The organism is Blautia sp. TM10-2 (assembly GCF_003480845.1).
Taxonomy (GTDB): Bacteria; Bacillota; Clostridia; order Lachnospirales; family Lachnospiraceae; genus Fusicatenibacter; species Fusicatenibacter saccharivorans.
Genome location: NZ_QUJZ01000011.1, coordinates 1 through 169,045, shown reverse-complemented (window position 1 = coordinate 169,045; position 169,045 = coordinate 1). Strand labels below are relative to the sequence as shown.

Below are 169,045 nucleotides of genomic sequence, written 5' to 3'. Positions count from 1 at the left end.
AGCATACAGACCTTGGAGAGGGTCTATAAACACTACTACTATATAATACGAGGAATGTAATGTGAGAGGATATTTGATTGATGTTATTGAAGGAAAAACGCACTCTGTAGATGTATTTGATCTGGAGGATTATCAAAAATTCATTCACTGCCAGACGATAGATATTGTATCTCGTACTATCGGTGACCGAGAGTATGAGATCATTTGCGATGATGAGGGTCTTTCCAAGCGTCCTGCACTGGTATCTGCTGTAAATAATGATGGCCAGCCAATGCTGGTGGGAAATCTCATTGTCATGGGAAATTCAGGCGGAGATGAAGATATGCATGAAATCTCATTTGATGAAATTCAGCATCTGAAAAAGCATTTTATGCATGTTGTTACAAAAGGATCAGGTCCAATACACCATTATACGTTGCTTTGTGATGTAGAATTTATTTGAGGATATGAAATGACAATACTTCAGCGCGAACATTCTCCTGATGGAATACTTATTCACTTAGAGGATTGGTCCTGCGAATATAAGGCAGCAAAAAATGCAACGATCGCTTTATATCCCGTTGCACAAAATAATATTTGCAATAATGGCCGAACATATCCCAAAAAGGGAAAGTTGTTCCGCGTCAGCTTTGACTTTGAGAGCGCAGCAGAAGCGCAAAGTGCATTTTTCAGTATTATATCCGGGAAGAAAAATATTTTGGACTATCTCAATAAGTATTCATCGGAAACAATACGCAAAGAAGATTTCTTGAAAGCATTGAAAAAAGAGATAAAACCGGGGGCATAAGCTCCCGGCTTTTGTTTTTGGAAGAATTTTCTATTCTATCTGTATCAGAACAAATTATCAAAGAAAGGAGTAACTAAATATACGTTCTGAAAAACATTGTATCGAAAGGAAAATTATATGAAAATTTACAGAAATGGAAAAGAAATTGTCTTAACAGACGAAGAAATCATGGAGGCTCATTCTGAACATATCAAGAGTTTCATGAGAAACGAATTAATCACAGTCTATGGATTACCAGATGAAGAAGCAGAAGACTACGCTGAACTGGCGTATTCGCATTATACAAGTGGAAATGGCTATACCGAATACGATTGCATTGAATGGGCGGTTACCATTTATGATTTACCGAATTTAGAGCTTGAAGATTCCTATCTGCTCCTCTGGCCCAAAGGGACAAAAAAGTTCTTTTCGAGCTTAGATGATGCGGTTTTTGCGGCAGCCACCAAAGTGAGTTTCCCTTTCCCAGCTTATGAGCAGATTTGGATTCTTGCTTCTAACGACAAGGGAAAAGTAGTTCCTGTTAAAAAGTACAGATCTTCAGATTTGTTACTGGAAGATTTATGGAAATCTTTAACGGATGTCCCATTTGATCCGGATTCTGAAGACCGTCTTGTACTTGCTGAACCATGGTTTAACTTTCCTGCTGGAACTGATCAGGAAGAAATCTGGGCATGGTTTGATGAAAGATACAGCGGCGGAGTGGCAAAGCTCATGTTTCCGTCACTTTTCAATCCTTCCCAAAAGGAACCTTCCGAAACAGCTTCTTTATTGGATGCCGTTGAGAAGAAAGTTTTTTCAATGCATTCGACGAATCCGGATGCCTTTACCGATCCTGATACCATCTTGGCAGATTTATTTAGTAAGGTAGATATGCAGCTCACCGGAACATCTGAGGAACTTTTCAATATTTATCGGCGTTCAGGCGATAAACAGGCCGTAAAAGATCTGTTTCTATTCTTTACAGATATTTCTTTTGATGAATATCTGCAGAAATGCATTGAGGAAACGGCATCTCTGGCTGTAGCAGATCTTAAATCTTAAAAACGATTTCAAAGGAGAATAAGAGAATGAACGTAATTGACTTCCATGTTACCAAGATCTTATCCGAAAAATACGGAAAGGTATATGAACTGTATGGAATGACGCTGGAAAAAGCACAGTCTCATCCTAAAAGCTTATGGAGAGAATATCTGCTTAGTGACGGCGTACTGCAGGAGTACGAGTTTTGGGATTACGGCGGAACTCGTACAGAAAAGCGTGTCAGCACACTTGCAGATGCTTATTATCCCGGCTATGTTGGTCAGCACTAAAAGACTTTATAGTTTAATAGAGAAAGGATATCTATGAGCAAAAGAACGAATATTCCAGACAATAAGAGCATCCTGCAGCGAATGGAAGCGGAGCTGGCTCAATCCAGCGGAACAGAGTATCTGCTTACGGATGGCTGTGTTATTTCTGCTGATGTAGAAGCAGTTCGAAAATGGTTCCATGAATACAAATTAGTTTTTGAATCCTCAGAAGAATGACATAGACAAAATGTGATCAAAGCATGCCGAAAGGCAAGATGTCCGGCAGGTGGAGTGAATCTCTATGTCCTGCCGGATGTAAAATAAAACAGATAGGAGAAAATTATATGTTAATTTATGGCGTAAAAATTTCAGACATCAAAAAATATAATGAACAGAAGGCTGAAAGATTCTTCGAAATTCTTCAGAAAACGAATGCAAGCAATATTGCCGAAAAGTATTTTCTTGATAAAACAAAAAATGACGGTACCTTCGGCGATTTTCTTTCCAATTTTGATGATGGCTGCGGGAACTATGGAGCAGCCGCTTGCCTGAAAGAAATTATTGAAAATATTGAAGGCATTAATATCTCATGCGATACCGTAGATGGCGTGCAATACCTTGGATTATCCGTAGATACTCCATGGTATTACAATGAAAAGACAAGAAATATGGGTCAGAAAAAATACGAAGCGATCCTAATGAAATATATTTCTTGTGTCACGGACGAGAAATTAGAAATCAAATATTGGGCAGCAAACGACGATTGCGATTGGTGATTCTATAACCAATCGCGGACAGCATTTTTGAGGAGAAAATAATATGGTGAGAAAAATCAATAACAGATTATATAAAATCAATACATATGCTTCTGAAATGATTGTTGAAGTAGATGACAATTATGACGAAGAAGTACAAAAATTAAAGAAAGAGATTCAGCTTGATAGTCTCGGATGTAAATTAAATTTGCTTGTATATCTGGCAGAATTATCTGTACAGGGATATGCCATTTCAAGTGTAACAGAATTTAATTCAAACGGGACAAAACCTAGAGTTGCCTATGCTAATGACAAGAATTTCAAAAAGATCGTGAAATATTATTCCACAAAGGAAGCATAGGAAGCGGCGATTTTACTATTTTGACAAGAAAAGAGGATAATATTGTGGCAAAGAAATTAATTAAAGAAATTAGGCCATATGTAAAACTTTATAGAGATACTAATAATGGGATTGCTTGGATTGAAGATGGTTCCACTGGTCTTGGCATCAGTGTGCATCCCAACCTTGACAAAAGTGGTTCTGTGACCGGAATGAAAAAACTGGGATACTGGGATAAGTCAGATAGAATTGTGCTGAGTCATGGATGGAAATATAACATTGATAGATTTGTTTGCGATAAGAAAAACGATCTGGAGATGATTGTTGCGGATGAATGCATGTGTCGGGCCTGCCTGAAGAGAAGAGGTGCATAATGGAAACATTCTTTTTTCATCAGGATATCATTATCATTACAGCAAATGCCGCCGGCGAAAAATATTTAATCAAAGCAAAATCTATTCAGGATATTTTAGATGATTGGAATGGGGACTGTGAATTCGTTCCGTCAAACGATGCGTGTGTATTTTATACTGAGTGGAATGGGCGACCAATTAACCCTGCCGGGTATACTGATTTCGGTACACTAATCGAATATCTGAAAGGTTTGCAGAAACGAGAAAGCGGCGTTTAAAAAGAGAAGCCTATTATTAATTTCTGGAGGAATCTAGCATGAAAGAACTAATCAAAGCGGAAGAAGAAAAAACATTGTTTATCGGAAGACATGGTAATGAATGTATATATGTCGTAAGAGCTGTATCAAGAGAAGCAGCCATGCATCTCCTGAATGAAGTTACTGGTTTTGAGGGAGACGCCTGGGATCTTGATGTTGCAGATAATGAGAATGGAAAAATTATAGAATAGGGAGAAGATTTTATGTCAAAATTTACGGTTATGTATAAATCAACAAATTCTATGTATCTGAATGTAGAAGCTGACTCCTTAGAAGAAGCAAAAGAAACTGCGGAGAACACAGATGGCGGAGAATTTATAAATGCCGGATCAGGCGATTGGGAGTATGACTACACTGAGGATGAAAATGGAAATGTAATTGATACTGGAAATAACGATTTTTTACGCGAACAGCTTAAAGAATTACAAGCAGATTTGCTTGATATGTCTGATAAAGAGCTTGTTGAATGTAGAAGTTTACTGTTAGAACGGATTAATTGGTGTATGACGGCAATTCTTGAAAGCTGATGTAAACGATGAATTTGGAGGAAATTAAAATGAATGAAGAGCTGAAAAAATTTGCAGAAAAGTATAATTGGGAACTAGAAGTATGGCATGGGGAATATAGAGGAGTTTTATGTGGTGTACAAAACACAAACCCAGGGGAAGAACCACTCCCACTATATAGATTTCCAGGCGGAGTTTCTTTAGCATAGTGAGATAAAACAAGAGTTTCAACGGAAGGTTGTGAGAATAACATGACAGAAGAACAATATAATTTTAAACAAAAAATCAAAAAAGATTTAAACTATGATGTGGATTTTAATTCTTACCATATTACAAGAGGTCGCGGATGGTCAAAAGAAGACGGCTCTTGTGGATCTTGCATTGATGCTACTCCTACTGATAACAAAGGAATTTCTAATAAAGTAACGCTATTGCTTTGTTATCCGTTGAGAAAATACAACAGGAAAAAATATAGGTTGATTGAAATAGAAGATATAAGGTCAGGTAGTATATTTATAGAAATTGAAGAAGTAATGAAACGATGATTTCAGAAAATGGAGGAAAATCATGTTATACAATGTAAGTTTTATGCTCAACGGAGTTGATTGCGCAAATCTTGTTGATGCCGATGCTGATATGGAGACGGTAAAAGAATATTTTATTCATGAGCATCTGAATGGAGATAAAAATCGGTTTGTTGGAATTTCCGAAAATAACGAATCTTACAAACCAGGAAAACCTGTGCATAAAATGCCGAATAACTGGAAACGAAAATAAATTTAGAAATGTAGGTGATAGTATAAAAAGGAGCAGAAATCATGAGAGAATACAGAACTGAAAGTTATAAGAAAAAGCTCGCTGGCAATAAATTCTTTAGTTCAGATAGCGATCTAAAAAAATATGATGGTATGAGAGTTGAAAAGGTAATAAAGGAACTCACGGAAAAAGATTATGATAGGGAGCTGTTGGACGATACGGATAGAAATGAAGATGGTAAACGGAGATATGAAATAAATTGTATGTATGAAGTAAAACTTCAAAATGGCGAAATTATTAACGCATATGAAGATGAAATTAACCCAAATTATTGTGGCGATTATGAAGCATGATGAAGTCATAATTACAGAAAGGAAAAACTATGCGAGAAAAAAATGTGCGAGAAATCAATCTTACAAAAGAAAATATTTGCTTCGCTAATAAGATTAGCGTTGAAGATAATGTGATTGCTGCCGAGTGTACCCTGTTGTTTGATGTTGATAAGTATTTTGGAACAACTATCAAAAAGGATAATACTTGGATTAGCTTTGATGTATGCTGGACTCCTAATGGATCAGTCCATGCTGAATACCGTCTGCGTTCCTTTGATGACTGCTGCAAACGTCTTGTTGATTGGCGTTTAACGGAGGAAGAGCAGGAAATCATCTTAGATAAAATGGAAGAATATTGTATGCAAGAAACCGGAAAGACTTTACAAGAATTATGGGACTCATACGAGGTCGAATAAAAAAAACCATGGCAATACAGAATGGTCGGGAATTCCCGGCCATTTTGTTTGTCCGCGCTTTTTACATTCTAAGAATATCAGATCAATTTAAAGAAAGGAGCATAATAATACATCGATCTGAAATTCAATTTGTCAAGGAGATGAAAAATCATGAAATACCGATGTTACGATTGGTATGGGACCGAAAAGGCAAATAACCTTTCCTCTTTAAAAGATGCCGTAAAAGAAGCATTGAGATTAGGTTGTGAAGTCTACGATGAAAACGGAGAAATCATATTTTCACAATGGGATGGATGGAACGGGGATTATCCTGATATTAAAAAGAAGGCTTTTCCTGTTGCAGATATGGAAATGGTTAAAAAAGCCCAAAATTTTCTTAAAAAAACCAGTACCTATGAAGATTGGTGTTCTTTCAAGAATAACCAATTTCATAAATGGATAGGTAAGGCAGAATGGCTGCATAGTGATCGATGGAGCGCTGCTTATGACTGGGTGTATGATGGAAAATTTGCCGATGTGGATATTCCAGATGATATTATTAATTGCCTCGTTGAAGAATGGGAGAAGTCAATGGGATTGAAAGTTGGCATATAAAAAAATTTGGAAATGGAGTAACATATGGATTATCAAAAACTTTTTTTGCAAAGATGGAAAGAGCTGGAAAATGAAATTGAGCTTGAAAAAGAAGATGGAGAAACAAGTTTTTTGGAAAAAGACATCTTTTTCAAATTCTTCACTTCACCTGAACTATTAGTTGGATATTATGTTTGGAGAGAAAGCGGAAACCTAGAGTATGCATATGAGCTGTTTATGGACGAATATGATGACTGGGTTAATGACTGCAAAGATATTGCGTTTAAAGCAAAAGCTGTTTTCGAAGAGCATATAAAAGGATGGTACGTCAATTGAAAAAATGTTATGGTCTATGTTGGAATTGTGGCAGGCCATTTACACAGAGCAGAACTGATCAACTATTCTGCTCTGCCAAGTGTAGAAATAAATATCGCTACACACCTGTTCCACGTTGCAAAAACTGTACTGCTCCTGATTGTGCTATCAGAGATGAACAAAGAGCATATGCCCCTAAAGCTTGCCCTGAACGGAATCACTAGGAGCTACGGAGCATAAAAATTTTTATGGTCCCGGGTAATATTATCGCTTGCTTTTATTACTTATGAAAAGTATTAAAAATAACATTGGGATAGGAGATCAGCTATGACAGAGAAAGGGATTGAAGTTGTGATGAATGCATTGGCAGGAACCCCAACAGTGGTAACGGCCGATTTTGCCAATGAAGTAGAACAGATCTTAAGAGAAAAAATACAAATTGAAAAGGAAAACGGAGGAAACTGCCATGAAAGCAGAAGTAAGAGCAAAATACATTACTAAATGGGATGACGGAAGGACGATTCTTGAGTCACCGTGCAAGGTAAATCTTATTACACACGAAATTTTGCATATTGGACGACGAAAAATCATCTGCAGCCCCTACCCAAATCGTGTTCTGGATGATTATGTAGAACACTTGGATGCTGAATATGTCCGTTTTGCAGACGGAACCTGCTGCAATGTTGTCGATTACCAGTCTACGTGGTCTTTCAAGGAACAATGTGGTATTGCACCGTTTTATAGGTCCTAAAAGGATATGGAAGGGTAAATGTTATGCTTAAAAATCTAAATTTGTTTCGTACAAAAAAGCAGTTAGAGAAACAGCGTTATAAAACGATACTCGTAGGAGAAAAAATCACAATGACATCGTATTCCCGCGAAGGATTCATATTTTTAAAGAGCCGTGAAAAAGCAAATAAATCCAATGGTTAATTCGATCGGTTAATACAATATTGGGAAATGTGTTAATCCAGAAGTGACAATTCAAAAAGAAAAGTGAGGAACGAAAATGAACATTCAAAGTATTTCGAAGGAAAACGCTAATGCAAACGTAACTTTAAGTGCATCAGAACTTGTTCTCATTTGCAATATGTTTCATGAGCAGCTTGCCAAAGAGAAAAGTAACCCCAAGTTTTTAGAATTATATGGTGATCTGATGTTGGCCAGAGATTTGTGTCAGTATGGACATGTTGACAACTTTTGTCTGGGCGGCATTGTAAAATGCCGTAACAGCATCGGAAATGGGGTAAATGGGGTATTGTCCGACGAAGATATTGATAAATTCAATAACTTTTTGGAAGATATGCCGACTGCATTAGATAACGCCGAATGGTGGAATCTCTATCGGAGGATTGCTGGGGACAGAGGACTTCATCGGTGCAACGATAAGCTCAAACAATACGAAAAAGCACATGCAGATGCGATTGGTTATCCTGTCACCAGGGAAAGTCTCAAGAATCCCAAGGTAAGAGACACTGATATTCTTTTCAAAGAAAGTCTCGAGGAACTCAAGGCAAGAGACTTGCTCACAGATGCGACTGGTCGTCCCGATAATGCGGAAAATCCCGAGAACTCTTCCTATAAATCTCAGTTAAATGACTATGTGAGTGAAATCGAAAAAATTGCTGCTCAATTGACGATGAGCCAATCCGACGGTTACTCACATATTTTACGAATCTGCGATGCTATGAAAAGGGAGCTTACCGTATCTGCCGAAATGGAGGATGACTTATGATGCTACAAACCCTTAAAGGTTATAAAGTTGTATATAATATAAAGGGATACGACATAACAGCTGGCAATTCCCAGATTTTTCCAAAACGCCATTGCCGAAATATATAAACGGAATTATGAATCACACCCATGGTTCCACGAAGAACTCATTATCCGGGAAGCAGACTATGAAGGTGTTCCATTGAGCGAGAGTATTATTATCAATGGGAGAGAACTCATTGACCGGGAACATTATTTTGGACTTGATGCGTGCGAAGTGGGATGCTATATTACAGAAGATCTTTTGGATGAGCTTCTTGGTATGCTGCCCCCTGCCTGCACGAGAAGTGATTGTTCTCAAATTGGAGAACCTGTCTCACATCGAATTGCAGAAAATGGTTTCGAAAAGCCCACCTATGCTACATTTAAGAAAGTCGAGGCTGGCATATGGGAGTATTGCGGGGATTGTTTTCGGGGTGAAAACGTATGTTCTGGCATAGAATTACCGTATTTGTAATATTGCGTTTCTTGCTTTCATATGCTATAATGTATATGGATAGATACTAAAAATGAAGTGCTATTTTCATAATAAGTAGCAAAAACCTCGGAGGTAGGCAAACTCCGGGGTTTTTATTTTACTCGAGGCGATATGATATAGACGGATATAACATAACATCTGATAATCACAAAAAAACACGGCAGCATAAATAATGCATCTGCCGTGTTTTTTTGTCTAAAAATATTTTTCGTACGTGAAAATTACAATTCCATTTTTTTTCAATTCTATAAATATCAGACGTACATGCACTAAAACGTTCTGAAATACACATTAAGAGGTAAAAAAATATGGAAAAGACCAGAAAACAACTTGTGGCAACCGTAGCAGCAATGTTAGGAGATCAGTATAAAGTTTCGATCTCCACACGACATTTTGAGGAATCCCTCAAAGAGTTCGACTCAACGTATTTCATTGAAATCGTAAAAAAGGCAGCGGGAGACAGCTTAGTCCCTGTTATTGCGCTTGATCCATTTGTAAAGGCGGTCAATCAGAATGAAATTTCCATGAATCGAGCTGCGTCTGTAATCATCAATACATTTTTTGAAGCTGAGTCCGAGGCTGACAAAACAGACTTTTCGTCTTGCCTCTCGAAAAAGTATATATTAGATCATGTTTTTTATCAGATGTTTCCATCTGCAGCATGCGAACATTTACCGTTTGCGGCACCGTCAAAAACCTTTTTTGACCTTACTGTATTATACATGCTAGACCTTGATGTTACAGCGTTTGGGGGAGGTATGTGTGTCGTCTCCAGTGCAATGATGAGCGAATTGGAAATTACTGCAGCAGAACTTGATAGTGCAGTGCGAAGAAATATCTCTGATTCTGATTTTAAACTTCAAAAACCGAAGCCAAAAACCATTCAACAAAATCCGATTTTGGCAAATTCTTATATAGTTTCCTGTGAAAAACACAGAAATGCTGTTTTGCTGTTCTCTGAGTATTTTCAGAAGCTGGCAAATTATTTACAGGATGATCTTTACGTTTTACAGTTAAGCATTTATCATGTTTTGGTTGTCCCGGCAGCAACGTTCACGGCATGCTCCGTTGATGAGATCGCTCCTATTTTGTACTCTGCTCTTCGAAAATTTGCTCCAAAAGCAACGGTTCTTGGAACTTCTATTTATAAGTTCGATCGGACGGAAGGGAACTTTTCTACTATCATCAAATAGTTAAGAGTTAGATCATCCAATAAAATGTGGCGGGCATAATGTATCAGCCGTGCTTTTGTCTATTTTTCAAAAAAATTTGCGCGCCTAACTTCATCACTGAAGCAACAAGAATGCGACGCGCAGTTTTCAAGGATTATTTTCCAGGAGTCTCATATTGATACGGTGATGTACAGAAATGCGTTGCAGATACATGTTCCGAGGACAGGAACCGATGTGGATGTCATTTTAGCCGCAGTGGAAGAGTATCTTATGATGCTTGCAAAAAAACGAATAAATACAAAATGTTTCAAAACAAAAAAATAGTCAACCTATGGAGCAAAGGATTCTAAGTACAAAAGTACCTACTCCCATTCGGGAACCCAGCTTTATTCTTCGTAGGTTGACTATTTTCAATATAACATATTCAAGTCCGAAATGCAATGAGTTGCAAATGTTTCTTGATGGATCTTGATTGATAGAAGCATGTTATTTTGCACGCAATTTCCAATATTATCTATATCAGATCAATTTAAGCAGAAAGGAGTATGTCAAATAACAGATCTGAAATACAATATGTCCATGGAGAAAAAATGAAAAAATTGCATTCATCAAATAGAGGATTAACCTTCTCTATAACACCAAACGAACAATATTATCCCGGCGGCCATTATATTTATGAAGTCCGCCCAACTTGCATTATCATTCGCCCTTCTAAGAGCGGCCTTAAAATTTCCAAAAAGAGATCTGGAGCCAACATAAATGCCCTATTTGATCTTAGGAGTAAAAAAGTACGCGATGCAGTTTCCAGATGCAGTCATATGGAAATGGAGGTTCTGCAGGACAAAATTATCGTACGCTGCATCCGCAGTATTAAGGACAAAATCGTTCCCATTGAACGTGTCCTTGCTGAACTCAGCGTATCCAAAGTAGTTTTAAAGGCTGCCGCTGGCATTGAAGGGCAAATCAGCATTGCGGAATATTTGTATTCCATCGGATTTTCTGACTGGAATACAACCGTTAATGAGGAAGTACGATCTGTATTTTCTGTTATGTCTTTATTTTCAGGAGCAGGCATGTTGGACTGGCCATTTCATCTGGACCCGGCCTTTGAAATCAACTACGCATGTGACTCTGATGCGGCTGCCTGTGAATCGTATCGACATAACATAGGAAATCATATTGTGTGCCGTGATGTCCGGGAAGTTTCGGGAAAGATCCCTCCACAGCACCTGATCATAGGCGGGCCTTCCTGTAAACCATTCTCTTCCAGTAATCGAAGGAGAAGAATGGAGAATCATGAAGATGTTGATCTTGTGGATGAATATATTCGCATCACACAGGAAAATTATCCGGAAATTTTTGTAATTGAAAACGTTCCGCAATTTATCACCTGTGAAAGCGGAAAATTTCTTTCCAAAGTGCTGCAAAAATTGAGCCATCGGTATACAATCACATCCAACATTGTACGAGACTGCGATATTGGCGGATATACCACCCGAAAAAGGGCGATCATTATCGGATCTCGTATCGGTAAAATTCAGCTTCCACAGCTCAAATTATACCCATTCCATACGGTCCGTGAAGCATTATCCAAAGTCACATCCAAATGGTATAACTACTTTGATGTAACTACAAGCCGTCCGGAAACAGAGAAGAGAATGGCTCTCGTCCGGCCCGGACATAATTTCAAAGACATTCCTGAATTTCGTGATAATAAAACTATGCATTCAGATCGCTACTATCGACTGGATTATGATTCTGTATCTCCTACCATTGTCAATTGGAGAAAGCTCCCCATTATTCATCCAACAGAAAACCGAACATTAACTGTAGCAGAAGCTTCTGCCTTAATGGGATTTGATCAGCGTTTCGAATTTCATGGAACGATCGGGGAACGTCAGCAGCAGTGTGGAAACGGATGTACCTACGCAATAGGTAGTCTGATCAAAAAGGTCACCAAAGAAGCCCTGCTCCGGTATCATTGCGATCCGATCCTTAGTGTGTAGTACATATTTGAATGTTAAATAGAAGGAGGAAAATTTTATGTTATGGACAGTATTATTTCAAAAGCTGAAACGTCAGCCGCCGAAAGCATCCCAGATATATGCACTTCTGGACAATCCCAAGACACATCGAACAGAAAAAGTATATCTGAAATTAAAGTATGATTCTCATGGATATCCTTATTTCGTTCCAAGAGACGAAAATATTGAACGCGGATATCGGAAAACGAAATAAACAACCCAGGGGGTGCGAGCAGCATCCCCTTTTCTTATTGCAAATACCGCCCCCAAAAAGACCTGCATTTTTTGTTTTTTACATTCTTTCTAATTCTATCAGTATCAGATCAATAAACGAGGAAAGGAGTATACAAATCAGATCTGAAATACATTTTGTCAAAAAAGGAGAATTAACATGATCAACGGAGAATTAATCGTTGACAACTTTGCTGGCGGTGGCGGGGCAAGTACAGGCATTGAACTTGCTACTGGTTATAGCGTTGATATTGCTATAAATCACGATCCAGAGGCAATTCGAATGCACCAGACCAATCATCCAAACACAAAACACTATTGCGAAGATGTATGGATGGTAGATCCTGTTAAGGTTTGCAATGGACGTCCAGTAGGGCTTGCCTGGTTTTCACCAGATTGTAAACATTTCAGCAAAGCAAAAGGCGGAAAGCCCAAGGATAAGAACATCCGTGGCTTGGCCTGGGTAGCCTGCAGATGGGCGGGATTAGTACGTCCGCGAGTTATTATGCTGGAGAATGTAGAGGAATTCAAAGGATGGGGGCCTCTTAACAGGCAGCATCATCCAATCAAAGCCAAACGCGGCACAACATTTCAGAAATTTGTTCATCAGCTCAATGATTTAGGATATGAGGTTCAATATCGAGAGCTGATTGCTGCTGATTATGGCGCACCTACAACCCGAAAGAGATTTTTTCTGATTGCTCGATGCGACGGAAAGCCTATTGTATGGCCCTCACCTACGCATGCGCCGGCTGATAGCCCAGAAGTCAAAAATGGGCATTTAAAGCCATATCTGGGAGCCTACACGCAAATCGACTTTCAGCGTCCTTGCCCAAGTATTTTTGATACGGCAGAAGAAATTAAGGAAAAATATGGCATCCGTGCGCAAAGACCGCTTTCTCCGAAAACGATGGAGCGGATTGCAAGAGGAATCCAAAAATATATCTTAGAGAACCCAGAACCTTTTCTTGTCCAATGCAACCACGGTGGAGATCGGAAAGCAGGGGATTTACACATCCCGCTCCCTACAATCACAGCGAAAAATGGGTATGGAATTGTGCGGCCGACGCTTGCTCCCTGCAAATCAGGAAAAATTTCTGCATTTTTGCACAAATATTATTCAGGAGGATATAAAGGAGCAGGAGAATGCATGAAAAATCCATTACCTACTGTTACTGCATGGGATCATAACAGCATTGTGGCTACAACTCTTGTTCAGATGAATAATCACTGCGATGGAAAGGACATTCGGAATCCTCTTCCTACCATCACAGCCGGAGACGGACATTTCGGTGAAGTAAGAGCCTTTCTTTTGAAATTCTATGGAAATCGTAGCGAAGGAGACCTGAAAGAACCATTAAATGTCATAACTACCAAAGATAAATTAGGGCTTGTTACAATTTCAGGAACGGATTATCAAATCGTAGATATTGGGCTGAGAATGCTGGAACCACAGGAACTTTATGGATGCCAGGGCTTTCCAAGTGATTATATCATCGATCATGACTATACGGGAAAGACCTATCAGAGAGCAGAGCAGGTTAAAAGATGTGGCAATGCCGTTTGCCCACCCATACCAGCCGCCCTTGTAAAAGCGAATCTTCCTGAACTGTGCAAAGCAGAAAGGCAGCCCATTTGTCGCCCAGACAGAATCCAAACTGAGCGCAATGGACAGTTGAAATTTGCATAAATATTGTGCGGAATTTTCACGTAGACGCTTGGAAGACCCGCGGACACATGCGGACATATAAGTCCGGAAAAACTGTATATATTAAAGAAACTACGCACCACCGGAAAGCACATAACGGTGATGCGCAAAATGTAAAAATGATTGTGAAATCATTAAAAGAATAGTAATTTAAATTTTGCAAATGAAAAATTGCTTTCATGGGAAAAGAAGGATGAAAATATGAATAAAATTGAAACACCAACGCTGGATATAATGATTGAAATTCAGGAACAATCACAGCTTTGTGGAGAATTTCTTGATTGGCTCTTAAGAAAATATACCATGTTTGACAGAAAACAAAAGAGAGAAAGTCCATTTGCCAATGTTATGGGTAACGGAGACTATATCAATAAAGAAAAGTTACTTGCTGAATTTTTTGATATTGATTTAGTAGAAGCTGAAAAAGAACGACAAGCTATTCTGGATGCTATGCAACGATGAAAGATTGTCTTAAATGTGACCGTTCCAAAAGATAGTAAAATAAATCTTTAATGTATTGAATATTTTTTACATAAAACATAACCTGTTTTATAGCACATGATAAAAATTAAAGTTTATTTTTATCGTGTGCTTTTTTTACAATTCTATTAATATCAGATTAGAAAGAGAGGTAATGAGCATGATACACGCTATATGTGATTTTTGTGGAAAAGACTGTGATAGAACGGCAACGCTGTTATCTATGACACCTTTTCAAAATTTTGCTAGGTATCATACAGATAATGAACCATATGGAAATAGAGAAAAAACTAGAAGTTTTGTAATCTGCTATGAATGTTGTAAAAAACATAATCTTCCTAATCCGTATGAAACATATGCAGGAATTACTAAGCAAGAGGGGCATTATGAGAAATGCCTTGATAATTATACAGATGTTGACCTTGTAGAAGATAAAAAATACGATAAGAGATTTGATTAAATAAGGATTTAACTGATGATAGCTCAAGGTGAAGATAATTAAAAGGAGACAAATAATATGCAAAAAAAATTTATAACAATTGCAAGAGAAAATAAAAATGCAGACTTTTATTTAGTATGTCATACAGCCTGTAATGAACTAGGAAACTTTCAATGGTTCTTAAAAGATGACCCCAACTCTGAACATGAAGTAAATCTTGAAAACCAAGTTTATGAATCATTTTCAACTGACTCAAATTGGATCAAAGAAAATGCAGAAAATAAGTGGCTAGGTTGTCATTGTCTATTAAAAGATGATGAATATAATGAATATACAGAAATGATTTGTCATCTATCAAGCGATATTTTAACCATGCTTCGCAATAATATTTTTGATATGATTAGTACATTTAATTCTCAAGGGAATTTTGACCATAATTATATTTTAGAAAATTAAATACGAATTTGATCCACTTTTTGTCCTTTCTCCGGGATATAACGAGGGATATTATCTGGATCTTTCTATCCGCGGAGCCTGGTCTATTACGTACAAAATAGACGCGCTTCATTTAGGCACCATAAAAACGCTGGGTAATTCCGTAGAAGGAATCCGTCAGATGGCAACACTCTATGGAGAATGCCTTGTTTCGTTTCAGAAGATCATGCATGATAATATGGATTCGTTTACTCGAAAAGGCTTCGATCTGAAGTTCTATAACACAAAAAAGGAATATTCCGGCGGATTTTCCGGTTTAGAGAGTTCCGACATAGCCCGCCAGCGATTCCAGGAATATCATTCAAAATCGCCTGAAGAGCTTAATTATGGTATTATTCGGGACAATATGTCTCGTAGAGAAAAAATTGTTACAGAAAGGAGCAGCTTATGAAAATCAATTTTTCCATAAACTATAAAGGATACACTGCTGATATATCATACGAACCAGAAGATAAGATCTATGTAGGTGAGGTCCGCTGCATTTCTGATTCTTTGAATTTTCATGGAAGATCCATTCTTGAGGTCAACGCAATGTTTCACCAATCCATTGAGAATTATTTGGATCTCTGCAAACAGATTGGTAAAGATCCTGAAAGGGCTGCCGACTATGAGCTTGCATGCAGAATTTACACCTGCATTTCTGATAATACGGATTGTACGACAGAACCCGAAGCAGTAGAAGCGCTCAGAGAAGCCGTTTTAAAGAGTGGAAAAGCCGGTACTTCAGCTTTTGAGTTATTATGTGATCGTATTGAAGAATTGCTGGAAAACAAGTAAAAAGCACTATTCAGAAAGGTTCTGGGAACACTGCAGATGCATGTGTTTCCGGAACCTTTTTCAATTTTTCAAAAAATCCCATTGTGTTTTCAATACTATATTTGAACAACAAATACAATAGGAGGTATGAAAAATTGAGACACAAAAAACTTATTATTGGAACAGGTATTTGCCTTCTAGGCATTGCCTTATCTGCCGCATGGTTTATTCCATGCAAATTGGAAGCTACTTACGCTGGTAAAACACCTTATCAGTACGATGCAGTCTCTGCCAAAAGCTTTCATGCAAACACTGTAAGCCTGCTCGGAAGGAAAAATCCGGTAACAGACATTTCTATCAGCCCTAAAAAGCTGTCTAAGTCCATCCAACGCATTACTGTGACGTACGGAGATATGTCCGTATCTGTACCTGTAAAAGCTATTAAAGCCGATCATATCGCATGGAGTTATGCGGATGGACCGATCTACGAAGGAGATTCTTTCCACTCGGAAGACATATCTGCGAAGCTTATTTATGCGGATAATACCCAAAAGGAACTGGCCGTATCCGATTTTGAACTCACAAAGACTCCTGAAATTTTAACTGCAGATGATCATACTGTAACTGCAAAGACTATTCTGGGCGAGGAGCAGTATGAGATTCCACTGAACACGATCAGCAAATTGTCAATGGAAAGTAAAGAACTTCTCTATGAAGGGGATTATCCAAAATCTGATTTTTCTTATGAAGTCACGTATAGTGGCAACGAAAAGAAAGAATTGTCTGTAGATGATGTTGAAATTTCTGACACAATTTCATTGGCAGCAGGAAATAATGATATTTCTGTTACCTATCTTGGAAAAGAATATACATCAACAATCACTGCAAAGCAAAAAACAGCTGCTGTCGTCGCCGCCGAGACCTATAAGGCAGAATTAGATAATAGTGTATCTAATGTCACAACCGATAGTATTTTCGTTTCCGTTCAGCAAAAATACACGGAGAGCGGTGAATATTTCTTAACCCATATTATCGTCAACGATCCATCTAATCAAGTCAAAGGCGGACTATCAAATGACAGTTGGGGCAGCTATAGAGAATATCCGACTACATATGCCGGCCGTACAGGAGCAGCAGTCACAACAAACGGCAGTTATTTTTCATATGATAGTGGGCAACCTGTATGCGCTGGATGTTTTATTAAAGATGGAAAAATTTTAAAAGACGGTGTGACGAATGGGAAAGAAATCTGCCTGGACAACACTGGAAAGTTTTATACTCCATCGGCTGGAATTTCAGCTTCTACACTCCTTGCATCCGGAGTCAAAGATATTTGGGGGACAGCTGATCCACTGCTAATCCAGGACGGTCAAAAAGTAGATTTGGCAAATCAGCAAAAAATAAATAATACTTACTATAACCGAACAGCAATCGGTATGGTTCAGCCAGGAGAGTATTATATGATTACTGCCGGAACGGCACAGTACAAAAATGGATTGTCTTTTGCTGAATTGCAGAGTATTTTCGCCAATCTTGGATGTACCTATGCAAGAAGCATGGACGGCGGCGGTAGCAGTTCCCTTGTCGTGAATGGAAAGTTATTAAACACACCTGCGCAATACGATGAACGTCCGGTTGTCGATTTTCTGAGCTTTTTGCCATAAATATTCATAGCTCTGGATTGGATGGGAAACTCTCCCATTTATAATGACATTTTTGTTTTCGGGCTAATTTTTCATACTATTTTCATCAGATCAAATAAACGATGAAAGGAGTACCGAAACCTATAAGATCTGAAATACATTTTGTCAAGGAGTATATTTATGAAACCTATTAAAATTTTGCGTCTAAACAGAAAGCATCTTTCACAAATGACCTATTATTTCACAAGTTTTCAGGATAATAGCTGTTCCCATGATGGACAGTCATCTATCTGCCGTATTCACAGTATGCAATATATTCCGGTAACCCCTAATATGCGTGACTACAATTTGCTTGATTCCCTTGGTGTCGCACCTGATCTGGAGCGGATTCTGGATTATGCAATGTTATATGGTGCCACTTACGTAGAACTTACTGGAAATGATGCGGATATTGATCCTTTGCTCCCCACGTTCAAATGGACTCTGGACAACGATATCTTGTATGCTATTTTGAAAGATGGCGAACAGATGGCAACTTATTTTGCTATCGGAATTGATTTTCCTTGCCATTGCATTGTCCCAGCTAACTTTGTACTTGGATCATCGGATTTTTCAGCATGCATTGAGGATACGTTACGTCGTATTGCTTCCTTATATCCTGAATCAACTACGGCAGAACTTTATGCCAACATGGGTGCTGTACCTGACGAAAAAATCCCGGAAGGAGAAGAGGATAACTGGGTTCCTGTAGATCTTGGATATTCGATTCCGGAAATTCTGAGGATTGAAAATTCGCCAAAGCCTCCACTTTACTTCAAGGTAAATCCTCATTATGAAGATACGCTGGCTTTTAAAATGCCCTATTTTGATATGGACTACCTTGAAAAACATGTTCGGCCCGAGTTTGATGAGATTTCAGAAATTATCCCAATTTCTCCAGAAGATTATCAAAAATCGATCAAATACGAAGATGTATGTACTTCCGCACGGAACTAAATCTATTTTACGACTATGCTCAAATGATATTTTTTATCAAGAAAGGATTATATTATGCTGAATTTTTTGAAAAAACTTTTTATGCGTAACCCAAAACACTACATCGTTTCCGGCCCATCTGTACCGGAGAAAGACTTTACAAACAAACGCAACGCGCGTAAATTTCTGTTTCAGAACAGTGAAAATGGCTACGATGCTATGATCGACTGCCTTGATACAGATCCTTGCTGCAAATAATCAAAAATCCCCATAGCCACAAAGGTTCTGACTTCATTTTGAAGATTCAGGACCTTTTTTATTTTATATTTACAATACTCAATATATAGAAATTATTTCAAGGAGAGCATCAACATGGCTAAAGCATGCACATTTATCGGAAACAGAGACTTATCATTAAATGAACAGTGGGCTTTGCGCCCCCGTCTGCAGCAGGCTATTCTGAATTATCTGAATGCAGGAGGCTATTTTTTTGCGTGTGGTGGCTCATATGGGTTTGACTTAGTTGCTGCGGAAGAAGTTCTGAATTTCAAACAATATTATCCCTATATCCAGATGATTCTGCTGCTCCCATATCCCCATTATACCTCAAGGTGGACGATGGAAGACCAGCAACGCTTACAACAGGTTATGCAATACAGTATTTATCGTTATTCTTATTCTGCTTATCGAAAAGGCATCTATTCAGAGCGTAATCAGCAGCTTATTGATGGTAGTAATTATTGTATTTACTATTCGGATTCCAAGACTGCGCCTTATACGCAATCCATCATAGATTATGCAATTGATAATGGAATATGGACTACAAACCTCGCTGATAACCTTCTTTGGGGCGCAGATGACTACTTTGAACATCTTTGAGTGAAAATTTTTTAAATATTTACAATACTATACTTAGAAACAAAATTTACCAAAGAAGGAGGACGCTGTTTCATGTTTTTTAATGTATGATTACGGCCAATAATTTAATGATCAAAACAGTATTAGAATTTTTGAATGAAATTTCCCTTCCAAAACCAGATAAGAACTCATATGCTGCTAATTTTTTGAAGTTGTATGAAAACGGTTCGGAAGCCACCTATGTGCATATTACCAAAGAGAATGCATATGGAAAAGAATATCTGCAGATTTCGAATGATACAGGAGCTTGTATGTCTGACCGCGTTCAGCCATCTGAGCCTGTTTCCTATATTGATCTGATTCAGTTATCTGATAATATCTGCACCGTAGCGGAGCATGCAAAGGAATCAATTCCTTTCCAGCTTACTGCTGATGAATTTTGCTTAGTTACGGGCGTTGATATTTATAAATCAAATTTACAGGAGGACAAAAAGTGAAATCAAAGAAAGTCAGCACTACTTTTACCGTTCTTAGCATGGCTGCAGGAATGTTTCTCACTCCAGCATCCGCCTATGCAGAACCATTAGCATCCGGGCAGGAAACTGTAGTGGATTCAAGTGATGTCTCGACAGATGATTCTGTATCTGAAAAAACAGATTCTGATTCTGGCGCATCTGAAACACCGGAAAAGCCAGAAGACTCGTCATCTGATACTTCTAAGGAACCAGAGGAAAAAGATGACTCAGAAGATCCGGCACCTACGGAACCAGATGTTACCCCATCTGTCACCCCATCCGTTACTCCGGCTCCAGAGCCTTCCAAAGCTCCAACACCAGACGCATCAACCTCTGAGACTAAGCCAAAAGCTGATTCTGAATCCACTAAAAAAGATGCAAATTCCAGTTCTACATCCACAAAAGACGCAGATCCCTCTTCCGATAATGCGGCAGAAGCGGCTGCAGTAGAAGATTGGAGTCAGACAATTAACTATGAAAATTACATAGGGAAAAAGGATCTTCGTGCCGGGTTTGCCCGCGTTGATAAAGTGTATGCTTATGCAAAGGTCAACACAAGGCTTAATGTCAGAGAATCCGCTTCCACAAAGTCACGTATTGTCGGAACCCTTTCTCCAAAAGCTCTTTGTTATGTTATTTCTGATTCAGATCAAAAATGGGTATACATCGAATCTGGCGATGTCCGCGGCTTTGTCAAAAGCAACTATCTGCAGCAGGGAAAAACGGCATTAACCTACGTTTCCCGGACTGGAGAAGACAATATGGAGCTTGCTGAACAGGTAATTGATCCTGAAGAAAATGAAGCGTTTTCTTATAAAAAAGAAACGGTTTATGATGTAACCAATTCTTCCGGCGAAGGAATCATCACTTTTGCCAAACAGTTCGTCGGAAATTCCTACGTCTGGGGCGGAAATTCGCTCACGAATGGAATCGACTGCTCCCATTTTGTATGGCAGATTTTGACACGCTGCGGCGCTTACGATGGTGAATATACCACCTCTTATGGCTGGAGATCACTGGGCGAAGAGGTAAAAAGCCTTGCTGATGTAAAAGCTGGTGATGTTGTCTGCTACGATGGACACGTTGCTCTCTATGACGGAAATGGAAAAATCGTAGAAGCCCTTAATGAAGATCAGGGCATTGTCGATACCCGGAAGGTAGATAGTGACACCATTCTTACCATCCGCCGTTTTACATCTAATGATGAGATCGGAGATACCAATGCTGAAAAAATTTGGAATTATCTGCGTATGCATGGCTTTTCCAAGGAAGGAACCGCCGGTATTATGGGCAACATTGCAAATGAAGCCTCTACAGATCTGGACCCAACACTTCTGGAAAGCGGTTCTGTGAAGAAATCCGGACTCACTGGTACGCAGTATACTGCACTGGTTGATGCCGGCAGTATCAGCCGTGAAGAAGTCATTCACAGCTCTTCTTTGGGTATTTACAGTGGTGGTAGATATGGGTATGGTTTATGCGGCTTCACAGATCCTGAAATCAAGTCCTATCTGTGCAAATATACCATTGATAAAGGGAAGAGCTTAGGGTCTATTTCTGGGCAGCTGGATAGCCTTATCGTCTATCTGGAAAAACATAATCCTTCGCTGTTAGAACGTCTTAAAACTTCAGACAGCGTTGAAGATGCTGCCACTGCATTTCTGCGCGAATACGAAAAATGCAAAGACCTTGATCGTGAAGAAATCGAGCGGGTTTCGGCAGCCAAACAGATTTATGAGGTATTCCAGGAATACCAGTCACCCGTAGAATAAAACTTTCTCAAAAAAATCTCCATGTTACCCAAAATCCGACTGATTTAAGCAATTCTGCTTGGAATCAGTCGGATTTTATTATCTTTTATAACTTCTTTTACGATTTTGGTTGCTATATCAACATTATTTGGCGTACAATATTAATTACGAGTCTATTTATGTATGAGCATCGTTAATGAGGAGGGGTTGGATGTGAAAAAGAAACATATAGTTATTGCAATGATGGCTTTTATCATTCTATTATCAGTAGCTTATTTACAATGGGGCCGTAAGGAACGTGTGGTGAATTCTTTTTCGACCGCCTCTGATACGTCCTATACTCAGGAATTTAGTGTAATTGCCAACACTTTATTTTTGAACAAGAATGAATACGCAAAAGATTTAATTGCCAAAACCCTTCATAATGGCTTTCAAAATATTCGTTTTTCCTATGATGTCGGCTTTCCAGAGCAAATAACAATCTACGTTTACAAAAACAGATCTCTCTATCACCATGGAAGAGAAAATTTTCGAGTCATATACTCACAAGAAGGGAATTATAAGATAGAAGAGTAGTAAAAAAGAGATGCCGACTGACATCTCTTTTTTTTCGCCATTAAATTTCCAAAGATATATATCCGTTTTTCTGAACCGTGTGCAAATTTTTCAAGTATTTCTGTTTGTACTGCTCCACTTCGTTTGGGGACAAATTAATCCGGATATTTTCAACCGCCTTAGCCAGTATGTCATCCATACAAAATCCGTATTTTCCAAGGGCATTCTGGACTTCTTGATTAAGTGCCAGCGCATACACTTTTTCAAGATTCGAGGAGCAGAAATCATCAATCTCCGCGTATGGAATCCCATTCCGTATCATTGCACTTTTAATTGCGGAACTGGTATTTTCCTGTTCAACCAACAGAAGGAAACTGCATTCCGGCAGCCCCTTAATCAGTCCCCAATAATCCGAATCAGACGATACCAAAATGAAAGCTTTTGTTCCTTGTTCAAAATATTCCCTTGTTGTTCCGACAGCCAAAGAAATGTCCACTAAAGACTTATCTGCCTTAACCCGCGGAATCATTTTGTGTTCTACCCCCGGAATCAATCGCTGCAGCAATCGCCAGGTAACCGTAGTATGTACATCGTTATATAAAACAATTTTTTTGATGTGTTCTCGTGTTGCTGGCTCAAGTCCGTCCAAAACAGAGTAGAGCTTATATGGGTTTGCATTTTCACAATCCACAACAATCGTAATTTCCTGATTGTCCCGAATATAATCCTTAATATTCTTTTTGATTTCGTCGCTGGCATCCGTCACCTTAGAAAGATCATCAAAGACATCTCCGTTTCGCCTGTACAGATAACTTACAAACTTCTCATCATTGTACAAGATATTCCCTACTTCTACAGATAATGCCCCTACGACATACATCGTATAGGGAAATCGGTTCCGTTTTTCTCCATACGATTCTACCAGCTTTGAAACTTGTCTTTCTTTGAGTTCCGGAAGGCAAAACATATCTTTTACGTAGTCCCAATTAAGCCATAGTGGAAAACTATTCTTGCAGCCATTGATATACTTTTTGATTTCAGCACTGACTAACACAACGTATTTCGCCGGGGTCCAATTAGCTCTCCAGATATCTACGTCATCCTTTTTGAGCTTTTTAATACATTCCGGGTCAATATATTCCGGAATTGTATCAATATTTTTCATATCATACTGAAACAAATTCCGGATTCTTCCATTGTTTCTTAATAATGCAGTCCGAATAATACACAAATTCCGGACAATCCTTGCATCTTTACATTCCTCCAGCCCCGTATAGATTGTCTCATCAAAATTGCTTTCTTCACCTAAAAAATACTCCTCCGATACGCCTAGCAGATACGCGATTCTTGAAACAATATCGAATCTCGGATTTTTATATTTGGATGCTTCCAGTCCGAGATCCATTTCTGAATTACACATAATCAAATTCCTCCTTTGTATATTTTGTTTCCGATATATAGTATGGAAAATAATTTCAAAAAACGTTTTTCACGTACATAAAATTTATTCTTCTTTTGATTCGTCATTCTAAAAACATCAGATCAATATTTCATGAGAGGAGCGTAAAAACGAAGGTCTGAAATACATTATGTCAAAAGGAGATGTCAAATGGCACACGTAGCTATTATGATCCGAATTATACCATCTGAAAATCGAAATATGTATTTTCGAATGATTCAGGACTCGAATACAACATTTAAGGTAGAAATGGGGCGTGTTGGGGCTGCTCCATACATCCGTTATTATCCTATATCAGTATGGGATAAAATGTATCAAAAGAAAATTTCAGAGGGCTATCAGGACAAGACAGAACTCATGGATGTACATTCTTCCTATACATACAAAGAAATCGAGGATGATTCTGTTCGTGAACTCATTTCTTTTTTGCAACAGGAATCATCTATGGCCATCAAATCTAATTATTCTGTATCCGTATCCGAGGTTAGCCCGCAGATGATCACGCAAGCAGAAGATATTTTGAATCAATTTTCAAATGATCCATTAAAGGATAATTCTCTTCTGGAACAATTATTTGCTCTATTGCCTCGGAAAATGAAAAATGTTGCAGACTATTTGCTCCCGGCAGATGCCGATCCGGAGCAGATTCAGAATGTTATAGATCGAGAAACTGATCTGCTGCGCATGATGGAAACCCAGATGCAGGCATTGCCGTCTAATGACAGCAAAGAAAAAACTCTTCTGGAAGAATGGAAGTTATCAATCACCCCTGTAAACGATGAAAAAGAACTCCGGCAAATCAAACGACACATGGGGCATTCTGCAGATTGCTTTTCAAAAGCATTCCGTGTTAAAAATTCCAATAGAGATAACGCTTTTTGGAATTATTATGACAAACATAATTATCATAAAGAAGACATTCATTACTGGTATCATGGGTCCAGAAATATGAATTGTCTGTCCATTTTACATAATGGACTTATCTTAAATCCCAAAGCGCCCAAAGTCGGTCATATGTTCGGCTATGGAATATATCTTGCTCCAAAAGCGAAAAAAAGTATTGGATATACCTCATTGAATGGGTCTTTTTGGGTACATGGCACCTCAGACAAAGCCTATCTATTTGTTATGAAAACCGTGTACAAGTCACCCTATCATGTCTACACATGGACCTCGGGCATGAAATCGCTAACCAAATCCCGCATTTCACCTCACGATGCTGTTTTTGCTCATGCTGGCACATCTTTAAGGAATGACGAGGTTGTTATTTTTGACGATGCACAGGTAACGCTTCAGTATATTATCGAATTGAAACAACAATAGAGACACAAAATGGTCGGGAATAAATCCCGGCCATTTTGTTTTTTTCACTTTTCCACATTCTAGGGGTATCAGATCAATTCATGAAGAAAGGAGTATATCAATAACCGATCTGAAATTCAATTTGTCCAAGGAGAAAAATATGCATATTACTATTAAGACGTACAACGATACCCGGAATATGGAAGTTCCACAAACAGAATCTGCCTTGTATAAGGCCATTGGGGAGCAGTTATTAAATTTGTCCGTTCCCAATCGTTTACTTGTTTCTACACCTGTAGGAGAAGCGGAGTTTGACGTTAAACAGCGTGGCACATTCGCAAAGGACGGGACCATCTATCCGAGTATGTATGTAACAGAAGAGTACAATACCATCCAGCTCCCACAGGATACCTATCCGGAAGCTTATTTAACCTGTATTAACCCAGTATCCAACAATTACAAATTCTACCATTTTCGGCCATCTGGTTCCGTACTGAATGCAACTTACGGACGTATCGGAGCTGGCAGGGGAGAAGCATTTGGAAAAAAGGACTTGAAAACCCCATATCCCATCCATCTATATTGGATTCGCTACTATGAAAAGCTTTCAAAAGGATACAAGGACGAGTCTTCTATTTATCTTGCTCCAGCTGTGTCGGAAACACCTGTTGCACCCACCATTCCTGATCAGCGTCCGGAAGCTATTGAATTATATCAAAAACTGTATACCTACGCTAAAGGTATGGTCGAACGGCATTTGGTCCACCATGACAAAGTGACCGTTGAACAGGTATCTCAGTCGAAGAAAATTCTTGCGGAATTAAGTACCAAGACTACTTTGAAGGATTTCAATGAGACGCTTCAGAAATTATTAACTATTTCCCCTCGAAAGAGCAGATATGTTAAATCTCTTCTTGCTGTGAAAACGTCTGATTTTCCTGCGATTATAGATCGTGAAAATGACCTTATCACGGCGATGGAAGTTATGCGTCCGTCCGGTTCTATCGGCAGTTTTCGGGAACATAATATTCATGTATTTGAGGCTACAGATTCCCAGCGGCAGGAAGTTATCGAACACTTAACCCCTTCTCTGCAGCGGAAAGTACGAAAGATCTGGCGTGTTATCCCAGATCGGCAGCAAAAAACCTTTAACAGCTATTGTAAAGAGCATCATATTCGCTATGTACGGCAGATATGGCACGGAAGCCGGAATGCAAACTGGCTCAGTATCACGGAAAATTCCATCAAAATCCTTCCCTCCTATGAGAATGGACGCATGTTTGGTGACGGAGCTTATTTTGCCATTAATCCGAACAAGAGTTTTTTGTATACAAGCAGTTCTTCTGCAAAATACACAAACGAACATGAAAATGTTGTATATATGGGGCTTTTTGCGGTTGCTTACGGAAAACCACTTTATGTGGAATCGAGCCACCACTTTACTCCAAAAGAACTGGAAGCGAAAAAGAAAAATTGTGTTCATGCCAAAGCTGGACGCTCTTTAAGAGAAGATGAAATCATCTTTTATTCAGAGGCTGCCATGGTAATGAATTATCTCGTTGAATTTGACGCTTAAAGGAGATTTTTATGAAATATTATATTAGTGATTTACATTTGTTTCACCCGGCGATTCTTCAAAAATGCAGTCGCCCATTTGCAACAATTGATGACATGCACCGGACTATTTTCCAAAATTGGAAGAAAAAAGGTATTGGTCCTTGTGATGAAGTATATATTCTTGGTGATGTTGGCATGTATCATGAAAAGGGAATTGGGAAGTTTCTTATGGCTCTTCCAGGCAAAAAATACCTTGTTACTGGGAATCATGATTTCAAGAATATCCATAATCGGGACTTCTCCAGCGCTTTTTTATGGTGCCGTCCCTATGCAGAAGTAAGGGATACTGAACGTAAAGTTGTTCTGTTCCATTATCCGATTGAGGAATGGAATGGATTTTATGTGGGTTCCTATCACCTGCACGGTCATATTCACAATACAACTGTAACACATATTGACAGAAGATATAATGTATCCGTCGATGTTATCAATTATACCCCAGTCACTCTGGATGAACTGATCGCTCAAAATGACGTAAAATAACAGCCTATTCAAAGAAAAACACTGTTCCATAAAATGCATGGGCAGTGTTTTTTTTGCAAAAAAATCACCTACGTGAGAATATAAGTATTTTTCTTTTTGCAATACTATCAATAAGAAAATTTTCGAAGAGGAGGTTTTACAAATGAGAATTATTGTTGACGCGGATTCTTGTTCAAAAATCCGTCAGATTGAAGAAATTGCGGAAGAGAAAGGCTTACCAGTAATGTTGTTCTGCGATACAGCGCACCAGCTTTATTCTGATTACAGCAAAATTAAAAAGGTGGCTCCCGGAAGAGATGCTTCCGATATGCAGATCTATAATGAATGCAAAATAGGAGATATCGTTATAACACAGGATTACGGACTTGCTTCGTTGGTCATGGCTAAGGGCGCACTGGTTATGCATCCAAGTGGAGCTATTTATTCAAAAGAAACAATTGACACCCTTCTTATGAGCCGTTATTTGAATCAGATCGATCCCAATATCCGCCATCGTAAGAAAAAAAGACGCTCTGTTCAGAAAAAATATGATTTTCAGAAATCTTTATTGCAGATGATTAACCCCGCCGAAACTAAAAAGACCGCTTTTGCCTAAGAATTTGTATTAGAAAAGGGAGGTGTTTTATGCGCATATCTAAACGAAGACAACAATATTTGGATAAATTCAAGTTTCCTTATCACGGACAGATATTTTCCAGCATTAAAGCTTGTTGCGAATACTATGATGTGGCCTATTCCTGTGTTTTCCCGCTGAAAAAGGAGAAAAATATCACAGCGGAAAAAGCCATTGACCATCTAAGGGCTGCAAAAAAAGGACGTTGCGTGAAATATCACGGTCAAACATATCCATCTATGAAGGTATGCTGTGAATTGTTTAATGTTCCTGTTGACAATGTGAGTTACTATAAGCGCACTCATAAATGCTCTTTTGAAGCAGCATTGGATCATTATGTCTTAAATGAAAGCCGTTATTCTTTCAAGTTCAACAACCAAAAATATCCATCTATTATCGCTTGTTGTAAAGAATATGGATTGAGTCCTAGTGTTGTATATGCCTATAAAAACAAGAATCAGCTAACTCCTTCCGCCGCTATCAGGGCTTGTCTAGCACAAAAACAGCGTCAAGAGAATCAGATTGCTCCACCCAAAGTGCTTCCCAAGAAGAAAAAGAAAAAAGTCTCTGCCCCACCTAAGCCTCGCCCATCAGACTTTTGGATTGTGGAAATTAACGGAGAGGCATATCCTTCCTTATCCGCTTTTTGCAAGCAGCATCATATAAGTCATAGCAGTGTGGCTGCAAGAGCGCACCGCCTAAAATGCACCATCGAGGAATCAGCAAATCATTTTCTCGCTTTGCAAGAACTTTCACTCTTATACCCGGATGCTATACAATTCCAAAATAGTACATACGATTGCGTAGAAAAGCTCTGTTCTCGTATAGGCGTAGACCCAATCGCGATTTTACATTTTGTTAAATCCAAACAATATACGTTAGAACAGGCAATCCAAGAAGCATTATCAACCACTGGAATGCATCGCGTTCAAGATGCAGATCCTGTCGTCTTTCAAAACACAGTATATCCTACATTATACCGTTGTTATCATGCTTTACAAATTGACGCGAGGTCTGTAAAAACACGCATGGAAAAATATCATATGAGCTGGGAAGAGGCTGTTGAGGATGCAATAAAATGCAAAAAGACATCTGACAAATAACCATCTAAAGGCGTTGACGAAAAAGTTGACGCCTTTTTTGTTTTTATTTCTAATACTATAAGTATCAAAACAAGAAAGAGGTGTCTATTTTGCAACGTACAAAAGGAAATAATTTAGATTCAGACAAAATTCTGCTATCTGTGAAAGAAGCATCCGAGCTTACCGGAATTTCAGAACGTAAACTTCGTGATCTCATGAATGAAAGTAACTTTAAGGTTCAAATTGGCAGGCGTACTATGATCCATCGAAAAAAATTCGAACGATGGATTGACCAGCATACTTGCATTTTTTAAGTTCGCGTGATACGATAATATCCGTATGCGCGTATCATTAGGAGAATGATATGGGAAAAGACTCAAATGGAAAAGAGCTTGGTGCCGGCATCTATCAGAGAAAAGACGGACGATACGAAGCTCGTATTAGAATTAAAGGGCAAAAAAAGCCTTATAGTATCTATGATACTAATCTTCGGAAACTGAAGCAAAAAAAGAAACAGTTTCTTATGTTGACGGCGAACAGAGACTTAAATCTCTCGTTTTCGCTAACGGTTTCACAATGGTTTGAAATTTATTTAAAGACCTACGCACGACCTAAACTAAAAACACAAACTCTTAATAACTATGTTATAGGCTTTGAACGTGTGGAAGATTACATTGGTTACATGAAAATAATTGATGTAAAAACTGTAAATATTATTTCGGTTATGCAAGAACTCGAAAAAGAGGGATATGCAACGACTACAATTCAACAGTCTTTGGCCGTTTTAAAGCAAGTTTTTCGCACTGCTTTTGAAAATCGTATCATACCGTTTGATCCATGTTCCGGATATCAATATGCTGGACCGTCTAAGTCTGTAAACGAAAAGCCTCCAGATGACTTATTTGAACGGACGTTTGAGCAGGTACTAACTCCTGATGTGTTGGAACAATTTTTCAAGAGTATTCAATCACGCCGCTATTATGAATTATTTATCGTTCTATTACATGGCGGCTTAAGAATCGGAGAACTTCTTTCCCTACAGTGGAAAGATATAAATTTTAGGAAAAAGCAGTTGAAAGTCTACAAAACTGTGAAAAAGGTTCGAGACATTTTTGACGAGGAGGGAAATCGACTTTATGATTCGGCGTTGTATCATCAAGTAACAACGCCGAAAAGTGAGAAAAGTTATCGTATCGTTCCTCTTTCTGATATTGCAGTTAAGGCTTTAAAACAATGGAAAGCCCAGCAAGATGCAGACAAGAAGCAGTACGGACGCGATTGGGGACGTTCGAATCCCTTGTTTGAACAATATCCGGATCTTGTTTGTACTACTGGACCGGGCAATCCACTTAATCGCAGTTGGCTTGATCGAATATGCAATGACTTTCAAACGGCAATAAATGAACCGGAAATATTGCTTGCCCAAAAAGAAGGACGTTCTCCAAACCTGGTCAAAGTAACACCACATATGTTCCGTCATACATATGTAACCACCCTGATAAAGGCCAAAGTTCCGGAATCTGTTGTCCGTGAGTATGTTGGTCACAGTTCAGATAAAATGGTCGAATATTACACTCATCTTGATAATAGCTATATCGAACCAGAGCTTCGAAAGGGTATGAAGAGTTTTTATACGAATTTTGATCTAAAGAATAAAAAGGTGAAAAAATGAATTTTTCTAATAACAAAACACCTCAAAACCAAAGTCAGACAGAAAAGGTGGTCAAAAGCTGGTCAAATCCAGAAATCATAAGCAAAAAATCCCCTACTTGCAAGGATGTTTTAAAAACTGCGAATTTATCCCCGATGATGGTACATTATTGCCAGACGAAGACGGGCTTGACTGACCCGGCTAATACCATTTTGTTTTACCGCTTAGGTGATTTCTACGAAATGTTCTTCGAGGATGCCACCCTGGTATCCAAAGAACTTGAGCTTACGCTGACCGGAAAGGACTGCGGCATGGAGGAGCGCGCTCCGATGTGCGGTATCCCGTATCACGCTGCAGAAGGGTATATCAACCGTCTTGTAGAGAACGGCCATAAGGTTGCGATCTGCGAGCAGATGGAGGACCCGAAACAGGCAAAGGGCATGGTAAAGCGCGAAGTCATCCGCGTTGTCACACCGGGTACGACGCTGATCCCGCAGGGACTTGATGAGACGAAGAACAACTACATTATGTCGATCGTCTGCATGGAGGGATGCTTCGGTATCTCTACAGCAGATATCTCGACCGGCCAGTGCCTCGTCACGGAAATGGACAAGCCGCGCCGCCTTGTGGATGAGATCACGAAGTTTATGCCGGCGGAAATCATCTGCAATCAGTCGTTCCTGCTCTGCGGGATCGATGTGGAGGATCTTCGAACCCGCCTTCATATCTGCGTGAATGCATTGGAAGACTGGTATTTCGACGATGATATCTGCCGCCGTACGCTGCAGGAACAGTTCCATGCTGCTACGATGGAAGGCCTTGGCATCGCCGATTACAACTGCGGAACAATTGCAGCCGGTGCGCTGTTCCAGTATCTGCACGAGACACAGAAATCGGATCTGTCTCACATGAATTCGATTACACCGTATGTGACAGACAAATATATGCTGATCGACAGCTCCAGCCGCCGGAATCTGGAATTGGTGGAAACGCTGCGGGAGAAGCAGAAACGCGGCTCCCTGCTCTGGGTTCTCGATAAAACCCGCACGGCGATGGGCGCACGTCTTCTGCGAAGCTACGTAGAGCAGCCATTGATCGACGAGGAGGAAATCAACGCACGGCTCGATGCTGTAGAGGCTCTAACGGGGCAGGCGATGATCCGCGAGGAAATCCGTGAATACCTCCGTCCGGTTTATGACCTCGAGCGTCTCGTCGGAAGAATCAGCTACCAGTCCGCGAATCCGCGTGACCTGATCGCCTTTAAATCGTCGCTGCAGATGCTGCCTTACATCAAGCAGCTCTTAAACTCGTTTGACGGCGGCGCTTTGGCGCAGATTCAGGAGGATCTCGACCCGCTGGAAGACCTCTATCAGCTTGTCGATGCGGCAATCGTCGATGATCCGCCGTATCTGATGCGCGACGGCGGTATGATCAAGGACGGCTATAACGAGATGGTCGATAATTACCGTCACGCCAAGACCGAGGGAAAACAGTGGCTGAGTGAGCTGGAGGCAAGCGAGCGCGAGAAAACCGGAATCAAAAATATGAAGGTCAAATACAACAAGGTATTCGGCTATTATCTGGAGGTCACGAACTCGTTTAAAGATCTTGTCCCGGATTACTATACGAGAAAACAGACGTTGACGAATGCGGAGCGCTACATTACCCCGCGTCTGAAGGAACTCGAGGATACGATTCTCGGTGCGGAGGATAAACTGTATGCGCTGGAATACGATCTTTTCTGTACGGTGCGCGATACGGTTGCCGGTGAGGCGGAGCGGATTCAGCGCACGGCGCAGGCTCTGGCACGGCTCGATGTGTATGCATCGCTTTCCTACGTTGCCGAGCACAACCACTATGTGCGTCCGAAGCTGAACAGTCGCGGAAAGATTGATATCAAGGACGGCCGTCACCCAGTGGTCGAGAAGATGATTCCAAACGATATGTTTATCGCAAACGATACCCTGCTTGACAACGGTGACCACCGCGTTTCCGTCATCACCGGACCGAACATGGCCGGTAAATCGACGTATATGCGCCAGACGGCCCTCATTGTGCTGATGGCACAGATCGGTTCGTTTGTTCCGGCTTCGAAGGCAAACATCGGTATTGTGGACCGGATCTTTACCCGTGTCGGCGCATCCGATGACCTGGCAAGCGGCCAGAGTACGTTTATGGTTGAGATGACGGAGGTGGCAAATATTCTTCGGAATGCAACCTCGAACAGTCTGCTGATTCTCGATGAGATCGGAAGAGGAACGAGTACGTTCGACGGTCTTTCGATCGCCTGGGCTGTGATTGAGCATGTGGCGAATCCGAAGCTGCTCGGCGCAAAGACACTGTTCGCTACGCATTACCATGAGCTGACTGAGCTTGAAGGAAAGCTTCCGGGCGTGCACAACTACTGTATTGCCGTTAAGGAAAAGGGCGACGATATCGTATTCCTGCGTAAAATTGTACAGGGCGGCGCAGATAAGAGCTACGGTATCCAGGTAGCGCGTCTTGCGGGAGTGCCGGAGTCAGTGCTCTCCCGGGCGCAGGAGCTGGTGGAGCAGCTGAGCGATGCCGATATCACTGCTGCGGTCAAGGATCTGACCATGCAGAAAAAACCGAAGGCAAAGCCGGTTCACTACGACGAGGTCGATATGGCACAGATGTCGCTGTTCGATACGGTGCAGGACGATGATATCATCAAAGAGCTCTCGGAGCTTGATATCTCGAATATGACACCGATGGATGCTTTAAATACCCTGTACCGTTTCCAGGGAAAGGTGAAAAACCGCTGGAAATAGGGGAATACTGGATCAGAACATAAGTTAGAATCAATCCGAAACAGAAAGGAACAACATGGCTACCATAGCAGTACTGGATCAGAATACGATCGATAAAATTGCGGCCGGTGAGGTCGTGGAACGGCCGGCTTCCGTGGTAAAGGAGCTGGTGGAAAATGCAATGGACGCCGGTGCGACGGCGATCACCGTGGAAATCCGCGACGGCGGTATCTCGCTGGTGCGGATCACGGACAATGGAAGCGGCATTCCGGCCGAACAGGTGCCGCTCGCTTTTCTGCGCCACGCGACGAGCAAGATCCGTTCCGTGGAAGAACTCGTGCAGATTGCATCTCTTGGCTTCCGCGGCGAGGCGCTCTCGAGTATCTCGGCGGTTGCGCAGATCGAGATGATTACGAAAACGCCGGATGCGCTGACGGGAACGCGGTATGTGATTGAGGGCGGCGCGGAGAAGGCCAATGAGGAGGTCGGTGCCCCGACCGGAACAACCTTTCTGGTCCGGAATCTTTTTTACAACACGCCGGCTCGTCAGAAATTCTTAAAAACGCCGGTTACGGAGGCGAATGCGGTGACTTCCGTTGTGGAGCAGCTTGCGCTGTCGCACCCGGGGATTTCGTTTAAATATATGGTGAATTCACAGGTGAAGCTCCATACGAGCGGCAACCGGAATTTAAAAGAACTGGTCTATAATATTTACGGCCGCGACATCGCGCGGGAGCTGATCGAGATTCACTCGGAAAGCCCGCTGATGACGATCGACGGCTTTATCGGAAAACCGGTGATCTCGAGGGGAAACCGGAATTTTGAAAATTATTACGTGAATGGACGGTATGTGCGGAGCAAGCTGCTCGCCCGTGCGATTGAGGACGGATATCAAACATCGATGATGCAGCATAAATATCCGTTTACGCTGTTCTATGTCCAGATGGATGGAGAGGCGGTGGATGTCAATGTGCATCCGACGAAGATGGAACTTCGTTTTTCTCATCAGGAGGAGATTTACCGCCAGATGCGCGATATGATCTCAGGTGCGCTGAATCACAGGGAGCAGATTGTGAAGGTTTCGCTTTCTTCCGACAGGGAACGGAAAGCAGAGGAAAAAGCGGCACGGAAAGAACAGATTGTTGTTCCGGAACCGTTCGAGCAGAAACGGCAGGTAAAAGAAGGCTTTGCACGGCAGTCCCTTCCGGTGGAGCCGGTTTCCAGCCAGAGCAGAAGAATGCCAATTTTCCCGGAGGTGGAACGAAATGGATACCGCGCAGCGAAAACGTATGTGCCGGTTCAGCAGATGACGGGAATGACGCGGGAAGAGGAAGAACTGTTTGAGCCGGGGGCAGGAAACGTGCCAAAGACGGCAGACCTCTCAAACGCGGACGCAATACAGCATCAGCAGGAGCCAGATGTAGCTCCAACGGTATCTTCCATGCCGGAAGAATCCTCATCTGTATCTGCTTCGCCTGAGCCAGAAGGCCAGATGCAGCTCTTTGATGAGCAGTTTCTTACCCCGGAGGCAGAGAAATCGCACCGCATCATCGGCCAAGTTTTCGATACGTACTGGCTGATTCAGTACGGCGAGAATCTCTACATCATCGATCAGCATGCCGCGCACGAAAAGGTACTGTTCGAGCGGATGATGAAAAATTACCGGGAAAAGAACGTCACCTCCCAGATGGTGAGTCCTCCGCTGATCGTCTCCTTAACGCCGCAGGAAGCAGATCTTGTGACCCGTTACATGGACGTTTTCCAGTCCTTCGGCTACGAAATTTCCCCGTTCGGCGGAAAAGACTATGCGATCAACGCCGTGCCGCACAACCTGTACGGTATTGCGACGGAGGAGCTGTTTATCGAGATTCTCGACAATCTTGAGGAGGTCCGCGAAAAGCCGCTGGAGATTTTAAAAGACCGTCTGGCGACGATGTCGTGCAAGGCCGCCGTAAAGGGCAACAATCATCTTTCCTATGCAGAGGCGGAGCAGCTCATTGCCGAGCTTTTGACGCTCGAAGATCCGTATCACTGCCCGCACGGCCGGCCGACGATCATTTCCCTCTCGAAACGGGAACTGGAAAAGAAATTTAAGAGAATTGTGTAGGTGATTTTTTTGAAAAAACCTTTGATTATCCTGACCGGTCCGACCGCTGTCGGCAAGACGAAGCTGTCGATTTCGCTTGCCCAAGCGGTGAATGGGGCCATTATCTCCGCGGATTCCATGCAGGTCTACCGCCATATGGATATCGGATCTGCCAAAATCCGCCCGGAGGAGATGTGCGGCGTTCCGCATTATCTGATCGATGTGCTCGATCCTTCCGAAGAGTTTCACGTCGTGAAGTTTGTGGAACTGGCGCATGAAGCGATGGAAAAAATATACGCCGCCGGACAGATTCCGATCGTGACGGGCGGCACCGGCTTTTATATCCAGGCGCTTTTAAAAGAAGTTGATTTTACGGAATCGCACGGTGAACTGCCGATCCGGAAACAGCTGGAAGAAAAAGCAGCAACGGAGGAAGGCGCGGCAGAACTGTACCGGGAACTTTCCGAGGTTGATCCTGCTTCCGCGGAGACGATTCACCCGAATAATGTAAAACGTGTAATCCGGGCGCTGGAATATTATCACGAGACAGGACAGAAGATTTCGGAGCACAACGAGGAGCAGAAGCAGAAGGAATCTCCGTACTGTTCTGCTTATTTTGTGCTGAACGACGAACGTTCGATTCTGTATGACCGCATTGACAGGCGCGTCGATCAGATGATCTGCGACGGACTGGTTGATGAAGTTTTCCGTTTGAAAGAAATGGGATACACAAGAGATCTTGTCTCCATGCAGGGACTGGGCTACAAAGAACTGTTCCCGTATCTTGCGGGCGAATGCACGCTGGAGGAGGCCGTCTATATCATCAAGCGGGACACCCGTCATTTTGCCAAACGGCAGCTGACCTGGTTCCGACGGGAAAAGGATGTGATCTGGCTGAACAAGCCGGATTTTGACTACGACGAAGAAAAAATATTATCATATATGCTGGATCGCTGGAACGAAATCGTTTCGGCCGATGCAAAGGAAGAAGGAGAACAATCATGTTGACAGAAAAAGCTGCTATGTACAGCACACTTGGCATTTCCAAAGAGGTTTTCGCATTTGGAACGAAAATTGAGGAAGAATTAAAAGAGCGTTTTGCAAAAATTGATGAAATCGCAGAATACAACCAGTTAAAGGTCATCCACGCCATGCAGGCAAGCAAGGTCAGCGAGGCATGCTTATATGGAACCACAGGATACGGATACAATGACCTGGGACGTGATACGCTGGAGCAGGTCTATGCAACGTGCTTCGGCACTGAGGATGCACTGGTACGCCCGCAAATCGCCTGCGGAACCCATGCGCTTGCAACGGCGCTTTCCGGAAATCTCCGCCCGGGCGACGAACTGCTTTCTCCTGTTGGAAAACCGTACGACACCCTTGAGGAAGTGATCGGCATCCGCCCGTCCGTCGGATCTCTTGCGGAATATGGCGTAACTTACCGCCAGGTAGATTTAAAAGAGGACGGCTCTTTCGATTACGAAGGAATCAAAAATGCCATCAACAAAAAGACAAAGATGGTGACGATTCAGAGGTCGAAAGGATATCAGACCAGACCGACGCTTTCTGTTACCCGCATCGGTGAACTGATTGCATTTATTAAAAATATCAAACCAGATGTCATCTGTATGGTCGATAACTGCTACGGCGAGTTCGTGGAGACGATTGAACCGACCAATGTCGGTGCAGATCTGATGGTCGGATCCCTGATCAAAAACCCGGGCGGCGGACTGGCTCCGGCCGGCGGTTACATTGTTGGAAAGAAAAAGTACGTGGAAAATGCAGCATACCGTCTGCTCTCCCCGGGACTTGGAAAAGAGGTTGGCGCAACACTCGGTGTGAACGGTTCCTTCTACCAGGGATTCTTCCTGGCACCGACCGTTACCGCAGCGGCATTAAAAGGTGCTGTCTTTGCTGCAAATGTTTATGAGAAACTGGGATTTGCCGTTGTTCCAAACGGAACCGAGAGCCGTCACGACATCATTCAGGCGGTAACCTTTGGAAAACCGGAAGGCGTCATCGCATTCTGCCAGGGTATCCAGGCAGCTGCCCCGGTCGACAGCTTCGTTTCCCCGGAACCTTGGGATATGCCAGGTTACGACAGCCCAGTTATCATGGCAGCTGGCGCTTTCGTGCAGGGCTCTTCCATTGAACTTTCTGCCGATGGCCCGATCAAACCGCCGTACGCTGTCTATTTTCAGGGTGGGCTTACGTGGCAGCACGCAAAATTCGGTATTCTGATGAGTCTTCAGAAACTCGTCGATGCCGGTATGGTGACATTATAATGGCAAAAAATGTGGTAATTATCGGCGGCGGCGCGAGCGGACTGATGGCGGCAATTTGGGCCTCACGTCTCGGTGCCGCGGTCACCGTTCTGGAAAAGAACGATAAACCGGGCAGAAAGCTTCTTGCGACCGGAAACGGACGGTGTAATTTTACCAATCGTTATCAGGATGCATCGTGCTACCGCACGGGAAATCAGGAGCGTGCATCACGGGTTCTCGAACAGTTTACCGAACAGGACACCGAACAGTTTTTTGAACAGCTCGGCATCCGCATCCGGAGCCGTGAAGGCTGGCTTTATCCGGCCAGCGAGCAGGCACAGTCCGTTCTTGAGCTGCTGATTTTGGAAGCCAGATTCCGAAAGGTAAAAATCAAGACACGGGAAACGGCTGTTGCAGTGGAAAAAGCCGAAAATGGTTATCTGGTGCGCACCGAAGGATGGCAGTACCCGGCTGACAGCGTCATCATCTGCTGCGGAAGCTGTGCTTCCCAGATCGCCGGTTCCGACGGAGATACACTTCGATTTGCCGATCAGCTTCAGCTCGCTTCGATTCCGTTTTTCCCGGCCCTCTGCCCGCTCCGCTGCAAAGGAAACCAGTTTTCCTCCTGGGCGGGTGTTCGGGTGCGCGCGAAGATTACGCTTCTGGTTGAAAATCAGGAGGTTCTGACGGAACAGGGAGAGCTGCAGCTTACCGACTACGGTGTCTCCGGCATCCCGGTATTCCAGATTTCCCGGTTCGCTGTGCGCGCCTGCATGCAGAAAAAACGCGCTGAACTTCTCGTAGACTTCTTTCCGGAACTGACGGAATCGGAGCTTACTGCAGAATTTGTCAGACGGCAGGAAATCTGCCCGTATAAAGCGCCAAAAGAGCTTCTGATCGGCCTTCTTCCGGAAAAACTCATTCCGGTTCTGATCGGAAAGAAAAAGATTCCGGAAGAAATGGCAGGCGCCATCAAATCATATCGTTTACAGATCACCGGCCAGACCGACTTTGGAAAAGCCCAGGTGTGTGCGGGCGGCATCACGCTCGACCAGCTTACGGATTCTCTGGAATCGGTACAGCACCCTGGTATTTTCTTTGCGGGAGAAGCCCTGGACGTCGACGGCGTCTGCGGCGGCTACAATCTCCAGTGGGCCTGGTCCAGCGGAAGTGCAGCCGGAAGAGCTGCAGCAGGAGAACATTCATGATTCGGATACAGCAATTAAAGCTTCCAGTCACCCACACACAGGAGGAACTGGAACAGAAAATAAGAAAAACACTGAAAATCGGAAAACACGATCTGCAGGAAATTGAGCTCTTACGCCGCTCAATTGATGCCAGAAAGAAATCCGAATTAAAATACGTTTATCAGCTTGATGTAAAAGTAAAAGATGAGAATGCCGTACTGCGGAAGGCGAAAAATAACCAGATCGTAAAAGCGGAGAAAAAGCCATATGTGTTCCCAAAATCTGGAGAACAGACTCTTGTTCACCGGCCGGTTATTATCGGAAGCGGTCCGGCAGGACTTTTTTGTGCCTATGTTCTCGCAAAGCATGGCTACCGTCCGCTCGTTCTGGAGCGCGGCGAATCTGCAGAACAGAGAAAGAAAAGTGTCGATGCGTTCTGGAAAACCGGCGTTCTGAACCCGGAATCGAACGTACAGTTCGGAGAGGGCGGCGCCGGTACGTTTTCGGATGGAAAATTAAACACTTCGGTGAAGGATCCATCCGGCAGAAACCGTGAGGTACTCCGGATCTTCACGGAATGCGGGGCACCGGAAGAAATTCTGTACGATCAGAAACCGCACCTTGGCACCGATCAGCTCATCGGAATTGTGACAACGATGCGGAAAAAGATCGAGGCATGGGGCGGAGAAGTCCGTTTCGGAGCAAAAGTGACGGACTTTGGGATTGAAAACGGCAGACTCACTTCTGTAACCGTCAATGAAACCGAGAAGATTGCCGCGGAGACTGCAGTCCTTGCGATCGGCCACTCTGCACGCGATACCTTCTTTAAACTCTGCGAAAATAAGATCTCCATGGAAGCAAAATCCTTCGCTGTCGGCGTCCGCATTGAGCATCCGCAGAAGATGATCACGGAGGATCAGTACGGACCGGAGGCACCGGATTTCCTTGGGGCAGCACCGTATAAGCTCACCAATCAGTGTGAAAACGGAAGAGGTGTGTACTCATTCTGCATGTGTCCCGGCGGCTATGTTGTCAACGCATCCTCGGAAGCGGAACGCACCTGCGTCAACGGTATGAGTTATTCTGACCGGGAAGGTAAAAATGCGAACAGCGCTATGATTGTCACCGTAACACCGGAAGACTACCGCCCGTACCATGTAGAGGGAACGCCGGACGTACTCGATGGTGTGGCATTCCAGAGAGCGCTTGAACACGCTGCGTGGGAAGCCGGAAAAGGCAAAGTTCCGGTGCAGCTTTTTGGTGATTTCTGTGAAAACAGAGTTTCTACAGCACTTGGAGAGGTAACCCCTTCCATCTGCGGAGAATGGACTTTCGCCAATCTGCTGGAAGTTCTTCCGACGTTTATCGGAGACTCCCTTGTGGAAGGCATTCGTGCATCTGAGCGGAAAATCCACGGCTTTTCCCGTCCGGACGCCGTTCTTTCCGGCGTGGAAGCGCGTACCTCGTCACCGGTCCGCATTGTAAGAAATGAAACGCTCGAAAGTCCGTCGCTTACCGGTCTTTACCCGTGCGGAGAGGGCGCAGGCTATGCGGGAGGCATCACTTCCGCAGCCATGGACGGATTAAAAACGGCAGAGGAAATTGCAAAAAAATATATGAATTTTTCATAATTCCTATACATCTGCGGAAAGTTGTGCTAGAATGATGGGTGATTCAAACCAATGTATTCCATGAAAATTCCCGGAAGAGTGGTGGGAGGAATACATGAGAAAAAATGGATTACGAAACCTGCCGACGATGGAACAGCCATATGAAAAATGCCTGGAAAACGGCCCGGAAAGCCTTTCCGACGCGGAGCTTCTGGCTGTCATTTTACGATGTGGGGCAAGGGGAAAAACATCCCTGGAGCTCGCAAGAGAAATTCTTTCCCTTCCCGGAAAAGAGGAGGGCCTGTTAGGACTCTATCACTGTACAAGACAGGAACTTCTGCAGATCCGCGGAGTCGGGGAAGTAAAAGCGATCCAGCTCCAGTGCATCGGTGAGCTTTCCAAACGAATGGCCGCGGCCGGAGCAAGAAAAGGTCTCTGCTTTCATGATCCGGCTTCCATTGCGGATTATTACATGGAACGTCTCCGCCACGAGGATCAGGAGGTTCTTCTCTGCATGATGCTGGACACAAAAAATCAGCTTCTCGGAGAAAAGGAAATCACAAGAGGAACGGTCAATGCGACGATGATTTCGCCGCGGGAGCTTTTTCTTGCGGCACTGCAGTTCCGTGCGGTTCATATTCTGCTGGTTCACAACCATCCAAGCGGAATCCCGGAACCAAGCGGTGACGATATTACCGTGACACGGCAGATCCGGCGGGCGGGCGAAATGCTCGGCATTACCCTGCTGGATCACATTATTATCGGGGATCACTGTTATACCAGTATGCTGGAACAGGGAATCTGATCCCGAAAATCCGAGGCAGAAATGCCCAAAGGAAGGGAACAAGTTAAAGGAGCACGATGCAGATTCGAAATGTATACGGCATAGACCTTGGCACCAGTACCGTCAAAATCTATGACCTGAAGAAAGACACAATCACAAAAGAAAAAAATATGATTGCCATACGCAACCGCGAACAGGTGATTGCCGTTGGAAATTACGCATATGAAATGCACGAGAGAACGCCTTCCAATATCGAGGTAATTACCCCCATGAGCAACGGACGCATTGCGAATGTATTGATGGTAGAAGCCGTTTTGCACACGCTTCTCCATCGCTGTACGCGCCACATGGGATACCGCCCGGAGCTGTATTTTTCAGTTCCCTGCGATATGACAGAGATTGAACGGCGTTCTTATTATACGATTGCACATAAGGGAGCCTTAAAAAACTGCCGCATGTATCTTGTGGATAAACCAATCGCGGATGCGCTGGCACTTGGCATTCCGATCAACCGCACGAAGGGTTCCATGATTGTCAACATCGGAGCGCAGAGCACAGAGATTTCTGTTATCGCCAACGCGAGGGTTATTTTTTCCAGAATCATCCCGGTAGGCGGAAAACAGTTCAACGAATCGATATGCAATCTGAACCGCCGCAAAAACAATTTCCAGATTGGCTCCAAAACAGCCAAACGTGTCAAGATTGCGCTGGCGGATCTTGGAACAGACAAAAAAGAGGCGCGGAAGGTGCGCGGCGTAGATGGTGCATCCGGTCTTCCAATGGAAGGGATCATTACTTCTTCCCTCGTAAACGAAGCACTCCTTTCCGGTGTTAATGAGATCGGCGAGGAACTCAAGCATGCGCTGGAGCGTACACCGCCGCAGATCCACGATCATATCCAGAAAGAGGGTATTTACATCACCGGCGGAAGCACAAGGATTCCGAACATTGACCGCTATCTTTCGAGACAGCTCGGCTGTCCGGTGCAGCTTTCCCAGTATTATGACCTCTGTACCATCTGTGGGCTCAAGGAACTGATCACGCACGATGCGCTGCATCGCTGGGCTTACACGGTAAATAAAAAGAAGTAAATCTATCAAAAAGGACCCGCTATGAATAAGAAGAAAAAATTTCAGCTAAAAAGCAAACATTTACTTTTCATCATGACGTTCCTGTGTCTCTCCGGCATTTTAGGCAGTGCAGCAGACAAAATGCCGGTCACGCCGATCCGGGAAGCCGCAGGCTTTGTGATCATCCCGTTTCAGAACGGAATTAACCAGATCGGTGCGTATTTGACAGACTGTCTGACCGGTTTCCAGAACGTCAAAAAACTGTCTGCCGAGAAAGAGGAGCTTGAACAGAAGGTCACGGATCTGACTGAGGAAAACAATCAGCTTGTACAGGAGCAGCAGGAGCTGCAGCGTCTTCAGGAGCTGTATCAGCTGGACCAGTCCTACTCGGAATATGAAAAAGTAGCAGCACAGGTCATCTCAAAGGATCCGGGCAACTGGTATGATACCTTTGTCATCAACAAAGGATCAAATGACGGGATTCAGAAAGATATGAACGTTATTGCAGACGGCGGTCTTGTTGGACTTGTTGAGGAGGTAAGTTCCAATTCCGCTACTGTCCGCTCTATCATTGATGACTCCAGTTCTGTGAGCGCCATGACAGCATCTACCTCGGATACGTGTATTGTATCGGGTGATCTGCGCCTGATCAGCGACGGAAAGCTTGCCTTTTCCCAGCTGAATACAACCGACACGGTAGCTGAGGGCGAAAAGATTGTGACATCGAACATCAGTGATAAATACCTCCGCGGTATTCTGATCGGCTATGTCAGTGAAATCACCGAGGACTCCAATCACCTGACGAAAAAGGGATACATCATTCCTGTTGTGGATTTTCAACATATTCAGGAAGTTCTCGTGATCAAAGAATTAAAACAGCAGGGAGGAGAGTAAATGCGCAGAAAAATCACGCTTGCCTTTCTGATTCTTGCAGCTTTCCTGTTACAGACAACTGTATTTCAGTATTTTCAGATCGCGTCCGTAACGCCGAACCTTCTTCTGATTCTGACGTCCGCCTTTGGGTTGATGCGCGGAAAAAAAGAGGGACTGATGGTCGGATTTTTCAGCGGTCTGATGATTGATCTGTTCTACGGCAGCCTGTTTGGATTTTACGCACTGCTCTACATGTATATCGGTTATCTGAACGGCTTTTTCTGCAAAGTCTTCTATGACGATGATATTAAGGTACACATTGTACTGGTCGCTGCCAGCGATCTTGTCTACAGTCTGCTGATGTATGTGCTGCAGTTCCTGCTGCGCGTGCGCCTGCACTTTTTCGATTATCTGGCGCATATTATTCTGCCGGAAATGGTATACACGGTAGTGCTCTCCATTCTGCTTTACCGGCTTTTATTTATCATCAACCGTAAACTGACCGAAAATGAAATGGAAGGACAACAGTCGCCATGGCTAAGAAGATAAGAAAACTTTTCCGCAGACTCGGTGAAAACCGCACCCTATTGCTTGGTGTGGTTTTCCTTGCTATGTTTGCCGTCCTGATCGGAAGACTTTTTATCCTGCAGGTGGTGCATGGAGAAGAGTATGCGGATAATTTTGAACTGCAAATCACAAAAACCAGAACCCTTGATAGTACAAGAGGAAATATTTATGACCGGAACGGAAAACTGATCGCTGGAAATAAGGTTTCCTACTCCGTAACCATCGAGGATAACGGAACGTACAACACGACAAAAGAACGTATTCTCTCTCTGAACGCAGAACTCTATCGTCTCTGTAAGCTGATTCGTGCAAACGGAGACTCGATTGACACCAGCACCTTCCCGATTGAAGTGGATGAGAACGGTGCGTTTGTTTTTACAGGTGAAGAGGGAACGACCCGCGACCGTTTCCGTGCAGACATTTATGGACAGAAGAAAATCGACGATATGACGGCAGAACAGAAGAGTTCCAGTGCCGAAACGCTGATGACATTTCTTGCCGGACCGGACGGCTTTGGCCTGGATGCCTATTCTGACGATGAAAAATACGCATATTCTGCCAAAGATTTTGAAGAGTATGGTCTTCCATACCAGACAGACGAATCCGGAAATGCGGTCCTTTCTCTTTCCAATCAGGAGCGTCTGGAAATTCTGGTGATCCGCTATAAGATGAAACAGACGAATTATCAGAAGTATGTCCGCGTGACAGTTGCTTCCGGCGTCAGCAGCAATACAACTGCATCGATTGCAGAGAATGAAGATGTTCTGCAGGGTGTCAGCATTTCGGAAGATTCCGAGCGTGTATATTATGACGGAAAGTATTTTTCCTCTCTGATCGGTTATACGGGCCAGGCGTCCTCAGACGAGCTGACAGAACTGAATGAAGAGCTGAAGAGCCAGGGAAAAGAAGAAACGTATTCCACGGAATCCATCGTCGGAAAATCTGGTCTGGAACAGTATATGGAGACAATCCTTCAGGGAACCGACGGATCAGAAGAGATTATCGTTAATAACGTCGGAAAAGAGCTGGAAACGGTAGAAGGATCCCTGGTTGAGCCAAAACAGGGAAATAACGTCTATCTTTCGATTGATTATGACCTGCAGATTGCGGTATATAAAATTCTGGAACAGAGAATTGCCGGCATTCTGAAACAGTATCTGAGTGATGTAAAATCCGTTGATACCTCAACACTTGCCAATACGGATGCCGTTCCGATTCCAATTTACGATGTATACAATGCACTGATCGAAAACAGCACGATTGATATTTCCCATTTCTCGGCGGCGGATGCCACGGAGCGTGAGCAGCGGATCTATGCACTGTTCCAGCAGAAGCTCCAGCAGGTGCTTGCCGAGATTACGCAGGAACTGACCGTTGAAACAGCAACCGTTTACAACGACCTCAGCGATGAAATGCAGGAATATGAGACCTTCATCGTGGATAAGCTGCTTTCCAGTACGATGGGTATTCTTTCTTCAACAGCAATTAATGAGAAAGACGCCACCTATCAGGCATGGAATGACGGAACGATTTCTCTTCGTGATTACCTGACGTATGCGGCAAGCCAGAACTGGATTGATGTCTCAGCACTGACGCAGGATGATGCTTACCTGGATTCTCAGGAGGTTTATCAGAAGCTGACGGAGGTTATTCTGGACCGTCTGGCAAACAATACAACATTTGCAAAAAAGATGTATCACTATATGCTGCTACAGGATATGCTCGATGGCTATGATATCTGCAATCTGATGTATGATCAGAACCTTCTGACGAAAGAGGATGACGATTATGCCGCTTATGTTGCAGGAAATATGACACCGTTCCAGCTTCTGTCCGATAAAATCGCCAAACTGGAAATCACCCCGGCACAGCTTGCACTCGATCCGTGTTCCGGTTCTGCTGTCATTACGGACCCGAATACCGGTGCTATTTTAGCCTGTGTTTCCTATCCTGGCTACGACAACAACCGCCTGGCAAACCAGATGGATACCGCATACTGGGCAAAATTGAATACCGATGAATCCAGCCCGCTGTACAACAAAGCAACCCAGCAGAAGACGGCTCCTGGTTCCACTTTTAAACCGCTGATGGCGGTTGCCGGATTAAGCGAAGGCATAATTACTCCGACCAGTACCATCAACTGCAACGGTCTGTTCGGGGAAGGACTTGTCAACGAATCTGACTATGTCCACTGCCATCAGTTGAGCGGCCACGGAGATCTGAACATTGTCGGTGCCATCCAGAACTCCTGCAACGTGTTCTTCTGTACGCTTGGATATCGTCTGGGACTCGATGAGAACGGCACCTTTAAACAGAAGCGCTCTCTGGAAATGATCCAGAAATATGCCGATATGTTTAAGCTGGATGAAAAGACTGGAATCGAAATTTCGGAAACCGATCCGAATGTAACCGATTCCCTCCCGATCCCTTCCTCGATTGGTCAGGGTACCAACAACTATACGACGACACAGCTTGCACGCTATGTCACAACGATTGCAAATTCCGGTACGGTTTATAATCTTTCCCTTCTGCAGAAAGCAACGGATTCGGATGGCAATGACATCGATATGGGCGCAGATTTCGGCCCGACGGTAAATTCAGAAATGGATGTTGATTCCAACATCTGGGATCTGGTACACGAAGGCATGCGAAAAGTAATCAGCGTATCCAATGCGACCATTTTCCCGGAATCCTGGCCGGTAGAGCTTTCCGGAAAAACCGGTACCGCGCAGGAAGACCGTACACGTGCAAACCATGGACTGTTTATCGGCTTCTCTCACTATGAGAGCAGAGACGATATTGCTCTTGCCGTCCGCATTCCGTTTGGATATTCTTCTATGAACGCAGAGTTGGTAGCTAAGGATATCTTAGATTATTACTATGGCCTCTCAGACGATATTCTGTCCGGTCAGGCAAACTCCAACGGTGTTGCAAGCGTGAGAGCAGACTAAGGAATTTTCCGGCAGAAACGAAGCCTGGGAAGAAAGCTGCAAAAGAGAAAGGATGCGTTTTTAAACAAAGGTTTGGACGCATCCTGCGGCATGAAAATGCAGAACAGTTTTCAACAAGGAGGTTCCAGATGAGTGAAGTCATTGTAATTACATCAGGAAAAGGCGGCGTCGGAAAGACGACAACCGCAGCAAATATCGGAATCGGGCTGGCACAGCTTGGAAAGAAAGTTGTGATGGTAGATACCGACATCGGTCTTCGAAACCTGGATGTCGTGCTCGGCCTTGAAAACCGGATTGTCTACAATCTTGTGGATGTTGTGGAGGGCAACTGCCGGATGAAGCAGGCGCTAATCCGCGACAAACGGTACGAGCAGCTCTACCTTCTCCCGTCTGCCCAGACGAGGGACAAGACAAGCGTAACGCCCGAGCAGATGAAAAAACTCTGCGATGAATTAAAACAGAGCTTTGATTTTGTTCTTCTTGACTGTCCGGCAGGCATTGAGCAGGGATTTGCAAATGCAGTTGCCGGTGCCAATAAGGCAATTGTTGTGACTACGCCGGAGGTTTCGGCCATCCGGGACGCGGACCGCATCATCGGCCTTCTGGAGGCGCAGGATCTGAGGGATATCTCTCTTGTCATCAATCGTATCCGGCCGGATATGGTAAAACGCGGTGAAATGATGTCGGTGGATGATGTACAGGAAATTCTTGCTGTTCCGCTGCTCGGCATTCTGCCCGATGATGAGCAGGTAGTAATCGCCACCAACCAGGGCGAAGCGATCGCTGGAAGCGGTTCCAAGGCAGGAGAAGCCTTTACGAATATCAGCCACAGGATCCTCGGGGAGAGTGTTCCCTACTTGGATCTTGACAGCAAAAAGGGATTTTTCCGCCGCGTATTCGGGCGATAGGAGGGAACTGGTATGGGTTTATTTTCAGGCAGAAAGCCGCACTCCGGCCTCGTTGCAAAAGAACGTCTGTCCAATCTTTTAATGGCAGAACGTCTGAACTGTTCTCCGGCATCGCTTCAGATGCTGAAAAATGATCTTTCTGCTGCTGCAGGAAAATACCTTACCGTTGAGGCGGATGAAATTTCCGTCACCATTACACAAACAACCCCTGTCATACTGACAGCGAAAATACCATTGAAAAGAAACGAGGAGTATCATGTTAAGACGATATAAGCTGAAAAATTATAATTTCCGGCTGGTCATTCTTCTGATTGCCATCAGCATTATTGGTGTGCTTCTGATCGGAAGTGCAGACAGTGCAGACCAGAAAAAACAGGCCATCGGAGTCGTATTGGGCGTAGTCATCATGATTATTGTCTCTTTGCTTGACTATAGCTGGCTTCTGAATTTTTACTGGGTTCTTTACATCGGAAATCTGATGATGCTTGGCGTTCTTTATCTCGGCGGTTCTACCGCAAAAAACACGTTTGGTGCGACCCGTTGGATTCAGATCGGAAGCTTTCAGTTTCAGCCGACCGAGCTGTCAAAAATCTTTCTGATCATGTTTTTTGCGATGTTTCTGATGAAGCATGAAGAAGATCTGAATACGGCGAAAACCATTTTTACCGCGATCGGGCTTCTGATTCCGCCGCTCGTTATGATTTACCGTCAGCCGGATTTGAAAAATACGATTACGGTCATGGTTCTGTTCTGCTTTATGATGTATGTGGCGGGCTTAAGCTACAAAGTTATCGCCGTTGTTCTGGTTTCCGGTTCAGCACTGGTACTTGCGCTTCTGCTTGTCATTACGCAGGTGAATTTCCAGCTTCCGGCGGCTCTTGACAAGACGATTGGTTATCAGCTTGGGCGAATTCAGGACTGGTTAAGCGATGATGCCGACAACGCCGACGGCCGTCTCCAGCAGCAGAATTCCATTACAGCCATCGGTTCCGGAAAGCTGACCGGAAAAGGACTCAACAACAATAAAGTTTCTTCCGCAAATAAGGGAAATTTCGTTTCCCAGAACCATAATGACTTTATTTTTGCAGTGGCAGGAGAGGAACTTGGTTTCTTTGGATGCTGCGGAATCATCCTGCTCCTGTTCCTGATTCTCGTCGAATGCATCCGGACTTCCCGGAAAGCAAAAGATCTGTCAGGAACGTTGATCTGCTGCGGTATGGCAGGACTCATTGCCTTTCAGAGCTTTCTGAATATCAGTGTTGCAACCGGAATCCTGCCGAACACCGGTACACCGCTTCCGTTCGTCAGCTATGGACTGACATCCCTTGTAACACTTTACATCGGAATGGGGCTTGTCCTGAATGTCGGACTGCAGAACCGGGATTTTGTAACCAGAAACTATGAATTACTAAGGAGGAAAACCATCAATGAACATCGGATTGATCGCGCATGATGCAAAAAAAACGCTGCTTCAGAACTTGTGTATCGCCTACCGCTCGGTACTTGCCAAGCATACTCTTTACGCAACCGGAACTTCCGGCCGTCTGGTAGAAGAGGCAACCGGACTTAACGTCCGCAAATATCTGGCTGGACACGTTGGAGGCGTTCAGCAGATGGGTTCTCAGATTGAACAGAATGATCTGGATCTTGTGATTTTCCTGCGGGATCCGGAACAGCCGAAACAGCATGAGCCGGATGTCCATCGGATTATCCGTCTCTGCGACGTACACAGCATTCCGCTTGCCACCAATCTTGCAACGGCAGAAATGCTGATCAAATCATTAGACAGAGGAGAAATGGACTGGCGTGAAATCTACCGGAGAAACGACTAATACTACAGAAAAAGAACAGAAACTGCCTGTAACGGAGAAAAACGGGACTGCTCCGGAAAAAACCGAACATATTTTAAACCGCCTGATCATCGGCGCGGGTGTCTGTGTTGCTGTTATTGCAGTTCTGATCGGTGTGAAACTGTACCGTCAGGACCGCCAGATGGACATTACAGAGCCGTTTGCGCGAAGTATGGTGCTCGCCTCCGATCCGCTTTCGGCAGAAAAACGGTTTCAGGCTGAAACGCTCTCTGCCGATCTCTGTGTCGGTGAGACGAGCGTACCGCTGAATGATATCTCGTTTTCTTCACAGGTAAAGGCCGGACTGTTTGATCTGGATCACAAAAAAGTATTGTTCGCGCAGAATATGTATGATCAGGTCTACCCAGCCAGCATCACGAAGATCATGACGGCTCTCCTTGCCATGGAATACAACCAGCCGGATACGCAGGTAACGATCACAGAAGAGGATCTTGCGCTGGAAGATGGATCCCAGATGAGTGGACTGGCCGTGGGCGATACGGTAACGATGGATCAGCTTTTCCATGCATTGTTGATTTATTCTGCCAACGATGCTGCTATGGCGATTGCCCGCCAGGTAGGCGGAAGTGTAGAGAATTTCGTTCAGATGATGAACGATAAGGCAGCTTCCCTTGCCATGACCGGTACGCATTTTGCAAACCCGCACGGTCTTCACAATGAGAATCATTACACTACTGCATATGATGTTTATCTGATGCTGTATGCTGCCTATCAGCATACGGAATTCCAGAATACGATGTCAATGTCTTCCTACACGCTGAACATAACGCATGCGGACGGTACGGCGGGAACGATCTATTTAAGCTCCACGGACAAATATCTGACCGGAGAGAAAAACGCACCGGAAAATGTGACGGTGCTCGGCGGAAAAACCGGAACGACCGATGAGGCCGGTTCCTGCCTGGCACTGGTATCCCAGAATGCATACGGAGAACCGTTTATCTCTGTCATTCTTCATGCATCAACAAAAGTGGAACTGTACGAGGACATGAACACTCTTCTTTCCAATATCAACTCCTGACGTAATCTTTTTGCAATCCCCCGGACGGCGTTTTTTCTGCCTATCCGGGAGATTGTCGTATCCGTTTAGAAAAACAGAGCTCCTTTCCCTGCGAATTAGAAGATTTTTCAGAATTTTTTCATTTTACCATTGAAAACGTTGGTGAATTGTACTATAATTAAACCATGAACTTAAAGGTTTTTGGTGAAAATATCTTATTCTAATCTAAGGAGGAAACTGCTATGGTTCAATTAATTGTAGGCAAGAAGGGAAAAGGCAAAACAAAACAGCTGTTAGACAAAGTAAATGCAGAGGTAAAAACCGCAAACGGAAATATCGTGTATATTGACAAGAGCACAAAGCACATGTTTGAATTAAACAACAAAGTACGTCTGATTTCCGCAACCGACTATCCTCTGAAAAACAGTGATGAATTTATCGGATTTATCTGCGGTATCGTTTCTCAGGACCACGATCTCGCAAGCGTTTATCTCGACAGCTTCCTGAAAGTAGCAAAACTGGAAGGAGAGGACATCACAGATTGTGTTGAACAGCTGGAAGGCATTGGCAAGCAGTATAACATTACCTTCGTATTAAGTGTCTCCATGGATAAAGAAGAGCTTCCGGAAGGCATGCAGGATAAGATTATCGTTGCACTGTAACCAAAACTGTATTATAATAATTGCATAGCGACAAAACCAAAGGACGGCGCTTACGGCACCGTCCTTTTAGCGCATGGATTAAACAATAAAAGGAGCATACATTTTGTCTAAGCAGAAAAAGAACAGCCGCCGGCATTCGAGAATCCGTTTCCCTTTTCCAGCGTTGAATATTGGAAATATCATCTTTGGAGCCCTTTTTTTCTATATGGCAGTTTCACTTTTCTTTTACCTGACCGCCGATCATATCAAATCTTTTCAGGTTGTGCAGGGAACTTTATCCCGGAATGATACCTATACCGCATTCGCCATGCGGACAGAGAGTGTGCAGCTTTCCTCCGGCAGCGGATATGTTCAGTTCTATACCCCAAATGCATCGAAAATCAGCCGCGGAAGCGCTGTTTATGGGATTTCCGCAACAGAAAATGCCGATACCTCTGGTATTTCGGCAGATGCGGCAACGAGAACGTCGCTTCGTTCCTCGCTCGCACGTTTTTCTTCTGATTATGATTCCAGTTCCTTTTCCGGCATTTATCAGCTGAAAACAGAACTTTCCGCAAAGCTGCTTGCCGCTGCCGCTGAAAACGGAGATTCCTCATCACAGACGATATTTTATGCAGATCAGGACGGTGTTGTCGTCTACGGCAGTGATGGATATGAAAGCTATACGGAGGACAGCCTTACGCCGGAGCTTTTCTCTACGAAAGCCTCTGTGGTTTCCTTTGATTCCGGCGCGCAGACGGAGCCTGGAAATGCAGTATACCGTCTGGTGACAGATGAGCAGTGGGAAATTGCCGTTCCGGTGACGAATAAGCAGGTCGTTACACTTTCCAATTTCAGTACGATAAAAGTTAAATTTCTGAAAGACGGAAAAACACAGACGGGAACACTGAATCTAAAGTCCATTAACGATCAGAACTATGCTGTCATTTCGTTTACAAGCGGGATGATCCGTTATGCGGAAGACCGTTTTCTTTCAATAGAGCTGGTCACAAACACTGGAAGCGGACTGAAAATTCCAAATACTGCCATCACGGAAAAAGATTTCTATAAAATCCCGGCGCAGATGCTCGTACAGGGCGGAGACAGCAATTCTTCCGGTTTCCTGCGGGAAAAGACCGATAAAAAAGGAAATGTCATGCTGGATGATAACGGACAGCCGGTGACAGAATTTGTAAACGCCACGATCTATGAGCAGGTCAATGATGAAAATGATAATCCGGTCGAATATTACGTCGACATGGCCGCTTTTAATGATGGAGATATACTTCGTGCACAGGATTCCGCCACAACGTATCAGATTGGAGAAACGGTTCCGCTGCAGGGTGTTTACTGCATCAACAAAGGATATGCTGTATTCCGCAAAATTCAGATCATCGATCAGAATGCGGAGTATTCTATCATAAAAAAACAAACGCAATACGGCATTTCGCAGTATGATTATATTGTGGAAAATGCATCCACCGTCAGTGAAGAAGATATTGTGCATTAAATACTGGAGGTTAGAAAGATATGCTGAAAGAGAACTATGAAGAAGTCCAGAAGAAAATTACAGAAGCCTGCAAAAGAGCCGGACGGAACCGGGAGGAAGTTACCCTGATTGCGGTCAGCAAGACAAAACCGGTCGAAATGCTTTCCGAAATCTATGATCTTGGCGAACGCAATTTCGGTGAAAACAAAGTGCAGGAGCTGACAGAAAAAGAGGAAGTGCTGCCAAAGGATATCCACTGGCACATGATCGGTCATCTGCAGCGGAATAAAGTAAAATACATTGCAGGAAAAGTTGCCCTGATTCATTCTGTCGATTCTCTTCGTCTGGCAAAAACGATCAGTGAGGAAGCGGTAAAGCACAACTGCGAAATCCCGATCCTGATCGAGGTAAACGTTGCCGGCGAGGAAAGCAAGTTTGGTGTCTCCGTAGAGGAAACCCTTCCATTGATTGAAGAAATCGCAAAACTTCCGGCAATTCATGTGGAGGGACTTATGACCATTGCACCGTATGTGGAAGATCCAGAAGAAAATCGTCCGGTTTTTCGCAAATTAAAGGAATTAAGTGTTGACATTGCCGCCAAAAACATTAATAATGTACGTATGGCCATTTTGAGCATGGGCATGACCGGCGATTACGAAGTAGCAGTAGAAGAAGGCGCCACTTTAGTACGGGTTGGAACCGGAGTCTTTGGCGAACGGGATTACAGTAAAAGATAACAGGAAGTCTTTCCAAGAAGAGTGACCCCGCGCATTCTGCACGGCTGTCTGGCCAAATGCCACAGGACTAAAAATAGGAGAGTATAAGAATGAGTGTTTTAGACAAATTTCTGGATGCCATCCGGCTGAACGACGATTACGAGGAAGAGGATGCTGATTCGGATAGCTTCTTCGATGAAGAAGACGATGATATAGAAGAAAAACCAAAGAAACGTTTCTTCCGTAAACTGGAGAACGAGGATGAGGACGAAGAGGAAGAGCCGCAGGCGAAACCGGTTCACACTGCACCGCGTAAACAGCCGGCGCCAAAGACCACCGCTTCAAGCCAGGCTGCTGCTGCACGAGCTCCAAAGCCAGCTGCTCCGGTTTCCTCGAAAGTTACTCCAATGAGAAAGAAAGCAGGTGCATTAAATATGGAAGTATGCGTCATCAAACCGGCTTCCATGGAGGATACCCGTGAAATCGCGGATACGCTTCTGGCCGGATGTACCGTTGTCCTTAACTTAGAAGGCATTGATGTGGATATTGCCCAGAGAATCATTGATTTCTGCTGTGGTGCATGCTACTGCATGAGCGGAAGTCTGCAGAAAGTTTCCAGCTATATTTTCATCCTGACACCGTCCAGTGTAGAAATTTCCGGCGACATCCAGGATATCTTAAGCGGAGCTTTTGATCTTCCAAATATCCGTACCGATTATTAAAGAAAATTATCTTTGCAGTAAATTAAAATGGATCTACTGGATCAATTATTGATTTACTTAGTAACAAAGGAAAAGCATCAGATGCAGGATTCTGATGCTTTTTTCATGAAAGAACATACAGGAGGCATAATTTATGAAAACACTTACCGTTAAAAGAGAAGGCACATCTACTGAATTTTCTTATGAAATTGTCTGGGACGGCAGCTACGAACGCCTCGCCGGCTGTGTGGAGAACTTAAAACTCCCTGCAAAAAAGGCCTGCATTGTCACAGACAGCACGGTTTCAGAACTGTATCTGGAAGAGGTAAAAAATGTACTGTCCCCGCTGTTTGAGACCGTAACCGCATTTGTTTTCCCGGCTGGTGAAGCAAGCAAAAATCTGGATACCGTCAAAGATCTGTACACGCATCTGATTGAAAACCACTTTGAGAGAAAAGACATTTTATTCGCACTCGGCGGCGGTGTCGTTGGGGATCTGACCGGCTATGCGGCGGCAACGTATCTGCGCGGCATTGATTTCATCCAGCTTCCGACGACACTGCTTGCACAGGTAGATTCCAGCGTTGGAGGAAAAACGGGCGTCGATTTCGACCAGTACAAAAATATGGTCGGTGCATTCCATCATCCACGTCTTGTCTATATGAATATGGCAACCTTAAAATCCCTGAACGGCGAACAGTTTGCCTGCGGTATGGGAGAAGTCCTGAAAACAGGTCTGATCCGCGATGAAAAATTCTACATCTGGACCATCAATCACATGTCTGAGATCGAAGAGCGGATTGAGCCGGTATTAACGAAAATGATCCAGAAATGCTGCGATATCAAACGCCAGGTTGTAGAAAATGACCCAACAGAACAGGGAGAGCGTGCCGTTTTAAATCTTGGCCATACGATCGGTCATGCCATTGAAAAGCTCAAAAACTTCGAACTGCTCCATGGCCAGTGCGTTGCACTTGGAACCGTTGCTGCTGCCTATATTTCCTACAAGAGAAGTTATCTCTCCGATGAAGAGTTTTACGAGATTCGTGATATGAACGTCGGTTTCTATCTGCCAATCACCGTGGACGGCCTGAAATCGGAAGATATTCTGGCTGCAACAAAATCGGACAAGAAAATGGAACAGGGTACGATCAAATTCATCCTTCTGGAGTCTGTCGGCCATGCTGTGGTGGACCGCACGGTTACAGATGAAGAAATGCTGGAAGCTATCAATTCTATTAATGGAGATCTGATCGATGAAGAGTAAAAAACTTTCTCCGCTGGCCGTTTATCTGGTTTGCGCGGCAGCAATTGTCCTTCTGCTTGCAGCAGATCAGTATACAAAATCACTGGCAGTGCAGTATCTGAAGGACCAGCCGTCGATCGAGCTCATTCCAGGGGTTTTGGAGCTGTTTTATCTGGAAAACCGCGGTATGGCATTCGGACTTCTGCAGGATCAGTACTGGCTGTTTGCTATGATGACGGTATTGTTTCTGATCGTCATGGTGATCGTCTTTTACAAGCTTCCAAAGACACGCCGCTTTTTACCGCTTTTTGCCGTGCTGACTGTTCTGACGGCTGGTGCGGTCGGAAATTTTTACGATCGTTTTCTGAATCACTATGTCGTTGATTTCATCTACGTTTCGCTGATCAACTTTCCGGTTTTTAACGTAGCTGATATTTATGTCACCGTATCGGTCGCTGTCTTTTTACTGCTGTATCTGTTGTACTACAAGGACGAAGACTTCGCATTTCTGCATAAAAACGCCAAAAAGGAGGAGTCCGATGGCTGAAGAAGAACGGATTTTGGAAGTTACACCGGATTTTGACGGAAAACGGATTGATCAGTGCCTGGCCGCATCTTTTTCGGACTGTTCCCGTTCTTTTCTGCAGAAGCTTTTAAAAGACGGAAAGGTTTCGATCAACGGAAAAACGCAGAAAGCAAGCAGTAAGGTTGCCGCCGGTGATGCCGTTCTGGTGCTTCTGCCGGAACCGGAAGAACTGAACGTGGATCCAGAAAACATTCCGCTTGATATTCTGTACGAGGATGATGATCTTCTGGTCGTCAATAAGCCCAAGGGGATGGTCGTACATCCGGCGGCAGGCCACAGCAGCGGAACACTGGTCAATGCGGTTCTGTATCACTGCCGCGGAAATCTCTCCGGCATCAACGGCGTTCTGCGCCCCGGAATCGTCCACAGAATCGATATGGACACAACGGGTGCCCTGGTTATCTGTAAGAGCGATTTCGCCCACCAGAGCCTCGCAGAACAGCTCTCTGTACATTCCATTACCCGAAAGTACCGGGCAATTGTCCATGGGAATCTGAAAGAGGACGAGGGAACCGTGCGCGGTGCAATCGGCCGCCATCCGACAGACCGGAAAAAGATGGCGATTAATGAACGGAACGGAAAACCGGCGGTCACACATTACCGTGTGCTGGAACGCCTTGGAAATTATACGTATATTGAATGCCAGCTGGAAACCGGCCGGACGCATCAGATCCGTGTCCATATGGCAAGTATCGGGCATCCGCTGCTTGGCGATGCGGTTTATGGCCCGAAGAAATGCCCGGTGAAAAACCTGCAGGGACAGACGCTGCATGCGATGGTACTTGGATTTATCCATCCACGGACCGGTGCCTATATGGAGTTTGAGGCGCCGATTCCGGAATATTTTTCCAATCTGTTGCTGCAGTTTCGAAAAAATGTCTGAAACCGCTTAAAAAGAATGATATTTTAAAAAGTATATAGTTAATTTGTATAAGTTTTATCAAAATGTTCTGTACTTTCTGTGAATTCTGTAGTATACTGGATGTAACGAAAAAACGCGAGTTACTACATCTGTGAAAGCAGATTATTGTGACGGAATGGAAAGGAGCGGATTATATGAAAACTATCATAACGATTGGACGTCAGTACGGAAGCGCCGGACATTCCATTGGTAAGATTTTAGCGGATGACCTGGGAATTAAGTACTATGACAAAGAGCTGCTGGAGAGAGCAGCAAAGGACAGCGGATTATGCCAGGAATTGTTCGAAAACCACGATGAAAAACCAACCAACAGCTTTTTATACTCTCTGGTTATGGACAGTTACTCCTTCGGCTATGGATCTACCATGATGGATATGCCGCTGAACCAGAAGGTATTTCTGGCACAGTTTGATGCCATCAAGAAGATTTCGCAGGACGGTCCGTGTGTCATCGTAGGCCGCTGTGCAGATTATGCACTGGAGGAAAATCCGAACGTGCTGAGCATCTTTATTAAAGCAGATATGCAGGATCGCATCCGCCGTATCGCAAAGCTGTATGATCTTTCCGATGCAAAAGCAAAAGACAAGATCACAAAGATCGACAAACAGCGTGCAAGCTACTACAATTACTACACCAGCAAACGCTGGGGCGAGGTAGACAGCTACGACCTGTGCCTGAACAGCAGTGTATTCGGTATCGATGGAACCGTAGATATGATCAAACAGGCAATTGAAGTTAAAGAAGCGGGAATCCGCAAGATTTTCAGCACCTGATCAAAACAGAACATAGGAGAAACGACCCTCCTCTTAAAAATAAGAGGAGGGTCATTTTATGAAAGGATTTTAAAGATGAGAATTGTTATACAACGTGTAAAAAGAGCAAGTGTTTCGGTGGAAGAGAAGGTTGTCGGATCGATTCAGAAAGGTTTTCTGGTTCTGATCGGTGTCGGCCAGGGGGACGATGAAGCAACAGCAGACAAGTATATGAAAAAACTGCTGGGACTGCGTATTTTTGAAGATGAAAATGGAAAGACGAACAAGTCCCTGGCAGATGTGGATGGACAGCTTCTGATGGTTTCACAATTTACCCTGTATGCCAACTGTAAAAAGGGAAACCGTCCAAGCTTCACGGAAGCAGGCGAGCCGCACAGAGCAGAAGAACTGTATGAATATATGGTCGCGAAAGCACGGGAACAGGTTCCTGTTGTCGAAACGGGAGTGTTCGGGGCTGAGATGGAAGTATCACTGGTGAATGATGGGCCGTTTACGGTGATCTTAGAGGATCTGTAAATAAAATTTTTTTGTTTGCCGAATCGGTAAAACAGAACGTGGTTTGCGAGATCTGTGAAACCTGTTTTTGTCTAGAGATAGTGTACCATCATCGTACTGAATTGTTTGTATTTATATAGTTTACATAAAATGATTATGTGAACTTGTGAAGAGGAGAAAATCTTTTATGCCGCAATTTGACTATCAGCAGCTGTGTCACTTTGTCCTTCCGGAACAGGGGGGACTGTCGGTGGAAACAATTCTAAAACGTTTTCTGCACCTGACACCACGTGAAATCCGCCATGCCAAATATATTCCGGATGGAATTCAGAAAAATGGTGTTTCCTGCCGCACAAATGCAGTCGTCCAGACTGGAGATACGATCACTTTTCGATATGAGCAGAAGTGTCCCCACCTTTCCGAAGATCAGGTTCTGCCGGTATCAGGTGATTCTGCCGGCGTACGGATTCTCTATGAGGACAGTGATCTCTGTGTCGCAGACAAGCCATCCGGTATGGTCTGCCACGCTTCCCACGGCCATTATTTCGATTCCCTGACACATGCTGTCGCATCCCTGTTAAAAACACCGACAGCGCCTTCTGAACTCCGCTGCATCGGCCGTCTTGACAAAGATACATCGGGTCTGGTACTATTTGCAAAGAATCAGCTGGCTGCTGCCAGACTGTCCCGGCAGCGGGAGAGCGGCGCGCTGAAAAAAGAATACCTGGCTCTGGTACACCATCCCTTTTCCGAAGAAACGCAAAAAGAAACCATTCGTCTTTCCATGGAGCAAATTCCAGGAGATGACCCTGATTCTTTCGATCCGTCTGGGAAACGTATCACTAAAATGCGTATCTGTAAAGAAGGGAACGGCCTGTGGGCTATTACACACTACGAGGCTGTCCTTCAGGATCCTTTCTGGGCCGTCGTGTGCTGCCGTCTGGAAACCGGCCGCACGCATCAGATCCGCCTTCACATGGCATCTATTGGACATCCACTTTTCGGAGATCCGCTCTACGGAGTCCGCGACGGCGGTACCCGTGCCGCGCTCCATGCCTGGAAACTGCACTTTCTGCAGCCGATGACAGGAGAACCAATTGATCTGGAAAATATTCGAACGCACATGTTCGATTAAATATATTTGAAGTATAAGGAGAACATTTTATGGAAGAACAGAAAGAACACAAACGCCGCGTCCGCTACAAAGGCACACATCCGCGGAATTACAATGAGAAATACAAAGAACTGAATCCGGAGAAATATCAGGGGACCATTGAGCATGTGATCCAAAAGGGAAGCACACCGGCCGGCATGCATATCCCGATTCTCGTAGATGAAATCCTCGATTTTCTCAAGATCGAGCCGGGACAGAACGGACTTGATGCAACACTCGGATACGGCGGCCACAGCTCCCGTATGCTTGCATGCCTGCAGGGAAAAGGGCATCTCTGTGCGCTGGATGTCGATCCGATCGAGATGGCAAAAACAAAAGAACGACTGGCCGCGCAGGGGTACGGCTCTGAGATTTTAACGATTCTTCATCAGAATTTTGCCAATATTGATCAGGTTGCTGCCGAATACGGCCCCTTTGACTTCATTCTGGCGGATCTTGGTGTTTCCTCCATGCAGATTGATAATCCGGAGCGCGGCTTTTCCTACAAATATGATGGACCGCTGGATCTTCGCCTGAATCCGGAGGCAGGAATTTCTGCGGCCGAGCGTCTGCGCACGGTTGCACGCGATGAACTGGAAGGCATGCTCATTGAAAACGCCGATGAACCGTATGCAGAAGAAATTTCCCAGGCTGTTACGCGGGCACTTCGGAAAGGAAAGAAAATTGACACTACGTTTACACTGCGTGATCTGATCGCTGAAGCACTGGATTTTCTTCCGAAAGACGAGAAAAAAGAAGCCATCAAAAAATCCTGCGCCCGCACCTTCCAGGCACTGCGGATCGATGTAAACAACGAATATGAGGTTCTGGAAGCATTCATGGAAAAACTCCCGGATGCTCTTGCTCCGGGCGGCAGAGCGGCAATTCTGACGTTCCATTCCGGCGAAGACCGGCTTGTGAAAAAGTCCATGAAGGGACTGTATCAGATCGGTATTTATTCCGAATATTCAAAAGAAGTCATTCGTCCTTCCAAAGAAGAATGCATCCGCAACAGCCGTGCAAGTTCAACGAAAATGCGCTGGGCAATTAAGGCGGAGTAACTAAAAAAAGCAGGAGAGAAGTCGTCTCCATAAAAAAGAGGAATCAACGAATGGGATATAATCCCTGTTGATTCCTCTTTTGGTTTCTGATATGTTTTTATTCCTCATGCTCCGGCATGGACTCCCGCAGCCGTACCGCTGTGGCAGCCTGACGGCGCCTTGCATCGTCCATGGCAGCATAATGCTTCTTCGTCGTATTGACATCCTTATGGCCGAGAACATCCGCAACAAGATAAATATCGCCTGTTTCCTGATACAGCGTCGTACCGTACGTACTACGCAGTTTATGCGGCGTAATTTTCTTCGTTGTCGTCACCTGGGACGCATATTTCTTCACCAGATTTTCCACCGTCTTGACGTTGATCCGTTTTCTCTGCGCCGAATAGAAGAGTGCGTGTTCGTGTCCTGCCACAGGCGTAATACCTGCGCGGACTTCGATATACTTTTTCAGTGCCTCGGCAACTTCATCTCCAAAGTAGACAAACATTTCATTTCCACCTTTTCGAAGCACTTTGATGCCATTGTTTTTAAAATCGACATCCTCAATATCTAACCCGACACATTCCGACACACGGATTCCCGTGCCAAGCAGAAGAGTAATGATTGCAAAATCACGTTCCTTTGTTTTTTCATAGTAGGCCCGCTGATGATTGCTCAGCCCGTCGCCGCAGGATTCAATAAAATCGAGAAGCTCCGCAACCTCATTTGGCTCCAGACGGATAATTTCTTTTTCATGGAGCTTCGGCATATCGATAAGCAGCGTAGGATTTGTCTCAATCAGTTCCTTTTTGAAATAATAGGAATAGAACGTCCGAAGTGCCGACAATTTTCGTTTCAGGCCTTTTTCCCCGTTGGTGGTATAAGATTCCTGGGAACCGATATAAGCCTTTAAATATTCTGTGTATTCCTCAAGATCAAGTGCAGTGACCTGGTCAAGCACATCAACGGACATCTGATCCATGGGAATTTTGGCAAGTTCCGGATTTTCTTTCTGCAGATACTGAAAAAAGATCCGAAGGTCATATGCATATTTGATTCGTGTGCTGGTCGATGTCGTTGTGCTGATGCCGCGGAAAAATTCGGAAGTAAAAGAGGGAAGCGTCTTCAGAACCTCGCGGAGCTTCAGTGTATTTTCCATATCGGTTTGTTCGTGATACGTAATTTTTGATTTCATAACTGCAAATGAGCCTTTCTAAACAGAAAAACCGGGAAAATGAAAGAAGTATTTCTTCTATATAACTATTCGGGAAACGCAGGTTTTTCGAATAGTTGAAGAGTTACTTTCAGAAATCACCGGTTTTTCTTCTGAAACCGCCGAATTTTACAGGCCGATTTCTTGTTCGTTTTTTCACAACATTTTTTATTTTCTTCTTTTATTTTTCAGGATAAAAATCTTAATACTCCGATTACCTTTCCTACGATCTGCAGATCATTCACAAGGATCGGATCCATCTCATCGTTTTCCGGCTGCAGGCGGAAATAACCGTCTTCCTTGTAGAATGTTTTTACTGTAGCGGAATCATTGACCAGAGCGACAATTTTTTCTCCATTTTCCGCAGTTGCCTGTTGTTCCACAAGAACAAGGTCACCGTCTAAAATACCTGCATTTACCATGCTTTCGCCCTGTACCTTTAAAAGGAACGTTTCTGCGTTTGGCAGACGGTCTACCGGCATCGGAAAATATCCTTCAATATTCTCTACCGCAAGAATCGGTTCTCCGGCAGCTACTTTGCCGATCAGCGGAATCTGTGCAACCTCACTCTGGGATGCGGTGTCTTCCGATGCAATTCCCTGGATTGCACCAAGGCGGCCGGTATGGAATCCTTCATCGCAGATTTCAATGGCTCTCGGTTTTGTTGCATCTCGTTTGATATAGCCTTTCCGCTCCAGTGTTTCCAGATGTGCATGTACCGAGGATGTAGAACGAAGGGAAACCGCTTCGCAGATCTCACGCACAGACGGCGGGAATCCTCTCTGCAAAATTTCCTGTTTTAAATATTCGAGAATCTGTCTCTGTTTCTCTGTCAGTTTATTTTTGTCTCCAGCCATCGTATGTTCCTCCTGTCGTTTCGTTTTTTATATGAATTAGGGTAGTCCCCTCTTTCTATACGATATTTGCTTAAAATATACCAAATAAATTTTACCATAAATCCAACCGGAACGCAAACAAAAGTTTCGAAAATTTGTTCGTATTTCGTATTGACAAACATACGTTCTTTTATTATAATGAACATATATTCGAAAGAACAAATGTTCACGTAGCACAACTACTCTTCTATCACAAATCAAGGGGGAATTTTACATGAGTACCAATGCAAAGAAAAGAAAATCACTGAGAGAAAGACGAAAAATCCAGAGAAGAAAACTGCAGATCCGCGCAGCCGCCGCTCTCCTGTCTCTGGTTGCCGTCACATTTCTTTTAATCTTCCACTTCACGCCGCAGAATACGCAGGCAGACAGTGAGCCGAAAGCTCCAACCTACAAATACTACACCAGTATCCGCGTTTCTTCCGGCGATACACTGTGGGATATCGCCAAAGAATACCGTACAGAAGAATACTCCGATATTTCCAGTTACATTGCTGAGGTCCGTGAGATCAATCACCTGAGTTCCAACCAGATCACGGACGGTATGTATCTCTGCATTCCGTATTACTCCGAGGAGTATAAATCATGAAATTCAAGAAATAATTTACATAATTCGGTTATGTAAACAAAGCAAAAAAACAGCTTCCAAAATGCACGGAACCTTCTAAAACAGCATGTTCGGGAAGCATGGTTTACCAAATAAAGAATGAATGTGAAAAGCAGAAACGTCCCGCAAATGAAATTTCTCATCTGCGGGACGTTTCTGCTATCTTATGCTTTTTTTAATCCTCTTCAATATGCTCCTGTCCCTGTGCGATGATTGTCCGTACATGACCATCTGCAAGAGAGTAGAACACCGATTTTCCTTCTCGTCTGCTCTTTACCAGCTTATTCTGCTTCAGAATGCGAAGCTGGTGGGAAATTGCGGACTGTGTCATGTGCAGTGCTTCTGCCAGGTCGCAGACGCATACCTCTGCCTCAAACAGGACAAACAGGATCTGGATCCGCGTGGAATCACCAAATACCTTGAAAAGCTCTGCCAGATCGTAAAGCTCTGTTTCATCCGGCATGGTCTCATTGACAATCTTTACCAGATTTTCATGAACCTCACAGGAGTCACAGCACAGATCAGCTTCTTCCGGATTGATTTTTGCCATTTTGTGTCCTCGTCTTTCTATAAATTTTTCACAAACAGAGCACGAATTGCATTCAGAACCGCCAGAATCATAACTCCGACATCTGCGAAAATTGCCATCCACATGTTAGCGATACCGATGGCTCCCAGAAGCAGGAACAATACTTTGATACCAATTGCAAAATAAATATTCTCATAAACAATGTGAATACATTTTCTGGAAATGTGAATTGCTTTGGAAATCTTGAGCGGATCGTCGTCCATCAGAACGATATCAGCTGCTTCAATTGCTGCGTCGGAACCAAGTGCTCCCATCGCAATACCGATATCGGCACGGGACAGTACCGGTGCATCGTTGATGCCGTCACCTACGAAGGCAAGTTTTTCTTTTTCTGTCTTTGCAGCAAGCAGCTCTTCCACTTTACTTACTTTGTCACCAGGAAGCAGTTCGCTGTAAACTTCATCAATTCCAAGATCTGCAGCTACCTGATCGGCTATCCGCCTGGAGTCTCCGGTCAGCATAATCGTCTTTTTAATACCGGATTTCCGCAGCGCCTGAATCGCCTCTTTCGCATGCGGTTTGATCATATCACAGATCAGGATATGTCCGGCATACTTGCCGTCTACAGCAACATGGACGATGGTGCCGACGCTGTGGCAGTCGATATAATCAACGCCAAGGCGCTCCATCAGTTTTGCATTTCCGGCAGCGACATTTTTACCGTCTACCTTTGCTGTTACACCGTTTCCGCTGATCTCTTCGATGTCCGTGACACGGCTTCGGTCGATCAGTTTTCCATATGCTCTCTGCAGACTCTTGCTGATCGGATGGCTCGAAGCACACTCAGCAAGTGCTGCGTATTCCAGAACATCTTCCTGACTGATCGTATTGTGGTGAATACCGGCTACTTCAAAGACACCCTGTGTCATGGTACCGGTTTTATCGAATACAACGTATTTGGTCTGGGAAAGTGTTTCCAGATAGTTGGAACCTTTCACCAGGACACCTTCATGGCTTGCGCCGCCGATACCGGCGAAGAAGCTGAGCGGAATACTGATGACCAGTGCACAAGGGCAGCTGATAACCAGGAAGGTCAGCGCACGGTAAATCCATACGCTCCACTCAGGAGCGGCACTTAAAAACAGCATCCGTACCAGCGGCGGCAGGATTGCCAGCGCCAGCGCACCGTAGCAGACGGCCGGTGTATAGTATTTCGCAAATTTGGAAATAAAGTTCTCGGATCTTGATTTCTTGGAGCTGGAGTTTTCCACAAGGTCCAGAATTTTGGATACGGTGGACTCTCCAAACTCTTTCGTTGTTTTTACTTTAATCAGACCGGACATATTGATACATCCGCTGATGACTTCGTCTCCATCCCGGGCGTCACGCGGAACACTCTCTCCGGTCAGGGCACTGGTATTCAGTGTGGTGTTTCCTTCTTCGATCACACCATCGATCGGAATCTTTTCACCAGGCTGTACAACGATGATTGTGCCAACCTCAACTTCATCCGGATCAACCTGCTCGAGTTTTCCGTCTACCTCGATATTTGCATAATCCGGGCGGATATCCATCAGTTCGCTGATGTTCCGGCGGCTCTTTCCGACAGCATAGCTCTGGAACAGTTCGCCGATCTGGTAAAACAGCATAACGGCTACGCCCTCCGGATACTCGCCAAGCAGAATGGCACCGACCGTTGCAACAGCCATCAGAAAGTTTTCATCAAATACCTGTTTGTTCAGGATTCCCTTCCAGGCCTTTTTCAGGATATCGTATCCGATGACCAGATAAGGAACCATAAAGGTTGCAAATCGCACATAGCCGGTTGTCGGCAGTACCGCGCAGAGAATCAGAAGAACCGATGCAACGATGACGCGGATGAGAACCTTTTTCTGTTTCTTATTCATACATATGCCTCCTTTGTTCTTACCGCCGGATGAAAAAATCCAGCATTTCATCCCAGAGATTTACAGATCCAAATCCGCTGCTCCAGAGAGAAAATACTGGATTTTTCTCGAGCTGAACCGCAGACAGGTTTTAGAATCTATTCTGCTCCAGCTTTTTCTTCCATCCGCCGATGAAAGTTTTTTATTTTAGAGGAAGATCTCGCAGTCATCCTCAACTTTTTTGCAGTTTTTCAGAACATCCTGCATAACGCTCTTTGGATCCTGTCCGTCTTCGAACTCAACGATCATTTTGAGCATCATAAAGTTTACGGTAGCATCCTTTACACCTGCTGTGTTTTTTGCAGCCTCTTCCATTTTGTTTGCACAGTTTGCGCAGTCAACATCGATCTTATACGTTTTCTTCATCGCTTTTGATCTCCTTTTTCATTTTCACTGTTCATATGAACATTTATTCATATGTTTGTTTTTATTATAGCACCAGTGATGCAATTGTCAATGGAAAACTGAAAAAAATCAAAAAAATCTGCCCGTCGGATTTTTTTGATTCCTGTGGGCAGATAGATCTGTTATTTATTCCTCATAAAGAAACGTTATGTTCTGCTATTTTTCACTTTTCCGAATCACAATCTGTCCGAACCGTGCACATCCGTCCAGAACCTCTATTTTCAGAATGCCTTCTCCTGTAACGGTACCGAGTGTGAACCGTTCGAGTGTGTTCGGTGCTGTTTCATATGCAAAATATGGATGAACATCCGAAGTTACTTTCTCACCGGCAGGAGGCATTACCCCTTCAAAAAGAGTCTCTCCCTGAATAGCTGCCTGTACCTTCACCTCTTTGTCTGCACAGTAAGTTACAGAAACGGTATAGGTTTCTTTTTCACGGATTGTATAGGAAGCATACTCTCCTGCTCCCAGCTGAAGCTGTACATGATCTCTCGGATGTTTGATCGGACCCGGTGCGGCAAACCCGGCCGGTTCAGGATGATATCCTTTTTCATAAATCAATTCAAACCGGTCATACAGACGATATCCTGCAGCATTCGGAAGATCACTAAGACCACGGTGTGAATCCATCGGCAGCGCGTTGTAGCCGATCGCCGGGATCTCAAAATTGCCCTCTCGAAGCAGATAAGGATGATACTGCGTATTTTCTTTGCATTTATCGACCGCCAGGCATTCCAGGTAGCTGTCCCAGATGGCCTGCGCATGCTCGTAGGACGGTTTTGCAGCTCCATTAATTGCATAATCGGTAATCAGATGCCATTCATCCGGAACATTAAAGTTCAGAATCGAAGCACATCCTGCTCCCTCTACCGTTTTCCAGCACCACAGATTATAACCGGCGTGGTACTCGGCAAGAATCTCATACATCGTTGTCTGCCATGCGTGCTCATTTCTTCCTCCTGTCTCGCCCATCCACAGGCAGATCTTCTGTTCCCGGCAGGTACGGAGAACGCTGGCAAGAGAAGCTACCTCCGGAACAACCATCTCATACGCATGAAGACTGATGCCCCAGTTGTGGTATTCCGGGTCAAACTCATGATCAAAGAAATATGTAAGAGAGGAAAACTGTGTACCATTCAGCAAAAATAAGTGTTTCTGGTCGATCTTTCTGCAGCGGCGGATCATTTCCTCGTAAAAATAGACCAGCTTCGGTGTCAGCTCCTCGCGGCGCGGCGTCATGGAGATCGGCTCGTTGATACAGTCATATGCGCCGATGATCCAGCGGTCTTTGTATCTTCTCATAAACTCTTCCATCAGAAGAAACATCCGCTCCATCGATTCTTCATCGTCATACAGATGCTGTCCATTGTCCACGCCGTCATCACACGGAATTCCGGACTGGCCTGCCGTTGCCGCATGGAAATCTACGACAGCATAAACCTGATACGTCTCACACCAGTCGAGAACATCATTCAGCATGGCAAAGGAATCTTCATTATACGTAATCCCCGGCTCCTCATACAGAAAGCTTCCTGCGCGGATCGGCAGACGCACGGAATTGTAACCGCGTCTGGAGAGAAGTGCAATATCCTCCTCCGTCAGATACAGCCGTCTCCAGCGTTTCCAGAACTCCTCCGCATATTTCGTTCCGCAGGTCTCCCGTAGAATCTGGTCCATACTTCTTCCACGGTCCATGCGTCCCATCGGCGCATATTTTCCAGGCTCGAACAGTCCAAAGCCGCTCTGGGTGCCGAGCATAAATCCTTCCAGATTATCCCAGTTTCCCATGCCCCAGCCGCGGAGAATCACCTCTTCTCCGAAATCATTCACAATAATACCGTCCTGATTGTGCAAAAATCCCCTTACACGTTCTTTGTCATAATACCCCATACAAAAATACCACCTTTCCGCAGAAGCCTTCTGGTTCTGCGCTTTTTCTTCTATTATAAAAATTCTGGTTTTCTGTGTCAAGAAATAGATTTTTACTTTTTTCAGGGAAAAAACATGATATTTTTTTTAAAATTGCTTGACAAACCGAAAAATGAGACTATAATGCAAAGTGTTCAAAAGAAAAAAGGGATCAGAAAAAAGCAATGAGCAGGACAACATTTTTCGGGTGAGCCTTTGCAGAGAACCATCGGCTGGTGCGAGATGGCAGGTATCCCAAAGAACAATCCCCTGTGAGCTGTACAGACGAAACCAGAAATGGAAAGTAGTCCGGACCGGCCTCTCACCGTTAGCAGAGAAGAGATTCACCGGAAAGTGTATCAAATGGTTTCGGGGATCTTGTCTGAGTGATCGACCAAAAGAAACAGCCGATAATTAGAAGTGGTAACGCGGAGCGTTTTTTGAAAGCTTCGTCTTCTTGCATAAGTCAGGGAGACGAAGCTTTTTTTGTTTCCAAGCATACCCACACAATTTCCTTTTCCCTTTTCTTTTTCCATTTGAAATCCATGTAAACTGGAAATATCATTTTTGAACGAGGAGGAATTTTATTATGAACACGTTGGTTATTGTACTGATCGCCGCCGTATGTCTGATAGCAGGTTATACCTTCTACGGAAGCTGGCTGGCAAAGAAATGGGGCATCGATCCCAAAGCAAAAACACCTGCCGTTGCAAAAAATGACGGTCAGGATTACGTCCCTACCGATGGATGGACCGTATTCGCCCATCAGTTTTCTTCAATCGCAGGTGCAGGCCCTGTCACCGGTGCCATTCAGGCCGCTGTCTTTGGATGGGTTCCCGTCCTTTTATGGATCCTGATCGGCGGTATCTTCTTTGGTGCTGTTACCGATTTCGGTGCGCTGTATGCGAGTGTCAAAAACGAAGGAAAATCCATGGGACTTCTCATTGAGAAATACATCGGCAAAACAGGAAAAAAACTGTTTCTTCTCTTCTGCTGGCTCTTTACACTGATCGTTATCGCCGCCTTTGCAGATATGGTTGCCGGAACATTTAATGCTTACGAAACGGTTGACGGCGTCACAAAGCTTTCTGCCCAGGCAACTGTAAACGGCGCTGCCGGAAGCATCTCCCTGCTGTTTATCGCTTTTGCTGTTGTCTTCGGACTGCTCCAGAAAAAACTGCAGTGGAAAGGCTGGAAAGAAATGGTACTCGGCCTTGCATGCACCGTTGCAGCTTTTGCAATCGGCATGAATGTACCGCTTGTAACAAGTAAAGCAACCTGGACTTATCTGGTATTTGCCTACATCTTTCTTGCCGCTGTCCTTCCGATGTGGCTTCTGATGCAGCCGCGTGACTTTATGACAACCTTTATGTTTGCCGGCATGATCCTTGGCGCTGTTGTCGGACTTGTTGTTGCACACCCGAAAATGAATCTTCCAATGTACACCGGTTTCCACAATGCGGCATCCGGAGATCTGTTCCCGATCCTGTTTGTCACCGTTGCCTGTGGTGCTGTTTCCGGATTCCACAGCCTGGTATCGTCTGGAACCTCTTCGAAAACCATTGCGAATGAAAAAGATATGCAGAAAGTCGGATACGGAGCTATGGTTCTGGAGAGCCTGCTTGCCGTCCTCGCCCTCTGCGTTGCCGGTGCTGCTGCTTCTGCAGACGGTACGGCTGCTGTCGGAACGCCATTTGCGATCTTTTCTTCCGGTGTTGCCGGATTTCTGGAAATGTTCGGCATCCCGGTATACGGAGCACAGTGCTTCATGACGATGTGTGTATCGGCGCTGGCACTTACCAGTCTTGACTCCGTTGCACGAATCGGCCGTATGTCCTTCCAGGAACTGTTCACTGTCGATGATATGGAACATGCTGCCGGATGGAGAAAGCTGCTCTGCAATAAATATTTCTCTACCATTGTTACTCTGCTCTGCGGCTACATCCTGACCCAGATCGGATATGCCAATATCTGGCCGCTGTTCGGAAGTGCAAACCAGATGCTGAGTGCACTCGTTCTGATCACGCTCTGTGTCTTCCTGAAAGTCACCGGCCGTGAAAACAGAACCCTGTTCCCGCCGCTTATCATCATGCTCTGTGTCACCTTTACCGCACTGGTAGAGCGTGTCATTGCACTTGTAAAAGCGTATGGAGCAGGAACCGCTGTCTTCCTCGTTGAGGGACTGCAGCTCATCATCGCCATTCTGCTGATGGTTCTTGGTGTCATCATTGTCATCAGCTGTGGAAAAGAACTGTTCCGGAAGAAAGCGGGACAGGAAACGAAATAATATAGATGTTTCTTCAAAGAGCTTCCTAACGTAAAACGCCGTCAGACTACAACAAGTCTGACGGCGTTTTACATGCCATAGTTTTTTACGAAACAATTGCCGCCTTGGTCGCACCGATAATCGGGGAGCTGACTCCCTTCGCCCATTGCCATGCCAGTGCGGTCATACATTCAGGGCTTCCATTGTTTCCTCAATCGGAGTTTCGTAGTCAAAACGGTGAATGATATACAGATCCAGATAATCTGTTCCCAGCCGTTTCAGTGTACCGTCAATCTCTCTGTGAATGGCTTCTGCCGACAGATTGCCAAAATTTTACTCCGTATAATACTGTGCCTGCGCATTCCAAAGCTCATAGTATTTGCCGTTTGTATCCACAAATCCCCTGTTCCATAAGGTAGCATCCAGATACTTCGGGATCTCCCGGTTGACCGCCATAAAGGTTAAATGCCCCCGGCTGTCCTGCTGTAAAAGTGACATCCTCCACCACCTGTAGAGGTGGTGGAGGATGTCACACTTCATGACCTTATTCCTTCTCCGGAAACATACTCTTCAACAGATGCGTTCCCGCTTCCGTCCGAAATACTTTTCTGCAGAAATTTTCAATCGCCTGTTTTGAATATTCGCTCTCGCCGGCATTGACCAGAAAATCGGCTTCCAGCAGGATCTGGTAATCCATTCCCTCTACATTTGTATAGGTATGATGATGCGTAACCAGCCATGTGATGCGTTCGACATCCAGTTCTCCTGCCGGTACATCTTTGAAAAATTCTGCAACGAGCGGCGCACTTTCCTCTTCCTGATGCTTTCCGCTGGTATTTCCGTATTTTTCCCGACACAGCGGGCAGGCAATATCATGGACAACAGCTGCCATCTCCAGCGTTTCCTGTGTTTTTGGATCCAGTCCTTCCGCCTCGCCGATGTTCTTTGCAAAGGCCCATACCTTCAGAAAATGATAAATATCATGAATATTTCCCTTATAAAAATCTGTCATTTTTTCAATTGCAGCAGCAATTTTCATATCGTGTTTCCTCCTTCGCATCCTGTCTTTCTTCCCATTATATCACATGTTTCACGCATTTGAGTATCAGATTATCATCTGATCTTATCACAAAATATGCAAAAACAGGAGGCAGAACCTGCCTCCTGTAGCTTTTTAACACTATGATGTTCTTTATGCCAGCGATTTTCCTGTCAGCATCTCATATGCCTGAAGATATTTCTCGATCGTCTTGTCTACGATTTCCTGCGGCAGAGTCCAGTCGTGGTTTCCATCGTTGGCTTTGAGCCAGTCGCGCGCGAACTGTTTGTCAAAAGATGGCTGACCATGGCCTGGTTCATAACCATCTGCAGGCCAGAAGCGGGAGCTGTCCGGAGTCAGCATCTCGTCGCCGATTACGATATTTCCGTTTTCATCAAGACCAAACTCAAATTTTGTGTCTGCAATGATAATGCCTTTGCTTAAAGCATAATCGGCACATTTTTTATACAGAGCGATGGTGTAGTCGCGAAGCTTCTCTGCATACTCGGCTCCTTTTCCCGGGAAGTATTTTTCCAGATGGGCGATGCTCTGCTCATAAGAGATATTTTCGTCATGATCTCCGATTTCAGCCTTTGTGGACGGAGTGTAGATTGGCTCAGGAAGCTTGTCAGATTCTTTTAATCCTTCCGGAAGCTCGATGCCACATACTTTTCCTGTTTTCTGATAGCTTGCCCAGCCGCTTCCGGTAATGTAGCCGCGGACAATGCACTCGATAGGAAGCATTTCCAGCTTACGGCACATCATGCTGTTTCCGTCAAATTTCTCCTGCTGGAAAAATTCCGGCATGTCTTTTACGTCTACAGAGATCATATGATTCGGAAGGATGTCTTCTGTCAGATCGAACCAGAATTTGGACATCTGGGTCAGAACGGTACCTTTTTTTGTTACCACATTGTTCAGAATGACATCAAAACAGCTAATACGGTCGGTTGCTACCATGATCAGGCTGTCGCCGTTATCATAAATCTCGCGTACCTTACCCTCTTTGATTGGCTTTAATTCTTTCATCATGAATACCTCTTCTTTTCGTATAGGATAGTGAACGGAATTACACCCGATCCGGTGAAATTCCTTTGACACCTTTACCCTACACCACTCCTTATAAATTGTCAAGTATTTATTATTAACGCTACTAAATAAACCCCAAAAGGGATCTTTTATTTCCATTTATAATTCTGCTCCGTTTGTTTCTATCACGTGTTTATACCAGAATGCGGAATCTTTCATAATTCTCTCCTGATTTCTGTAGTCCACATATACGAGTCCAAATCGATCTGAGTAACCTTTGGCCCATTCAAAATTATCCATCAAAGACCACTGGAAATATCCTCTGATATCCGCTTCCTCTGCTGCTTTTCTCAGTTCTCGCAAATATCTTGCAAGAAAATCAATTCTGTTTGGATCATGCACTTTTCCATCTAATGAGATCACATCATGGCAGGATAATCCGTTCTCTGTGATGTAAATTGGCTTATGATATCTTTCATATAAAAACTTCGGTCCCCACTGCAGACATTCCGGTGTTACCGGCCATTGGATCGCAGTTTTAGGAAATCCTTCATATCGGCAAACCTCCTGTGGCTTTCCGTCTTCCCCCATACGGACGCATCTTCCATTATAAATATTCTGTCCATAGATATCGATCGGTTCTGAGATCAGACGCATATCTTCTTCTGTGATTTTCGGAAGATATTTTTCATAACGCACCAATCCCTCATCCGGATAATGTCCTAATAAAACCGGATCAGACCACCAGGATATCTTCCTCTTATTACTCTACTATTCTAATTATTTCCATTCCTCGATTCCCAGATTCTCTATATAATCAGCAAGTTCTCTCGCCATCTCATAGGTTTCTGGAATTCTGAGATGTCCTGGAGTCGCTGCTCCGTTTCTTTTAAAGATACAATGGGAAATCTTACGGTCTCCCATAGAAACCACTACATCGTCAATTGCTTTGTCCCAAGAACTGTCATGCTCAAGCAATGTCGTACAGCAGATGACCGATGCCTTCGGATATACCTGACGCAGTTTTTTTAAAAATTCTGTATAGTGTTCTCTCCAAAGAATTGCTTTCTCACACATATAGTCTTCTGACATGTAATCAAACGGATGATTATCATTCTGGCCAATTGCCACGACAACAACCTGCGGTGTATACTGATTAAAATCCCATTCTGTCAGTTCACCAAATGTTTTATTGAAGCGGATTTTATTCCAGGCACTTTCCATTCCAATCTGATCCGGCTCATGGAACCAGCCTTGTCCATCCAGCAATGCAATTCCGCCCTGTGCGATATCATGGATCTGTGCATTCAGCATACGTGCTGTCATCCATGCATAGGAATACCAGCTGTTAGAATAACCTCCCTGATGTTCAGGGTCCGTCTTTCCTGTATAATCCACTGCTTCTGTCACTTCTCCTGCTGATACAGAATCTCCGTAAACTTCAATTTTTCTTGTCTGTGCATCCGGAAGTTCCAATAATTTTGCTCCGTCTTCAATTTCAAATCCAAGGATGTGCATCTCATGGCAGGAATCCTGACGTTTAAAGAAAAGAACATGATGTTCTCCGTTTTCATTCTCAGGAACACGAATCTCTATTTCATTCTCTTTCTCGTTATCCAGATAATAACACGACTGCACTCCATCTAAAATACATCCAAGATAATTCTGCCAGTATTCATTTTTGTTTCTCAGGAAAATTTTCAAATATTTTCCTGTAAATTTAAATTCCACAGATGTACATGGATAAACCCAGATTGGTTCTTTTGGATTCGCCCAGTCAATCCTTCCGCTATAACGTATTTTTTTATTATCAGGATTAATTCTCATCTTATCTCCTCCATATTTTACAGTAAACTTGCTGCACCGATCATTCCAGCTTCATTTCCAAGTGCTGCTGTCTCAATCTCCAGAAACCTCTCCTTCAAAAATCTTATGCAATAATTAATGACATCAGATAAAATGGAGTTGTATCCGTTACCTCTTCCGGAAGAATTGTTATATCTACCGTATGAATTTTCTTTTCTCCACTGCACTGCAGGAAGCAGTCACCTCAAAATGAATAGAATCCCCGGCTTTTTTCCCGATCCATCCATTTTTAAAATGATCAAGATGTCCTGTTTTCTCTTCCATATCTGCATGAAATCCGCAAAGTTTTGGTGAAATTTCACGGATTGTCAGGCGTTTTGCATTCTCGTATGCATTCTCCGTCATTGCCTTCGGAAAAACAGGTTCTTTTTCCTCAACTTCTAATTCTGCTTTCACGCTTTCAAGGAATTTTTCAATTTCTTCTGCAACAAGTTTGTGTCCTTTATCATTTGGATGAAGTCCATCTGGTGTAAGTTCTTCCCTTATATATTCACCAGCCTTCATTCGCTGATAAATCGTATCTCTTGCTTCAACCTTTGCAGCATTCACGAGAAATCTGTAATTTGTTCCGTAAGAATCCAATAGGCAGTTGGCCGATTTTTTCTTTTATGCGAAATGGAAACGGAACGTATAGCTGTATCTTCCCTTGCATACACGATATTCCGGGTGAATATTTTTCGTCCAGCCGGTATCTCCGCCAAGGCCTGCGTGTGCTGCATCCAGGATCAGCCAGGTTCCTGTCGTATGCTCCGGAAGTTCTTCCTCATATGCGGCTTTTCGATATTCTGCCATAGAATATGGAAGCGCACTGAAATGGAAATCATCACTGCCTACAATCTGAACAGTATGTGTTCCATCTGAAAGAACGGCAAATCGCGTATCCTCATGGCCACCGCATTCGCAAGGTACTACAAACGGAACGTGCTGTTCTGCTACAGAAGATGTGTAAAATCCGGTAAAAGCTGCGTCCTTTCGGTCTGCATACGTCTCCCAGGGTCCTTTTCCATACCAGCTGAGCGTATCAAACGCTGCAGGAAGGCAGAACGACTGTCCGACTCTTGCGATGGTCTCAAGGCCGCTGTTGTTTGTTACTTCGTTTTTCAGCTCCATTCCCTCACTGCCGATGCGATACAGAGTATGAGCGGTAAAGAGTACTGCGTTGTCCGGCTCCGCGGTATAGGAAGCCTGCACTTCAAGAAGCACCTGATTTCCGGCACTGACAGCCGATACTGACTGTACTTTCTTTTTCAGACGATCCAGACCTTCCGCGCGCCAGATATCATCGTAATCACTTTCATGGGTTCCCTCATCAATACCGGTTGGGGCACGATAAAATTCATCTTTTCCGCCGGTCATAAAAGAAACGCTCTTTGCCTGATATCTGGTAAATTCACCTGTCTTTTTATCAAAGATAATTTCGGTCTCTTCGCCGGTGATGCGAACATGATTTTCATCCTCCGCTACGGTCAGTGGTTTCTCCACAATCGTTTTCTCGTCTGCCAGATAAACACCTGTAGTAACCGGAATCTGACGGCGGTATAGTTCTGTTCCCGCCGGTGCATAGAAGGTATCTTGGGCAAGCTCAACGTAATAATTTACATACGCCTCGCCATGCAGTTTCGCCGGAAGCTCCGGAAGCGGAAGCGTCTCTGTTGTTCCGGCTGCCGTGTAAAATGCCGGATAGCTGCCTTTTGCAAGCGTTTCGCCGTTCTGCACAATTTCATAGCGCACCTGCAGATGAGAAAGATCGAGGGTATGGTAGCGGTTTGCCAGCACCCATATAGTTTCGCCGGTATATGGATTTTTCACCTGCTCAATCGTAACCGGGGACTGGCCGTTTCTCACCTCATAGGCGCCCGGTTTATAGGAAAGATCGGCAAAGACAACACCATTCAGACACATATCCGGAACCGGATCGGTCACATCCTCTCCGAACGCTCCGCCGTAGCCGTATTTGATATTTCCGTCCTCCTCGTGGATCGCAATCGCCTTGTCCGCGAAATCCCAGATAAAGCCGCCCTGGAAACGCGGGTATTTATTGACATAGTCCCAAAACTCCTTGAAATTTCCGTTGCTGTTACTCTTTGCATAAGCGTATTCACACATAATGAACGGGCGGAGATCGGAATCGTCTGCCATCACATCCTCAAGCCAGCTCATCGTCGGATACATTGGGCAGATAACGTCGGAAATATTACTCTTTGGGTTGCCGGACTCATACTGAACGTATCTTGTCTTGTCGTATTCGCGGATCCAGCCGTGCATCGCGGCATGATTCGCCCCGGCACCGGATTCATTTCCAAGGGACCACAAGACGATGGAAGGATGGTTTTTATCACGCAGTACCATACGGGTTGCACGCTCCAGATAAGCGGCTGTCCACTCAGCGGATGCACTGAGCTGTCCGCCGTAACCGTGCGTCTCAAGATTTGTCTCATCGACAAGGTAAATGCCAAGCTCGTCACACAGATCATACCATTTCACCGCGTTCGGATAATGGCTGGTGCGGACGGCGTTGAAATTGAGACGTTTCATTACAGCAATTTCTTTTCGCATCTGCTCCTCAGAAACGGTACGTCCCGTCTCGGCGCAAAAATCGTGGCGGTCTACGCCGCGGATCACAAGGCGCTTGCCGTTCAGGGTCAGAACGCCGCGGCCGTTGATCTCCACCTGGCGGAAGCCGACCTTGCAGCTCTCGATATCAACCGTCTCATTCTCTTTGTTCTGCAGCTCGACAACGAGGGTGTAAAGTGTCGGAGTCTCTGCAGTCCAGAGTGCCGGGTTCTCTACCGGAGCAGTAACGGTTGCGATAAATTTCGGCATCAGATAGAAGCCGCACTCAGCAAACGGTCTCGAAGCCATCTCGGTTACTTTGTTCTGTTCTGCATCATACAGCGTCACTTTGGCATGATACTCGCCGTACAACGGTTTGGAGTTGTCCGGCCAGATCGTGACAGAGAGAGTAGCTTTCGTGTAATCCGGGTGTGTGAACAGTGTCTCTGCCTTATAGTCCAGGATGTGCTGCACCGGTTTCGATACGAGGCGGACATCGCGGTAGATACCGGACAGATGCCAGTAATCCTGATCTTCCAGGTAAGTACCGTCACAGTAGCGCATCACCTGTACGGCGAGGGTGTTCGTTCCCTCCTGCACATATTCGGTGATGTCAAATTCCGCGTTCACTTTGCTGTCCTGGGAATACCCCACCTGTTTTCCGTTGACCCAGAGATAGAAGCAGGACTCCACACCGCCGAAATCGATGAGAAGCTGTCTGCCAATATAGTCTGTTGGAACCTCGAAGGTTCTGAAATAGCAGCCAGTCAGATTTTTCTCCGGCACATACGGCGCATTCAGCTCGTAGGTGCCTTCGATAATCTCGATCTCAAATGCTTCGCCATTTGCCTCCCGTTTGAACGGATACAGCATATTGGTGTAAACCGGCTTTCCATATCCCTGCAGTTCCCAGTTGGACGGCACCGGAATCGTATCCCATGCTGCGTGATCGAAATTCTCTTCATAAAATGCTTCCACCGCTTCCGGTGACGGATACATTTTGAATTTCCAGTCTCCGTTCAGATCCATTACAAAGCGGGACGCGTTCCGATTTCCGGCGAGCGCCTGCTCTACCGTCTCATACGCACCATACGGCGTATGCATCGGATAACGATTTTTCTGCGTTATATACTGATTTTCCCAGTCTCTTGTCTGTCTCATGTTCTTGAAACCCTCCTTGCCTTTGCTTTCGCATTTTCCGACTGCCTCTCTTCTTTTTATCCAGATTGGTGTTCCTTTTTTGCTTTCCTGTGATATAATACATCTGTGGATTTTCAGAAGATTCATGCAGTTATCTTATGATTCAGTATAAAACACTGCACGTGGATGAGAAATAGTTGATCTGGTGTTTCTTTTATCCAAAATGGGAAAGCAAAGGAGAAGTCGTATGATACCGGAATATCTGCTTGCAAAAATAGAAAAGAGCGATGTTATCTATCGCTGTATTGGAAATGAAATGAAGAACGGGATTCTGGCATGCGGTTTTATGCGGAAAGAGACGGCGGACCGCTCGCAGTATCATTTTTCGAACGAGTATTACAGCTGTTTCGTGCTGCTGCGCGGGAGCGGGGAATATATTGCCGAGGACGGCACCTCCTATCCGCTGCAGGCGGGAAGTATGGTCCAGCGTCTACCGGGTGTGCCGCATTCCACACGCGTAGACCCCGATGGGAAATGGCTGGAATTTTTTATCTCGATTGGGAAACCGTTTTTTGATTCTTTCTGCTCGCTTTCGGTTCTGAACCGGGAGCCGGTGTTAAAGGCAGAGCTGCTTCCCGGCGATCTCGAGCGGTATCAGAAGCTTCTGCAGTCGTTAAAGGCCACACCGGACAGTCTGCTGCCTTTGCGGATTCCGGAGATGGAAAAAGAGATTCTGCGAATGTACGGCTACCATGCGCACCGGGTGAATCTGCAGCGGGATCCGATCGAGGCCGCCTGCGATATGCTCTCGCAGAATCTTGATGAAGAAATTTCTCTCGAAGAGCTTGCCCGGTCACTCCAGATCGGTTATGAGACGTTTCGAAAAGTATTTAAAAAACAGACCGGCGTCTCTCCTGCACGGTACCGCACCAGGAAGAAAATGGAGCAGGCCCGTATTCTTCTCGAGGGCGGCGTACCGATGAAGGAAATTGCCGGTCTTGTCGGATATGGCGATGTCTATGCGTTCAGCAAGCAGTTTTCCCGGTTCTTTGGATTCCCGCCTGGAAAGTACCGCGCACGTCTTCACACGGATGCGCCGGATTTAGAACAGTTTTAAGATATCGTCCACGGTTTTACGTTTCGGCTTGTCCGGGTTGATGGCACGGTAGCCGACAGCAATGACAGCACCAAGGAGCTCATTCTCCGGAATGGAGAGGGCTTCACGGATAGCTTTCTCATCACGGATTCCCATAATCAGAGTATCAAGGCCGAGTTCTCTTGCGCGCAGGATCAGGTTTTCGTCATGCAGGCCAAGATCGTAATAGCCCCAGCCGTTTCCGACTTCATTGTCCGGTGTTCCGTCCTGCGTGAAGCCGGAGCGGTCTTTTACGAATGCTGTTACGACAAGTGCGGCTCCCTTTGAACTCTTCTGATTGAATTCTGGAAGGCATTTTGCGGAAAATTCTTCGACTTTCTCCGGTGTTACAAGGGCATAGTACCGTGTTGTCTGTGAGTTTTTCCAGGATGGTGCCTGAATCGCTGCCTGTACGATCTCCTGGATCTGCTCTGCGGTTACGTGTTTCTCCGGATCAAACGCGCGGATGCTTCTTCTTTCTTCCAGCAGTTTTGTAAATTCCATGGTGTATATCCTCCTTTTATTTATAAAGCCTCGTAATCTTCCCGTGAAAAACGGTGATACGTCAGGCCGAATTCATTTTCTTCGACACAGTAACAGTATTCATCTACAGACGGGTCTGAAAAAGAAAATACATGGCCCATCTCATGCTCCTCGGATGCGTTTTCTTCCACGGTAGTATGCATTTTCTCTGCATAGGAAGAAAAGCAGTTTCGAACCTGTTCCATTGTGTTTCCAGGCGTTGTGATCACCTGCAGAAGGTTCTGCAGGAGCTCCGGAACAGGAATTTTCCGCTCGATATAAGAACATCCCTCCTCCGGGATTTCCATGCAGTAGCGGTCCTTGACCGCTGAAATCGCAAGTGTTCCAAGACGCGGCTGTACTTCCTTACAGAACGCGGCAAGTGCCGCATCCAGGTCTTCTGTTTCGTCTAAAGAAAGGGAACGGCGCAGGGACTCCGCCGGGTAGTAGAGCTTCATCGTACCGCCCTCATAGCCGATCTTCACCTGCCATTCCCGAATCGTATCGGTAATATGTTTTTCCAACAGTTTTGCTGTCATGTTTTCTAAGTCACCTCCATTGTGCTGCATGTGCAAAAAACACAGTATTATTATCGCACGAATTGGGCATTGTGTGAACACTTAATTTTTTGTTTTTTACAAAAAGAAAAGAATCACTTTTTTACTCCTCGAAACGGCAGAAACCTCCGCCAGAAAAGCTGGAACAGAGGTTTCTGTGATTTCTTATGTCAGAAGAATTTCTCAGTTATTTCGTTCTGAATTACTCTTCGTCTTCGTTTTTCTTTCTGCCGCGGAGTTTGAATCCAAGTCCGCCGGCACCAAGAGATGCAACTGCCATGCTTACCCATCCCCAGATGTTGGTAGCATCACCGGTCTTTGCATTATCGCTCTTCTTGGAAGTAGAAGTATTGGATACTTTATTACTTGCAAGCGGAGTAGATGTTGCTTTCGGGGTGCTTGTCGGGGTCTTCGTCGGCTGCGTCGTAGGTATTGTGGTAGGAGCAGTCGTCGGGGTTGTGGTTGGTGCTGTTGTAGGTGTAACCGTCGGAGTCTCAGTTGGGGTTACGGTCGGGGTTTCCGTCGGGGTAACAGTCGGAGTCTCGGTCGGGGTTACGGTTGGGGTCTCTGTAGGAGTAGGAGTCGGCTCTTCTGCTGATTTCTTCCAGGTGAAGCTAAGATCCTGATATCCCAGTGAAGAAACTGTAATTTCAAAGGAATCGCCCTCTGCGAACGGTGCTGCATCTGTCTTTAAGGAACCATCCTCATTGAACAGTACAACAGCTCCTCTTCCGCTTGCTGCATATGCTTTTCCATTTACAGTAACAGAGGTAATGTTCTTCAGATAATCTGCAAACTCTTCATCTGTTGCATCCCCGTTCTTAAACAGACCCGGTGTTGTCGTATCTTCGTTAAATGCTGCCGGCATCTCTTCCGTGTAAAGGATAAAGTCTGCGGAAAGATCTGCATATTTACCATTCTTATCGCTGACAGTCAATGTATAAGAACCTTTCTCTGCATTCTTGAAGTACAGAGTATCACCGGACACGGTTCCCGTCAGACCTTCTACTGTATAGACAGCATCGTAATCATCCGGCAGGCCTTCCAGTTTAACAGAAGCATTTCCAGATGTGACAGACGCATTTTCTACAGAAAATTCATATGCAAACTTAACCGGTACATATACATCTGCGTCGACTTCGTAAATTCCCTTGCTGGTGTAATAGGTAATTTTGTTGATGGTCTGTCCCATCATGCTCTTGTAATGTTCCGAGGAGGTCGGGCAGTTATGAACGCTTGTCGTAAATCCAGTGCTCCATGCCAGCTCAGACACTCTCCAGATATTCTCCAGATGACGCATTCCGTAATCGTTGCCCTCTTTTGTGCTGACAACAACACCATATACGGTATCTTCGCCTGCTTTGATGGTATCAGTAAGACCATCCAGATCCAGCTGATAATCACCGTATTTGCTGTTAGTGGAGAGCTCTGCCGTTACATTTTCCAGCTTTGCTGCCTCGGTTCCCTGAACAGCACCAAAGGTTACATTGCCGTCTGCATCTACAGATGCTTCTTTGTAATAAGACGGAACCTCATGTAAAGTGTAATATGCATAGCTTGCATTCTCATACAGTGCATCTTTTCCGGTATACGTTGTGGTGGATGTTTGTCCACGGTTGGTAACGGTGATTTCTACAGAATCCTCATCTGTCACTTTCGTGTATTTGCTCAGATCCATATCCTCTGTTACTTTTACTGGGAAGGTGATACCTGTAATATCGCTTCCGTCTGCATTCACATGGTAAGATCCGCCGGAAAGTGAGGCTGTTCTTGTTTTGTTCTTGGTTGCGGAAGTAAATGCATCTACTGGAATATCGTTATGAACCTCTGCCTGATAGAACTCAGCATACGGAATGTTCATTAATACATACTGGGACTGAAGTGCTTCGATTGCTGCATTCAGATGCTCTGTTGCTTCGTCTACGGTTCCCTGGCTCTGTTTTTTCTCCAATGCTTCTTTTGCTTCTGCCAGTTCTGTCTGCATATTATTCCAGGAAGTTTCCGTGTAAAGCTCTTTATTCAGTGTATCTGCCTTTGCAATTGCCTCTTCCAGTGCTGCTGTGCTCTCTACCGGATCAGCTCCTACAATATTCGCTTTAGTTGCTTCAAAAGTGTAGGAAGCATCTGCATAGCCAAGTGCATGAATCGTAATCTTCCAATAACCGGTTCCATCCGTTCCCTCCGGTAAAGTGCAGCGCAGGGAATCGGTAAGGCCAAGCTGAATTCCCATTACTTTATGCATCCAGTTATCTGCTGCGAATTTTGTTCCATACGTTGCTTTTGCATTCGTATAAGTGGAATCATCACCGTAATAAGTCCAGGTTACGGTCTGCAGATTAGCAGCCAGATCGCCGTAATTTCCCGTTAAATCTACGCGAAGGAATTCTCCATAAGAACCTTTGGCTTCTTTCACGGTCAGTCCTACGGTCTCAGCATCCGGAGCTGTCTTCAGCGCCTGATCTTTGATTCCGGATTCACTTCCTGTTGTTCTTGCAGAGAAGGAGAAGCTTCCATCTGCATTTTTCACTGCTATCTTCAGACCGTTTGTGTTTTCTGTTACATCTGCAACCAGGCCTGTATAGCTCTGCAGTTTATTTTCAGAAAATCCACCGGAAAGTGTTCCGCCGTTTTCTACCACAACATACTTTTTGCAGAAATCTTCGTAATCATCTTCCGAAACTTTTACAGGCACATATTTCAGACCTTTTACTTCATAATGATCAATCTGGCTCTTATCGTAAGTTACGGTCTCGCCGTTGGTCAGAACTGCCGTGGTTGCTGCGGTATAATATGCCACATCATAGGTTGTGCCATCTTTCATGTAGATAGTCGCTGCGCACTGGAAGCTTCCTCTGTGCAGTCCATGGTTTGTGGTCGCACGGGTTACAACATCAAAAGCGCCTTTATCACTTTCTTTGCGACTGTCAGTTTCATCCGAACCAGCGTCGCTTCCTGCCGCCTGAACTCCTTCTGCTGCCCAATACTCAGCCCAGGTAAGACCTGCATATACATATTTATATGTTGTTTCTTTCTTCTCATAAGTAAAGGAAAGCGTCTTGTAACCTGTTGCAGTTACTTCGATTTCAAATTTATTTCCTTCTGCAAAAGCGGCAGCTGTCAGATCAAGCGTACCGTCTTCTTTGATCAGAATTATTTTCCGTTTTCCAGTTGCTGCATATTCTTTTCCATTTACTTTTACCGAAGTGATGTTCTTGATATAATCAGCAAAGTCATCTTCTGATGCATTCTCTGCTTTTACAAGCGCCGGAGCACTTCCTTTTTCGTTGTAAGCAGCCGGCATTGCATCTGTATACAGAGTAAAGCTCTGTGTCAGATCTGCATAAACACCTTTTTTATCATGAATCGTCAGAGTATACATTCCTTTTTTCGCATTTGCGGAATAAGAAATGGTATTTCCGTCTACTGCAAATCCATCCAGACCATCTACGGAATATTCTGCATCATAATCAGCCGGAAGTCCGGTTACGGTCATCGTTGTCTTTCCAGTGGAAAGAGAAGCGTCTTCTACGGATACACTTGCCTCAAATTTTGTTGGAACAAAAATATCATTCACCGGAATCGTGTAGATTCCTTTGCTGGTATAATAAGTAACCTTATTGATATGCTGTCCCATCATGCTCTTGTAATGTGCAGAAGAAGTCGGGCATCCATGCACCTGTGTTGTAAATCCAGTTGACCATGCCAGCTCTGTTCCGCGCCAGATATTTTCCACATGACGCATACCATAGTCATTGCCTTCTTTTGTGCTGACAATAACACCATAGATCTGATCGGTTCCAACATCAATCGTGTTCTCCAGTCCGTCGAGATCCAGCTGATAATCTCCATATCTTGATTCAGTCATAAATTCCGGAGATACATTGGTCAGTTCAATTGCAGTTCCAACTGTTTTTCCAAAAGAAAGAGAGCCATCTGCATTTACCGTTGCTTCTTTGTAGTAAGAAGGTGCTTCGCTTAATACATAATATGCATAGTCTGAGTTTTCAAATAAGGCGTCTTTTCCAGTGTATGTCTGTGTAGATGTCTGACCACGGTTTGTTACTGTAATACTTACAGAGTCAGAATCTGTTACTTTCTTAAATTTGGAAAGATCCACTCCTGTTACTTTAACCGGGAAGGTAATTCCATTGATTGCACTTCCATCTGCATTGGTATGATAAGAACCACCGGCAAGAGTGGCTGTTCTTGTTTTGCTCTTCGTTGCGGAAGAAAATACATCCACTGGAACAGAGTTGTTTACATCTGCAGCATAAAATTCATCATACGGAATGTTCATCAGAACGTAAGCCACCTGCTCAGTTGGAGTCTCGGTCGGGGTCGCCGTTGGGGTTGCGGTTGGCGTTGCTGTCGGGGTCGCCGTCGGAGTCGGTGCTTTAACAAGGCCTTTTACTGCAGTATTCAGCGCATCTTTCGCGGTATCAACAGCGCTCTGGGATTCTTTTGCAGAAAGAGCAGATTTTGCTGCGGTAAGAGCAGTCTGGACAGCTTTCCAGGAGTCTGCGGTGTAGTCAGCTTCCTTTAATGCTTCGGCATCTGCGATTGCTTTTTCAAGTGCTGTGGTGTCTACTGCTTCTGGAGTCGGGGTTGCTTTTTGGGTTGCTGCAAGAGCCGCGGTTTTTACTGCATTCGAAGTTCTGGTTGCACCCGATACAATATCCCATCCTTCAATGTTTTCAATCGTTGCATCTTTTCCAAGAAGTTTCGTTTTGAATCCTTTGCTGTTTGTAGCTGCTTTTTTAAAATATGTAGCATTTTCTGTATTGTATCCAGAACCAGGTGTTACTGCAATATCAGAAAACTTACCGTCTGCAACTGTGATTTTGACATTAACGTCATATTCATCCCATGCATTCTCATCCTCATCGTCTTCTGCAGTTCTGGTAACATGAGCCGTAGACTCATAAGTGCCATCTGCCAGCACGCCACTTGTAGCATCCGCCAGTGCGGTTCCCGGGAGCAGGCTCATGGTCATGGAAGCTGCCATTACGGCTGCTAATGATTTTTTCTGAAGTTCTTTTCTTTTGATCATAACTTCCTCCTTTTTCCTTTTCCACAGTTTTGCAGGAAAAACAGGGGCAAAACTGTCCTTCATTATTATATTAGTTTTCACTAATCAATAATTGTTTTAACTAACCGTAGATTATTCTACTAATTTTTGATCGTTTTGTCTAACTCTTAACTGATTATTTTTTCTCAAAAGAGGCACAGATTCTGCTTATTGAGTATTTTTACTATTTAATGATCCGATACTGTGAAGTTTGTGGGATGATTTTCGTTCCCACACAGAAAAAATTCCGTAGATATGGAGTTTTCACCGCGAAGAACTCTTTCGTCCATCGCGTTTTACCGCAGAAAGAATGCGGTCCGAAAGGATTCCGATCAGCATTCCGGTGATGACTCCGGCCACGAGAAGCGCCGGCAGATAATAGAACAGTTTGCGGTTCTGCACCACGAGAGCCGCCACGCAGATCTGCGCGACATTGTGCGTCACGCCTCCTGCAATACTTACGCCGGTGATACTAAAGCCCTTGATGTGTTTCAGCAGAAGCATCACAAGAAAGCTCAAAAGCCCGCCGGCAAGGCTGTAAAGGATGGACATTCCATTTCCGAACAGATACCCCATCAGAAGAATGCGGGCGACGGAAATCATCAGGACTTCCCCTGCCGGAAGGAAAAAGAGGCCGACGACTACAACCAGATTGGCAATGCCGAGTTTGATTCCAGGAACACCGAGGTTGATCGGGATCAGTACCTCCACATAACTGAAGATCATGGCAAGTGCCATCAGCATGGCGCATAAGGCAATTTTTCTGCTTGCAGTGCGGCTGTCTCTCATAAATTCCAATTCCTTTCTTCTAAGCTGGTATTATTTTACAATCACATCCGGCGCATCGTCGGCGTCGTCCGTTGTGGATCCGTCACTTTCTACCTCCGCAACCAGCTTATGCGGCAGGCACACGATCGTCTCATTTACCTGGGAAATCGTACCCTGTCTTTTGCAGTAGCCGTCCGGGCAGTCAGCTTCTTCCATATGGGCACTTCCGTTTTCGATCACCAGGACATTCGTTCCGTGACCCGTCTGAATTTTCACGGTCTGATTTTCTGCGAGTGAATACGTTCCGTAGACCTCGCCGTCCACCGTGACTTTCATGGTATTTCCATTTTCCGTTTTCGGCAGCCGAAGTGCCAGGGCAAGGATTCCAGCCAAGAGCAGAACGGCGCCTGCCAGAATCAGATCTTTTTTCTTCATATAGTTTTCCTTATTCTGAATCAGATGCCAGCCCATAACAGCAGTGTCAGCAGGAATACAGCACGGAACAGCGTAAAGAGGATTTCATTTCCGTGAAATTCCTTTACCCCGCAGCGGATATTACCTTTCGGACACGTATCAATACATTTCTGGCACTGGAAACAGTCGCCGGAGATCTCCACGTATCCATCGGATGGCAGTTCCACCGCTGACGGGCACTGTCTCGTGCAGGCGCTGCAGCCGCGGATGCAGTTTTCGCGTTTCCGGTGCAGAGTAAAGAACGGCAGGATCGGAAGCAGAGAAAAGACAGCTCCCATTGGGCACAGGAAACGGCAGAAAAAGCGCTCCTCAAAGAACATGCCGACCAGGATCAGCACCAGAAGAACAATGCCTGGAATATAAGAGGAAAGTCGGAAATTTCCCGCATGCAGCATGGAAAAGACATCCCACGGGCTTGTTCCTCTTGCTTTCTGATAAACTCCTGCAAAGCAGCAAAGAGCAATCAGAAGCAGAATGCCGTATTTGACCAGCGCCAGTTTTTTTGCCAGCTCCGGTTTGATGCATCTGGGCTTCTTTTTACGTTTCTTACAGATTATACCATAAATTGCGTGCATTGCATCCCCCAGACTTCCAAAAGCGCATGCAAAACCGCAGAAAAATCTGCCGAAAACAATCGTAAATGCACAGACAAGAAGCAGAGCCGACACAAACGCGGTCATCTCAATTTTTTCACCCTGTCCAAGCTGCGTAAAAATGTATTTCACTCCGTTAAATGCAGCGGTAAATACTGACGGAAGAAACAGGAAATATAAAAGCTGGATTCCGGCACGCAGGCAGGAAACGATCTGTTTTCTCTTCTTTGCCGGTAATGTGGATAGATCTAAATTTTTCATGTTATTTCTCCGCCTTTTCTATTGCTTCCTGCGCCGCATTTCTGATACCGGTGGAGCTGAATGTTGCTCCGCTGATCGTATCAACATCGGCGGACTGTGCCTCAATAATCTTTGGAATGATCGCCTCCGCGTTTGACAGATACGCACTGTCCTCGCCGTCGGCGGATGTGATGGCAAGATCGGTAATCTGGCCGCCCTCTACGGTTACTTCAACTGCAATGGTGCCGCCGAAGCCGTCAGCTTCACCGTCATACGTACCGTCCACGTACTGCCCTTCTGCTTCTGCTGCTTCACTTGCGGCCGTATCCGCCGTGTTGGATGCAGCTGCTGCGGCCTGCAGATTTTCCTTCTGAAGCTGGGTCGTCTCAAGCTCTGCCGAGAGCCGCGCGATCTGATCCTCTTTGTCTCTTTTATCGAGTACGGTATTGTAGCCGATCAGAACAGCAGCAATGACAGCGACATTCAAAAAACGAACAATCAATTGTCTCATCTGTTTTCCCCTTTATTGCGTTACTTTCGCAGCATCCAGCGCATTCCGGCATGCCTCAAGAATGGCTTTTGAGGAGCAGGTTGCACGGGAAACGGTGTCGATGTTTTCAAGCGTTCCGGTTTCCAGAATCTGAGCGGAAACGCCTTTGATTTTGGAGGTTCCTTCGGATGCGCGGCGGATGTAGGAGGCATTCTGACTGTCTCCGTCACCGGTGATGTTGCTTAACGCTACGATTTTATCGTTTTCAATTGTTACCGTCACAGAAAGCTGATAAGCGGTAAAATCTTCATCTTCATCCGGCTCGCAGACGGCAATCGCTGTGTATTCGCCGTCCTGATAGATCTTTTGTTCCGGAGTTTCCGTCGGGGTTGGTGTTGGCGTCTCAGTTGGCTCCGGGATTTCGGTCGGGGTTGGTGTTTCCGTCGGTGTCGGGGTTGGATTTTTCTTTTCCTCAGTTACGCGTTCTGCCTCTTTTAAAGCTTCCTCGATTGCCGCAAGAATTCCCCTGGAGCTGTAGGTTGCGCCGGAAACGGTGTCAACTTCCAGTGTCTGGTTTTTCACAACGTCCTTTGCTGTCTGTTTTGCGCGTTTTAAGAATGCTTCGTCATCTTCACTCTCGGTCACGAGAATTGCCTTGATCGTCTCATCCTGAATGACAACTGCCGTTGTAATGTCTCCCAGATAGCCCTCGCCGGTTCCGTAGTAAATGCCTTCCTCGTATGGGAATTTTCCTTCCGGAATCGTTGTGGTTCCGCCGCTGCTCGTTCCGTTATCCGGAACGGTCTCGCCGTTTGTTGCCTTCTTCGCATTTTCCAGCGCCTGTTTTACTGCGTTCTGGATGCCGCGGGAGCTGTACGTTGCGCCGGATACGAGATCCACATCGGTTTTCTGTCCGTCTACGATGCGGTCCGCTACGACTTTGGCACGGTTGAAGAATGTCTCGTCATCTTCGTTTTCCAGAATCAGTACCGCTTTGATCGTCTGATCCTGCAGGGCTACCGCCACTTTGATGTCTCCCTGGAAACCGGCGGCCGTGCCGTAATAAATTCCGTCCTGATAAGGGAAACTTCCCTTGGATGCAGACGAATTGTTATTGTTCTGATTATTATTCTGGCTGTTGTTTCCGTTGTTTGTATTGCTCTGGCTTCCTCCGTTTGTACTGGAAGACCCGTTCACTGCCGCCTGACTTAAGGCACTCCGCACAGCTTCAATAATACCGCGGGAGCTGTATGTCGCGCCGGAGACCGTATCCACATTCGTACTCTGTGTTGAGATAATCGTCGAAATCAGAGAGGAAGCACTGGAAAGGTAGCTTGGCGTATCGCTGTTTTCCACAATATCAATCGAAGCAATTTTTCCGCCGCTGACAACAACGCAGACTTTCATTGTGCCGCCAAATCCTGTTCCGGTTCCGTAATACGTTCCATCCCGGTAGGCAGCCGGTTCTTCGATTTTAGATACTGTAACGGTTCCGCCGGCAGAGGCTCCGCCGCCTGCCGCTCCTGATGCGGATGCCGGTTCTGAAGTGTCCTCCTGACCGGTCAGTGCATTTTTCACGGCTGCAAGGATACCTTTTGAACTGAAAGTTGCACCGGAAACCGTGTCCACATCCACACTCTGGGATGCGATGATACGGTCGATAACTCCCTTCGCACGGTTCAGGAAAGCTGCGTCCTCGCCGGGAGCGCTTACAATCGAGATCGACTGAATCGTTTTGTCTTTCAATACGACAGAGACTGTAATCGTACCGCCAAAACCTGTTCCGCTTCCTTCGTACGTTCCGTCCGCCAGCTCAAAGCTGCCGGAACCGACGGCTGCGACAAGTTCTGCTTCGGTATCGGTTGTCTTTTTGGTATCGTCCTTCTTTTTTGTATCATCTTTCTTTTCCGCTGCATCGGTATCCTGTTCCGGCTCCGGTGTCACCAGTGCCTCCGGCTGCTCTACGGCGTAAACCGGTGCAGTGTAGCCGTTCAGCGAAATACCGGCACAGGCTGCTACGATAACTGCCGCGAGAGCCGGTGCAAATGCTGTCAGTTTTTTCCATTTTCCCATGGTTATGTATCACCGTCTTTCCTGATAATGTTTGTCTCGTGATCGGATGTGAAATCGTCAGCAATTCCTTCGGTTACATACAGAACGCCGTCCGCATCCTCCAGAATGGTGTCAAATTCATCGCTGTGTGCACGCCAGTATTCGGCCGCCTTGTCCTTCCCCATGATGAAAAGAGAAGTAGAAAGGCCATCCGCCAGTGTTCCGTCAGCACTTACGATCGTCACCGACACCAGACCGTTATTTGCCGGATGACCGGTCGATGGATCGATGATGTGATGATATTTCATGCCGTCCTGTTCGAAATACCGCTCATAGCCGCCAGAAGTAATAACCGCCCGGTTGGCCGTCGAGAGAATGCCGAGATAATCATCCTCTGCCTCCGGACTCTGCACGGCAACGCGCCATTTACTGCCGTCCGTTTTCGTGCCGACAACCTGAACGTTTCCGCCGAGGTTGATGAGCCCGCTCGTCACACCGCATTCCCGGTAAATATCGGCGATTCTGCCGGAGGTATAGCCCTTTGCGATTCCGCCGAAGTCAATTTTCATGCCGTCCTTGGCAAAGCTGATGGATGCGCTGTCCTTGTCGTATAGGATATCATTGGCATCGGTCAGCGGAAGGAGGCTTTCGATCGTCTCATCCGAAGGAATCGTATAATTTCCGGTTGTAAAACCCCAGGCGTCCATGATCGGATAAATTGCGATGTCGAAAACGCCGTTTGTGCTGTCATACAGATCCAGCGAGCGTTCCAGCAGATAGGTGGTATCCTCCGATAAGGTTCCGCCGCCGTTTGCATTGATCTGCGCTACTTCACTCGTCTTCTCTCCGGTCGACAGAAGTGCATCCAGCCGCTCAATCTCCTGCTGCGCCTGATCCACCGCCGTTTCTGCATTCGGACCATAGGCAGTGACCGTCATGTACGTATCCATCGCAAAAATATCTCGGCTGCTCGATGCATCTGCGGCATCGGAAGAAGCTGTGGATGATGCGGATTTCTGCGTGGAATTCTCTTCCGAAGCGTCAGAACTGCTCGAAGACTCCGAAACAGACGCCGGCTGTGTCTGACTTTCACTGCTCTCCGGCTGCGCTGCTGTCCCCGCACCGGAACATCCGCCGACCGTCATCACCATGGCAAGACAAAATGCTGCAACAATTTTCTTTTTCATAAATAAAACTCCATTTTTTCTTATGTTAGGAAATCCTAACTTTGGTATTATAACATTAACTCGTAACTTACGCTATGAATTACTTGATAAAAGTTTTTCAATTAGCGTTCTGCATCTGATAAATTTTCTCATTTTATGTACTCTAAATCAAGTGGATTTTACTGGAATTCAAGCAGCGATATACAAAAAGCCCCCACAGCCGCATTGCTGCGGCCGCGGGGGCTTTAGAAATAACATTTTCAGAAATTACATATGATCGTGGCAGGTACGTGCAATTACGTCCATCTGCTGCTCTTTTGTCAGGTCGATGAATTTAACTGCATAGCCGGATACACGGATTGTGAAGTTTGCATACTCCGGTTTCTCCGGGTGCTCCATTGCGTCGATCAGTTTTTCGGTTCCGAATACGTTTACGTTCAGGTGATGTGCACCCTGCTCGAAGTATCCGTCCAGAACGTGTACCAGGTTCTCGGTACGCTCTTCGTCGTTGTGGCCAAGTGCGCCCGGGTTGATGGTCTGGGTGTTGGAGATTCCGTCCAGAGCGTCCTCATACGGCAGTTTTGCTACAGAGTTCAGGGAAGCAAGAAGTCCGCTCTTCTCTGCGCCGTAAGACGGGTTAGCTCCCGGAGACAGAGGCTCACCGGCTTTTCTTCCGTCCGGCAGAGAACCAGTTGCTTTACCATATACAACGTTGGAAGTAATGGTAAGGATAGAGGTAGTCGGCTCAGAATCACGATAGGTATGGCAGTATTTCAGTTTGTCCATGAAGGTACGAAGCAGCCATACAGCGATCTCGTCTGCTCTGTCATCGTCGTTGCCGTATCTTGGGAAGTCGCCGGTTGTCTCGAAGTCAACAGCCATTCCTTCTTCGTCACGGATAACTTTAACTTTAGCGTATTTGATTGCGCTTAAGGAGTCTACTACGTGAGAGAATCCTGCGATACCGGTTGCAAAGGTACGTCTTACATCGGTGTCGATCAGAGCCATCTCTGCTGCCTCATAGTAGTATTTGTCATGCATGTAGTGGATCATGTTCAGAGTTCCAACGTACAGATGAGCCAGCCAGTCCATCATAACGTCGTATTTCTTCATAACCTCATCATAGTCCAGATACTCAGCAGTGATCGGCTGATATTCCGGAGCAACCTGCTGTTTTGTCTTCTCGTCTTTACCGCCGTTGATCGCGTACAGAAGGCATTTTGCAAGGTTTGCACGAGCGCCGAAGAACTGTATCTCCTTACCGGTCTCGGTAGCAGATACACAGCAGCAGATGGAGTAATCATCGCCCCATACCGGACGCATTACATCATCGTTCTCATACTGGATGGAGCTTGTCTGTACAGAAATATGAGCTGCATATTTCTTGAAAGCTTCCGGAAGATTCTCAGAGTACAGAACAGTAAGGTTCGGCTCTGGGGACGGTCCCATGTTTTCCAGTGTATGCAGGAAACGGAAATCGTTCTTTGTAACGATAGAACGTCCGTCGATTCCCATACCGGCAACTTCCAGAGTAGCCCATACCGGGTCACCGGAGAACAGCTGATTGTAAGACGGAATTCTTGCGAATTTAACCATACGGAATTTCATTACCAGATGGTCGATCAGCTCCTGAGCCTCTTTCTCGGTCAGGATTCCTTTTTCGATATCTCTTTCGATGTAGATGTCAAGGAAAGTAGATACACGGCCAACGCTCATTGCAGCACCGTTCTGAGTTTTGATAGCTGCAAGGTATCCGAAGTACAGCCACTGAACAGCTTCTCTTGCGTTCTTAGCCGGCTCGGAAATGTCATAGCCATAGGACTGTGCCATAACTTTCATATCCTGCAGTGCTCTGACCTGGTCAGCGATCTCTTCTCTTAACTGGAAGTCACCACGACGCATTCCCTGACGATTTGTTGCAGCGAAGTCTGCTTTTTTGCGCTCGATCAGGTAATCAATACCGTACAGAGCAACACGACGGTAGTCGCCTACGATACGGCCACGGCCATAGGTATCCGGCAGACCGGTCAGGATTTTATTATGACGGGCTTTCATCATCTCTGGTGTGTAGATGTCGAATACACCCTGGTTATGTGTTTTGTGATATTTAGTGAAAATTTCATGAAGCTTCTCACTTGGTTTGTAGCCGTAAGTCTCGCAGGACTGCTCAGCCATTTTAATTCCACCATACGGCATAAATGCACGTTTCAGCGGTTTGTCTGTCTGAAGACCAACTACCTGCTCCAGATCTTTCATGCTGTCATCGATATATGCTGCGCCGTAAGCTGTGATTCCGCTTACAACGTCTGTCTCCATATCCAGAACGCCGCCTTTTGCACGCTCTTCTTTCTGGAGTTCCTGTAATTTGCCCCACAGACGGTCTGTAGCCTCTGTTGGTCCCTCCAGGAATTTCTCATCTCCGTCATATGGAGTATAGTTGTTCTGAATAAAGTCACGTACGTCGATGCCTTCTTTCCAGAGTCTTCCGGTAAAGCCATCCCACTGTTCAAATTCTCTCATTTGCTTTGTTCCTTTCTGGTGTTATTTTGTTTCGTCACGCTCCGGCATCTTCTTTGCACCGGGCATGAACACCTCCGCATGCATAATATAACAAATCTCTGCTTTCCGCGCAAGATATGCACTTGAAAAAATACAAGGAAAACCACAAAATCTTGTATTTTTATAAGAACAAAATCTACATGTGGCGCTTTTCTTTTATGCCCCGTATCCGATTTCATATATCTGCTCTGCAAAGTCACAAATAACATATGTTCCATCGGAAAATTCACTCTTCTGTACGCTTCCGTCCACCGTCATACACTCGTGGCGTACCAGTTCCAGGAGTGCCGTTTTTTCATGCAGCTCCGTTACAACGCGGCATCTTTCTGTCATCTCTTCCAGACTGATTTTCTCCCCGTCAAATGCACCATCTGTATTCGGATATGCGCCGTCCCGTACAAGATACGGTGCACCGCCTGCAAGAAGCGCATACAGCATATAGTCCTCGTCTTTTGAAACACGGTCCATCATCCACGGCTCGATCACACAGTCATGATACACAAGATTAAAGAGCGGCACCGGGATTCCTTTTTTCGGTGTCTCTGCCGGGCGCAGCATAAAGTCGTACGGCGCATAATGGCAGAATACCAGATACGGAACGGCCCAGTCGCTGACCTCCTCGGAGCTTGAGAGAATCCCCTGTGATAGCAGCCAGGAGAAGCAGTTTCCGCGGTACGTATAGCAGTCTCTTCTCGTCATCACATGCTCCGGATTTGCGCACTCGTCGCCCTCGTTGCACGTAAACACATCGAGGTATGCACCGTCAAGCCGGATTCCGTTTTTCTTCAGCTCGGCAAAATTCCGTTTCACATAGAACGGTGCCTGCGTTGCACAGAGATAGCTCTGCGGTCCGCCCGCCCAGTAACTGTGTCCCGGTATCGTTCTATCCGGAAGGCGGCAGGCATAATTTTCATCGTAGCTCGGCGCTGCATGGTAATAATCGCGGTACTGGTCGTGAATACCGAATTTGTAGCCGAAATCATGCATCGTATCGACAAGCGATTTCATGTCTTCCCATCCGCCGGCCGCTTGGCATGCCGGTGTGTAGTCCGGATGCTGGTTGTCATACCCCGGTTCTGCCCAGCCGTCCAGATGAAGATAGACTTTCTCTACGCCGAGATCATGAATTTCGCGGATCTGCTGTTCGCGCACGGAAAACGGCACTACGCGGTTATTTTTCTCCGGATTCTGCGGATCGAAAAAGCCGGACTCCGGCTGCACAACCGTCTTGATTCCCGTATGAACAAAACACGTTCCCACAAGATCGTGAATGGACGGATTCTGTACTGCCTTTTCTTTCAAAGTGCGCAGATGGCCCTGTTCCCGTACATACTGACGGTATGTTTTGCAGAGGTCGTTATAATCGCAGTTATTTAAAAACGTATAACGGAATACGCGGCGGTAATTCATTGTTCCAAGGCTTGGCTCCAGCCATGCCCCCACGCTGGTATACGGGCCGCCTGCCGGGTGCTCTGCCTGATAACCGACGTTCCACGGTGTTGTACAGATCGCTGTATAGCCGCATCTTTCCTTCACCTGGCCAAACCACGGCATATAGCCGCCGGAGGTCTCAAATCTGCCGTCAAACGAAAGCTTTCCAAGTTCCGTCTTCCAGGTATTCGGAATCAGAAGTCCCTGTCCCTCGGTAAGGAGTGTATACCAGTCATCGCGCCCGTTTGTAAACTCCATTGCCGTCGGCCACAGCACCTTTACCGGATGCAGTCCCTCCTCGCAGAGCGGAATCCACTCCATCCAAAATGTTTCATCCACAGCTTCGATCCAGATAATCGTCTCGAAGGCATACGGTGTTCCCGCAAATCCCGCATAACGGCTCCGGATGCCGCATCCGACGCCGAAGGAATAGACCTCATGGGAAATCTCCTCTGCATCCAGGAAACGGTATGTTCCCTCTGCAAAAATCAGTTCCGGTGTCTTTTTCGGATCCGTATTCCAGACAACGCCGTCTTTTTCGATCCTAAGTCCCAGCGTCTCTTCATCGAGCATCACAGCAAGCGATCCGCTTTCTATTTTTTTCATCGTGTGATATTCCCCTTTTTCTTTATCATATGCGTTCCAAACACCAGAAAGGCGCAGAGAACCCGTCCGCCTTTCTCTGCACGGTTCCGGATTTTCTGCGCCTTTTTCCACCTAACTTACATAATCTCTTCTTTTTCTACGACTTTACCGTCTCTCCAAATTCTCTCCAGATCGTAGAACAGGCGGTTCTCCTCATCAAAGATGTGGATGACAACATCGCCGTAGTCCATCAGAATCCAGTTTGCGGTCTGATAGCCTTCGATCTGTTTTGGATGTACGCCGGCCTTTCCGAGTACCTCCTCCACGTTGTCTGCCATTGCCTGCACCTGGTTACGGTTGCTTCCGCTGGCGATCATGAAATAATCTGCCAGGGTAGAAACATGGGTAATGTCCAGAATGCGGACATCCATTGCTTTTTTATCTTCCAGTGCTTCCAGTGCAAGTTTTGCAGTCTGTTTTGCTTCGCTCATTTATACTTCCTCCTTTGCCGTCCGTTCCCGGTGCAGTGCCTCATAGAACTGATATGCCTGCTCCGTCATCGGGTCCATCGTCTTCGGGTTTTCCGACAGATACGCCATACTGTCTTTTAAAATTTCATACATGCATTCGTCGATATCGGTGAATGCCAGCTTCCGAAGGCGGGTAAGATGAGGCGCCTTGTTTCGTGCCGGCTCGATATAATCTGCGATATAGATGATCTTCTCCAGCAATGTCATATCTTCTTTTCCTGTCGTATGCCAGGTGATGGCGCTTAAGATCTCCGGATCTTCCACCTTATACTTGTCCTTCGCCAGAAATGCACCGAGCTTGGCATGGATCAAAAACGGATTGTTCCGCTCAAACTCAGTGATTTCAATCTTATTTTTCTCACACATGGTGATTTTTTTCTTATTCGGAATGCATTTTGCACAGTCGTGAAGCAGTCCCGCGACACGGGCTTTTTCGAGATCCTCGCCCCATACCATCGCCATGGATGATGCGGTAAACATCACACCGAGCGTGTGATGATAGCGGTCTTCATCGACTTCCTTCTGGAGTTTTTTGTCCAGTTTCCATAAATCGTACTGTTCCATCCTGCTCTTCCTCTAATCCTGATAGATTTTCTGCTCCTGAATGTAGGAAATCACAGAATCCGGCAGATAGTATTTCACGGATTTTCCTTCCCGGATCCATTCCCGCAGTTCGTGGGAAGAAACATCCAGATTCGGTGTGTCGAGTTTCAGAAAGGTACCGTGAAGTTTTTCTGCATTTCGTTCCATACAGGCCAGAAGCTCTTCCTCTTTTGCCAGATCCCTGGTCGCCACAAGGATCTTTGCCGCGGCGCAGATCCGCTCTGGATTTTTCCACTCATCAAAATAGAACAGGGAATCCGCTCCAATGATAAAGTAAAACTCCGTGCCCGGATGTTCCTTCCGCATCGCCTCAAGCGTCCGATAACTGTAGGTATAGCCCTCATCTTTCATCTCTTTGGTGCAGAGCACAAAATGCGGATTGGATGCGATGGCACGGCGCACCATCTCGACACGCTGTGCATCCTTTGCCTGTCCCGCCCGGTTCCGCTTATGTGGCGGATTTCCGGCCGGAAGAAACCAGACTTCATCAAGCCCGAACTGCTCGTACGCCGCCTCGCCAAGGATCAGATGACCGATATGAATGGGATCGAATGTGCCTCCCATAATGCCAATTTTTCTGTTTTTCTTTTCCATACGTTTTCCTCAAAAAGCGCCGGAACTGCAGCGGTATGCTCCGGTCCCGGCGGTTCTTTCCTGCGGATTATTTCGGAAGCTGAATTTTCTTTTTCTCTTTTTTGCCCTCTTTGTACAGCACGATCTTTTTGCCGATCACCTGTACGACCTGGGAATTGGTGCGTTCTGCCAGAACTTCTGCGATCTCTCTTGGATCATCGAGGCAGTTCTGCAGTACATTGATTTTAATTAGTTCTCTCGCCTCAAGTGCCTCTGCTACAGCAGCGGTATGCTCCGGCGTGATGCTGCTTTTTCCTACCTGCAGGATCGGTTCCATGGTCATGGCAAGGCCTTTCAGGTATGCTCTCTGCTTGCTGGTCATACGTCTCCTCCTTCGTTATTTATTCGTTCTATTTATAATAATCAAATTCAAATCCATACATCTTGACGGTATCGCCTTCCTGGATGCCGGCCTGCTCGAGTTCGTCTAAGATACCGGTATCTTTTAAGAACCGCTGGAAGAAAGCAAAACCTTTCTCGGAATCCAGATTGGTGTAGCCGAGCATTTTCTCGATCTTCGGTCCCTCGATGATGAAGCGGTGCTCGTCCTCCGGGTCCTGCTCGACGGTGTACGGCAGGTTCTCGGCAAGAAGCATATCCTCCGGGAAGAATTCCTGCTCGAAGACCATACGCTCTTTCGGAAGCTCATCGAGTTTTTTCTGTACGGCATATAAAAGCTCTTTTAAGCCTTTTCCGCTGACGGCAGAAATCGGATAAACCGGGATGCCTTTCGGCTCGAACTCTTTTTTCAGACGTTCCACCGGATCCTCTTCGCCCTCTTCTACATAGATCGCATCGGTCTTATTGGCCGCGATGATCTGCGGGCGTTTTGCGATCTCCGGGTTATAGGCTTCGAGCTCTTTGTTGATCTTGTTGATATCATCCACCGGATCTCTTCCCTCGGTCGATGCAACGTCTACTACATGGATCATCACGCGGGTTCTCTCGATGTGGCGCAGGAATTCATGGCCGAGGCCGACTCCTTCCGATGCACCCTCGATCAGTCCCGGGATATCTGCGATAACAAATCCGCTGCAGCCCTCAAGGTCTACGACACCGAGGTTCGGGGAAAGTGTGGTAAAGTGATAATTTGCGATTTTCGGTTCTGCATTTGTCACACGGGAAAGAAGGGTCGATTTTCCAACGTTCGGGAAGCCGACGAGTCCGACGTCCGCGATGACTTTCAGTTCCATTCTTACTTCCAGCTCCTGTGCCGGCTGGCCTGGCTGGGCGTATTTCGGAACCTGCATGGTAGCGGTTGCGTAATGCATATTTCCGTTTCCGCCTTTTCCGCCTTTTAATACAACCTGACGGCGGTTTTCACCGGACATATCTGCGATGACTTTTCCGCTCGCAGCGTCCATAATGACGGTTCCTTCCGGTACTTTCAGGACAATATCTGCGCCGTTTCCGCCATGGCATCTGCGTTTTCCGCCCGGCTCGCCGTCGGTAGCAGAAAACTTTCTTCTGTGGCGGTAATCAACCAGTGTATTCAGTCCTTCGTCAACTTCAAAAATAACGTCTCCGCCTTTGCCGCCATCGCCGCCGTCCGGCCCGCCGTTCGGTACAAAAAGCTCTCTGCGGAAACTGACATGTCCGTCTCCGCCCTTACCGGAGCGGATCAGAATTTTTGCTCTGTCTGCAAACATGGTATTCTCCTGTCTTGTTTTATCTAAATCCAAATCGGTCTGCTGGACCTTTAATTATTATTAACAAAAACGGCTTCAAACCTCTTAAGATTTGAAGCCGCACCTTTGTCTTACTCTTCTGTTGCTACCGGATATACGGAAACCTGTTTTTTGTCACGTCCTTTTCTTTCGAAAGCTACGCGTCCGTCAACCATAGCGAATAAGGTATCGTCTTTTCCGATTCCTACGTTCACGCCTGGATGAATCTTGGTTCCACGCTGTCTGTAAAGAATGTTTCCAGCCTTTACAACCTGTCCGTCAGCTCTTTTTGCTCCTAATCTCTTGGACTCGGAATCTCTACCGTTCTTGGTAGAACCAACTCCTTTTTTATGAGCGAAAATCTGAAGGTTCATATTTAACATGGTATTACACCTCCTTGAATGCGATCTCTAAGTATTGTGCTCCATAATCGCGGCGGATACTTTCGAGGCCCAGCAAAAGTGATTTTACAAGAAGTGCGGTACTTTCAGAATACCCATTCGGGAATGAAAAATACACGTATCCATCTCCAGCCTCACTTATAATCAGATCCTCTGTCAATGTTTCCACGGAATTTACGGTGTTTACAATCAATGCGGAGACAGCGGCACAGATGATATCCTGCCCTTCCTCTGCATAGCCTGCATGACCGTTTGACTCCACGGAGATGTACTCGCCGTCAGACTCTGTTACGGTTATACAAATCATAAGACTTAAGCGTTGATTTTTTCAATCTTCACTTCAGTGTACTGCTGTCTGTGACCGTTTTTCTTATGATAACCAGTTTTTCTCTTATACTTGTAAACGATAACTTTTTTGCCTTTACCGTTTCCAACTACAGATGCGGTTACGGATGCATTTTTAACGTCCTCGCCAACTTTCAGTCCGTCATTGCTTACTGCAAGTACCTGATCAAAAGTTACGGTTTCTCCAGCTTCAACGCCAAGTTTCTCTACTCGGATAACATCGCCTTCAGCTACCTTGTACTGTTTACCACCTGTTGCAATAATTGCGTACATATGGCACCTCCCTATCAATTACTCGCCAGATTCGGTGGTCTTTCGACTCTTTTACCTCTCTGTGCGGCATACTTCTACAATATATCATCACGTCTGCTGTTTGTCAATAGTATTTTTCAGGAAATTGCAGATTTTTTTTCACATGCAATTGCCAGTGCGCCAGGTCCGATGTGGCAGGCAACGCTTAAGGACAGTGGATGCGCATCGACTTCAAAATCCGGGAAGGCTTCTTTTACTTCGACAATCCATCCATCGATTACTTCTTTGTCGTTTGCGGTATAGGCAATGTGAAGTCCCATGATGCCGGCTGCACGCTCTTTTGCGAAGCGTTTGTCCATATCTTTTTTCATAGCCTTGATCATGGCTTTCTTTGCCTGTTTCACACCGCGCGCTTTTTCAAACGCGTCAAGCTTCTCTCCCTGGATCGTCAGCACCGGTTTGATATTTAAAACGGTTCCGATCATGGCTGCTGCCGGCGTAACGCGGCCGCCTTTTTTCAGGTATTTTAACGTATCTACCATAATATAGATACTTGCATCCAGCGCATCCTCTTCCAGAATTGCTTTGATGTCTTTTGCTGCCACGCCGCGGTTTGCCATTTTCTTTGCATCCAGAACAGACTGCTGCTGCGTAACGGAGATTCTCTGGTTGTTGACAACCTGCACTTTTCCTTCGTAGTCCTCGGACAGCACGGTCGCTGTATCACAGGAGGTGGAAAGGCCGCTTGACATCGGAATGTAAACAATGTCATCGTACTCTTCGAGAATTTTGTTCCAGAAATCCATCAGATCTCCCGGAGACGGCTGAGATGTGGAAACAGCCGCATCCTCTGCCAGAATCTCGTAAAACTGTTCCTGTGTCAGGTCGATATCCTCAAACTGGATTTTTCCGCGCATGAAGAAAGGCATCGGAAGGACAAAAACGCCCAGCTCTTTCGCCTGACTCTGTGTAATACCGCTGTTGCTGTCGGTAGCAATAGCTGTTCTTGCCATAGTTCTTATTCCTGCTGTCTCTTGTTAGAGAAACAGCTTTTCCTTTCTGTAATATCGTGTAACGCTTGATTTGCTGTTATTCTATCATAAATCGTACCTGTTTTCTACCCGGCTTGGACATTTCTGCAAAATTGCCCAAACTGCTTTTGATTCTTTTTACATCATACCAATACCAAGGAAAAACAGTCCGCCAAGGATCAGCAGAATGGTCGGAATTACGATTTTTGCAATGGTCTTTTTTCTTCTCTCCTTCGGGAAAAATCCTTCGCTTTTTGTCTGCTGGTACATCAGAAGACGGCTTCCCATATAAAGACCGATCGGCATCAGCGCCGCTTCGATCAGATACATGCCGATGTACGTTTCCGTTGCGTATCCGCTGCCTGCTGCTGCGTTCCCCTGCGAGAACATATAGAGGAAGCTTGCCGCAATGCTCGCCACAATCGTCGATGCGTTATGGACGAAATGAAACAGCGAGCTGTAAAACATGTTGTCGGTCTTCATCCGCACATACGAGAGAACGATTCCCATCATCATCATCGGAAGAAAACGGACGATGCTCATGTGGAAAGCGCCAAAATAAACGCCCATCAGAAGCAACATCACCCATTTCTTTTTGATTCCGCGCAGGCTGTACTGCAGAAGACCGCGGTGCAGTGCTTCTTCACAGATGGCCGGTGTCAGCGCAACGACAAGCAGCTCGCCGAAACAGGAAAGGCCCGCCATACTGCTGTCCATGGATTCCGAGAGGCTTGCGTATTCCTGCGGGAAAATCCATTCCATCAGAAGGAAAAGGGCAAGCACACCGCGGTACGTCACATACCACATCAGAATGGTTCCGAGGATTCCGGCTCCATCCGGCTTTTTTAATGGGAACACTTCTTTTAACGGAATATGAAGTGCCCGTACGACGAGAATGGATCCGATCAGGAATACAATGATCTCGTCCAGCGCATTTCCATACATCCCTCCTGCAAGAACCAGCGGGATTCCGGCGAGATTAAAAAGAACCATCAGAAAGGCAAACACAAGCAGGCCCTGCCATGGTTTCAGTATCTTTTCTTTTTCCGCCGGATGCGGCCGTTTTGCCGGCATCTGGTTTCGAAAGGGTTCGTAAAGATATGGGGTATCATTTTCATTGAGGTGAATCGGTTTCTTTTGTGGTTCCATATTCATTCCTCCTTTGTAAGGTCACTGTCATTTCATCTGTTCTGCCAGCGGCCGGCGGATTTTCTTTCTCGTCAGTTCCACGAGATGAAGCGCCGTCATATCCACAACTTTGGTCGGAACGGGATCTTCCCGCACAAGACCCTGCAGGAAGCCGAGAAGGCGCTCCTCCTGCTCTTTTTCCGGCATGTTGATAAAGTCAACCAGGATCAGACCGGAAATCCCGCGCAGGCGGATCTGGCGGGCGATTTCGCGGGCTGCCTCCTGGTTTACGCTGTACAGAAACGTATTTTTCCGTCCGCCGAGCTGCTTTCCGCTGTTCACATCGATCGCGGTCAGCGCTTCGGTCGGTTCGATCACGAGGAATCCGCCGGAAGGCAGATCCACACGTTTGTCGAGTGCCTGTTTTACGTGATTTTCGAGATTTTCTTTCTTTGTCAGTGTGGTAAGCTGATCCTCATACCAGGTCAGGCGGCAGTCGTGAAAATCATGGCGCTCCAGATATTCTCTGCAGATCTCATACGTTTCTCTGTCATCTGTCACAAGTTCTGAAACTGACGGTGCATACCGTTTGACGAGCTCCGGCACGGCATCTGACGCCCGATACAGGCAGGAGTACAGGCTCCGCATCGTTCCATACTGGACAATCCGCGCGAGTTTTTCGGACAGCTCGAGATATTCCTGCCGGATCTCTTCTTCCGAAGCATCAGCGGATGCGGTGCGGAAGATCACGCCAAACGGAAGGCTTCCGCCGGAAAGCTCTGGAAACATCCGGCTTCCCAGTTCTTTTAACCGTTTTTTCTGCTCCGGCAGAAGGCGTCCCGAGCATGAGATTTCCGGCTTTCCATAATAGAGCGCCAGGGCACTTCCCGAAAGAGAAAGTTCTGCTGTCGCCGACGGAAGCTTCGTTTTCTGCGCTTCCCGCTGGATCTGCACGACAATTTCATCTCCGACATGCAGTTCCGTTCCCGGTGCTTTTTTCAGAAGATACCCTTCTTTTACACGGGACAGATCAAGAAAACAGCTCTGCTGCTCCGCAAACGAGACAAATGCCCCGCGGATCCCGGGCGCCAGTTTTTCCACCCGGCCGACATAGATATTGCCAAGCAGCGTTTCCTTCTCCCTGCAGAGGGCCGTCAGTTCGACCGGTTTTTCTCCTTCCACCAGCGTGTGTACCAGGTAATCTTTTCCCTCCCACGGCAGATGGGCAATGACAACTCGTTTACTCAACTTCTTCTCCTAATGCTTCCAGCGGAACCAGCTTTCGCTCTTCTTCCGTTCCGATGTCTGCGTAAACTTCCTCGCGCAGAATCGTGTATGCAAACGGCGGCAGTTCAACCCCGCACCATTTGCAGAACGCTTCCATCACGAGCTCCGGTTTCAGGTTCGAAACACTTCCGGTGGAGAGCTGCATCCAGACACCGCTTTTCTTTGCTTTCATATCGTAAATCCATGGGCGGATATCGGTCAGCTTTTCGCTTCGTTTTGTCTTTCGCATGATCTCAATCTGCGGAAGTGCAAAAAACACCGGTACTTTCGTTTCCAGATCAATCTCCGGCATTTTTCCCTCGCGGAACTGCACGAGATAATCGGCTCCTGCTACGAGAGACATTGCCTTGCTTGCTTTTCCATCCGGCACATGGCGGGCGGAAAGCACTTCCATTCCCTCAACCATCGTCGCATTCAGACGTTTTACAATCTCGTCGGTTTTCATATCTTCCGCGAGCACCATATCGAAATATTCACCGGTGCTGCTGATGCCGACACCGAGCGGAGAAGCAAACGACAGCAGCATGTGCGGGCTGAAGCCCTCGGAATAAGCGATCGGAAGTTCTGCACGGCGGATTGCTTTCTGGAAGTAACGCATCACATCCAGATGACCCACAAATTTCATCACACCTGTTTTGGCAAACTTAATTCTGATTTTCATAGCAGACACCTCCTCCGAATGATTTTGCTCCGCAGCCGGAACACTGCATCTTACAGTTCGGGGTAACGGTTTCTTTCTGTGCCCGCTCCCATTCGCGGATCAGGAATTTTTTCGTCACGCCGATATCAAGGAAATCCCACGGAAGGATCTCATCGGTGCTGCGCCCACGGCAGGCATAGAACGAAACGTCAATGCCGGTCTCTGCAAACGCTTCTTCCCAGGCATCTTTCCGGAAATACTCGGACCAGGCATCGAAAATAGCACCTTTTCTGTACGCTTTTTCAATAACTTCGGCACATTTCCGGTCACCGCGTGCAAGGAATCCCTCCAGAAGGGAAATATCTGCCTCATGATAAATGTAACGGATGCTCTTCTGATTCAGCTGTGCGCGGACCTCTGCCTTTACAATCGCCGCTTTGTCAAGAAACTCCCTCTCCGTGTTCATCGGTGCCCACTGGAACGGGGTGAACGGCTTCGGGATAAAGAACGAGGAGCTTGCCGTAATCTGGCATTTTCCGTTTCTCTGGTCTTTCGGAATCTCATAGTAACGCTCTGCGATCTTTTCCGCCAGATGCGCAATTCCTTTGATATCATCCTCGGTCTCGGTCGGAAGGCCCAGCATGAAATACAGTTTTACTTTATTCCAGCCGCCCTCAAACGCTTTTCCGGCTCCGTCGAGAATGACTTCCTCGGTCAGACCTTTATTAATAACATTCCGCATCCGCTGGCTTCCCGCCTCCGGTGCGAAGGTCAGGCTGCTCTTTTTGATATCCTGTACCTTGCTCATGACATCGAGGGAAAATGCGTCGATTCGAAGAGACGGAAGGGAAATATTGACACCTTTTTCCGGGCAGCTGTCGATCAGATAGTTGACAAGCTCCGGAAGATGGCTGTAATCACTCGAGCTCAAAGAACTCAACGAAATCTCATCGTGGCCGGTATTGCGCAGCATATGGGTCGCAAGTTCTTTTAACTTCTCCACATCGCGCTCTCTTGTCGGACGGTACACCATACCCGCCTGGCAGAAACGGCAGCCGCGGATACAGCCGCGCTGGATCTCCAGAACGACACGGTCCTGTGTTGCCTTGATAAACGGCACGACCGGTTTCTCCGGATACGTTGCCTCGGTCATATCCATGACGAGCTGTTTTTTGATCTTTTCCGGTGCTTCCGGAATGGACGGCGTAAAGGCCGCGATCGTTCCGTCCTCGTGGTACGTTACTTCATAAAACTGCGGTACGTAAATACCAGGGATTCGGCATGCCTTTTTCAGGAAATCCTGACGGGTTCCGCCGTTCTTTTTATTTTCCAGATACGTGTCGAAAAGCTGGTCGTACACAACCTCACCCTCTCCGATGTAAAACAGGTCGAAGAACGGAGCGATCGGCTCCGGGTTATACGTACACGGGCCGCCGCCGATGACGATCGGGTCCTCGTCGGTACGCTCCACCGCATGCAGCGGGATTCCGGCAAGGTCGAGCGCCTGCAGAACGTTCGTATAACACATCTCATACTGCAGGGTGATAAACAGGAAATCCTCGTTTTTCACCGGTTCCTGGGATTCCAGGCCGAACAGCGGAATGTTCTGTTCACGCATCACGCGGTCCAGATCCGGCCATGGGGAATAAACTCGCTCGCACCACATGTCCTCGCGTTTGTTGAACATATCGTACAGGATCTGAATGCCAAGGTGGGACATACCGATCTCATACACATCCGGGAACAGGAATGCGCCGCGCAGGGCTACTTTCTCTTTGTCTTTTACGACACTGTTGAATTCATTTCCAATGTATCGCGCAGGCTGCTCAATCTGGAGCAGCACTTCTTCTGGCAATGCTAATTTTCTCATGCAATTCTCTCACTTGTTCTTATTTTTATTTGTCCAGATACGCCGCAAGCAGTTCCAGCGTATTCTTCACGCCGTCCACATGGCTTCTCTCATATCCATGGGATGCGTACACACCGGCGCCGATCAGGGCATGGCGTGCGTCTGCGCCGCCGCGGAGCGTTGCCTCCACGTCAGATCCGTAGTGCGGGTAAACATCCGCCGCATAGTCGATTCCGTTTGCTTTTGCTGCCGCAATCAGCTCGCCGGTAAAATCGTAGCTGTAAGGGCCGCCGCTGTCTTTGACGCAGATGGATACCTGATGCTCTTTACACTCCAGTCCGTCGCCGACACAGCCCATATCAACGGAAAGGATATCTGTTACACCCTCCGGAACGGAAGCAGATCCGCCGTGGCCGACCTCCTCATATACAGTGATATGCTGATAAACCGGGCGGGACAGTGTTACGTTTTCTTCTTTTAAATACTTCGCATAGCCGAGCAGGATTGCAACGCTCAGTTTATCATCGAGAAAACGGCTCTTGATGTAGCCCTTCTCCGTGATGCGGGTTCTCGTCTCAAAGCAGACGATATCACCGGTCTCGATGCCGAGCGCCTTTGTCTCCTCTTTGGAGAAGACCATCTCATCCAGAACGACCTCCATATTGTCGTAGGTGCGGTCCTGCTGGTCGTAGGAACCGTTGACATGGATCGACGGGTTGTTCATCTGGAAGCAGCCCTCGTACCGTTTTCCGTCTCTTGTGATGACAACGCAGTTTTCCGTCTCCGCATTGTTCGGATTCATACCGCCGAGCGCGGTGAGACGAAGACGGCCGTTTCCTTTCACTTCCGCTACCATGCCGCCGAGCGTATCGGTATGTGTCTCCACAAGGACACCGCCGTTTCCTTCACAGCCTTTGGCAAGCTGCACCAGAAGGCCGCCCTTTGTGGTGATCACCGGCGCATAGCCCATCGCTTCGTACTCTGCTTTCAGCCATGCAATGGCATCTTTCGTGTAGCCGGTCGGGCTGTCGATGGAGAGCAGTTTTTTCAGTTTCTCTGTTATAAAATCAACATAAACCTTTGTATTTTTCATGTTTCTTCCTCCATTTTTGTTTCTGTTTTTTCTTCTTTTTTCGAAACATTTTGAAACAGAAACTGCAGATTTTTTTCTTTCCGAAAAAAGATCCTGCCCTTCATCATACCACAGAAATAAATTGGATACAACCATCGGAAAACGGAAAAATGGAAATAAGGAAAATGTAACTGGACAAACTACCATATGCCATGCTATGTTTGAAGAGGGGGATACATTATTAGCTGTTATTCAAAAAAGTTTCTTCTATAATAAAATAAAGGTCGCCTCAAATTCAAATAAAGGAGCAAAAAAATGGACACAAAAGAACAGGCATCGCAGCCTGCATTACAAACGTTAAAAGAATATGCTGTCATTACCGCAGCTGTTCTGATCATGGACATTGGAATTTATGTTTTTAAATTCCCCAATAATTTTTCTTTCGGCGGTGTATCCGGTATGGCCGTTGTCATCTGCCGGTTTCTTCCGTTCACTGCCTCGCAGATCAACCTTTTTATCAACCTGCTGCTTCTGCTGGTTGGTTTTGCTGTGCTGGGGCGGAACTTCGGCGTCAAGACAGCCTACGTGACCGTGCTTTCCTCGGTTCTTCTGAACATTTTTGAAAAGCTGTTTCCTATGGCACATCCGATTACCGATGAGATCATGCTGGAGCTCTGCTTTGCCATTATTCTTCCGGCACTGGCGGCAGCACTGCTGTTTTTTGAGAATGCCTCCGGCGGCGGCACAGACATCATCGCCATGATTATTAAAAAATATTCTACAATGAATATTTCCACTGCCCTGCTGGTGACCGACCTCATCGTTGTCATCCTTGCTTTCCTGATTTTCGATACCTTAACCGGACTTTGTTCGGTTCTCGGTCTGATAGCGAAAACACTGCTGATTGACAAAACGATTGAGCGGATGAAGCTGAATAAATTTTTTACGATTATCTCCAACAATCCGCAGCCGATCTGCGATTTCATCACAAAGGATCTCAATCACAGCGCAACCCTTTACGACGCCGTCGGCGCTTACTCCGACCAGCAGCGGACAGTCATTCTCACGGTTGTGGATGTCAAGCAGGCCGTCTATCTTCAGCGGTTTATTCATGATACCGAGCCGACCGCGTTTATTGCGATCACAAAGAGCAGCGAAATTATCGGAAAAGGCTTCATGAGTTATATCTGATCGATTCAAACCATATTTTTCACGCAAAAAATCCGAAGGTTTTTGACGCCTTCGGATTTCTTTGTATGTGCTTATTCTGTTTATTTCTCTTCTGCTTCTTCGGTATCTTCTGCCGGTGCTTCTACGTTGTGGGAAGCCATCAGACTTACGACAATGGATTCCGGATTGGTCTTTATGGTGATATCCGGGTCAGCGGCCAGGGACAGATCTTTGACGCGGATGACATCACCGATCTTCATCCCTCCGACATCGACCATTACCTGATCGACCAGGGATGCCGGGTATGCCATGTAGGCAACCTCGTTCAGATCCTCCTGCAGAACGCCTTCTGCGATCTTTTCATGGTTTACAAGGACAATCTCTGCAACGGAATGAACTTTCTCGTTGCTGACCAGTGCCTGGAACTCGATCGAATCGATCTGTCCGGCTACCGGGTTATAATCAACATTTTTGATCAGGACATCGTATACGGTTCCGTCAACATCCAGCATAATCTGGCTGCCTTTGTGGTCTGTCTTCAGCAGTTTCTCGACATCTCTTTTTACCATCTTAACTGGAATGGATTCTTTCATCTCTCTGCCGAATACATTGCCGACAACGTATCCTTCTCTTCTGAGTCTTTTTGCTTTTACATCCAAACTTCTCTTTTCAGCTTTTAAAGTATTCATTTACCTTTTCCTCCAAAAATCTGATTCTTAGCAGGCTTCTTATCTTGTGAAGGGTGTTAAGTTTGCTTTGCCTTGTGGCTATGAATAAGTTTCTTGGAACAGGATGTTTGGGAACATGCAAGGAAGAATTGGTTTCTTGTTGATTCCTTTTCTTTGTTCTAGATGTAATATAATACCACAAACACGATTTGTCAACCCGGATTTTCCGATTTCACAGTTTCTTCACATTTTCAGCACGCTTCCTTATATTCCATCAGTTTCTGGCGTGCTGTGCGGTTCAGACTGCGCGGTACAGCAATCTCAATCGTCGCATAATGATCACCGTGCACGTTCGCATCTTTCATCGATACCATGCCCTTGCCGCGCAGACGGAGCTTACTGCCGGACTGTGTTCCTTCCTTGATTTTGCAGACCACATCTCCGTACAGTGTCGAGACACGCGCTTCACCGCCAAAGACTGCCGTTGTGTATGGAATCTGAATCGTCGTGTAGATGTCCATTCCGCGCCGTTCAAAGCCTTTCTTTTCTTCTACATTGACCTTCAAAATCAGATCGCCGCGGCGGCCGTTTGATCCTGTATGGCCTTTGCCGCGCAGACGGATGCTCTTTCCGCTCTCGATACCGGCCGGGATTTTAACCAGCAGCGTATTGGTCGTTCCATCCGGATTCCGCAGGGTAATCTGTTTTTCACAGCCCGATGCCGCTTCCTCCAGGCGGATCGAAACCTCAGCGTGCAGATCGAGATCCTCTGCCGTACCGCGGCCGGAAAATGCATCTTCAAACGGATGTCTGCTGCTTCCCGAACGCGTATACCGCTCGCTTCCGAATCCACGGCTTTTGCCATGAAACATCTGATCAAAGAAATCGCCGAACATATCGTCCGCGTTTCCTTCAAAGTGAAATTCGTGATAGCCGCCGTTGTTTCCGCTTCCGCCGAACGGGTTTCCATACGCACTGCCGTACGGATTTCCACCGCCCTGCTGGCCGTACGCGCCGGCTCCCTGGTCGAACGCCGCGAATCCGAACTGATCGTACATTTTCTTCTTTTCCGGATCGCTTAAGACAGAATACGCTTCTGTCACTTCCTTAAATTTCTTTTCCGCATCCGGGTTTCCCGCATTCGTATCGGGATGATATTTTTTCGCCAGTTTCCGGTATGCACGCTTGATTTCTTTCTCGTCTGCATTCCGGCTGACGCCTAATACTTCATAATAATCTCTCTTTGTTTCCATCATCAGGCACCTCCAGTCAAGCCTTTTCCTGATTTCCCAGGTGAACAATTCCTGGCTCTTTTTGTCTGTTCTATTTGTACTATAACACGTATTTTTCACACTGTCAATTCTTTTCACGGAAGATTCAAAATTCCTATACGAATTGAAAAACCTGCCGTGCACTGTTACAATAAGAGATATACGATTCTCACGATTTTTTATGGAGGTACTTGGTTGATGCATTCCATTTTCTGGTTCCGCACCCGGCAGTGGGTGTTGAGCCGCGTTCTTCATCTGACAGAGCATAAGAAACAGACACTCCTTGCAGCACCGGATGCCGTTCTGCTGCTCCCCGCGTTATTCCGGAAACGCCGGATCTCCCGGATTCTCCTGGTGACTACCCCCGGCTTTGTCCGCCGCGGAACACTGACGTCTCTGCTGGATGGCTGTAAAAAAGAAAACATTTCCGTCACCATTTTCTCCGAAATCGCCCCGGATCCGCAGATTGAGAGCGTGGAACAGGGTTTCCGTCTTTATCAGCAGATTCAGGCTCAGGCTATCCTCGCCATCGGCGGCGGATCCGTTCTCGATGCAGCAAAGCTGATCGGTGCCCGCGTCTGCTGTCCGAAAAAGACGGTTCCTGCGATGCGGGGCCTCCTGAAAGTCCGTCGGAAACTTCCGCCGCTGTTTGCCGTGCCGACGACAGCCGGAACCGGTTCGGAGGCAACGGCGGCAGCTGTCATCACAGACTGTATCGACGGGAAACCATACAAATACGCCGTCAATGACCTCTGTCTGATCCCGGATACGGCAGTTCTCGATCCGCGTCTTACGATCAGCCTCCCGTCCTCTATGACCGCAGATACCGGTATGGATGCCCTGACCCATGCCATGGAAGCTTTTCTGAACCTCTTCGCCTCCCGCAGCGTGCAGAATGCATCCATCGAGGCAGTCTGCGAAAATTTCCATGCCCTGCCCGAAGCCTGGCGTGACGGCTCCCGTCTTGCCGCACGGCAGGAAATGCTTCATGCATCGTATCTGGCCGGTTTCGCTTTTACCAACAACTTTGTCGGCTACGTCCATGCCATCGCTCACGCCGTCGGTGCACTGTACCACATTCCGCACGGAAGAGCCAACGCGGTTCTGCTGCCTGCTGTTCTGCGCGAATACGGTTCCTGCATTGTGCCTAAACTTGCCGTTCTCGCCGATGCGCTTTCTCTCGGCGGAGATACCGTTTCTGAAAAGGCTGAGCGGATGATTGCAGCTATCGAGGCTATGCGCGATTCATTTGACATTCCATCCACTCTGCCACACCTTTCGCCGAATGATTACACAGAAATAGCACGCCGTGCTTTAAAAGAAGCAAATCCCACCTACCCTGTTCCGCAGATCTGGGATTCTGAAAAAATCTTTTCTGTGCTCCGCCGTGTACAATCCTAAAGCCGCTGTTTTCTCGAATTTAAATTTGACAGAAGGCAAAAAACATGGTAATTTATTAGAGATATCGCATAGAGGAGTGAATAAAATGAATAAAAGAACCATGAAAAAAATGGCCAAAGCGAAACAGCAGGCTGCAGAAGCTGCAAAAACAGCGGAAACCGTTGTAAAGACAGCGGCACCGGCAAAAGAAGTAAAACCAACGACTGAAAAAACCTTACATACAGAAGCAGCCGAAGGAAAAGCAGAAGCTGCAAAAGAGCCGAAAAAAGCAACCAAAAAAGAAACCGTTAAAAAAACAGTAAAAAAGGAGACCACGGAAACCATGGCAGAAGCAACCAAAACCCCACGTAAAATGACAAAAGTATCTGATACCGTTCTTGAGATCTTCGAGACAAAAGTATCTATGAAAGACCTCGAAGCAGTCATCAAAAAAGAAGTAAAAGCAAACGGATTAAAAGGCGAGATCAAAATCTACCTGAACGCAGAGCAGAGAGCAGCTTACTACACCGTAGACGGACAGGGATCTGACGATTTCAAAGTAGATCTGACCACTCTTGCTGAATAATTTTTCTGTCAGCTGATCTATCAGAACAGACCAAAAGCGGCATGTCCGAAACAAAGTCTTCCGGATTTTGTTTCGGGCATGTTTTTTGCTGTCTGTTCCCAAACCTAAAAAACGACAAGGTATTTTTCTATGAAAACTGTAAACCATCTCGGAACCGACCCGATCGGAAAGCTGGTTCCCCGTATTGCTTTTCCGAGCATGCTGGCACAGTTCGTGAGTGTTCTGTACAGCATTGTAGACCGTATGTACATCGGCCACATTGCCTCTGTCGGTGATCTGGCGCTCGCGGGTGTCGGCGTCTGCGGTCCCATTCTCACCATGATCGGCGCGTTCTCCTCCCTCATCGGGGTCGGCGGCGCACCGCTGCTCGGCATCCGGCTCGGAGAGAAAAATGAAAAAGAGGCATCCCGCATCCTGGCTAATGCGTTTCTGATGCTTGTTTCCCTGTCCCTCATTCTGACAGCCGCGGCGCTTTTTTTAACCCGCCCGATGCTGATGGCATTCGGATCCAGCACCGTTACGTATCCTTACGCCAGAGCCTATTTTATGATCTACGTTTCCGGCTCTGTGTTTGCGCTTTTATCGACCGGCCTGAACCAGTTTGTGATCTGCCAGGGTTTTGCCAGTGAGGGAATGAAATCTGTTCTGCTAGGCGCCGTCCTGAATCTGCTGCTGGACCCTGTGTTTATCTTCGTTCTGCATCTCGGCGTGCGCGGCGCGGCAATTGCAACCGTGCTCTCCCAGATCGCAAGCTGTATGTATGTGCTGCATATTCTGTTCGGAAAGACAATTCCAATCCGCATCACCTTCGGCGGGTATTCATTTGCGATCATGAAACGCATTCTGACAGTCGGTTTTACTCCGTTTCTAATCATTGCCATCGACAATGTGATGATCATTGCGATGAACGCCGTCCTGCAGCAATATGCACCCGCCGGACAGGGAGACAGCTTCATCACCTGTGCAACGATCGTTCAGAGCTTTATGCTGATTATTACGATACCGCTCGGCGGAATCAGCGGCGGAACGCAGTCAATCCTCGCATACAATTATGGAGCTGGAAATTCCAGGCGTATTCTTGAGGCACAGAAAACCATCATCGCACTCTGTGCCGGATTTACGACCTTGATGTTCCTCATCTCCAATACCGCCGGAACGCTGTTTGCGCAGCTTTTTACTTCCGATCCGCAGATCGTCTCGATGGTGGTCCGCGCGATTCATATTTCGACACTCTCAGTCATTCCGCTCGGCATTCAGTACGAGATTGTAGACGGCTTTACTGCAATGGGCTGCGTGCGCTATTCGTTTGCACTCTCCTTCTTCCGAAAATTCGTCTACTTTACCGCTCTGTTTCTTCTGCCGCGGTTCTTTGCACTGGAAAATATCTTCTACGTGGAACCTATTTCCGACCTGATCGGGCCGGTTGTCTCAATGATCGTTTACTGGACTTCGATTCAGAAGATTCTGAAACAGCGGGAAGAGGCGGTACGGCTGATGCACACAAAAAAAGCATAAAAAATCTCATATCAAAAAAGCTGTTCTTTTCCGCGGAGTTTTCAAAACTCGCACCAGAAAAGAACAGCTTTTTCTGCTTCTGTTAAAATGTCTTCGGCATCGGAACGGCTTCCTGTACTTTCAGACCGTATTTTGCTGCCAGCTGCAGTGCCTTCTGTTCCATCTCCGGATTCCAGACGGCTTTCGGCGTATGGGCATCACAGCCGAAAACGGCGGTGTTTCCTTCTTCGCCGGCGATCTTCCAGAACTTCTCGTTCGGATACCATCTTTCTTCCATCAGACCAAGGAAATTGATCTCCAACGGAATGTTTCTCTTTTTCACCTCACGGCAGAGTCTCCGGTATTCCCGGTCGAACACTGCTTCGCCGCCGTTGAATAAAAAGAGATCCGGGTGTGCCAGATACAGGTATTTTCCGGTATCAATGCCTGCCAGGCACTGGTCCACATACTGTTTCAGATAGCTTCCGTCTGTTGTTCCATGGCCGCTGTAGAGAATCTTTTCGATCTCATTTCCCAGGCTGTGCTGGCCAAGCACAAAGTACTCAAACGGATAGTCCGACAAAAAATCAATCAGCTGATCCCAGAATCTCGGGAAATACTCTGTTTCGAGTCCGAGATGGATTTCAATATCCTTGTCATACTCTTTTTTCAATGCCAGCACGGTATCTACATAGCCTTCCACCTGATCGAGCCGCATCCGCATGCCGGAATCGTAGCCGTCCGGGAACGGATAAGGCGAATGGTCGGAAAAACCGAGAATTTTAAGGCCGCCCTCAATCGCGCGCTCCACATACTCCCGCTCCGTTCCGTCCGCATGGCGGCACCGCCATGTATGGGTATGGTAATTTGCAATCATGATCTGTAACCTTCTTTATTTTGTATCTTATTCTGCTGCTTCTTTGGAGATATCCGTTCCAAAATATTTTTCCGAAAGCTCTGTCAGTGTTCCTTCTTCTGCGAGCTCGCCAAGTGCTTTGTTGACTGCCTCAAGCAGCGTCTTGGCCTCATCGCCTTTTTTCATCGGAATACCGACTTTTGTGGATTCCGGATCGAGACATGCAATTTTGATCTCTGCATCCGGGTGTGCTTTCATATAATCGTAATACGTTACCTCTGCGTTCAGAGTTGCATCGATACGGCCGCTTAAGAGAAGCTCGAAAGTCTGCTCCAGATCGTCAACACCGGTAACGGTTGCGCCATATTTCTCGGCAACTTCTGCATACGTACTGGAAATGGTGTTCGCGGTGCTCTTTCCGTCGAGATCCTCCATGGACTGGATTTCATCGTTAGCAGAGTTTACGATAACAGCGGTGCGGTTGTATGCGTATGGATCGGAAAAGCTGTATTTCTCAGCGCGCTCCTCTGTGATATCTACGCCGTTTACCATGATATCGTACCGGCCGGAATCGATTCCTGCAAGAAGGCCGTCCCACTCACCCTCTACAAAGGTTGCTTTCACGCCGAGTTTCTCTGCGATCTGCTGTGCCACTTCTACGTCATAGCCGACCAGGTTGTCGTCCTCATCGTGATACGTCCACGGCGCCCAGGTTCCTTCCATTGCCACAACGATCTCACCCTTGCTCTGGATCTGCTCTAAAAGATCCCCAGACGCACTTGCGGAAGATGCTGATGAAGAGGAAGAAGCACTGCTGTTATCTGCCGTGCTGTTTCCACATCCGGTCAGTAAAAAGGATGATGTCAGGATACCTGCCAGAAATACTGCTGCCATTTTCTTTTTCATAATATTCGCCACTCCTTTTTTGTTTTGTTCTGGAAGAAGCTGCCTTTGCTTCTTCTGTTTTCTTTATTGCAAACTGTCCGGATTCCGTGCTCCGGGCAGGATTTGCCGCTTTGCGGGATACCTTACTCGTAATGCTGTTCAATATTCTGCAAAAATGTTCTCGTCCGCTCTTCCCGCGGATTTGCGAAAAATTCCTTCGACGGACCTTCCTCAACGACAACGCCGTTTTCCATAAAGACAACTTTGTTCGAAACGTTTCTTGCAAAGCCCATCTCATGCGTGACAACGAGCATCGTCATTCCCTCTTTGGCAAGCTGGCGCATAACACCAAGCACCTCGCCGGTCAGTTCCGGGTCGAGTGCTGAGGTCGGCTCATCAAAATAGATAATTTCCGGATCGGTTGCCAGTGCACGGGCGATTGCCACCCTCTGCTGCTGTCCGCCGGAAAGCTGATGCGGATAGTAGTCCGCCCGGTCCAGCATGCCTACTTTTTCAAGTGCTGCCCGCGCTTTTTCCTCCGCCCTGGCTTTTGGCATTTTTCTGCCGATAATCAGGCCCTCGGTTACGTTATGAAGGGCTGTTTTGTTCAGGAACAGGTTATAGTTCTGAAATACAAATGCGGTTTTCTGACGGATCGCCGCGATATCTTTTTTGCTGATGTTGTGAAACGGATATTCTTTCCCGTCAAAGATCAGGCTGCCGCCGTCCGCATGCTCCAGAAAGTTGACACAGCGCAGCATCGTCGTTTTTCCTGAACCACTCGGACCGAGGATTGCAACAACATCGCCCTGTTTTACTTTTAAATCTACACCTTTTAATACTTCCAGGCTGCCGAACGCTTTCTTTAATCCTTTAATTTCCAGCATGGCTTATTCCCCTTTTTTCTGATATGTACTCAGTTTCTTCTCTCCGATTCCCTGCAGCTTCGTGAGCACAGTGGAGAACAGCAGGTAGATCAGTCCTACTTCAATATACAGTGCCAGCGGCTCATGGGTGCGCGCTACAATCCGCTGCGTTACCATAAACATCTCCGTCACGGTGATATTTGCGGCAAGGGAAGTATCCTTTACCATGGCGATCAGAGAGTTGGAAAGCGGTGGGAATGCGGTGCGCATTGCCTGCGGAAGAATGATTCTCCGCATGATCTGCAGATACGACATGCCGACGCAGTAACCGGCTTCGAGCTGGCCTGCCGGAACGGCTTCCAGGGCCGCACGCATCGTCTCGGCACTGTAGGCGCCCTCATTCAGGGAAAAGACGAGAACTGCCGCCGGAAACGGATCGATCAGAATACCGGCGCGCGGAAGTCCGTAAAACACAACGAAAAGCTGGACCAGAAGCGGGGTTCCGCGGAAAATCCAGATATAGAAACGTGCAATCTGACGAAGGCCTTTGATGTTTGCAAACTGTACCATAGCCATTGCCGTCGCAATTACAAGTGCAATGGAAAACGAGATTACAGTAAGCGGAATCGTCACCTTAAGGCCCGGCAGAAAAATTTTCCAGAAAGAATCCAGAAGAATATTCCATAATCTTTCGCTCATTTCGATATATCCCCCTTATTTTGCATTTTCCTAGATAGGATAACACTTCAAGTCCGCTTCAAGTCAAGTGTTTTTTCATATACCCCTCCCCCGCATGCAAGAATCCCCGGGAAACACGTTTTTCAACGGCCCCGGGGACTCTTATTTATGGTTGGTTTTAAGAGGAAGGATCTTGTCTTTTTTTATGGTATTATGTTATTTACTGCTTAGTCCTGTGTCACATTAAATGCTCTTGCACCAGGGTATACAGCGGCCGTTCCAAGTTCTTCTTCGATTCGGAGAAGCTGGTTGTATTTTGCAACACGCTCGGTACGGCTCGGTGCACCGGTCTTGATCTGGCAGGTGTTCAGGGCAACAGCCAGGTCTGCGATGGTGGTATCCTCGGTCTCACCGGAACGGTGGGAGGAAATTGCGGTGTAGCCTGCTTTGTGAGCCATTTTGATTGCCTCAAGGGTCTCAGATACAGAACCGATCTGATTCAGTTTGATCAGGATGGAATTTCCGCAGCCAAGGGAGATACCTTTTGCCAGACGCTCAGTATTGGTTACAAACAGGTCGTCACCGACAAGCTGTACTTTTCCGCCAAGCTCTGCGGTCAGCTCTTTCCAGCCTTCCCAGTCTTCTTCATCCAGAGCATCCTCGATGGAGATGATCGGGTATTTCTCTACCAGTGCCTTCCAGTGAGCGATCAGCTCTTTGGAAGTAAATACAGTGCCGGCTTTCGGCAGTTTGTATTCACCCTTGGTACCTGTCTTCCACTCGGAGGAAGCAGCATCCATCGCGATCTTGAAGTCTCTGCCTGGCTCGTAGCCTGCTTTTTTCACGGCCTCAAGAATGGTCTCGATGGCTTCTTCATCGGATTTCAGAGCCGGTGCAAAACCGCCTTCATCTCCAACCGATGTTGCCAGTCCGCGCTCTTTTAAGATGGCAGCCAGTGCATGGAATACCTCAGCGCACCATCTTAAGCACTCTTTGAAAGAAGATGCTCCAACCGGCATGATCATGAACTCCTGTACATCCAGGCCGGAAGAAAGTGCGTGGCATCCGCCGTTGATGATGTTCATCATCGGAACCGGCAGACGATTTCCGGAAACGCCGCCGAAGAAGCGGTACAGCGGAATCTCAAGTGCGTTTGCTGCTGCTCTTGCGCAGGCAATGGATACAGCCAGAATGGCATTTGCACCCAGGCGGGATTTATCTTTTGTTCCGTCCGCATCGATCATAGCTTTATCTACAGCGTAGGTATCGGATGCATCCATACCTTTTAAGGTATCGTTGATGACGGTGTTGATGTTTTCTACTGCTTTCTGCACACCTTTTCCAAGGTATCTTGCTTTATCTCCATCTCGTAATTCCAGTGCCTCAAACTCACCGGTAGATGCGCCGCTTGGTGCCATGCCGCGTCCTACAACGCCTCCTGCAAGAACAACCTCAGCTTCTACGGTTGGGTTTCCTCTGGAATCCAGAATTTCTCTTCCTTTTACTTCCTCAATTTTCAGGCTCTTCACTTTTCGTGTGCTCCTTTCTCGTTTGTTTCTGGAGTTTCCCGCCTGCGAAGTGTCCAGGATCCGCAGACGGGAGATAACAATGATTGATTCACTTTGGTTAGCCATTACTAACTATAATTCATTATAACTAATTTTTTAAAAATTGCAAGTGGGTAAAGTGATACTTTTTCTCAGAAATGCAAAAAGTTTTTCTGTTCTTATTTTTCCTGTTTAAATGCCTCTTCCAGCGTATGCCATCCAAGCACTGCACATTTCACTCTTGCCGGCATGTGGGAGATATCTTTCAGTGCACCAGCCTCCTCGAGTTCGTCAATCTCCTCGTCGGATGCTTCTCCTTTGATCATGCGCAGAAACAGATTTCCCAGGCGCAGTGCCTCGTCCTTCGTCTTTCCGATGATCATGCCGAGCATAATGTCCGCCGATGCCTGCGAAATCGCACAGCCGTCGCCCACGAACGCACCGTCCGTGATCACATCGCCGTCGACTTTTAATTTCAGCCAGATATCATCGCCGCAGCTTGGGTTGACGCCCTCGAGTACGATGTCCGCATCCGGCAGATCATGCTTGAATTCCGGACGCAGATTGTGCTCCGTCAAAATTTCGTTATAAAATCCTCTACTCTCCATAGCCCATTCTCCTTCTGATTGTGGATACACTTTCGATCAGTGCATCAATCTCTTCCGGTGTATTATAAAACATCATGCTGGCTCTTGTCGAACTTCGGACGCCAAGATATTCCAGAAGCGGCTGTGCACAGTGGTGGCCTGCCCGCACATCGATGCCGTCAGAAGAAAGAATTTCGCTCACATCGTGCGGATGCACGCCGTCAATCGTAAACGAAACGATGCCCGTATGGTTGGCCGGATCTTTGGAACCGAGGATATGAACGTACGGCAGCGCGCCGAGTCCTTCCATAGCACGTTGCGTCAGTTCCAGCTCTTTTTTCTGGATATAATCAAATCCTTTTTCCTGCAGATACCGGATCGCTGCGGCCAGCCCCACCGCACCGGCTGCATTTACCGTTCCCGCCTCAAATTTCTGCGGAACCGGTGCAAAAACGGCTCCGTCGCGGTGAACGGAATCGATCATCTCGCCTCCGGTTAAAAACGGCGGCATTTTTTCCAGCAGTTCCCGTTTTCCATACAGACAGCCGATTCCCATCGGGCCCATCAGCTTATGGCCGGAAAAGGCGAGAAAATCTGCATCCAGCGCCTGTACGTCGACCGGCATATGCGGAACGCTCTGGGCGCCGTCCACAACGACAACGGCTCCTACGCGGTGCGCCATCTCCGTGATTTTCTGGAGCGGATTCACGCAGCCGAGCACATTCGATACCTGCGCAACAGTCACAAGACGTGTTCTCTCATTAATGCCCTTTTGGAGCTCCTCATCGGTCAGCTCGCCCTCACTGGTACATTCCAGATAATGGAGCTTCGCCCCAGTCATACGCGACACCATCTGCCACGGAAGCAGATTGCTGTGATGCTCCATGATTGTTACAGCGATCTCGTCGCCTTCCTTTAAAAAGTTCAGGCCATAGCTGTATGCCACAAGGTTCAGGCTTTCCGTTGTATTCCGGGTAAAAATAATCTCCTCCGGCTCTTCTGCATGAATAAACTCCTGTACGGTCTTCCTTGCCTCCTGATAGCTCTCCGTCGCCTCCAGGCTTAAAGGATAGAAGCCTCGCAGAGGATTTGCATTTTTCTGTTCGTAAAATTCCTGTACTGCAGCAAGAACGCATGACGGGCGCTGTGCCGTCGCCGCGTTGTCCAGATAGATCGTGTCCATTTGCTGCAGAAGCGGGAAATTTTTTCTGATGTTATCTGTTGTCACGGTCAAGCACCTCCGCAAGCTGTGTTTTTACTTTCTGTTCGATGTCCGCATCGCCGATCTTCTGGATTTTTGCTTCCAGTTTCGCCCGCGCTATCGTATTTTCTGCCTGTGTACGGTCCATGCCGCGCGCACCGAAGTAAAACAGTGTCTCTTCATCGAGTTCTCCGATTGCCGCGCCGTGGCTTCCCTGTACGTTTTCCTCTGCACAGAGGATCACAGGAATCGTCTTGTTGACTACATCATCGCCGAGCAGCAATACCTGTTCTGTCTCTGCTCCGACGGAATCTGCCGAACCGCGCACAAAGTCGATTGTGCCGCGGAAGATCTTTTCCGCCGCATCCATCAGCGTTCCGTCTACCTGGATCGTGCTCTTGGTTACTTTTCCGAAGTGGCGCACATTCAGATTGACATCAAATTTCTGCTGATTCTGCAGAAGATAGCCGATTTCTGCCTGCAGTGATGCGTGATCCTTCTGCAGTTCGGTCCAGATACCGTCATAGACATCGCCTTTTCCGACAACGACCTGTAAAAGATCCAGTGCACCATTTTCCTCGCAGATGCATCCGACATCATTTAAAAGCTCCTGTCCCTCACCGCGCATCATCACCTGCACGAGCCGGATGCGGCTGTTTTTTTTCGCGTAAAGTTCTGTCCGCACCGCGAGCTGTCCCGCTGCCTGTGCCGGTTCAAATACCTCGAAAACGGTAAGGGAAGCTCCCTCTTCTGCCGCCGCGCGGATCTTTCCGGATGAAACCGTCTCTTTTCCCTGTCCGATGGAAAGCGTGACCTGTTTCGTCTGCCCCTCCTTTGCAGAGACACTCCAGTTTTTCGTCTGCTCCGGTGCAAAAAGGACATCCGTCTCTTTTCCTGCCCCGGTATTCATAGCTTCCGGAAAACCCGTTATCTCATCATCCGCAGACGGCTCTTCCGCGCAGATTTCACACGGCGCACCCGCCGCCCATTTTACTTTTGTATCATTTAATCCCAGCCAGTACCATGTTTTCGATGGAAGCTGGTTGATTTTCATGCTGTTCTGTTCTTCCATGTGTCTGGCCTCCTTATCCAATGCTACCCTTCATCTCGAGGCGGATCAGATTGTTCATCTCCACCGCGTACTCCAGCGGCAGTTCTTTTGAAACATCATCCGCGAATCCGCTGACGATGCACGCTCTCGCATCCTCTTCCGTCATGCCGCGCGACATCAGATAAAAGACGGCTTCATCGCTGATGCTTCCGATCTGTGCTTCATGGCCGATGTTCGCATCTTTTGTACGGATATCCATCGCCGGAATCGTGTCCGACCGGGAGATATCATCGAGCATCAGAGACTGGCAGGAAACGGCTGATTTCGTGTTCTTTGCCGCTTTTGTTGCAGAGACTGACGAACGGAAGGTGCTGATGCCGCCGTCCTTCGAGATCGATTTCGTGTTAATATAGGAACTCGTATCCGGCGCGCTGTGGACAACCTTCGCTCCGGTATCGAGATTCTGGCCCTTACCGGCGAACGTGATGCCGGTAAATTCCATCTTTGCGCCTCTTCCTTTCAGCACGCTCATCGGGTACAGGTAGGAAACGTGGGAGCCGAATGAACCGGAAACCCACTCGATTTTTCCGCCCTCCTCGACCTGCGCGCGCTTCGTGTTCAGGTTGTACATATTCTTCGACCAGTTTTCAATCGTAGAATAACGGAGTCTTGCATTCTTTCCGACAAACAGCTCCACACATCCGGCATGGAGGTTGGCCACATTGTATTTCGGTGCGGAACAGCCCTCGATAAAGTGAAGGTCCGCGTCCTCATCGACAATAATCAGCGTATGCTCGAACTGGCCTGCGCCCGGCGCATTCAGGCGGAAATACGACTGCAGCGGGATTTCCACGGAAACCCCCTTCGGCACATAGACAAACGAACCGCCGGACCAGACGGCTCCGTGCAGTGCGGCAAATTTGTGGTCGGTCGGTTTCACCAGTTTCATAAAGTGTTTCCGCACCATATCCGCGTACTCACCATGCAGCGCACTCTCCATATCGGTATAGACAACACCCTGCGCCGCAACTTCCGCGCGGACGTTGTGATAGACCAGCTCCGAATCATACTGTGCGCCCACGCCGGCGAGTGATTTCCGCTCTGCCTGCGGGATGCCGAGACGCTCAAACGTATTTTTGATGTCATCCGGCACATCGGACCACTTTGCTTTCATTTTCGTATTCGGGCGGACATACGTTACGATGTCATCCATGTTCAGACCCTCGATCGACGGACCCCAATCCGGAATCGGCATCTGGTTGTAGATCTGTAAAGAACGCAGACGGAACAGCTGCATCCAGGCAGGGTCTTTCTTCTCATCCGAAATTTTCTGTACAATTTCCGGCGTCAGGCCGGCTTTTACTTTATAGGCATCCTTTTCATCGTCTTTGAAATCATAGATGCTTCGGTCAATATCCTCTACATAGCTTTTTTCTCTCACAGCGTTTTCATCCTTTCTGTACCTTCGGTTTTACGCCAGTGACTTTTCGTATTTTCCAAATCCGTCCCGGTTGATCTCCTCTACAAGAGATGCATCGCCGGTTTTGACAATTTCACCTTCCACCATGATGTGGGTCTGATCCACCATCAGCGATTCCAGAATCTTCGTGCTGTGCGTGATGATCAGAAGACTTCCTCCGCATTTTCTGCGGTATGCCTCAATTCCGGCAGAAACGGTGCGGACCGCATCGATATCCAGGCCGGAGTCGGTCTCATCGAGAATGGCAAGGGACGGCTCGAGCATCAGAAGCTGCAAGATCTCGGCTTTCTTTTTCTCACCGCCGGAAAATCCGACATTCAGATCACGGTCTGCATACGACGGATCCATCTGCAGAACTTCCATTGCTTTTTCCAGTTCTTTCCGGAACTCAAACAGACGCATCCGTTTGCCAGTTTTTAACTCGACGGCGCTGCGGATAAAAGAGCTTAAGGTTACGCCAGGCACCTCAAGCGGATTCTGAAACGAGAGAAACAGTCCCATTTTGGCGCGTTCATTGACCGGCTCTTCTGTGATGTTCTTTCCCTGGAACCAGATTTCGCCGCGTGTCACGTTATATTTCGGATTGCCGAGCAGCGTATTGCCAAGCGTCGACTTTCCGGTACCATTCGGTCCAAGCAGCACATGCGTCTCCCCTTTTCCAATCGTAAGATTGACGCCGTGCAGGATCTCTTTTTCTTCTACATTTACCGTTAAATCTTTCACTGTTAAAAGATTTTTTCCCATATTGATATCCTCCTTATTTTGCTTCGAGGTTAAAATCTCTGTTTTCGCCTCCGATTGTAGACCTTTTTTCCGAGTATTTCAATCGGATTTATATATTTGAAAAATTTTATCAAAAAACGCACCTGCCGCCGGATTTTTTTTCCGCACGACAGGCGCGTTTTCTATCAACATCGTTTCAGCCGATTCCGCCAAGCACGATTCCGAGAATCAGAACCAGCACACAGATCGGCACGTAGATATATTTGCAGATCGGATAATACAGATCCGTGAATTTGCTGCTTCTTCCCTTGTCTACCTGGGACTGCACATACTTCTTTCCGCAGATCCAGAAGAACATGACTCCGGCAAGGCCGGCGCCGAGCGGGCAAATGTAGATCGACAGAACATCCATCCACTGGGATACAATGCCCTGGATCAGAAGAGATACGACCACACCGATAACCCCGATCACACCGCAGGCTGCTACTCTTCCGAGATGAAATTTTTCCTGTACCGTTGCAATCGGTGCTTCGTACAGGTTAATCAGAGAGGTAAGGCCGGCAAAAAAGACAGCGACAAAGAAAACGATTGCGATCAGCGCGCCACCCGGCATAGACTTTATCAAATTCGGAAGGAAAATGAACAGAAGTCCAGGTCCTCCTGTATTTAACTGTGCTCCCGTAGTTGCCATCGCCGGGATAATAACCAGCGCAGCAAGCATAGCAGCGAGCGTATCAAAAAATGCTACTCTTCCGGCGGCGGCCGGAATATTTTCCCCATCTGACAAATAGGAACCATAGATCAGTGTTCCGTTTCCGGCTACAGACAGGGAAAAGAATGCCTGACCAAGTGCAAAAATCCAGGTCTTCGGATCTGCAAGTGCTTTTGGTTCCACACGGAAAATATAACGGTATCCATCCGCTGCACCGGGCTGAAAGGCAACATAGATACCAAGTGCAACAAACAGGAGAAAGAAAACAGGCATCAGCACCTTATTGACCTTCTCAATTCCCTTACCAACACCAAATGCCAGAATGACCATCGCAACCACAAGAGCTGCGATCTGCCAGAAATTGTTTCCAAACGCAGATGCCATGGATTCAAACGCTCCGGCAAAATCCTCTACGCTCACAGCTGACAGTGTCTTTCCGGTAAAGGTTCCGATCATGTACCTGAAAATCCACCCCATGACAACCGTATAACCGATCGCCATTGCCAGGGAACCCAGCACCGGAATCAGACCAAGCGCCTCTCCGGCTTTTCGTTTTCCTTTCGTTTCACACGCAAAACCGAACGCATCAACCGGACCGGATCTTGTGGCACGGCCAAAACTCATCTCCCCGCTCACACCGGTAAAGCCGATCAGTGCAACGAACAGGAAATACGGAATCAAAAAGGAACCTCCTCCGTACAAGGAAACCCGGGTAGGGAACATCCAGATGTTGCCCATTCCAACTGCAGAGCCGATGCAGGCCAGGATAAATCCCCACCGACTGTTAAATGACTCTCTCTTTTTCATACTGCTCTCCCTTTTTCTTACTTTTTCTGAAGATATCATGGCCAAAGTACCTTTTGACTCCAACATCTTCTGAATATTTTATCATAAGCTATTGGGAAAAGCTATAGCATTTCTCATCTTCCTGCAACTTCACTTTATATTTTATGCTTTTTCCGCCTTGCTGCTGCCATTCCCGCGGAGAACATCCGCAGTGGCGTTTGAAATAGCGGCTGAAATGAGACAGATTGGAAAAACCGCAGATTTCCGCGGTCTGTCCGATGGAAAGTGCCTGATTTGTCAAAAGATTTTTCGCCTTGTCGAGCCGTACTTCAATCAGATCGCTGTGCGGGGTGCTGCTGAAAAACTGTTTGTAATAAGAATAAAACTGACTTTTTTCCATATTGGCCATCTGGCAAAGCTTTTCTGTCGTCCAGTCTTTCTCATAATGGCTCAACATCTTAAGGCGCAGCTCCTGGAATTCCTGATACAGTCCGGCCGGCTCCTCTGCCGCTTTCTTGTACAGCCGCATACCGCGCGATGCCGTAATCATCATCTGACGAACCAGTGCTTCCTCATATTCCACTGCGTATGGATCTTTCACAATGTATTCCCTCTGCAAAAGGCGAATCAGCTCATCAATTGCTTCCGTGTTCTGCGGATAAAAAACAGTATTCTGCGGAATTCCATACGTTTCACCCAGATTCTCACCGCACCAGAAATGGACATAGCTGTTGCGAAACTTCTGAACAGCCTGATAATGCTGCTCGTGATCCGGCGTGTAAAAAAGGCAGGCATTTTCCTGTGCAATGAAAAACGCAGTTCTGTCATACACCTTCATCGGCGTTTTAAACAACAGAAACAGATAGTCCCCGCTGCCCTCCGGCCGATATATCGTCTCATAATCGGCGTTGGATCTATTATATTCACAAATATGAACTGAAAATTCCATTCTTCTCGTTTCCCCTTTTCTTTTCTTCTCCCTATTTTACCGCAAAACCGGAAAAAAAGTCAAATTTGTCGGACAAAAATCTCTGGTTTTTTTCTATCTTCCTGCTAAAATTGAAACTATCCAAAGCGAAAGCGAAACGGTGGAATAAAATCATAGACACGCCGGTGATCCTTTGTTTTTCTGGATCGTGTCTGAAAACGAACATTTCTTTTAACAGGAGGATTTTTAAGTATGAAAAAAGCAGAGATTATCATTGACAAATATTTTCTTACCGGAAAAGTTGACAAACGAATCTTCGGTTCCTTTATCGAGCACCTGGGACGCGCCGTTTACGAGGGCATCTATCAGGAAGGAAGTGTTCTCTCCGACGAGCAGGGCTTCCGAAAAGATACCCTGGATCTTGTCAAAGAGCTTCAAGTACCGATCGTCCGTTACCCGGGCGGAAACTTTGTCTCCGGTTTTCACTGGGAAGACAGCGTAGGCCCGAAAGACAAACGGCCTGCAAAACCAGATCTTGCCTGGGGCGTGATTGAGACAAACGAATTCGGTCTGAATGAGTTTGCTGACTGGTCGAAAAAAGCCGGCAGTGACATTATGATGGCCGTCAATCTCGGAACCCGCGGACCGGAAGACGCAAAAAATGTGCTGGAGTACTGCAACTTCAAGGGCGGCACCTACTACAGTGATCTGAGAAAATCCCACGGTTACAAAGATCCACACAACATCAAACTCTGGTGCCTCGGCAACGAGATGGACGGACCGTGGCAGATGGGACATAAGACCGCTTCTGAGTACGGACGTATTGCAGCAGAGACTTCCCGTCTGATGAAATTCATGGATCCGACGATTGAAACTGTTGCCTGCGGAAGCTCCAATCTTACGATGCCAACCTTCGGTTCCTGGGAATATACGGTTCTGGACGAATGCTATGATGAGGTGGATTACCTTTCTTTACACCAGTACTACGGAAATTATGCAAATGATACTGTCGATTTCCTGGCAAGCTCCAAGGGCATGGATGATTTCATCTCCGGTGTAGTTGCGATCTGTGATGCAGTCAAAGCGAAAAAACACGGCAAAAAGCAGATTAACCTTTCCTTCGATGAGTGGAACGTATGGTATCACAGCAATGAGCAGGATCAGAAGCTGGAGAAATGGGTACGCGCACCTCATCAGCTTGAGGATGTTTACAACTTTGAGGATGCACTTCTCGTCGGAAGCATGCTGATCACACTCCTGCGCCACGCAGACCGTGTCAAGATTGCCTGCCTCGCACAGCTTGTCAACGTTATCGCTCCGATCATGACATCCGATACCGGTGCATGGCGTCAGACGATCTTCTATCCATACATGCATGCAAGCGTATACGGCCGCGGAACCGTCTTAAATACACAGGTTTTGACACCGGTTTACGAGAGCAAAACGTACGGCGAAGCTCCGTATCTCGATTCTGTCTGCATCTGGGATGAGGAAAACGATGCACTGACCATTTTTGCAGTCAACAAGAGCCTGGATGAGGATATGGAGGTTTCCTGCGATCTGCGTCAGTTCGAAAGATGCCGTCTGGCTGAGCACATCGTGCTGACAAACGACGATATGAAAGCGGTCAACACCGAAGCAGATCCGAACCACGTTACTCCGACCCATTCCGATGCCACCAAACTGGAGAATGGAAAAATGCACACCGTTCTTGGAAAACACAGCTGGAATGTGATCCGTCTTACAAAATAATGGAACCGTATAAGGTATGGCCTGAAAAACAGAACATCTGAATTTTTCATCCAAACATATGCATAAAGGAGTTTTATTTTATGGCACAGGCATATTTATTTGTTCATTTTCGGGAAAAAACAACACCGGACGGCGAACAGGTTTATTTCGGCATAAGCCGCGATGGTTTCCACTGGGAAGCTGTCAACGACGGCGTTCCGGGTGCCGGCCAGGGATATGTGCCGTTTGTTGCAGACAGCCTTGCTTCCGGAAAATTTGTTCGTTCTGATGCTTCCTTCTCGTTCCCATACGGCTACAAGCATGGAACGATTCTTCCGATTACAGAGGAGGATTACGAGCGGATCAAAAACCAGGACTGGTCAGATCACGGATATCAGTAAAATCGCTGTCCGCCTGATGGGATTTTCATACAAAAAGAACTGCGGCAGGCTTCCTTTTGGGGAAGTTCCTGCCGCAGTTCTTTTTCGCTTTTCTTTTCCGACAAAACCCATCCGCTTCCTTTTTGTTCTGGCGGACAGTACCTTTTCTGCAGATTGGTAAATGTATCGTTTTGATGGTGTCTGAATTTTTCTTTATCTCTGTGCCTGTGCAGCGGTTCTTGCATGGAACATGCGGAAGACGCCGGTCTGCTCGATCAACTTCGTCAGGCTATAGAAAATGATGGAATCGATCGGCCACATAATCAGGTTCTTTAAGGCACGTGCCGGAAGAAGCACCATGATTCCTTTTCCATACAGCATGCTGATCCACAGGGTGTTCAGCAGTACGTTGACAGTCAGCATAACGATGAACTTGGCTGCAAGCACACGTTTGATGGTCAGTTTTTTGCGATAGTAGAAGCATCCATACATAAAAGATGCCAGCATCGCATTAAAGGTGAATCCGAAGAAGAACGGGCCGCTCGGTTTCAGGAAGTATTTTACGACATCAAGAATGCCGGAGAAAAGACATCCTGTCACTGGTCCGAACAGGTAATCGACAAGGCGGTTCGGGATTCCAGAAAATCCGATGCGGACATAAGGTCCGATATCAATCGATGCTACCTGGTTCAGAATCATCGCCAGCGCTGCGAACATGGCACAGGCTGCGAGGGTTGTGACTGCTTTCAGCTCTTTTGCTGACTGCAGAAACATGTTTTTTGTTTCTTTTGCTGTTTCATTTGCATTTTTCTGCATAAAAAAATTACCTCCTTTACAGATATCTGACTACAATAGGAGATAATCTCTTGTCTCTATCTTCTGTTGCAGCGAGATGCAATTCATATACCGCAAGATTTTCTCTTTTCGTCTCCCTGGCTACTCTCTATCCCGGGAGCACTTTACGCATATGAACTTACTCTGCAGTTGTTTTTGTCCTGCTCATTATATAGTAAAATCCCCTTGGTTTCAAGAGGATTTTACATTTTTTTCTAATTTTTTACGATCAAATATCAGCCCTGCATTTTACGGTCTTTCCGGTGATAAAACGGAGACAAACGCAAACTTTTTATCCAGCAGTTTTCCCATCAGCACAATACCTTTTCCCATCGTAAAAGCAGCTGCTACCGTTCCGATTCCAAATATTCCGTCGGAGTAACCGCAGGTATGTTTGAAGTCACATAATCTGCTGTATTTCTTGTAACAATATATTGTGCGCAAAATGATTCGGCACATTCCATCTGCAAACAGTCTTCAAAATCTGAAAATGTTTCATTTTTCAGACCTTTCATTAGTTTTTCTGAATCAATTCCTTCTACATCAAAAATTTCAAATAAGCTAAGGAGAAGTTCTCTTCTTTCTTTTACGTCATATGTCTTTCTTAAAATAAAAAACATATTAGAAACAGAGTGTGCGGCAATGCACGCATTTATTTTTCCTCTCTATAAGATGCCAATTCAGCATCGTCATCCTGAACATTTCCTTTTTTTCTTATTTGCTCCATTCGTAAAAAAGCATCTTTTTTCGATTCAACAGCACCGCTATTATAAAGACTGTTTACACCCTGCATAATCTGAATAATAAACACTAGTTTATCTTCTGGCATTTTTTCCAATAATTCAAATGCTTCTTCTCTCATTGCTGTCATTATGTTTTTGTCTCCTTTCTATGACCGTACCTGTCCATTCCCATATACCACAAATTTAATCGAGGTCAGCGCCAGCAGTCCCATCGGGCCTCTGGCGTGGAGTTTTTGGGTGCTGATTCCGATTTCGGCACCGTAGCCGAATTCGAAGCCGTCGGTGAAGCGGGTGGAGGCGTTGACGTAGACCACCGCTGCGTCGATTTCGTCCAGGAATTTCTGGGCGTGGGTGTAGTCGTTGGTGATGATCGCCTCGGAGTGTTTTGTGTTGTAGCGGTTGATGTGCGCGATCGCTTCGTCGATAGAGGAAACCGTTTTAATGGATACGATATAGTCGAGATACTCTTTTCCCCAGTCCTCTTCTGTCGCTGCTTCTGCTCCCGGCATGTATTCTCTTGCCTTCTCGTCTGCGCGCATCTCCACCTGTTTCTCTTTCAATCGTTCTGCGAGAACCGGCAGCAGTTTTTCACGCACGTTTTCATGCACTACGATGGATTCACACGCATTGCAGACGCCGACACGCTGTGTCTTTGCATTCAGAATAATATCCACTGCCATGGAAAGATCGGCTGTTTCATCCACGTAGATATGACAGTTTCCGGTTCCCGTCTCAATGACAGGAATCGTGCTGTTTTCCACGACAGCACGGATCAGTCCGGCACCGCCGCGCGGAATCAGAACATCGACATAGCGGTTCATCTTCATAAACTGTGCCGTTGTCTCACGTGAAGTATCTTCGATCAGAAGCAGCGCATCCTCCGGCACCTGCTCCTCCTTCAGTGTTTTCCGCAGTGAGGCAACAATCGCCATATTTGAGTGGATCGCATCACTTCCGCCCTTCAAAATCACGACATTTCCCGTCTTAAAGCAGAGTGCAAACGCATCCGCTGTTACATTCGGACGTGCTTCATAGATGATTCCGACAACACCAAGCGGAACACGTTTCTGCCCGATCAGAAGACCGTTCGGCCGTTTTTTCATACCGAGAACTTCCCCGATCGGATCGTCCAGCTCGGATACCTGACAGAGACCTTCCGCCATCGCCTCGATGCGACTCTGATCCAGAAACAGCCGATCCAGAAGACCTTTGGACATTCCTTTTTCTCTTCCATGCTCCATATCCAGCGCATTTGCCGCGATAATCGCATCGGCATCCGCCACAAGATTTTCCGCTGCTTTTTTCAGCACACGGTTTTTCGTCTCTGTCCCCATGATGCGAAGCACAGGTTCCGCCCCACGGGCTCTTGTTCCGATTTCTTCCAGACTTATCATATTCGTCTCCTCCTCGTGTTGTCTTATCGTGATTGGCTGCTAACGGTAAATCTTCTGCTCTGTCACCAGCATCTGCGGCAGAACATCCGTCTCTTCAAACGGCACCGCATCAAACAGCTGAAACTCAAACGCCGCTGCAACCGTTGTAAACCCTGGATGTGCGGCAAGAAAGCGGTCATAAAATCCTTTTCCATATCCTACTCTGTGGCGCGCCGGATCAAAGGCCACACCGGGTACCAGCAGAAAGCCCTCTTCCCGCGTGCAGACCTTTCCGCCGTCCGGCTCCATAATGCCAAAATAGCCGGATTTCAGCGTGGAGAAATCTTTGATCTCATAATAAACCATATCATCGCCTTCCACGCGCGGCACAGCGACCGTCTTTCCCATTTGCAGGGCCTTCTCGATCAGATCCCGTGTCATGACTTCTTTTTTGAAGTCCATATACGCAAAAAAGCAGTCCGCATCCAGAAACTCCGGCAGAGCCGTGATTTTTTCATAAATCATACGGCTCTTTTCCTGAATTTCTTCCTGTGTGGCTGCTCTTCTTCGGGCAAAAACTTCTTTTCTAATGTTTCCTTTTGCTTCCATAGCGCTCCCCCAGATTTACGATTGTTCCGTCTTTCTCCTGCACATCAATATTGTCGAGCTGGGTACGGAGGTTCATTTTCACGGCTGCAATATATTCTCTCCGCAGCTTCTGCTGCTCTTCTTTCTCCGCCGGCGTCAGCCCCTCTGCTTTCGCCTTGCGGGCAAGTTCGTTAATTCTCTGTATATTAATTTCCATTTTCTGTATTTCGCTCCTTTAAATTACCGGAATTTTCTCTTTATCTTACCGCAAAACACGGTATCTGTCCAGCAGATCCGCGAAAAATCTGAAATCCGGTTTTCAATCACCGGATTTCAGTCTCGTCTGTATAATTATCCAGTACAATCAGAACCCATGTTTTTCCAGGATTCAACTTAATCTCATCGCCATTCCCATCCCGGTATTTTGTGACGCCCCACGGATCATCCTTGCTCCATGTCACGTCGATGGCCTTTCCGCTTGTGATATACGTTCCCGTTCCGCCGTTTACCACATCGATATCGAGATATTCCGCATTGTCATCATACTTTTTCCAGGAACAGTACTGCACGATAATGTTCTTCACCGCAAGCTGTTCCTGTGTCATCTCATCGATCTGCGGTTCCCCGAACTGATAACGCAAATACGTGCCGCTCGCCTCATCGTACGAAAACCACGGATTGTTGTGGAAATATCCGCCCGGTGCCACATAGGCGGCATTTCGTCCCTGTTCCAGCGTTTCCGGTTCTGTCTCGGATGCAAACTGGAAAAATCCGTCATAACCGTCTTTGTAAGATGTCCGGTAGCCGCAGAGATCGATTCCCGCTGCAATCCCGGCCGCATCCAAATACGCATTGTGCGGCGACGGACGATCCGACGTCCGGTAATACACCTGTTCCGAATACTCCATGCCATTCACATTGTCTATGTGATCCGATTCGAGCAGCGGAATCGCATACGCCGCCTGTCCGTAATGATAATACAGGGCATCAAAACCAGCCGCCAGATACACATAATATTCACGGCAGCTCCGCACCGATCCGATCTTTTCGAGATCATCATAGTTTTCAAACAGCCCCATCAGGCGCGTAATGCCGCCTTCGACCGGCGCTTCATAGATCACTCCCGCACGGCTGATACCGCTCTGCGGGCAGGCGCTGATGATATTACTCAGCATAACCGCCACCGGGCGCCTTCTTCCCTGTACTTCGGCGACAGGTTCTCCTGTCAGATAACTTTTCACCATACCTTCCGGCAGCGCATCCTCCGCGGGTGTCGGCTCAATCGCTTCCGGAACCAGCGGTTCCGGTGCCGGATCTTCGGTCGGGGCCGGTGGTTCCGTAGCTTTCGTTTCTGTCTTGCTTTCCCCTGCTGTCTCTTCTGAGACATAAGAAGTTCCTGCCGATGCAGTTTCCGGTGCCGTTTCCCCAATTTTCCGGCATCCGAACAGCATCATGCTTCCCAGCAGAGCAATCCCCAATGTGTAAAACCCTCTCTTTTTGATAAAGACCCCTCCTTTTCTTCTTTCAATCAGTCTCTTGTGATACCGAGACGCTGCAGCACCTCTTCCTGCTTTGCCTCCATCACGGCTGCTTCCTCCGGTGTCATATGATCATAACCCAGAAGATGCAGCATACTGTGTGCAACAAGAAAAGCAAATTCGCGTCTTAAAGAATGACCGTATTCCTCCGCCTGCGCTCTTGCGCGCGCAACAGAAATCACAATATCACCCAGCATCAGCTCACCGCTGTCCGGGTTAAAACAGTCATCTCCCTCTTCCGTCTCCAGAAAATCGAACGAAGCCGGAGAAGGATAATCTACCATCGGGAAAGAAAGCACGTCTGTCTCCCGGTCAATGTTTCTGTGTTCCCGGTTCATGGTGCGGATATTTTCCGGATCAGTCAGAATCAGTTCTACTTCTGCCTCATACGGGCACGCTTCCTGATCCAGCACACCATTGATTACCGCTGCTGCAACCTCTTCCGGATCAAATCCAAGGTCAAAATCCTGTTCATTTTCAAACGTCAGTGTCATTTATTTTCCCTCCGTTTTCTCGTCGTACTTTTTGCTCTGCCGCTGTGATTTTCCGGCTTTGCTTTCTTTTCATATTCATCGTAAGCCTGTACAATCTTCTGCACCAGCGGATGACGGACAACGTCCTTGCTCGTCAGCTCGCAGAAGGAAATTCCGTCTACTTTTTTCAGTACCTGCATTGCCACATCAAGGCCGGAGCGTGTACCGGAAGGAAGGTCCTTCTGAGAGGCATCTCCGGTTACAATGACTTTGGAACCGAAACCGATACGGGTCAGGAACATCTTCATCTGCGCCGGTGTCGTATTCTGTGCCTCATCAAGGATAATAAACGCATTGTCGAGCGTACGGCCTCGCATGTACGCGAGCGGCGCAACCTCAATCAGGCCTTTTTCCATGTTTTTCTGGAAGCTCTCTGCTCCCATGATCTGATACAGCGCGTCGTAGAGCGGCCGCAGATACGGGTCAATTTTACTCTGCAGGTCGCCAGGCAGGAAACCGAGTTTTTCACCCGCCTCAATCGCCGGACGCGTCAGGATAATACGGCCTACCTCATCGTTTCGGAATGCCGTGATCGCCATCGCCATCGCAAGGTACGTTTTTCCGGTTCCGGCAGGGCCGACGCCGAAGACGATCATCTTTTCCCGGATCGCATCCACGTACGCTTTCTGACCGAGTGTTTTCGGTTTGACCGGACGGCCTGCAACGGTGTGGCAGATGCAGTCGCTGTCGATTTCCGCAAGGCTGCTTCCGCTGTCCTCCATAACAAGTGAAATTGCATAATTGACGTTCTGTGTCGTGATATCGTTTCCGCGGCGTGAAAGCTCCAGAAGCTGTGTCAGACATTCCTTTGCGCGCGCTGCATTCGATGCCGGGCCTACAATTTTTAAAACGCCGTCCCGGGAGATCAGCGTAACCGCCAGGGATCTCTCCAGGATTTTGATGTGTTCATCAAACTGGCCGAATACTTTCTTTTCATGTTCGATGGGCAGTTCCATCTGCAGTTCTATCATGTTGTTATTGCTGTTCATCTACCATTGATTCCTTTCCATCCGACACCTTCTGCATTTCGCAGGGCTGTGCTTCTACGGCCCGTTCTATCACACGAAGTGTCCCTTTTGTGATACATGACGTATCGTTAAGTTCTATTGTAACATGATTTTCCGATATTTGAAGTCCTTTTTCTGATAAATTTCTGTGGAATTTCTGATAATTCTGCGAGGCTTTTTCTTTTGCCTCGTGTTCTGAGTAAGTTTCTTTCTGAACTTCAAAAGGAAATTTCTGACGGTAGCCGAAATAAAACGGAAGGGCAAAGTTTTCTGTCAGATAAAGCTGCTGAAGGGACACTTCCTCGTCTGCTCCATTTTCCCTTTTCTCTGTTTTCTGATCCGCCGTTCCGGTCATGCTCCGCAAACTCGCCACAAAATTCTCCGGCAGCAGATTTCCAAGGAAAAATCGGTAAGCAGAAATCTGGAATACCGGCGTTTTTTTCTCTGCTTTCTGATATGTCCGTACCGTATGGGAAAGCGGAAAGGTATCATAATAGTACCACGTCGTCTCGAGATCGATATCCGCATCTGCGTGGACATAAGAATAGCCGTACGTCTCCCCGCTGTCATTCACAAGCGGAATCTCGCCCTTTACGAGAATATCACCTGCCTGGCACGTATCGCCTGGGAGCACCTGCGGAATGCCGTTCCGTGTGATAATGCGCACGACCGTCCCTTCTTTTTTCGCCACAAGATTCTGCGGATCATCTGCTTTTTCTTCGATCACATAGCCGTCTACGTTTTCTTTTACCGCAAGGACAAGCTGCGTCCCTTCTATTTTTGCGGACACCCAGGTCAGATTGGGAAACTGCTCCCGCAGATACGATGCGGTTTTGCTGCAGTCCACTCGTTTTTTCCAGATTCCATGATGAATCCCGGCCGCATCCAGGCTGTTTAAAATCGTCTGCGTACTGTTCGCGTAGTTTCCTTCCACATGAATATTCCAGATAAACTGCGACAGTATATAAAGTCCCGCCAGACAGAGAAAAATGCCAATAAAAAACGCCTTTCTTTTTAAACTTCGCCGGTAAAAGAAAGGCAGTCCCTGTTTTTTCTGTATTCGGATGCGCACACCGCTCTTGCGGCGGATCGGCAGGAGACGGAAGAAATCTTCCGGCAGAAGGCTCATCTCAAAGCAGTCCTGATGTTCTGTCACGTCCCACAGTGTGATGTTATGGTGCCCGCACAGATTGAAAAAACGCTCCGGTTCACGGCCCGTCACACGAATCCGCACATTGCCTTTCCAGAAAACCTTTCCCCTCTGCAAACGCACACCCCCTTTTCAGCATTGGAATGATTGGAATCATTACACTTATTGAAACGTCACCTGATCGATTCTCCCTTCCACCCGCATCTCCTCCCCGGAATACGAAACAATCCGGATTCCCTCTCCCACAAGGAGCAGCCTGCCGTATTGTGTAAGCACACAGAGGCGGCACGCATTATATTCCAGAATCCTGCGGTAATTTTCAATCTGCACTTCTCTCCCGCCGTAAAACGTCACAACCGGCTCGCCAAAAGCAAGATCTGACGGAACCTGCATCGCCGAAAGCAGCTCCCCGCCCGGCGGATGGAGTGATTTTTTCTGCTTTTTCTTTTTTCGCATCCAAAACCTCCTCCGCTTTGCGGGTCTGCTTTTTGTTCTATCGCTATTTTATGCAGAAAAAAGCACAAAAATACCCCACAGCCGCTGGGGTTTCCTGCCCGATCAGGCTGCGGGGTTTCATTTCTCTTTTTTAAAAACATTTTTTGCAGGGTTCATACCCCTGGGCTTCTGCATTTTCTCTCGTCATCTGATATGCCCGATCCGGATTCATTCTGCCGCAGTTATTTTTGTTATGGTACTTCGATCCGGTCTCTGAAATCCACACGAGCTGTCCTCCATACGGATCCGATTCCTGCGGTGCTTCCGTTACCTGCGGTTCTTCGGCAGTCACTGCCAGCTGTGATTCTTCCGCTGCCTGCGTTTCGACGGTTTCTTCCGCCGCAGCTTCTATGGTTGGCTCAGGTGTCGGCGTCTCGGTCGGGTCAGCCGTTGGAGTTGGGGTAGCAGTCGGAGTCGGGGTAGCGGTCAGCGTTGGTGTTTCGGTCGGTGTTGCTGTCGGCGTTGGTGTTGATGTTTCAGTCGGGGTCGGCGTCGCTTTTTTCGTCGGCGCTGCCGTAACGCTGACGGAAACAGACTCTGCAGATGCCTTCTGTGTTTCCTTACTGCTGTACGTCACAGGTGTCAGCGCACAGGCGGAAACCAGCAGCAGCACAGGAAGCAGCACAGGAAGTGCTTTCGCCACATGAAACCGTTTCTTTATCGTATTCCAGGTAACCGGAAGCAAAAAGATTCCAAGCAGCAGCAGTGACAATGCATATGCCTTCTCCTCTTTCCAGTAACCGGCTCCCGCCAGCATCATCAGAATACCGAACAGATACCTGAGAAAATTTCCTGCCTTTCTCAGCATATTTCATTCCCCCTCTTGTGTATTTTCTGAATTTCTTACAGCGAAATCCTCTACTGTAAATACGTTTGAAAGAATGGAAAATTACATCACAGATTACGATTCTTTATAGAAAATCATGCTGAACCATATGACCATATGCTCGCCGAGGTAATAATCCATCATGTTTTTTTCAATCAGGTTTGCAACAACGATGCCGTGGCTCTCGATGCATGGATGCATCAGTTCAAGATGGCGGCAGCCGCCTCTCGGGTAGGTACATTTATCGCAGAGCTGGCAGGAATCGGAGGAAAGGGCGAAGGTGAGCAGGGTTTTGTCTTTTAAATGCTGCTCGATTTCGCGTGTGATTTTTTCGTGCTCCGATTTTGTTTTTAATGTCTCATCCATATCCATGATGTTGTCCACTTCTGCGATGCTGGAGAAGAACAGAACGTGATCGTAGTTCATGCAACGCTCCTTACAGACTTCAACAGTGCCTACCGCCGGCGGGCAGGACCAGGAGGCTCCGTAGCGGGAGCACTCCTTTTTGCAGATCTGGCGGACCCGGTCATTGAATTCGATGTCCTCCGGTTTTACAAATGCATACTGATAGATAGGAAACTGGGTAATATATTCTTCGATTTCTGTCTGTGTCATTTTGTCATCCCTTCTCTTTTGTTACAGATCTTTTTCCAGAAAAGCAAATACCATATTCCAGTACGTCTGGAGCATGCGCCCTCTGGTTCCAAACAATTCATGCTTTGCGCCCGGTACTTTTACCATTTTTGCCATGCCGGGACGGCGTTCTGCCATTTTCCGGATCATCCGCTCCTGGGCACGGTTGGACACAAGATGATCGTTCTCCGCCTGAAATAAAAGGACAGGAGCCTCGATCCGTTTCCATCCGCTCCGCATCAGATCGCGGTACAGATGTGCGGCGGCATGGAGCCATCCGTAAGAAGCGGCATTTAGGTGATACAGCGGCTCTTTTTCCCGCTTCTGCTGGTAATAGAGAAAGCGCGGACGGGAGAGGGACGAACTTTGTTTAAAGCTTTCGATTCCCTGGTATGGTTTCTGTCCTACCACATACTGTGTGCCTCGTTCTGTGGCACAGGCAAAAGCTGCGATCCGTTTTGCATCGGCGAACGGCACTTTTCCGGTCAGCGGACGGATCATCGGCGAACTCAAAACCACTTTCCGGAACAGATGCGGCGCTTTGGCGGCCGCTGCTGCTGCGATTCCTCCGCCCATCGAGTGAGAATAGAGAACGAGCGGAAGACCGCATGCCTCTGCTTTTGCTTTTCGTGCAACAAAGAGCAGATCTTCTACATAACGATGGTAGGAATCGACATAAACAAGCGACGGATCCTCCACCAGACGGTAGCTCTTTCCGTGGCCGCAGTGTTCCGGCAGATAAACATGAAAATGCTCTTTGATAAAATAATACACGATCTCTTTATATTTCTCTGCATTTTCCGTAAAACCGTGTGAGATTACAACAACACCTCTCGGGCGGAATGCGCGGTAACGAAGAACATGAATCGGATGACCGCTCTCCCTTTCCCAGTAAAATTCTTCTGCATGAGCGGCGAGGTACGGCTCCACACCATTCTGCATCCGCTCCGCGTAATTTTTTTCCTGTAATACGCGTGTTCTCATTAGCAAATCACCTGCTTTCATCCAGATACGAAAGGATATCCTGAAGATTGTCGATGGTACAGTCCGGTGTAACTTCAATTTTGTTCGGAAGATGATCCGGGTTGTACCAGCAGGTCAGGATTCCTGCATTTTTTCCGCCGCGGATATCACTTGTGAGGGAGTCGCCGACGATCACAACCTCATCCGGTGCATAACTTCCGATTTCGTTCCATACCGCATCAAAAAAAGCCTTCTGCGGCTTGTCCACACCGACCTGTTCCGAGATAAAAACGCCGTCCAGAAGCTGATCAAGCCCGGAAAAGCGGAGTTTACGCTCCTGTGCAACAGTGGTTCCATTTGTTACTGCATACTGTTTTACGGTAGCTTTCAGCCGTTTTACCAGTTCATCTCCGTGATCGCAGAAGAAAGCCTTATCGCCGAGGCGGATCTGATATTCATCATTGAATACTTTTACCTGATCCGTCGGCAGTCCTTCCGATTCAAAAAATTCATGGAACCGTCCAAGCATCACCTGTTCTCTCGTAAGTTCTCCCGTCTCCAGCCGCTCCCAGTAACCGCGGTTGATCACGCTGTAGCGCTGCAGCATTTCGTCCGTGCAGGTTCCCATATGAAACTTGTTGAAACAGTACTCAATTGCATATCGTTCCGACATCTTAAAATTCAGAAGTGTTCCGTCGATGTCCCACAAAATTACTTTTATCAAAGAGAAATCCTCCCTTGGTTTCATTTGTATTTTCCAATTATCTGTTTTTCATTCTAGCATAGATTACAAATACGATCAATTGTATTTTAGGCATTGTATCTTTTGAGAAAAAGTGCTACGATAAAAAAGAATTTCCGTGAAAAAGAAAAGGAAGAAGGAAGAAACACTATGAAATTTACTTATCCAGCCGTTTTTCATAAAACCGAACAGGGAACCTACGAAGGTTATTTTCCAGATCTCGCCTGCTGCTATGCAAAAGGGGATACCCTCGACGAGGCGCTGGAAGATGCCATTCACTCCGCCTATGACTGGATCTCTCTGGAACTGACGGAAGAAGAACCTGATTTTCCGCCGGTATCGGATGTGGCAGATCTCGGGAAAAGCGAAGGTGAAATTGCAAGAAATATTGCCGTCAACATCCGGCTTTTTGAGGGATGGGACGAATAAGTTCAAAAAAGAGAAAGAAAACCGTATTGCTGCGATATTCGAAACGCGGCGATACGGTTTTCTTTTTATCTCTTCCAGGTTTTCAGCATCTCTTTTTCTTCTTTGCTGATCCGCAGCGACTCTCTGATTTTCTGAATTGTTTTGTTATGTGTCCAGTCATCGAGACTGTTTTCTTTCAGCAGTTTCTGTGTTTTTTCCGGAAAATGAATATAACAGATCGATACTGCCCAGGCGACGGCCATTTTTACGTAATAGCCATCGTGATGAATCTTTTTCATCTCCTCCAGCACAGCATTGATATACGCTTCGTTGATAAAAAAGTCCAGCAGACACACAACACCAAACCGGATTTCATATTCCCGGCTGCTTTTCAGCCATTTCTGCAGATATCCATACCAATACTCCTGGTCTTTCTTCATAAAATGGCACGTTGCACAGGAGCTGTCACAGATTCCCCAGCTGTTGATCATCGGCACGAAGCGGTCCAGTTCTGCCGTCTGTTCTTCACGGGTCAGCTTTCCGTAGCCGATCATCATTCCGCGGATCAGAAGCTCCTCGTAGACTTCCGGATTAAACTGTTCGGTATAAACTTCATAGTGGTCTCTTGCTGTCGCTTTTGCAATCCGTCGCGAAACCGGAATGCGGACACCAAGAATCCGACAGTTCTGTCCCGGAACAAGAGAGCTGTGAAATTCCCGGTATTTTGCATCTATATTGCTTTCCAGTTCTGCCCGAATGGCCTGCATTACTTCCTGTTCCATATGATTCCCCCTCTCTTTTCTTTCTCTTTAAGATGTTTTACACGCTTTTTACAAATGTTTAACCCTGTTATTTCTGCACTTCTGATAAGATAAAATTAAAGTAAACGATAACATCCACCCTGCCAAATGCCAGATCTTTTCCGGCTGAAAGGTGAGTCTTATGAGAAAGAAATATACATTTTTTCAAAATATTCCATTCCTGTGCAAATTTCAGAAGCAGCCAGCCCTTGCAGAAGAAGCGCCAGTTGTTTCCACAACGCTGTCTATTCCGTTTTCCGGACCCGCAGAAAGATCCTTATATTTTACCGAAAACCCGGATTTTACCGCTCCCTCTGCCGGTATCCATTCCCGTCGTTTTCCGGGAAGCCGGATCTTTCTATATTCCAGCGATCCCGAGCACGATCTTGCGGCAGTTCCATCCTCTCTTTTCGATGTGCTGCACCGCTATTTTGCCGTCCATTCACCGGATGATGTCGTTTTATGGAAAGATGGCATTCTCTCCTTCCAGACCATGGAAAATCAGCCGCAGCCGTTGACTGCTCTTTGTACACCGGATGATGCACGGAATTCCAAAATCATTCCGTTCCCCACACTGTCAGAACGGCAGTGCATTTCACAGTAACTGCTATTTAGCCCAACCAGCAGGAGCATGATAGAAAATACCCCTTTCCGTCATGCTCCATTTTTTACTCAATTCCGAGAATTCCACTAATCCGCTCTTTCGAAAGCCCCGCGCCGATTACAATCAGCACTTCCTGGCTCTCCGGCACTGCCTGGAATGTCATCTGTTCCCGCGTCGCATTGATTTCGCTCCACACAGTTTCGCCCGTCTTTACAATTCCTTTGATCCGGAATACATTGCCGCATGATGGATCCGCAAAGATTGCTTCTGCTGCCTTTTTCAGCGCTTCTTCCGTAATCTTCGGCTCCAGAAAGCAGAGCGAATCAAATGTCTGCTGCTCGCCGAAATCCAGCTTCCGGTAATCCTCCGAACGGTAACTGCATTCGGAGAGCATTTTGAAATCATCCTCTGTCAGATCATCCCAGTTTTTCTGTAAAATTTCTGCATCAGAAAACTGTCTTCTGCAGCCTGCCTGCTCGAGCGTGCGGTTCAGATGGGCAATCGTTTCTTCTTTCTTTTCCTCCGAAACATTCTGTACTTTGCTCAGCACGATTTTACCAGCGTTCGCCGCCTCGGAAGCCAGCAGATACTCTTCTTCCTCCGACAGCTTCTCATCGAGCCCGGCATCCAGAATCGTGATGACGCTTCCCGCCTCATACCAGCGGTTCAGCGGCTCGTCGTACAGCGTGTCAAAGAACTCATCCACATCGTAAATCCCCGACGGTTCCACGAGAATGCGGTCGTAGCCGCTCATGCCCATCGAGATCAGTTTCGTGCGGAACCGTCTGCGGTGTGTCTCTTTGTCGCATCCGCCGGAAATCATCTCCAGCTCGCACTGATCGCCGCGCAGTTCCTGCAGAAGCAGCATATCCACATTGACTGCCCCAAAATCATTCTCCAGGATGCCGATGTTCTTTCCCTGTGCCATCAGATACTTTGCGTACTGTTTCAAAAAAGTCGTCTTCCCTGAGCCAAGGAAGCCTGTAATCAGATCAATTTTAATCATTTCTGCTGTCCTTTCTGCTGTCTTTTTCCGTCTGCAGCCTGCGGAGCTTCGAACACTCTATTTTCGTCTGCGCTCTTTGCCGGTAAATGTATCGATGTCTATGCGCCATACGGCAACGCGCTCCACCATCTCTGGTAGAAAAGCGATCTTCGCCTCTGGTGCGATATGCGCCATGATTTTTCCCAGGCCTTTCTTCTTTGCCTCCGGATCTGTCACCTCCGTGATGGTTCCGTTTCCCATGATACTGCGGTACGCATAGGAATACGCACACGTATAGTCACCTGTAATCACTTCATGGTTGTAATCCATCTCCACCGCTACGCGCGGATCCGCTGCAAATGCAGCCGCCTTCCGCCCTTCTTTTGCCCCATGCAGGTACAGACAGACGTGAAGAGTTCCATCTTCTTCCCGGACATCATATCCATAATTCATCGGCACGATAAACATGCCTTCCTCATCCATCGCCCCGATCCGCACAACCTCGCAGCTTTCCAGAATTTCTCTTAAAATTTCAGGATCTGTAATCTCCCGCTTTTTTAAACGCATTTCACGCATCGCAATCACACCTCTCTTATTCGCAGCTATTTATGATATGGCTCCCCGCAGTTAATGCGGTAGCTCCGGTAAATCTGTTCCAGCAGAATAACCCGCATCAACTGATGCGGAAATGTCATTTTCGAAAAACTGAGCGCATAGTTCGAACGCTTCAGAACTTCCTCGCCAAGCCCTAAGGAACCACCGATCACAAAAATAATATGGCTCGTTCCCTGCACGCCGAGCGTATCTATTTTCTGGGCCAGCTCCTCGGATGTGAGCTGTTTTCCCTTAATTTCCAATGTAATCAGATAAGCGTCATCCCGGATATATTTGAGAAGGCGCTCTGCTTCTTTATTTTTGATATTCGTCTCTACGGTTTCACTCGCGTTGTCCGGCGTTTTTTCATCCGCCACCTCGATAATTTCCAGCTTTGCATAGCGGCTGAGGCGCTTGGAATACTCGGCGATCGCATCCCGTAGATATTTTTCTTTGATTTTTCCTACTGTTAATATCGTAATTTTCATTCTGTAATCTTAAAACCCTTTCGGATATCTGTCAAAAACACCAAAAGCCATATAGATCACTTTTTGTCCGCGTCTATATGGCTTTTAGTTTAGAAAAGCAATGCCTTATGCATTTTTGCTTTTGATATACTCATCAATTCCTTTAGCTCCGGCTTTTCCGGCACCCATAGCGAGGATAACGGTTGCTGCACCTGTTACAGCGTCACCGCCGGCGTAAACGCCCTCTTTGCTGGTCTTTCCGGTTTCTTCCTCAGCTACGATACATTTTCTTCTGTTGACATCCAGACCGTAGGTGGTGGAAGAAATCAGCGGGTTCGGGGAAGTACCAAGAGACATGATAACTTCGTCTACTTCAATTTCGAACTCAGATCCTGGAATCTCAACCGGTCTTCTTCTTCCGGAAGCGTCCGGCTCGCCAAGTTCCATACGGATGCAGCGGATACCGGTTACCCAGTCTTTGTCGTCGGTCAGAATTTCTACCGGGTTGGTCAGAAGGTCGAAGATGATACCTTCCTCTTTTGCATGATGAACTTCCTCTGCACGGGCCGGAAGCTCTGCCTCAGAACGACGGTAAATAACGTGTACCTCTGCGCCGAGACGAAGTGCGGTTCTTGCAGCGTCCATAGCTACGTTGCCGCCGCCGACTACAGCAACTTTCTTGCCGTGTGCGATCGGGGTATCGTAATCATCGCGGAATGCTTTCATCAGGTTGTTTCTGGTCAGGAACTCGTTTGCGGAGAATACGCCGTTTGCGTTCTCACCCGGGATTCCCATGAACATCGGAAGGCCTGCACCGGAACCGATGAAGACTGCTTCAAATCCTTCGTCTTTTAACAGCTCGTCGATGGTAACGGATTTTCCGATGATAACGTTGGTCTCAATTTTAACACCGAGAGATTTTACGTTCTCGATTTCAGCGGCAACTACTTTGTCTTTCGGAAGACGGAACTCCGGAATACCGTAGCTTAATACACCGCCGGCTTTGTGAAGTGCCTCGAAGATGGTTACATCGTAGCCAAGTTTTGCAAGGTCTCCTGCGCAGGTAAGACCTGCAGGGCCGGAACCGATAACCGCGATCTTGTGGCCGTTTTTCTCTGCTGCCGGAACCGGTTTGATACCGTTTTCTTTTGCCCAGTCAGCAACGAAACGCTCCAGTTTACCGATGGAAACAGCGTCGCCTTTGATTCCGCGGACACATTTGCCCTCGCACTGGCTCTCCTGCGGACATACACGGCCGCAGACTGCCGGGAGTGCACTGGACTCACCGATAATTTTGTATGCTTCCTCGAAGTTTCCTTCTTTTACCTGTGCAATGAATGCCGGAATGTTGATATTAACCGGGCATCCTGTGATACATTTTGCATTTTTACAGCCCAGGCAGCGCTGTGCTTCTTCTACTGCTTCGTCTTTGTTGTATCCAAGACATACCTCGTCAAAATTTGTGGCACGTACCTTCGGCTCCTGCTCACGTACCGGTACTCTGTTTAATCCCTTTGCCATTATTTGTCACCTCCGCACTGGCCGCATCCACCGTGATGGGTTGCGCCTTCCTGGTATCTTAAGAGAGCTCTTCCCTCTTCTGTCTTATACATCTGCTGACGTTTCATAGCCAGGTCGAAGTCTACCAGATGACCGTCAAACTCCGGTCCGTCTACGCAGGCAAATTTTACTTCATTACCTACCATCAGACGACAGGCACCGCACATACCGGTTCCGTCTACCATGATCGGGTTCATGCTGACAACGGTCGGGATGTTCAGTTCTTTTGTCAGAAGACATACGAATTTCATCATGATCATCGGTCCGATGGCAACACAGACATCATACTGTTTGCCCTGGTTCTGTACAAGGTCGCGGAGTACATCGGTACCCATACCTTTTCTTACGTAAGAACCATCGTCTGTGGTTATGTACAGATTGCTGACAGCAGACATTTCTTTCTCGAGAATAACGAGATCTTTTGTCTTTGCTCCGACAATGGCGTCAGCAGTGATTCCATGCTCATGCAGCCATTTTAACTGCGGGTAAACCGGTGCAGTTCCAACACCGCCGGCTACGAATACGATCCGTTTTTTCTTCAGTTCTTCGATATCTTCGCTGCAGAACTCGGACGGCTGCCCCAGAGGTCCTACGAAATCCATGAAAGCATCTCCCGCTTTGAGATCTTTCATTTTTTTGGTAGATTCTCCGATCGGCATGAATACGATGGTGATAGTTCCTGCTTCTCTATCGTAATCACAAATGGTCAGAGGAATTCTTTCTCCTTCTTCATCTGCCTTGACAATAACAAACTGTCCAGGGAGGCAGTGCTGTGCTACTCGCGGTGCTTCTACTACCATACGGTAGATGTTATTCGCGAGCATTTCCGCTTCTTGAATCTTGTACATAATATCCTCCTAATCTTGTTAGAAATATTTTAACAAAAGCACGACTTGGATTTTCGCGCATTTTATGTTAATACTTTATCACGTTTCCGGTTATTTGTAAACAACGGACAACATCTTTTCCCATCATCCGTGTTCCTCCAGATAATTTTCGAACTGTTCCATGGACATCAGAACTTTTCTCGGCTTAGTTCCTTCCTCCGGTCCTACGACACCGGCATCCGCGAGCTGGTCCATGATTCTGGCCGCGCGGTTGAAACCGATTTTCAGCACTCTCTGGAGCATGCCGATCGATGCCTTATCTTTTTCGATGATAAATTTTCCGGCTTCCACGAAGTAATTATCGCGGTTATCTCCGCCGCCTGCGGCAGAACCGCCATCCAGGCTTACGGTGTGAATCCGTTTTTCGATATCCGGATCATAAGCGTTCTCGCCGTAGTGATCTTTTAAGTAGGCAACGACATCGCTGACCTCTTTATCCGAAACAAAGGATCCCTGCAGACGGGCCGGTTTCTGGTAATCCTGCGGCTTGTAGAGCATATCGCCTTTTCCAAGCAGTTTTTCCGCACCTCCCATGTCGAGGATCGTACGGGAATCTACGCTGGAAGAAACCGAGAATGCAATACGGGACGGCATATTTGCCTTGATAAGACCAGTGATGACATTGACGGAAGGTCTCTGTGTTGCAATAATCAGATGGATGCCGGCCGCACGGGCAAGCTGTGCCAGACGGCAGATCGCATCCTCCACTTCTCCCGGCGCAACCATCATCAGGTCGGCAAGCTCATCCACGATAATGACGATCTGCGGCAGTTTTTCCGGTTTTTTGCCGTTTTCATCCGGCGGCAGCTCGGCAACTTTTGCATTGTAGCCTTTCATATCGCGCACGTTGAATTCCGCAAATTTGTTATAACGGTCTGTCATCTCCGCAACCGCCCAGTTCAGAGCTCCGGAAGCCTTTTTCGGGTCTGTGACAACAGGAATAAAAAGGTGCGGAATGCCGTTATAAACAGAAAGCTCAACGACCTTCGGGTCGATCATGATCAGTTTGACGTCTTCCGGTTTTGCCTTATAAATAATACTCATAATCAGTGTGTTGATGCAGACCGATTTACCGGAACCGGTCGCACCGGCGATCAGAAGATGAGGCATTTTCGCGATATCTGCGATGACCGGCTGACCGGAGATGTCTTTTCCGACAGCAAAGGCCAGATTCGAAGAAAAGTTCTTAAACTCCGGTGTTTCAAGAAGATCACGCAGCATCACGGCCGTGTTCGTCTTATTTGGAACCTCGATTCCGACTGCGGATTTTCCCGGGATCGGTGCCTCAATGCGGACATCTGCTGCTGCAAGACTCAGCTTGATATCGTCGGTCAATCCGACAATCCGGCTTACTTTCACGCCCTGTTCCGGCATCAGCTCATACCGTGTGACGGTCGGTCCGCAGCTTACGTTATTGACTGTAACTTTGACACCGAAGCTGTCCAGCGTCTCCTCCAGTTTCCGCGCTACTTCCCGCAGATGCGCATCGGAATCGCCCATGGCACCGCGCGTCCCTTTTTTCAGTAGATTCATCGGCGGTGTTTTGTACTCCGGCCGCTTTTCCTCTGCTTTTTTCCCGATTTCCTGACGAATGCCGTCTATATCCGCCTCGATCTCTTCACAGGAAGACCGCGGATTTCTCGTATGATCCGCAGACGTTTTCTCTTTTTTCGCCTCTTCTGCAGCTTGCCGTGTCATCTCCGGTTCTGTCTTTTCCGGCTCTTCAGCCGGCACAGAACCACGGTGAATCGAAAGCTCCGGCATCTCCATCTGATGGGTATCGTCGTTTTCGTTTAAATCAGCCTTCGATTCCACATGAGAAAGAAGGCGGGATTTCTTTTTCTTCCCGGCTTTTTTCGGTTCCTCCACTGGCTCAAGAATCAGCTCTTTTCCTTCCTCTTCCTCCATCGCAGCTTGGCGCGCCAGACGCTCCTGGCGGCGCTCCTCCGCCATCCGGCGGTGGTCATTCGTCTTTTCATGGATCGGCGCGAGAATCGGCTTCTGCGTCATCACGATCACGGAAATCACGATGGCGATCACAATAATCACCCACGCGCCGATCTGGCCGAATCCCATGCCGAGAATTTTCACGACAGACCCTCCTAAGATTCCTCCGCCGAGATGATCGTAGGCGCTGTCAAAATAGTAATCCAGAAATGTCGTATCTCTCGTATAGCCGGACGCCAGAAGCTGCATAAAAGCGCAGAAAAAGACGAAGCAGCTGATCGCTCCCCCGGTTTTCCGCACAATTAAAAAGTTCTGTCTGTTTGCTATGTAAAATGCTGTTCCAAAGAAGATCAGAACCGGTGCTGCCCACTCTGTCACGCCGAAAAGGCCGAAAAAGAAGTCGCAGACAGCCTGTCCGATCACGCCGCCCATACCGAAATTACTGAGCATCAGCAGAATCGAAACAGCAAGCACGGAAAGCAGAATAATTTCTGCGCGCACTCCCTCGTCCATCGGCTCACGGACTGTGTTTTTCCTTGTGCCGGAGGTACGTTTTGCGGTACTGCTCTTTTTCGCCGTTGTTTTTCTGGCCGTTGTTTGGGTCTGTTTCTTTTTTGCTGTTCCGGAAGCAGAAGTTTTTTTCTTTGTCTTCCCGCTTCCCTTTGTTGTATTTGCCATGCAGAACTTCTCCCCTTTCTCGTATTACAGCAGAAAATATCCTGCAATGGAGAATGTCCCGACAAGAAGACAGTACAAAGCAAAATATTTCAGTTTCCGTTTTTTCACCATACGCATCAGAATGCGGATCGTAAAGTAACCGGCAAGTGCCGCCATGAAAACGCCGACCAGATATACCGGATGAAAAACAATTTTATTTTTTCCCATGGTCGCAAGTTCAACGATCGTTGCCCCGATAATCGCCGGAACACTCACAATCAGAGAGTATTTCACAGCGTACGAACGGGTCATGCCGCCGATCACACACGCAGAAATAGTCGAACCAAGACGGGAAAGACCCGGAATCGTGGAAAAGCCTTGGAAGAATCCGGCAATCAGTGCATCTTTCGGCTTTAAATTTTTCTGCGTTTTTTCTCCCTCCGGAAGCATATCTGCCACCACAAGCAGAATCGCCGTCAGATACAGACCAACGCCAGGTGCCAGCAGATTCGAGGAGGTCAGTGTGACAAGGCTCTGAATCATGCCGCCGATTACAGCAGTCGGGATGGTGGTCAGAATCAGCAGGAAAGCAAGCATACGGTAGTTGCTGCCGAGCACCTTCCGGTACTGCTTTCCCTCCTGATGCTGACTGGAAAAGTGTTCTTTTAAATTATGAAACAGATCGATTATGATTCCGCACAACGCGAGGAAGAGACGTTTCCATTCCTTCGAAAATGTGAGCAGAATTGCAATCATGGAGCCAAAGTGCAAAAGCACATTGAAAAACACCGTCTGCGTATCTTCGATCTTCATAAAGTGACGGAAGATAATCAGATGTGCGGAGCTGCTGATCGGCAGGAATTCCGTGATTCCCTGGATCAGGCCCAGAAATAAAGCTTCTATTACTGTCATTTTTTTATCCTGTTCCCTTATTTTTCTCTTTTGTGAAAGTCCGGCCAAAACTTCCGTTCGAATTTTCACAGCGAACTCATTCTAACACAAAATCCCCTGAAACACAAGCCGCGCCGTGAAGTCAATTTTCTGTCCCTGCTGCCTTTTTCATCAGCTCATTCAGCTTTTCGAGCGCGCGGGCAATGCCGCCGACCTCGTCGATCAGGCCTTCTTCCACTGCCTGCGGGCCGTCCAGCATTGTTCCGACATCCTTGACCAGCATTTTCGTATCGAGCATCAGCTCCTCGAGCCGTTCCTTGGTGATTTTAGAATGGGCCGATACAAAACCTGTGATCCGATCCTGCGTCTTTTCCATATTACGGTACGTCTGTGCAACACCGATGAACATGCCGTTTGTACGCACCGGGTGAATGACCATGGTGGCACTCGGCACGATCAGCGAATAGTCTGCTGCAACGGCGAGCGGGACACCGATCGAATGACCACCCCCTAAAACGAGCGATACCGCAGGCTTTCGCATGGACGCAATCATCTCTGCAATTGCAAGACCGGCCTCCACATCTCCGCCTACGGTATTCAGGAGAATCAGAAGACCATCAATACTTTTGTCCTCCTCGGCACGGGCAAGAGCAGGGAGAATGTGCTCATAGCGCGTCGCTTTCGTGCGCTCGCCGAGTGATTCATGCCCCTCCACCTCGCCGATGATGGACAGCAGATAAATGTTGGTCTTCAGTTCTACAATATTTTCTTTTTCTGTCTGGTTTTTCTGTGATTCTGCCATACGGATTTCCTCTTTTCTGCTATTCCAAAATAGCTTCATCAGTATGCGCAGATTCTTATGATTCTATGTAATTTCCAGTGAAATTACTCGTCCAGGTTGGTATATACGTACTGTACGTCGTCGTCGTCATCCAGCAGATCCAGGGTACGGTTCAGGTCTTTTAATGCCTGCGGATCGGTCAGCTCTACGTAGGTCTGTGGGATCATGGTAACGTCTGCCTCTGCCATGGCGATACCGTCTTTCTCCAGAGCCTCACGTACTGCGGAGAAGTCATCCGGATCGGTGATGATTTCGTAGCTGTCCTCTTCGTCTGCGAAGTCTTCTGCGCCTGCATCCAGAGCAAGCATCATCAGATCGTCAGCATCCATTTCGCACTCTTCTTTGTCGATGATGATCTGGCCTTTTTTGTCGAACATGTAGGATACGCATCCCGGTGTTCCAACGCTTCCGTTTCCTTTGGTGAAAGCGCTTCTTACGTTTGCTGCGGTACGGTTCTTGTTGTCGGTCAGAGTCTCTACGATGATCGCGATACCATTCGGGCCATAACCTTCGTAGGTGATACGCTCGTAGTTGTCTGCGTTTGCATCTCCGGCAGCTTTTTTAATACCGCGGTCGATGGTATCGTTCGGCATGTTGTTTGCTTTTGCTTTTGCGATAACGTCACGCAGCTTGCTGTTGTTTGCCGGATCCGGTCCGCCCTCTTTGACAGCGATTACGATCTCACGGCCGATGATGGTAAAGATTTTACCTTTTTTTGCGTCGTTTTTTTCTTTCTTATGCTTAATATTGGCAAATTTTGAATGTCCTGACATACCTCTTTTGTCTCCTTTATTTAAAGTATTACTTTTCTGTAAAAAGGTTTCCCCGAAAAACGGCAGAAGCCCATATAATATAGAATATAGCACGATCTTTCTCATTCGTCAACCGTGAACCGCGCCAAACAGAGATTTCGCTTTTAGCAACGCATATTTATAAGTAGCCCCTTTTCTGTATTCACTTTTCCTTTTTTCCTCACAGACAGAACCATTATGCACAAAATTCCCCCTTTTCTGTTTGGAACCGTTTTACCTATTTCTTTTTCCTTTTATACAGCATATTCTATCCACCTTTTTCATACAAAATATCCTTTACTTTTTCTATCAGCAGTTCATCACAGAACTTTCGGCTTACACTCTTTCGGCTGATTCCGCTTCCTTCAAACGTTTGGACCCGTCGATACACATACAGTTCTCTCATGTTGAAACCTATGATCATCAGGTTAAATATAACTTCTGTCGCTGTGTGACAATAACAGTGCTTCGCGTGATAATACGTTTTTAACTGATGAAATCCATTCTCTTCAATATCCCATCTGCGCTTCATCATCTCCCACAAGATTCGGTAGTCCGCATGTTCCAGCGTAGTCACAAGCCACATCCAGCATTCGCTTTCCTTTCCTTTTTCTTCCCATTTTTCGCGATATCGGACCACACGGAGTTTATGCGGGCTGCCAGCTATCTCAAATCCGGAAAGATCCCAGACTTCAACCCTCTTTTTTCCTATGTTAAAACTCTTTTTTCTCCCCTCATCCCTCTGGAACATACTTTCCGCATCCTGAAACAAAAGCCTTCTTTCATCTTTAAGCCGGATCACGGTTTCCATACCGCATTCCTTCAAAGCATTGATAAACGGCGCATTCAAGTACAGCGCATCTGCCACAATTACATCCGCAAAATGACCATGCCTTTTCTTTAAACGCCGAATAAGTCTCTTTGCACCTGTCAGTTCCCCTTCATCTTTTCCAGATCCATCCACCGGTTTCAGCATTTCCTGTCCAAAGATTACATAGGGTGGTTTTCCTACTGTCATACATACCACACTCCGATGAAAGTATTCTGTTTTACCAGCCCCATTCTTCCTGCTCAGGCATTCTGGACAGGATTTTTTTGTACTGCTGAACAATTCCACACCATCTATGCCTGCTACTACATAGCCGCCTATGGTTCCTTCCCGAAATACACGGTTACGTTTTATAATATCAACCGTTTGAGCATGAATTTCCTCGATTTCTTTTGGATCTATTCGTGAAAGAAGATCTCTGACCGCATCGACTTTTGGGATTTTTCCACGGATACAGTTTTTCAGCCGTCTACCCATACTTTCGGGCGCTGAAAAGACAGTATGAAAGCTTTCGTACTGCAGTATCAGAAAAATCAATACAGGCATAACAAGGTTAAACAACGGAATAGATTTTCTCTTTCTTTCATCCGATAACCCCTTGATTTTTTGCGGAATTTTGTATACACTTTTCATATAAGTTAGCAGTTTCTTCAATGCTAATTTTTCATTAAGGACACCTTCTTTCGTTTTTATGTTGTGGTAACATAATTATACAATAAAAGGTGTCCTTTTTGGTTGTTTATCCAGAAAAAACAGTAATTTTTCTTTCAATAAGGGAATTCCCCATTCTGCTGGATGCGCTCTCGGCAAAACGGGAATATTATTTTCTAAAAGCGAAATCTCTGCGCGCCAAAAATACCCCTTATGTAGGCAGATCTAGGCTGATTTTCAGTGCTTCGTTCACAAGGGCCAGCTGTTCCGGCGTCAGATGACAGATTTTATCTTTCAGCCTTCTCTTATCGATCGTCCGAAGCTGTTCCAGTAAAATAACAGAATCCCGTACAATCCCATAGGCGGACGCTTCGATCTCAATGTGCGTCGGCAGCTTCGCCTTATTCATCCTCGATGTAATCGCCGCACAGATCACCGTCGGACTGTGCCGGTTGCCGATGTCATTCTGAATGATCAGCACCGGACGGACACCGCCCTGCTCACTTCCCACAACGGGCCGCAGGTCGGCATAATATACATCGCCACGCTTGATTACCACTTGTGCTCACTCTCCGATTCTTTCCGTTTTGCTTTCCCATACGATAACGATCCGGCGTTTTACGCCTTTTAAAATCGTTTCCATGTATTTAATATTGCCTGTTTTTCCGGAGGTATTCACAAATTTCATCCGGCGCTTCAAAAAAGTCCGCCCGGAGTCCTTTTGGGAACCCGTGATTCTGATCTGCTTTGCTCAGATTGACTGCAATCCTCTGATAATCTCGGATGCTGTTACATAGGAAGCACTGCTTTTTTCTTCCGCAGCCTCTCCCGCCTTTCCATGCGCATATGCCGCCAGTGCCGCTGTTTTGGCAAGGCTGATTTTTTTCTCGTTTTTTTCACACTGACGTTTTGCTGCAAAGGCGCCTGTGATTCCCGCGAGCACATCGCCGCTTCCCGCCGTCGCAAGCGCACTGCTTCCGCTTGTGTTTATGTAATACTGCTCACGCCCTTCCTCTGCTGTCACGGTTACGGAATCCTTTCGTACACAGCAGGCCTGGTATTTTTCGGCTGCCCTTCCGGCGCTTCCTGCCGGGTCACGCTGGCATTCTGCAATGGTCATGTGCAGCAGCCGTGCAAGCTCTCCTACATGAGGCGTTAAAATTTTTTCTGCCCGGCAGCCCGAAAGAATCTCTGCATCTTCTGCAATCAGGTTCAGCGCATCTGCATCCAGAACAAGAGGAACTTCTGTGTGCTGCACCGTAAAAACGAGCAGTTCTTTTGCCGTCCGGCTTTTGGAAAGTCCCGGTCCCGCAACAACAGCGTCCGCCCAGGCGAGATCCTGCAGCAGGGCTTCTTCCGGAAGCGGCTCATCCTCCTTCCAGAAATCCGCCATTGCTTCCGGCAGGGCACAGAAAAGCGGCGTACGGTTTCTTTCCTCTGTCACAACCTTTACCATGCCGGCACCGGATGCAAGGACTGCCCTGGCACACAAAACAGCGGCTCCGCACATGGCACCGGAACCGGCAAGTACCAGCACCTTTCCGAAGGTTCCCTTATTTCCCATCGGCGTGCGGGTAAGAAACCGGTCCAGATCTTCTTTTTCCACTGAACCGTACCAGGGCGTCTCCTCTTCTCCTGCATCAAAGCCGATTCCGATATCACGGACCAGGACCTCTCCGGCATATCGTTTTCCGGGATCAAAGAGAAGCCCTGGCTTTGCACAGGCAAATGTCACCGTGGCTCTGGCTTTCACCGCCGCATCAAGGACCTCTCCGGTATCCGTGTGGATCCCCGAAGGGATGTCCACGGCAAGAACAGGAACACCGCTTGCGCAGATTGCTTCCACTGCCCTCCGGTACTCCCCTGCCAGCGGACGGGATACGCCAATTCCAAAGATGGCATCTATGATAACAGTATATTCCCGGAAATCCGGATTCTTAACCTCACGGACCCCATAATTTTCCGCAATTTTCTTCTGTGCTCTCATGCCTTCACTGTATTTTTCCGGATTTCCAAGACAGAACAGTTCCGCATCCACCCCTTTCGTCTTTAAAATCCGTGCAATTGCCGCACCGTCCCCTCCATTATTTCCGGGACCGCACACAGCAAGGACTTTTCCTGTATCCCATGTTCCATTTTGAAGCTCCTCCACGCAGGACAGCGCTGCGCGCTCCATCAGTACCAGGGACGGTACCCCCATGGTTTCGATCGTATTGCGGTCTGCCTGCTTCATCTGTGCTGCTGTAAGAATCCGTTTCATCGCTTTTCCTCCTTTTCCTGCCTTATCCGGAAAGTGAACAGAAAAAGTCTCCGGTTTCCCGAAGACTCTCCTGCTTTTGTTTTGGTTTCTTAATTGTTCTTTGGATGCTCCGCCTCATATCTGGTCAGATTGTAGGAGAGACGCATCAGACTTTCGGAAAGATGGACGTTCTCGACGATCACATCTTTCGGAAGTTTTAAGTTTAGATCGGTATGTGCAAAATTCCAGATTGCTTTTACACCGTTGTCCACGAGAATCTCTGCCATCTCTACCGCTTTTGCTTTTGGCAGTGTCAAAGCCGCAATCTCTACATGGTGTTCCTTGATAAATTCCGGAAGCTCGTCCGCCATGCGGATTTCAATTCCGCGCACGGAGATTCCTTTTAATACCGGGTTGACGTCAAAAATACCGACCGTTTTGAATCCGCTTCTTTCAAAGGCCGCATAATTAGCAAGCGCCTGTCCCAGATTTCCGGCTCCGACAAAAATCATATTGTGGACTCTGTCCAGACCTAAAATTTTTCCAATCTCGCTGTACAGATACCGCACGTTATAACCATACCCCTGCTGGCCGAAGCCGCCGAAATTATTTAAATCCTGGCGAATCTGGGAAGCTGTCACTTTCATCCGCTCGCTCAGCTCACCGGAAGAGATCCGTTCTACTCCGTCCTCCAGCAATTCGCCCAGGTAACGATAATATCTAGGAAGTCTTTTGATAACTGCCCGCGAAATTCCTTTTTCTTCCAAGATAAATTCCTCCTTATTTACACCTGCATATATTCATATTATATATGGTTGATAGAAAATTGTCAAAGATTTCTTGAAATTTTGTGTATTACTCTCTATAATAAGGATGGTGTATTATGTCAAAATACAGAAATATGTTATCTGGAGGAACCACATGATTCTTGCATGTCAGAATATCTCGAAAGCATTCGGGACAACGGAAATTATCAAAAATGCATCTTTTCATATAGAAGAACGCGAAAAAACCGCACTGGTCGGCATCAACGGTGCCGGAAAATCGACGCTGTTAAAAATCATCATCGGCGAAATGAGGGCCGATGAGGGAGAGGTCATCCTCTCCAAAGGAAAGACGATGGGCTATCTCGCCCAGCATCAGGATCTGACCGGACACCTTTCCATTTACCAGGAAGTGCTGACCGCGAAACAGAATCTGATCGATATGGAGGAACGCCTCCGTCAGATGGAAAGTGATATGAATACAAAATCCGGTGCAGAGCTGGATGAACTTCTTTCCACCTACACCCGCCTCTCCCATACCTTTGAACTGGAAAACGGATACGCGTACCGCAGTGAAGTCGTCGGTGTTTTAAAAGGTCTTGGCTTTTCCGAGAGCGATTTTGAAAAACAGGTGGACTCCCTCTCCGGCGGTCAGAAGACCCGCGTGGCACTTGGTAAACTGCTGCTCACCAAACCGGACATCATTCTGCTCGACGAGCCGACCAACCACCTCGATATGGACTCGATCTCCTGGCTCGAAACGTATCTTTTAAATTACAGCGGAGCCGTCCTGATCGTCTCCCATGACCGTTACTTTCTCGACCGCGTTGTCACAAAAGTCGTTGAAGTGGACAATAAAAAAGTAACAACTTTTGAGGGAAACTATACCGCCTACAGTCAAAAAAAAGCAATGCTCCGTGAAGCCGCTTACCATGCCTGGGTCAACCAGCAGCAGGAAATCCACCATCAGGAAGAAGTCATTGCAAAGCTGAAATCTTTCAACCGCGAGAAATCCATCAAACGCGCCGAGAGCCGTGAAAAAATGCTGGACAAAATGGATGTGCTGGAAAAGCCGACCGAAGTACGCTCCGATATGCGGATCCGTCTGGAACCGCGCATCACAAGCGGAAACGATGTGCTGACCGTCGAGCACCTCTCCAAAGCCTTCCCGGGACAGACGCTTTTCCAGGATCTGAATTTCGAAATCAAGCGCGGGGAGCGCGTCGCAATCATCGGAAACAACGGAACGGGAAAAACGACGATCTTAAAGATCTTAAACGAAGTCATCCGCCCGGATGCCGGCTCTTTTACACTTGGAAGCCGTGTACAGATCGGTTACTACGATCAGGAGCATCAGGTGCTCCACATGGAAAAGACCATTTTCCAGGAGATTTCCGACGCGTATCCGTATCTGACAAACACCGAAATCCGAAATGTGCTGGCCGCCTTCCTGTTTACAAACGACGATGTCTTCCAACCGATTCATACCTTGAGCGGCGGTGAGCGCGGACGAATTTCTCTTGCCAAGCTGATGCTCTCGAACGCCAACTTCCTGATCCTCGACGAGCCGACCAACCACCTCGATATCGTATCAAAGGAGATTCTGGAAAACGCGCTGAAGGATTACACTGGAACGGTACTGTACGTTTCCCACGACCGTTACTTTATCAATCAGACTGCAACCCGGATTCTGGAGCTGACGGGACAAACACTCGTCAACTATATCGGAAATTACGATTACTATCTGGAGAAAAAAGAAGAGCTGACCCGCATCTATGCTCCTGCTGCCGATGCCGCCGCTCCGGAAGAAACAGCGGCTCCTTCCGAAGCCTCCTCCACAAAGCTGGACTGGAAAGCGCAGAAAGAAGAACAGGCACGTCTCCGCAAGAAAGAAAACGAGCTGAAAAAGACGGAGAAACGAATTGAAGAGCTTGAGACACGCGATTCGGAAATTGATGAGGAAATGTCGAAACCGGAAGTCGCAACGAATGTGGCAGAGTGTGTGAAATTAAGCAAAGAGAAAGCAGAGATTGCCGCGGAACTCGAAGAGCTGTATGAAAAATGGGAAGAGCTTGCCGAATAGGCCTGGTTTTCCCCGGAAAATTCAAAACAGAAAAAGCCGGTCCGGCGCATCCCTTTTTGCGGGAATGCCGGATCGGCTTTCTTTTTTGCTTCGTTTAATTATTTCTCCAGCTCCTCGCGGATGGCCAGGATGAAATCACGGCTGTTTAATACGGTCGGATTTTCCATGGTGGTGATCAGCGCAAGGTCTTTTGTCATTTTTCCGCTCTCGATCGTTGCGATCGTTGCTTTTTCCAGACGGTCTGCAAATGCGGAAAGTTCTGCGTTTCCATCCATTTCCCCGCGTTTTCTGAGTGCGCCGGTCCATGCAAAAATGGTGGCCACGGAGTTGGTGGATGTCTCCTCACCTTTTAAGTGACGGTAATAGTGGCGCTGTACGGTTCCGTGCGCAGCCTCGTACTCGTAATATCCGTGCGGGGATACGAGAACAGAAGTCATCATCGCAAGGGAACCGAAGGCGGAGGATACCATGTCGCTCATGACATCGCCGTCGTAGTTCTTGCAGGCCCAGATAAAGCCGCCCTCTGCTTTCATGATGCGGGCAACGGCGTCGTCGATCAGAGTGTAGAAGTAGGTAATGCCTGCTTCTGCAAATTTCTCTTTGTACTCTGCATCGAAGATCTCCTGGAAGATATCCTTGAAGCGGTGATCATACTTCTTGGAAATCGTATCCTTGCTTGCAAACCACAGATCCTGTTTCGTGGACAGTGCGTACTCGAAACAGCTTCTCGCAAAGCTTTCTATGGAGTTATCCAGATTGTGCATGCCCTGAATGACACCGGCGCCGGTGAAGTTGTGGATCAGCTCTCTTGTCTCGGTGCCGTCCTCAGCCGTATAAACCAGCTCTGCTTTTCCCGGTCCCGGAATGCGCATTTCTGCATTTTTATAGACATCTCCGTATGCATGACGGGCAATCGTGATCGGTTTTTTCCAGTTGCGCACGCACGGCTCGATGCCTTTTACGACAATCGGGGTACGGAAAACGGTTCCGTCGAGCATGGCACGGATCGTTCCGTTCGGGCTCTTCCACATTTCTTTCAGATTGTACTCGGTCATACGCGCTGCATTCGGCGTAATGGTGGCACATTTGACTGCTACACCGTATTTCTTGGTAGCGTTTGCGGAATCTACGGTTACCTGATCGTTCGTCTCGTTTCTGTGTTCCAGTCCCAGATCGTAATATTCCGTTTTCAGGTCAATAAACGGGAGAAGCAGCTCATCTTTGATCATTTTCCAGAGAATTCTGGTCATCTCATCTCCATCCATCTCTACCAGAGGAGTGGTCATCTGAATTTTTTCCATAGTAGGCCTCCTTTTTCTATTCCCGTTTATTGTATAAAGTATCCTATAGCTTGTCAAGTCAAAATTCGCCTGATTTTTTGGCATTTTCCCATAAATTCACACAATTTTTGCAGGATGAGAGGTGTTTTCCTTCATTTTTCTTTTTTTATGCTGCCGCACAGTGTCTCACAGAAGAGACAGAAAACGGTCTGTTTGAAGCATCCCATGCCCCTGACGGTTGCGCGGAAGGCCAAGGTCTCTCGCCGATTCGCAAAGCAGCATTTTCGCCTGGACATTTGTAAGATCCGGAACCCGTTCAAGTGCCAAAGCCACGGCTCCGGACACCCGCGGTGCCGCCATCGAGGTGCCGCTCTTCACCACATATTCCTTCCTGCTTCTTCCAGGCGCGCAGGAAATGAGACGTTTTCCAGGCGCGACAAGATCCGGTTTGCAGACGCAGTCCCGTGTCGGGCCGCATCCGGAGATTCCTCTTCTTGGCTCCAGCAGATCGCCCGCTCCCACGGTGATCACTTTTCTGCTGCTCCCCGGCGCCGTAATACTGCCCGGAGCGGGCCCCAGATTTCCGGCCGCTGTCACAACAGTGATCCCGTCATCCCAGGCGCGCTCCACCGCCTGTACTAGCAGATCATCCACCGTTTTTTCCTGCTCTGTTGTTCCCACTGAAATATTTAAAATGCGGATATTAAGTCTTATTCGCTCTTTGCACACCCAGTCAATCGCCGCGAGGATATCCTGCTTTCTTCCATTTCCCCTTCGGTCCAGAATCTTCACTACGACAAACCGGCATCCCGGTGCCGCACCCTGGTATTTTCCGCCGGACGCTCTTCCACTTCCGCCAAGGATACCACAGACATGCGTTCCGTGTCCATTGTCATCGTAAGGCGTCTCCCGCCCGTACACAAGATCCCGGAAGGCTACAATCCGGCCGTCAAAATCCATATGGGGAAAAATCCCTGTATCCAGCACGGCGGCTGTAATTCCTTTTCCTGTCAGATTTTCCTGCTCTTTCATCCATAAGCCCCTGTGTATTCTTATCTTATGGTATGCAAAAAAGGCTGCCTTTCGCAAAGAACAGCCTTTTTGTTTTTCTTTTCTATACTTAAAACTGAATCTGCTTTTCCCCTTTCCGTTTCCAGAGAGCTGCTGCAAGCGGGATGCCGCAGAGCTCAGCCAGGACAAAGGCGCCCCATATCAGATTCAGGTTTCCAAATCCTTTGAGAAGAAATGCAAACACCAGCGGCAGAATCGCCTGGCGTGTCATGGATATGTACATACTTTCTTTTCCAAGGGAAAGTCCCTGCAGCGCCGCCTGATAGATCAGACCTGGAATCGAAAGCAGATAGGCACCGACAGAATGCGGAGCGCCGGGACTCCAATGCGCATCAGATTGTCCGAGGCATCATATTGTATGTATGGCAATAAAAAACAGGAAGATATCTGCCAAAACCGTTTCGGTAAAGATCTTCCTGTCCTTTTTTCAGAAACTTTTCAAAAACATTACTTCTGCTGCTCCATTCGCTTCAGTTCCGGCAGAACCAGAATCAGCATGGTGATAAAGCAGAGACTTCCGCCGATTACGTTTGATACCGGTTCGGCAAGGAATACACCGTCCGTTCCCATGTGGAGTACGTACGGCATCAGATAGGTGAGCGGTACAACAATGAAGACTTTTCGGAGCAGGGAGAAAAAGATCGCCTGCTTCTTTTTATTCAGAGATTTGAATACGGTCTGTCCAATGTACTGCAGATCCATGAAAATGAATGCTGCAAAGTACTGCTTCAGAGCCGGAACCGCATCTGCGGTCAGTACCGCATCCGAACTGAAAATACCGATCAGCGCATGCGGCGCCAGAACAATCACGCTCCACATCACTGCGGTATAGCCGAGGATCATCGCACTCATGACACACATCGCCTTGCGCACGCGGGCCGGACGGCGTGCACCGTAATTATAGCTCAAAATCGGAGAAGTTCCCTCATTCATTGCATAGATCGGTGTCTCGACGAGCTGACGCACGCTCGATACGATCGTCATAACAGAGATGTAAATATCACCGCCGGTCACAGAGAGTACGTTGTTGCAGCAGATCGTGACAAGGCTGTTGGTCAGCTGCATGATAAATCCCGCGGTACCGAGGCTGACAATATTTTTCGCATAGCCTGCACACTCAGAAATTTCATTTTTCCGCACAAAGCGCACTTTCAGTTCCGATTTCCGGGTCAGGAAATACAGAACGAACACTGCGGAAAGTGTCTGGGAAATCACAGTTGCAATCGCAGCCCCCTGCACACCAAAGCCAAACACAAAGATAAACAGCGGGTCAAGCAGCAGGTTTGCGACCGCTCCGATCGTGACGGAAAGCATACCAACGGTCGAGTAGCCCTGCGCGTTGATGAACGGGTTCATGCCGGTTGCCACCATCGACGGCAAAGTTCCGATCAGATAAATCATCATATAAGGATACGCGTAGACCATCGCATCTGCCGATGCGCCGAACAGTGATAGCAGTGGACGGGCAAACAAAAAGCCGATCACCATCAGTATGACAGCACAGACACATACCATGGAATACGACGTATTCATAATACGTTCCGCCTTTTTTTGATCATTCTTTCCACGCTCAATCGAAAACAGCGGAGCGCCGCCGCTTCCAAACAAGTTGCTGAATGCTGTGATGATAACGATCAGCGGAAAGCACAGACCGACTGCACCGAGTGCCGCCGTTCCTACCTCCGGGATCCGCGCGATGTAGACGCGGTCTACAATATTGTACAGCAGACTCAAAATCTGAGCAACCAGCATCGGGAGCGCTGCCCCGAAGATGTTTCCGGTTACGGTTCCATGTTCGAAATCAATTCGTTTCATTTGTTCCCTCATTCCCTTCTTTTTCACTTGCTTTTCAGTATAGCATGGCGTATTCTATATGTAAATTATTGTTTTTATATTGAAATTGAATAATTTTTATATAGTTTTTTCAGGAGGATTTTTATGGAACTTCGACAACTCGAATACTTCCGCGCCATCGTGGACGCGGGAACCATCAGCGGGGCGGCACGGGTGCTGCATATGACACAGCCGCCGTTAAGTTATCAGATCAAAATGCTGGAGGAAGAGCTTCAGGTGCCTCTTCTCATCCGCGGTACAAAGAAAATCACCCTGACCGAGGCAGGAAAAACACTGTATGAACAGGCAGGAACGCTTCTGATGCTTGCGGATCTCACCAGGCGCGAAGTCGTAAAATCCAGTCAGTCTGCGACACTCCACATCGGCATGACGCCATCCACCGTTTCGCTGCTCGCCGACTATCTCCTGCGATTTTCCCGGAAATACCCGCACATCCATTTTGATGTCCACGAGGGTTCTACCTTTGCTTTAAAAGACCAGCTCGAAAATCACATGGTGGATCTCACCACGCTCCGCACGCCAATCGTTTTAAATGGCTGCGAGACGAAGACCCTTTTAAAAGAGAGCATCACCGCCATGGCACTCCCTTCTCACCCGCTTTTTGCCGGGCGTGAAACCCTTTCGCTTACGGAACTTGCCGAGCAGCCGCTGATTCTGTCGAACCGCTACCGGAAATACATGCTCTCCGCTTTCGAGCAGGCGGGTCTGTTCTGCGATATCTATCTCACCTGCGAGGACGCCCGCACGGCAATGACAATGGCAGAAAAAGGCCTTGGCATCGCTCTTCTGCCGGCCTCCATGCTGAATCTTACCCATAAATTAAAGGCCTGCACCATCACAGATGCAGACCTTACAACCGAAATCCTGCTTGCCTGGCGCAAGGGGCGCCTTCCGTCTGAACTTCGGGCTTTTCTGGAATTGTGGGATGAAAATGACTCCCTCAATAATCAAATTCATGTTCCCCAACCGTAATCGTCTGCGTCAGTTTTTCATTCTGATACGGTTTACGGATCTCAATTAGATTCAGAACGGTGTAACCACGCTTTCTCAAAAATTCAATCATCCTGTGGTTATTGGGATGGACATAGTTGTAAACCGTATCGTTTCCATAAGAAGCTGCAATTTCTTCTGCCTTGCCATGCAGTGCGGCAGCGACTCCCTGCCGGCGGTACTCTTCTCTGACAAAGATGGATTCCACCCACACCACCTCGCTCTCAATACGACAGACAACATAACCTGCGTATTCGCCATGCACCGTAGCGGCAAACACTGGAAATCCTGCTAAAAGGTATTCCTTCATTTCTTCCCGTCCGTCTTCCACGTTCGGTTTTGATGCAATTCCTTTATAGGAACGCAGTTCTACTCGAAACAGCGCAACCATTTCTGCAAGGGCATCGTTTACCTGCCTGATTTCTACCAGTTCTATTTTTTTCATGGTTTCTCTCTCCTGCCACTGTCGTTCTTTTTCCTATTTGCAATTCGTCTCGCTGCTCATATCCGTGATCGAAGTATATCAGGCTTCTTTTCTCTTGCGAAACAAATATTCATCCAATTGTTTCCGAATCGTTTCCGGTATTTCTCTTGCCACCGGGCAGACCGCTGCGTTTGCGAATCTTCTGGTAAATACTGTCAGGAAATCAATATCTTTTTGCAGCTGCTCCATCGACATCACATCTTTGACATCGTAGCGGCAGTGAATCGGGGCGACATTTCCGTTGGCAATACGCGCAAACGAAACAGCCGGAACCCCATGATCGGCAAATGGCGTGGAATCACTGGAATAGACGCCGTTTTCTGCTGCGATTGGAAAGCCAACTTCTGCAGCCATATAGCTGATGTAATGGGTAAGCTTTTCTTCTGCCGATACGCAGGCGATAAATTTTCCCATATACGTTCCGATCATGTCCAGATTGATGTTCAGTACGATCTGTCTCAACTCTTTCTCATGATCTCTGACATACGCCTTCGATCCTAAAAGTCCTCTTTCTTCGCTTCCGCAGAATACAAACCGAAGACCATAATTCAGCTCTTTCCCTTTCATCTGCTCCATGATTCCAAGAAGCCCTGCGCATCCGCTCATGTTGTCATATGCACCATGCGAAAGCGATGTCGTATCATAATGCGCGCTTAAAACGATCCATTCTTCTCTTTTTCCCGGCAATTCTGCAATCACATTATGGGATTCTCCATCGTATTCCTTCTGCCGGATTTCCAGACGGATCTGTTTTACTTTATTTTTCACAAGTTCTACTGCCTGTGCGGAGTGAATCATAGCGCAGAGCACTTTCTTTTCCTCTCCGACAACGGCTTCCCGAAGATCTCTCTGATCAATGTCTGTATGTGGGTAATAGCTGTTTCCATATTGGAACAGAATCGCTTTCGCGCCTGCTTTCATCAAATCCTGGTACGCAAAAAATCCGATTCCCTGCGTATCCATCAGCACAATTTTATCTTTTGCACCGGCAACGGAAACCGGATCGGTTCCCGGCATATAGTAGAGTTCGCCTTCGACACTTCCGCTTCCGCAGCATGTGAGAGCTTTGCATGAAATTTCCATCCCGTCTGCATACAAATGTGCCTCTTCGATTTCGCCCATCGCAACGCGGAAACCTTCCAGTTTTGCCGGGACTCCTAATGCTTCACACTGCTCCTTTAAATAGTTTGCAACCTGCAATTCTTCTTTTGTACCGCTTGCATGTACAAAATCTGTCTGGTCAAAAATAGATTTTAACTTCATATTTTTAGTTCTCCTTTATAACCATTTTTTCTGTATATCATTTGCTAACATAACCATGTTATTTCGTACAACTTTTTTAAAAAACTGTGATGGTGTATCTGTTCCTCTTTCTCATTCCCATGATTTATGTTTTTTCCAGAGCTCAGAGAGACTCGATCAGTCCTTTGATTCCCTGCTCTTTATAGATATCTTTATAGTATTGGACTTCATCCTTGATCAGCTCATCGATCACCTGCATGCCAAGCAGCTCCACCGGCGCCTGGTCATCTGTGAGGATATAATTTCCTTTCTGATATTCTGTAAGATTTGACGTAACTTCCTGCATCATATTTTTCAGGTTTACGTTTGTAAGTTCCCCCGTATGTTTCGTCAGATTCTTTACGATGTCCGAATCGTCCGACGCAAAGAGTTCCCGGTTGGACGATCCTGCCACATCCACTGTAACCGCTGTATCAAAGACACTTCCAATCGTATCCGAAAGGTACTGATTGATGTTTCCTTCCTTCATTCCACGCATATTCATGTTTACCACCATAACGCCATCGTCCTTCAGATGTGATTTGACCAGTTCAAAGAACTCTTTGGAGGACATCTGGAATGGAATTGTGATATCCTGATATGCATCGACCATAATCACATCATACGTTTTCTGCGATGCATTTAAAAACGCTCTTCCATCGTAAGTAGTCACCGGAATATCCTCGGAAAGTGAAAAATATTTCCGCGAGAGATCCGTGATCTTTTCATCAATCTCTACACCCTCAATGTTCATGTTCCCAAAATATTTCTTACACTGTGTGGCGTAGGTTCCCGTACCCATGCCAAGGATCAGCACATCCATCTGATCTGTCGGCTTGTCTTTGATCATAAGCGGCGCCGCCATCGCATAATCATAGTACATTCCGGTCAGTTCATCCTGCTTCATATAGACAGACTGTACGCCAAACAGAACATTGGTAGACAATGCTACTCTCTTATCATTTTCGTACACCTGAAGATAGTTGTATACAGACTCTCCCTCATATGTCAGGTTGTTTTCCCAGAATGCGAAGGAATCGGAATAACCTGTTCCACAGCAGAACGCGAAAATAAGTACCGATGCAATCACTTTCTTTTTCCCTGCTTTTTCCATCACAAAATACACGATGGATAACGCAAGTAAAATTCCCGCAAAGATCAGAAAAGTGATCGATGTTCCAACCGCAGGGATCGTAACAAACGTCGGCACAAAGGTACCAATAATGCTGCCGATCGTATTGAATGCTCCCAGTGTTCCCACCGTTTTTCCGTTATCATCCAGATTGCTCACCGAATATTTGACCAGCGACGGAGTTACCGTACCCAGTAAAAATAACGGGAACACAAAAATTACCATACAGGCCACAAACGCAGCCAGGATCAGAAAATTGTTATTTACGGAAAAAATCAGAACCGCAGAAATGCCAACAATGATATATTTTCCGACCACGGGAATTAACGCAATCCATAAAGCAGCTACGATGATACGTCCATAGAGCTTGTCCGGATTGGGCGACTTGTCCGCCGTTCTGCCTCCATAGATATTTCCCAGTGCCATAGCAATCATGATGGTTCCGATGATGATCGTCCATACAATCTGTGAAGAACTAAAATACGGGGCAAGCAGCCTGCTCGCACCAAGTTCTACCGCCATCACAGACATTCCGGAAAAAAATTCTGTCAGATACAAAAATAACTTGTTTTTTAAGATGCCACGATTTTTTCTTTCCATGTCGACTCCTTTTTTATTTTATCTTTTTGCTGCCATCATGCCGGCAAAAGAGTGAAACATACCGCAAAATGGAACGCACAGAATGCGGAAATGATTTTTCAAACGCGCTCTACTATCATACTATAGACTTCTTTGGAATTTTGCAATATATTTTTCCATGACTCTTAATGTCCAAACAGCCATCCCATATTTTTTTCATCCCGACAGAACAGATAACCGCCTCCGTGCTGATAAGTCACTTTCGTTCCTGCAAAGTAATTTTTCTCTTTTATATCCAGTACCAGCAAATTGTCTATTTCGGATTTTGCTAAACCCTGCTCTGCATACAGCTCATATAAAATCTGATACGCTTCTTTAAACGGTTCTGATCCATAATATTCATCACTTTCGCCAATCACAAAATAGACCGGTGTTTTTGCCTCTGTCACCGGTTCATATGCTCCATCCCATTTGGAGCTGCACATGAGCGCTGCAGTAAACAGTTCCGGCTTTTTTCCCAGGATCAGCGCCAGCGTTTCTCCTCCGCCGGAATAGCCGTTACTATATACTTTTTCCGGTTCTGCTGCCCCTTCTGATGCTGCTGCCCCTTCTGTTTCTTCCAGCTCTGTCATTTCTTCTGTGTTTCTTTTTTCTTCTGTATCCTTTGAATCCTCTATCTGTTCAGATCCCGCTGCCGGAACATCCATATTCCTTTTTCCAGCGCTTTTAAAAAACTATCTGGATAGCAGAAGCGATATAGCAAAAATAGCAAAGCAAACCGTAATCAGCATTATTTTTCTTTTTGTCATAATGTGAATTCCTCCTTTTTTTACTATTTTTAATCATAGCAAAACGAGACCTCCATAAGAAGTCTCGTTTTTTTCAGTCATAACCTTTCCGTTTATTCTTCTGGTCAAAGCTCTACCACTTTCGTTGCCAGCTTTCTGGCAAACCTTGCATCATGCTCCACGATCAGCATCGTTGGCTGGAACTGCGCAATCAGTTTCTCAATCTGCATCCGTGAAAATACATCAATATAATTCAGCGGTTCATCCCACAGATAGAGATGCGCAGGTGTTAAAAGGCTGGCAGCAATCAATACTTTTTTCTTCTGTCCCTCGGAAAATTCCTCCATGTTTTTTACAAACTGTTCTCTGTCCAGATCCAGGCTGCGCAACATGGAAAGGAGCATTGGCTCATCAATTTCCTGCTTTTTGGCAAATTCTTTCAGCGTTCCGGACAGATGCGAGGTATCCTGGTTGATATAGGAAATAACGAGATTTGAGGCAATCGAACAGGTACCCGTTGCCATTATATTTTCGCCGGAAAGATTTTCGCATCCGGACATCGTAATTTTCCGCTTTTCGATTCCGCCATTGGAAGAATTTTGCAGGTTCTGCGTCAGAATATACTTGATCAGGCTGGATTTTCCACAGCCATTTTTTCCTTTCAGAAAAACACGGTCTCCTTGTTTCAGTTCAAAATTCAATCCGGTGATCACATTCTCTTTTCCATCCCGGTATTTTAAGGAAAAATCCCTGCATTCGATCAGCCGTTCTTTGTAATGGGAAAGCGGCATAATCTTTAAATCTTTTACCGTTTCGATATCTTTTAACAGCCCTTCCTTTTTCTCGATCTCCCGGTCCATTCTCTCCTCGTACGCTTTGACGCGCGACTGCATTTTCTTCGTCTTTGCTCCGATATACGATCGTGTCGATATCGATCTGTCATGTTCTTTGGCTGGATCATATCCAATCTTGGTATTTTCATTTTTTTCTGCCCAGCGCGAAGAACAATCGGCGGCTGCCTTTAGTTTTCCAATTTCTTTTACACGTTTTTCATGTTCCATTCTGGCAAAATGATCTGCTTTTTCCTTGTTTTCCCACCAGCTGGAAAAATTGCCGCTCTGTACTTCGATCGAGGCCCGGTTTAAAACCAGCACATGATCGATGCAGGCATCCAGCAGATCCCTGTCGTGGGATACCAGAATAAATCCTTTTTTTGACGCCAGATATTTTTTGATAATCTCTCTGGCGTCCTGATCCAAATGGTTGGTGGGTTCATCGATCAGCAGAAAATCATTTTCACCGGAAAAAAGGACTGCAAGCATAACCCTGGTCCGCTCCCCAAAGCTTAACGTACCAAATGGTCTGTACAAAAGTTCTGCGTCCATATCCAGTTTTTCCAATTCACAAAGAACTCTCCAGCTCTCTACTCCCGCTTTCCAGTCTTCCATCAGCTCCGCTGCTGTCCGTTCCAGATCTTTTTGTTTCACCGGATACGGAAAATAATCGAAGACAACCGAGCGGGTGATCGCTCCCTGGTATTCGTATTTTCCCAGGAGTAACTGAAGAAACGTTGTCTTTCCCTTTCCGTTTCTTCCCACAAAACCAAGCTTCCAGCTGGTGTCGATTGAAAACGATACATTTTCAAAGATTGTATCATAACTTCCTTCATACCCAAAAGTTAGATTACTGACATTGATCTGTGCCATAAAAACTCCCTTCTGCCTGTTTTTCTTTTTCTCACGCATAAAAAATTCTGCCTAGAGTATTTAAAAAGCGAGCCCGCTTTGCGTACGCAAAACAGACCCGCATCCTAAACAGACACAGCGTGCATGGCACTGGTGTCGGAACATAACGAATCGTCTGAGTATCTAATTTAAGCGTACACAAAATAACCTGTTTCAAACAGGTCCTATCAAAATACAATTGTGTTTTCCAGCTTAAATTATTTCAGATACATTCCCTCACCTTTACACGTTCATGTTCTTTCTTTTTTTCTAGTTAGCAACCACCAGTTCAACTGGTGGTTTATTATTAGCCCTCCAAAGGGCTATTGTTACTATTCGCCCCAAAGGGCGGTATCGCAAGCACTTTTGCTGGCCCGCTATAAAGCGGTACTACTCGAATCTTCTCGTCTCGATTCTTCTGCTTGCTCTTTTATATACTTTTGAACTGCTTCATCTGTTATATTGCCAATCGTTTCAA

Annotated in this window: 179 protein-coding genes, 1 pseudogene and 1 riboswitch; of the genes and pseudogenes, 87 read left to right on the top strand and 93 right to left on the bottom strand. The window is 46.4% G+C overall.

The features are described from left to right. Positions 1-61: 61 nt before the first annotated feature. The 39 genes from DXD92_RS12825 (at position 62) to DXD92_RS12655 (ending at position 22,613) form a co-directional block, all read left to right on the top strand. Positions 62-442 carry a DUF3846 domain-containing protein gene (locus DXD92_RS12825; RefSeq protein WP_147399305.1) on the top strand — a complete coding sequence of 127 codons (381 nt, stop codon included), beginning with the start codon at positions 62-64 and terminating at the stop codon, positions 440-442. Between the two features lie 9 nt (positions 443-451). Further along, positions 452-787 (top strand): hypothetical protein, encoded by a 336-nt coding sequence (locus DXD92_RS12820; protein ID WP_117802152.1) that lies wholly within the window; start codon positions 452-454, stop codon positions 785-787. 117 nt (positions 788-904) lie between these two features. After that, positions 905-1,828, top strand: coding sequence for a hypothetical protein (locus DXD92_RS12815; protein WP_118640640.1), 924 nt, complete (start codon positions 905-907; stop codon positions 1,826-1,828). Between the two features lie 26 nt (positions 1,829-1,854). Then, a complete protein-coding gene (locus tag DXD92_RS12810) occupies positions 1,855-2,097 on the top strand; it encodes a hypothetical protein (protein ID WP_117802150.1) in 243 nt (80 codons plus the stop codon). A 33-nt stretch (positions 2,098-2,130) separates the two neighbouring features. Then, positions 2,131-2,313 (top strand): hypothetical protein, encoded by a 183-nt coding sequence (locus DXD92_RS12805; protein WP_117802149.1) that lies wholly within the window; start codon positions 2,131-2,133, stop codon positions 2,311-2,313. Positions 2,314-2,420: 107 nt separating this feature from the next. After that, on the top strand, positions 2,421-2,852 hold the full coding sequence (locus DXD92_RS12800; RefSeq protein WP_118640639.1) for a hypothetical protein: 432 nt from the start codon (positions 2,421-2,423) through the stop codon (positions 2,850-2,852). Positions 2,853-2,895: 43 nt separating this feature from the next. Then, positions 2,896-3,192, top strand: coding sequence for a hypothetical protein (locus DXD92_RS12795; RefSeq protein WP_117802147.1), 297 nt, complete (start codon positions 2,896-2,898; stop codon positions 3,190-3,192). Positions 3,193-3,236: 44 nt separating this feature from the next. Then, a complete protein-coding gene (locus DXD92_RS12790) occupies positions 3,237-3,545 on the top strand; it encodes a hypothetical protein (protein ID WP_117802146.1) in 309 nt (102 codons plus the stop codon). Next, positions 3,545-3,802, top strand: coding sequence for a hypothetical protein (locus DXD92_RS12785; RefSeq protein WP_117802145.1), 258 nt, complete (start codon positions 3,545-3,547; stop codon positions 3,800-3,802). The genes DXD92_RS12790 and DXD92_RS12785 overlap by 1 nt, the downstream gene beginning before the upstream one ends. A 38-nt stretch (positions 3,803-3,840) precedes the next feature. After that, positions 3,841-4,032: a hypothetical protein gene (locus tag DXD92_RS12780; protein WP_117802144.1), complete on the top strand. Its 192-nt coding sequence runs from the start codon at positions 3,841-3,843 to the stop codon at positions 4,030-4,032. 12 nt (positions 4,033-4,044) lie between these two features. Next, complete coding sequence (locus DXD92_RS12775) at positions 4,045-4,368, top strand: hypothetical protein (RefSeq protein ID WP_117802143.1); 324 nt, start codon at positions 4,045-4,047, stop codon at positions 4,366-4,368. 29 nt (positions 4,369-4,397) lie between these two features. Further along, positions 4,398-4,556 (top strand): hypothetical protein, encoded by a 159-nt coding sequence (locus tag DXD92_RS18590; protein WP_158568353.1) that lies wholly within the window; start codon positions 4,398-4,400, stop codon positions 4,554-4,556. A gap of 42 nt (positions 4,557-4,598) precedes the next feature. After that, entirely contained in the window at positions 4,599-4,892 is a 294-nt protein-coding gene (locus DXD92_RS18370; protein ID WP_147343066.1) for a hypothetical protein, read from the top strand. Between the two features lie 22 nt (positions 4,893-4,914). Further along, positions 4,915-5,124, top strand: coding sequence for a hypothetical protein (locus DXD92_RS12770; protein ID WP_117802142.1), 210 nt, complete (start codon positions 4,915-4,917; stop codon positions 5,122-5,124). 41 nt (positions 5,125-5,165) lie between these two features. Next, positions 5,166-5,456, top strand: coding sequence for a hypothetical protein (locus tag DXD92_RS12765; RefSeq protein WP_117802141.1), 291 nt, complete (start codon positions 5,166-5,168; stop codon positions 5,454-5,456). Positions 5,457-5,485: 29 nt separating this feature from the next. Further along, the gene (locus DXD92_RS12760; RefSeq protein ID WP_118640638.1) at positions 5,486-5,851 is read left to right on the top strand and encodes a hypothetical protein; all 366 of its coding nucleotides are present in this window, start codon (positions 5,486-5,488) and stop codon (positions 5,849-5,851) included. 150 nt (positions 5,852-6,001) lie between these two features. Continuing rightward, positions 6,002-6,445 (top strand): hypothetical protein, encoded by a 444-nt coding sequence (locus tag DXD92_RS12755; RefSeq protein ID WP_118640637.1) that lies wholly within the window; start codon positions 6,002-6,004, stop codon positions 6,443-6,445. Between the two features lie 24 nt (positions 6,446-6,469). Continuing rightward, entirely contained in the window at positions 6,470-6,760 is a 291-nt protein-coding gene (locus DXD92_RS12750; protein ID WP_118640636.1) for a hypothetical protein, read from the top strand. Between the two features lie 9 nt (positions 6,761-6,769). Beyond that, positions 6,770-6,979 (top strand): hypothetical protein, encoded by a 210-nt coding sequence (locus tag DXD92_RS12745; protein WP_118640635.1) that lies wholly within the window; start codon positions 6,770-6,772, stop codon positions 6,977-6,979. Positions 6,980-7,066: 87 nt separating this feature from the next. Continuing rightward, the gene (locus DXD92_RS18585) at positions 7,067-7,240 is read left to right on the top strand and encodes a hypothetical protein (RefSeq protein WP_158581785.1); all 174 of its coding nucleotides are present in this window, start codon (positions 7,067-7,069) and stop codon (positions 7,238-7,240) included. Beyond that, positions 7,206-7,490: a hypothetical protein gene (locus tag DXD92_RS18580; RefSeq protein WP_117802134.1), complete on the top strand. Its 285-nt coding sequence runs from the start codon at positions 7,206-7,208 to the stop codon at positions 7,488-7,490. The genes DXD92_RS18585 and DXD92_RS18580 overlap by 35 nt, the downstream gene beginning before the upstream one ends. 258 nt (positions 7,491-7,748) lie before the next feature. Continuing rightward, the gene (locus tag DXD92_RS12740) at positions 7,749-8,474 is read left to right on the top strand and encodes a hypothetical protein (protein ID WP_118640634.1); all 726 of its coding nucleotides are present in this window, start codon (positions 7,749-7,751) and stop codon (positions 8,472-8,474) included. Between the two features lie 180 nt (positions 8,475-8,654). Next, complete coding sequence (locus tag DXD92_RS12735; protein WP_147399304.1) at positions 8,655-8,969, top strand: hypothetical protein; 315 nt, start codon at positions 8,655-8,657, stop codon at positions 8,967-8,969. Positions 8,970-9,298: 329 nt separating this feature from the next. Beyond that, a complete protein-coding gene (locus tag DXD92_RS12730) occupies positions 9,299-10,183 on the top strand; it encodes a DUF5688 family protein (protein WP_117802131.1) in 885 nt (294 codons plus the stop codon). Positions 10,184-10,707: 524 nt separating this feature from the next. Next, positions 10,708-12,168, top strand: coding sequence for a DNA cytosine methyltransferase (locus DXD92_RS12725; protein ID WP_118640632.1), 1,461 nt, complete (start codon positions 10,708-10,710; stop codon positions 12,166-12,168). A 37-nt stretch (positions 12,169-12,205) separates the two neighbouring features. Further along, complete coding sequence (locus DXD92_RS12720; RefSeq protein ID WP_117802129.1) at positions 12,206-12,400, top strand: hypothetical protein; 195 nt, start codon at positions 12,206-12,208, stop codon at positions 12,398-12,400. Positions 12,401-12,577: 177 nt separating this feature from the next. Next, positions 12,578-14,107, top strand: coding sequence for a DNA cytosine methyltransferase (locus DXD92_RS12715; RefSeq protein WP_118640631.1), 1,530 nt, complete (start codon positions 12,578-12,580; stop codon positions 14,105-14,107). A gap of 219 nt (positions 14,108-14,326) precedes the next feature. Continuing rightward, complete coding sequence (locus tag DXD92_RS12710; RefSeq protein ID WP_118640630.1) at positions 14,327-14,587, top strand: hypothetical protein; 261 nt, start codon at positions 14,327-14,329, stop codon at positions 14,585-14,587. 178 nt (positions 14,588-14,765) lie between these two features. After that, the gene (locus DXD92_RS12705) at positions 14,766-15,065 is read left to right on the top strand and encodes a hypothetical protein (RefSeq protein WP_118640629.1); all 300 of its coding nucleotides are present in this window, start codon (positions 14,766-14,768) and stop codon (positions 15,063-15,065) included. Between the two features lie 57 nt (positions 15,066-15,122). Continuing rightward, complete coding sequence (locus tag DXD92_RS12700; RefSeq protein ID WP_118640628.1) at positions 15,123-15,500, top strand: hypothetical protein; 378 nt, start codon at positions 15,123-15,125, stop codon at positions 15,498-15,500. Between the two features lie 160 nt (positions 15,501-15,660). Continuing rightward, on the top strand, positions 15,661-15,930 hold the full coding sequence (locus DXD92_RS12695) for a hypothetical protein (RefSeq protein ID WP_117802120.1): 270 nt from the start codon (positions 15,661-15,663) through the stop codon (positions 15,928-15,930). Further along, positions 15,927-16,316: a hypothetical protein gene (locus DXD92_RS12690; RefSeq protein ID WP_117802119.1), complete on the top strand. Its 390-nt coding sequence runs from the start codon at positions 15,927-15,929 to the stop codon at positions 16,314-16,316. Before DXD92_RS12695 ends, DXD92_RS12690 begins: the two co-directional genes overlap by 4 nt. Positions 16,317-16,450: 134 nt before the next feature. Further along, positions 16,451-17,959: a phosphodiester glycosidase family protein gene (locus DXD92_RS12685; protein WP_118640627.1), complete on the top strand. Its 1,509-nt coding sequence runs from the start codon at positions 16,451-16,453 to the stop codon at positions 17,957-17,959. A gap of 159 nt (positions 17,960-18,118) precedes the next feature. Continuing rightward, positions 18,119-18,934 carry a hypothetical protein gene (locus DXD92_RS12680; protein ID WP_117802117.1) on the top strand — a complete coding sequence of 272 codons (816 nt, stop codon included), beginning with the start codon at positions 18,119-18,121 and terminating at the stop codon, positions 18,932-18,934. Between the two features lie 81 nt (positions 18,935-19,015). Further along, the gene (locus tag DXD92_RS18575; RefSeq protein WP_158568351.1) at positions 19,016-19,171 is read left to right on the top strand and encodes a hypothetical protein; all 156 of its coding nucleotides are present in this window, start codon (positions 19,016-19,018) and stop codon (positions 19,169-19,171) included. Between the two features lie 114 nt (positions 19,172-19,285). Next, the gene (locus DXD92_RS12670; protein ID WP_118640626.1) at positions 19,286-19,792 is read left to right on the top strand and encodes an SLOG family protein; all 507 of its coding nucleotides are present in this window, start codon (positions 19,286-19,288) and stop codon (positions 19,790-19,792) included. Between the two features lie 107 nt (positions 19,793-19,899). Further along, positions 19,900-20,268: a hypothetical protein gene (locus tag DXD92_RS12665; protein WP_147399303.1), complete on the top strand. Its 369-nt coding sequence runs from the start codon at positions 19,900-19,902 to the stop codon at positions 20,266-20,268. Then, positions 20,265-22,058 carry a phage tail tip lysozyme gene (locus DXD92_RS12660; protein ID WP_118640624.1) on the top strand — a complete coding sequence of 598 codons (1,794 nt, stop codon included), beginning with the start codon at positions 20,265-20,267 and terminating at the stop codon, positions 22,056-22,058. Before DXD92_RS12665 ends, DXD92_RS12660 begins: the two co-directional genes overlap by 4 nt. Positions 22,059-22,250: 192 nt before the next feature. Further along, positions 22,251-22,613, top strand: a complete 363-nt coding sequence (locus DXD92_RS12655) for a hypothetical protein (protein WP_117801182.1) — start codon at positions 22,251-22,253, stop codon at positions 22,611-22,613. Positions 22,614-22,653: 40 nt separating this feature from the next. Here DXD92_RS12655 and DXD92_RS12650 read toward each other — a convergent pair whose 3' ends face one another. After that, entirely contained in the window at positions 22,654-24,012 is a 1,359-nt protein-coding gene (locus DXD92_RS12650; RefSeq protein WP_118640623.1) for a hypothetical protein, read from the bottom strand. A 189-nt stretch (positions 24,013-24,201) separates the two neighbouring features. Here DXD92_RS12650 and DXD92_RS12645 point away from each other — a divergent pair, with 189 nt between their 5' ends. The 34 genes from DXD92_RS12645 to rsmH all read left to right on the top strand — a co-directional run bounded on the left by DXD92_RS12645 (position 24,202) and on the right by rsmH (position 60,527). Beyond that, positions 24,202-25,374, top strand: a complete 1,173-nt coding sequence (locus DXD92_RS12645; RefSeq protein ID WP_118640622.1) for a hypothetical protein — start codon at positions 24,202-24,204, stop codon at positions 25,372-25,374. Between the two features lie 139 nt (positions 25,375-25,513). Then, complete coding sequence (locus DXD92_RS12640; protein ID WP_118640621.1) at positions 25,514-26,929, top strand: hypothetical protein; 1,416 nt, start codon at positions 25,514-25,516, stop codon at positions 26,927-26,929. 11 nt (positions 26,930-26,940) lie between these two features. Further along, positions 26,941-27,453, top strand: a complete 513-nt coding sequence (locus tag DXD92_RS12635) for a metallophosphoesterase (RefSeq protein ID WP_117801173.1) — start codon at positions 26,941-26,943, stop codon at positions 27,451-27,453. A gap of 142 nt (positions 27,454-27,595) precedes the next feature. After that, entirely contained in the window at positions 27,596-28,048 is a 453-nt protein-coding gene (locus DXD92_RS12630) for a DUF188 domain-containing protein (RefSeq protein ID WP_118640620.1), read from the top strand. Between the two features lie 29 nt (positions 28,049-28,077). After that, positions 28,078-29,169 carry a hypothetical protein gene (locus DXD92_RS12625; RefSeq protein WP_117801169.1) on the top strand — a complete coding sequence of 364 codons (1,092 nt, stop codon included), beginning with the start codon at positions 28,078-28,080 and terminating at the stop codon, positions 29,167-29,169. 80 nt (positions 29,170-29,249) lie between these two features. Continuing rightward, positions 29,250-29,462, top strand: a complete 213-nt coding sequence (locus tag DXD92_RS19695; protein ID WP_117801167.1) for a helix-turn-helix domain-containing protein — start codon at positions 29,250-29,252, stop codon at positions 29,460-29,462. Positions 29,463-29,512: 50 nt separating this feature from the next. Continuing rightward, positions 29,513-30,820, top strand: coding sequence for a tyrosine-type recombinase/integrase (locus tag DXD92_RS12615; RefSeq protein WP_118640619.1), 1,308 nt, complete (start codon positions 29,513-29,515; stop codon positions 30,818-30,820). 134 nt (positions 30,821-30,954) lie between these two features. Beyond that, positions 30,955-33,591 carry a DNA mismatch repair protein MutS gene (mutS, locus tag DXD92_RS12610; RefSeq protein ID WP_118640618.1) on the top strand — a complete coding sequence of 879 codons (2,637 nt, stop codon included), beginning with the start codon at positions 30,955-30,957 and terminating at the stop codon, positions 33,589-33,591. 55 nt (positions 33,592-33,646) lie between these two features. Next, positions 33,647-35,677 carry a DNA mismatch repair endonuclease MutL gene (gene mutL / locus DXD92_RS12605; RefSeq protein WP_118640617.1) on the top strand — a complete coding sequence of 677 codons (2,031 nt, stop codon included), beginning with the start codon at positions 33,647-33,649 and terminating at the stop codon, positions 35,675-35,677. Between the two features lie 9 nt (positions 35,678-35,686). Next, positions 35,687-36,664: a tRNA (adenosine(37)-N6)-dimethylallyltransferase MiaA gene (gene miaA / locus DXD92_RS12600; RefSeq protein WP_117509148.1), complete on the top strand. Its 978-nt coding sequence runs from the start codon at positions 35,687-35,689 to the stop codon at positions 36,662-36,664. Then, the gene (locus DXD92_RS12595; RefSeq protein WP_055228136.1) at positions 36,658-37,944 is read left to right on the top strand and encodes a methionine gamma-lyase family protein; all 1,287 of its coding nucleotides are present in this window, start codon (positions 36,658-36,660) and stop codon (positions 37,942-37,944) included. Before miaA ends, DXD92_RS12595 begins: the two co-directional genes overlap by 7 nt. Then, positions 37,944-39,131 (top strand): NAD(P)/FAD-dependent oxidoreductase, encoded by a 1,188-nt coding sequence (locus tag DXD92_RS12590; RefSeq protein ID WP_173827227.1) that lies wholly within the window; start codon positions 37,944-37,946, stop codon positions 39,129-39,131. The genes DXD92_RS12595 and DXD92_RS12590 overlap by 1 nt, the downstream gene beginning before the upstream one ends. After that, positions 39,128-40,741 carry an NAD(P)/FAD-dependent oxidoreductase gene (locus DXD92_RS12585; RefSeq protein ID WP_118640616.1) on the top strand — a complete coding sequence of 538 codons (1,614 nt, stop codon included), beginning with the start codon at positions 39,128-39,130 and terminating at the stop codon, positions 40,739-40,741. Before DXD92_RS12590 ends, DXD92_RS12585 begins: the two co-directional genes overlap by 4 nt. Positions 40,742-40,835: 94 nt before the next feature. Next, entirely contained in the window at positions 40,836-41,525 is a 690-nt protein-coding gene (gene radC / locus DXD92_RS12580) for a RadC family protein (protein WP_022462847.1), read from the top strand. A gap of 56 nt (positions 41,526-41,581) precedes the next feature. Beyond that, positions 41,582-42,595 carry a rod shape-determining protein gene (locus DXD92_RS12575; protein ID WP_118640615.1) on the top strand — a complete coding sequence of 338 codons (1,014 nt, stop codon included), beginning with the start codon at positions 41,582-41,584 and terminating at the stop codon, positions 42,593-42,595. 21 nt (positions 42,596-42,616) lie between these two features. Then, positions 42,617-43,468, top strand: coding sequence for a rod shape-determining protein MreC (gene mreC / locus DXD92_RS12570; RefSeq protein WP_055228139.1), 852 nt, complete (start codon positions 42,617-42,619; stop codon positions 43,466-43,468). Beyond that, positions 43,469-43,996, top strand: coding sequence for a rod shape-determining protein MreD (gene mreD / locus DXD92_RS12565; protein WP_022462850.1), 528 nt, complete (start codon positions 43,469-43,471; stop codon positions 43,994-43,996). Beyond that, positions 43,981-46,965, top strand: coding sequence for a penicillin-binding transpeptidase domain-containing protein (locus DXD92_RS12560; protein WP_118640614.1), 2,985 nt, complete (start codon positions 43,981-43,983; stop codon positions 46,963-46,965). The genes mreD and DXD92_RS12560 overlap by 16 nt, the downstream gene beginning before the upstream one ends. Before the next feature lie 128 nt (positions 46,966-47,093). Continuing rightward, complete coding sequence (gene minD, locus DXD92_RS12555; protein WP_022462852.1) at positions 47,094-47,873, top strand: septum site-determining protein MinD; 780 nt, start codon at positions 47,094-47,096, stop codon at positions 47,871-47,873. A 12-nt stretch (positions 47,874-47,885) separates the two neighbouring features. After that, positions 47,886-48,146: a cell division topological specificity factor MinE gene (locus DXD92_RS12550; protein ID WP_022462853.1), complete on the top strand. Its 261-nt coding sequence runs from the start codon at positions 47,886-47,888 to the stop codon at positions 48,144-48,146. Further along, positions 48,130-49,326: an FtsW/RodA/SpoVE family cell cycle protein gene (locus DXD92_RS12545; protein ID WP_022462854.1), complete on the top strand. Its 1,197-nt coding sequence runs from the start codon at positions 48,130-48,132 to the stop codon at positions 49,324-49,326. Before DXD92_RS12550 ends, DXD92_RS12545 begins: the two co-directional genes overlap by 17 nt. After that, entirely contained in the window at positions 49,301-49,705 is a 405-nt protein-coding gene (gene mgsA, locus DXD92_RS12540) for a methylglyoxal synthase (RefSeq protein ID WP_022462855.1), read from the top strand. Before DXD92_RS12545 ends, mgsA begins: the two co-directional genes overlap by 26 nt. Beyond that, complete coding sequence (locus DXD92_RS12535; protein WP_243104895.1) at positions 49,680-50,765, top strand: D-alanyl-D-alanine carboxypeptidase family protein; 1,086 nt, start codon at positions 49,680-49,682, stop codon at positions 50,763-50,765. The genes mgsA and DXD92_RS12535 overlap by 26 nt, the downstream gene beginning before the upstream one ends. A 221-nt stretch (positions 50,766-50,986) precedes the next feature. After that, a complete protein-coding gene (locus tag DXD92_RS12530; RefSeq protein ID WP_022462857.1) occupies positions 50,987-51,406 on the top strand; it encodes a hypothetical protein in 420 nt (139 codons plus the stop codon). A gap of 205 nt (positions 51,407-51,611) precedes the next feature. Next, positions 51,612-52,895, top strand: coding sequence for an HlyD family efflux transporter periplasmic adaptor subunit (locus tag DXD92_RS12525; protein WP_147398221.1), 1,284 nt, complete (start codon positions 51,612-51,614; stop codon positions 52,893-52,895). Positions 52,896-52,915: 20 nt separating this feature from the next. Then, positions 52,916-53,611 (top strand): YggS family pyridoxal phosphate-dependent enzyme, encoded by a 696-nt coding sequence (locus DXD92_RS12520; RefSeq protein ID WP_022462859.1) that lies wholly within the window; start codon positions 52,916-52,918, stop codon positions 53,609-53,611. A gap of 89 nt (positions 53,612-53,700) precedes the next feature. Then, a complete protein-coding gene (locus DXD92_RS12515; RefSeq protein WP_055217838.1) occupies positions 53,701-54,312 on the top strand; it encodes a cell division protein SepF in 612 nt (203 codons plus the stop codon). Between the two features lie 133 nt (positions 54,313-54,445). Next, a complete protein-coding gene (gene aroB / locus DXD92_RS12510) occupies positions 54,446-55,558 on the top strand; it encodes a 3-dehydroquinate synthase (RefSeq protein ID WP_055217839.1) in 1,113 nt (370 codons plus the stop codon). Further along, positions 55,548-56,084 (top strand): signal peptidase II, encoded by a 537-nt coding sequence (lspA, locus tag DXD92_RS12505; RefSeq protein ID WP_022462862.1) that lies wholly within the window; start codon positions 55,548-55,550, stop codon positions 56,082-56,084. The genes aroB and lspA overlap by 11 nt, the downstream gene beginning before the upstream one ends. After that, positions 56,077-57,006: an RluA family pseudouridine synthase gene (locus DXD92_RS12500; RefSeq protein WP_118640613.1), complete on the top strand. Its 930-nt coding sequence runs from the start codon at positions 56,077-56,079 to the stop codon at positions 57,004-57,006. Before lspA ends, DXD92_RS12500 begins: the two co-directional genes overlap by 8 nt. Before the next feature lie 173 nt (positions 57,007-57,179). Next, positions 57,180-57,818 (top strand): cytidylate kinase-like family protein, encoded by a 639-nt coding sequence (locus DXD92_RS12495; protein WP_117508930.1) that lies wholly within the window; start codon positions 57,180-57,182, stop codon positions 57,816-57,818. Positions 57,819-57,893: 75 nt separating this feature from the next. Then, a complete protein-coding gene (dtd, locus tag DXD92_RS12490; protein ID WP_022462865.1) occupies positions 57,894-58,334 on the top strand; it encodes a D-aminoacyl-tRNA deacylase in 441 nt (146 codons plus the stop codon). Positions 58,335-58,500: 166 nt separating this feature from the next. Next, positions 58,501-59,448 carry an RluA family pseudouridine synthase gene (locus DXD92_RS12485; protein WP_118640612.1) on the top strand — a complete coding sequence of 316 codons (948 nt, stop codon included), beginning with the start codon at positions 58,501-58,503 and terminating at the stop codon, positions 59,446-59,448. A 29-nt stretch (positions 59,449-59,477) separates the two neighbouring features. Next, entirely contained in the window at positions 59,478-60,527 is a 1,050-nt protein-coding gene (gene rsmH / locus DXD92_RS12480; protein ID WP_118640611.1) for a 16S rRNA (cytosine(1402)-N(4))-methyltransferase RsmH, read from the top strand. Between the two features lie 97 nt (positions 60,528-60,624). Here the strand turns inward: rsmH and DXD92_RS12475 are convergent, their stop codons facing one another. Both DXD92_RS12475 and lexA read right to left on the bottom strand, forming a co-directional pair. Beyond that, the gene (locus DXD92_RS12475) at positions 60,625-61,701 is read right to left on the bottom strand and encodes a tyrosine-type recombinase/integrase (RefSeq protein WP_022462868.1); all 1,077 of its coding nucleotides are present in this window, start codon (positions 61,699-61,701) and stop codon (positions 60,625-60,627) included. A 206-nt stretch (positions 61,702-61,907) separates the two neighbouring features. Beyond that, the gene (gene lexA / locus DXD92_RS12470) at positions 61,908-62,576 is read right to left on the bottom strand and encodes a transcriptional repressor LexA (RefSeq protein WP_055217843.1); all 669 of its coding nucleotides are present in this window, start codon (positions 62,574-62,576) and stop codon (positions 61,908-61,910) included. Positions 62,577-62,829: 253 nt separating this feature from the next. On the opposite strand from lexA, the gene DXD92_RS12465 reads away from it, so the two are divergent. After that, a complete protein-coding gene (locus tag DXD92_RS12465; protein WP_022462870.1) occupies positions 62,830-63,204 on the top strand; it encodes a LysM peptidoglycan-binding domain-containing protein in 375 nt (124 codons plus the stop codon). Between the two features lie 193 nt (positions 63,205-63,397). Here DXD92_RS12465 and DXD92_RS12460 read toward each other — a convergent pair whose 3' ends face one another. From DXD92_RS12460 to DXD92_RS12440, 4 genes are all read right to left on the bottom strand, one after another. Further along, positions 63,398-63,772, bottom strand: coding sequence for an ArsR/SmtB family transcription factor (locus DXD92_RS12460; protein ID WP_055217845.1), 375 nt, complete (start codon positions 63,770-63,772; stop codon positions 63,398-63,400). A gap of 17 nt (positions 63,773-63,789) precedes the next feature. Beyond that, positions 63,790-65,658, bottom strand: coding sequence for a heavy metal translocating P-type ATPase (locus tag DXD92_RS12455; RefSeq protein ID WP_118640610.1), 1,869 nt, complete (start codon positions 65,656-65,658; stop codon positions 63,790-63,792). A gap of 186 nt (positions 65,659-65,844) precedes the next feature. Beyond that, positions 65,845-66,063 (bottom strand): cation transporter, encoded by a 219-nt coding sequence (locus DXD92_RS12445; RefSeq protein WP_055266075.1) that lies wholly within the window; start codon positions 66,061-66,063, stop codon positions 65,845-65,847. A 195-nt stretch (positions 66,064-66,258) separates the two neighbouring features. Further along, positions 66,259-67,992 carry a glycoside hydrolase family 5 protein gene (locus DXD92_RS12440; protein ID WP_118640609.1) on the bottom strand — a complete coding sequence of 578 codons (1,734 nt, stop codon included), beginning with the start codon at positions 67,990-67,992 and terminating at the stop codon, positions 66,259-66,261. A 607-nt stretch (positions 67,993-68,599) separates the two neighbouring features. Between DXD92_RS12440 and DXD92_RS12435 the strand changes: the two genes are divergently transcribed. Continuing rightward, complete coding sequence (locus DXD92_RS12435) at positions 68,600-70,297, top strand: carbon starvation CstA family protein (protein ID WP_022462875.1); 1,698 nt, start codon at positions 68,600-68,602, stop codon at positions 70,295-70,297. Positions 70,298-70,465: 168 nt separating this feature from the next. On the opposite strand, the pseudogene DXD92_RS12430 reads toward DXD92_RS12435, so the two are convergent. From DXD92_RS12430 to DXD92_RS12400, 8 genes and pseudogenes are all read right to left on the bottom strand, one after another. Next, a pseudogene (locus DXD92_RS12430) lies at positions 70,466-70,609 on the bottom strand (aldo/keto reductase); the annotation flags it as partial. After that, a complete protein-coding gene (locus DXD92_RS18570) occupies positions 70,610-70,774 on the bottom strand; it encodes a hypothetical protein (RefSeq protein WP_022462877.1) in 165 nt (54 codons plus the stop codon). It abuts the pseudogene before it with no gap. A gap of 46 nt (positions 70,775-70,820) precedes the next feature. Continuing rightward, on the bottom strand, positions 70,821-71,315 hold the full coding sequence (locus DXD92_RS12425; RefSeq protein ID WP_117508936.1) for an HD domain-containing protein: 495 nt from the start codon (positions 71,313-71,315) through the stop codon (positions 70,821-70,823). Between the two features lie 153 nt (positions 71,316-71,468). Continuing rightward, positions 71,469-72,344, bottom strand: coding sequence for a phosphoribosylaminoimidazolesuccinocarboxamide synthase (locus DXD92_RS12420; protein WP_118640608.1), 876 nt, complete (start codon positions 72,342-72,344; stop codon positions 71,469-71,471). Positions 72,345-72,503: 159 nt separating this feature from the next. After that, entirely contained in the window at positions 72,504-73,097 is a 594-nt protein-coding gene (locus tag DXD92_RS12415; RefSeq protein WP_330416875.1) for a glycoside hydrolase family 1 protein, read from the bottom strand. Between the two features lie 27 nt (positions 73,098-73,124). Beyond that, positions 73,125-74,171, bottom strand: a complete 1,047-nt coding sequence (locus DXD92_RS12410) for an electron transporter RnfD (protein WP_118594433.1) — start codon at positions 74,169-74,171, stop codon at positions 73,125-73,127. A 174-nt stretch (positions 74,172-74,345) separates the two neighbouring features. After that, positions 74,346-74,759, bottom strand: a complete 414-nt coding sequence (locus tag DXD92_RS12405) for an SGNH/GDSL hydrolase family protein (RefSeq protein WP_147342480.1) — start codon at positions 74,757-74,759, stop codon at positions 74,346-74,348. Between the two features lie 57 nt (positions 74,760-74,816). After that, on the bottom strand, positions 74,817-77,924 hold the full coding sequence (locus DXD92_RS12400) for a glycoside hydrolase family 2 TIM barrel-domain containing protein (RefSeq protein ID WP_158581784.1): 3,108 nt from the start codon (positions 77,922-77,924) through the stop codon (positions 74,817-74,819). A 226-nt stretch (positions 77,925-78,150) separates the two neighbouring features. Here DXD92_RS12400 and DXD92_RS12395 point away from each other — a divergent pair, with 226 nt between their 5' ends. After that, positions 78,151-79,020: a helix-turn-helix domain-containing protein gene (locus tag DXD92_RS12395; RefSeq protein ID WP_158565898.1), complete on the top strand. Its 870-nt coding sequence runs from the start codon at positions 78,151-78,153 to the stop codon at positions 79,018-79,020. On the opposite strand, the gene DXD92_RS12390 is transcribed toward DXD92_RS12395, so the two are convergent. From DXD92_RS12390 to DXD92_RS12265, 25 genes are all read right to left on the bottom strand, one after another. Next, positions 79,006-79,542: a nitroreductase family protein gene (locus tag DXD92_RS12390; RefSeq protein WP_117508939.1), complete on the bottom strand. Its 537-nt coding sequence runs from the start codon at positions 79,540-79,542 to the stop codon at positions 79,006-79,008. The genes DXD92_RS12395 and DXD92_RS12390 overlap by 15 nt on opposite strands. Before the next feature lie 20 nt (positions 79,543-79,562). Then, positions 79,563-80,099 (bottom strand): DUF3877 family protein, encoded by a 537-nt coding sequence (locus DXD92_RS12385; RefSeq protein ID WP_055266095.1) that lies wholly within the window; start codon positions 80,097-80,099, stop codon positions 79,563-79,565. A 220-nt stretch (positions 80,100-80,319) separates the two neighbouring features. Next, a complete protein-coding gene (locus DXD92_RS12375; RefSeq protein WP_118659662.1) occupies positions 80,320-85,167 on the bottom strand; it encodes a penicillin-binding Tp47 domain C-containing protein in 4,848 nt (1,615 codons plus the stop codon). Between the two features lie 282 nt (positions 85,168-85,449). Next, positions 85,450-85,974, bottom strand: a complete 525-nt coding sequence (locus DXD92_RS12370; protein ID WP_055266099.1) for a Gx transporter family protein — start codon at positions 85,972-85,974, stop codon at positions 85,450-85,452. Between the two features lie 30 nt (positions 85,975-86,004). Next, entirely contained in the window at positions 86,005-86,388 is a 384-nt protein-coding gene (locus DXD92_RS12365; protein ID WP_117804978.1) for a NusG domain II-containing protein, read from the bottom strand. Positions 86,389-86,408: 20 nt separating this feature from the next. Continuing rightward, entirely contained in the window at positions 86,409-87,281 is an 873-nt protein-coding gene (locus DXD92_RS12360) for a 4Fe-4S binding protein (protein ID WP_117761496.1), read from the bottom strand. Between the two features lies 1 nt (position 87,282). Next, positions 87,283-87,771, bottom strand: coding sequence for an FMN-binding protein (locus tag DXD92_RS12355; protein ID WP_055228158.1), 489 nt, complete (start codon positions 87,769-87,771; stop codon positions 87,283-87,285). Between the two features lie 12 nt (positions 87,772-87,783). Next, on the bottom strand, positions 87,784-89,823 hold the full coding sequence (locus DXD92_RS12350) for an FMN-binding protein (protein ID WP_117761495.1): 2,040 nt from the start codon (positions 89,821-89,823) through the stop codon (positions 87,784-87,786). A gap of 2 nt (positions 89,824-89,825) precedes the next feature. Next, positions 89,826-90,989, bottom strand: coding sequence for an FAD:protein FMN transferase (locus DXD92_RS12345; protein WP_117804979.1), 1,164 nt, complete (start codon positions 90,987-90,989; stop codon positions 89,826-89,828). Positions 90,990-91,235: 246 nt separating this feature from the next. Further along, positions 91,236-93,488 (bottom strand): formate C-acetyltransferase, encoded by a 2,253-nt coding sequence (pflB, locus tag DXD92_RS12340; RefSeq protein ID WP_117508947.1) that lies wholly within the window; start codon positions 93,486-93,488, stop codon positions 91,236-91,238. A 195-nt stretch (positions 93,489-93,683) separates the two neighbouring features. Then, positions 93,684-95,564, bottom strand: coding sequence for a DUF5696 domain-containing protein (locus DXD92_RS12335; protein WP_055267920.1), 1,881 nt, complete (start codon positions 95,562-95,564; stop codon positions 93,684-93,686). Between the two features lie 116 nt (positions 95,565-95,680). Further along, positions 95,681-96,034 (bottom strand): ribosome silencing factor, encoded by a 354-nt coding sequence (rsfS, locus tag DXD92_RS12330; RefSeq protein WP_022462899.1) that lies wholly within the window; start codon positions 96,032-96,034, stop codon positions 95,681-95,683. Next, positions 96,035-96,637 (bottom strand): bis(5'-nucleosyl)-tetraphosphatase (symmetrical) YqeK, encoded by a 603-nt coding sequence (yqeK, locus tag DXD92_RS12325; protein ID WP_117801121.1) that lies wholly within the window; start codon positions 96,635-96,637, stop codon positions 96,035-96,037. It abuts the gene before it with no gap. A 12-nt stretch (positions 96,638-96,649) separates the two neighbouring features. Then, entirely contained in the window at positions 96,650-97,270 is a 621-nt protein-coding gene (nadD, locus tag DXD92_RS12320; RefSeq protein ID WP_118640606.1) for a nicotinate-nucleotide adenylyltransferase, read from the bottom strand. A gap of 67 nt (positions 97,271-97,337) precedes the next feature. After that, positions 97,338-97,631, bottom strand: coding sequence for a ribosome assembly RNA-binding protein YhbY (yhbY, locus tag DXD92_RS12315; RefSeq protein ID WP_022462902.1), 294 nt, complete (start codon positions 97,629-97,631; stop codon positions 97,338-97,340). A gap of 28 nt (positions 97,632-97,659) precedes the next feature. Further along, entirely contained in the window at positions 97,660-98,958 is a 1,299-nt protein-coding gene (gene obgE / locus DXD92_RS12310; protein ID WP_022462903.1) for a GTPase ObgE, read from the bottom strand. A gap of 110 nt (positions 98,959-99,068) precedes the next feature. Beyond that, the gene (gene rpmA, locus DXD92_RS12305; protein WP_022462904.1) at positions 99,069-99,359 is read right to left on the bottom strand and encodes a 50S ribosomal protein L27; all 291 of its coding nucleotides are present in this window, start codon (positions 99,357-99,359) and stop codon (positions 99,069-99,071) included. 4 nt (positions 99,360-99,363) lie between these two features. Next, on the bottom strand, positions 99,364-99,684 hold the full coding sequence (locus DXD92_RS12300; RefSeq protein ID WP_055228163.1) for a ribosomal-processing cysteine protease Prp: 321 nt from the start codon (positions 99,682-99,684) through the stop codon (positions 99,364-99,366). Between the two features lie 5 nt (positions 99,685-99,689). Then, entirely contained in the window at positions 99,690-99,995 is a 306-nt protein-coding gene (rplU, locus tag DXD92_RS12295) for a 50S ribosomal protein L21 (RefSeq protein ID WP_022462906.1), read from the bottom strand. A gap of 116 nt (positions 99,996-100,111) precedes the next feature. Beyond that, positions 100,112-100,987 carry a DegV family protein gene (locus DXD92_RS12290; RefSeq protein WP_055267903.1) on the bottom strand — a complete coding sequence of 292 codons (876 nt, stop codon included), beginning with the start codon at positions 100,985-100,987 and terminating at the stop codon, positions 100,112-100,114. A 156-nt stretch (positions 100,988-101,143) separates the two neighbouring features. After that, positions 101,144-102,154, bottom strand: a complete 1,011-nt coding sequence (locus DXD92_RS12285) for a type II CAAX endopeptidase family protein (protein ID WP_158554948.1) — start codon at positions 102,152-102,154, stop codon at positions 101,144-101,146. Positions 102,155-102,181: 27 nt separating this feature from the next. Beyond that, complete coding sequence (locus DXD92_RS12280; protein ID WP_117508950.1) at positions 102,182-103,381, bottom strand: ribonuclease E/G; 1,200 nt, start codon at positions 103,379-103,381, stop codon at positions 102,182-102,184. Further along, positions 103,374-104,081, bottom strand: coding sequence for a TIGR03936 family radical SAM-associated protein (locus DXD92_RS12275; protein ID WP_117508951.1), 708 nt, complete (start codon positions 104,079-104,081; stop codon positions 103,374-103,376). Before DXD92_RS12275 ends, DXD92_RS12280 begins: the two co-directional genes overlap by 8 nt. Beyond that, positions 104,065-105,930: a TIGR03960 family B12-binding radical SAM protein gene (locus DXD92_RS12270; protein WP_118640605.1), complete on the bottom strand. Its 1,866-nt coding sequence runs from the start codon at positions 105,928-105,930 to the stop codon at positions 104,065-104,067. The genes DXD92_RS12275 and DXD92_RS12270 overlap by 17 nt, the downstream gene beginning before the upstream one ends. Positions 105,931-105,955: 25 nt before the next feature. Next, the gene (locus DXD92_RS12265; RefSeq protein WP_055267893.1) at positions 105,956-107,002 is read right to left on the bottom strand and encodes a M42 family metallopeptidase; all 1,047 of its coding nucleotides are present in this window, start codon (positions 107,000-107,002) and stop codon (positions 105,956-105,958) included. A 294-nt stretch (positions 107,003-107,296) separates the two neighbouring features. Between DXD92_RS12265 and DXD92_RS12260 the strand changes: the two genes are divergently transcribed. After that, positions 107,297-108,172, top strand: coding sequence for a YitT family protein (locus tag DXD92_RS12260; RefSeq protein WP_118640604.1), 876 nt, complete (start codon positions 107,297-107,299; stop codon positions 108,170-108,172). 80 nt (positions 108,173-108,252) lie between these two features. Here the strand turns inward: DXD92_RS12260 and DXD92_RS12255 are convergent, their stop codons facing one another. Continuing rightward, positions 108,253-108,840 carry a 50S ribosomal protein L25 gene (locus DXD92_RS12255; RefSeq protein WP_118640603.1) on the bottom strand — a complete coding sequence of 196 codons (588 nt, stop codon included), beginning with the start codon at positions 108,838-108,840 and terminating at the stop codon, positions 108,253-108,255. A gap of 230 nt (positions 108,841-109,070) precedes the next feature. Then, on the bottom strand, positions 109,071-110,072 hold the full coding sequence (locus DXD92_RS12250) for a DnaJ C-terminal domain-containing protein (protein WP_117804994.1): 1,002 nt from the start codon (positions 110,070-110,072) through the stop codon (positions 109,071-109,073). A gap of 216 nt (positions 110,073-110,288) precedes the next feature. Here DXD92_RS12250 and DXD92_RS12245 point away from each other — a divergent pair, with 216 nt between their 5' ends. The 3 genes from DXD92_RS12245 (at position 110,289) to DXD92_RS12235 (ending at position 113,571) form a co-directional block, all read left to right on the top strand. Beyond that, positions 110,289-111,491, top strand: coding sequence for an iron-containing alcohol dehydrogenase (locus DXD92_RS12245; RefSeq protein ID WP_118640602.1), 1,203 nt, complete (start codon positions 110,289-110,291; stop codon positions 111,489-111,491). Positions 111,492-111,576: 85 nt separating this feature from the next. Beyond that, on the top strand, positions 111,577-112,056 hold the full coding sequence (locus DXD92_RS12240) for a DUF6465 family protein (protein ID WP_055267883.1): 480 nt from the start codon (positions 111,577-111,579) through the stop codon (positions 112,054-112,056). A gap of 129 nt (positions 112,057-112,185) precedes the next feature. Next, the gene (locus DXD92_RS12235) at positions 112,186-113,571 is read left to right on the top strand and encodes an MATE family efflux transporter (RefSeq protein ID WP_118640601.1); all 1,386 of its coding nucleotides are present in this window, start codon (positions 112,186-112,188) and stop codon (positions 113,569-113,571) included. 82 nt (positions 113,572-113,653) lie between these two features. Here DXD92_RS12235 and DXD92_RS12230 read toward each other — a convergent pair whose 3' ends face one another. The 12 genes from DXD92_RS12230 to DXD92_RS12175 form a co-directional block, all read right to left on the bottom strand. Beyond that, entirely contained in the window at positions 113,654-114,427 is a 774-nt protein-coding gene (locus DXD92_RS12230; RefSeq protein WP_118640600.1) for a histidinol-phosphatase, read from the bottom strand. A 27-nt stretch (positions 114,428-114,454) separates the two neighbouring features. Next, positions 114,455-115,312 carry a transporter substrate-binding domain-containing protein gene (locus DXD92_RS12225; RefSeq protein ID WP_118640599.1) on the bottom strand — a complete coding sequence of 286 codons (858 nt, stop codon included), beginning with the start codon at positions 115,310-115,312 and terminating at the stop codon, positions 114,455-114,457. Positions 115,313-115,434: 122 nt separating this feature from the next. Beyond that, positions 115,435-116,178, bottom strand: coding sequence for an amino acid ABC transporter ATP-binding protein (locus DXD92_RS12220; RefSeq protein ID WP_117812771.1), 744 nt, complete (start codon positions 116,176-116,178; stop codon positions 115,435-115,437). A gap of 3 nt (positions 116,179-116,181) precedes the next feature. After that, positions 116,182-116,856 (bottom strand): amino acid ABC transporter permease, encoded by a 675-nt coding sequence (locus DXD92_RS12215; protein WP_022462789.1) that lies wholly within the window; start codon positions 116,854-116,856, stop codon positions 116,182-116,184. Positions 116,857-117,062: 206 nt separating this feature from the next. Next, positions 117,063-118,364 (bottom strand): phosphopyruvate hydratase, encoded by a 1,302-nt coding sequence (gene eno, locus DXD92_RS12210; RefSeq protein ID WP_055217920.1) that lies wholly within the window; start codon positions 118,362-118,364, stop codon positions 117,063-117,065. A 197-nt stretch (positions 118,365-118,561) separates the two neighbouring features. Continuing rightward, positions 118,562-118,990, bottom strand: coding sequence for a Fe-S cluster assembly sulfur transfer protein SufU (sufU, locus tag DXD92_RS12205; protein ID WP_055217922.1), 429 nt, complete (start codon positions 118,988-118,990; stop codon positions 118,562-118,564). After that, on the bottom strand, positions 118,980-120,197 hold the full coding sequence (locus DXD92_RS12200; RefSeq protein WP_117508958.1) for an aminotransferase class V-fold PLP-dependent enzyme: 1,218 nt from the start codon (positions 120,195-120,197) through the stop codon (positions 118,980-118,982). The genes sufU and DXD92_RS12200 overlap by 11 nt, the downstream gene beginning before the upstream one ends. Then, entirely contained in the window at positions 120,184-121,242 is a 1,059-nt protein-coding gene (locus DXD92_RS12195; RefSeq protein ID WP_117508959.1) for a SufB/SufD family protein, read from the bottom strand. The genes DXD92_RS12200 and DXD92_RS12195 overlap by 14 nt, the downstream gene beginning before the upstream one ends. A gap of 13 nt (positions 121,243-121,255) precedes the next feature. Beyond that, complete coding sequence (gene sufB, locus DXD92_RS12190; RefSeq protein ID WP_117508960.1) at positions 121,256-122,662, bottom strand: Fe-S cluster assembly protein SufB; 1,407 nt, start codon at positions 122,660-122,662, stop codon at positions 121,256-121,258. 30 nt (positions 122,663-122,692) lie between these two features. Next, a complete protein-coding gene (sufC, locus tag DXD92_RS12185; RefSeq protein ID WP_117508961.1) occupies positions 122,693-123,445 on the bottom strand; it encodes a Fe-S cluster assembly ATPase SufC in 753 nt (250 codons plus the stop codon). Positions 123,446-123,620: 175 nt separating this feature from the next. Continuing rightward, positions 123,621-124,943 (bottom strand): sodium-dependent transporter, encoded by a 1,323-nt coding sequence (locus DXD92_RS12180; protein WP_117508962.1) that lies wholly within the window; start codon positions 124,941-124,943, stop codon positions 123,621-123,623. A gap of 88 nt (positions 124,944-125,031) precedes the next feature. Then, positions 125,032-125,871, bottom strand: coding sequence for a helix-turn-helix domain-containing protein (locus DXD92_RS12175; protein WP_055217931.1), 840 nt, complete (start codon positions 125,869-125,871; stop codon positions 125,032-125,034). 231 nt (positions 125,872-126,102) lie between these two features. Here DXD92_RS12175 and arfA point away from each other — a divergent pair, with 231 nt between their 5' ends. Both arfA and DXD92_RS12165 read left to right on the top strand, forming a co-directional pair. Next, entirely contained in the window at positions 126,103-127,602 is a 1,500-nt protein-coding gene (gene arfA, locus DXD92_RS12170) for an arabinosylfuranosidase ArfA (protein WP_118640598.1), read from the top strand. Between the two features lie 80 nt (positions 127,603-127,682). Further along, entirely contained in the window at positions 127,683-127,982 is a 300-nt protein-coding gene (locus DXD92_RS12165) for a hypothetical protein (protein ID WP_118594421.1), read from the top strand. 192 nt (positions 127,983-128,174) lie between these two features. Here the strand turns inward: DXD92_RS12165 and DXD92_RS12160 are convergent, their stop codons facing one another. From DXD92_RS12160 to DXD92_RS12095, 16 genes are all read right to left on the bottom strand, one after another. Continuing rightward, complete coding sequence (locus tag DXD92_RS12160) at positions 128,175-128,777, bottom strand: folate family ECF transporter S component (RefSeq protein WP_022461732.1); 603 nt, start codon at positions 128,775-128,777, stop codon at positions 128,175-128,177. A 67-nt stretch (positions 128,778-128,844) separates the two neighbouring features. Next, positions 128,845-128,944: riboswitch (THF riboswitch) on the bottom strand. Positions 128,945-129,044: 100 nt separating this feature from the next. Beyond that, positions 129,045-129,230, bottom strand: coding sequence for a DUF6198 family protein (locus tag DXD92_RS12155; RefSeq protein ID WP_334294721.1), 186 nt, complete (start codon positions 129,228-129,230; stop codon positions 129,045-129,047). After that, a complete protein-coding gene (locus tag DXD92_RS19525; RefSeq protein ID WP_118594420.1) occupies positions 129,143-129,415 on the bottom strand; it encodes a PIN domain-containing protein in 273 nt (90 codons plus the stop codon). Before DXD92_RS19525 ends, DXD92_RS12155 begins: the two co-directional genes overlap by 88 nt. Positions 129,416-129,447: 32 nt before the next feature. Then, on the bottom strand, positions 129,448-129,666 hold the full coding sequence (locus DXD92_RS12150) for a UDP-N-acetylenolpyruvoylglucosamine reductase (protein WP_117508967.1): 219 nt from the start codon (positions 129,664-129,666) through the stop codon (positions 129,448-129,450). An 18-nt stretch (positions 129,667-129,684) separates the two neighbouring features. Beyond that, positions 129,685-130,929 carry a glutamate-5-semialdehyde dehydrogenase gene (locus DXD92_RS12145; RefSeq protein WP_416388257.1) on the bottom strand — a complete coding sequence of 415 codons (1,245 nt, stop codon included), beginning with the start codon at positions 130,927-130,929 and terminating at the stop codon, positions 129,685-129,687. A 42-nt stretch (positions 130,930-130,971) separates the two neighbouring features. Next, positions 130,972-131,520, bottom strand: coding sequence for a 5-formyltetrahydrofolate cyclo-ligase (locus tag DXD92_RS12140; RefSeq protein ID WP_055228183.1), 549 nt, complete (start codon positions 131,518-131,520; stop codon positions 130,972-130,974). Then, a complete protein-coding gene (locus DXD92_RS18755) occupies positions 131,498-131,716 on the bottom strand; it encodes a DUF896 domain-containing protein (protein ID WP_055267865.1) in 219 nt (72 codons plus the stop codon). Before DXD92_RS18755 ends, DXD92_RS12140 begins: the two co-directional genes overlap by 23 nt. A gap of 106 nt (positions 131,717-131,822) precedes the next feature. Beyond that, a complete protein-coding gene (locus tag DXD92_RS12135) occupies positions 131,823-132,977 on the bottom strand; it encodes a DUF3048 domain-containing protein (RefSeq protein ID WP_055217951.1) in 1,155 nt (384 codons plus the stop codon). A 50-nt stretch (positions 132,978-133,027) separates the two neighbouring features. Next, positions 133,028-133,531: an rRNA maturation RNase YbeY gene (gene ybeY, locus DXD92_RS12130; RefSeq protein WP_055228185.1), complete on the bottom strand. Its 504-nt coding sequence runs from the start codon at positions 133,529-133,531 to the stop codon at positions 133,028-133,030. Beyond that, a complete protein-coding gene (locus tag DXD92_RS12125; RefSeq protein WP_022462554.1) occupies positions 133,528-134,559 on the bottom strand; it encodes a PhoH family protein in 1,032 nt (343 codons plus the stop codon). Before DXD92_RS12125 ends, ybeY begins: the two co-directional genes overlap by 4 nt. Next, positions 134,546-135,844 carry a sporulation protein YqfD gene (locus tag DXD92_RS12120; RefSeq protein WP_158579801.1) on the bottom strand — a complete coding sequence of 433 codons (1,299 nt, stop codon included), beginning with the start codon at positions 135,842-135,844 and terminating at the stop codon, positions 134,546-134,548. Before DXD92_RS12120 ends, DXD92_RS12125 begins: the two co-directional genes overlap by 14 nt. 45 nt (positions 135,845-135,889) lie before the next feature. Further along, positions 135,890-136,183 (bottom strand): YabP/YqfC family sporulation protein, encoded by a 294-nt coding sequence (locus DXD92_RS12115; RefSeq protein WP_022462556.1) that lies wholly within the window; start codon positions 136,181-136,183, stop codon positions 135,890-135,892. A gap of 130 nt (positions 136,184-136,313) precedes the next feature. After that, positions 136,314-137,030: a hypothetical protein gene (locus DXD92_RS19365; protein WP_199696577.1), complete on the bottom strand. Its 717-nt coding sequence runs from the start codon at positions 137,028-137,030 to the stop codon at positions 136,314-136,316. A 93-nt stretch (positions 137,031-137,123) separates the two neighbouring features. Beyond that, positions 137,124-137,663, bottom strand: a complete 540-nt coding sequence (locus tag DXD92_RS12105; RefSeq protein WP_055217961.1) for a DUF2284 domain-containing protein — start codon at positions 137,661-137,663, stop codon at positions 137,124-137,126. Between the two features lie 21 nt (positions 137,664-137,684). Next, entirely contained in the window at positions 137,685-138,665 is a 981-nt protein-coding gene (locus tag DXD92_RS12100) for an alpha/beta fold hydrolase (protein ID WP_022462559.1), read from the bottom strand. A 7-nt stretch (positions 138,666-138,672) separates the two neighbouring features. After that, a complete protein-coding gene (locus tag DXD92_RS12095) occupies positions 138,673-139,368 on the bottom strand; it encodes a YjjG family noncanonical pyrimidine nucleotidase (protein WP_158564995.1) in 696 nt (231 codons plus the stop codon). Between the two features lie 168 nt (positions 139,369-139,536). Here DXD92_RS12095 and DXD92_RS12090 point away from each other — a divergent pair, with 168 nt between their 5' ends. After that, positions 139,537-139,815 carry a type II toxin-antitoxin system HicB family antitoxin gene (locus tag DXD92_RS12090; RefSeq protein ID WP_055228190.1) on the top strand — a complete coding sequence of 93 codons (279 nt, stop codon included), beginning with the start codon at positions 139,537-139,539 and terminating at the stop codon, positions 139,813-139,815. Between the two features lie 65 nt (positions 139,816-139,880). Here the strand turns inward: DXD92_RS12090 and DXD92_RS12085 are convergent, their stop codons facing one another. Further along, positions 139,881-140,576 (bottom strand): DNA alkylation repair protein, encoded by a 696-nt coding sequence (locus tag DXD92_RS12085; protein WP_118640596.1) that lies wholly within the window; start codon positions 140,574-140,576, stop codon positions 139,881-139,883. A 160-nt stretch (positions 140,577-140,736) separates the two neighbouring features. On the opposite strand from DXD92_RS12085, the gene DXD92_RS12080 reads away from it, so the two are divergent. After that, positions 140,737-141,198, top strand: a complete 462-nt coding sequence (locus DXD92_RS12080) for a hypothetical protein (protein WP_117508973.1) — start codon at positions 140,737-140,739, stop codon at positions 141,196-141,198. A gap of 64 nt (positions 141,199-141,262) precedes the next feature. Here DXD92_RS12080 and DXD92_RS12075 read toward each other — a convergent pair whose 3' ends face one another. From DXD92_RS12075 to DXD92_RS12015, 13 genes are all read right to left on the bottom strand, one after another. Then, positions 141,263-142,204: a GTP-binding protein gene (locus DXD92_RS12075; protein ID WP_118640595.1), complete on the bottom strand. Its 942-nt coding sequence runs from the start codon at positions 142,202-142,204 to the stop codon at positions 141,263-141,265. A gap of 57 nt (positions 142,205-142,261) precedes the next feature. Next, positions 142,262-142,759 carry a pyridoxamine 5'-phosphate oxidase family protein gene (locus DXD92_RS12070; protein ID WP_118640594.1) on the bottom strand — a complete coding sequence of 166 codons (498 nt, stop codon included), beginning with the start codon at positions 142,757-142,759 and terminating at the stop codon, positions 142,262-142,264. Between the two features lie 26 nt (positions 142,760-142,785). After that, complete coding sequence (gene rlmH, locus DXD92_RS12065) at positions 142,786-143,265, bottom strand: 23S rRNA (pseudouridine(1915)-N(3))-methyltransferase RlmH (protein ID WP_022462565.1); 480 nt, start codon at positions 143,263-143,265, stop codon at positions 142,786-142,788. A gap of 105 nt (positions 143,266-143,370) precedes the next feature. After that, a complete protein-coding gene (gene gltA, locus DXD92_RS12060) occupies positions 143,371-144,765 on the bottom strand; it encodes an NADPH-dependent glutamate synthase (RefSeq protein WP_022462566.1) in 1,395 nt (464 codons plus the stop codon). Then, positions 144,765-145,652: a sulfide/dihydroorotate dehydrogenase-like FAD/NAD-binding protein gene (locus DXD92_RS12055; RefSeq protein ID WP_055217977.1), complete on the bottom strand. Its 888-nt coding sequence runs from the start codon at positions 145,650-145,652 to the stop codon at positions 144,765-144,767. The genes gltA and DXD92_RS12055 overlap by 1 nt, the downstream gene beginning before the upstream one ends. A 123-nt stretch (positions 145,653-145,775) precedes the next feature. After that, positions 145,776-148,316, bottom strand: coding sequence for an FtsK/SpoIIIE family DNA translocase (locus DXD92_RS12050; RefSeq protein WP_117801099.1), 2,541 nt, complete (start codon positions 148,314-148,316; stop codon positions 145,776-145,778). 24 nt (positions 148,317-148,340) lie between these two features. Further along, positions 148,341-149,207 carry an undecaprenyl-diphosphate phosphatase gene (locus tag DXD92_RS12045; RefSeq protein WP_117801097.1) on the bottom strand — a complete coding sequence of 289 codons (867 nt, stop codon included), beginning with the start codon at positions 149,205-149,207 and terminating at the stop codon, positions 148,341-148,343. Between the two features lie 121 nt (positions 149,208-149,328). Beyond that, complete coding sequence (locus DXD92_RS12040; protein WP_022462570.1) at positions 149,329-149,988, bottom strand: ClpP family protease; 660 nt, start codon at positions 149,986-149,988, stop codon at positions 149,329-149,331. Positions 149,989-150,071: 83 nt separating this feature from the next. Then, positions 150,072-150,800: a YebC/PmpR family DNA-binding transcriptional regulator gene (locus tag DXD92_RS12035; RefSeq protein ID WP_022462571.1), complete on the bottom strand. Its 729-nt coding sequence runs from the start codon at positions 150,798-150,800 to the stop codon at positions 150,072-150,074. A gap of 286 nt (positions 150,801-151,086) precedes the next feature. Continuing rightward, positions 151,087-151,836, bottom strand: a complete 750-nt coding sequence (locus tag DXD92_RS12030; protein WP_243037624.1) for a transposase — start codon at positions 151,834-151,836, stop codon at positions 151,087-151,089. Between the two features lie 673 nt (positions 151,837-152,509). Next, entirely contained in the window at positions 152,510-152,857 is a 348-nt protein-coding gene (locus DXD92_RS12025) for a type II toxin-antitoxin system PemK/MazF family toxin (RefSeq protein WP_022462572.1), read from the bottom strand. A gap of 192 nt (positions 152,858-153,049) precedes the next feature. Next, complete coding sequence (locus DXD92_RS12020; protein ID WP_022462573.1) at positions 153,050-154,558, bottom strand: bifunctional ADP-dependent NAD(P)H-hydrate dehydratase/NAD(P)H-hydrate epimerase; 1,509 nt, start codon at positions 154,556-154,558, stop codon at positions 153,050-153,052. An 89-nt stretch (positions 154,559-154,647) separates the two neighbouring features. Next, the gene (locus tag DXD92_RS12015) at positions 154,648-155,304 is read right to left on the bottom strand and encodes a redox-sensing transcriptional repressor Rex (protein ID WP_022462574.1); all 657 of its coding nucleotides are present in this window, start codon (positions 155,302-155,304) and stop codon (positions 154,648-154,650) included. A 154-nt stretch (positions 155,305-155,458) separates the two neighbouring features. On the opposite strand from DXD92_RS12015, the gene DXD92_RS12010 reads away from it, so the two are divergent. Next, entirely contained in the window at positions 155,459-157,384 is a 1,926-nt protein-coding gene (locus DXD92_RS12010; protein ID WP_117812762.1) for an ABC-F family ATP-binding cassette domain-containing protein, read from the top strand. A gap of 98 nt (positions 157,385-157,482) precedes the next feature. Here the strand turns inward: DXD92_RS12010 and DXD92_RS12005 are convergent, their stop codons facing one another. The 4 genes from DXD92_RS12005 to DXD92_RS11995 form a co-directional block, all read right to left on the bottom strand. Then, the gene (locus DXD92_RS12005) at positions 157,483-158,685 is read right to left on the bottom strand and encodes an NADP-dependent isocitrate dehydrogenase (RefSeq protein WP_055217983.1); all 1,203 of its coding nucleotides are present in this window, start codon (positions 158,683-158,685) and stop codon (positions 157,483-157,485) included. Positions 158,686-158,850: 165 nt separating this feature from the next. Next, positions 158,851-159,696: a S8 family peptidase gene (locus tag DXD92_RS12000; protein WP_055227885.1), complete on the bottom strand. Its 846-nt coding sequence runs from the start codon at positions 159,694-159,696 to the stop codon at positions 158,851-158,853. An 88-nt stretch (positions 159,697-159,784) separates the two neighbouring features. Then, positions 159,785-159,958 (bottom strand): hypothetical protein, encoded by a 174-nt coding sequence (locus tag DXD92_RS18565; RefSeq protein WP_158578914.1) that lies wholly within the window; start codon positions 159,956-159,958, stop codon positions 159,785-159,787. 224 nt (positions 159,959-160,182) lie between these two features. After that, entirely contained in the window at positions 160,183-161,550 is a 1,368-nt protein-coding gene (locus DXD92_RS11995; protein WP_118596001.1) for an MATE family efflux transporter, read from the bottom strand. Between the two features lie 123 nt (positions 161,551-161,673). On the opposite strand from DXD92_RS11995, the gene DXD92_RS11990 reads away from it, so the two are divergent. Continuing rightward, the gene (locus tag DXD92_RS11990) at positions 161,674-162,561 is read left to right on the top strand and encodes a LysR family transcriptional regulator (RefSeq protein ID WP_117508979.1); all 888 of its coding nucleotides are present in this window, start codon (positions 161,674-161,676) and stop codon (positions 162,559-162,561) included. On the opposite strand, the gene DXD92_RS11985 is transcribed toward DXD92_RS11990, so the two are convergent. The 3 genes from DXD92_RS11985 to DXD92_RS11975 all read right to left on the bottom strand — a co-directional run bounded on the left by DXD92_RS11985 (position 162,530) and on the right by DXD92_RS11975 (position 166,076). Continuing rightward, positions 162,530-163,024: a GNAT family N-acetyltransferase gene (locus tag DXD92_RS11985; protein ID WP_055227881.1), complete on the bottom strand. Its 495-nt coding sequence runs from the start codon at positions 163,022-163,024 to the stop codon at positions 162,530-162,532. The genes DXD92_RS11990 and DXD92_RS11985 overlap by 32 nt on opposite strands. Positions 163,025-163,102: 78 nt before the next feature. After that, positions 163,103-164,326, bottom strand: a complete 1,224-nt coding sequence (locus DXD92_RS11980) for a M28 family metallopeptidase (protein WP_118596002.1) — start codon at positions 164,324-164,326, stop codon at positions 163,103-163,105. Positions 164,327-164,468: 142 nt separating this feature from the next. Further along, the gene (locus tag DXD92_RS11975; protein WP_117804095.1) at positions 164,469-166,076 is read right to left on the bottom strand and encodes a spermidine synthase; all 1,608 of its coding nucleotides are present in this window, start codon (positions 166,074-166,076) and stop codon (positions 164,469-164,471) included. Between the two features lie 51 nt (positions 166,077-166,127). Here DXD92_RS11975 and DXD92_RS19690 point away from each other — a divergent pair, with 51 nt between their 5' ends. Beyond that, positions 166,128-166,202, top strand: coding sequence for a DUF6783 domain-containing protein (locus tag DXD92_RS19690; RefSeq protein WP_373141018.1), 75 nt, complete (start codon positions 166,128-166,130; stop codon positions 166,200-166,202). Between the two features lie 38 nt (positions 166,203-166,240). Here DXD92_RS19690 and DXD92_RS11970 read toward each other — a convergent pair whose 3' ends face one another. Together DXD92_RS11970 and DXD92_RS11965 are read right to left on the bottom strand one after the other, a co-directional pair. Then, on the bottom strand, positions 166,241-166,762 hold the full coding sequence (locus DXD92_RS11970; RefSeq protein WP_243037577.1) for a hypothetical protein: 522 nt from the start codon (positions 166,760-166,762) through the stop codon (positions 166,241-166,243). Positions 166,763-166,968: 206 nt separating this feature from the next. Continuing rightward, the gene (locus DXD92_RS11965) at positions 166,969-168,549 is read right to left on the bottom strand and encodes an ATP-binding cassette domain-containing protein (RefSeq protein WP_118596003.1); all 1,581 of its coding nucleotides are present in this window, start codon (positions 168,547-168,549) and stop codon (positions 166,969-166,971) included. Positions 168,550-169,045 lie beyond the last annotated feature (496 nt).

What these genes read in the sequence shown, in the direction of transcription:
- DXD92_RS12820 (WP_117802152.1), top strand. Translation starts at nt 452, where the DNA reads ATGACAATACTTCAGCGCGAACATTCTCCTGATGGAATACTTATTCAC.
- DXD92_RS12815 (WP_118640640.1), top strand. Translation starts at nt 905, where the DNA reads ATGAAAATTTACAGAAATGGAAAAGAAATTGTCTTAACAGACGAAGAA.
- DXD92_RS12810 (WP_117802150.1), top strand. Translation starts at nt 1,855, where the DNA reads ATGAACGTAATTGACTTCCATGTTACCAAGATCTTATCCGAAAAATAC.
- DXD92_RS12805 (WP_117802149.1), top strand. Translation starts at nt 2,131, where the DNA reads ATGAGCAAAAGAACGAATATTCCAGACAATAAGAGCATCCTGCAGCGA.
- DXD92_RS12800 (WP_118640639.1), top strand. Translation starts at nt 2,421, where the DNA reads ATGTTAATTTATGGCGTAAAAATTTCAGACATCAAAAAATATAATGAA.
- DXD92_RS12795 (WP_117802147.1), top strand. Translation starts at nt 2,896, where the DNA reads ATGGTGAGAAAAATCAATAACAGATTATATAAAATCAATACATATGCT.
- DXD92_RS12785 (WP_117802145.1), top strand. Translation starts at nt 3,545, where the DNA reads ATGGAAACATTCTTTTTTCATCAGGATATCATTATCATTACAGCAAAT.
- DXD92_RS12780 (WP_117802144.1), top strand. Translation starts at nt 3,841, where the DNA reads ATGAAAGAACTAATCAAAGCGGAAGAAGAAAAAACATTGTTTATCGGA.
- DXD92_RS12775 (WP_117802143.1), top strand. Translation starts at nt 4,045, where the DNA reads ATGTCAAAATTTACGGTTATGTATAAATCAACAAATTCTATGTATCTG.
- DXD92_RS18590 (WP_158568353.1), top strand. Translation starts at nt 4,398, where the DNA reads ATGAATGAAGAGCTGAAAAAATTTGCAGAAAAGTATAATTGGGAACTA.
- DXD92_RS18370 (WP_147343066.1), top strand. Translation starts at nt 4,599, where the DNA reads ATGACAGAAGAACAATATAATTTTAAACAAAAAATCAAAAAAGATTTA.
- DXD92_RS12770 (WP_117802142.1), top strand. Translation starts at nt 4,915, where the DNA reads ATGTTATACAATGTAAGTTTTATGCTCAACGGAGTTGATTGCGCAAAT.
- DXD92_RS12765 (WP_117802141.1), top strand. Translation starts at nt 5,166, where the DNA reads ATGAGAGAATACAGAACTGAAAGTTATAAGAAAAAGCTCGCTGGCAAT.
- DXD92_RS12760 (WP_118640638.1), top strand. Translation starts at nt 5,486, where the DNA reads ATGCGAGAAAAAAATGTGCGAGAAATCAATCTTACAAAAGAAAATATT.
- DXD92_RS12755 (WP_118640637.1), top strand. Translation starts at nt 6,002, where the DNA reads ATGAAATACCGATGTTACGATTGGTATGGGACCGAAAAGGCAAATAAC.
- DXD92_RS12750 (WP_118640636.1), top strand. Translation starts at nt 6,470, where the DNA reads ATGGATTATCAAAAACTTTTTTTGCAAAGATGGAAAGAGCTGGAAAAT.
- DXD92_RS12745 (WP_118640635.1), top strand. Translation starts at nt 6,770, where the DNA reads ATGGTCTATGTTGGAATTGTGGCAGGCCATTTACACAGAGCAGAACTG.
- DXD92_RS18585 (WP_158581785.1), top strand. Translation starts at nt 7,067, where the DNA reads ATGACAGAGAAAGGGATTGAAGTTGTGATGAATGCATTGGCAGGAACC.
- DXD92_RS18580 (WP_117802134.1), top strand. Translation starts at nt 7,206, where the DNA reads ATGAAAGCAGAAGTAAGAGCAAAATACATTACTAAATGGGATGACGGA.
- DXD92_RS12740 (WP_118640634.1), top strand. Translation starts at nt 7,749, where the DNA reads ATGAACATTCAAAGTATTTCGAAGGAAAACGCTAATGCAAACGTAACT.
- DXD92_RS12730 (WP_117802131.1), top strand. Translation starts at nt 9,299, where the DNA reads ATGGAAAAGACCAGAAAACAACTTGTGGCAACCGTAGCAGCAATGTTA.
- DXD92_RS12725 (WP_118640632.1), top strand. Translation starts at nt 10,708, where the DNA reads ATGTCAAATAACAGATCTGAAATACAATATGTCCATGGAGAAAAAATG.
- DXD92_RS12720 (WP_117802129.1), top strand. Translation starts at nt 12,206, where the DNA reads ATGTTATGGACAGTATTATTTCAAAAGCTGAAACGTCAGCCGCCGAAA.
- DXD92_RS12715 (WP_118640631.1), top strand. Translation starts at nt 12,578, where the DNA reads ATGATCAACGGAGAATTAATCGTTGACAACTTTGCTGGCGGTGGCGGG.
- DXD92_RS12710 (WP_118640630.1), top strand. Translation starts at nt 14,327, where the DNA reads ATGAATAAAATTGAAACACCAACGCTGGATATAATGATTGAAATTCAG.
- DXD92_RS12705 (WP_118640629.1), top strand. Translation starts at nt 14,766, where the DNA reads ATGATACACGCTATATGTGATTTTTGTGGAAAAGACTGTGATAGAACG.
- DXD92_RS12700 (WP_118640628.1), top strand. Translation starts at nt 15,123, where the DNA reads ATGCAAAAAAAATTTATAACAATTGCAAGAGAAAATAAAAATGCAGAC.
- DXD92_RS12695 (WP_117802120.1), top strand. Translation starts at nt 15,661, where the DNA reads ATGGCAACACTCTATGGAGAATGCCTTGTTTCGTTTCAGAAGATCATG.
- DXD92_RS12690 (WP_117802119.1), top strand. Translation starts at nt 15,927, where the DNA reads ATGAAAATCAATTTTTCCATAAACTATAAAGGATACACTGCTGATATA.
- DXD92_RS12680 (WP_117802117.1), top strand. Translation starts at nt 18,119, where the DNA reads ATGAAACCTATTAAAATTTTGCGTCTAAACAGAAAGCATCTTTCACAA.
- DXD92_RS18575 (WP_158568351.1), top strand. Translation starts at nt 19,016, where the DNA reads ATGCGTAACCCAAAACACTACATCGTTTCCGGCCCATCTGTACCGGAG.
- DXD92_RS12670 (WP_118640626.1), top strand. Translation starts at nt 19,286, where the DNA reads ATGGCTAAAGCATGCACATTTATCGGAAACAGAGACTTATCATTAAAT.
- DXD92_RS12665 (WP_147399303.1), top strand. Translation starts at nt 19,900, where the DNA reads ATGATCAAAACAGTATTAGAATTTTTGAATGAAATTTCCCTTCCAAAA.
- DXD92_RS12650 (WP_118640623.1), bottom strand. Translation starts at nt 24,012, where the DNA reads ATGTGTAATTCAGAAATGGATCTCGGACTGGAAGCATCCAAATATAAA.
- DXD92_RS12645 (WP_118640622.1), top strand. Translation starts at nt 24,202, where the DNA reads ATGGCACACGTAGCTATTATGATCCGAATTATACCATCTGAAAATCGA.
- DXD92_RS12640 (WP_118640621.1), top strand. Translation starts at nt 25,514, where the DNA reads ATGCATATTACTATTAAGACGTACAACGATACCCGGAATATGGAAGTT.
- DXD92_RS12635 (WP_117801173.1), top strand. Translation starts at nt 26,941, where the DNA reads ATGAAATATTATATTAGTGATTTACATTTGTTTCACCCGGCGATTCTT.
- DXD92_RS12630 (WP_118640620.1), top strand. Translation starts at nt 27,596, where the DNA reads ATGAGAATTATTGTTGACGCGGATTCTTGTTCAAAAATCCGTCAGATT.
- DXD92_RS12625 (WP_117801169.1), top strand. Translation starts at nt 28,078, where the DNA reads ATGCGCATATCTAAACGAAGACAACAATATTTGGATAAATTCAAGTTT.
- DXD92_RS12615 (WP_118640619.1), top strand. Translation starts at nt 29,513, where the DNA reads ATGGGAAAAGACTCAAATGGAAAAGAGCTTGGTGCCGGCATCTATCAG.
- mutS (WP_118640618.1), top strand. Translation starts at nt 30,955, where the DNA reads ATGATGGTACATTATTGCCAGACGAAGACGGGCTTGACTGACCCGGCT.
- mutL (WP_118640617.1), top strand. Translation starts at nt 33,647, where the DNA reads ATGGCTACCATAGCAGTACTGGATCAGAATACGATCGATAAAATTGCG.
- DXD92_RS12595 (WP_055228136.1), top strand. Translation starts at nt 36,658, where the DNA reads ATGTTGACAGAAAAAGCTGCTATGTACAGCACACTTGGCATTTCCAAA.
- DXD92_RS12590 (WP_173827227.1), top strand. Translation starts at nt 37,944, where the DNA reads ATGGCAAAAAATGTGGTAATTATCGGCGGCGGCGCGAGCGGACTGATG.
- DXD92_RS12585 (WP_118640616.1), top strand. Translation starts at nt 39,128, where the DNA reads ATGATTCGGATACAGCAATTAAAGCTTCCAGTCACCCACACACAGGAG.
- radC (WP_022462847.1), top strand. Translation starts at nt 40,836, where the DNA reads ATGAGAAAAAATGGATTACGAAACCTGCCGACGATGGAACAGCCATAT.
- DXD92_RS12575 (WP_118640615.1), top strand. Translation starts at nt 41,582, where the DNA reads ATGCAGATTCGAAATGTATACGGCATAGACCTTGGCACCAGTACCGTC.
- mreC (WP_055228139.1), top strand. Translation starts at nt 42,617, where the DNA reads ATGAATAAGAAGAAAAAATTTCAGCTAAAAAGCAAACATTTACTTTTC.
- mreD (WP_022462850.1), top strand. Translation starts at nt 43,469, where the DNA reads ATGCGCAGAAAAATCACGCTTGCCTTTCTGATTCTTGCAGCTTTCCTG.
- DXD92_RS12560 (WP_118640614.1), top strand. Translation starts at nt 43,981, where the DNA reads ATGGCTAAGAAGATAAGAAAACTTTTCCGCAGACTCGGTGAAAACCGC.
- minD (WP_022462852.1), top strand. Translation starts at nt 47,094, where the DNA reads ATGAGTGAAGTCATTGTAATTACATCAGGAAAAGGCGGCGTCGGAAAG.
- DXD92_RS12550 (WP_022462853.1), top strand. Translation starts at nt 47,886, where the DNA reads ATGGGTTTATTTTCAGGCAGAAAGCCGCACTCCGGCCTCGTTGCAAAA.
- DXD92_RS12545 (WP_022462854.1), top strand. Translation starts at nt 48,130, where the DNA reads ATGTTAAGACGATATAAGCTGAAAAATTATAATTTCCGGCTGGTCATT.
- mgsA (WP_022462855.1), top strand. Translation starts at nt 49,301, where the DNA reads ATGAACATCGGATTGATCGCGCATGATGCAAAAAAAACGCTGCTTCAG.
- DXD92_RS12530 (WP_022462857.1), top strand. Translation starts at nt 50,987, where the DNA reads ATGGTTCAATTAATTGTAGGCAAGAAGGGAAAAGGCAAAACAAAACAG.
- DXD92_RS12525 (WP_147398221.1), top strand. Translation starts at nt 51,612, where the DNA reads ATGGCAGTTTCACTTTTCTTTTACCTGACCGCCGATCATATCAAATCT.
- DXD92_RS12520 (WP_022462859.1), top strand. Translation starts at nt 52,916, where the DNA reads ATGCTGAAAGAGAACTATGAAGAAGTCCAGAAGAAAATTACAGAAGCC.
- DXD92_RS12515 (WP_055217838.1), top strand. Translation starts at nt 53,701, where the DNA reads ATGAGTGTTTTAGACAAATTTCTGGATGCCATCCGGCTGAACGACGAT.
- aroB (WP_055217839.1), top strand. Translation starts at nt 54,446, where the DNA reads ATGAAAACACTTACCGTTAAAAGAGAAGGCACATCTACTGAATTTTCT.
- lspA (WP_022462862.1), top strand. Translation starts at nt 55,548, where the DNA reads ATGAAGAGTAAAAAACTTTCTCCGCTGGCCGTTTATCTGGTTTGCGCG.
- DXD92_RS12500 (WP_118640613.1), top strand. Translation starts at nt 56,077, where the DNA reads ATGGCTGAAGAAGAACGGATTTTGGAAGTTACACCGGATTTTGACGGA.
- DXD92_RS12495 (WP_117508930.1), top strand. Translation starts at nt 57,180, where the DNA reads ATGAAAACTATCATAACGATTGGACGTCAGTACGGAAGCGCCGGACAT.
- dtd (WP_022462865.1), top strand. Translation starts at nt 57,894, where the DNA reads ATGAGAATTGTTATACAACGTGTAAAAAGAGCAAGTGTTTCGGTGGAA.
- DXD92_RS12485 (WP_118640612.1), top strand. Translation starts at nt 58,501, where the DNA reads ATGCCGCAATTTGACTATCAGCAGCTGTGTCACTTTGTCCTTCCGGAA.
- rsmH (WP_118640611.1), top strand. Translation starts at nt 59,478, where the DNA reads ATGGAAGAACAGAAAGAACACAAACGCCGCGTCCGCTACAAAGGCACA.
- DXD92_RS12475 (WP_022462868.1), bottom strand. Translation starts at nt 61,701, where the DNA reads ATGAAATCAAAAATTACGTATCACGAACAAACCGATATGGAAAATACA.
- lexA (WP_055217843.1), bottom strand. Translation starts at nt 62,576, where the DNA reads ATGGCTGGAGACAAAAATAAACTGACAGAGAAACAGAGACAGATTCTC.
- DXD92_RS12465 (WP_022462870.1), top strand. Translation starts at nt 62,830, where the DNA reads ATGAGTACCAATGCAAAGAAAAGAAAATCACTGAGAGAAAGACGAAAA.
- DXD92_RS12460 (WP_055217845.1), bottom strand. Translation starts at nt 63,772, where the DNA reads ATGGCAAAAATCAATCCGGAAGAAGCTGATCTGTGCTGTGACTCCTGT.
- DXD92_RS12455 (WP_118640610.1), bottom strand. Translation starts at nt 65,658, where the DNA reads ATGAATAAGAAACAGAAAAAGGTTCTCATCCGCGTCATCGTTGCATCG.
- DXD92_RS12445 (WP_055266075.1), bottom strand. Translation starts at nt 66,063, where the DNA reads ATGAAGAAAACGTATAAGATCGATGTTGACTGCGCAAACTGTGCAAAC.
- DXD92_RS12440 (WP_118640609.1), bottom strand. Translation starts at nt 67,992, where the DNA reads ATGGGGTATTATGACAAAGAACGTGTAAGGGGATTTTTGCACAATCAG.
- DXD92_RS12435 (WP_022462875.1), top strand. Translation starts at nt 68,600, where the DNA reads ATGAACACGTTGGTTATTGTACTGATCGCCGCCGTATGTCTGATAGCA.
- DXD92_RS18570 (WP_022462877.1), bottom strand. Translation starts at nt 70,774, where the DNA reads ATGTCACTTTTACAGCAGGACAGCCGGGGGCATTTAACCTTTATGGCG.
- DXD92_RS12425 (WP_117508936.1), bottom strand. Translation starts at nt 71,315, where the DNA reads ATGAAAATTGCTGCTGCAATTGAAAAAATGACAGATTTTTATAAGGGA.
- DXD92_RS12420 (WP_118640608.1), bottom strand. Translation starts at nt 72,344, where the DNA reads ATGAAAGAATTAAAGCCAATCAAAGAGGGTAAGGTACGCGAGATTTAT.
- DXD92_RS12410 (WP_118594433.1), bottom strand. Translation starts at nt 74,171, where the DNA reads ATGAGAATTAATCCTGATAATAAAAAAATACGTTATAGCGGAAGGATT.
- DXD92_RS12400 (WP_158581784.1), bottom strand. Translation starts at nt 77,924, where the DNA reads ATGAGACAGACAAGAGACTGGGAAAATCAGTATATAACGCAGAAAAAT.
- DXD92_RS12395 (WP_158565898.1), top strand. Translation starts at nt 78,151, where the DNA reads ATGATACCGGAATATCTGCTTGCAAAAATAGAAAAGAGCGATGTTATC.
- DXD92_RS12390 (WP_117508939.1), bottom strand. Translation starts at nt 79,542, where the DNA reads ATGGAATTTACAAAACTGCTGGAAGAAAGAAGAAGCATCCGCGCGTTT.
- DXD92_RS12385 (WP_055266095.1), bottom strand. Translation starts at nt 80,099, where the DNA reads ATGACAGCAAAACTGTTGGAAAAACATATTACCGATACGATTCGGGAA.
- DXD92_RS12375 (WP_118659662.1), bottom strand. Translation starts at nt 85,167, where the DNA reads ATGATCAAAAGAAAAGAACTTCAGAAAAAATCATTAGCAGCCGTAATG.
- DXD92_RS12370 (WP_055266099.1), bottom strand. Translation starts at nt 85,974, where the DNA reads ATGAGAGACAGCCGCACTGCAAGCAGAAAAATTGCCTTATGCGCCATG.
- DXD92_RS12365 (WP_117804978.1), bottom strand. Translation starts at nt 86,388, where the DNA reads ATGAAGAAAAAAGATCTGATTCTGGCAGGCGCCGTTCTGCTCTTGGCT.
- DXD92_RS12360 (WP_117761496.1), bottom strand. Translation starts at nt 87,281, where the DNA reads ATGAAAAATTTAGATCTATCCACATTACCGGCAAAGAAGAGAAAACAG.
- DXD92_RS12355 (WP_055228158.1), bottom strand. Translation starts at nt 87,771, where the DNA reads ATGAGACAATTGATTGTTCGTTTTTTGAATGTCGCTGTCATTGCTGCT.
- DXD92_RS12350 (WP_117761495.1), bottom strand. Translation starts at nt 89,823, where the DNA reads ATGGGAAAATGGAAAAAACTGACAGCATTTGCACCGGCTCTCGCGGCA.
- DXD92_RS12345 (WP_117804979.1), bottom strand. Translation starts at nt 90,989, where the DNA reads ATGAAAAAGAAAATTGTTGCAGCATTTTGTCTTGCCATGGTGATGACG.
- pflB (WP_117508947.1), bottom strand. Translation starts at nt 93,488, where the DNA reads ATGAGAGAATTTGAACAGTGGGATGGCTTTACCGGAAGACTCTGGAAA.
- DXD92_RS12335 (WP_055267920.1), bottom strand. Translation starts at nt 95,564, where the DNA reads ATGAAAAAAATAGAAAGCGGATCGCTTGCTGTGATGCTCGATGAAGAG.
- rsfS (WP_022462899.1), bottom strand. Translation starts at nt 96,034, where the DNA reads ATGAGCGAAGCAAAACAGACTGCAAAACTTGCACTGGAAGCACTGGAA.
- yqeK (WP_117801121.1), bottom strand. Translation starts at nt 96,637, where the DNA reads ATGGAACAGTACGATTTATGGAAACTGGACAAAAAACTCCAGAAGGAA.
- nadD (WP_118640606.1), bottom strand. Translation starts at nt 97,270, where the DNA reads ATGGAAAAGAAAAACAGAAAAATTGGCATTATGGGAGGCACATTCGAT.
- yhbY (WP_022462902.1), bottom strand. Translation starts at nt 97,631, where the DNA reads ATGACCAGCAAGCAGAGAGCATACCTGAAAGGCCTTGCCATGACCATG.
- obgE (WP_022462903.1), bottom strand. Translation starts at nt 98,958, where the DNA reads ATGTTTGCAGACAGAGCAAAAATTCTGATCCGCTCCGGTAAGGGCGGA.
- rpmA (WP_022462904.1), bottom strand. Translation starts at nt 99,359, where the DNA reads ATGTTAAATATGAACCTTCAGATTTTCGCTCATAAAAAAGGAGTTGGT.
- DXD92_RS12300 (WP_055228163.1), bottom strand. Translation starts at nt 99,684, where the DNA reads ATGATTTGTATAACCGTAACAGAGTCTGACGGCGAGTACATCTCCGTG.
- rplU (WP_022462906.1), bottom strand. Translation starts at nt 99,995, where the DNA reads ATGTACGCAATTATTGCAACAGGTGGTAAACAGTACAAGGTAGCTGAA.
- DXD92_RS12290 (WP_055267903.1), bottom strand. Translation starts at nt 100,987, where the DNA reads ATGGCAAGAACAGCTATTGCTACCGACAGCAACAGCGGTATTACACAG.
- DXD92_RS12285 (WP_158554948.1), bottom strand. Translation starts at nt 102,154, where the DNA reads ATGGAACCACAAAAGAAACCGATTCACCTCAATGAAAATGATACCCCA.
- DXD92_RS12275 (WP_117508951.1), bottom strand. Translation starts at nt 104,081, where the DNA reads ATGAAAATCAGAATTAAGTTTGCCAAAACAGGTGTGATGAAATTTGTG.
- DXD92_RS12270 (WP_118640605.1), bottom strand. Translation starts at nt 105,930, where the DNA reads ATGAGAAAATTAGCATTGCCAGAAGAAGTGCTGCTCCAGATTGAGCAG.
- DXD92_RS12265 (WP_055267893.1), bottom strand. Translation starts at nt 107,002, where the DNA reads ATGAAAAATACAAAGGTTTATGTTGATTTTATAACAGAGAAACTGAAA.
- DXD92_RS12260 (WP_118640604.1), top strand. Translation starts at nt 107,297, where the DNA reads ATGGACACAAAAGAACAGGCATCGCAGCCTGCATTACAAACGTTAAAA.
- DXD92_RS12255 (WP_118640603.1), bottom strand. Translation starts at nt 108,840, where the DNA reads ATGAATACTTTAAAAGCTGAAAAGAGAAGTTTGGATGTAAAAGCAAAA.
- DXD92_RS12250 (WP_117804994.1), bottom strand. Translation starts at nt 110,072, where the DNA reads ATGGAAACAAAGAGAGATTATTATGAAGTATTAGGCGTCAGCCGGAAT.
- DXD92_RS12245 (WP_118640602.1), top strand. Translation starts at nt 110,289, where the DNA reads ATGCATTCCATTTTCTGGTTCCGCACCCGGCAGTGGGTGTTGAGCCGC.
- DXD92_RS12240 (WP_055267883.1), top strand. Translation starts at nt 111,577, where the DNA reads ATGAATAAAAGAACCATGAAAAAAATGGCCAAAGCGAAACAGCAGGCT.
- DXD92_RS12235 (WP_118640601.1), top strand. Translation starts at nt 112,186, where the DNA reads ATGAAAACTGTAAACCATCTCGGAACCGACCCGATCGGAAAGCTGGTT.
- DXD92_RS12230 (WP_118640600.1), bottom strand. Translation starts at nt 114,427, where the DNA reads ATGATTGCAAATTACCATACCCATACATGGCGGTGCCGCCATGCGGAC.
- DXD92_RS12225 (WP_118640599.1), bottom strand. Translation starts at nt 115,312, where the DNA reads ATGAAAAAGAAAATGGCAGCAGTATTTCTGGCAGGTATCCTGACATCA.
- DXD92_RS12220 (WP_117812771.1), bottom strand. Translation starts at nt 116,178, where the DNA reads ATGCTGGAAATTAAAGGATTAAAGAAAGCGTTCGGCAGCCTGGAAGTA.
- DXD92_RS12215 (WP_022462789.1), bottom strand. Translation starts at nt 116,856, where the DNA reads ATGAGCGAAAGATTATGGAATATTCTTCTGGATTCTTTCTGGAAAATT.
- sufU (WP_055217922.1), bottom strand. Translation starts at nt 118,990, where the DNA reads ATGGAGAGTAGAGGATTTTATAACGAAATTTTGACGGAGCACAATCTG.
- DXD92_RS12195 (WP_117508959.1), bottom strand. Translation starts at nt 121,242, where the DNA reads ATGGAAGAACAGAACAGCATGAAAATCAACCAGCTTCCATCGAAAACA.
- sufC (WP_117508961.1), bottom strand. Translation starts at nt 123,445, where the DNA reads ATGGGAAAAAATCTTTTAACAGTGAAAGATTTAACGGTAAATGTAGAA.
- DXD92_RS12180 (WP_117508962.1), bottom strand. Translation starts at nt 124,943, where the DNA reads ATGAAAAAGAGAGAGTCATTTAACAGTCGGTGGGGATTTATCCTGGCC.
- DXD92_RS12175 (WP_055217931.1), bottom strand. Translation starts at nt 125,871, where the DNA reads ATGGAATTTTCAGTTCATATTTGTGAATATAATAGATCCAACGCCGAT.
- arfA (WP_118640598.1), top strand. Translation starts at nt 126,103, where the DNA reads ATGAAAAAAGCAGAGATTATCATTGACAAATATTTTCTTACCGGAAAA.
- DXD92_RS12165 (WP_118594421.1), top strand. Translation starts at nt 127,683, where the DNA reads ATGGCACAGGCATATTTATTTGTTCATTTTCGGGAAAAAACAACACCG.
- DXD92_RS12160 (WP_022461732.1), bottom strand. Translation starts at nt 128,777, where the DNA reads ATGCAGAAAAATGCAAATGAAACAGCAAAAGAAACAAAAAACATGTTT.
- DXD92_RS19525 (WP_118594420.1), bottom strand. Translation starts at nt 129,415, where the DNA reads ATGTTTTTTATTTTAAGAAAGACATATGACGTAAAAGAAAGAAGAGAA.
- DXD92_RS12150 (WP_117508967.1), bottom strand. Translation starts at nt 129,666, where the DNA reads ATGACAGCAATGAGAGAAGAAGCATTTGAATTATTGGAAAAAATGCCA.
- DXD92_RS12140 (WP_055228183.1), bottom strand. Translation starts at nt 131,520, where the DNA reads ATGGAAGCAAAAGGAAACATTAGAAAAGAAGTTTTTGCCCGAAGAAGA.
- DXD92_RS18755 (WP_055267865.1), bottom strand. Translation starts at nt 131,716, where the DNA reads ATGGAAATTAATATACAGAGAATTAACGAACTTGCCCGCAAGGCGAAA.
- ybeY (WP_055228185.1), bottom strand. Translation starts at nt 133,531, where the DNA reads ATGACACTGACGTTTGAAAATGAACAGGATTTTGACCTTGGATTTGAT.
- DXD92_RS12125 (WP_022462554.1), bottom strand. Translation starts at nt 134,559, where the DNA reads ATGAACAGCAATAACAACATGATAGAACTGCAGATGGAACTGCCCATC.
- DXD92_RS12115 (WP_022462556.1), bottom strand. Translation starts at nt 136,183, where the DNA reads ATGCGAAAAAAGAAAAAGCAGAAAAAATCACTCCATCCGCCGGGCGGG.
- DXD92_RS19365 (WP_199696577.1), bottom strand. Translation starts at nt 137,030, where the DNA reads ATGCTGAGAAAGGCAGGAAATTTTCTCAGGTATCTGTTCGGTATTCTG.
- DXD92_RS12105 (WP_055217961.1), bottom strand. Translation starts at nt 137,663, where the DNA reads ATGACACAGACAGAAATCGAAGAATATATTACCCAGTTTCCTATCTAT.
- DXD92_RS12100 (WP_022462559.1), bottom strand. Translation starts at nt 138,665, where the DNA reads ATGAGAACACGCGTATTACAGGAAAAAAATTACGCGGAGCGGATGCAG.
- DXD92_RS12090 (WP_055228190.1), top strand. Translation starts at nt 139,537, where the DNA reads ATGAAATTTACTTATCCAGCCGTTTTTCATAAAACCGAACAGGGAACC.
- DXD92_RS12085 (WP_118640596.1), bottom strand. Translation starts at nt 140,576, where the DNA reads ATGGAACAGGAAGTAATGCAGGCCATTCGGGCAGAACTGGAAAGCAAT.
- DXD92_RS12080 (WP_117508973.1), top strand. Translation starts at nt 140,737, where the DNA reads ATGAGAAAGAAATATACATTTTTTCAAAATATTCCATTCCTGTGCAAA.
- DXD92_RS12075 (WP_118640595.1), bottom strand. Translation starts at nt 142,204, where the DNA reads ATGATTAAAATTGATCTGATTACAGGCTTCCTTGGCTCAGGGAAGACG.
- DXD92_RS12070 (WP_118640594.1), bottom strand. Translation starts at nt 142,759, where the DNA reads ATGCGTGAAATGCGTTTAAAAAAGCGGGAGATTACAGATCCTGAAATT.
- rlmH (WP_022462565.1), bottom strand. Translation starts at nt 143,265, where the DNA reads ATGAAAATTACGATATTAACAGTAGGAAAAATCAAAGAAAAATATCTA.
- gltA (WP_022462566.1), bottom strand. Translation starts at nt 144,765, where the DNA reads ATGGCAAAGGGATTAAACAGAGTACCGGTACGTGAGCAGGAGCCGAAG.
- DXD92_RS12055 (WP_055217977.1), bottom strand. Translation starts at nt 145,652, where the DNA reads ATGTACAAGATTCAAGAAGCGGAAATGCTCGCGAATAACATCTACCGT.
- DXD92_RS12050 (WP_117801099.1), bottom strand. Translation starts at nt 148,316, where the DNA reads ATGGCAAATACAACAAAGGGAAGCGGGAAGACAAAGAAAAAAACTTCT.
- DXD92_RS12045 (WP_117801097.1), bottom strand. Translation starts at nt 149,207, where the DNA reads ATGACAGTAATAGAAGCTTTATTTCTGGGCCTGATCCAGGGAATCACG.
- DXD92_RS12040 (WP_022462570.1), bottom strand. Translation starts at nt 149,988, where the DNA reads ATGGCAGAATCACAGAAAAACCAGACAGAAAAAGAAAATATTGTAGAA.
- DXD92_RS12035 (WP_022462571.1), bottom strand. Translation starts at nt 150,800, where the DNA reads ATGTCAGGACATTCAAAATTTGCCAATATTAAGCATAAGAAAGAAAAA.
- DXD92_RS12030 (WP_243037624.1), bottom strand. Translation starts at nt 151,836, where the DNA reads ATGACAGTAGGAAAACCACCCTATGTAATCTTTGGACAGGAAATGCTG.
- DXD92_RS12020 (WP_022462573.1), bottom strand. Translation starts at nt 154,558, where the DNA reads ATGAAACGGATTCTTACAGCAGCACAGATGAAGCAGGCAGACCGCAAT.
- DXD92_RS12010 (WP_117812762.1), top strand. Translation starts at nt 155,459, where the DNA reads ATGATTCTTGCATGTCAGAATATCTCGAAAGCATTCGGGACAACGGAA.
- DXD92_RS12005 (WP_055217983.1), bottom strand. Translation starts at nt 158,685, where the DNA reads ATGGAAAAAATTCAGATGACCACTCCTCTGGTAGAGATGGATGGAGAT.
- DXD92_RS12000 (WP_055227885.1), bottom strand. Translation starts at nt 159,696, where the DNA reads ATGAAAGAGCAGGAAAATCTGACAGGAAAAGGAATTACAGCCGCCGTG.
- DXD92_RS18565 (WP_158578914.1), bottom strand. Translation starts at nt 159,958, where the DNA reads ATGTACATATCCATGACACGCCAGGCGATTCTGCCGCTGGTGTTTGCA.
- DXD92_RS11995 (WP_118596001.1), bottom strand. Translation starts at nt 161,550, where the DNA reads ATGAAACGAATTGATTTCGAACATGGAACCGTAACCGGAAACATCTTC.
- DXD92_RS11990 (WP_117508979.1), top strand. Translation starts at nt 161,674, where the DNA reads ATGGAACTTCGACAACTCGAATACTTCCGCGCCATCGTGGACGCGGGA.
- DXD92_RS11985 (WP_055227881.1), bottom strand. Translation starts at nt 163,024, where the DNA reads ATGAAAAAAATAGAACTGGTAGAAATCAGGCAGGTAAACGATGCCCTT.
- DXD92_RS11980 (WP_118596002.1), bottom strand. Translation starts at nt 164,326, where the DNA reads ATGAAGTTAAAATCTATTTTTGACCAGACAGATTTTGTACATGCAAGC.
- DXD92_RS11975 (WP_117804095.1), bottom strand. Translation starts at nt 166,076, where the DNA reads ATGGAAAGAAAAAATCGTGGCATCTTAAAAAACAAGTTATTTTTGTAT.
- DXD92_RS11970 (WP_243037577.1), bottom strand. Translation starts at nt 166,762, where the DNA reads ATGGATGTTCCGGCAGCGGGATCTGAACAGATAGAGGATTCAAAGGAT.
- DXD92_RS11965 (WP_118596003.1), bottom strand. Translation starts at nt 168,549, where the DNA reads ATGGCACAGATCAATGTCAGTAATCTAACTTTTGGGTATGAAGGAAGT.